This window comes from Burkholderia sp. SIMBA_062, from assembly GCF_046534765.1.
GTDB classification, from domain to species: domain Bacteria; phylum Pseudomonadota; class Gammaproteobacteria; order Burkholderiales; family Burkholderiaceae; genus Burkholderia; species Burkholderia ambifaria.
Map to the genome: position 1 here is coordinate 1 of NZ_JAWRYD010000007.1, position 230,686 is coordinate 230,686.

At 66.2% G+C, this 230,686-nt stretch carries 193 protein-coding genes, 1 tRNA gene and 5 pseudogenes; 93 read left to right on the forward strand and 106 right to left on the reverse strand.

All coding sequences use genetic code 11. The features are described 5' to 3' along the window. Nucleotides 1–276: 276 nt before the first annotated feature. A pseudogene (locus SB786_RS09225) lies at nt 277–357 on the forward strand (antibiotic biosynthesis monooxygenase); the annotation flags it as partial. Between the two features lie 402 nt (nt 358–759). Here the strand turns inward: SB786_RS09225 and SB786_RS09230 are convergent. From SB786_RS09230 to SB786_RS09250, 5 genes are all read right to left on the reverse strand, one after another. Beyond that, the gene (locus SB786_RS09230) at nt 760–1,014 is read right to left on the reverse strand and encodes a PAAR domain-containing protein (RefSeq protein WP_080334425.1); all 255 of its coding nucleotides are present in this window, start codon (nt 1,012–1,014) and stop codon (nt 760–762) included. A gap of 31 nt (nt 1,015–1,045) precedes the next feature. After that, on the reverse strand, nt 1,046–2,014 hold the full coding sequence (locus SB786_RS09235) for a hypothetical protein (RefSeq protein ID WP_410727197.1): 969 nt from the start codon (nt 2,012–2,014) through the stop codon (nt 1,046–1,048). Beyond that, nucleotides 2,004–4,553: a hypothetical protein gene (locus SB786_RS09240; RefSeq protein ID WP_410727198.1), complete on the reverse strand. Its 2,550-nt coding sequence runs from the start codon at nt 4,551–4,553 to the stop codon at nt 2,004–2,006. Before SB786_RS09240 ends, SB786_RS09235 begins: the two co-directional genes overlap by 11 nt. A 35-nt stretch (nt 4,554–4,588) precedes the next feature. Beyond that, complete coding sequence (locus tag SB786_RS09245; protein ID WP_410727199.1) at nt 4,589–6,811, reverse strand: type VI secretion system Vgr family protein; 2,223 nt, start codon at nt 6,809–6,811, stop codon at nt 4,589–4,591. Nucleotides 6,812–6,874: 63 nt separating this feature from the next. Continuing rightward, the gene (locus tag SB786_RS09250) at nt 6,875–7,558 is read right to left on the reverse strand and encodes a TagK domain-containing protein (protein WP_410727200.1); all 684 of its coding nucleotides are present in this window, start codon (nt 7,556–7,558) and stop codon (nt 6,875–6,877) included. 539 nt (nt 7,559–8,097) lie between these two features. On the opposite strand from SB786_RS09250, the pseudogene SB786_RS09255 reads away from it, so the two are divergent. Beyond that, a pseudogene (locus tag SB786_RS09255) lies at nt 8,098–9,302 on the forward strand (IS3 family transposase); the annotation flags it as partial. A gap of 669 nt (nt 9,303–9,971) precedes the next feature. Then, the gene (locus SB786_RS09260; RefSeq protein WP_046548390.1) at nt 9,972–10,172 is read left to right on the forward strand and encodes a membrane protein; all 201 of its coding nucleotides are present in this window, start codon (nt 9,972–9,974) and stop codon (nt 10,170–10,172) included. 487 nt (nt 10,173–10,659) lie between these two features. Here the strand turns inward: SB786_RS09260 and blaPEN-bcc are convergent, their stop codons facing one another. Beyond that, nucleotides 10,660–11,553: a PEN family class A beta-lactamase, Bcc-type gene (gene blaPEN-bcc / locus SB786_RS09265; RefSeq protein ID WP_410727201.1), complete on the reverse strand. Its 894-nt coding sequence runs from the start codon at nt 11,551–11,553 to the stop codon at nt 10,660–10,662. A gap of 116 nt (nt 11,554–11,669) precedes the next feature. Here blaPEN-bcc and penR point away from each other — a divergent pair, with 116 nt between their 5' ends. Further along, nucleotides 11,670–12,560, forward strand: coding sequence for a beta-lactamase transcriptional regulator PenR (gene penR, locus SB786_RS09270; protein WP_410727202.1), 891 nt, complete (start codon nt 11,670–11,672; stop codon nt 12,558–12,560). A 495-nt stretch (nt 12,561–13,055) separates the two neighbouring features. Here penR and SB786_RS09275 read toward each other — a convergent pair whose 3' ends face one another. The 6 genes from SB786_RS09275 to SB786_RS09300 form a co-directional block, all read right to left on the reverse strand. Further along, a complete protein-coding gene (locus SB786_RS09275; protein ID WP_011659343.1) occupies nt 13,056–13,307 on the reverse strand; it encodes a hypothetical protein in 252 nt (83 codons plus the stop codon). A 98-nt stretch (nt 13,308–13,405) separates the two neighbouring features. Further along, on the reverse strand, nt 13,406–15,631 hold the full coding sequence (locus SB786_RS09280) for a glycogen debranching N-terminal domain-containing protein (RefSeq protein ID WP_410727203.1): 2,226 nt from the start codon (nt 15,629–15,631) through the stop codon (nt 13,406–13,408). A 156-nt stretch (nt 15,632–15,787) separates the two neighbouring features. Continuing rightward, entirely contained in the window at nt 15,788–22,888 is a 7,101-nt protein-coding gene (locus SB786_RS09285) for an autotransporter-associated beta strand repeat-containing protein (RefSeq protein ID WP_410727204.1), read from the reverse strand. A gap of 465 nt (nt 22,889–23,353) precedes the next feature. After that, nucleotides 23,354–23,524 carry a hypothetical protein gene (locus SB786_RS09290; RefSeq protein ID WP_410727205.1) on the reverse strand — a complete coding sequence of 57 codons (171 nt, stop codon included), beginning with the start codon at nt 23,522–23,524 and terminating at the stop codon, nt 23,354–23,356. Nucleotides 23,525–23,634: 110 nt separating this feature from the next. Next, nucleotides 23,635–24,294 carry a YdcF family protein gene (locus SB786_RS09295; RefSeq protein ID WP_410727206.1) on the reverse strand — a complete coding sequence of 220 codons (660 nt, stop codon included), beginning with the start codon at nt 24,292–24,294 and terminating at the stop codon, nt 23,635–23,637. 205 nt (nt 24,295–24,499) lie between these two features. Further along, nucleotides 24,500–25,534, reverse strand: a complete 1,035-nt coding sequence (locus tag SB786_RS09300; protein ID WP_410727207.1) for a rod shape-determining protein — start codon at nt 25,532–25,534, stop codon at nt 24,500–24,502. A gap of 256 nt (nt 25,535–25,790) precedes the next feature. On the opposite strand from SB786_RS09300, the gene SB786_RS09305 reads away from it, so the two are divergent. Then, nucleotides 25,791–28,181 (forward strand): patatin-like phospholipase family protein, encoded by a 2,391-nt coding sequence (locus SB786_RS09305; RefSeq protein ID WP_410727208.1) that lies wholly within the window; start codon nt 25,791–25,793, stop codon nt 28,179–28,181. 66 nt (nt 28,182–28,247) lie between these two features. Here SB786_RS09305 and SB786_RS09310 read toward each other — a convergent pair whose 3' ends face one another. Both SB786_RS09310 and SB786_RS09315 read right to left on the reverse strand, forming a co-directional pair. Next, the gene (locus SB786_RS09310; protein ID WP_410727209.1) at nt 28,248–29,378 is read right to left on the reverse strand and encodes an ATP-binding protein; all 1,131 of its coding nucleotides are present in this window, start codon (nt 29,376–29,378) and stop codon (nt 28,248–28,250) included. 64 nt (nt 29,379–29,442) lie between these two features. Then, entirely contained in the window at nt 29,443–30,153 is a 711-nt protein-coding gene (locus SB786_RS09315; RefSeq protein WP_410727210.1) for a response regulator, read from the reverse strand. Between the two features lie 222 nt (nt 30,154–30,375). Between SB786_RS09315 and SB786_RS09320 the strand changes: the two genes are divergently transcribed. The 3 genes from SB786_RS09320 to SB786_RS09330 all read left to right on the forward strand — a co-directional run bounded on the left by SB786_RS09320 (nt 30,376) and on the right by SB786_RS09330 (nt 33,132). Beyond that, nucleotides 30,376–31,290 (forward strand): glutaminase, encoded by a 915-nt coding sequence (locus SB786_RS09320; protein ID WP_006761699.1) that lies wholly within the window; start codon nt 30,376–30,378, stop codon nt 31,288–31,290. A gap of 168 nt (nt 31,291–31,458) precedes the next feature. Then, on the forward strand, nt 31,459–32,379 hold the full coding sequence (locus tag SB786_RS09325) for a LysR family transcriptional regulator (protein WP_410727211.1): 921 nt from the start codon (nt 31,459–31,461) through the stop codon (nt 32,377–32,379). A 117-nt stretch (nt 32,380–32,496) separates the two neighbouring features. Further along, entirely contained in the window at nt 32,497–33,132 is a 636-nt protein-coding gene (locus SB786_RS09330; protein ID WP_410727212.1) for an isochorismatase family cysteine hydrolase, read from the forward strand. Between the two features lie 79 nt (nt 33,133–33,211). Here SB786_RS09330 and SB786_RS09335 read toward each other — a convergent pair whose 3' ends face one another. Both SB786_RS09335 and SB786_RS09340 read right to left on the reverse strand, forming a co-directional pair. Beyond that, the gene (locus SB786_RS09335) at nt 33,212–33,943 is read right to left on the reverse strand and encodes a ribonuclease T2 (protein ID WP_410727213.1); all 732 of its coding nucleotides are present in this window, start codon (nt 33,941–33,943) and stop codon (nt 33,212–33,214) included. Between the two features lie 181 nt (nt 33,944–34,124). Further along, nucleotides 34,125–35,528, reverse strand: coding sequence for an HdeD family acid-resistance protein (locus SB786_RS09340; protein ID WP_410727214.1), 1,404 nt, complete (start codon nt 35,526–35,528; stop codon nt 34,125–34,127). A gap of 663 nt (nt 35,529–36,191) precedes the next feature. Here SB786_RS09340 and SB786_RS09345 point away from each other — a divergent pair. The 3 genes from SB786_RS09345 (at nt 36,192) to SB786_RS09355 (ending at nt 37,853) form a co-directional block, all read left to right on the forward strand. Beyond that, nucleotides 36,192–36,533 carry a hypothetical protein gene (locus SB786_RS09345; protein ID WP_410727215.1) on the forward strand — a complete coding sequence of 114 codons (342 nt, stop codon included), beginning with the start codon at nt 36,192–36,194 and terminating at the stop codon, nt 36,531–36,533. Between the two features lie 71 nt (nt 36,534–36,604). After that, nucleotides 36,605–37,162 carry a helix-turn-helix domain-containing protein gene (locus SB786_RS09350; protein WP_006761407.1) on the forward strand — a complete coding sequence of 186 codons (558 nt, stop codon included), beginning with the start codon at nt 36,605–36,607 and terminating at the stop codon, nt 37,160–37,162. Nucleotides 37,163–37,271: 109 nt separating this feature from the next. Beyond that, entirely contained in the window at nt 37,272–37,853 is a 582-nt protein-coding gene (locus SB786_RS09355; protein ID WP_138849378.1) for an HD domain-containing protein, read from the forward strand. A gap of 78 nt (nt 37,854–37,931) precedes the next feature. Here the strand turns inward: SB786_RS09355 and SB786_RS09360 are convergent, their stop codons facing one another. After that, nucleotides 37,932–39,470, reverse strand: a complete 1,539-nt coding sequence (locus SB786_RS09360) for an MFS transporter (protein WP_410727216.1) — start codon at nt 39,468–39,470, stop codon at nt 37,932–37,934. A 177-nt stretch (nt 39,471–39,647) separates the two neighbouring features. On the opposite strand from SB786_RS09360, the gene SB786_RS09365 reads away from it, so the two are divergent. Next, nucleotides 39,648–40,553: a LysR family transcriptional regulator gene (locus SB786_RS09365; RefSeq protein ID WP_175671174.1), complete on the forward strand. Its 906-nt coding sequence runs from the start codon at nt 39,648–39,650 to the stop codon at nt 40,551–40,553. Nucleotides 40,554–40,614: 61 nt separating this feature from the next. Here SB786_RS09365 and SB786_RS09370 read toward each other — a convergent pair whose 3' ends face one another. The 6 genes from SB786_RS09370 to SB786_RS09395 all read right to left on the reverse strand — a co-directional run bounded on the left by SB786_RS09370 (nt 40,615) and on the right by SB786_RS09395 (nt 48,183). Then, nucleotides 40,615–41,754 (reverse strand): enoyl-CoA hydratase/isomerase family protein, encoded by a 1,140-nt coding sequence (locus SB786_RS09370; protein WP_410727217.1) that lies wholly within the window; start codon nt 41,752–41,754, stop codon nt 40,615–40,617. Continuing rightward, nucleotides 41,751–42,542, reverse strand: a complete 792-nt coding sequence (locus SB786_RS09375) for an enoyl-CoA hydratase (protein ID WP_410727218.1) — start codon at nt 42,540–42,542, stop codon at nt 41,751–41,753. The genes SB786_RS09370 and SB786_RS09375 overlap by 4 nt, the downstream gene beginning before the upstream one ends. Then, nucleotides 42,539–43,441 carry a 3-hydroxyisobutyrate dehydrogenase gene (gene mmsB, locus SB786_RS09380; protein WP_410727219.1) on the reverse strand — a complete coding sequence of 301 codons (903 nt, stop codon included), beginning with the start codon at nt 43,439–43,441 and terminating at the stop codon, nt 42,539–42,541. Before mmsB ends, SB786_RS09375 begins: the two co-directional genes overlap by 4 nt. Before the next feature lie 18 nt (nt 43,442–43,459). After that, nucleotides 43,460–44,989: a CoA-acylating methylmalonate-semialdehyde dehydrogenase gene (locus SB786_RS09385; protein WP_410727220.1), complete on the reverse strand. Its 1,530-nt coding sequence runs from the start codon at nt 44,987–44,989 to the stop codon at nt 43,460–43,462. 112 nt (nt 44,990–45,101) lie between these two features. After that, the gene (locus tag SB786_RS09390) at nt 45,102–46,808 is read right to left on the reverse strand and encodes an AMP-binding protein (protein ID WP_410727221.1); all 1,707 of its coding nucleotides are present in this window, start codon (nt 46,806–46,808) and stop codon (nt 45,102–45,104) included. A 241-nt stretch (nt 46,809–47,049) separates the two neighbouring features. Beyond that, the gene (locus SB786_RS09395; RefSeq protein ID WP_410727222.1) at nt 47,050–48,183 is read right to left on the reverse strand and encodes an acyl-CoA dehydrogenase family protein; all 1,134 of its coding nucleotides are present in this window, start codon (nt 48,181–48,183) and stop codon (nt 47,050–47,052) included. Between the two features lie 137 nt (nt 48,184–48,320). On the opposite strand from SB786_RS09395, the gene SB786_RS09400 reads away from it, so the two are divergent. The 3 genes from SB786_RS09400 to SB786_RS09410 all read left to right on the forward strand — a co-directional run bounded on the left by SB786_RS09400 (nt 48,321) and on the right by SB786_RS09410 (nt 51,834). Continuing rightward, nucleotides 48,321–49,355 carry an AraC family transcriptional regulator gene (locus SB786_RS09400; protein WP_012366634.1) on the forward strand — a complete coding sequence of 345 codons (1,035 nt, stop codon included), beginning with the start codon at nt 48,321–48,323 and terminating at the stop codon, nt 49,353–49,355. Between the two features lie 122 nt (nt 49,356–49,477). After that, nucleotides 49,478–51,064, forward strand: a complete 1,587-nt coding sequence (locus SB786_RS09405) for an NfeD family protein (RefSeq protein WP_410727223.1) — start codon at nt 49,478–49,480, stop codon at nt 51,062–51,064. Beyond that, nucleotides 51,061–51,834, forward strand: coding sequence for a slipin family protein (locus SB786_RS09410; RefSeq protein ID WP_006757691.1), 774 nt, complete (start codon nt 51,061–51,063; stop codon nt 51,832–51,834). The genes SB786_RS09405 and SB786_RS09410 overlap by 4 nt, the downstream gene beginning before the upstream one ends. A gap of 101 nt (nt 51,835–51,935) precedes the next feature. On the opposite strand, the gene SB786_RS09415 is transcribed toward SB786_RS09410, so the two are convergent. Further along, nucleotides 51,936–53,213 (reverse strand): haloacid dehalogenase-like hydrolase, encoded by a 1,278-nt coding sequence (locus tag SB786_RS09415; protein WP_410727224.1) that lies wholly within the window; start codon nt 53,211–53,213, stop codon nt 51,936–51,938. 506 nt (nt 53,214–53,719) lie between these two features. Between SB786_RS09415 and SB786_RS09420 the strand changes: the two genes are divergently transcribed. The 5 genes from SB786_RS09420 (at nt 53,720) to SB786_RS09440 (ending at nt 58,426) form a co-directional block, all read left to right on the forward strand. Further along, on the forward strand, nt 53,720–54,658 hold the full coding sequence (locus SB786_RS09420) for a M24 family metallopeptidase (RefSeq protein WP_410727225.1): 939 nt from the start codon (nt 53,720–53,722) through the stop codon (nt 54,656–54,658). 14 nt (nt 54,659–54,672) lie between these two features. Next, nucleotides 54,673–56,460: an SDR family oxidoreductase gene (locus SB786_RS09425; RefSeq protein WP_410727226.1), complete on the forward strand. Its 1,788-nt coding sequence runs from the start codon at nt 54,673–54,675 to the stop codon at nt 56,458–56,460. Between the two features lie 34 nt (nt 56,461–56,494). Then, complete coding sequence (locus SB786_RS09430; protein ID WP_410727227.1) at nt 56,495–57,400, forward strand: metal-dependent hydrolase; 906 nt, start codon at nt 56,495–56,497, stop codon at nt 57,398–57,400. Nucleotides 57,401–57,502: 102 nt separating this feature from the next. Continuing rightward, nucleotides 57,503–57,790, forward strand: a complete 288-nt coding sequence (locus SB786_RS09435; RefSeq protein WP_006757696.1) for a hypothetical protein — start codon at nt 57,503–57,505, stop codon at nt 57,788–57,790. 252 nt (nt 57,791–58,042) lie between these two features. After that, the gene (locus tag SB786_RS09440) at nt 58,043–58,426 is read left to right on the forward strand and encodes a DUF2917 domain-containing protein (RefSeq protein ID WP_410727228.1); all 384 of its coding nucleotides are present in this window, start codon (nt 58,043–58,045) and stop codon (nt 58,424–58,426) included. A gap of 180 nt (nt 58,427–58,606) precedes the next feature. On the opposite strand, the gene SB786_RS09445 is transcribed toward SB786_RS09440, so the two are convergent. Both SB786_RS09445 and SB786_RS09450 read right to left on the reverse strand, forming a co-directional pair. Continuing rightward, nucleotides 58,607–58,885, reverse strand: a complete 279-nt coding sequence (locus SB786_RS09445; protein WP_006757698.1) for a hypothetical protein — start codon at nt 58,883–58,885, stop codon at nt 58,607–58,609. A 208-nt stretch (nt 58,886–59,093) separates the two neighbouring features. Next, a complete protein-coding gene (locus tag SB786_RS09450) occupies nt 59,094–59,282 on the reverse strand; it encodes a hypothetical protein (RefSeq protein ID WP_410727229.1) in 189 nt (62 codons plus the stop codon). Between the two features lie 360 nt (nt 59,283–59,642). Here SB786_RS09450 and SB786_RS09455 point away from each other — a divergent pair, with 360 nt between their 5' ends. Further along, nucleotides 59,643–60,944, forward strand: a complete 1,302-nt coding sequence (locus SB786_RS09455; protein WP_410727230.1) for an NCS2 family permease — start codon at nt 59,643–59,645, stop codon at nt 60,942–60,944. Nucleotides 60,945–61,016: 72 nt separating this feature from the next. Here the strand turns inward: SB786_RS09455 and SB786_RS09460 are convergent, their stop codons facing one another. After that, entirely contained in the window at nt 61,017–61,868 is an 852-nt protein-coding gene (locus tag SB786_RS09460) for a LysR substrate-binding domain-containing protein (RefSeq protein WP_410727378.1), read from the reverse strand. 199 nt (nt 61,869–62,067) lie between these two features. On the opposite strand from SB786_RS09460, the gene SB786_RS09465 reads away from it, so the two are divergent. The 3 genes from SB786_RS09465 to SB786_RS09475 are packed head-to-tail and all read left to right on the forward strand — an operon-like array spanning nt 62,068 to nt 63,805. Beyond that, nucleotides 62,068–62,598 carry a sugar ABC transporter gene (locus SB786_RS09465; protein ID WP_410727231.1) on the forward strand — a complete coding sequence of 177 codons (531 nt, stop codon included), beginning with the start codon at nt 62,068–62,070 and terminating at the stop codon, nt 62,596–62,598. Between the two features lie 13 nt (nt 62,599–62,611). Further along, on the forward strand, nt 62,612–62,938 hold the full coding sequence (locus SB786_RS09470) for a hypothetical protein (protein ID WP_410727233.1): 327 nt from the start codon (nt 62,612–62,614) through the stop codon (nt 62,936–62,938). Nucleotides 62,939–62,941: 3 nt separating this feature from the next. Further along, nucleotides 62,942–63,805 carry an MBL fold metallo-hydrolase gene (locus SB786_RS09475; protein ID WP_410727234.1) on the forward strand — a complete coding sequence of 288 codons (864 nt, stop codon included), beginning with the start codon at nt 62,942–62,944 and terminating at the stop codon, nt 63,803–63,805. A 153-nt stretch (nt 63,806–63,958) separates the two neighbouring features. On the opposite strand, the gene SB786_RS09480 is transcribed toward SB786_RS09475, so the two are convergent. Beyond that, the gene (locus tag SB786_RS09480; protein ID WP_006749463.1) at nt 63,959–64,246 is read right to left on the reverse strand and encodes a DUF1488 domain-containing protein; all 288 of its coding nucleotides are present in this window, start codon (nt 64,244–64,246) and stop codon (nt 63,959–63,961) included. Between the two features lie 244 nt (nt 64,247–64,490). After that, entirely contained in the window at nt 64,491–64,682 is a 192-nt protein-coding gene (locus SB786_RS09485) for a DUF2964 family protein (RefSeq protein ID WP_006757700.1), read from the reverse strand. Between the two features lie 329 nt (nt 64,683–65,011). On the opposite strand from SB786_RS09485, the gene SB786_RS09490 reads away from it, so the two are divergent. The 7 genes from SB786_RS09490 to SB786_RS09520 all read left to right on the forward strand — a co-directional run bounded on the left by SB786_RS09490 (nt 65,012) and on the right by SB786_RS09520 (nt 69,618). After that, entirely contained in the window at nt 65,012–66,901 is a 1,890-nt protein-coding gene (locus tag SB786_RS09490; protein ID WP_410727235.1) for a sigma-54-dependent Fis family transcriptional regulator, read from the forward strand. A 94-nt stretch (nt 66,902–66,995) separates the two neighbouring features. Continuing rightward, on the forward strand, nt 66,996–67,298 hold the full coding sequence (locus SB786_RS09495) for a 2Fe-2S iron-sulfur cluster-binding protein (protein ID WP_006757702.1): 303 nt from the start codon (nt 66,996–66,998) through the stop codon (nt 67,296–67,298). A 56-nt stretch (nt 67,299–67,354) separates the two neighbouring features. Beyond that, entirely contained in the window at nt 67,355–67,849 is a 495-nt protein-coding gene (locus SB786_RS09500; protein WP_410727236.1) for an SRPBCC family protein, read from the forward strand. Between the two features lie 93 nt (nt 67,850–67,942). Beyond that, entirely contained in the window at nt 67,943–68,320 is a 378-nt protein-coding gene (locus tag SB786_RS09505; protein ID WP_410727237.1) for a DUF2946 domain-containing protein, read from the forward strand. 224 nt (nt 68,321–68,544) lie between these two features. Next, entirely contained in the window at nt 68,545–68,910 is a 366-nt protein-coding gene (gene copC / locus SB786_RS09510) for a copper homeostasis periplasmic binding protein CopC (protein WP_410727238.1), read from the forward strand. 52 nt (nt 68,911–68,962) lie between these two features. Then, nucleotides 68,963–69,409, forward strand: a complete 447-nt coding sequence (locus tag SB786_RS09515) for a copper chaperone PCu(A)C (protein WP_410727239.1) — start codon at nt 68,963–68,965, stop codon at nt 69,407–69,409. Between the two features lie 32 nt (nt 69,410–69,441). Continuing rightward, the gene (locus tag SB786_RS09520; protein WP_410727240.1) at nt 69,442–69,618 is read left to right on the forward strand and encodes a hypothetical protein; all 177 of its coding nucleotides are present in this window, start codon (nt 69,442–69,444) and stop codon (nt 69,616–69,618) included. Nucleotides 69,619–69,824: 206 nt separating this feature from the next. Here the strand turns inward: SB786_RS09520 and SB786_RS09525 are convergent, their stop codons facing one another. Further along, nucleotides 69,825–71,150, reverse strand: coding sequence for a leucine-rich repeat-containing protein kinase family protein (locus tag SB786_RS09525; protein ID WP_410727241.1), 1,326 nt, complete (start codon nt 71,148–71,150; stop codon nt 69,825–69,827). A gap of 138 nt (nt 71,151–71,288) precedes the next feature. Between SB786_RS09525 and SB786_RS09530 the strand changes: the two genes are divergently transcribed. Further along, nucleotides 71,289–71,373 (forward strand) — tRNA-Leu (locus SB786_RS09530). A gap of 92 nt (nt 71,374–71,465) precedes the next feature. Here the strand turns inward: SB786_RS09530 and SB786_RS09535 are convergent. The 5 genes from SB786_RS09535 to SB786_RS09555 form a co-directional block, all read right to left on the reverse strand. Further along, entirely contained in the window at nt 71,466–72,464 is a 999-nt protein-coding gene (locus tag SB786_RS09535) for a transketolase family protein (RefSeq protein WP_410727242.1), read from the reverse strand. Continuing rightward, the gene (locus tag SB786_RS09540) at nt 72,461–73,306 is read right to left on the reverse strand and encodes a transketolase (protein WP_410727243.1); all 846 of its coding nucleotides are present in this window, start codon (nt 73,304–73,306) and stop codon (nt 72,461–72,463) included. The genes SB786_RS09535 and SB786_RS09540 overlap by 4 nt, the downstream gene beginning before the upstream one ends. A 40-nt stretch (nt 73,307–73,346) precedes the next feature. Further along, entirely contained in the window at nt 73,347–74,672 is a 1,326-nt protein-coding gene (locus tag SB786_RS09545; RefSeq protein ID WP_410727244.1) for an MFS transporter, read from the reverse strand. A 74-nt stretch (nt 74,673–74,746) separates the two neighbouring features. Beyond that, complete coding sequence (locus tag SB786_RS09550; protein WP_410727245.1) at nt 74,747–75,496, reverse strand: SDR family NAD(P)-dependent oxidoreductase; 750 nt, start codon at nt 75,494–75,496, stop codon at nt 74,747–74,749. A 163-nt stretch (nt 75,497–75,659) separates the two neighbouring features. Continuing rightward, complete coding sequence (locus SB786_RS09555) at nt 75,660–76,559, reverse strand: LysR substrate-binding domain-containing protein (protein WP_410727379.1); 900 nt, start codon at nt 76,557–76,559, stop codon at nt 75,660–75,662. Nucleotides 76,560–76,790: 231 nt separating this feature from the next. On the opposite strand from SB786_RS09555, the gene SB786_RS09560 reads away from it, so the two are divergent. Further along, nucleotides 76,791–78,092 carry an aspartate aminotransferase family protein gene (locus tag SB786_RS09560; protein ID WP_410727246.1) on the forward strand — a complete coding sequence of 434 codons (1,302 nt, stop codon included), beginning with the start codon at nt 76,791–76,793 and terminating at the stop codon, nt 78,090–78,092. Nucleotides 78,093–78,167: 75 nt separating this feature from the next. Here SB786_RS09560 and SB786_RS09565 read toward each other — a convergent pair whose 3' ends face one another. Next, nucleotides 78,168–78,917, reverse strand: coding sequence for an SDR family oxidoreductase (locus SB786_RS09565; protein WP_410727247.1), 750 nt, complete (start codon nt 78,915–78,917; stop codon nt 78,168–78,170). A gap of 45 nt (nt 78,918–78,962) precedes the next feature. Between SB786_RS09565 and SB786_RS09570 the strand changes: the two genes are divergently transcribed. The 3 genes from SB786_RS09570 (at nt 78,963) to SB786_RS09580 (ending at nt 81,326) form a co-directional block, all read left to right on the forward strand. After that, the gene (locus SB786_RS09570) at nt 78,963–79,940 is read left to right on the forward strand and encodes a cupin domain-containing protein (RefSeq protein WP_410727248.1); all 978 of its coding nucleotides are present in this window, start codon (nt 78,963–78,965) and stop codon (nt 79,938–79,940) included. A 73-nt stretch (nt 79,941–80,013) separates the two neighbouring features. Then, nucleotides 80,014–80,874 carry a helix-turn-helix domain-containing protein gene (locus SB786_RS09575; RefSeq protein ID WP_410727249.1) on the forward strand — a complete coding sequence of 287 codons (861 nt, stop codon included), beginning with the start codon at nt 80,014–80,016 and terminating at the stop codon, nt 80,872–80,874. A gap of 44 nt (nt 80,875–80,918) precedes the next feature. Next, a complete protein-coding gene (locus SB786_RS09580) occupies nt 80,919–81,326 on the forward strand; it encodes a DUF2000 domain-containing protein (RefSeq protein WP_012366665.1) in 408 nt (135 codons plus the stop codon). A gap of 158 nt (nt 81,327–81,484) precedes the next feature. Here the strand turns inward: SB786_RS09580 and SB786_RS09585 are convergent, their stop codons facing one another. The 9 genes from SB786_RS09585 to SB786_RS09625 form a co-directional block, all read right to left on the reverse strand. Further along, complete coding sequence (locus tag SB786_RS09585) at nt 81,485–81,628, reverse strand: hypothetical protein (RefSeq protein ID WP_410727250.1); 144 nt, start codon at nt 81,626–81,628, stop codon at nt 81,485–81,487. A gap of 129 nt (nt 81,629–81,757) precedes the next feature. After that, nucleotides 81,758–82,459 (reverse strand): ABC transporter ATP-binding protein, encoded by a 702-nt coding sequence (locus SB786_RS09590; protein ID WP_011659407.1) that lies wholly within the window; start codon nt 82,457–82,459, stop codon nt 81,758–81,760. Further along, nucleotides 82,459–83,232, reverse strand: coding sequence for a high-affinity branched-chain amino acid ABC transporter ATP-binding protein LivG (livG, locus tag SB786_RS09595; protein ID WP_410727251.1), 774 nt, complete (start codon nt 83,230–83,232; stop codon nt 82,459–82,461). The genes SB786_RS09590 and livG overlap by 1 nt, the downstream gene beginning before the upstream one ends. Then, nucleotides 83,229–84,500, reverse strand: a complete 1,272-nt coding sequence (locus tag SB786_RS09600) for a high-affinity branched-chain amino acid ABC transporter permease LivM (protein ID WP_410727252.1) — start codon at nt 84,498–84,500, stop codon at nt 83,229–83,231. Before SB786_RS09600 ends, livG begins: the two co-directional genes overlap by 4 nt. 11 nt (nt 84,501–84,511) lie before the next feature. After that, nucleotides 84,512–85,438 (reverse strand): high-affinity branched-chain amino acid ABC transporter permease LivH, encoded by a 927-nt coding sequence (gene livH, locus SB786_RS09605; protein ID WP_410727253.1) that lies wholly within the window; start codon nt 85,436–85,438, stop codon nt 84,512–84,514. Between the two features lie 171 nt (nt 85,439–85,609). Further along, on the reverse strand, nt 85,610–86,728 hold the full coding sequence (locus SB786_RS09610) for a branched-chain amino acid ABC transporter substrate-binding protein (RefSeq protein ID WP_175738944.1): 1,119 nt from the start codon (nt 86,726–86,728) through the stop codon (nt 85,610–85,612). Nucleotides 86,729–88,689: 1,961 nt separating this feature from the next. Beyond that, nucleotides 88,690–90,375 (reverse strand): ATP-binding protein, encoded by a 1,686-nt coding sequence (locus SB786_RS09615; RefSeq protein ID WP_410727254.1) that lies wholly within the window; start codon nt 90,373–90,375, stop codon nt 88,690–88,692. Between the two features lie 16 nt (nt 90,376–90,391). After that, a complete protein-coding gene (locus tag SB786_RS09620) occupies nt 90,392–91,615 on the reverse strand; it encodes a DUF4297 family anti-phage-associated protein (protein ID WP_410727255.1) in 1,224 nt (407 codons plus the stop codon). Between the two features lie 350 nt (nt 91,616–91,965). Next, nucleotides 91,966–92,307 (reverse strand): hypothetical protein, encoded by a 342-nt coding sequence (locus tag SB786_RS09625; RefSeq protein ID WP_124615767.1) that lies wholly within the window; start codon nt 92,305–92,307, stop codon nt 91,966–91,968. Nucleotides 92,308–92,635: 328 nt separating this feature from the next. Between SB786_RS09625 and SB786_RS09630 the strand changes: the two genes are divergently transcribed. From SB786_RS09630 to SB786_RS09645, 4 genes are read left to right on the forward strand one after another with little or no spacing between them, the layout of a single operon-like run. After that, a complete protein-coding gene (locus tag SB786_RS09630) occupies nt 92,636–95,308 on the forward strand; it encodes a type VI secretion system Vgr family protein (RefSeq protein ID WP_410727256.1) in 2,673 nt (890 codons plus the stop codon). A gap of 9 nt (nt 95,309–95,317) precedes the next feature. Next, nucleotides 95,318–96,472, forward strand: coding sequence for a DUF2515 family protein (locus SB786_RS09635; RefSeq protein WP_410727257.1), 1,155 nt, complete (start codon nt 95,318–95,320; stop codon nt 96,470–96,472). A 51-nt stretch (nt 96,473–96,523) separates the two neighbouring features. Then, complete coding sequence (locus tag SB786_RS09640) at nt 96,524–97,423, forward strand: hypothetical protein (RefSeq protein WP_410727258.1); 900 nt, start codon at nt 96,524–96,526, stop codon at nt 97,421–97,423. Nucleotides 97,424–97,440: 17 nt separating this feature from the next. After that, entirely contained in the window at nt 97,441–97,725 is a 285-nt protein-coding gene (locus SB786_RS09645; protein WP_410727259.1) for a PAAR domain-containing protein, read from the forward strand. A gap of 83 nt (nt 97,726–97,808) precedes the next feature. Here the strand turns inward: SB786_RS09645 and SB786_RS09650 are convergent, their stop codons facing one another. From SB786_RS09650 to SB786_RS09665, 4 genes are all read right to left on the reverse strand, one after another. Next, nucleotides 97,809–98,318, reverse strand: coding sequence for an OmpA family protein (locus SB786_RS09650; RefSeq protein ID WP_410727380.1), 510 nt, complete (start codon nt 98,316–98,318; stop codon nt 97,809–97,811). Between the two features lie 84 nt (nt 98,319–98,402). Beyond that, on the reverse strand, nt 98,403–99,671 hold the full coding sequence (locus SB786_RS09655; protein WP_410727260.1) for a diguanylate cyclase domain-containing protein: 1,269 nt from the start codon (nt 99,669–99,671) through the stop codon (nt 98,403–98,405). After that, entirely contained in the window at nt 99,668–100,375 is a 708-nt protein-coding gene (locus SB786_RS09660; protein ID WP_410727261.1) for a YfiR family protein, read from the reverse strand. The genes SB786_RS09655 and SB786_RS09660 overlap by 4 nt, the downstream gene beginning before the upstream one ends. Nucleotides 100,376–100,836: 461 nt before the next feature. Then, nucleotides 100,837–101,889 carry an RNA-guided endonuclease InsQ/TnpB family protein gene (locus SB786_RS09665; RefSeq protein WP_410727262.1) on the reverse strand — a complete coding sequence of 351 codons (1,053 nt, stop codon included), beginning with the start codon at nt 101,887–101,889 and terminating at the stop codon, nt 100,837–100,839. Nucleotides 101,890–101,981: 92 nt separating this feature from the next. Here SB786_RS09665 and SB786_RS09670 point away from each other — a divergent pair, with 92 nt between their 5' ends. From SB786_RS09670 to SB786_RS09685, 4 genes are all read left to right on the forward strand, one after another. Further along, the gene (locus tag SB786_RS09670; RefSeq protein WP_410727263.1) at nt 101,982–102,869 is read left to right on the forward strand and encodes a LysR family transcriptional regulator; all 888 of its coding nucleotides are present in this window, start codon (nt 101,982–101,984) and stop codon (nt 102,867–102,869) included. Between the two features lie 161 nt (nt 102,870–103,030). Then, nucleotides 103,031–104,467: an N-acyl-D-amino-acid deacylase family protein gene (locus SB786_RS09675; RefSeq protein WP_410727264.1), complete on the forward strand. Its 1,437-nt coding sequence runs from the start codon at nt 103,031–103,033 to the stop codon at nt 104,465–104,467. A gap of 90 nt (nt 104,468–104,557) precedes the next feature. Then, nucleotides 104,558–105,898 carry an MFS transporter gene (locus SB786_RS09680; RefSeq protein ID WP_410727265.1) on the forward strand — a complete coding sequence of 447 codons (1,341 nt, stop codon included), beginning with the start codon at nt 104,558–104,560 and terminating at the stop codon, nt 105,896–105,898. A gap of 14 nt (nt 105,899–105,912) precedes the next feature. After that, nucleotides 105,913–107,253: an amidase family protein gene (locus SB786_RS09685; protein WP_410727381.1), complete on the forward strand. Its 1,341-nt coding sequence runs from the start codon at nt 105,913–105,915 to the stop codon at nt 107,251–107,253. A gap of 137 nt (nt 107,254–107,390) precedes the next feature. Here SB786_RS09685 and SB786_RS09690 read toward each other — a convergent pair whose 3' ends face one another. From SB786_RS09690 to SB786_RS09710, 5 genes are all read right to left on the reverse strand, one after another. Beyond that, a complete protein-coding gene (locus SB786_RS09690; RefSeq protein ID WP_410727266.1) occupies nt 107,391–108,116 on the reverse strand; it encodes an SMI1/KNR4 family protein in 726 nt (241 codons plus the stop codon). A gap of 34 nt (nt 108,117–108,150) precedes the next feature. Further along, complete coding sequence (locus SB786_RS09695; RefSeq protein ID WP_410727267.1) at nt 108,151–109,362, reverse strand: PAAR domain-containing protein; 1,212 nt, start codon at nt 109,360–109,362, stop codon at nt 108,151–108,153. A gap of 86 nt (nt 109,363–109,448) precedes the next feature. Further along, nucleotides 109,449–110,393: a DcrB-related protein gene (locus SB786_RS09700; protein ID WP_410727382.1), complete on the reverse strand. Its 945-nt coding sequence runs from the start codon at nt 110,391–110,393 to the stop codon at nt 109,449–109,451. Continuing rightward, a complete protein-coding gene (locus SB786_RS09705) occupies nt 110,312–110,875 on the reverse strand; it encodes a hypothetical protein (protein WP_410727268.1) in 564 nt (187 codons plus the stop codon). Before SB786_RS09705 ends, SB786_RS09700 begins: the two co-directional genes overlap by 82 nt. Then, nucleotides 110,850–113,909, reverse strand: a complete 3,060-nt coding sequence (locus SB786_RS09710) for a type VI secretion system Vgr family protein (protein WP_410727269.1) — start codon at nt 113,907–113,909, stop codon at nt 110,850–110,852. The genes SB786_RS09705 and SB786_RS09710 overlap by 26 nt, the downstream gene beginning before the upstream one ends. Nucleotides 113,910–114,648: 739 nt before the next feature. Here SB786_RS09710 and SB786_RS09715 point away from each other — a divergent pair. After that, on the forward strand, nt 114,649–115,890 hold the full coding sequence (locus tag SB786_RS09715; protein ID WP_410727270.1) for an NAD(P)/FAD-dependent oxidoreductase: 1,242 nt from the start codon (nt 114,649–114,651) through the stop codon (nt 115,888–115,890). Nucleotides 115,891–115,899: 9 nt separating this feature from the next. Here SB786_RS09715 and SB786_RS09720 read toward each other — a convergent pair whose 3' ends face one another. From SB786_RS09720 to SB786_RS09760, 9 genes are all read right to left on the reverse strand, one after another. Continuing rightward, nucleotides 115,900–116,661 (reverse strand): FadR/GntR family transcriptional regulator, encoded by a 762-nt coding sequence (locus SB786_RS09720; RefSeq protein ID WP_410727271.1) that lies wholly within the window; start codon nt 116,659–116,661, stop codon nt 115,900–115,902. Nucleotides 116,662–116,732: 71 nt separating this feature from the next. After that, complete coding sequence (locus tag SB786_RS09725) at nt 116,733–117,623, reverse strand: amidohydrolase family protein (protein ID WP_410727272.1); 891 nt, start codon at nt 117,621–117,623, stop codon at nt 116,733–116,735. A 43-nt stretch (nt 117,624–117,666) separates the two neighbouring features. After that, nucleotides 117,667–118,608 (reverse strand): ABC transporter substrate-binding protein, encoded by a 942-nt coding sequence (locus tag SB786_RS09730; protein ID WP_006749499.1) that lies wholly within the window; start codon nt 118,606–118,608, stop codon nt 117,667–117,669. A gap of 78 nt (nt 118,609–118,686) precedes the next feature. Further along, entirely contained in the window at nt 118,687–119,724 is a 1,038-nt protein-coding gene (locus tag SB786_RS09735; RefSeq protein WP_011659424.1) for an ABC transporter permease, read from the reverse strand. 302 nt (nt 119,725–120,026) lie between these two features. Continuing rightward, nucleotides 120,027–121,568, reverse strand: coding sequence for a sugar ABC transporter ATP-binding protein (locus tag SB786_RS09740; RefSeq protein WP_410727273.1), 1,542 nt, complete (start codon nt 121,566–121,568; stop codon nt 120,027–120,029). Nucleotides 121,569–121,580: 12 nt separating this feature from the next. Next, nucleotides 121,581–122,357, reverse strand: a complete 777-nt coding sequence (locus tag SB786_RS09745) for an SDR family oxidoreductase (protein WP_410727274.1) — start codon at nt 122,355–122,357, stop codon at nt 121,581–121,583. A gap of 53 nt (nt 122,358–122,410) precedes the next feature. Continuing rightward, a complete protein-coding gene (locus SB786_RS09750; protein ID WP_410727275.1) occupies nt 122,411–123,688 on the reverse strand; it encodes an L-fuconate dehydratase in 1,278 nt (425 codons plus the stop codon). Nucleotides 123,689–123,711: 23 nt separating this feature from the next. After that, a complete protein-coding gene (locus SB786_RS09755) occupies nt 123,712–124,554 on the reverse strand; it encodes an ureidoglycolate lyase (protein WP_006749504.1) in 843 nt (280 codons plus the stop codon). Between the two features lie 39 nt (nt 124,555–124,593). Then, a complete protein-coding gene (locus SB786_RS09760; protein WP_410727276.1) occupies nt 124,594–125,358 on the reverse strand; it encodes an SDR family oxidoreductase in 765 nt (254 codons plus the stop codon). 675 nt (nt 125,359–126,033) lie between these two features. Here SB786_RS09760 and SB786_RS09765 point away from each other — a divergent pair. From SB786_RS09765 to SB786_RS09775, 3 genes are all read left to right on the forward strand, one after another. Further along, nucleotides 126,034–126,324 (forward strand): DUF3331 domain-containing protein, encoded by a 291-nt coding sequence (locus SB786_RS09765; protein ID WP_410727277.1) that lies wholly within the window; start codon nt 126,034–126,036, stop codon nt 126,322–126,324. Between the two features lie 167 nt (nt 126,325–126,491). Further along, nucleotides 126,492–127,457, forward strand: coding sequence for an oxidoreductase (locus SB786_RS09770; RefSeq protein ID WP_410727278.1), 966 nt, complete (start codon nt 126,492–126,494; stop codon nt 127,455–127,457). Between the two features lie 212 nt (nt 127,458–127,669). Then, on the forward strand, nt 127,670–127,969 hold the full coding sequence (locus SB786_RS09775) for a DUF4148 domain-containing protein (RefSeq protein ID WP_410727279.1): 300 nt from the start codon (nt 127,670–127,672) through the stop codon (nt 127,967–127,969). A 200-nt stretch (nt 127,970–128,169) separates the two neighbouring features. On the opposite strand, the gene SB786_RS09780 is transcribed toward SB786_RS09775, so the two are convergent. From SB786_RS09780 to SB786_RS09810, 7 genes are all read right to left on the reverse strand, one after another. Then, the gene (locus SB786_RS09780; RefSeq protein ID WP_410727280.1) at nt 128,170–129,366 is read right to left on the reverse strand and encodes a TauD/TfdA family dioxygenase; all 1,197 of its coding nucleotides are present in this window, start codon (nt 129,364–129,366) and stop codon (nt 128,170–128,172) included. 22 nt (nt 129,367–129,388) lie between these two features. Next, the gene (locus SB786_RS09785) at nt 129,389–130,345 is read right to left on the reverse strand and encodes an alpha/beta hydrolase (RefSeq protein WP_410727281.1); all 957 of its coding nucleotides are present in this window, start codon (nt 130,343–130,345) and stop codon (nt 129,389–129,391) included. A 25-nt stretch (nt 130,346–130,370) separates the two neighbouring features. Further along, the gene (locus SB786_RS09790; RefSeq protein WP_126225925.1) at nt 130,371–130,859 is read right to left on the reverse strand and encodes a thioesterase family protein; all 489 of its coding nucleotides are present in this window, start codon (nt 130,857–130,859) and stop codon (nt 130,371–130,373) included. A 6-nt stretch (nt 130,860–130,865) separates the two neighbouring features. Continuing rightward, nucleotides 130,866–131,831 (reverse strand): L-carnitine dehydrogenase, encoded by a 966-nt coding sequence (locus SB786_RS09795; protein ID WP_410727282.1) that lies wholly within the window; start codon nt 131,829–131,831, stop codon nt 130,866–130,868. 89 nt (nt 131,832–131,920) lie between these two features. Then, nucleotides 131,921–132,850 (reverse strand): 3-keto-5-aminohexanoate cleavage protein, encoded by a 930-nt coding sequence (locus tag SB786_RS09800; protein ID WP_410727283.1) that lies wholly within the window; start codon nt 132,848–132,850, stop codon nt 131,921–131,923. A gap of 83 nt (nt 132,851–132,933) precedes the next feature. Beyond that, nucleotides 132,934–133,887, reverse strand: coding sequence for a choline ABC transporter substrate-binding protein (locus SB786_RS09805; protein ID WP_410727284.1), 954 nt, complete (start codon nt 133,885–133,887; stop codon nt 132,934–132,936). 307 nt (nt 133,888–134,194) lie between these two features. After that, entirely contained in the window at nt 134,195–135,166 is a 972-nt protein-coding gene (locus SB786_RS09810; protein ID WP_410727286.1) for a LysR substrate-binding domain-containing protein, read from the reverse strand. 133 nt (nt 135,167–135,299) lie between these two features. Between SB786_RS09810 and SB786_RS09815 the strand changes: the two genes are divergently transcribed. The 3 genes and pseudogenes from SB786_RS09815 to SB786_RS09825 form a co-directional block, all read left to right on the forward strand. Continuing rightward, nucleotides 135,300–137,600, forward strand: a complete 2,301-nt coding sequence (locus tag SB786_RS09815; RefSeq protein WP_410727287.1) for an NADP-dependent malic enzyme — start codon at nt 135,300–135,302, stop codon at nt 137,598–137,600. Between the two features lie 547 nt (nt 137,601–138,147). Next, entirely contained in the window at nt 138,148–139,347 is a 1,200-nt protein-coding gene (locus SB786_RS09820) for an MFS transporter (RefSeq protein ID WP_410727288.1), read from the forward strand. Between the two features lie 2 nt (nt 139,348–139,349). After that, a pseudogene (locus SB786_RS09825) lies at nt 139,350–139,562 on the forward strand (methionine biosynthesis protein MetW); the annotation flags it as partial. A 114-nt stretch (nt 139,563–139,676) separates the two neighbouring features. Here SB786_RS09825 and SB786_RS09830 read toward each other — a convergent pair. Continuing rightward, nucleotides 139,677–140,804 (reverse strand): aminotransferase class V-fold PLP-dependent enzyme, encoded by a 1,128-nt coding sequence (locus SB786_RS09830; RefSeq protein ID WP_410727289.1) that lies wholly within the window; start codon nt 140,802–140,804, stop codon nt 139,677–139,679. A 242-nt stretch (nt 140,805–141,046) separates the two neighbouring features. Between SB786_RS09830 and SB786_RS09835 the strand changes: the two genes are divergently transcribed. Continuing rightward, nucleotides 141,047–142,825: a SulP family inorganic anion transporter gene (locus tag SB786_RS09835; RefSeq protein ID WP_410727290.1), complete on the forward strand. Its 1,779-nt coding sequence runs from the start codon at nt 141,047–141,049 to the stop codon at nt 142,823–142,825. Between the two features lie 219 nt (nt 142,826–143,044). Next, nucleotides 143,045–144,571, forward strand: coding sequence for a CHAD domain-containing protein (locus SB786_RS09840; protein WP_410727291.1), 1,527 nt, complete (start codon nt 143,045–143,047; stop codon nt 144,569–144,571). A 28-nt stretch (nt 144,572–144,599) separates the two neighbouring features. Here SB786_RS09840 and SB786_RS09845 read toward each other — a convergent pair whose 3' ends face one another. The 6 genes from SB786_RS09845 to SB786_RS09870 form a co-directional block, all read right to left on the reverse strand. Beyond that, a complete protein-coding gene (locus tag SB786_RS09845) occupies nt 144,600–145,052 on the reverse strand; it encodes a c-type cytochrome (protein ID WP_410727292.1) in 453 nt (150 codons plus the stop codon). Between the two features lie 89 nt (nt 145,053–145,141). Beyond that, a complete protein-coding gene (locus SB786_RS09850; protein ID WP_410727293.1) occupies nt 145,142–145,642 on the reverse strand; it encodes a c-type cytochrome in 501 nt (166 codons plus the stop codon). Continuing rightward, nucleotides 145,639–146,184 carry a methylamine dehydrogenase light chain gene (locus SB786_RS09855; RefSeq protein ID WP_410727294.1) on the reverse strand — a complete coding sequence of 182 codons (546 nt, stop codon included), beginning with the start codon at nt 146,182–146,184 and terminating at the stop codon, nt 145,639–145,641. The genes SB786_RS09850 and SB786_RS09855 overlap by 4 nt, the downstream gene beginning before the upstream one ends. A 38-nt stretch (nt 146,185–146,222) precedes the next feature. Then, nucleotides 146,223–146,858, reverse strand: a complete 636-nt coding sequence (gene mauD / locus SB786_RS09860; RefSeq protein ID WP_410727295.1) for a methylamine dehydrogenase accessory protein MauD — start codon at nt 146,856–146,858, stop codon at nt 146,223–146,225. Beyond that, nucleotides 146,855–147,409, reverse strand: coding sequence for a MauE/DoxX family redox-associated membrane protein (locus SB786_RS09865; protein ID WP_410727296.1), 555 nt, complete (start codon nt 147,407–147,409; stop codon nt 146,855–146,857). Before SB786_RS09865 ends, mauD begins: the two co-directional genes overlap by 4 nt. A 7-nt stretch (nt 147,410–147,416) precedes the next feature. Beyond that, complete coding sequence (locus SB786_RS09870) at nt 147,417–148,574, reverse strand: amine dehydrogenase large subunit (protein WP_410727297.1); 1,158 nt, start codon at nt 148,572–148,574, stop codon at nt 147,417–147,419. A 241-nt stretch (nt 148,575–148,815) separates the two neighbouring features. On the opposite strand from SB786_RS09870, the gene SB786_RS09875 reads away from it, so the two are divergent. The 5 genes from SB786_RS09875 (at nt 148,816) to SB786_RS09895 (ending at nt 154,873) form a co-directional block, all read left to right on the forward strand. Then, nucleotides 148,816–149,778, forward strand: a complete 963-nt coding sequence (locus tag SB786_RS09875) for a helix-turn-helix domain-containing protein (RefSeq protein WP_410727298.1) — start codon at nt 148,816–148,818, stop codon at nt 149,776–149,778. A 136-nt stretch (nt 149,779–149,914) separates the two neighbouring features. Continuing rightward, nucleotides 149,915–150,859 carry a GlxA family transcriptional regulator gene (locus tag SB786_RS09880; protein WP_410727299.1) on the forward strand — a complete coding sequence of 315 codons (945 nt, stop codon included), beginning with the start codon at nt 149,915–149,917 and terminating at the stop codon, nt 150,857–150,859. A 478-nt stretch (nt 150,860–151,337) separates the two neighbouring features. Then, nucleotides 151,338–153,056 (forward strand): peptidase, encoded by a 1,719-nt coding sequence (locus SB786_RS09885; protein WP_410727300.1) that lies wholly within the window; start codon nt 151,338–151,340, stop codon nt 153,054–153,056. Between the two features lie 76 nt (nt 153,057–153,132). Beyond that, nucleotides 153,133–154,386 (forward strand): M20/M25/M40 family metallo-hydrolase, encoded by a 1,254-nt coding sequence (locus SB786_RS09890; protein WP_410727301.1) that lies wholly within the window; start codon nt 153,133–153,135, stop codon nt 154,384–154,386. 118 nt (nt 154,387–154,504) lie between these two features. Beyond that, on the forward strand, nt 154,505–154,873 hold the full coding sequence (locus SB786_RS09895; protein ID WP_166721835.1) for a YbjQ family protein: 369 nt from the start codon (nt 154,505–154,507) through the stop codon (nt 154,871–154,873). A gap of 32 nt (nt 154,874–154,905) precedes the next feature. On the opposite strand, the pseudogene SB786_RS09900 reads toward SB786_RS09895, so the two are convergent. From SB786_RS09900 to betC, 5 genes and pseudogenes are all read right to left on the reverse strand, one after another. Continuing rightward, nucleotides 154,906–155,019, reverse strand: a pseudogene (locus SB786_RS09900) (peptidase); the annotation flags it as partial. A gap of 30 nt (nt 155,020–155,049) precedes the next feature. Further along, entirely contained in the window at nt 155,050–156,300 is a 1,251-nt protein-coding gene (locus tag SB786_RS09905; protein ID WP_410727302.1) for an MFS transporter, read from the reverse strand. Nucleotides 156,301–156,525: 225 nt separating this feature from the next. Next, nucleotides 156,526–157,665 (reverse strand): porin, encoded by a 1,140-nt coding sequence (locus SB786_RS09910; protein ID WP_410727303.1) that lies wholly within the window; start codon nt 157,663–157,665, stop codon nt 156,526–156,528. Nucleotides 157,666–157,921: 256 nt separating this feature from the next. Next, a complete protein-coding gene (choX, locus tag SB786_RS09915; protein WP_410727305.1) occupies nt 157,922–158,890 on the reverse strand; it encodes a choline ABC transporter substrate-binding protein in 969 nt (322 codons plus the stop codon). A gap of 44 nt (nt 158,891–158,934) precedes the next feature. After that, nucleotides 158,935–160,470, reverse strand: a complete 1,536-nt coding sequence (gene betC / locus SB786_RS09920; protein WP_410727306.1) for a choline-sulfatase — start codon at nt 160,468–160,470, stop codon at nt 158,935–158,937. Nucleotides 160,471–160,670: 200 nt separating this feature from the next. On the opposite strand from betC, the gene SB786_RS09925 reads away from it, so the two are divergent. Beyond that, nucleotides 160,671–161,597, forward strand: coding sequence for a choline sulfate utilization transcriptional regulator (locus SB786_RS09925; protein WP_410727307.1), 927 nt, complete (start codon nt 160,671–160,673; stop codon nt 161,595–161,597). Between the two features lie 225 nt (nt 161,598–161,822). Continuing rightward, nucleotides 161,823–162,707: a formyltetrahydrofolate deformylase gene (gene purU / locus SB786_RS09930; protein WP_410727308.1), complete on the forward strand. Its 885-nt coding sequence runs from the start codon at nt 161,823–161,825 to the stop codon at nt 162,705–162,707. A 161-nt stretch (nt 162,708–162,868) separates the two neighbouring features. On the opposite strand, the gene SB786_RS09935 is transcribed toward purU, so the two are convergent. The 11 genes from SB786_RS09935 to SB786_RS09985 form a co-directional block, all read right to left on the reverse strand. After that, entirely contained in the window at nt 162,869–164,524 is a 1,656-nt protein-coding gene (locus tag SB786_RS09935; RefSeq protein ID WP_410727309.1) for an APC family permease, read from the reverse strand. A gap of 225 nt (nt 164,525–164,749) precedes the next feature. Then, entirely contained in the window at nt 164,750–165,613 is an 864-nt protein-coding gene (locus tag SB786_RS09940) for a glycine betaine ABC transporter substrate-binding protein (RefSeq protein ID WP_410727310.1), read from the reverse strand. 133 nt (nt 165,614–165,746) lie between these two features. After that, nucleotides 165,747–166,895 (reverse strand): FAD-binding oxidoreductase, encoded by a 1,149-nt coding sequence (locus SB786_RS09945; protein ID WP_410727311.1) that lies wholly within the window; start codon nt 166,893–166,895, stop codon nt 165,747–165,749. A gap of 113 nt (nt 166,896–167,008) precedes the next feature. Then, nucleotides 167,009–168,250 carry an aromatic ring-hydroxylating oxygenase subunit alpha gene (locus SB786_RS09950; RefSeq protein WP_410727312.1) on the reverse strand — a complete coding sequence of 414 codons (1,242 nt, stop codon included), beginning with the start codon at nt 168,248–168,250 and terminating at the stop codon, nt 167,009–167,011. Between the two features lie 53 nt (nt 168,251–168,303). Beyond that, complete coding sequence (locus SB786_RS09955; protein ID WP_410727313.1) at nt 168,304–169,089, reverse strand: electron transfer flavoprotein subunit beta/FixA family protein; 786 nt, start codon at nt 169,087–169,089, stop codon at nt 168,304–168,306. Continuing rightward, entirely contained in the window at nt 169,086–170,255 is a 1,170-nt protein-coding gene (locus SB786_RS09960) for an FAD-binding protein (RefSeq protein ID WP_410727314.1), read from the reverse strand. Before SB786_RS09960 ends, SB786_RS09955 begins: the two co-directional genes overlap by 4 nt. Before the next feature lie 4 nt (nt 170,256–170,259). Beyond that, complete coding sequence (locus SB786_RS09965; RefSeq protein ID WP_011659466.1) at nt 170,260–172,185, reverse strand: (Fe-S)-binding protein; 1,926 nt, start codon at nt 172,183–172,185, stop codon at nt 170,260–170,262. Nucleotides 172,186–172,187: 2 nt separating this feature from the next. Beyond that, the gene (locus SB786_RS09970; protein WP_006756081.1) at nt 172,188–174,251 is read right to left on the reverse strand and encodes an NADH:flavin oxidoreductase; all 2,064 of its coding nucleotides are present in this window, start codon (nt 174,249–174,251) and stop codon (nt 172,188–172,190) included. Nucleotides 174,252–174,325: 74 nt separating this feature from the next. Beyond that, nucleotides 174,326–174,859, reverse strand: a complete 534-nt coding sequence (locus SB786_RS09975) for a DUF5943 domain-containing protein (protein WP_011659468.1) — start codon at nt 174,857–174,859, stop codon at nt 174,326–174,328. A gap of 133 nt (nt 174,860–174,992) precedes the next feature. Next, nucleotides 174,993–175,964, reverse strand: a complete 972-nt coding sequence (locus SB786_RS09980) for a dipeptidase (RefSeq protein WP_006749549.1) — start codon at nt 175,962–175,964, stop codon at nt 174,993–174,995. Nucleotides 175,965–176,006: 42 nt separating this feature from the next. After that, a complete protein-coding gene (locus SB786_RS09985; protein WP_175663336.1) occupies nt 176,007–177,281 on the reverse strand; it encodes a serine hydroxymethyltransferase in 1,275 nt (424 codons plus the stop codon). Nucleotides 177,282–177,729: 448 nt separating this feature from the next. Between SB786_RS09985 and SB786_RS09990 the strand changes: the two genes are divergently transcribed. Next, nucleotides 177,730–178,773 carry a GlxA family transcriptional regulator gene (locus tag SB786_RS09990; RefSeq protein WP_228891427.1) on the forward strand — a complete coding sequence of 348 codons (1,044 nt, stop codon included), beginning with the start codon at nt 177,730–177,732 and terminating at the stop codon, nt 178,771–178,773. 39 nt (nt 178,774–178,812) lie between these two features. On the opposite strand, the gene SB786_RS09995 is transcribed toward SB786_RS09990, so the two are convergent. Further along, nucleotides 178,813–180,918, reverse strand: a complete 2,106-nt coding sequence (locus SB786_RS09995) for a M60 family metallopeptidase (protein WP_410727315.1) — start codon at nt 180,916–180,918, stop codon at nt 178,813–178,815. 733 nt (nt 180,919–181,651) lie between these two features. Between SB786_RS09995 and SB786_RS10000 the strand changes: the two genes are divergently transcribed. From SB786_RS10000 to SB786_RS10045, 10 genes are all read left to right on the forward strand, one after another. Beyond that, on the forward strand, nt 181,652–182,497 hold the full coding sequence (locus SB786_RS10000) for a helix-turn-helix domain-containing protein (RefSeq protein ID WP_410727316.1): 846 nt from the start codon (nt 181,652–181,654) through the stop codon (nt 182,495–182,497). 209 nt (nt 182,498–182,706) lie between these two features. Continuing rightward, nucleotides 182,707–183,792 (forward strand): sugar transferase, encoded by a 1,086-nt coding sequence (locus SB786_RS10005; protein ID WP_410727317.1) that lies wholly within the window; start codon nt 182,707–182,709, stop codon nt 183,790–183,792. Beyond that, a complete protein-coding gene (locus SB786_RS10010; RefSeq protein ID WP_410727318.1) occupies nt 183,792–184,952 on the forward strand; it encodes a polysaccharide biosynthesis/export family protein in 1,161 nt (386 codons plus the stop codon). The genes SB786_RS10005 and SB786_RS10010 overlap by 1 nt, the downstream gene beginning before the upstream one ends. Nucleotides 184,953–185,013: 61 nt before the next feature. Beyond that, the gene (locus tag SB786_RS10015; RefSeq protein ID WP_410727319.1) at nt 185,014–187,209 is read left to right on the forward strand and encodes a GNVR domain-containing protein; all 2,196 of its coding nucleotides are present in this window, start codon (nt 185,014–185,016) and stop codon (nt 187,207–187,209) included. Beyond that, the gene (locus tag SB786_RS10020; protein WP_410727320.1) at nt 187,206–188,489 is read left to right on the forward strand and encodes a lipopolysaccharide biosynthesis protein; all 1,284 of its coding nucleotides are present in this window, start codon (nt 187,206–187,208) and stop codon (nt 188,487–188,489) included. Before SB786_RS10015 ends, SB786_RS10020 begins: the two co-directional genes overlap by 4 nt. Continuing rightward, on the forward strand, nt 188,486–189,676 hold the full coding sequence (locus SB786_RS10025) for a capsular biosynthesis protein (RefSeq protein ID WP_410727321.1): 1,191 nt from the start codon (nt 188,486–188,488) through the stop codon (nt 189,674–189,676). Before SB786_RS10020 ends, SB786_RS10025 begins: the two co-directional genes overlap by 4 nt. A gap of 4 nt (nt 189,677–189,680) precedes the next feature. Then, the gene (locus tag SB786_RS10030; protein ID WP_410727322.1) at nt 189,681–190,211 is read left to right on the forward strand and encodes a serine O-acetyltransferase; all 531 of its coding nucleotides are present in this window, start codon (nt 189,681–189,683) and stop codon (nt 190,209–190,211) included. Continuing rightward, a complete protein-coding gene (locus SB786_RS10035) occupies nt 190,208–191,173 on the forward strand; it encodes a glycosyltransferase family 1 protein (RefSeq protein ID WP_410727323.1) in 966 nt (321 codons plus the stop codon). The genes SB786_RS10030 and SB786_RS10035 overlap by 4 nt, the downstream gene beginning before the upstream one ends. Further along, entirely contained in the window at nt 191,170–192,402 is a 1,233-nt protein-coding gene (locus tag SB786_RS10040) for an EpsG family protein (RefSeq protein ID WP_410727324.1), read from the forward strand. Before SB786_RS10035 ends, SB786_RS10040 begins: the two co-directional genes overlap by 4 nt. After that, nucleotides 192,399–193,496 (forward strand): glycosyltransferase, encoded by a 1,098-nt coding sequence (locus SB786_RS10045; RefSeq protein ID WP_410727325.1) that lies wholly within the window; start codon nt 192,399–192,401, stop codon nt 193,494–193,496. Before SB786_RS10040 ends, SB786_RS10045 begins: the two co-directional genes overlap by 4 nt. 31 nt (nt 193,497–193,527) lie before the next feature. Here the strand turns inward: SB786_RS10045 and SB786_RS10050 are convergent, their stop codons facing one another. Then, on the reverse strand, nt 193,528–194,940 hold the full coding sequence (locus SB786_RS10050) for a discoidin domain-containing protein (RefSeq protein WP_410727326.1): 1,413 nt from the start codon (nt 194,938–194,940) through the stop codon (nt 193,528–193,530). A 286-nt stretch (nt 194,941–195,226) separates the two neighbouring features. Here SB786_RS10050 and SB786_RS10055 point away from each other — a divergent pair, with 286 nt between their 5' ends. Then, entirely contained in the window at nt 195,227–196,645 is a 1,419-nt protein-coding gene (locus tag SB786_RS10055) for a PLP-dependent aminotransferase family protein (protein ID WP_410727327.1), read from the forward strand. 7 nt (nt 196,646–196,652) lie between these two features. Continuing rightward, nucleotides 196,653–197,474, forward strand: a complete 822-nt coding sequence (locus SB786_RS10060) for an ATP-dependent serine protease (protein WP_410727328.1) — start codon at nt 196,653–196,655, stop codon at nt 197,472–197,474. Between the two features lie 75 nt (nt 197,475–197,549). On the opposite strand, the gene fdhA is transcribed toward SB786_RS10060, so the two are convergent. Then, nucleotides 197,550–198,746: a formaldehyde dehydrogenase, glutathione-independent gene (gene fdhA / locus SB786_RS10065; RefSeq protein ID WP_006755768.1), complete on the reverse strand. Its 1,197-nt coding sequence runs from the start codon at nt 198,744–198,746 to the stop codon at nt 197,550–197,552. Between the two features lie 318 nt (nt 198,747–199,064). Here fdhA and betI point away from each other — a divergent pair, with 318 nt between their 5' ends. Genes betI through betA form a run of 3 tightly spaced genes read left to right on the forward strand, consistent with a single transcriptional unit; the run spans nt 199,065 to nt 202,874 of the window. Beyond that, entirely contained in the window at nt 199,065–199,649 is a 585-nt protein-coding gene (gene betI, locus SB786_RS10070) for a transcriptional regulator BetI (protein WP_410727329.1), read from the forward strand. Between the two features lie 32 nt (nt 199,650–199,681). Continuing rightward, the gene (gene betB, locus SB786_RS10075) at nt 199,682–201,151 is read left to right on the forward strand and encodes a betaine-aldehyde dehydrogenase (RefSeq protein WP_410727330.1); all 1,470 of its coding nucleotides are present in this window, start codon (nt 199,682–199,684) and stop codon (nt 201,149–201,151) included. A 22-nt stretch (nt 201,152–201,173) separates the two neighbouring features. Next, the gene (gene betA / locus SB786_RS10080; RefSeq protein WP_410727331.1) at nt 201,174–202,874 is read left to right on the forward strand and encodes a choline dehydrogenase; all 1,701 of its coding nucleotides are present in this window, start codon (nt 201,174–201,176) and stop codon (nt 202,872–202,874) included. A gap of 81 nt (nt 202,875–202,955) precedes the next feature. Here betA and SB786_RS10085 read toward each other — a convergent pair whose 3' ends face one another. The 5 genes from SB786_RS10085 to SB786_RS10105 form a co-directional block, all read right to left on the reverse strand. Continuing rightward, nucleotides 202,956–204,074 (reverse strand): hypothetical protein, encoded by a 1,119-nt coding sequence (locus SB786_RS10085; protein ID WP_410727332.1) that lies wholly within the window; start codon nt 204,072–204,074, stop codon nt 202,956–202,958. Nucleotides 204,075–204,322: 248 nt separating this feature from the next. After that, nucleotides 204,323–204,826, reverse strand: a complete 504-nt coding sequence (locus tag SB786_RS10090) for a hypothetical protein (protein ID WP_006758872.1) — start codon at nt 204,824–204,826, stop codon at nt 204,323–204,325. Nucleotides 204,827–204,949: 123 nt separating this feature from the next. Further along, complete coding sequence (locus SB786_RS10095; protein WP_410727333.1) at nt 204,950–205,774, reverse strand: OmpW/AlkL family protein; 825 nt, start codon at nt 205,772–205,774, stop codon at nt 204,950–204,952. A 74-nt stretch (nt 205,775–205,848) separates the two neighbouring features. Further along, complete coding sequence (locus tag SB786_RS10100) at nt 205,849–207,102, reverse strand: DUF2957 domain-containing protein (protein WP_410727334.1); 1,254 nt, start codon at nt 207,100–207,102, stop codon at nt 205,849–205,851. 71 nt (nt 207,103–207,173) lie between these two features. After that, a complete protein-coding gene (locus SB786_RS10105) occupies nt 207,174–208,772 on the reverse strand; it encodes a DUF2957 domain-containing protein (RefSeq protein WP_410727335.1) in 1,599 nt (532 codons plus the stop codon). Nucleotides 208,773–209,635: 863 nt separating this feature from the next. Between SB786_RS10105 and SB786_RS10110 the strand changes: the two genes are divergently transcribed. The 3 genes from SB786_RS10110 (at nt 209,636) to SB786_RS10120 (ending at nt 212,226) form a co-directional block, all read left to right on the forward strand. Then, entirely contained in the window at nt 209,636–210,580 is a 945-nt protein-coding gene (locus SB786_RS10110) for an ABC transporter ATP-binding protein (protein WP_410727383.1), read from the forward strand. Between the two features lie 5 nt (nt 210,581–210,585). Then, nucleotides 210,586–211,356 (forward strand): ABC transporter permease, encoded by a 771-nt coding sequence (locus SB786_RS10115; protein ID WP_410727336.1) that lies wholly within the window; start codon nt 210,586–210,588, stop codon nt 211,354–211,356. A gap of 165 nt (nt 211,357–211,521) precedes the next feature. Next, complete coding sequence (locus SB786_RS10120; RefSeq protein WP_410727337.1) at nt 211,522–212,226, forward strand: MBL fold metallo-hydrolase; 705 nt, start codon at nt 211,522–211,524, stop codon at nt 212,224–212,226. 37 nt (nt 212,227–212,263) lie between these two features. Here SB786_RS10120 and SB786_RS10125 read toward each other — a convergent pair whose 3' ends face one another. After that, nucleotides 212,264–212,494 (reverse strand): hypothetical protein, encoded by a 231-nt coding sequence (locus tag SB786_RS10125; RefSeq protein ID WP_006758879.1) that lies wholly within the window; start codon nt 212,492–212,494, stop codon nt 212,264–212,266. A gap of 154 nt (nt 212,495–212,648) precedes the next feature. On the opposite strand from SB786_RS10125, the gene SB786_RS10130 reads away from it, so the two are divergent. From SB786_RS10130 to SB786_RS10145, 4 genes are all read left to right on the forward strand, one after another. Beyond that, entirely contained in the window at nt 212,649–214,418 is a 1,770-nt protein-coding gene (locus SB786_RS10130) for an ATP-binding protein (protein ID WP_410727339.1), read from the forward strand. A 313-nt stretch (nt 214,419–214,731) separates the two neighbouring features. After that, nucleotides 214,732–215,163 carry a YciI family protein gene (locus tag SB786_RS10135; RefSeq protein ID WP_410727340.1) on the forward strand — a complete coding sequence of 144 codons (432 nt, stop codon included), beginning with the start codon at nt 214,732–214,734 and terminating at the stop codon, nt 215,161–215,163. Between the two features lie 135 nt (nt 215,164–215,298). Continuing rightward, nucleotides 215,299–216,105, forward strand: a complete 807-nt coding sequence (locus SB786_RS10140; RefSeq protein ID WP_410727341.1) for a DinB family protein — start codon at nt 215,299–215,301, stop codon at nt 216,103–216,105. After that, the gene (locus SB786_RS10145) at nt 216,102–216,833 is read left to right on the forward strand and encodes an alpha/beta fold hydrolase (RefSeq protein WP_410727342.1); all 732 of its coding nucleotides are present in this window, start codon (nt 216,102–216,104) and stop codon (nt 216,831–216,833) included. The genes SB786_RS10140 and SB786_RS10145 overlap by 4 nt, the downstream gene beginning before the upstream one ends. Nucleotides 216,834–216,974: 141 nt before the next feature. Here the strand turns inward: SB786_RS10145 and SB786_RS10150 are convergent, their stop codons facing one another. After that, nucleotides 216,975–218,027, reverse strand: a complete 1,053-nt coding sequence (locus SB786_RS10150; protein WP_410727343.1) for an RNA-guided endonuclease InsQ/TnpB family protein — start codon at nt 218,025–218,027, stop codon at nt 216,975–216,977. Nucleotides 218,028–218,119: 92 nt separating this feature from the next. Here SB786_RS10150 and SB786_RS10155 point away from each other — a divergent pair, with 92 nt between their 5' ends. Together SB786_RS10155 and SB786_RS10160 are read left to right on the forward strand one after the other, a co-directional pair. Next, entirely contained in the window at nt 218,120–219,022 is a 903-nt protein-coding gene (locus SB786_RS10155) for an alpha/beta hydrolase (RefSeq protein WP_410727344.1), read from the forward strand. Nucleotides 219,023–219,123: 101 nt separating this feature from the next. Further along, nucleotides 219,124–219,728: pseudogene (locus SB786_RS10160) on the forward strand (LysR family transcriptional regulator). A gap of 117 nt (nt 219,729–219,845) precedes the next feature. Here SB786_RS10160 and SB786_RS10165 read toward each other — a convergent pair. Further along, the gene (locus SB786_RS10165) at nt 219,846–220,076 is read right to left on the reverse strand and encodes a hypothetical protein (protein WP_006757372.1); all 231 of its coding nucleotides are present in this window, start codon (nt 220,074–220,076) and stop codon (nt 219,846–219,848) included. 276 nt (nt 220,077–220,352) lie between these two features. Next, nucleotides 220,353–221,255 (reverse strand): hypothetical protein, encoded by a 903-nt coding sequence (locus SB786_RS10170; RefSeq protein WP_410727345.1) that lies wholly within the window; start codon nt 221,253–221,255, stop codon nt 220,353–220,355. Between the two features lie 78 nt (nt 221,256–221,333). Between SB786_RS10170 and SB786_RS10175 the strand changes: the two genes are divergently transcribed. Together SB786_RS10175 and SB786_RS10180 are read left to right on the forward strand one after the other, a co-directional pair. Then, nucleotides 221,334–221,672 (forward strand): helix-turn-helix domain-containing protein, encoded by a 339-nt coding sequence (locus tag SB786_RS10175; RefSeq protein WP_034176340.1) that lies wholly within the window; start codon nt 221,334–221,336, stop codon nt 221,670–221,672. A 585-nt stretch (nt 221,673–222,257) separates the two neighbouring features. Beyond that, complete coding sequence (locus tag SB786_RS10180; RefSeq protein WP_410727346.1) at nt 222,258–224,213, forward strand: Xaa-Pro dipeptidyl-peptidase; 1,956 nt, start codon at nt 222,258–222,260, stop codon at nt 224,211–224,213. Between the two features lie 151 nt (nt 224,214–224,364). Here SB786_RS10180 and SB786_RS10185 read toward each other — a convergent pair whose 3' ends face one another. Continuing rightward, nucleotides 224,365–225,297 carry a 2-hydroxyacid dehydrogenase gene (locus SB786_RS10185; protein WP_410727347.1) on the reverse strand — a complete coding sequence of 311 codons (933 nt, stop codon included), beginning with the start codon at nt 225,295–225,297 and terminating at the stop codon, nt 224,365–224,367. A gap of 170 nt (nt 225,298–225,467) precedes the next feature. On the opposite strand from SB786_RS10185, the gene SB786_RS10190 reads away from it, so the two are divergent. The 6 genes from SB786_RS10190 (at nt 225,468) to SB786_RS10215 (ending at nt 230,604) form a co-directional block, all read left to right on the forward strand. Further along, nucleotides 225,468–226,391: an ABC transporter substrate-binding protein gene (locus SB786_RS10190; protein WP_006757377.1), complete on the forward strand. Its 924-nt coding sequence runs from the start codon at nt 225,468–225,470 to the stop codon at nt 226,389–226,391. Next, a complete protein-coding gene (locus SB786_RS10195; RefSeq protein ID WP_410727348.1) occupies nt 226,388–227,566 on the forward strand; it encodes an ABC transporter permease in 1,179 nt (392 codons plus the stop codon). Before SB786_RS10190 ends, SB786_RS10195 begins: the two co-directional genes overlap by 4 nt. Next, entirely contained in the window at nt 227,563–228,501 is a 939-nt protein-coding gene (locus SB786_RS10200; RefSeq protein ID WP_175707463.1) for an ABC transporter ATP-binding protein, read from the forward strand. The genes SB786_RS10195 and SB786_RS10200 overlap by 4 nt, the downstream gene beginning before the upstream one ends. Beyond that, complete coding sequence (locus tag SB786_RS10205) at nt 228,498–229,265, forward strand: ABC transporter permease (RefSeq protein ID WP_410727349.1); 768 nt, start codon at nt 228,498–228,500, stop codon at nt 229,263–229,265. The genes SB786_RS10200 and SB786_RS10205 overlap by 4 nt, the downstream gene beginning before the upstream one ends. A gap of 220 nt (nt 229,266–229,485) precedes the next feature. After that, a complete protein-coding gene (locus tag SB786_RS10210) occupies nt 229,486–230,172 on the forward strand; it encodes a lytic transglycosylase domain-containing protein (RefSeq protein ID WP_410727350.1) in 687 nt (228 codons plus the stop codon). Nucleotides 230,173–230,301: 129 nt separating this feature from the next. Further along, complete coding sequence (locus SB786_RS10215) at nt 230,302–230,604, forward strand: lysozyme inhibitor LprI family protein (protein ID WP_410727351.1); 303 nt, start codon at nt 230,302–230,304, stop codon at nt 230,602–230,604. Nucleotides 230,605–230,686: the final 82 nt, after the last annotated feature.

A 230,686-nucleotide genomic window follows, 5' to 3' on the forward strand; every position in this document is an offset into this window, starting at 1 on the left:
GGCAGCGGCCCGCGGGCCGCTGCCTGACGCGCTACGGTTTGTCTTTTCTTCTTCATCGGCATATCCATGACGTTTACTCCGCATGATATGCCCCGCCCACGAAATCACGGATAGGTCCGGTCGCTACCCGATCCGGCACACAAGCGTTCCCCTTTGCACGCGCCGACGCCTCGCGGCGAGGCGGCCTATCAGGCCGTGGTCGGGCGGTGGCAACAGCATGTCCGCGACATCGCCGGCGACTTCAGTTCGGCTGACCTGGATGCAGCGATCCGCGTGCTGCCGGCCTATCCGTCGTCCGCCGTCGCGAGCCCGCACCTGTTCCAGAAAGTCGGCGTGGCCGGTATCTGCACGGCGTGAGGGCATGATCTGCCCGGCGAAGTTTAAGAAAACATCCTGGCGGCTGGTTGTCCAGTCCAGTAATCAATCGTCCCTGGCGGGCGGCCCAACCCGTTTGCAGAAGCACGTTGTACCCATCCCGGTTGGGTGGCTGGATCGTCCCCGGCGGCAAATGCCCTACCCCCAAACACCGATGCGGCCGTTCGGCGTAGCCAAGTGCGTTGCTCTGATCATCGCGTCAAAGTAAGACGCGAAAGCGTGAAGAACTTTGCCTGCCGCCACACAAACGGTAGCCATCCCGTCCGGTCTACTATTGAGATTCATGCGAACAGCGACAAGCTGCGGTGACTCGGCGAACGCCGATGCGTCGCCCGGTGCATGTCTGCCTGGAAGATGAATCATGGCGTGCTTTCCCTGTTCCGCTCAATCAAGCAACCAACCGTTATCGCCCTCGACCAGCGTGCCGCCGTGGCTGGTGGTGTCACCCTCGCGGGCGACCGCCCGGCCGCCAAACGTGGTTACGCCCCCGGTGACGATGACAGCACCGCAACTCGTAGAGTCACCGACACAGGCCGCTTTTCTCCCCCCGACTGTCACGCCGTCCGTGCCGCTGATAACAGTTCCAGGTCCGTGCAATGGACAGACATGGCGATGGCCGACAAGCACAACGGGTCGCATGAAAATCTCCGATGGTGATATTGATCAGCCGTTACTTTCCAGCGGCGGCACTCTGTTCGCCCACGTACTTCCACTGGAAGCTGAAGGGGTCCACACCCCGGTCCCCCGGCAGGTTCGGCAGTGAATCCCCTTCCTTGACGAACACTTCGTGATAGCCGCCGAGCCGTTCGATGCTCTTGCCCGTCGCGGCCCAATAGCCGGTCTTTGGCGCGTAGTCACCCGGACGGGCGTACGGCAACGCGGGGACCTGCGTACTGGCATCCACTTCGCCAAGGAATTCAATGTGCCTTCCCTCACGCGCCTCTTCATTGGTCGGCTTGTAGACCCTGAAATAGAGGCGGTTCGACGGCGCGTTATCCGTGATCGGGTACATCATCCTGCCCTTGCCCGTATCGGTACGGTCCAGAACCTCGCGCACGTCAATCCAGTCGAGTTGCGTTTGCCAGTAGACAATTTCATAAACGTGCGTACCGGGAAGGAACTGCGTATTCATGATTACAAATTCGTCTGCAACCTCGCCCACCCATTTTTCCTTTGCCTTCATCACATAGGTAGATCGCTTTATATCTTCGTCCCGCGGAGCAGCGACATAAGGCTCGATGTCACGGTGTTTGGGCGGGGCAGGCAGAACCTCCTTACCCTCGGAATATAGCCGCATCAACGGACCATCCGGCGTGGGCTTGCCTGTTGTCTTAACGTCCCCATTGCTCGGATTTATGTATGTGGTGTAGTACCGTATTTTGACGCTGTCATTGCGCACAATTGCGTCATGAAACCTGATCTGTGTGATCAGCGGGTTCTTGACCCAGGTTACCCGCTCATTCGGCACGACACCCGTCTGGTTTCCACTTTGCTTGTCGGTCATAGAACTTTTCGTAGTTTGGTTCGAAGACGGCACCGCGCGCTGTTCCGTATGGGATGAACAGGCGATCAGCACCGCCATCCCCCAGATCGAAACAACGAGACGGGCACCGTTCATTGTCAGACGGTCAGGCTTCATCCTTCGCGCTCTCGATAAAAAATGCAATACTTTCGGCATTAGCTAACGCCCTGTTGGGCGCGAACTCGGCGAGTACCCTTGCCCGGCGCGCCCCATAGGCAGTCTGTCCGTTGTATCTGTCAGGGTCATGTGCCCCGTTAACATCGACCTTCTGGTCCTTGGCATGAGCGGTATTCTGCAAATGCGCCACCTCGTGCAACTGGATTTCCATACGGTTCTGATCGACCGGATCCCTGTTATTAAAGCTTCGGAAGAATGGACCATACTGGCAAGCAATATTGACGTATTCCATCCGGAAGCCTGATTGGGCAGGCTTGAGCGCCTTGGCCGGATACACCCCCGGCTGCACATAGGCACCTGCCTCAAAACCCAGTGCGCCCTTGACCACCCGTTGCATGGATATATGGCGGAAGAACTCCCGCATGCCTTTCAGGTAGTTGTGGACGTGATGCCCGGCAGGCTTCGCTGCAAGCTGTCCGTGCAACGTTTCCGGAGCAGCGATGTCATTGGGCGTTACGCCAAACCAGTATTCGAAGTTTGACCAGAGATCGTGATGAGCAACATTGTGAATCGTTTGCAGGGTCGCATACTCCCTGACGACTGGCGCCCGCGCCGAGGGCGCATCAGGCATGGCGGCGTTGGCGTCCGCCCAGGGTTCGAGTTGTTTGAGGCGCTTCTCGATCAGCTTCAGGCAGGTTATCCAGCTCTGCCGGATTTCCAGTTCGAACGCCTCCTCGGACAGCGTTGCGTCCGTTGCGAGACACTCCCGCATCTGGGCCAGAAAGCCCACTGGGTGGAAATGCCAGTTCTTCGCATCCATCGGCGTGGATAGCGGCCTCATGGCATTGTCCACACCGTCCTGCTGTACCTTCGCGTCGCTCCAGAACTGCTGACGCTGAATATCCTGCAAGAACGCCTTGAACTGGCTGTCGGATAATTGCGGAAGCGGCGGATGGCCGCCTTGCTGAAGTTTGCCATATCGCTTGCTGTTGTTACTGTTGTCCCATTCAGTGTGGAACCGGACAGCGGCGGTGCGCAAGATCGCGTCAACGCCATCAGCATGAAGATCATCGAGACTCAGGCTCGCAGAAGACTTGTGTGCGGCAGACAGGATTTTCTGCATGACCGCATCGTCGTCCTCAACGAAGCCGTCGTCTGTCGTATTCAGTTCGCTATCCTCATAGGTCTGCCACCCCCGCGCTACCCAGTCGCTATCGGTAGTCAGCGTCACCCATGCGTCACGAACAAATTCCCGCCCGTCGGCTGTGGCCCTTGCTTGTTCGGTGTACGCGTAGTAGGTACTTCCATTCATGCCAAATAGCTTGAAACATATCAGGTCACTAACTGAATTAGGCTCCGACCCATCGGCTGTGCAAGGGATCGCGCCAAAAAAGCAGGAGCCAGCTGGAAACAACGTCATGCTTGATGCTGATAATCTACCTCCCCTTGAAAAAACATCTGTGGCAAGCGTCGCATTCCGCGTCAACCACACCTTCCCCATACCATCGCTTTTCTGTCCATCCGCATATTCCTGGTACGACGAACTTGGGTTGATAATGTTCAGCGGAACAAGCGGCTTCATCTGCTTCACCAACTTATTCTCGCCCGTAAAAATCTCGAAGTGGAAGCTGTCCGCCACCGGGCCAAGATCGCCGTCCGTTATCCCTGCGTAACCAATCACCTGTCCGGCCCTGACCGGATACTCCATTGAGAAGGTGCAATCCAACGGCATCCACCGCTTTTCCGTAGGATGGCAGCAATACATGAACGATATGGGATAGCCCAGCCGGATTTTCTGATCGGGCCTCAGTGGAGCGCCAGGCTCCACGTCCAGATACATGCGCTCTATCCATCCCTCGCCACTGTTGCGGGTATTGATGTCAGTAATCCTGATCTTGACCATGTGGTGCCCGTCATCGATCACCGCGCTTACCGTTACTTCGGCCCCGCGCAACGCGGCAACCGGAACAATTGTATTGGTGGTCGTGAGAAACGGCGGCAGGACTGCCTTGTTCTGCAACTGCTTCTGCGGCATCAGATTCGCGTAGAGCGAGTAGAAGTGCGCCCCGATGTATCTAGGGATGCTCGCGCTGACACCCTGCGAAACGCCCTCCACGGGCTGCATTTCACCGCCTCCTCTATTGGCCTCGCACTCGTGCCGAATCAGTACAAAGCTACTGCTGAACTGCCGGGGCGGTGACGGCTGCGACTTGGCTTTCGACGCTGACGCCTTCACGGGTACTGCCGCCTTGATCTGCCGGTCGAGTTCGCTGTCGATATAGTCCCGATCCAGTCGGAACGCGACGATGGTACCGTCCGCGACCGCGCGCACCGGCTTTTTTCCGCTCAGGTGTACGCCGCCGTGCCAGAAGCGGTTGCGCCCTACCGGGAATACACCTCCCCCGACGTGCTTCGCGAGATCAATATATTTGCGGACAAGTGCTGGCGTACTCAGCGCGGCACTGGCTGACTGCGGGTAAGACGCTGGCTGCGGGGCGCTGTAATAAGGATCGTCTTCAAATGGGAAAGTCACAATCATGAGGCACGGTTCCTTGATGGAATAAACGGCAGGCGTCAGCCTGAAAACGGGAAGTAGTCCGGTGTGAACGGGTCGCCCTTGTTCACGTCTGAGCGCACGTCCAGGGCGTTCTTGACCCAGCCGGTCTCGGTCTGGACCGGCCCCTTCAGCTTGATCCGGACTCCTTCAATCGTGACGCCCTCACCGTCGAGCGTGATCTTTCCGGCCGGGCCGATGATTTCGGCCTTGTCGCCCGCCTGTAGCTGGTAGATACGGGTCTTGCGCTCAATAGCCTGCCCCGCCTCGACCTGGTGGCACCCATGCACCTTGTGTTCGGCGTTGCCGCCAGTCGTGACCAGGAAGTTGGCCGCAATGGTGTCCTTGCGATTGTTGCCCGTTTCCTCGATTCGATCCTTGCCGATCTGGATGCGGTGATCGCGCCCAACCGAAAGAAACGCATCCTGACCAATGGTGTGACGACGATCTACACCAATATCGACCTGTTCGCCTCGGCCGACTTTTTCCGTACGATCGTTGTCAATCGTCACCGATTCATCATGTCCGACTGTCTTCGCGCGATCATGCCCAACCGTATGCGATTCATCGTTTTCAACTTCGGTTCGCATATCCCTTTCGGCATGGAACCATATTTCCTCCCTGCCTTTCCTGTCCTCGAACCGCAGCGCGTTGGCGGTTTCGTAGCCGCCCTGATCGGTGGAGCGCGTCAGCGTGCCGCTCTGGGTCGCATTGGCGGGCAACTCCCACGGCGGCATGTTGTGCGCGTTGTAGTGCCGCCCCGTTACAAATGGCCGGTCAGGGTCGCCGTTCTCGAAGTCCACTATCACTTCCGAGCCGACCCGCGGAACGCTGATGGTCCCGTAGTTGTTGCCTGCCCACGGATAGGAGACCCGCAGCCAGCAGGATGATGTCTGATCATGTACTGGCGAGCGGTCCCAGTGGAACTTCACCTTCACCCGGCCGTACTGGTCCGTGTAGATTTCGCTCCCGTCGCCCCCCGTGACAATGGCCGTCTGCGGGCCGGTTGTGCGTGGCTTGCTGACCGTGCGCGGTGGACGGAAAACGGTCGTGGCCGGCTGCACTTCAAACCGTGTCCGAATCCGGTATTCGCCGGTATCGGTTGCCCCGTCGAGTTCAGCCGCATCCAGCCGAGCCCGGATAACAAGGTATTCGCGGTTTGCACCAGTTTGCGGAAAGCCCGCCAACGTAAAAGTCGTCCCGCACACAACGTTCCGCACATTCCCACCGCCAGTGCCCCGCTCACCCAGGGCACGCATTTCCTGCATGCGTATCCGTGCAAACTGCTCACCGACCTCCCGCTCGGTGTAGTCGCCTGGCCACTCGTAGCGTTCAAGCGTATTGTGCGAGGTGTCCTGCGGCAACTGAATCTGCGCCTCCAGATTTGCCCTTGGCCGGCTGAAGTCGAAATCGTTCGTGGTCCACTGACCTGACTGGATACGCGCAGTCGTATCAAAGTTGTCGATGTGCTCCATGTCAACCCTGCGGCCTGGCGGATAGTACGACAACGTCTGATAGGCTTCACTGTCAACCGGCTTGTGTACCCCCAACTGGTCCACCAGGATCATGCGATGCACGGTATCTGAATGCTCGAAGAACCAGTAAATCCCGTTCTCTTCCATTAGACGCTGGATAAAATGAAAGTCGGATTCGCCATACTGAACCTGATAGACCAGCTCGGGATAAGACGCGCTTAGCCGCATGTCCCATGAGTAGAGGTAGCGGCCGCCCAGCACCTCGTGAATGATTTCAATAACAGACTTATTCTGAAAAATCCTGTAATCCGAGCGCTTCTCAGCCAGCGCGATCCACGGTTGCAATTTGAGTCGATACCTACTCTGGCGGTTTGACTGCCCGGCAAAACTCACTGCCGTGACAATCCCGCTGATTTCGCGTAACCCGCGTCCGATGTTTGCTGCACCGGTCGCCCCCGACATTCCAGGGACAAAAGTGCCCATCCCGTCAAGCTGGATGGTGACGGTCAGTTCCTTCCCAATCATGTCGAGTGTATTGAGATTCGCCGCCTCTTCGTCACTCAATCCCGCGTCGAGCGAGGTTTTAACCTCCAAATCGTAGGTGTAGATTTTGGAAAGTTCTTCCTCGCCTTCGATCGCAACCAGTTGCAATACAGGTTCGCCATTGGGCGATAACGGAACGGCAGCCCCACTGATAGAGAGCGTTCGGGGCCGGCTGAATTTCTGCATGACCGGATATAGCTTCTGAACATCAAACGCGTTGGACATGGTGATTCCGACAATAAGATGGATCGTATTGGGCTACTCGGCGAGCGCATGCAGACTGACTCGTCAGGACGTTTCGCTATCGGGCAACAACCCGACCGGCAGGGACACGGGGCTATCCATTGCGACCAAATGATGTTCACGTCGCGTCAGTTCGGGTGGCCGCTGGGCAGCACGGCGTGATGCGGCAGCGAGGAATTCGGCAGGCGCGAACAGACCCAGCACGTCGTTCCATTGCTCCGGTTCACAGAGGTCCGGTGCCCCACTGAGGTCGCCGAACAGCTGTTCAAGTTTGACCGGAGGCCTGAGTAGCTCCATGGTCCCCTGGGGCTTGGCAACCGGCTTAACCGGTTGCGGTGGCAACTCCACCATAGTGAGCAAACCCAATCCCGGTTCAGCCTGCACGGGCAACACAGATGGAGTGGCTTCCTGTGTATAAGAGATTGCCCACTCGGCCAATGAAAGCGGATCATCGAGAAATCTGAGGTATTGACTGTACAGTGACGCAATAATATTTGCGTCCTCCACAGCAACGTTATTGTCATCGAGCTCGCGAAGGGCCTCGCTGCCACGAAGGGACGCTGATGATCCGAGCAGGCCAAATACCGCCCCACCGCCGCATTCGTAACCAATGGACAGCGCCCGAAATCCCCCGCGCATAACGTTGTCTGCGACGTGAACAACCGTGCCGCCGTGATCCGTTGCATCGCCAAAGCGAGCGACATCCTTGCCTGAGGTATTGTCCTGCACGTTTCATCTCCATCGAACGGAATTTCTCCTGCGTCGAATTTACCGAGCACACGGGGAAAATCACATAAGACGCGTCCGAAATTGACAAAACCTAGCAAAAATCACAGGGTGTGATTTTTTGTCGCGACAATGGACATGCCCCGCGTATAAGTTGCACACACAACGTCTGCACAACCGGGGCTGGCTCAAGCGGACAACGGCAAGTGACTTGCTGCCTCACGCGAACCCAATCGGGCGGCTCGGACATATTGCAGCCTTCTGGACGCTCCTCCATCATGGCTTGCGCCGTCCGCCGAAGCAAATTTACACCAGCAGAACAACAACCAGCAGACCGCATCAACCACACGACAAGTCGAGATAAATCCCAATCTCGTCAATAGGCATCCTAACTTCTTGAGATAACAAGACACACTGCCAGCACATCGGACTCAGTGCTGGACGCCTGGAGCAGCCCCCGCTGAAACGCCGGACACAGTCACCCACTTACAATAACTGGCAGGCATAAGACTGTGTCTTTGACTAACACCTGGCAGGAAGTGATGGAAGTGTTGACGGGCCCGGAGCGCCGGCGGCGCCGGACGGCGGAGCAGAAGCTGGCGATGGTTCGCGAGAGTTTCGAGCCGGGGAAATCGGTTTCGATGGTCGCGCGCCAGCACGGCGTGAATCCGAACCAGCTGTTCCACTGGCGCAAGCTGTATCAGGATGGGAGCCTGTCAGCGGTCAAGGCTGGCGAGGAAGTGGTTCCGGCCTCGGAGCTGGCCGACGCGCTCAAGCAGATTCGTGAGCTGCAACGGATGCTCGGCAAGAAAACCATGGAGAACGAGATTCTCCGCGAAGCAGTCGAGTACGGCCGGGCAACAAAATGGATAGCGCACTCGCCCTCGCTGCCGGAGGACGACCAGTGAAACTGGTTTGTGACGTTCTCGGCGTGTCGCGCTCGAACGTATCGGCACGGCTGTCGCGTCCGGCGACTTGGCGCGATGGCCGTCAATCGAGGCAGACTGACGACGCGGTCGCTGCCGAGGAAATCCGCCGGGTCGTCGGCGATTTGCCCAGCTATGGCTATCGCCGGGTTTGGGGCATATTGCGCAACGAGCGCGTCGCGGTTGGGCTAGTGCCGTTCAACGCCAAGCGCATCTATCGTGTCATGCGCACGCATGGGTTGCTGATGCAGCGCCGACCGATTCCGCCTCGCCCCCAACGTCGACACGACGGCAAGGTGGCCGTCGCGCGCAGCAATCAGCGGTGGTGCTCGGACGGCTTTGAGTTCCGCTGCGACAATGGCGAGCTACTGCGCGTAACGTTCGCGCTGGATTGCTGTGGTCGTGAGGCGATGAGCTGGGCGGCCACGACGGCAGGCCACAGCGGTGACATTGTGCGCGACGTGATGCTGGCTGCTGTGGAAAATCGGTTTGGCAACGACTTGCATACCCCGTCCGAAATCGAGTGGCTGAGCGACAACGGTTCGGGCTACACGGCTGACGACACGCGCCGGTTCGCAGTGGCCATCGGTCTGAAGCCACTGACCACGCCGGTGTGCAACCCGCAAAGTGACGGGATGGCCGAGAGCTTCGTGAAGACGATGAAACGCGACTACGTCGCCTTCATGCCGACGCCGGACACAGCGACTGCTGCACGCAATTTGGCCATCGCGTTCGAGCATTACAACGAGGAGCATCCCCATAGCGCGCTGAAACCTCGCTCGCCTCGCGAGCTCCGGCGTTCGATGGATTCAGCAATCCTTAGTGTAATGCCGCGTCCGGTATTACAGGGGCAACTCCAGCGGGGTATCATGTCAATTCGTCATGCGGGATGGTGGATCGTGGGGGAATGGCCTGAAGCAGCCACACCCCGTTTCGCCACATCGTCTATCTTGCCCCCCTGACAAGCGTTCGCTGCCACCGCCAAAGTTGTCCACAGAAAATGTTTGCAAGCTTGTGGATATCCTGCGCACCGCAACGCTAAGCCCTTGATCCGATGGACTTTGGCACGCGTGATGCAGACGAGGCCCTGGCGATGGCCATCGCATACACCGCTTCGCCGCACTTCGCGTCACGACGCCACGACGATGCACGCCGCAGTCGGTTCACACGCGCCCGCCATGCGCGGCGCCACTTACCCACAGATTTTGTTGGCAAGCTTGTGGATATCCTGCGCAAGCCTGCGCTAACCCGTTGATCCGGCTACGGTTCATGCACGGCATCACGGTTGCGGCAACGTGCGGCCCGGGCATGCGCACATGCGGACGATCCCGCGCAACGGCAGTGCACCGCCGTCGCCTTGACGCTCGCGCCCGCCACGCGTCAAGATGACGCGAGCCGCACGCGGCCGCGCATACCGGCTTCGCGCAGCGGCTCAACGGGCCGGCCGTTCCGCCGGCGCCGCACCACGACACCTCACTCCGAGGAAGATCATGGAACACTTCACCGCGTGGCAGCTGGTCGTCTCACTCGTGCTCGTCGCCGTCGTCATCTATCCGTACGTCCGCATCGTCCGGCGCACCGGACATTCGGGCTGGTGGATCCTGACGATGTTCGTCCCGGTGCTGAACTTCATCATGTTGTGGGTGTTCGCGTTCGCGCGCTGGCCCACTGTCGACGATCGGCAGCCCTGACCGTCGCTACGCGGCCACCGAGCTTGTCCACAGATTGTGTTGGCAAGCATGTGGATAGCCTGCGCATACCGCAACCAAGCGCTTGATCCGAAAGACTTTGTCCGCGCCGCTTCAAATGCGGCACGCGGCCGGCAAAGTGCCGCTCGCACGTCGCCTCGCCACGTGACGGGCCGCCTTCCGCGCATGCGAACCGGCTTGTCCACAGATTGTGTTGGCAAGCGTGTGGATAGCCTGCGCATACCGCGGCCAAGCGCTTGATCCGAAAGACTTTGTCCGCGCTGCTTCAAACGCGGCACGACGGCACGACGGCACGCGTCGCGCCGGGGCGCCGCTGCACGCGGGCTTGTCCACAATTTTTGTTGGCAAGCATGTGGATATCCTGAGCATGCGCGACCTAAGTCGTTGATCGCACAACGTTTGATCGCGCGGGTCACGACTGCGGCACGGCGCGCCCGCGGCGCTCGCCACGCACGCCGTGCCGCCCTGCTCAACCGAACGTCTGCGCAACGATGCGCGCGACCGACGCGATCACGTCGTCCTTCGCCCGCGCATCGGCTCGCGTCTGCGTGTAGTAGACGGCCAGCACGATCGGCGCGCGCGACGCCGGCCAGATGACGCCCGCGTCGTTCGTCGTCCCATAGTCGCCCGTACCGGTCTTGTCGCCGACCGTCCACCCGGCCGGCACGCCCGCACGAATCCGCTTGTCGCCGACCTTGTTGCCGCGCAGCCACGCGATGAGCTGCGTGCGCTGCGCGGCCGGCAATGCGTCGCCGAGCGTCAGCACGTGCAAGCTGGCGGCCATCGCGGCGGGCGTCGTCGTGTCGCGCGGGTCGCCCGGCAGCGCTGTGTTCAGTTCGGTCTCCCATCGATCGAGCCGGAACGTGTCGTCGCCGATCGAACGCGCGTAGGCCGTTACCGCCGACGGTCCGCCGATCAGCTTCATCAGCAGGTTCGCGGCCGAGTTGTCGCTGTACTGGATCGTGGCCTCGCACAGCGCGGCGACCGTCATGCCCGCGCTGACATGCTTCTCCGACACCGGCGAATAGTTGACGAGGTCGGCCTTCGTATACGTCACGCGCTGTTGCAGCAAGCCGGGCCGCTCGACGCTCTGCGCGAGCACCGCCGCGCTCAGCATCGCCTTGAACGTGCTGCAGAACGGGAAGCGCTCGTCCGCGCGATGCTGCGCGCGCCGGCCGCTCGCAGTGTCGATCGCGCACACGCCGAGACGGCCGCCCGCCGCGTGCTCGAGCGCGGCAAACGACGTCGCGGACGAAACGTCCTGCGTCGCCGCCGGCGACGACGCGCATGCGGTGACGGTCAGGACGAGCGGCGCCGCCGCGGCGGCCAGCAACAGGGTTCGACGTTGCGATGAGTAGGTCATGTCAGGTTTCTCGTGGTGGAATGGATGCGAAACGGCCGGCCGGCGAGACAGCACTATCGTGACTTTACGGTTGCCTGACAAGCAACGATAATTGAGCGCTGCCACAAGAAATTCTTATGACGAAGCTCCGCCCCCACCTTCCACTGAATGCATTGCGCGCGTTCGAATCGTCGGCGCGCCACCTGAATTTCACGCGCGCCGGCCTCGAGCTGAGCGTGACGCAGGCGGCCGTGAGCCAGCAGGTGCGCGCGCTGGAGGAACGGCTCGGCTGCGCGCTGTTCACCCGTTTGCCGCGCGGCCTCGGGCTCACCGACGAAGGACGCGCGCTGCTGCCGGTGCTCAGTGACGCATTCAGCCGGATCGAAACCGTGCTCAAGCAGTTCGACGGCGGGCGCTTCCACGAGGTGCTGACGCTCGGCGCGGTCGGCACCTTTGCCATAGGTTGGCTAATGCCACGGCTGAAGCGCTTCGGCGACACGCACCCGTTCGTCGAGCTGCGGCTGCGGACCAACAACAACGTCGTCGACCTCGCGGCCGAGGGCCTCGATTTCGCGATCCGCTTCGGTGAAGGCAACTGGCCGGCGACGCGCAACGAGCGGCTGCTCGACGCGCCGCTCACCGCGTTGTGCACGCCGGAGATCGCACGCCGCCTCGCGGCGCCGGCCGATCTCGCGAACGAAACGCTGCTGCGCTCGTATCGCACCGACGAATGGCTCGGCTGGTTCGACGCCGCGCGGCTCGAACCGTGGTCGGTCAACGGGCCCGTGTTCGATTCGTCGCGGCTGATGGTCGAGGCGGCGATGCAAGGCGCGGGCATCGCGCTCGCGCCGGCCTGCATGTTCGCGCGCGAACTGCAGCTGGGCCTGCTCGCGCGGCCGCTCGACATCGACGTGCGCGCGGGCGGCTACTGGCTCACGTCGCTGAAGTCGAAGCCGCTCACGCCGGCGATGACGCTGTTTCGCGACTGGATCGTCGCGGAAGCGGCCGGCGCGGCACCGGTCGAATGACGCGCCCGTGTTGTCCACAGATTTTGTTGGCAAGGATGTGGATATCCTGGGTACCCGGGGCCTAACTCGTTGATCGCGCACGATTTACGGGGACGATGCACACATCGGGCAGCCCGTGCGCACGGGGCTCGACGCACCGGCCGCCGCACGCGGGATCGTCAACCATCAGGAAGCAATCCGGTGAGACTTATCCACAGATTTTGTTGGCAAGCCTGTGGATATTCCCCCGATGTGACACGTAACATGCTGATACGAAAGGGGATTCAGTAGATCGTGCGCGGCAGGTCAACGACGCGGCATCGTTTGCGACTCGCAGCGTGCGCTGCGCGCCGAATCGGGGCAGGCCGGGTTCTCCACAGATTGTGTTGGCAAGCTTGTGGATATCCTGCGCACCGGACGGCTAACTCATTGAGCGCACGGGGTTTTGTGCGGGCCGCGCAGGATTGGGCAGCACCGGCGCGGGCCGTGCGGCCAGGCGCTGGCGCTGCCGGTTCGTCAATGCCGGTCGAGCCCGCTGCGCAATTCGCTCGCCTTGTCGCGCAGCGCCTCATAGCCCGAGCGCGCATGTTCGGGCAGGTCGGGATCGCCGATCAGCGCGCCGAGCGTTTCGATCAGGCTGAACAGGATGCCCTTCGCCGCCCCAGCCGCGATGCTCTGCGACTCGATCGACTTGTGCAGGTGGTCGACCGCCGCTTCCAGATTCTCGAGCTTCTGCTCGCCGTCGTCGGGCCGATTGTCGGTCGTCATCGTCATTGCCTCCACCATCGTTCAAGGGTCATGTCACGATTCTATGCCGCTGCGCGCGAACGTGGCGCGACATCGCGCAATGTCCGCGCGCGGCTGCGCTACAGCAGCGCGACCACCTTCACCCGCCCCGGCTGCGCCGCCGCCGCAACCACCTGGCCGTCGACGCGACGGAACGTGAGCGAAACGGTTTCGTCGCCCACACGCAGGTCGTCGATGCGCAGCCAGTCGACGCCTTCGGGCAGCGTCGGGCGCTCGACCCGTACCTCGTGGCGCGCCGCGTCGACGCCCACGCCAAGGCACGCCTGCAGCATCATGAACGGCGCACCGGCCGCCCACGCCTGCGGCAGGCACGCGACCGGATAGGCCGTCGGCGGTTCGCCGCGCCGGCGCGGGAATCCGCAGAACAGCTCCGGCAGCCGCATCTCGAAGCTGACGGCCGCCTCGAACAACGCGCGCAGCAGGTTCACCGCGGCCGTCTTGTCGCCGTAGCGCGCGAGCCCGCGCGCGATCAGCGCATTGTCGTGCGGCCACACCGAACCGTTGTGATAGGCCATCGGATTGAAGCGCGGCTGGCCGGCCGCGAGCGTGCGAATGCCCCAGCCCGTCTGGAACAGCGCCGAGCCGAGCACGCTCGCGACCGCCGCGCCCCGCTGCGCGTCGGGCAGCCCGAACGCGAGCAGATGGCCCGCGTTCGACGCGAGCACGCGGCACAGATCGCCGTGACCGTCGAGCGCGATCCCGTAGAACTGGCCGTCCGGCATCCAGAACAGCGCGTCGACCTGGTCGCGCAGCGCCCTCGCGCGCAGTGCATAGCGCGTCGCATCGGCCGCGTGGCCGCGCCGGTGCGAGCACATCGACATCGCCTCCAGCGCCGCGCACGCATACGCCTGCACTTCGACGAGCGCGATCGGGCCGTCCGGGAAACGGCCGTCCGCGTGGAACACCGAATCGTGACTGTCCTTCCAGCCCTGGTTCGCGAGGCCGCGCTCCGACGTGCGCTGGTAGTCGAGCAACCCGTACGGATTGCGGTCGCACTTGTCGATCACCCATTGCGCGGCACGCTCGAGCGCGGGCCACAGCTCGTCGATCAGCGCATCGTCGCCGGTGTGTTCGACGTACGCGCCGGCGAGCACGATGAACAGCGGGGTCGTGTCGACGCCGCCGTAATACAGCGCGAACGGCACCTCGCCCGTCGCGGCCATCTCGCTGCGGCGGAACTCGTGCATGATCTTGCCGGGCTCGGCGTCGCGGAACGCGGAGGTCTCGCGCGCCTGATGCGCCGCGAGAAAGCGCAGCACGCCGCGGGCGAGCGATGGTTGCAGCCACAGCATCTGCAGCGACGTGATCACCGCGTCGCGGCCGAACGGGGTCGAGAACCACGGAATGCCCGCATACGGATACGGCCCGGTGTCGAGCTGCGTCGTGAGCAGCCCGAGATCCGCGAGCGAGCGGTCGAGCCACGCGTCGAACAGCGGATTGCCGGTGTGCACGCGCGCCATCGACTCGCGTCGCGAACGCATTTCGCGATGCACGCCGACGAGCGCGGTGCGCAGCGCGACACGGCCGCATCCCGGGTCTCCGCCGTGGTGCGCCGAATCGAGCGTCGCGTCGACGGTCAGGTAGATCGACACGCATGCCTGCGCGGCGATCGTCAGCGTGTAATCGGCACGATCGACCGACAGCGCGTCGGGCGCCGGCGAGAAATGCACGGTCACGTTGCGCTCGACTTTGTCGAGGCCGTCGTAGCGCAGCCGCACCGCCCCTGCGTCGACGCGCGGCGCGACCACCGTGCCGCGCTTCGGGCGCTGCGTGCCGCGCACTTCGAACATGTCCTTGAAATCCGCGGCGAACGACAGCGACAACGGCACTTCGGCCTCGCTCGCACCGTAGTTCGTCAGCGTCAGCGCTTCGTACAGCACGTCGCCCGCGAGCACCCGTGTGCGTTCGATGTGGATGACGCCCTCGGGCGTCTCCTTGCCGCCGAGCGGCGGCAGCGGGCGGTTCGTCAGGTGCGCGGTAAACGACGCGTTGTCCGCGCTCGTCGCGCCCGACAGCAGCGACGGCGCGCGCCCGCCGAAGGTCAGGCGCCATGTCGACAGCACGCGCATGTCGTCGACGTACAGGCCGTCGTCGCGCCCGCTGATGTCGCCGAGCGCGTCGCCGACCACGAACGCGTCGCCGGATTTGAGCACGTACTGGTTGTTGCGCGCGAGCGCCTGCGGATCGGCTTCGGGCGCGATGAATGCGGGGCCGGACGCTTGAGACGGAGGAAGCGGCGCGACTTGCGGCGCCTGCGTCGTGGTGGCTTCGGCGTGATTCGGCATCGATGCTCCTGTGTCGAGGCGCAACGCGCGGCGCGCGTCGCGTGTTTCGCACAGGATAGGCCAGAACGGGGGATGCGCGCAGCGACGAAAAAGACGCGGCGCCATGCGACGTTACCGTCGCCGCATGGCGTCGCGCACAGGCATGTCACGCGCCGGTCAGAACTTCCACAGGATGTTGCCGAGCACCGCGTTGTCGCGCACGCCGCTGCCGTACTGGCCGCTGAACGTCAGGCCGAGCGTCAGGCGCTTCGTGATGTTCGCGTCGATGCCGGCCTCGAGTACCGCGCTATCGCGAGCAATCGGCACGCCCGATACCTGGAACGACGTGCCGCCGTTCGCGAACGTGAACGCCGACGACGGCCGCACATTGCCGAACGCATGTCGCCAGCCGACGGTTCCGCGCGCGGTGAACGTGCCGCTCGCGATCGTGCCGAGCTGCGACGCGGCGCGCAGGCCGAGCGTCGAGAACCCGATGTGGGTCGTCTGGCCGCCGGCCCGCAGCGCGGCCGCACCGCCGCTTTCGGTATAGCCGTCGGTATGCAGGTTCACGTAGGCCAGACCCGCGAACGGTTCGAGCGCGACCGGCCCGAGCGGCAGTGCGTAGCCGACTTCGCCGAACACTTGCGCCGAATGGGCGTTGTAGCCGGCCGAATCGTGATCGGAGAAGCCCGCGAAGCCCGGATAGCGGTCGGTGTTGATCCGGTACCACGTGTACGACGCGCCGCCGCGCACGCCGAGCGCACCGTACTGCGCACCGCCGTACAGCGACAGGTAGTAGCTGTTGACCGACGCCGACGAACTGCGGTCGTTGTCGAGCGAGCTGTGCGTGACGCCCGCGGCCAGACCGGCACGCCACTTGTCGTTGAGCGCCATGTCGGCACCGGCGATGAAGCCGGTCATGCTGCGGTTGACCGTCGACGCGTTGCCGTCGCCCCCGAGCCGGCTGCGGCCGCCGAACGCCTGCCCCCACACCACCGGCTGGTAAGGTGTGCCGCCATAGCAGCCCTCGCGCGAGCCGATTCGGCGCTCCGGCGGCAGCGTGGGGTCGGTCACGCCGGCCGTGTTGTCGCCGCACAGCGCGGCCCCGCCCGACGACAGCGCCGCGAGCGGCCCCGATCCCGGCGCGAGACCCTGGCGCACGCGATCGGTCACGGCATCGCGTACGTAACGGCTGTCGAGCAGCAGCGTGCTCTTCAGGCTCGCCTGCAACTCTCCGTCGAGCATCGAGTAGGCCTGGCGCGCGGTGGCCGCATCGGTCGTCAGCACCTTGTCGTACAGCGCGTTGCCCGCGCCGAGCGCACCGATCGCGGTCGCGACCGCGCGCTGGTTCGGCGTCGTCGCGACGTCGGGCAGTGCCGTGCCGTTCGTGACGAGCCGCAGGTACACGTGGTTCGGATCGTAGCTCAGCGTCGGCATCAGGAACGCGTAGTTCGAATTCACCTGGCTGAATGCGCCCTGCACGCCCGACGATGCGCTGACGATCGTGTACGTCGTGCTCGGCTGGTAGCTGGCCTGGTTCGCGAGCACCTGCACGGTGCCGCCGTTCAGCGTCGCCGTGCCGCCCGCGGCAATGCTGCCGCCTTGCTGCGGCGTGACCGCGACCTGCAGCGTCGAGCCCGGCTGGAACGTCACGTTGCCGGCGACGTTCAGCGCCGCGCCCGGTTGCGACGCGGCCGCGATCCCGCCGCTCTGGACCACGACGCCGCCGACCGTGCCGGTGCCCGTCAGCGTCGCGCCGTTCTGCACGGTCACGGCCGACTGGCCGAGCGAACCGGCGACGGCGAGCGTGCCCGCGGCGACGGTCGTCGGGCCGCTCAGCGTATTGGTGCCCGTCAGCGTCAGTTGTCCGCTGCCGGCCTGGGTCAGCGAACCGGTGCCGGACAGCACGTTCGCGAGCGTCACGCTGCCGGACTGGTTGACGATCAGTGCGCCGTTGTCGACGACATTGCCGACCACGCTGCCCGACGTGCCGCCGTTGCCGAGCTGCAGCGTGCCGCCCGACGCAATCGTCGTGCCGCCCGTGTACGTGTTGCTGCCGGTCAGCGTCTGAACGCCGGTGCCTGCGACCGTCACGCCGCCGGTGCCGCCGATGACGCCGCCGAACGTGCCGTTGGCGCTGCCATTCAACGACAGCGCGTTCGCGCCGAGGTTCACGGTGCTGCCGGCCGCCCCCGACAGCGTGCCGATCGTCTGCGTGCCCGCTGCGCCGCTCACGTCGAACGTCGCGCCGGTGCCGGCGAGGTTCACCGCGCCCGTCGATGCGAGGCTGCCGCCCGAACCGAGCGCGAGCGTGCTGCCGCCGTTGATCGTCGTGCCACCCGTGTAAGTGTTCGCGCCCGTCAGCGTCTGCGTGCCGGTGCCCGCGACCGTCACGGCGCCGGTGCCGCCGATGACCCCGCCGAACGTACTTGCGCCGCTGCCGTTCAGCGTCAGCGCATTCGCGCCGAGGTTCACTGTCGTGCCCGCCGCGCCCGACAGCGCGCCGATCGTCTCGGCGCCCGCTGCGCCGCTCACGTCGAACGTCGCGCCCGACCCGGCGAGATTCACCGTGCCGGTCGATGCGAGGCTGCCGCCCGAACCGAGCGCGAGCGTGCTGCCGCCGTTGATCGTCGTGCCGCCGGTGTACGTGTTCGCGCCGGTGAGCGTCTGCGTGCCGGTGCCGGCGAGCGTCAGGCCGCCGGTGCCGCCGATCGCGCCACCGAACGTGCCGTTGCCGCTGCCGTTCAGCGTCAGCGCATTCGCGCCGAGGTTCACGTTCGTGCCGGCCGTGCCGGTCAGCGTGCCGAGCGTCTGCGCGCCCGACGCGCCGCTCAGGTCGAACGTCGCCCCCGTGCCCGCGAGGTTCACCGTGCTGCCCGATGCGAGGCTGCCGCCCGACCCGAGCGCGAGCGTGCTGCCGCCGTTGATCGTCGTGCCGCCGGTGTACGTGTTCGCGCCCGTCAGCGTCTGCGTGCCGGTGCCCGCGACCGTCACGGCGCCGGTGCCGCCGATCGTCCCGCCGAACGTACCGGCGCCGCTGCCGTTCAGCGTCAGCGCATTCGCGCCGAGGTTCACGTTCGTGCCGGCCGCGCCCGACAGCGCGCCGATCGTCTGCGTGCCCGCTGCGCCGCTCACGTCGAACGTCGCGCCCGTGCCGGCCAGGTTCACCGAGCCGGTCGATGCGAGGCTGCCGCCCGCGCCGAGCGCGAGCGTGCTGCCGCCGTTGATCGTCGTGCCGCCGGTATAGGTGTTCGCACCCGTCAGCGTCTGCGTGCCGGCGCCGGCCAGCGTCAGACTGCCCGCGCCGCCGATCGCACCGCCGAACGTGTTGTTGCCGCCGCCGCTCAGCGTCAGCGCATTCGCGCCGAGGTTCACGCTCGTGCCGGCCGTGCCGGTCAGCGCGCCGATCGTCTGCGCGCCCGACGCACCGCCCAGGTCGAACGTCGCGCCCGCACCGGCGAGATTCACCGCGCCGCTCGCCGCGAGACTGCCGCCCGCGCCGAGCGCGAGCGTGCTGCCGCCGTTGATCGTCGTGCCGCCCGTGTACGTGTTCGCGCCGGACAGCGTTTGCGTGCCGGTGCCTGCGAGCGTCAGGCCGCCGGTGCCACCGATGACGCCGCGGAAGGTGCCGCTCGCGGTCCCGCCCAGCGTCAAAGCATTGGCGCCCAGGCTCACATTGCTGCCGGCCACACCCGACAGCGCACCGAGCGTCTGGCCGCCCGACGCGCCGCTCAGGTCCAGCGTCGCGCCTGCGCCCGCGAGATTCATCGCGCCCGTCGATGCGAGGCTGCCGCCCGCGCCGACCGCGAGCGTCCCGGCGTTGATCGTGGTGCCGCCGGTATAGGTATTCGCACCCGTCAGCGTGGTCGTCGCCGCGCCGTCCTTCACGAGCGCGCCCGCGCCTGTGATCGCACCGCTCAGCCCGAGTGCGTTGCTGCCGCCGAGCGTCAGCGTCGCGCCCGTGCCGAGATCGATCGCGTTGGCGACCGACAGGTTCGCGTTCGTATCGAGCGTCGCCGCGCCGCCGACATTCAATGCGCCGGTGCCGAGCGCCGCGTTGTTGCCGAGCACGAGGCCGCCGCTGTTCAGGTTCGTGCCGCCCGAATAGGTGCTCGCGCCGTTCAGCGTCTGCGTGCCGGTGCCCGCCAGCGTCAGGCTGCCGGTGCCGCCGATGGTGCCGCCGAAGGTGCCGCTTGCCGTCCCGCCCAGCGTCAGTGCATTCGCGCCCAGGCTCACATTGGTGCCGGCCACACCCGACAGCGCACCGAGCGTCTGGCCGCCCGACGCGCCGCTCAAATCAAGCGCCGCACCCGCGCCCGCGAGATTCATCGTGCCGGTCGATGCGAGGCTGCCGCCCGCGCCGATCGCCAGCGTGCCGGCGTTGATCGTCGTGCCGCCCGTGTAGGTGTTCGTCCCCGTCAACGTCGTGGTCGCCGCGCCGTCCTTCACGAGCGCGCCCGCGCCTGTGATCGCGCCGCCCAGCCCGAGCGCGTTGCTGCCGCCCAGCGTCAGCGTCGCGCCCGTGCCGAGATCGATCGCGTTGGCGATCGACAGGCTCGCGTTCGTATCGAGCGTCGCCGCGCCGCCGACATTCAATGCGCCGGAGCCCAGCGCCGCGTTGTTGCCGAGCACGAGGCTGCCGCTGGTCAGGTTCGTGCCGCCCGTATAGGTATTCGCGCCGTTCAGCGTCTGCGTGCCGGTGCCCGACAGCGTCAGGCTGCCGGTGCCGCCGATCGTGCCGCCGAACGTGCCGCTCGCGGTCCCGCCCAGCGTCAGCGCGTTTGCACCCAGGTTCACGCTCGTGCCGGCCGCGCCCGACAGCGCGCCGATCGACTGTGCGCCGCCCGCGCCGATGTCGAATGCGGCGCCCGCATTGGCCAGGTTCACCGTGCCCGTGGACGACAGGCTGCCGCCCGCGCCGATCGCCAGTGTGCCGGCGTTGATCGTCGTGCCACCCGTGTAGGTGTTCGTGCCCGTCAGCGTCGTGGTCGCCGCGCCGTCCTTCACGAGCGCACCCGCGCCGGAGATCGCGCCGCTCAGCCCGAGTGCGTTGCTGCCGCCGAGCGTCAGTGTCGCGCTGGTGCCGATATCGATCGCGTTGGCGACCGACAGGCTCGTGGTCGTATCGAGCGTCGCCGCGCCGCCGACGCTCAACGCCCCGGTGCCCAGCGCCGCACCGTTGCCGAGCACGAGGCCGCCGGCGTTCAGCGTCGTGCCGCCCGTGTAGGTGTTCGCGCCCGTCAGCGTCAGCGCCGCCGCACCGTTCTTCACGAGCCCGCCCGCGCCGGAGATCGTGCCGCCCAGCCCGAGATCGGTGCTGCCGCCGAGCGTGAGCGTCGTGCCGGTGGCGAGGTTGACGCCGTTCGCCAGCGACACGTTGGTGGTCGCATCGAGCGTCGACGAGCCGTTGACGTTGACCGCGCCGAAGCCCAGCGCCGTATTGCTGCCGACGACGACGTTGCCGCCGTTCAGGTTCGTGTCGCCCGTGTAGACGTTCGCGCCGGTCAGCGCCTGCGTGCCGGTGCCCGACAGCGTCAAGCCGCCCGTGCCGCCGATCGTGCCGGCGTAGGTCGTATTCGCGCTGCCGTCGAGCGTCAGCGAATTGCCGCCGAGGTTCACGTTCGTGCCGGCCGCGCCGGCGAGCGAGCCGATCGTCTGCGCGCCCGTCGCGCCGGCCAGGTCGAACGTCGCACCCGCGCCGGTGAGGTTGACCGTGCCCGTGGACGCGAGGCTGCCGCCCGCGCCGAGCGCCAGCGTGCCGCTGTTGATCGTCGTGTCGCCGGTATACGTGTTCGCACCGGTCAGCGTCGCCGTCGCCGCGCCGTTCTTCACGAGCCCGCCGGTGCCGCCGATCGTGCCGGCCAGGCCGAGATTGTTGCTGCCGCCCAGCGTCAACGTCGCGCCCGTCGCGAGATTGACCGCGTTGCCGAGCGTCACGTTCGTGCTCGTGTCGAGCGACGCCGACGCGTTGACGTTCAGCGCACCGGTGCCGAGCGCGCCGTTGTTGCCGACCACGAGGCCGCCAGCGTTCAGGTTCGTGCCGCCCGTGTAGCTGTTCGCGCCCGACAGCGTCAGCGTGCCGACGTCGTTCTTCGTCAGCGCACCCGCGCCCGACACCGCGCCCGACAGCGATAGCCCAGTCGCGCCCTGCACCGTCAGCCCGCCCGCGCCGAGATTCACGTTGTTGCTGACGTCGAGCCCGGCGGTGCCTGCTTGCAGCGCACCGCCGGTGGCCGTGATCGTGCCCGTGCCGAGCGACGCGTTGTCGCCGATGATCGCGACGCCGCCCGCCAGCGTCGCGTCCTGCGCGGTCGACGCGCCGTTGATCGTCCAGTTGCCGCTCGTGACGTCGAGATGATTGAAGTTGATGTAGTTGTTGACCGCGATGGTGCCGTTGGCCGACGCGCCTTGCTGCAGCACCAGCGTGTTGTTGCCGCCGGCGCCGCCGTCGACGGTGCCGGTCGCCGCGACGCCGAGCGTGACCGGCCCGACCGTGATGCTGAACGCGCCGCCCGTGCCGCCCGCCGTGTTGACCGACGAGCCCGTCACGGCATTGAACGTGTTGGTGCTGTTCGCGCCCATCGACACGCCGCCGTTGATCGTGCCCGAGTTGGTAAAGGTATTGCCCAGCCCAGGCGTGCCGTTCGATCCGAGCGACACGCGGCCGGTGATCGTCCCGCTGTTCGTCATGTTGACTGTGCCGCCGCCGTACGCGGCGACCACGGGCGCATCCGCGCCGATGAGCGTCGCACCGACCAGCGGGGTCGAGCCCATCGTGCCGGTGTTGGTGATCGTCGACGTGCCGCCCGTACCGTTCTGCACCGACAGCGCCATGCCCGTCACGCCGCTGATCGCGACACCGGTCGAGCCGTTCATCGTGCCGTTGTTGGTCACGGTCGTGGTGCTCGCCGCCGCATTGCCGACCACCGCGCCGCTCGACAGCACGCCCAGGCCCGTGCCAAGTACGGTCGGATCGATCGTGCCGTTGTTGGTCAGCGTGGTGTTGCTGCCCGTCAGCGACATCGCGGTGCCGCCCACGCCGAGCAGCACGCCGACGCTCGCGCCGGGGTTCACCGTGACGTTCAGGTTGTTCGCGCTGTTCGAGTAGCTTGGCGCCAGCGGATTCGCGACACCCGAACAGGTCACCGTCGTGCCCGCCGTCGAGCAGGTCGCATAGGCGGAAACGATGCCCGCGCCCGACAAGGCCAGGAAAACGCCGGTCGACAGCAGGAACCTCGGAAATGATTCGCCGCTCTTCTTCGAATGCGCAATATTCATGTTTCCCCTCGGCATCGGCTTGCCCGCTGAATCGGACCGGCGACGACGGAATATTCGGGACGAACGCGTCCCCTCCGGCGGTCGCGGAACGACGTCGGTTTATTCGTGGATGAACTGCTGGTTAATCGATTCTCGTTTGCGAGCGCAAAACTAGCCGAATGACATGGCCCGGGCCCCTTGTTTTTATGCAGCGACTTTCTGGTTGATTTGATTACCGCCCTGCTTTTGTCAGACAAGGCTATATCAAACAAACAGGGTTTTCCAGTCGATGTTTTACTATTTGACCAAGATCAATCAAATATGTATTTTTTACTGGAGTCGGCGCGCCCGACAATAGAACTACTGAAGCGTTTCCGTAATTTCGCGCGAGGCGCGGCAAGGATCTCCGGGCGTTGTAGTCAGTGGAAACACCGATTCCCGATCCGGAATTTGGAGCGGAATTTGCGCTGCGCGATATATCCGCGCTCACGCCGATAGGCCGCAAAAATCGCCGAGCGCCTTGATCCGCCGAACCAAAATTGAATTTTCAACATCCTGCCAATCGCTTTCGAATCCGGCGATGCTTGAAGTCGGCGATCCGGTCGCCATTAATCGTCCGGTGACGGCGGTACCGATTCCATCAATGGGATAGCGCACCGGATTCGGTGTGAATCGGTGTGACTGGGCGAGAAAATCAGAAACGAATTAGGCCGTCGTGCTGAAAATCGAAACGCGGCACGCGCGCGGCAGCATCACGCCGCGTCGCGTTACGAAAACAGGCTCATCAGATACAGCATCGGCCGGAACGACACGGGCCGTGCATCGGGATTGAGCCACAGACGCAGCACATAGATCGCGTACGCCGGCACTTCCCGCCAGCTCGAATAGATATCGCGCAACTGGAAGTGGTGCGGATACGCGGCGGAGATGTTCGCGCGGGCGATGCCGACCCGCTCGAACGCGAGGCGCGCCCGCGCGAGGTGGTAATACTGACTGATGATCAGCACGCGCGACATCCGGTGCGCCTGCAGGTACGCGCGCGTGTGCTGCGCGGTCGCGAGCGTGTTGTCGCCCTGGTCGTCGACGGCGATCCGGTCGGCCGGCACGCCATGCGCGACCAGATAGTCGCGCATCGCGGTCGCCTCGTTGAGCCCCGGGCCGTCGATCGCGCCGCTGACGAGGAACGCCGGACACTGCCCGTCGCGATAGCAGCGCACGCCGACGTCGAGCCGCGCGGCGAGCACGGGTTTCGGCGCGCCGTGGTCATCCAGCGCATTGCCGAAGATCACCGCGACATCGGCCGGCTCGCTCGGCATCCGCATCCCTGCGCCGACGAGCACGACGGCCGCGACGATCCACAGGCACGCGAACGCTGCCAGCACACGGCCGATCCGGGCGACGCTGCCCCGCTTGAATCGCTGCTTCAATGGTGTCGGACTCCTGGAGAAGCGCGCCGCCGGCTTGCGCGGCACGCGGCCCGGCATACTGCCACGCCGCGCTCGCGCATGTCCAGGCCTCGCGGCCGGCATGACGCGTCGAACGTATCCGGAGAAACCGGACGACGTTCGGCATGCTGGCGCTTCGGGGTTCGAAAGACTTTCAGGAAACGTCAACGAGCCTGCCCGGCCGGCGTCAATCCACCGGACACATCGCAAGCCGCCCCATCGCCTCGCCCGCGCCACGCACCGCGCAGGTGGCAGGGTCGTCGGCGATCCGGGCGACCAGGCCGGTCTCGTCGCGCAGCAGGCGCTCGAGATCCGCGAGCAGCGCGCCGCCGCCCGTCAGCACCACGCCGCGATGCGCGATGTCGGTCACGAGTTCGGCCGGCGCGTTTTCCAGCACCGACTTCACCGCGCCGATCACCTGCTTGAGCGGCGCGGCCAGCGCGTCCGCCACATCGTGGTTGGACAGCTCGATCGAGCGCGGCAGGCCGTCCTCGATGCCGCGCCCGATCGCGCGTGTCGACGTGCGCGGCACGGCGCTGGTGGCCGAGCCGATCGTGTTCTTCACGCGCTCGGCGGTCTGCTCGCCCAGCAGCACGCCGTACAGGTTGCGCACGTAGTTGATGATCGCCGCGTCGAACTGGTTGCCGCCGACGCGGATCGATTCGCGGTAGACGATGCCGCCGAGCGCGATCACCGCGACTTCGGTCGTCCCGGCGCCGATGTCGATCACCATCGAGCCGACCGGCTCGGTCACCGGCAGCCCCGCGCCGAGCCCGGCCGCGAGCGCTTCCTCGATCAGTTCGACCTCCGACACACCGGCCGCGAACGCGGCCTCGCGGATCGCGCGGCGCTCGACCGCCGTCGCATCCGACGGCACGCACAGCGTGACCTCGACACGGCGGCTGAAGCGCGAACGCGTGCGCGACATGTCGATGAAGCGGCGGATCATCTGCACGGCGGCGTGCGCATCGGCGATCACGCCGTGCCGCATCGGCCGCACGGCCTCCAGATGCGCTGGCTCGCGGCCGAGCAGCGCCTTCGCGAGCTCGCCGACCGCCTCGAGGGTCGGCCGCGCGTCGGACGCCCCGCCCTTGCGAAAGCAGACGACCGACGGCTGGTTCAGCACCACGCCGCGCTCGTGCGTATAAATCCGCGTACTCGCCGTTCCAGGGTCGATCGCAACGGGTTGCGCAAACAACTTTCCGAACAGCGGTGTCGACATATCGAGCCTTTATTGAACAAACAGCCGCATCCGCGCGGCGCGCGCCTTTACCGCCCCATCACGGACTTAGCGGCAAATCGTTCCGATACTTTAGACAATTCCGATGATTTTTTCGCGACGAATTGCCAAAAACGCGTTTCCGCAGGCCCGCGCCTACGCATCGGCGGCTCGCGTTGCGCTTGTGAAACACGGTAATCTCTCGGTCTTGCCTGCTCCCGGCAGGCGTCTCACGCCCGATCACGCCAGGTATTCCACCATGACAGCGTCCGCTACTCTCCGCTGGCTCGGGGTGCGCCAGATCGGCGCAACGCTCGTTGCGCTCTGGTGCTGCACCGTTGCCGCGCAGCCCTTGCCGGCCGCCGACCCCGCCCCCCGCACCGCGCCGGTGGCCGCTGCCGCCGCACCGAACGCCACGCCGGAGCCGACCTGCAACGCCGACGGCGGCCCGTCGGGCCGGCCGCCGGTCGGCCTCGTGCTGTCCGGCGGCGGCGCCCGCGGCTACGCGCACCTCGGCGTGCTGAAGGTGCTCGAGGAGAACCGCATCCCGATCGACTGCATCGCCGGCACCAGCATGGGCGCCGTGGTCGGCGGCCTGTATGCGAGCGGCATGGCCGCCGACGAGATGCAACAGCGGCTGTCCGAGGTGAACCTGGCCGACATCGCATTCGACGTGACCGACCGCGCGGACCTGCCGCAAACCAGCCGCGAGGACGAGCGCCTGTACATCAACAGCCTGACGCTCGGCTTCGGCAAGAAAGGCGTGAAGGCGCCGGTCGGCCTCGTACAGGGCAACCGGCTGCAGGCGCTGCTCGCGAACTGGACGGCCGCCGTGCCGACCAACCAGCCGTTCGACCAGTTGCCGATCCCGTATCGCGCGGTCGCGACCGACCTGCAGACGGGCCAGATGGTGGTGCTGGACCACGGCTCGCTGCCGCTCGCGATCCGCGCGAGCATGGCGATGCCCGGCCTGTTCGCGCCGGCCGAGATCAACGGCCGCGCGCTCGTCGACGGCGGGCTCGTCAGCAACCTGCCGGTCGACACCGCGCGGCGGATGGGTGCGAAGGTCGTGATCGCCGTCGACATCGGCTCGCCCCTGCGTCCGCTCGACGCGCTCGCGTCGCCGGCCGACGTGATGCAGCAGATGGTCGGCATCCTGATCCGCCAGAACGTGACGTCGCAGCGCCAGCAGCTCGCCGCGCAGGACGTGCTGCTCACGCCCGACCTCGGCGCGCTCGCGTTCACCGATTTCCAGAACGCGAAGCAGGCGATCGCCGCCGGCGCGGCCGCCGCGACCGCGGCGCTGCCGCGGCTCAAGCGCTTCGCGCTCACGCCGGAACAGTACGCGACCTACCGCTCCGCCCATGCGCAGCCGCTGCCGCCGCCGATCCGCATCACGCGCATCGAGATCAAGACGACCGGCGGCATCCCGAAGCGGGTCGTCAGCGACGCGCTGCACGTGAAACCGGGCGACACCTACGATCCGGCGACCGTCAGCCAGGACCTGCTCAGGCTAACGACCGGCGGCAATTTCGAGAGCGTGACGCAGCAGATCGTGAGCCACGGCGACGAGAACGTGCTCGAGATCGATGCGCGCGAGAAATACTGGGGTCCGAATTTCCTGCTGTTCGGCGTCGGGATGTCGAGCAGTTCGACCGACGAAGGCGGCTTCCGCCTGCACGTCGGCTACCGGCGGCCGTGGCTCACCGAATCGGGGCTCGAATTCCGCGCGGATACGACGATCGGCAGCGACCTGGTGTCGGCGCGCGTCGAATTGCGCCAGCCGTTGCCGGCCGCATACGGTTTCTACATTTCGCCCTATGCGGAATATCAGCGTCGCTACGTGAACCTGTACGACGACAGCGGCGAAGTGAAGCTGAACCAGTATCTGATGCAGACGGCACGCACCGGGATCGACTTCGGGCTGCCGATCGGCCGGCTCGGCGACCTCCGGATGGGCATCGGCTACGCGACCGGGCACGGCTCGCCGAACTACAACCTGCCGTTCTCGCTCGATGACGGCAGCTCGACGCTGATCTGGCCGAGCTTCACGTCGCAGGCGCTGACCGCGCGCGCGCGGCTCGTCATCGATCAGCTCGACGATCCGATGTTCCCCCGCCGGGGCTACTACAGCGAATTCCGTGTCGAACGCTCGCTGTGGTCGCACAACAGCCAGTCCGCGGCGAACCTCGCCGATACGTCGAACACGCCTTACACCGAGATCTACGGCAAGGCGATGATCGCGCAGCAGTTCGGCCGGCACAGTGTCAGCGCGACGATCGAGGGCGGCAAGAGCATCGGCGGGACCAACCTGATCAACGCGTTCAACTTCACGCTCGGCGGGTTCCAGCATCTGGCAGCGTACGCGGCCGACCAGTTGACCGGCAACGAACTCGCGTACGGGAACGTGACTTACATGAACCAGCTGGCGACGTTCAACGCATCGCCGATCAAGGCGCTGTCGGTGGGCGCCAGCGCGGAAGTCGGCAACGTGTGGTCGAGCGGCGTGCAGGTCGGCGGCGGCGCGCTCAAGCAGAGCTATACGTTCTTCACGAGCCTGTCGACCGCGTTCGGTCCGCTATACATGGGCGTCGCGCTCGCGCCGGGCGGGCGGCGCAACATCTACCTGCAGCTCGGCCGCACGTATTGACCGGGCTTGGGCGCTCGCCCCGGCGCGGCGCGGCGACCCCGTTGCCCGGCCGCGGCGGCCGGGCCGTCAGATCGGCCAGCTGATCTCGAAGCGCGCGCCGCCGAGCTCGACCGGGTCGACGACCGCGATCCGGCCGTTGTGCGCGTGCAGCACCTGCCGCGTGATCGCGAGGCCGAGCCCGTAGCCGCCGGTGCGGCGGTCGAGGCGGACGAACGCGTCGAAGATCCTTTCGCGGTCGTCTTCCGGCACGCCCGGGCCGTCGTCCTCGACGAAGATGGCGATGTTGCCGTGCTCGATCGAGATACCGACCACGATCTGCGCGTTCGCATACTTGCTCGCATTGCGCAGCAGGTTGCGCATCGCATACGACATTAGCCGCCGGTCCATCGTCACGCGCAGGTCCGACGCAATTGCGATACGCGACTCGATCGCGCGTTCCGGATACAGCAGCTGCGCATCGCTCACCTGGTGCTCGAACCACGCGACCGGCGCGGTCAGTTCGAGGTTCGACTGCAGCGAACTGTATTCGAGCCGCGCATACGTGAGGCTCATGTCGATCAGCTCCTCGAGCTCGGTCACGTCCTGCGCGATGCTCTCCAGCGCACCGTGATATTCGGCGGCGGAGCCCGGTTCGCGCAGCATCTCGAGCGCGAAGCGCACACGCGCGAGCGGCGTACGCAGTTCGTGCGAGATTCCGTTCGTCAGGTCGCGCTGCGCGGCGATCAGCCGTTCCATGCGCATCGCGAGCGCATTCAGCGTGCGCGCGAGCGGACCGATGATCACGCTGTGCGATTCCCGCGCGCGCGTGTTGAAACGCCCACCGGTGAAGTCGATCGCACGCTCGCGCACCATCACGAGATCCGACCAGACCGGCCGCATCCACCGATACGCGGCGAGCGCGGGCGCGGCGAATATGAACGCGAGCACGATCCAGATGTCGCCCGGCAGCGCATCGAACGCGTGCCACACGACTTCCGGCGACAACGCGACGCCCAGCGCGAGCGCCGGCACGAGCGCGGTCAGCAGCACGAGGCCGAGCAGATGCAGGTAGGTGCGCACGTACAGGCGCGACCAGCTCGGAATGCGGTCGGCGCGCGTGTCGGTCCACGCGCGGCGGAAATGCAGCCAGCGCCATTTGACATAGCGCAGCGTCGAGAGCGGCGGTGCATCGGGGTGCGAAGGCGTGCGTCGGATCATCGCGGCTTCCGGCTATCGTGCGACGCGGGGCTGCGGCGGCCGGCGCCAGCGCGCCGGCGCGGCATCATTCCCACGCATGCTTGCTGAACTGGTAACCCTTGCTGCGGATCGTCTTGATCCGCTGCGGGTTGCCCGCATCGTCGTGCAGCTTGCGGCGCAGCTTCGAGATGCGCCCGTCGATCGTGCGGTCGAGACCGTCGAACTCGACGCCGCGCAGCTGCAGCATCAGGTCGTCGCGGCTGACGACCTCTCCCGCATGGCACACCAGCACCCACAGCAGGTCGAACTCCGCCGACGTGAGGTCGGGCGAGCCGCCGCCGGGCAGCACAACCGAGCGGTCGGTGCGGTCGATCGAGAACTGGCCGAACGTGTAGCGCTCCGGCTGCGCGGCCGGGCTCTCGGCCGCGCGCGCGGGGGCGCGGCGCAACTGCGCCTTGATCCGTGCGAGCAGGATGCGCGGTTCGACCGGCTTGTGCACGTAGTCGTCGGCGCCGAATTCGAGGCCGAGCAGTTCGTCGAACGGCTCGTCGCGCGCCGTCACCATGATGATCACGCCGTCGTACTGCTTGCGCGCTTCGCGGCAGATCTCGAAGCCGTCCTTGCCCGGCAGGTTCACGTCGAGAATGACGAGATCCGGGCGCATGGACAGGATCGCCGGCACGGCGGCGTCACCATGCAGCACAGTGTCGACTTCGTAGTCGTTCTTGCGCAGGTAGCCGGCGATCAGCGTGGACAGGCGGGTGTCGTCTTCGACGAGCAGGATGCGAAAAGACATGGGCAACGGTCGGATCATACGGGGGGACCGCGGCGGCGACGGGCTTGCGCTCGCTGCCGGCCAGCGGCCGAAACGTACCGCATGATACTGCGCCCGCCGCTCGCCCGTTTGGAGATCTCAAAAATAAGGGTGCGATGGCCGCCGCGCTTGACGAACCGGCGCCGAAACGGTTCCATACGGGCTCCCTGGAAACCGGGCCACGCGCCCGCCCTGCCTCACGTGATGAACTACCAGCCGATCCTCCAACGCATCCATACCGAACTCGCCCCCTGGATCGGCCAGGGGCGCGTCGCCGACTACATCCCCGAGCTCGCGAAGGTGCCGGCCGACAAGTTCGGGATGGCCGTCGTGACGCTCGACGGAAACGTTTACACGATCGGCGACGCGCACGAGCGCTTCTCGATCCAGAGCATCTCGAAGCTGTTCGCGTGCACGCTCGCGTTCCAATTGCTGGGCGACGCGCTGTGGGAGCGGGTCGGCCGCGAGCCGTCCGGCACCGCGTTCAACTCGCTGGTCCAGCTCGAGAGCGAGCGCGGCAAGCCGCGCAACCCGTTCATCAATGCCGGCGCGCTGGTCGTCACCGACGTGCTGTGCCGCCGCTTCGTGCGCGCCGAGACGGCGCTCGTTGAATTCGTCCGACGGCTGATCGGCAACAACGATATCGACTACGATTCGCGCGTCGCGCTGTCGGAGTTGCAACACGCGGAACGCAACCGCGCGATGGCGCATTTCATCGCGAGCTTCGGGAATATGCAGATGCCGCCGGAAACGGTGGTCGACGCGTACTGCCGCCAGTGCGCGATCACGATGAACTGCGTCGAGCTCGCGCAAGCCGCGCTGTTTCTCGCGAACGGCGGCGTCGCGCCCGTCACCGGCGAGCGGATCCTCGACGCGAGTTCGGCGAAGCGGCTGTCGGCGCTGATGCTGACCTGCGGCACCTACGACGCGGCGGGCGACTTCGTCTATCGCGTCGGGTTGCCGGCGAAAAGCGGCGTCGGCGGCGGGATCGTCGCGGTGCTGCCGGGCGAAATGGCCGTGTGCGTGTGGGCGCCGGGGCTCGACGCGAACGGGAACTCGCTGGCGGGGACGTTGGCGCTCGAATGGTTGACGACGTATTCGGGGCGGTCGATTTTTTGAGGTTGCGAAGTTAGGCGCAATTCGGAACAGCGTCGTCGCGGCTGCATAATGGCGCCCCCTCGCGGTCACTGACCCACGCGCCCGGGCATCGTCGCGACGCTGACCTCTTCCACTTTGCGCCCCCGCCCCCGCGTCGAAAATCAGCGGCCCATCTAAAAGGTAATCGATTTGAAGTTGTCGTTTGAAGTTCTGGAGGCGCTCGTTGCCATAGACCGCGCGGGCACGTTCGCGGAAGCAGCCGTGCTGATTCATCGCGTACCGTCTGCACTGTCCTACCTGGTGCAAAAGGCAGAGAGCGATCTCGGCGTCATCCTGTTCGATCGCAGCGGGCGGCGTGCGCAGTTGACCGAGGCGGGACGGCTGCTCGTAGAGGATGGTCGTCGTCTGCTCCAGGCGGGCCGGGAGCTGGAAAACAAAGTCCGGGGTGTCCACGCGGGTTGGGAGGCCGAACTCAGACTGTGCCTCGACGAGATCCTTCCGCTCCCGTCGTTGTGGCCGCACGTGCGCGCCTTCTATGACATGAAGCTGACCACACGGCTGCGTCTGTCGACCGAAGTGCTCGGCGGCGTATGGGACGCGCTCGTGACGGGGCGCGCGGATATCGCGATCGGTGCCGCAGGGGAGCCGCCGCACGCGCCGAACATCGCGGCAAGGCCGATCGGCCTGTTGCGCCATGTCTTCGTCGTAGCGCCGCATCACCCGCTCGCCGCCGTCGAACAACCGCTCGACAGCGATACCATTTCAAGTCATCGCGGCGTCGTCATCAGCGACACGTCGCGCGCGCTCGAGCCGAGATCGGTGGCGATTCATGACGGACAACCGGTCATCATCGTGCCGACCCTGGCCGCCAAACTCGACCTCCTTTGCGAAGGCATGGCCGTCGGCATGCTGCCGGCGCCTGTCGTCGAGGAGGCGATCCGTCAGGGAAGGCTCGTCGAGCGGCGCGTAATCGGCGTGCGGGACCATACAACCTGCTACCTCGGCTGGCGCGAGGACAAGACCGGACGCGCATCGAAATGGTGGATCAACCGACTGGATCAGATCGATCTGATCTCCACGCTGTTCAGCGCGCGCGGCATCGCGACCTGAGGGAAATGTTCGTGCCGGGGCGCCCGGTTCTTGCCGGCCCACTAGAATGGTCGACGACATCCACGCAGCGGTCGTTTTTCCGAATCCACCGAAGTGACTTTTGGGAGAGCATCAGTCATGCAACCGGAACACGCTTCAGGTCGCGCAGCCACTCACCACGCAGGCACGGACACCCGCGCGCACGCGCCGATTCCTCGAATCGTGCCGGCGCAAACCGCGTTGGTCGTCATGCATTACCAGACCGACATCCTCGGGCTCTTTCCGTCGGTCGCGCCCACCCTGCTCGCCAACACGCGCAAGCTGTGCGATGCGGCGCGGGCCGGCGGCGTCCATGTCTGTTTCGCCAATCTCCGCTTCAGCCCCGGCTATCCGGAAGTCAGTCCGCGCAACAAGAACGGCCAAGGGATCAAGCAGCTCGGCCTGTTCGTCGACGACGGCCCGTGCCCGGAGCTCGGCCGGCTGGACAGCGAGCCGCTGATCGCCGCGCATCGCGCAAGCGTGTTCTTCGGCACCGACCTGCAGGTGCGGCTCGTCGCGCTGGGTATCGATACGCTGATCCTGGTCGGGATTGCGTCGACCGGCGTCGTGCTGTCGTCGGTTGCGCACGCAAGCGATGCGGATTTCCGGCTGTATACGGTGAAGGACTGCTGCTACGACCCGGATCAGGTCGTGCACGAGCATCTGTTCGCGACAGCGTTCGAGACACGCACCACGGTGCTGTCGCTCGACGATGCGTTGCACTTGCTCGCATAGACGCGCAACGCCCACGCCGCGCCAGCCGGAACGCTTCCGGCCGGCGCATCCTGCGTGACTTCGCGCGTGACTTCGTTCGTTACTTCGCGATATACACGCCCGACGTCGGGCACGTGCCCTGTGTATTGCCGTCCGTCACGAGCGACGCCGCACTCGGAAACTGCGAGGTCGCGGTGGTCTTCACCGCGATCCACGCTTCCGTGAAATAGCTGACGCCGTTGGTCTTCGTGCACTTCAGCGACACCGCGCTGCGCGTATTGCTGCCGAACGCGCCCTCGAACGCGGACAGCAACTGGTTGCGCGTCACCACCTTGCCCGCGTTCGCCTGCAGGAACGTGTTGAACGAGGTGTTGCCGAGCCGGCTGACCATGCCGGTCGCCTCGTTCCAGTAAGTGTCCGGCGTGGCCGAATTCGAGCAGGTGCCGTGCTTGAACCATTCGTGCTTGTCGAGGCACGACGCCACGCCTGGCATGTAGGTCGACAGCGTATTGCGGGTCGCGGTGCTCACCGGATACGCATCCATGCTGCACCACTGGTGCGCGTTGTCGAGATCGATGTCGCTCTGCGGCACGCCACAGTAGAACGGCTGGTTGCCGTCATGCCGGTTCGGCCACAAGCCATGCAGCGACAGGCTCGTCGCCGCATACGTGCCGGCGAGGTTCGTACACTCCGGCGTATCGTGCGACGCGCAGAAGCCGGGCTCCCACGAAGCCGCGAGCAACAGGTAGTCGTAGCTGGTCTGCGCGGTGGCGTGCAGCGAGGCGGATGCGACGGCGAGTGCGGCCGCGGCGCGGGCGAGCGTCTTGAGCATGGCGTTTCCTCGGAAAAGGCTTGCGGTCGCGGGATGCGCCGCAAGATTGTCGAATGTCTGCCCGCGATTGTTGCCGACGCAACATGGCATCAGTATGAAGGTCGACGAAGGAATTCGTGACGTGGCGCAACGCCGATGTGTGCCGACTCGCCGATCGAAGCCTCTGCGCGGCGCCACGCGGTTATTTCGCCGACGCAGCCTCCGATCCACCCGGCGACAGCGCCGCGCTGTCCTGCTCGCGCCACGCGCGGCGCGACGCGATGATCGCCGTCACGGCCGAGCGCGCGACCTTCCACCACGCGAACGGCCGCGGATCGGCGAGCATGCTGAGCGCCCGTGCATAGTCGAGCGTGAGCCCGGGCGTCCAGGCCATCGTCACCGCGCGCTTGCGGATCTGCGCGGCGACCCACAGCTCGGGCGTGAGCAACAGCCGGACGAACGCGCCCCACCCTGCCCGCTCGCCCTTGAGCCGCCACACCGCGCCGTCGAGCGCCGCTTCGAGCGCGTTCGACACGGTGCTCGAGCAGTTGCGGTGCGTGAGGTTGTACGTCACGGTCTGCCGATACGACGACCAGAAGGCGTCCAGCTTCGCCGGATCGTAGTTGCGGATCCGCACGCGCACGGTCGACGGACACCATGCCTTCGATTCCGTCGCATAGTCGGGCTGGAACAATCCGGGCACGTCGTTCTCGCGCGTCGCGCGCAGCAGCCGCGTGAATTCGTCCGGAGAACGATCGATCTCGACGGCCGGATACAGGCTGATGTAGATACCCTCGGGCGACTCCAGCGCCGCATGGCCGGTCGAGATCACGCCGTTGACGTCCACTGCCGCGATGTAGCGGTCGATCACCGGGTAGCGCTGCGCTTCGGCCTTCGACGTGCCGGTGGGCGTCCACACGTGCACGGTGAGCGCGCGCTCGTGATCGGCCGGCGGGCCGTCCCATTCGGATTGCGTGAAGCGCGGAGCGTCGGGCGCCGTGTCGATGTCGGGCACGATCGCCGGCGCCGGCGACGTCACGAACGCGGGGTTGCGCGTGAGCCGCCGCACGCGCGCGGCGAGGCTCAGCATGTGCATCCCGCCGAACATCAGCAGCAGGCCGAGGCAGTACGGCACGGTGCCCGCATAGTGGGTCGGGTACGGCTGGTAGAAGAAGATCGCGAGCAGGATCTCGACGACGCCCCATGCGAACGCAACGTTCCAGCGCCGGTAACGCACCATCCATGCGGACGTGCATTGCAGCAGCCCATCGACGAGGAACAGCGTGCCGAAGATCATCGACAGCAGGAAGTGGCCATGATGATGGCCCGCGAACACGAGCCCGGCGGCCACCACGACCGCGATGCCCTTCACGTAGCGCAGAATGCGCTGCCCGCCGACGCCGCTGCCGGCCACCGCGAGCGTCGCGAGCCCCTCGATCAGGAACAGCCACGCGAACAGTTCGATCGGAAAATGCAGCGCGCCGTCGAGCGCGTCGACGAAGATGCCGACGCCCGCGACGACCCACAGCCAGCCCAGCACGGTCAGCCCGCGCCAGCGCGTTCGCAGATATTCGATGCCCAGCAGCAGCAAGACCAGTCGTACCATTGCGCCCTCGTATCATTTTTTCGGGATACGCGCTGGCCACGCGTCTCCGGTCGTCCCGACCGCGTGTCGTGCGATGCGCAAGCCGGAAGGCGGGGAATGCTGGCCGGCGCGTCATGCGTCGGCATGACCGATGGCGGCCGGCGCGCGCCGCTCTGGCCGAATAATAAGATATGGCGGAGCCGGTTGAAAGCCTGCCCAAAACGTTTCCGGCTGCTTCGGACGCCACGGCATGCTGCAAGCGGCACGATCGGCGGCGTTGCCGCGCAGATTTCCCGTTCGACAACGCGCGCCGGATACGCGAGAATCGCCGCTCCGAGGGCGAAAGCCACCTTAAACCGCAAAGACGGAACAACAAGAAATGCGCATTTCGATCACGCGCCGGCGCCTGCTGGCCGCCGGCATGGCTGCGGCCAGCCTCCCGCTGTCCGGCTGCTTCACGCCGAAGCTGTACAAGGAGAGCGCGTACCACGAACAAGTGTCCGCGTTCATGATCACCGAAGACGGCAAGAAACTCGTCGTCCTCGGCCAGGATTACCATTACATCTTCGATCTGCCAGCCTCGCTGCGGCCCGTGCTGCAGTCCGGCTACCGGAAGTCGCTGCACACCCAGTTCACCGACTTTCGTGGGAACGGCAGCGGCGTGACCGCCACTACCGGATTGTGTTGCCGAAGGACGCATCGGCGGACGATCGACAGGCCGCGACCGCCGACGGCTTCACCGCTGCGCAGGCCGGGCTCGTGCTCGAAGGCGACATCGGCGGCAAGCGCTACTCGACCGAAGGTTTCGCCGACAAGGCCAAGGACAAGGACAACGCCGCACAAGCGTTCAACCGGCCGTACAACGTGTACGTCAGGGAATCGCCGTCCGTGGTCGGCATGGGCTTGCGGATCCTCGCGACGCCGGTCACGGTCGCCGCCGACGGCGTGCTCGTGCTGGGCGGCATCGTGCTCTTGCCGATCGCGGTCATCGCGATCGAGGCGAACGGCGGCCTGCGGATCATGTAACGGCCACGGCTACGGTGACGCTCGCCTGCCATGCACGCGCTCGCACCCCGAACGCAAACCGGAGCATCGACATGACGACCTCGCCGCTTCACACCCCGCCGCTCGGCCCGCAACTCAAACGCTGGCGCACGCTGCGCCGCGTGAAGCAGAGCCATGCGGCCGAGCTGTTCGGCGTCGCGCAATCGACGATCTCGCGCTGGGAAGCCGGTATCCAGCAGATGTCGCCCGACGAGCGCGCGACGGCCGAGCGGCTGCTTGCCGCGCGTCTCGATTCGGCCGGCGACCACGCGCTCGCGCGGCTGATCGCGAGCAGCACGGCCCGCATGCATCTCGTGTGCGACCTCACGCACCGTCTGCTCGCCTGCTCGCCGTCGCGCGCCGCCGAGTTCTCGCGGCCGCTGCCGATGTTGCTCGGTACCTCGCTGTGGCGCTATGCGTCGCCGGAAATCGTGCGCATGGAAGCCGCGCTCGACCCGCTCGGCTGGCACGATCGCGCGGGGCCGCCGAGCGTCGAATTCGCGACCGGCACCAATGCGTCGCGCGTCGTGCCGATCCGCGGCAGCACCTGCCGGTGGACGCGCATGACGCTGTCTGACGGCTCCGCCGCGCGGCTCGTCGAAACGCTGTAGCACGCGTACCAGTCGCCGGGGGCTCGACGCGCCACGCATATTTCATGCGTGGACGCGACGCGTGCGCTCGGCGTACGCTTGACGGCTCCATTCACGCATTGCGCTGACGATGAACCTCGACACGATCCACGCGCGGCTCGATTTCCTGCGCGAAGCCGAACGCCTGAAAGACGTGCTGCGCAGCGGCCACACGTCGACGGGCCGCCGCGAAAGCACCGCGGAGCACAGCTGGCGACTGTGCCTGATGGCGCTCGTGTTCGCCGATGCGCTCCCCGACGTCGACACGACAAAGCTGCTGAAATTGTGCGTCGTCCACGATCTCGGCGAAGCGCTGCACGGCGACATCCCCGCGATCGAGCAGGCCGCGCATCCGGACAAGAGCACGCACGAACGCGACGACCTGCTGACGCTGACGGCCGGGCTCGATCGCGCGCTGCGCGACGAGATCGTCGCGCTGTGGGATGAATACGAGGCGGCCGAATCACGGGAAGCGCGCGCCGCGAAGGCGCTCGACAAGCTGGAGACGATCCTGCAGCACAACCAGGGCAGCAATCCGCCCGACTTCGACTACGCGTTCAATCTCGGCTACGGGCGGCGCTACACGGACGCGACGCCGCTGTTCGGCGCGATCCGCGCGATCGTCGACGCGGACACGCAACGCCGGATCGACGCGCGCGGCGACGGCGCGTAAGCGCGCGGAACCGGCGGCGCGGGCGGCTCGTGTTCTCGATCGAGCTTCCGATCTACACGGCGCATCGCGCAGCGCGCGTCATTCACACACCGCCCCCCTGCGCCCCACCGGCGCGAACGCCACCGCGCTCGCGGTCGCGAGCACGGCCACGCCGGCCGCGCCATACACCATCACGCAGCCGAACCCGTGCACGAGCGCCGCGTGCAGCGCCGTGCCGGTCGGGTCGGCCTGCGCGAGCGCCGGCGCGATCGCCTGCAACCCGTCGGTGCGGCCGGACGCGATCTGCTGCGCCAGCGTGCGCAACGCCTCCGCATCAACCGCCCACGCCACCCCCGCCTTCAGGCTCGAGACGATCCCCGCGACCAGCACGAAGCCCATCGCCGCGATATTCAGCGCGAGCGAGATCATCCGCGCGCTCATGTCGATGCCCGACGCCATCCCGGCCCGCGAACCCGGCACCGCGCCCGTCGTCGTGTTCGTGACCGGCGTGTTGGTCAGCCCGAGCCCGATGCCGGCGATCACGCAGCCCGGCAGCATCGTGAGCCAGCTCGCATCGTCGACGCCGCTGCCGATCCGCATCAGCGCGAAACCAGCCGAGATCGTGAACAGGCCGCCCGGAATGACGACGCCAGGCCCGTAGCGCAGCGCGAGCCGCTCGCCGAACGGCGGCGCGACCAGCGTCGGCAGCGTGTAGGCGAGCAGCGCGAGGCCGGCCGTCACGCTGTCGTACCCAAGCGCGACCTGGAACCAGATCGGCAGGTAGATCATGAACGGCCAGAAACTGAAGTTCATCCCCATCGAACCGAAGATCGCGCCGGTGAACGCCCGAATCCGGAACACGGAGAAGTCGAACATCGGCCGCGCGCTCACGCGCTCCGCGACGACGAAGCCCGCCAGCGCAAGCACGGTCGCGCCTAGGACGCCGAGGCCGGCCGCGCTCGTGAGCCCAAGCTCCGCGCTTTGGGTGATATAGAACGCGAGGCCGAGCACGGCGAGCGACAGCGTGACGATGCCCGCGACGTCGAGCGTGCCCGCATGGGGATCGCGCGACTCCCGCACCGCGCCGCCGATCAGCACGAGCGCGACGGCCGCGAGCGGTGCGTGGACGAGAAACACCCAAGGCCAGCTCGCCAGTGCGACGATCGCGCCGCCAACGATCGGCCCGAAGCCGAGGCCGATCCCGAACACGATTCCCCAGATCCCGAACGCGCGGCCGCGCTCGCGCCCTTCGCGGAACTGATGCGACAGCACCGCGATCTGGCAGATCAGCATCGCGCCGCCGCTCGCGCCCTGCAGCAGCCGGCCGGCGACGAGCACCGGCACGTTCGGCGCGAGCCCGCACAGCAACGACGTCGCGCCGAACAGCACGGTGCCGATCACGTACACGCGCTTGCGGCCGAAGCGGTCGGCGAGCGTGCCGGCCGCCATCAGCACCGTGGTGCACGCGATCGTGTACGCGTTCATGATCCACTGCATGCCGTTGAAGTCGCCGTGCAGCACGTGTTCGAGCGTCGGCAGGATCACCGGCACGCTCGAGATCTCGAGGCCGAACATCAACGACGTGAGACAGACGGCCGCGAGCGCGACCGCATTCCTGCGGGAGTCGGATAGCGTCATACGTATTGCGCGACGACCCGCAACAGGCCGCGCGCCTCCAGGTGAGAAGGATTCGCCGCGTGCGGCCGGCAACGCACGCTGGACGGGATTCGGTACTATAGTGAGAATCCTCCTCCCCATTGACGCGTCCTTTTCTCCAGACTGGGGAACTACAGGACGCAATCAGCGCAACCCGCCATGACCGACAGACTCGACGGCGTCACGACCTTCGTCCAGGTAGTGGAATCCGGCAGCTTCGCGCTTGCCGCGGAACGGCTCGACATGACGCGCTCGGCGGTCGGCAAGGCGATCGCGCGGCTCGAGAAACGGCTCGGCGCGCGACTGCTGCAGCGCACGACGCGCAGCCAGAGCCTGACCGACGACGGTCAGGCGTACTACGACCGCTGCGTGCGTGCGCTGTCGGAACTCGAAGCGGCGGAAGCCGATCTCGATTGCGGCCGCAACGAAGCGCGCGGCAAGCTGCGGCTGAGCGTGCCGCTCGCGTTCGGGCATCACTGCGTGACGCCGATCGTGCTCGATCTCGCACGCACCTATCCGCACCTGCGGATCGACGTGTCGATCACCGACCGTTTCGTCGATCTGGTCGAGGAAGGAATCGATCTCGCGGTGCGGATCGGCACGCTGGCGGACAGCACGAGCCTCGCGGTGCGGCGGCTGGGCACGCAGTACGGCAGCCTCGGCGCAGCGCCGTCGTATCTCGCGCGCTACGGGATGCCGCAATCGCTCGACGACCTGCGGAATCACCGGACGATCGCGTATTCGCGCTCGGGCGTCGCGCAGCCGTGGGATCTGCGCGCGCCGGACGGCTCGACCGTGCGCGTCGACATGCAGCACCAGCTCAGCTTCGACGACGTGCAGGCGATCGCGGCGGCCGGTGCGGCGGGGTTCGGGATCGCGTGGCTACCGAGCTGGCTGCTCGATCATTACGTGAAGCGCGGCGAGATGGTTGTCGTACTCGACCGCTGCTTCGTGTGCGAAGGCGACATCCACGCGATCTGGCCGAAAACGCGCTACCTGCCGCGCAAGACGCGCTGCGTGATCGACGCGCTCGTGCAGGCGGTGCCGCCGATGATCGAGCGCTGAGCGCAGAAGAAAAGAACGGAAATGCGCTGAAACCGACGCGCCGCACGGGCGCGTCGGATCGTCACGCCGCGCCGAGATCGGCGAGCGGATGCGCGAACAGCTTCCACGGCGAGGTCAGGAAATGCCGCACGCGCTCGGCGCGCAGCTCGACGAGCGACGCCGGCGCCCAGCGCGGCTTGCGATCCTTGTCGACGAGATGCGCGCGCACGCCTTCGCAGAAGTCGCCTTCCTCGATCGCGCGCGCCACGATGCCGAGCTCCATCCGGAACGACTCGGCCAGCGTCATCTGGCGCCCGCGCAGTAGCGCTTCGCGTGTCACGCACAGCATCGTCGGCGAATGGCCGGCGAGCGCATCGAGCGTCGCCTGCAGCCATTGACGATGCTCGCGCGACAGCTCGTCGCGCGCGAGATCCTGCTTCAGCGTCGCGACGATCCGCTCGACGGTCGAGCGCTTGTCGAAGTGCCGGACGATCCATGCCATCTGCGTGTCAAGCACGGCATGCGGCACGACATTGCACGGCGGCTCGAACACCTTGCGCAGCGCCGGCAGCACGTCGCCGTCCCACTTGATGCTCTCGATGCGCGTCTCGAACGTATCGAGCCACGACGACGGCACGCACAGGTCCGCGAGCTTCGCGCTCAGCGCGTCGGCGCCCGACAGCATCGCGCCCGTCAGCCCCACGTACAGTTCGAGCTCGACCGGCATGCGCGCCAGGAAATGCGTCGCGCCGACGTCGGGCACCAGGCCGATGCGCGTCTCCGGCATCGCGATCTTGCTGCGCTCGGTCGCGACACGCAGCGCCGCGCCTTGCGCGAGCCCCATCCCGCCACCCATCGTCACGCCGTCCATCAGCGCGACCACCGGCTTCGGAAACGTGTGAATCGCATGGTCGAGCCGGTATTCGTCAACGAAGAACGGCAGCCAGGTCTCGCGCTGCGCGACCATCCTGTACAGCGCACGCACGTCGCCACCCGCGCAGAAGCCCTTCTCGCCCGCGCCGCGCAGCACGACCGCGACGATCTGGTCGTCGGTGCGGCAACGCTCGAGCAGCGCGGCCAGCTCGCCGATCATCGGATAGGACAACGCATTGAGCGCGGCCGGCCGGTTCAGCGTGATGAGCGCCACGCGGTTCACCACGCGGAACAGCACCTCCGGCGCGGGTTGCGCGACGCCCTCGTGAGTCATGACCGGCGTGCTCATCGTTGCGCCTCCCCATCGGTGTGCCATTGCGGCGCGCGCTTGCCGAGAAACGCGGCCACGCCTTCGCGCGGATCGTTCGTGTCGAACAGGTCGACGAAGCGCTCGCGCTCGACCGCGAGCGCCGCGCTACGCGGCACGCCGCGGCGTGCGAGGCCGATCAGCTCCTTGCTGTATGCCACCGCATGCGGGCTCTGCCGCGCGACGTTGCGCGCGAGCGCCAGCGCCGCATCGCGTGCCGTGCCGCGCTCCACCACGTCCTCGACGAGGCCGATCCTGAGCGCCGTCGCCGCGTCGACGCGCGTGCCGGCCAGGATGATCTTCTTCGCCCAGCCTTCGCCGACGAGCCAGGGCAGCGTCTGCGTGCCGAGCCCGCACGGCAGCAGGCCGACCGACGGTTCGGGCAGCGCCATCTGCGCATGCGTCTCGGCGATCCGCAAATCGCACGCGAGCGCGCATTCGAGGCCGCCGCCCATCGCATAGCCGTTGATCGCGGCGATCGTCACGACGCGCGCGTCGTGCAGCGCCTCGAACGCCGCCCCGAAGCGCGCGGCCATCGCGCGTGCGACCGCGCGATCGCCGTCGGCGAACGTGTTCAGGTCGGCGCCCGCGCTGAAGAATTTCGGGCCGTCGCCGGTGATCACCAGCGCGCGCACGCGCGGGTTCGCGTTCAGCTCGGCGACGGTGTCCTGCAGCTGCCGCAGCCCGTCGGCGGTAAAGGCGTTCGCGGGCGGACGCTTGAGCGTGGCGCACGCGATCGCGCCGTCGTCGACGTAGTCCAGTTCGATCATGAGGCGTCCTTCTTGGTGGCCGGTTGGTACAGGCGGATCACCGCCGAGAAATCGAGTTGCCCGTCGCCGCGGCTGCTCATCGCCTGGTACAGCTGCTGCGCGAGCGCGCCGAGATAGACGGGCTGGCGCGCCTGCTTCGCGGCGTCGTTCGCGAGGCCGAGATCCTTCAGCATCAGGTCGGTGCCGAAGCCGCCGCTGTAGCCGCGCGATGACGGCGCGGTGGCGATCACGCCCGGATACGGGTTGTAGGTGTCCGAGCTCCAGCAGCGGCCCGTCGACGTGTTGACGATGCCGGCCAGCACCTTCGGGTCGATGCCGAGCGCGACGCCGAGCGACATCGCCTCCGACACGGCCGCCATCGAGATGCCGAGCACGAGGTTGTTGCAGACCTTTGCGACCTGCCCCATTCCCGTCGCGCCGCAATGGACGATGTTCTTGCCCATGCCGGCGAGCACGGGCTTCACGCGCTCGAAATCGGCGTCGCTGCCGCCGACCATGAAAGTCAGCGTGCCGGCCGCCGCGCCGCCGGTGCCGCCCGACACCGGCGCATCGACGAACGCGCCGCCGTGCTCGCGCACGAGCGCGCCGAACGCCTGCGCGCTCGCCGGGTCGATCGTGCTCGAGTCGATCACGGTCGCACCGGCGTCGAGGCCGGCCAGCACGCCGTTTTCACCGGCGAGCACCGAGCGCACGTGCGGCGCGGCCGGCAGCATCGTGATCACGAACGTCGCGCCCGACGCCGCGTCGCGCGGCGAGGCGGCCACCTGCGCGCCGGCGTCCTGCAGCGCGCGCAATGCATCGGCGCTCAGGTCGAACGCATGCACTTCATGGCCAGCCTTCAGCAGGTTCAGCGCCATCGGCGCGCCCATGTGGCCGAGTCCGATAAAACCGATCTTCATGTTCGTCTCCTCCGCCGCTCAGTGCAGCCGGATCGTCGTGTTCACCGGGCCGGCCGTCGTGTCGTCGTCGAACCAGCGCGCGGTGACCGTCTTCGTCTGCGTGTAGAACTGCACGACCTGCTTGCCGTACGGGCCGAGATCGCCAAGCTTCGAGCCGCGCGAACCGGTGAAGCTGAAGAACGGCACCGGCACCGGAATCGGGATGTTGATGCCGACCTGGCCGACGTCGATCTCACTCTGGAACTTGCGCGCGGCCGCGCCGCTCTGCGTGAAAATGCCCACGCCGTTGCCCATCGGGTTCGCGTTGACGAGCGCGATCGCTTCGTCGAGCGTGTCGACTTCCATCACGACCAGCACCGGCCCGAAGATTTCATGGGTGTAGACCGTCATCTCGGGCTTCACGCCCGAAAAGATCGTCGGCCCGATGAAGTTGCCTTCCTCGAAGCCGGCGACCTTCACGTCGCGGCCGTCGAGCTCGAGCTTCGCGCCTTCCTTGATGCCGGCGTCGATCAACGACAGGATGCGCGCCTTCGCGCCGCGCGACACGACCGGGCCGACGTCCGTGCCCGCTTGCGAGCCCGCGTTGACCTTCAGCATCTGCGCCTTCGCGACGATGTCCGGCAGCCAGTCGCGCGCACGGCCGACCAGCACCGCGACGGAGGTCGCCATGCAGCGCTGGCCGGCCGCGCCGAAGCCCGCGCCGACCAGCGCGTTGATCGCCTGCTCGCGGTTCGCGTCGGGCAGCAGGATCGCGTGGTTCTTCGCGCCCATCATCGCCTGCACGCGCTTGCCATGCTGGCTGCCGAGGTTGTACACGTGCGTGCCGACGGCGGTCGAGCCGACGAACGAGATCGCCTTCACGAGCGGATGCGTGCAGATCGCATCAACCACTTCCTTGCCGCCGTGCACGACATTCAGCACGCCCTTCGGCACGCCGGCCTCGATCGCGAGCTCGACGAGCTCCATCGTCGACATCGGATCCTGCTCGGACGGCTTCAGCACGAACGTGTTGCCGCACACGATCGCCATCGGGAACATCCACAGCGGGATCATCGCGGGGAAGTTGAACGGCGTGATGCCCGCGCATACGCCGAGCGGCTGGCGCAGCGTGTAGGTATCGACGCCGCCCGCGACGTTTTCGGCGAACTCGCCGAGCTGCAGCGTGCCGATCGAGCATGCGTGCTCGACCACCTCGAGGCCGCGGAAGATGTCGCCTTCGGCGTCGGGCAGCGTCTTGCCCTGCTCGGCCGTCAGCGTCTTCGCGACGCGCTGCAGGTTCGCGCGCACGAGATCCTGGAACTTCAGCATGATCCGCATGCGCGCGGCGAGCGGCGTGTTCTTCCACGTCGCGTACGCCTCGTGCGCGGCCTGCACGGCCGCGTCGACTTCCGCGACGGTCGCGAACGGCACGCGCGCGAGCACCTGCTGGGTCGCCGGGTTGACGATGTCGCGCCACTCGCTCGTGGTGGACTCGACGAAAGCGCCGTCGATCAGCAGCTTGACCGTCGGCACGTCTTGCCCCGTGTGGGGCGTCGGATTCGCGTTCATCGATGCAATCTCCTTGCTGTGGACCACGCAGCGCTGATGCCGCGCGGCCGGTTCAATCGGGCTGCGGGCGGCCGCCGCGGGATGCGGCGCGCGCGGCCCGCGGCCGGTCATTTCACTTCAGTTCGGCGGCGAAATCTTCTTCCCAGTATTCGCCGGGCATGCGCGTCGTCGCGTCGTCGCCGCGCTCGATCTCGCGGCGGCGCAGCTCGACGCGGCGGATCTTCCCCGAGATGGTCTTCGGCAACTCGGCGAATTGCAGGCGGCGGATGCGCTTGTAAGGTGCGAGTTTCTCGCGCGAGAAGCGGAAGATCTCCAGCGCGAGCGCCGGGCTTTCCTCGTAGCCCTGGCGCAGCGTGATGAAAGTCTTCGGCACCGACAGCCGCACCGGGTCCGGGCTCGGCACGACGGCCGCCTCAGCGATCGCCGGATGCTCGATCAGCACGCTTTCCAGCTCGAACGGGCTCAGCCGGTAGTCGGACGACTTGAACACGTCGTCCGCGCGGCCGATGTACACGTAGTAGCCGTCGTCACCGCGCATCGCGATGTCCGACGTGCGGTAATGGCCGTCGCGCATCGCGTGGGCCGTCGCGTCGGGATTGTTCGCATAGCCGTTCATCAGCCCGACCGGGCGCGACGCGCCGGCGCCAATCGGCAGCGCGACCTCGCCTTCGCTGACGGGTGCGCCGTCCGGGTCGAGCAGCGCGATCCGGTAGCCCGGCAGCGGCCGCCCCATCGAGCCGGCGACGACCGGCTGGCCCGGCGTGTTGCCGATCAGGCAGGTCGTCTCGGTCTGGCCATAGCCGTCGCGAACCGTGATGCCCCACGCCTTCTTCACGCGCTCGATGATCTCGGGATTGAGCGGCTCGCCCGCGCCGACGATCTCGCGCAGCTTCACGTCGAACGACGCGAGCGGCTGCTGCACGAGCATGCGCCACACGGTCGGCGGCGCGCACAGCGTCGTCACCCGGTATTTGACGAGCGCGTCGAGCACGACCTTCGGCTCGAAGCGCGCGTAGTTGAACGCGAACACGCACGCCTGCGCGTTCCACGGCGCGAAGAAGCAGCTCCACGCGTGCTTCGCCCAGCCCGGCGAGCTGATGTTCCAGTGGATGTCGCCCGGCTGCAGGCCGACCCAGTACATCGTCGACAGGTGCCCGACCGGATAGGTGCGGTGCGTATGCTCGACGAGCTTCGGCTTCGACGTCGTGCCCGACGTGAAGTACAGCAGCATCGTTTCGTTCGACTGCGTGACGGCGTCGGGGGTGAATACGTCGCTAGCCGCGTAGCCGTCGTTCATCGCAAGCCAGCCGTCGCGCGGCGCGCCGGCGACGATCTTGCGCCTGAGGCCGAGCTCGCCCTGTTCGAACTTCGCGGTCTCGTTCTCGTCGACGATCGCGTAGGTCGCGCCGCCGATCTGCACGCGCTCGCGCACGTCGTCGGCCGATAGCTGCGTGGTCGCGGGCAGCACGATCGCGCCGAGCTTCATCGCGGCGAGCATCGCGTCCCACAGCTCGACACGGTTCGGCAGCATCAGCAGGATCCGGTCGCCGCGCACGACGCCGATGCCGCGCAGCCAGTTCGCGATCCGCGACGAGCGCTCGGACATCTGCGCGAACGAATACGGGTCGCCCGTACCGGTTGCCGCATCGACGATCCACAGCGCGGGCTGGTCGTTGCCGCGCGCCATCGGGTCGAAGTAGTCGAGCGCCCAGTTGAACGCATCGAGCACCGGCCATTCGAAGTCGCGGTACGCGGTGTCGTAGTCGGTGCGATGGCGCAGCAGAAAGTCGCGTGCGTCCAGGAATGCCTGTACTGTCATCGTGTCGTCTCCTGTCGACCCACGTTAGCGCTTTAGCGCTTACGTGGGTCCCATGCCCTGGTGAGTCTCCAGTCTCCATGCCCAGCGGTCGACCGGCGCACGCGCTGCCACGCCGCCCGGTTCCCTGTTGCGCCGCGCACGGTCACGTCGTTGCGTGCCGCGTTCGCCGCGCTGCCCTCGTGCCCTGCGTGTTTGCCTGCTTGTCGGTTCGCGTGATGTTCGATGGCGCGCGCGCCGCGACTCAAAGCTGTCGCGCGATCACCATCCGCTGCACTTCGCTGGTGCCTTCGTAGATCTGCGTGATGCGCGCGTCGCGATAATGACGCTCGACTTCGTAATCGGCGAGGTAGCCGTAGCCGCCGTGGATCTGGATCGCGTCGGAACACACGCGCTCGGCCATCTCGGATGCGAACAGCTTCGCCTGCGACGCCTCCGACAAGCACGGCAGCCCGGCCGTACGCAGCTTCGCCGCGTGATGCACGAGCAGGCGCGCCGCGTTGATCTGGGTGGCCATGTCGGCGAGCTTCTGCTGGATCGCCTGGTGCTCGGCGATCGGCTTGCCGAACTGCACGCGCTCGCCCGCATAGCGGCGCGCCTTGTCGAACGCGGCCCGCGCGATGCCAAGCGCCTGCGCGGCGATGCCGATCCGACCGCCTTCGAGGTTCGACAGGGCGATCTTCAGCCCTTCGCCGCGATTGCCGAGCAGGTTTTCTTCCGGAATCGCGCAGTTCTCGAACGTGATCGCGCACGTGTCGGACGCGCGGATGCCCATCTTCTTCTCGGGTTTGCCGACGATGAAGCCCGGCGTGTCGGTCGGCACGAGAAACGCGGAAATGCCGCGCTTGCCGGCTTCCGGGTCGGTCATGGCAAAAACGATCGCGACGCCGGCGCGCTGGCCGTTGGTCACGAACTGCTTCGCGCCGTTCAGCACCCACTTGCCGTCGCGCAGTTCCGCCCGCGTGCGCAGGTTGTGCGCCTCGGAGCCGGCCTGCGGCTCGGTCAGGCAGAACGCGCCGATGATGCGGCCCGCCGCCATCTCGGCCAGCCAGCGATCCTTCTGCGCGGGCGTGCCGAAGCCGAGGATCGGCCCGCAGCCGACCGAGTTGTGCACGCTCATCATCGTCGCGCATGCGGCGTCGCCGGCGGCGATTTCCTCCATCGCCAGCGCGTAGGCGACGTAATCCGTATACGCGCCGCCCAGTTCCTGCGGCACGATCATCCCGAGCAGGCCGAGTTCGCCGAGCTGCGCGACGACGGCGTCGGGCAGGTGCGCGTCGTGGTCCCACTGCGCGGCGTTCGGGGCCAGCACCTCGGTGGCAAAAACGCGCGCGGCGTCGCGGATCATCCGCTGGTCTTCGGTGTAAAGCTCGTCCATGGCGCTGCTGTCTCCCCCGGCCGCGTGTGGCGACCGACCTTCCGTTTCGATGCAACAAGTGTAGGCAAGCACGCGCGACTGTTCGATGCTCGCGCCGCTCATTTACACTGAGCGTTTTTGCCATAGCGGCGGCTTCGATGAAGCAGGAAGACAAGGGCACCGTCGCGATCAGCCTCGTCGCTTACAGCGTCGCGCTCGCCACCCGGCGCGGCGTCGCGGCCGAGCCGCTGCTCGCGCAGGCCGGCATCGCGCCCGCGCTGCTCGACCAGCCGCGCGCGCGGGTGTCCGCGCAGCAATACGGCGCGTTGTGGAACGCGATCGCGCGCGCGCTCGACGACGAGTTTTTCGGGCAGGACCGCCACCCGATGCGCAGCGGCAGCTTCATCGCGATGAGCCAGGCCGCGCTGTCCGCGCAAGACGGACTGCACGCGATGGCGCGCGCGGTGAATTTCCTGCACTGCGTGCTCGACGATCTGCACGCGGAGCTCGACGCCAATCCGCAGCGCGTGCGGCTGCGCTTCGTGCACCGCAACAGCGCGGCGGCGCCCGCGATGTTCACGTACGCGACCTATTTCATCATCGTGTACGGGCTCACCTGCTGGCTGATCGGGCGGCGCATCCCGGTGCTGCACGCGAGCTTCCGCTGCGACACGCCGCCGGCCGACCACGAATACCCGTCGATGCTGTGCGACGACATGCGCTTCAACCAGCCCGATTCGTATGTCGATTTCGATCCCGAATTCGCGACGCTGCCGGTCGTGCAGAACGCGAAGACGCTGAAGACGTTCCTGCGCAACGCGCCGGCCAGCTTCATCGTCAAGTACCGCAACCCGAACGCGCTCGCGCAGCGCGTGCGTACGGTACTGCGCGGGATGCCGCCTGCCGCGTGGCCGGGCGCGGGCGGGATGGCCGCGCGGCTGCACGTGGCCGAGGCGACGCTGCGTCGCAAGCTGCACCAGGAAGGCCACGCGTACCAGTCGATCAAGGACACGCTGCGGCGCGATCTCGCGTTCGAGGCGCTGGCCGATCCGTCGCGGACCATCGCCGACGTCGCGGCCGCCACCGGTTTCGCGGAACCGAGCGCGTTCTACCGCGCGTTTCGCAAATGGAGCGGCCGCAGCCCGGCCGAATACCGGGAAGAAGCGCTCGCGCGCGGCAACGGAGCCGGCTGAAGGCGCGGCCGGCGGCCCCGCCTTCGCGCTTTGCCCCGAAACCGCCTAATCTTCAAACATCGGGCCAACGCCCTTTTCCGCGAGCCGGACGGCGTGCGGCCGCGCGCCGCCCGGACGCCCCGATGCCCATTCATCGTCATGGGCCGCCGTCATCGGCATCGCCCGACGGCCGCCCCCGTCACCCGCTGGTCGCGCGGGTCGCGCGCGCCGCGCTGTTCGCGGCGCTGCTCGTCGTATGCGCGGCGGTTGCCGCTCCGCCTCCCGCCAGCTCGCCCGCCGCACCCGCCGCCGCGCCGCCGGTCATCGTTATTCCGGTCAACGGCGCGATCGGGCCGGCCAGCGCCGACTTCATCGTCCGCTCGATCGAGCGCGCGGCGCACGACCACGCGCCGCTCGCGATCCTGCAGCTCGACACGCCCGGCGGGCTCGACACGTCGATGCGGCAGATCATCAAGGCGATCCTCGGCTCGCCGGTGCCAGTGGCCGCGTTCGTCGCGCCCGGCGGCGCACGGGCCGCGAGCGCGGGCACCTATATCGTGTACGCGAGCCACATCGCCGCGATGGCGCCCGGCACCAATCTCGGCGCGGCCTCGCCGGTGCAGTTCGGCATCGGCGGCGGCGCGCCGGGTACGCCCGGTACGCCGGGAACACCGGGCACGCCCCGGCCGTCGCCGGCCGGGACATCGGGTGCGGGCGGAGCCTCCGGCGCCTCGTCCACACCCGCCGAGCTGCCGAACGACACGCAGTCGACCGAGATCCGCAAGGCGACCCAGGACGCCGCCGCCTATATCCGCGGCCTCGCGCAGCTGCGCGGACGCAATGCCGCCTGGGCCGAGCGCGCGGTGCGCGAGGCCGTGAGCCTGTCGGCGAACGAGGCGCGCGCGCAGCATGTGGTCGACCTGATCGCGCAGGATCCGGCCGACCTCGCGCGCCAGCTCGACGGCCGCACCGTGACGACCAGCGCCGGCACGCTCCACCTCGCGACCGCGCATGCGCCGCTCGTCGTGCTCGCGCCCGACTGGCGCAGCCGCTTCCTGTCGATCATCGCCGATCCGAACGTCGCGCTGATCCTGCTCACGATCGGCATCTACGGGCTGTTCTTCGAATTCGCGAACCCCGGCTTCGTGCTGCCCGGCGTCGCCGGCACCATCTGCCTGCTGGTCGGGCTGTTCGCGATGCAATTGCTGCCGATCAGCTATGCGGGCCTGGGGCTCGTGCTGCTCGGTCTCGGCTGCCTCGTCGCCGAGGCGTTCCTGCCGACTTTCGGCGTGCTCGGTTTCGGCGGGATCGTGGCGTTTACGATCGGCGCGCTGATGCTGATCGACACCGACGTGCCCGGCTACGGGATTCCGTGGCCCGTGATCGCGAGCCTGGCGCTGGGCGGCGGGCTGTTCGTCGCCGGCGTGTCGAGCGTCGCGCTGCGCGCGCGGCGGCGCCCGGTCGTGACGGGCGCCGAGGCGATGCTCGGCAGCATCGGCGAAGTGCTCGACGACGGCCTGCACCCGGATCAACCGCTTGGCGCCAGCGGCGTCGCGCCGTCGGCCGCCGGCTGGGCGCGCGTGCACGGCGAGCGCTGGCGCGTGGCGAGCAACGTGCCGCTCGCCGCCGGCTGCCGCGTGCGCGTCACCGGCCGCCAGGGGCTGACGCTGACCGTCACGCCGCTCTACGACGTGCCCGGACAGGCACAACCCCAAGGAGAACCTTCATGATCGGTTACACGTTCGGCTTCAGCAGCGTCCTGATCGTCTTCGTCGTGGTGCTCGTCGCGTCGTCGATCCGCATCTTCCGCGAGTACGAGCGTGGCGTCGTGTTCATGCTCGGCCGGTTCTGGAAAGTGAAGGGGCCGGGGCTCGTGCTGATCATCCCGATCGTCCAGCAGGTCGTGCGGATCGACCTGCGCACCGTCGTGTTCGACGTGCCGCCGCAGGACGTGATCACGCGCGACAACGTGTCGGTGAAGGTCAATGCGGTCGTGTATTTTCGCGTCGTCGATCCGGAGAAGGCCGTGATCCAGGTCGCGCGCTTCTTCGACGCGACCAGCCAGCTCTCGCAGACGACGCTGCGCTCGGTGCTCGGCAAGCACGAGCTCGACGCACTGCTGGCCGAGCGCGAGCAACTGAACGCCGACATCCAGAAGACGCTCGACGCGCAGACCGATGCGTGGGGGATCAAGGTATCGACGGTCGAGATCAAGCACGTCGACCTGAACGAGACGATGGTGCGCGCGATCGCGCGGCAGGCCGAGGCCGAGCGCGAGCGGCGCGCGAAGGTCATTCATGCGGAAGGCGAACTGCAGGCGTCGGAGAAGCTGCTGCAGGCCGCGCAGCGGCTCGCGCTGCAGCCGCAGGCGATGCAGCTGCGCTACCTGCAGACGCTGACGACGATCGCGGCCGACAAGAATTCGACAATCGTGTTTCCGCTGCCGATCGATCTGCTGGCGTCGTTGCTGGAGCGGTTGGGCCCCGCGCGCGAGCGTTGAGACGCGCGCGTGCCGGCCCGCACGACGCCGTGGCGGATACCGATACCGATGGGCGCGGGGCCGCGGCGGCCGGGTGCGCGTAGCCCGGCGCCCGGCCCGCGTCAAGCCAGCAGCTTGCGCTCGGTCTTGCCGTACTTGATCGACTTCTCGTCCGGGATCATCAGGCCCGTGTGCTCGTCGCGGCCCTGCAGCAGGAAGCGCGCGTCCGGGTTGCCGATCTGTTCGGACGCGAGCTTGCTGTCCGCGCCGATCTCGCCCTTCTTCATCCGGTTGACGATCACGCCGGCCGCGGTGTCCTTGAAATCGCGCAGCATCCACGCGTCGCCGTCGCTGTCGCCGAACACCAGCAGCGGGCCGTAGCCCTTCTTCGACACGAGGACGTTGCGGATGCCCACCGTCTTGCCGGGCCCCCAGTTGAAATGCCAGCCGGCCGGATAGGTGCTCGTGTACTTGCCGTCCTGCATGTCGAGACGCAAGCCGATCACGTTCCCGGGCGGCACGCCATAGCCATAGTTCGGATTGCCGGCGAACACGCGCACGACGTCGTCGAGCGACGCGGTGCTCACGTACACGTCGATGCCGTTCGCACGCAGCGTATGCATCACCGCGCGGATTTCCTCGTGAATGCGGATGCCGTGGAAATGCGTGTCGGCCACCACGCCGGCCTTGCCCGGCAGCGTCTTCGGGCTTTCGTAGCGGACCTTGCGCAGCGCGTCGCCGATACCGTAGTTGTTCGACGCTTCCGCCATCGCCTGCAGCTCGGCGGTCGTCATGTTCTTGTAGAAGTAGATGATCCACTTGTAGCCGACTTCGAGCGGATGCGTGTCGCAGATCGCGTCGTACATGAAGTACAGCTTCGCGCGAAAATCCTTGAACTGGTCGGTCTCGCGAATCTCGTCGAGGCTCTTGTCGCCGCCGAAGCCCTTGTAGTTCGCATGGAGCCAGCGGTAGTCGGACTCGACGTCGGCGGCGAGGTCCTCCATCGTCACCGGCTTGCCGTCGACGGTCGTGTAGTCCTTCATGAACGCGCCTTTCGGCACGTCCTTCCACATCACGGCGACGAACTCGTCCGGCGTCAGCTTGTACTGCAGATGGTTGATCTGGTACATCAGCAACGCCTCTTCGCAGTCGTTCATGATGCACGTGTTGTCCCAGTCGAACACCGCATACGGGCGCCGCTTCCCGTCATAGCGCGCGCTCGCGACGCCATGCTGGTCGAGCACCGCCTGCAGGCGCGCGGCGTTGAACGGCGACCAGCGGCCCGGGTCCAGCGCGTCCGGCGCGGTTGCGCTCTTCGCGCCGGCCATGCCGGCCTTGAGCATCAGCGGCGTCGCAGCGGTCGCCGCGGCAAGGGTGTTCATGAACTGGCGGCGTTGCATGGTCTCTCTCCGTTGAATTGCCGAATCGGCTTCGGCCGCTGCCCGCGCGACGCGCGGCACACCGGCCCCGCGAAGCCGCAAAGGCTTCGAATCGGGGCGGATGATGTGACGAAATTATTTCGGCAATTTGACAGCGTCTCGTCGCGACACGACGGCGAGTTGATCCGGCGCGACATTCCACGCCCGCGCCGGAACCTCGTGGGGCACTCCCCGGCCGGCTCCGCCGCGCGAGACCCCGCACAGCAACGGCCATCCGGCCCCGACCGCCGGAAACCTAGAGCTTTCCCTCCATTTCGGCCCCTCATTAGGAGAAGTCCTCACCTCCGGGGGCTGGCGCACGACGCCGAACCGGCTATGATCGTTACATCGATCAATGGGACATTAAATGCTGACTGAATAATTCGCGTCCGGCTCGCCGGCGGATGCGTTCGGATCAGCGCCCCAGCCTTGCACCGGACCCGCGCCGCGCCGAGACGCAAACGCGGGCCGACACATGGAGACGCATCATGACCGCCCACCACCCGCTGCCGGAAGTCCACCTCGACGAGCTGCCGCAATTCCGCGCGGTCCAGCAGCTTGCCTACCGCTGCGTCGAGACCGTCGGCGCGATGCTGTATCCCGGCATCACCGAGAAGGAAGCCGCACGCCTGCTGACCGAATGGCTGCAGGACCACGGCGTGCACGACTGGCTGCACAAGCCGTTCGCGTGGTTCGGCGAGCGCACCGCGTTCGAGGGCTTCTCCGGCCTCAAGCACATGGGCGGCTTCAACCTCGCGTTCTTCCCGAGCCACCGGCAGCTCGAGACCGACATGCCCGTGATCCTCGACGTCGCGCCGGTGCTCGACGGGGTCGTCGCGGACGTCGGCTACGCGCACTGCCTCGGCCGCAACCCGATCCTGGAACAACTGCAGGACGACCTGATGGACCATCGCGACATGATCGTGCGGCTCGTGAAGGCGCGCCGCCCGATGGCCGAGGTCGCGCAGGCGGTCGACGCGCTGTGCCGCCGTCAGGGCGTCGAGCCGCGCCACAAGGCCTATCCGTTCAAGGTGCTCGCGCATCGCGTCGCGAAGATCCACAAGCCGTCGAAACCGCGTTTCGTCGCGCGCTTCGGGCTGAACGCGACGCGCAACCTGCTGCTCGACCAGGGCCGCGCGGCGAAGCAGCAGGGCTGGTCGCCGCTGTGGTCGATCGACCGCCGCTCCGAACATGTGCCCGTGCCGGGCCTGTGGGCCGTCGAGCCGCATCTCGGCTTCGCCGGCGTCGGCGCGAAATTCGAGGAACTGCTGGTGATCACCGACGACGACGCGTACTGGCTCGACGATGACCTGCCGCACGTGCGCCGCTGGCAGCGCCGCCAGGCCGAACGCGCGCAGGCCGTCGCGGCCGTGCCGACCGCTGTGACGCGCCTTCCTCCCGAAGCCCCCGCAGCCCTGAATCCCTGAACGACGGACTCACGATGCAGCCTCTTTCCGACGAAGCGCCGCTGGCCCTGTTCGAACTGCTTCACAGCGAGACGGCCGTCGCGTCCGGCGACCTGACGCTTGCGGTCCGGACCTGGGGCGACCCCGCACGCTCACCGGTCGTGCTCGTGCACGGCTACCCTGACGACAGCAGCGTCTGGCAGCACGTCGCGCCGCTGCTCGCGCGCAAGCACTACGTGATCGCCTACGACGTGCGCGGCGCGGGCCTATCCGGCGTGCCGAAGCGCACGGCCGACTATCACCTCGCGAAGCTGACCGACGACTTCATCGCGGTGATCGACACGCTCTGCCCCGGCCGCGCGGTGCACCTGATCGCGCACGACTGGGGCTCGATCCAGGGCTGGGAATTCGTCACGGATCCGCGGCTCGCCGGCCGCATTGCGTCATACACGTCGTGCTCGGGGCCGTGCCTCGACCACGTCGGCTTCTGGCTGCGCGAACGCGTGCTGCGGCCGACGCCCGCGTCGTTGGCCAAGCTCGGCAGCCAGCTCGTGCGCTCGTGGTACGTCTACCTGTTCCACCTGCCGTTCATCCCCGAGCTGAGCTGGCGGCTGTGGCTCGGCCGCGCATGGCCGCGCCTGTTGCGCCGGCTCGAGAAGACGCCGGCCGCCCCGCGCGCGACGCAGGCCGACGACGGCGCGCGCGGCGTGCGCCTCTATCGCGCGAACTTCATCCGCTGCCTGTTCGCCCCGCGCGAGCGCTACGCGCACGCTCCCGTGCAGACGATCGTGCCGCTCGGCGACAAGTACGTCAGCCCGGCGCTGTCGGAGAACCTGTCGCGCTGGGTGCCGCAGTACTACCGGCGCGAAGTCGCGGCCGGCCACTGGCTGCCGCTCGCCGATCCCGCGCGCTTCGCGGCCCTCGCCGAGCAACTGATCGACGCGGTCGAATCGGGCGACGAGCCGCCCGCGCTCGCGAACGCACGCCGGCACGCCACCAGCGGCCGCTTCAGCGGCAAGGTCGCGGTCGTCACCGGCGCGGGCAGCGGCATCGGCCGCTGCGCGGCGCTCGCGTTCGCCCGCGAAGGCGCGACCGTCGTCGCGTGCGATATCGAGCTGGCGAGCGCCGAGCGCACCGCGCTGCTGCTCGGGCTGACCGGCGCGCACGCATACGCGAAATGCGTGGACGTCGGGTCCGCCGACGAGATGGAAGCGCTCGCGACGTGGGTCGGCAGCGAACTCGGCGGCGCGGACGTCGTGATCAACAACGCGGGCATCGGCATGGCCGGCGGCATTCTGGACACGACCGCCCACCACTGGGAGCACATCCTGCACGTGAACCTGTGGGGCGTGATCCACGGCTCGCGGCTGTTCGCCCGGCAGATGGCCGCGCGCGGCACCGGCGGCCACATCGTCAACACCGCGTCGGCCGCCGCGTTCGGGCCGTCGCGCGACCTGCCCGCATACGCGACGACGAAAGCCGCCGTGCTGATGCTCAGCGAATGCATGCGCGCGGAACTCGCGGAGAAAGGCATCGGCGTGACGGCCGTGTGCCCGGGCTTCGCGGAAACCGGAATCATGGCGTCGACGCAATACGCGGGCGCCAATGCTCGGGACGAGGCACGGCTGCGCAAACGCGCGACGAAGCTGTACCAGATGCGCGGCCTGAAGCCCGAGACCGTCGCGCAGGCAATGGTCGACGGCGTGCTGCGCAACCGGCCGGTCGTGGCGGTGGGCGCCGAGGCGCATGCGCTGCGCGTCGTGGGCCGCTTCATGCCGTGGCTCGGCCGGATGCTCGCTCGCATCGGCATGGCATCGCATTGACGGCGCAGGCCACCGCACCGAAACGGAGACACAGATGACCGCTACCGCCGACCATCACAAGATCAAGGCCCGGCACGTGAAGTTCGACTTCAGCGACACGCCGATCACGTGGGTGCCGAACGACCCGTGCAGCACGCACATCATCAACACGCTGAACCTGCTGTTCCCGGAAGGCGAGCTGTGGTTCTGCCGCGTGTACAACAAGGCGCTGCCGCACATCACCGATGCACGCCTGCGCGACGAAGCCGAAGGCTTCCTGCGCCAGGAAGCCGTGCATTCGCGCTCGCATGGCGGCGTGCTCAGGCATTACTACGACCGGCACGGGATCGACACGAAGCCGTTCACGCAGAAGCTGAACTGGCTGTTCACGCGCGTGATGGGCGAAGCGCCGTTCGGACTGAAGATCGGCCACACGCGCTTCTGGCTGCGGCAACAACTCGCGGTGATCGCGTCGCTCGAACATTTCTTCGGCTATCTCGGCAACTGGGTGCTCAATGCGCACGGGCTCGACGAAGGCCACGCCGACCCGACGATGGTCGACCTGCTGCGCTGGCACGGCGCGGAGGAAGTCGAGCACCGCACCGTCGCGTTCGACATCTACAACCACGTGGGCGGCAACTACCCGGAGCGCTGCCTGCACATGGCGTTCGTGATCGTGCTGCTGCTCTACTTCATCACGAGCGGCGCAAGGTTCATGTACCGGCGCGATCCGGCCGCGGGCCGCTATCCGGGTTTCGTGCTGTCGTGGTGGAAGGGTTCGCGGCGCAGCCACCTGCCGTCGTTCTGGAAAGTGATCGGCGCGGCGCTGCGCTATTTCAAGCCGCGCTATACGCCGCACCATGAAGGCTCGACCGAGCAGGCGCTCGCCTATCTGGCCCACTCGCCCGCCGCGCAGGCGGCCGCGCACGGCGGCAACTGGGGCACGACGAAGGGCGCGTGAACGGATGTCCGAGCGAGGTCGGCTGCCGGTTTGTAACGCCCTAGGCGGGCGGCGCCCGCCGAAGTGCGTACAATCGCGGCTTCATTTCCCGGAGGTGCCGCGATGGCCATGAAGAAAACCGATCTAGAAAAGAACAAGGCGCTCAAGCTGACGCAAGCGATGAAGCAGTCGAACGCCGCGCGCTTCGGCAAGGGCGCCGAGGAAGCGCCGAAGCTCGATCGCCGCGCGCAGCGCAAGCTCGACCAGGAACAGGGCCTCGTGCCGTTCGCGTGCAAGCTCAACGCCGATCTCGTCGAGCAGCTGAAGGCGCGCGCCGCCACGCATCCGGACGGGATGACGGGCCTGCTGTCCGAACTGCTCGTGAACGGCCTCGCCCAGCGCGACGCGTGACTCGCCCCGCATCTCGAAAATAGTCGTTGACAACGCCGTACGACATCGACAAACTCGTTCGCATGCCTACGTTCAAGCTCATCGCCATCGCGAATCATTGCCCGGTGAACATTCGAAAGAATGGATCACGGGAGGCGCTTGTGCGTTAGCATCCGAGCAGTACCGCATGTCACACAAGGCCTCACCGGAAACGGATGAGGCCTTTTTGTTCTGGTGCGCGTCATCCGTCCGGCTCAACGAATGGAGCAGACGATGGACCAGGCAAGCCCGTTGTTCGACCGTCCCGACCGTCCCGATACGCGCCGCGCCGGCGCGATCACGTTACCGACCGTCGTGATCCGTTTCGCGGTTGCGCCGCGCACGACCCTGACCTGGCGCGCGCCGAGCGATGCGGAAATTCGTGCGCACGGCGCGCCGCTGTGGATCACGCGGCCGCCGAGCATCGACGATTACTGGGTGCAACCCGGCGACGTGCTGCGCATCGCGCGCGGCGATCGCATCTGGCTCGGCACCGATGACGACCGGGCGGCCGAAGCGTCGATCACAACGGCGTACGTGCGGCGCGGCGAACGGTTGAGACGCACGCTCGCGCAAGTGCAACGTTTGCTCGTCGGACGATGGCGAAGAAGGGAGTGACGATGCGAGCTCACGCGCGCAACGAGGCACCGGAGCGCGCGGAATCACCGCATCCGGAAACAGACGCACCGGCGCCGCAATGCGTCGCCGGTGCGCATCGAATACGCGGCACGCCCATGCGTGCCGCGCGCGATCGCGCGCCGTGCGCAACCAACCCTCACATGCATTGCATGCATCGGTTCAGGTGCTGGCGGCGAGACGCGGGCCCGTGCCACGGGGAGCGGAATCAAGATCGGGGCGTTGCGCGGCATGCGAGGTCACCCACGGGTCGATGCCTTGTTTTTGCACTTCCTCGAGAAATGACACGCGTGTACGCCAGTAATCCGCTTGTAATTTCGCATCGATGACGCGCTGTTCGGCTGCGAACAGTTCCATGCGCGCCGTCACGAGCATCGACGCAGCGGTTTTTTCCGGCGTGGGGGCGTGCCGCATCGCCCAACGGCTGATCCAGTTCAACATGCTGACCTCCGTGATTACGGACGAATCCGCATCGGGCAATCGCAATCGGTCGCCCCTGCCCGAATGCGCAGCGACCGTCACCACACTTCACCGCCTGGCCTGCACGGACTGCGACTCCCCCGCGTCGGCAATAACCGGCCGGCGTGTGTGCGCGGTGTATCTATCCTAGAAAGACTTGCCGGTTTACGCGATGACCTCTTGCAATCTTTTACACAGAAACCACAGTCGCGCCCGCATCGAGAAATGACAGTTGCGGACGGGACGGCTTCGGAGCAGGATAGCCCGATATCTGCAACTGCCCGGACCGACCAACGGTCGCCGCACGCCGCTGCGCACCCGCGCCGGCCATGCGCGCGCGTTCGCGCATCCTTCTCGCCGCCCCGCGTTCGTCCAGCATGCGGGTGCTCCATTGCAGTCGCATGTCATCGTGCGGCGTCCGCGCGTCCTTCATGCCGTTGTGCCCGCATCGGCCGACACGGCCCGCCCCGCCATCGAATCGTTTCCATCGTTTCCGCCTGCCCGCTTCGTCCAAACCGGTAAAATGCGCGCCGTCCTCGCGCGGCCGGCCTGTCCGACCGTTCGCGCGAACGCAGCCGATCGTGCCCCGCAACTATATCGTCCGAGCTATCCGCGCTATTACAATCCGCCGATAGCGCGGCAATAGTGGCTGGTTACAGTACGCCGGCCGCGCGCTGCCGTTACAACAATTCGGCACCAACAACAAGCAACACGACAACCCGACCGGAGAAACGCCTACATGGAATCCATCAAGCGGTATTTCGGCTTCGCTGAAGCCGGCACCGATTTCCGCACCGAAATACTCGCGGGCGTCACCACATTCCTGACGATGGCCTACATCATCTTCGTCAACCCGGCGATCCTCGGCGACGCCGGCATGCCGAAGGAATCCGTGTTCGTCGCGACCTGCCTCGTCGCGGCGCTGGCGTCGCTCATCATGGGGCTGTATGCGAACTACCCGATCGCCTGCGCGCCGGGCATGGGCCTGAACGCGTATTTCGCGTACACGGTCGTCAAGGGGATGGGTTTCACGTGGCAGGCCGCGCTCGGCGCGGTGTTCATCTCCGGCTGCCTGTTCCTGCTCGTCACGCTGTTCCGCGTGCGCGAGGCGATCGTCAACGGCATTCCGAAATCGCTGCGCATCTCGATCACCGCCGGCATCGGCCTGTTCCTCGGCATCATCTCGCTGAAGACCTCCGGCGTGATCGTCGGCAACCCGGCCACGCTCGTCACGCTCGGCGATTTGCACAAGCACGACACGATCCTCGCGATCATCGGCTTCTTCACGATCGTCACGCTCGACCATCTGCGCGTGCGCGGCGCGATCCTGATCGGCATCATCGGCGTGACGATCCTGTCGTTCTTCTTCGGCGACAACCAGTTCCACGGCGTGTTCTCCGCACCGCCGTCGATCGACGCGACGCTGTTCAAGCTCGACATCGGCGCCGCATTGTCGACCGGCATCATCAACGTGATCCTCGTGTTCTTCCTCGTCGAGCTGTTCGACGCGACCGGCACGCTGATGGGCGTCGCGAACCGCGCGGGGCTGCTCGTCGAAGGCAAGATGAACCGCCTGAACAAGGCGCTGCTCGCCGACAGCACCGCGATCGTCGCGGGCTCGGTGCTCGGCACGTCGTCGACCACCGCGTATATCGAAAGCGCGTCGGGCGTGCAGGCCGGCGGCCGCACGGGCGTGACGGCGATCACCGTCGCGGTGCTGTTCCTCGCGTGCCTGTTCATCGCGCCGCTCGCCGGCGTCGTGCCGGCCTACGCGACCGCGCCCGCGCTGCTGTACGTGTCGTGCCTGATGCTGCGCGAGATGGTCGACGTGCCGTGGGACGATGCGACCGAAGCCGTGCCGGCCGCGCTGACCGCGCTGCTGATGCCGTTCACGTACTCGATCGCGAACGGCGTCGCGTTCGGCTTCATTTCGTATGGCGGCCTGAAGCTGCTGACGGGCCAGGCCCGCACGGTCAAGCCAGTCGTGTGGATCATCGCGGCCGTGTTCCTGTTCCGCTTCTTCTATCTCGGCAGCGAGTGACGCACGCGCACCGGTGCGATGCGCGATGAAACTACGCCACCTTCGGGTGGCGTTTTTGTTGGGGTATGGGCATCACGTGTCCGCCTGCCGCAGTACCCAGTGCGCGAAGGTCTGCAGCGGACCGTCGCCCATCTCCAGCGCGTCGGGCAACACGAGACAGAAGCGCTTGACCACGCCTCGACCATCGGGCCAGGGCGCCGCGAGCGATCCTTGCGCGATCTCTGCGTCGACATAGAGCCGCGGCACCAGCGCGACGCCGAGCCCGGCCAGCGCCGCCGCGATCAGCATCGAGTACAGATCGTAGCGCGCGCCGGCGGCCGGATTGCTCACCGGCAACCCCGTCTCCTGCACGTACGCCGACCACGCATCCGGCGTCTGGCGCTTGTGCAGGCGCGGCAGCGTGCCCAGCAACGCGTCCGGATCCCCACCCGCGAGCAGCGACGGATGGCAGACCGGCACCAGCACCTCCTCGCACAACCGGTACGTATGCATGCCGGCCCATGCCGGATGCTCGAAATGAATCGCCGCATCGAATCCGCTGCCGGCCAGCACGAACGGCTCGGCGCGATCGGCGAAGTGCACGGTGATGTTCGGATGCTGCGTCTGGAAACCCTTGAGCCGTGGAATCAGCCAGCGCGTCGCAAACGTCGGCGTCACGGCGATATCAACGCTGCCGCCGTCGCCGGGCTGCCCCATCATGTACTGGCTGTCGCGCTCGAGCCGATCCAGCACTTCGCGAACCTGCGCCGCGTAGCGCGCGCCGTTGGGCGCCACCCGAACGCGGTTGCCGACCCGCTCGAACAGCGACACGCCCAGGAACATCTCCAGCCGGCCAATCTGCCGGCTGATCGCGCCTTCGGTCAGCGCCAACTCGTCGGCGGCACGCGCGAAGCTCCCATGCCGCGCCGCGGCCTCGAATGCCATCAATGCCGAATTGCTCGGAATCCTGCGTCGCGTCACGATTGCTCCCGGTGCGACCCGTGCGGGTCATAGTTGATCAAATGTCATTGAGCGGTGACGAATCATCGTTTTTCACCCATCCATCGGCTAATTATCATGACAAAAACTCAACCAGTCGAGCGGCTATCCATCCCGAAGGCCGCTTGCTACCCGTGGAGGTGTGATGATCTATGCCGTTGAATGCAGCATCGCCGAGCCGGCTGTCGAAGCCGAGTGGAACGACTTCTACAGCCGCGTCAAACTGCCGGCGCTGATTTCCGTGCCCGGCTTTCGCACGTCGCAACGCTTTCGTGCCGTCGATGGCGACGGCCCCGTCTACCTTGCGCTGCACACGATCGACAGCGCCGACGTGCTGACGTCGGCCGATTACCGCGACAAGGGCGGCGGCAATTTCGCGCGCTGGCAGCCGCACATCGTCGAGTGGCGCCGCAACGTGTACGACAGCTCCGCACCGGCGCCGGCCGTCTCCGGCAATCAATGGCTGGCCGTTTGCGACAACGCTGCCCCGTTCGCGCAAGCGGGAATCGCCGCCACGGCCCTGCATGCGATCGCGCTGGACCATCTGCCGGCCGCTCGCTGGCTGGCCGTGCTGGATCAGGATCAGGCGCGGCTCGCGTCCCGCGCCGGGATCCGGCTTTATGCACCGATGGGCGACCGGCTCGTCAGCGCGCCGGCATCGGCAACTGCACACTGACGGGAGTCCGGCCATGCCCAGCATCACGATTCTCATTCCCGACGCGAACATGCCGGCGAACGCGGCGCTCGACGGACTGTCGTCGGCCTGCGAGACGCTCTGCACGGACGTGCTGAGAGCCGCGCCCGGCGCGATTCACGTCGCTTATGTGCCGATCCGGCACGGCTGCGGACATCCAGTCAGCGCGGAGATTCGCTTTCGCATCACATCGTTTCGCACCACTGAATTGATGGATCGGTTCATGGCCGAACTGGATCGCGAGATTCTCCGCCACACCGGATGCGTCGCACGCATTCGCTGCTTCGGCTACGACACCACCCACCTTCACGCGCGACATTGACCCATGAGCACATCCATTCCCCGCCTGTCGTTTTCGCGTCGTCAGGTCGGCGATTTCTCGGTGACCGCGATCAGCGACGGCACGCTGACGGCCGGCCTCGAGCTGCTGTCGAACATCGACGTGGACGATGCGGCCGGCATCATGCATCGCGCCGGCATACACGCGCCGTCGCGCGTCAACATCAACTGCTACGTGATACGGGGGAAAGGCCGCACCGCGCTCGTCGACACCGGTGCCGGCGGCATCCGGAACTGGGGCGGCCTGCTGCGTCCGTCGCTGGCGCACGCCGGTATTGATGAACGCGACATCGACACGATCCTGCTCACGCACGCGCATCCCGACCACATCGGCGGTCTGCTCGACTCAGACGGACAGCCGGCCTTTTCGCAAGCGGCGGTGCTCATTCATGAACGGGAACGCGCGTTCTGGCTGGACGACGACGCGTACGAGCGGGCAAGTGAACGCGCACGCGTGAATTTCCAGATCGCACGACGGACCTTCGACGCTTACCACGCGCAACTTCGGACGATCGAGGCAGGCGACGTACTGCCGGGCATCGTCGCGGTGCCGCTACCGGGGCACACGCCGGGCCACACCGGCTACCGCATTGAATCGCACGGCGAGCGCCTGCTGATCTGGGGCGATCTCGTGCATTTCGCGCCGATCCAGGTCGCCCGGCCCGACGTGTCGATCGCGTTCGACCAGGATCCGTCGCAGGCATCCGCGACGCGCGCGGCCACGCTCGCCGAAGTCGCTTCGGACAACGTGTTGATTGCGGGCATGCACCTCGCCGATACGGGCTTCGCACGCATCGCGCGCACGAATGGTGCAACCGACGGCGCGTATGCGCTCATCGGGGCGGATTGACGGAAACGGAACGCAGGCACGCCATCGCGCCGCACGATATTCGAATCGTGCCGCGCATCATCCCGCGCCAAGCGGGGCATCGGACCAGCATGCGCCGATACGACACGGGCGCCGGTATGCGGCGCCCGCTCCGTCGCTGCCCGGTCGTCCGGTTCAGCGCCCGTTCGCCTCGTAGAAGCGCACGTAGCCGCTGCGCAGCGTCAGGCATTGCGCGCGCGTTTCCGACAGCAGCCGCCGCGCGGCCGCCTCGATCCGCTCGCGGTGCTGATCGTACGCACCGACCATGTCCTCGAAGCGCGGCGATGCCGCACCGAAATGATCCTCCAGCGCCTCGGCGGTGATCTGACATTGGACGCGCTCGCCATTGACCAGCGCCGTGAATCCAAGCATCAGGTCGCGCCCCGAATATTCGGGCTTTTCATTCGTGAAATGAATTTGCATGGGAGCCGCCTATCGGCCGGTAGAAAGCAAATCACCGCGTCCGACGTCCGCTACCGGCCGGACGAAAATGTACGCGGGCTCGCCGGCGGAGGCACGGATCCACGGAGCGTATGGCGCGGACAATGCATGCCGGTTGCATTCCACTTTAGACGGTTTCGCGCAGGAGGCAAATTTACGACGTGCGTCGTTCCGACGCGCATTTCCTCTGACCAGCGCAACATCCGACACCGTTTTCCGAACGGCGTCAGTGAGGGTCCGTGGGCCAGATGTTCAGCGAAATCGCGGCGGTCGTGGCCCCCACCGCAATGGCGGCGGCCCCGTATTGCACCGCGTCGCTCAAGTCGAACAGCAAACCGTGGATCGCCACGGCGATGCCGCCCAACATGATGAAGGTGGCGATGGCCGCCAGCACGACTCTCAGTTCCGTCCGAACCATGATGCGTCTCCCGAACGGATGCATGTCACGTCGCATGCATGTTGCGATGCGGAACACGGCGCGTGCGTGCTCCGCTTTCATCATTGCAGGCGGGCGCTTAAAAGCAAGGGGTTTTTATACCCGGTCGCACAACGCGCGCCGCGCTTGTATGATGAGGCGATATCGATGGCGGCGGCCCCCGTGACGGATGGTGCGGTGCAAGGCATCCACATGGGTCGCTTGCGATGCAGGGGCCCAAACAAGCGCCGAAGTGCCAAGCTGGGACGACCGCGAAGCATGGGACCAGAGCAAGCGCTGAAGCGCTAACTCTGATCGACAGGAGACAAGACATGCCTCAACCTTTCGTGCTGCCCGCCACCGCGGGCCGCAACGACCTGCTCGCGCAGGCGCATGCCCGTTCGACCTCGGTCGGCCTGCGCGCCAACGAGCGCCCCGATTTCTCGCCGCTGTCGCGCGTCGCGCTGCGCGAACTGCTCGACACGAACCACGCACTGTTCGCGCACGCTCGCCCGGTGATGGAGAACCTCCACGCGCAGATCGCCGACACGCAAAGCCTCGTGCTGCTCACCGATGCCGACGGCGTGATCCTGCACAGCATCGGCGACGCGGACTTCATCGAGAAAGCCAACCGCGTCGCGTTGTGCACCGGCGTGTCGTGGGCCGAAGGCGCACGCGGCACCAACGCGATCGGCACCGCGCTCGCGTCGGGCCAGGCGCTCGCCGTGCATGGGTCCGAACACTTCCTGCGCGCGAACCATATCCTCACCTGCTCGTGCGCGCCGATCATCGACCCGTTCGGCCGCACGCTCGGCACGCTCGACGTAAGCGGCGACCCGCGCGGCTTCAGCCCCCATACGCTCGCGCTCGTGCGAATGTCCGCGCAACTGATCGAGAACCACCTGTTCGCGAACCAGTGCGCGGAAGCGCTGCGGCTGCGCTTCCACGCACACGAGGATTGCGTCGACTCGCTGTTCGCCGGGCTCGTCGCGTTCGGCCCCGACGGCGGGCTGATCGCCGCGAATCGCAGCGCGCAATTCCAGCTCGGCGCAACGTTCGATGCTTTGCAGCATCGCGGTTGCGACGCACTGTTCGGCATGCACTTCGGCCAGCTCGCACAGCAGGCCGCCGGCGCCGCCGGCGCACCGTTTCGCCTCACACTGTCGACCGGCGTGCGCGTGCTCGCGCGCTGCGAATTCGCGGAGGCGCACAAGACGACCATCGCCGTCTCGCCGCCCGCCCTCGCCGTGCGCTTGCGCGCGCCGGACCCGGACGCAATCACGTTCGCGACGCTCGACACCGGCGACGCGCGGATGGCCGCCGTGCTCGAACGCGTCGCGAAGATTCGCGGACGCGACCTGCCGCTGCTGATCCTCGGCCAGACCGGCACCGGCAAGGAATGGCTCGCACGTGCGCTGCACCAGGCGTCGCCGCGCGCGGACGGCCCGTTCGTCGCGGTCAACTGCGCGGCGCTGCCTGATTCGCTGATCGAGGCCGAACTGTTCGGCTATGAGGACGGCGCATTCACCGGCGCGCGCAAGCGCGGCAGCCCCGGCAAGATCGCGCAGGCCGACGGCGGCACGCTGTTTCTCGACGAAATCGGCGACATGCCGCTCGCGCAGCAGGTCAGGCTGATGCGCGTGCTGCAGGAGCGCGCGGTGATGCCGCTCGGCGGCGCACGCGCGGTGCCGGTCGACGTGCGCGTGGTCTGCGCGACCCACCGCGACCTGCGCGCGATGATCGCGGAAGGCACCTTCCGCGAAGACCTGTTCTACCGGATCAACGGACTCGCGGTCACGCTGCCGGCGCTCGCCGCGCGCACCGACCTGCCCGCGCTGGTCGAGCGGATCCTCGCGCGGCTCGCGCGCAGCGAACCGATGCCAAGCAGCGTCGCGGCCGACGTGCTCGATGCGTTCATGCGGCACCGCTGGCCCGGCAACCTGCGGCAAATGACCAACGTGCTGCGTACGGCCGGCATGCTCGCCGAAGACGAACCCGAAATTACGCTCGCGCATCTGCCCGACGATTTCTGGCTCGACTGCGACGACTCGCCCGCCGCGGAAGCCGCACCGGCCGACACGCGCGAAGCGACGACGCTGCAGAGCCACCAGGCCGCTGTGATCGACGCGGTGCTCGCGCGGCATGGCGGCAACGTATCGGCCGCCGCGCGTGAGCTCGGACTCGCGCGCAATACCGTGTACCGCTACCTGCGGCGACACTGACGTCGGGGTCGGCCGCCCCGTGGGCGCCGGCCACAGACGGCTTCGGGTATGCTTGGCGCTTGCCTTGCTGCCGCCGCGCCGCCCGCTTCGACCCATGACCGATCCCGACCACCCGCCCCTCGTGCGCATCGAGCCGCTCGGCGCGACGTTCGACGCCCCCGATTCGCTGACGCTGCTCGAGGCGGCCGCGTTCGCGCACGTCCGGCTGCCGCGCTCGTGCCGCAACGGCACGTGTCGAAGCTGCCTGTGCAGGATCGTCAGCGGAAGCGTACGCTACACGATCGAATGGCCGGGCCTCACCCGCGAGGAAAAGGCCGACGGCTATACGCTGCCGTGCGTGGCCGTCGCGACCTCCGATGTCGTGCTCGACGTGCCCGATGCGGAAATGATCGACTGAATGCGGCGCGCGGCCGCGCGCCATCCTGCAACGATGATGCCTGCCTGGAGAACGTGATGACCCCGCCAACCGATCGCATCGAGAAACAAGCGTTGCTCGCCGCGCCGCCGGCGCGCGTCTGGGAAGCCGTCAGCAATGCCGGGGAATTCGGCACCTGGTTCGGCGTGACGTTCGACGCGCCGTTCGTGGCCGGCCAGTCGATGTTCGGCCGCATCACGCCGACGCTCGTCGACGACGACGTCGCCAAGGCACAGGAGCCGTACGCGGGCACTGTATTCGAAATCGTCGTCGATCGCATCGAACCGAAGCAACTGTTCTCCTTTCGCTGGCATCCGTTCGCGATCGATCCGAACTTCGACTACGCGTCCGAGCCGATGACGCTCGTCACCTTCACGCTCGCGGAAACCAACGACGGCACGCTGCTGACGGTCACCGAAACGGGTTTCGATCAACTGATCGAAGCGCGCCGTGCGAAGGCGCGCGAGATGAACGACCAGGGCTGGGCCGCACAAATGACGCTGATCATGAAATATCTGGCGAAGCACGCATAGCGCGCCACAACGCCGCATGCCCCATGCCGACATGCGCATCGACGTGCGTGGCATAATCCGCTCCATCGTCGCCCCTACGCCGCCGCACATCGCATGTTGAGTCGTCGACTCCGGAAGATCGTCAGTCTGATCGGGATGCTCGCCATCCTGATGACCGCGCTCGCGCCGACGATCTCGCAGGCGCTGACCACACACGACCGCGTCGACGCGCTGCTTGCCGGTTACTGCACGGCCGGGCCGGCTGGCGGCGACCACGCCGGCGATGCGCCGTCGAAGCGCCTGCAGGCCCATCTGCAGGCTTGCGGCTACTGCAACCTGCTTGCCCATACGCCTGCCCTGCCCGCGCCCGAACTCACGTTCGCGGCCCACGTTCACCTCCTCCAGCATCGCGCAGCCACCCGCTTCGAAAGCCTGCGCCGCGCGCTGCCGCTCACGGCCGCGCAACCGCGCGCCCCGCCGTTCACGTCCTGATTCGTCGTCACCGCGCGTGATGCCATAGCGCATCGCGCCGTCCGCACGCGCGCTGCGCGTGCATGCCGTGTCACGTTTCGAAGGACGCTCATGTTCGACCCTATTGCTCGCGGCGACGTGCCGTGCATGCGCTCGCCCGCTTCCGGCGATCCCGCATGCGCGAACGCGCGGCCGCACGTCGAATGCATCGTTCTCCTTGTCATTTCCAACCGGACCATCCCGTCATGAAAACCACTGCATTCCTGCGCGGCGCACTCGTCGCACTCGGCTTCGTCATCGCACAGGCCGCTCATGCGCACGCGCACCCGAAAACCATGGAACCGGCGGCCGACGCCACGTTGTCGAGCGCGCCGCACGCGGTCACGATCGACTTCAGCGAAACGCTCGAGCCCGCATTCAGTTCGATCGCGGTCACCGACAGCCACGGCCAGTCGGTCGCCGACGGGAAATCCGCGGTCGATTCCGGCAACCGGAAGCGAATGCATGTAGCGCTGACAACCCTCGCGGCCGGCACGTATACGGTCGCGTGGATCGCGGTGGCGAGCGACGGCCATCGCACGCAGGGCCGCTATACGTTCACGCTGAAGTAACGCCTCCGCGACCCGCGCGGCACGCTTCCCTACCCGATCAGGAACACACTCGATGAAACGCTCGATTCCGACCAGCCTGCTGTTTGCACTGCTCGCACTCCAGGCGCCCACCACGTTCGCCGCGCCGACCATACAGGCCGATGCGTGCTGGATCCGCACGATGCCGGCAGCAGTGCCGTCGTCCGGCTACTTCACGCTGAAGAACGACGGCGACAAAGCCGCCACCCTCACGAGCATCGATACGCCCGCGTTCGGGATGGCGATGATCCACGAAACGCAGACGGCCGGCAGTACCGCGAAGATGGTTCACGTCGACGCGGTCGACGTGCCCGCCCACGGTACGGTGACGTTCAAGCCGAAGCGCTATCACGTGATGCTGGAGGAACCGCGCCAGCCGGTCGCGCCCGGCGCGAAGGTGCCGTTCCGGCTGCATTTCGCCGACGGCTCGACCGTGTCCGTGACCTGCGACGCGAAGGCGCCGTCCTACGCCGGCCAGTAACCCCGCATACGCAACGACCGAGGGAGACGCACATGAGCAACGAACGCCTGCGGCTGGCTGACCTGATCGTCCGCTACCGGACGCCGCTGAATATCGCCGTATTGATCGTCTGCGGGTTATGGGCGGCGTGGATCGCATGGATCACGCGGCCGGCCGCGATCGATACGCCGTCGTCGATCGCCGCCTACTGCGTGCGTGACGCGAACTGATCGCCAGCACCGGCGGCGTCGTTCACGCCGTCTGTTCGTCCGGCGTGCGCCGGCTTCATCGCGGCTTCGGCGTCAGCCCGTCGCCGCGTGCGGCCGAGCGCGCCAGCGGATTGCCGTTCGTCGGGCTCGGGATCAGGCTGCTGACCGCGCGGCACGCCTGACGATCCGCACGGCGGCCGCCTGCGCCGAAACACAACGCAACGCCGTCAGGCCTTCGACGCAGCCAATACGGCCGACACCTCGCCGAACGAAGGCCGCGCGTCGATATCCTCGTTCAGGCAGGCGGCCGCCAGCGCGTCGAGTGCGTGCGAACCTTCCCATGCACGCGGCTCGCAGCGCGCCAGCAACTCGCCGAGCAGATAACCGAACGCCCTGACTTCCAGCCGTTCGAGCCGCGCTGCGCGCACGCGGTCGTTCACATCGTAGACCGACGCCGCGCCGAAATCGCCGAGCAGCGCGCCGCCGCCGCCATCGTGCAGGATGTTGTGCGCGTACAGGTCGCCGTGCATGATGCCGCGCGCGTGCAAATGCGCGGCGACCGACGCGATGCCGAGCGCGATCCGCGCTGCCGCGGCCGGCTCGAATCGCGCGTCGGCCGCATACACGTCGCGCGTACAGGACGCGAAGCTCGGCGGCCCGGCGAGGTTCGTCAGCGCCGGATCGACCAGTTCCATCACGAGCCCGTGCGTGCCGTCCGGATGACCGCGCACCTTGCCGATCACCGGAATCATGTTCGGGTGCCGGCCAGCATGCAGGCAGGCCGCCATTTCGCAGTCGGGCAGGCCGTCGCTCGTCACCGCCCCCTTGAACAGCTTGACCGCGACCGCACGCGGCGCGTGGCCGTCCGGGCGCCACTGCGCGCGGTAGATGACGCCCGATGCGCCTTCGCCGAGCTTCTGGTCGCAGGCGAGCGACGTCCAGTCGATGTCCGCGACACCCGGCTCCGCCGACGCGGCGGCCTCCGGCGCGGCGCCGAACGGGTTGCCCGCGGACGCGAGCCATGCGAGGCGCGGCAGACGCAGCAACCACTCCGGCAGCGCGTCGAGCCGGTTCGCCGACAACCGGACCAGTTCGAGCGAACGGCAGGCGGCCATTTCGGCGGGCAACGCACGCAGCCGGTTGCCCGCGAGCATCAGCTTCTGCAAGCGCGAACAATCGCCGATATCGGCCGGCAGTTCGTCGATTGCGTTGTCGGTCAGGATCAGCCAGCGCAGCGCGCGCGGCAGCGAACCGCGCGGCACCGTGCGGATCCGGTTCGCCTTGAAGCCGACCATGTCGAGCTGCGCACACGTGCCGAGGACTTCAGGGAATTCGGTGAAGCCGTTGCCGGAGGCGAACAGGATGCGCAGGCGATGCAGCCGCGACAGGTCGTCCGGCAGCGTGGAAAGCGCATTGCCGGACAGGTCGAGCACTTCGAGCGTGTCGGCCAACTCGAAGATCTCGCGCGGAAATTCGGTCAGCCCGCATGCGAGCTTGAGTTGCCGGGCGCCCGACAGCTGGCCGGTCTGCAGTTGTTCGAGGGTCGTCGTCACGGGGAGAAAAGGGTTGCGGTTGCGATGGTCGTCGGATCGATCCGACGAATTTTACCGGGATCGCTTGCGCCTCCTCGCGATCGTGTCACCCCCCCTTCACAAATGCGCAATGTGACGCTAGAATTGCGCCCCTGCAGTGCCGACGTGGTGAAATTGGTAGACACGCTATCTTGAGGGGGTAGTGGCGAAAGCTGTGCGAGTTCGAGTCTCGCCGTCGGCACCAAACATGGTTTCTCCGTGTTTCGGGCATGTGCAAAAAACCGCGACAGCGCAACGCTTCGCGGTTTTTTTGTTTCCAGCACGTTGCACAGGCCGTTATCCGACCCACGACCTGATATTCGCGCGCATCGCGCCGACCGAGATCCCGTAGCGCTCGTGCAGCGTCGGCAACGCGCCCGCGGCGAGATACGCATCGGGCAGCGCGATCTGGCGGAACGGTACGGCAACGCCGGCTCCAAGCAATGCAGTCGCCACCGCTTCGCCGAGTCCGCCGATCACCGTATGGTTCTCCGCGACGATCACCATGCGTCCGTTGCGCGATGCCTCGCGAACGATGGTCGCCGTATCGAGCGGCTTGATCGTCGGCACGTGCAGCACGGCCACATCGATGCGATCTGCTTCAAGCGCCTTCGCAACCTCGAGCGCGCGCATCGTCATGATCCCGGACGAGATCAGTAGCACGTCGTTGCCGTCGCGCAGCACCTTGGCCTTGCCGAGTTCGAAACGGTAATCGTATTCGTCGAGCACGACCGGCACGTTTCCACGCAGCAGGCGCGCATATACCGGCCCCTTGTGCGCGGCAATCGCCGGCACCATTTGCTCGATGTCCAGCGCGTCGCACGGATCGATCACCGTCATGTTCGGCATCGCACGCATCAGCGCAAGGTCCTCCGCCGCCTGATGGCTTGGCCCGTAGCCGGTCGTGAGCCCCGGCAACGCACACACCAGCTTCACGTCGAGATTGTCCTCGGCGATCGCCTGGTGAATGAAGTCGTATGCCCGGCGTGTCGCGAACACCGCATAGGTCGTGACGAACGGCTGCGCACCTTCGTGCGCGAACCCGGCGGCGGCGCCCATCAGCAATTGCTCCGCCATGCCCATCTGGTAGTAACGCTCCGGAAATTCCTTCGCGAAAACGTGCAGGTCGGTGTACTTGCCAAGATCGGCCGTCATGCCGATCACGTTGCCGTTCGCGCGTGCAAGACTCGCCAGCGCGTGGCCGAACGGGGCGGAGCGCGTCGCCTGGCCCTCGGCCGCGATCGACGCGATCATTGCGGAAGTCTTCAGGCGTGGCTTGTTGTCGACGGTACTCATGCGTGTCTCCCTGCTTCGAGTGCGTCGAGCGCGAGCTTCCACTCGTGTGCGTCGACGCGAATGAAATGGCTCTTCTCGCGTGCTTCGAGGAACGGCACGCCGCACCCCATCTTCGTGTCGCAGACGATGATGCGCGGCTGCGGCTCGGCATGCCGGCGCGCATTGTCGAACGCGCGCTTCACGGCATCGATGTCGTTGCCGTCCACGCGTTGCGTGTACCAGCCGAACGCTTCGAGCTTGTCGACCAGCGGCTCGAACGCCATCACTTGCGTCGAAGGGCCATCGGCCTGCTGGTTGTTCACGTCGACGATCGCGATCAAGTTGTCGAGCTTCCAGTGCGCGGCCGACATGAGCCCCTCCCAGATCGCGCCTTCGTCGAGTTCGCCGTCCGAAAACAGCGTATAGACGAACGCATCCGAGCCGTTGCGCTTGAGACCGAGACAACGGCCGACCGCAATCGTCAGGCCCTGCCCGAGCGAGCCGCCGGACATCTCCATCCCCGGCGTGTAGCTCGCCATTCCCGACATCGGCAAGCGACTGTCGTCGCTGCCATAGGTTTCGAGTTCGTCGGCCGGCAGGATGCCGGCTTCGAACAGCGCCGCATACAGCGCGATCGCATAGTGGCCGTTCGACAGCAGGAAGCGGTCGCGCCCTTCCCACTCGGGATCGTCGGGGCGATAACGCATCGCGCCGAAATACGCGACGGCCAGCACGTCGGCGATGTCGAGCGCCTGGCCGACATAGCCCTGGCCCTGGACTTCGCCCATCAGCACGGCGTTTCTGCGGATGCGGTACGCGCGCTCGGCGAGCGTGACCGTTTCATGGATCGTTTCGGTATCCATCGATAACTCCAGTATTGGATCGGAAGGCATGCAGGTCGAATCAGCGGTTCACGGATCGGGGCACGAGGAACACCAGCAGCGCGCCGAACGTGATCGCAACGGAGATGAACACGAGGCCGGCGGTGGACTTGCCGGTCAGGTCGTTCAGCCAGCCGACGATCGCCGGCGAGAAGAAGCCCGCGAGGTTCGCGAAGCAGTTGACCGCGGCGATGCCCGCCGCCGCCGACATCCCGCCCAGCAACGCGGTCGGCAGCGACCAGAACTGCGACGACGACGCGAGGATGCCGGCGGACGCAATGCTCAGGCACACGATCGACGCGCCGACGCTGCCGAGCATCGGCAACGTCGCGAAGCCCGCCGCCGCGACCAGCATCGGCACCGCGAGATGGAGGCGGCGCTCGCGGCGACGATCCGCGCTGATGCCGATCAGCGGCAGCGCGACGATCGCACAGGCATACGGAATCGCGGTGAACAGGCCGACCCACAGCGGATCGGCCACGCCGGCCTTGCGAATGATCGTCGGCAGCCAGAACGTGAGCCCGTACTGCCCGAGCACGACGCAGAAATAGATCGCGGCCATCAGCCACAGGCGGCGGTCGGCGACGAATGCACGAATCGACAGGTGAGCGGTCGTGTGTTCGGCATCCGCCGAGACGTTGCGCGTCAGCAAGGCCTTTTCGGCGTCGGTCAGCCATTTCGCGCCGGCGATGCCGTCGTCGAGATACAGCAGGATCGCGAAGCCGAGCACGAGCGAAGGCAGCGCCTCGAGCAGGAACAGCCACTTCCAGCCCGCCATCGACATCGCGCCGTGCAGCGAGTGCATGATCGCGCCCGACAGCGGGCCGCCGATGATCCCGGCGAGCGGAATCGCCATGAAGAACATCGACAGCGCCTTCGCGCGACGCGCCGACGGAAACCAGTACGTGAGGTACAGGATCACACCCGGCGCAAAACCCGCCTCGGCGACGCCGAGCAAAAACCGCAGCGCATAGAATGCGCCGGGCGACTTGACGAACACGAAGCTGGCCGAAATCACGGCCCACGTCAGCATGATGCGCGCGAGCCAGCGGCGCGCGCCGACGCGATGCAGGATCAGGTTGCTCGGGACTTCGAACAGAAAGTAGCCGAGAAAGAAGATGCCTGCGCCCATCCCGTATACCGTCTCGCTGAAGCGCAGGTCGTTCAACATCTGCAGTTTCGCGAATCCGACGTTGACGCGGTCGAGATACGCGCCCAGATAGCACAACATCAGGAACGGGATCAGCCGGCGTGCGACCTTCGCATACGTGGCCGCCTCGAACGTCCGTGCATCGTCCCGTTGCAGCAGCTCGCCCTGAACCGGCGATGCGGGGTACTTTGCTCTCATCTTTGTCTCCTGCCATGGCCCCGGGTTGTCCCGGGTGCATGATGGTCGGCGCCGCGCGCTTCGCGGCGCCGTTCTCAGTGAATCAGCATCCCGCCATTGACGTCGAGCGTGATGCCCGTCAGATAGCTCGACAGGTCGCTCAGCAGGAACAGGCACGCATTGGCGACATCGGCGGCATCGCCGAGGCGGCCGAGCGGAATGCCCCTGATGATCTCCTCGCGCATTTCCGGCGTCAGCTTGTCCCCGGTGATGTCGGTCTGGATCAGGCCCGGCGTGATCGAATTGATGCGGATATGGTCGGCGCCGAATTCACGTGCCATCGCCTTCGCGAGGCCGAGCACGCCGGCCTTGGCGGCGCTGTAGTGCGGCCCGCCGAAGATGCCGCCGCCGCGCTGCGCGGACACCGACGACATGCACACGATGCTGCCGCCGCGCTGCTCCTTCATCGCGGGCAGCACCGCTTGCGACATGTACAGCGTGCCGCGCAGGTTCACGTCGACGATCGCGTCGAAGTCGCGCCCGGAGATGTCCATCGTGCGCACCGGCTGCGTGATGCCGGCGTTGTTCACGAGGCCGTCGATACGCCCATGGCGCTCCAGCGTCGCGCGGGCCGCGGCCACGCACGCATCGCGATCGGTCACGTCGCAAGCCAGCCCGAGATGGTCCGTCCCGAGTTCGGCGGCGGCCGCCTCGGCGTCTTCGCGACGAAGGTCGAGAATCGCAATGCGCGCGCCTTGGGCGGCGAGCGCGCGGGCGGTGGCCCTGCCGATGCCGCGCGGCGACGCCGCGCCGGTCACGATGATGGTCTTGTTGGCGAGCAACATCGTTTGTCTCCTGTGTTGATGTGTGTCCAGAGTGTCGGCTCACCCGACACCTGCATCAACGCGGAAACGCTCAGCCATGGTTGAGAAAATTTCAGGTGAAGCCGCACAGCCCGTCGCAAGCGTGCTGCAACGCAATATTGCGCGCAGACCGGAGGCGCTTCGCTCAGTTCGCTCGCCCGTGACCCGCGACTTCCCGCTCGATCCAGGCGAGGAAGCGCTTCACGCGCGGCAGTTCCGCGTTCTGCCGCGGGTAAACGAGATGATGCGCGCCGACTTCGACCGCGTGCGTTGCGTCGAACACCGGCACCAGCCGCCCTTCGCGAATCTTGACCGACGCAAGCATCAGGCTTTCGAGCGCGATGCCGAGGCCCAGCGCCGCGGTTTCGAGCGACATGTACGAGCGGTCGAATGAAAAATCGAAGGTCTTCTGGGCGGCGAGCGATACGCCGGCCCGGCCGAACCACTGCTTCCACTGCACCAGCGGCGTTTCGGAATAGATCAGCCGATGCGCGAGCAGGTCTTCCGGCGCCTTCACCGGATACCGCTCGAGGTATTGCGGCGAGGCGAGCGGCGCAATGAACTCGCCGCGCACCGTCCGGACCTCGAGGTTGTCCCAGTTGCCGTAGCCGTGCCGGACGTCGATATCGTAAAAGCCGTTGGAGAACGATACGTTTTCGTAGGAGCACGCCAGGTTCAGCTGGATATCGCCGTTCGCCTCCTGAAACGACGACAGCCGCGGCAGCAGCCACATCAACCCGAAGCTCGGGCTCGAATGCACGCGCAGGATGTCCACTTCCGTGCGGCTGGACGCACGCTCGGTTGCGCGGCTCAAATCGGCGAGCGACCCGGTGACGTCCGTCAGGTAGCGTTCGCCGGTCGGCGTGAGGACAAGGCCGCGCCCCGAGCGCTGGAACAATGGCTGACCGATCTGCGATTCGAGGTTGCTGAGCTGATGGCTCACGGCGGACGCGGTGAGGCCGAGTTCTTCCGCCGCGCGATTGACGCTTTTGGTCCGGGCGACACTTTCGAACGCGATGATGGCCTTGAGCGGCGGGATGCGCATGTTGGAATCCGTTGAAGAGAGCAGTTCGCCCGACGGGCCGGTGTCGGCGTCGCAGCATCGGGCGGGTAAGGGCGATTCGGTCGTTCGCGCGTCAATTCTAGAACGCCGGTCGCGAAGTGGTTGTGCCTCGCCTGCGTCCCTTTCCACCTTGCATAAGAACTATTCGTTTCCATAAAACCAGACCGGCGCCTAGACTGCAAGCGATCCTTGGCCCCAGTCCGGAGAAGCCCGATGTCCCTGAACGACGACGCAACCTTCTGGCACAACGCCAGGCAGCACCTGATCCGCTACGGCGGCACGTTCGAGCCGATGATCATCGAGCGCGCGCAAGGCAGCTTCGTCTACGACGCCGACGGCCGCGCGATCCTCGATTTCACGTCCGGCCAGATGAGCGCGGTGCTCGGCCACGGCCATCCGGAGATCGTCTCCGTCATCGGCGAATACGCGAGCAAGCTCGATCACCTGTTCAGCGGGATGCTGTCGCGCCCGGTCGTCGACCTCGCGACGCGCCTCGCCGACATCACGCCGCCCGGGCTCGATCGCGCGCTGCTGCTGAGCACCGGCGCGGAATCGAACGAAGCGGCGATCCGGATGGCGAAGCTCGTCACCGGCAAATACGAAATCGTCGGCTTCGCGCAGTCGTGGCACGGGATGACGGGCGCGGCGGCGTCCGCCACGTACAGCGCCGGCCGCAAGGGCGTCGGCCCGGCCGCCGTCGGCTCGTTCGCGATTCCGGCGCCGTTCACGTACCGGCCGCGCTTCGAGCGCGGCGGCACGTACGACCCGCTCGCCGAACTCGACTACGCATTCGACCTGATCGATCGCCAGTCGAGCGGCAACCTCGCCGCGTTCATCGCGGAGCCGATCCTCAGCTCCGGCGGCATCATCGAATTGCCGGAAGGCTACATGGCGGCGCTCAAGCGCAAGTGCGAGGCGCGCGGGATGCTGCTGATCCTCGACGAAGCGCAAACCGGCGTGGGACGCACCGGCACGATGTTCGCGTGCCAGCGCGACGGCGTGACGCCCGACATCCTCACGCTGTCGAAGACGCTCGGCGCGGGGTTGCCGCTCGCGGCCGTCGTCACGTCCGCGCGGATCGAGGAGCGCGCGCATGAACTGGGCTACCTGTTCTATACGACGCACGTGTCGGATCCGCTGCCGGCCGCGGTCGGCCTGCGCGTGCTCGACGTGGTGCAGCGCGACGGCCTCGTCCAGCGGGCGAACGTGATGGGCGACCGGCTGCGGCGCGGGTTGCTCGACCTGATGGAGCGCTTCGACTGCATCGGCGACGTGCGTGGACGCGGACTGCTGCTCGGCGTCGAGATCGTCAAGGATCGCCGGACGAAGGAGCCGGCGGACGGGCTCGGCGCGAAGATCACGCGCGAGTGCATGAACCTCGGGCTCAGCATGAACATCGTGCAGTTGCCCGGCATGGGCGGCGTGTTCCGGATCGCGCCGCCGCTGACCGTCAGCGACGAAGAGATCGATCTGGGCCTGTCGCTGCTGGAGCAGGCGATCGCACGCGCGCTGTAACGCCCTGCGCTACCTCGCACGCGCCGCCGCGCCGGTTCGAACGGCCGGCGCGACGGGCGCGTGGTGTCTCTTCGATCAACGCGCTTCGGCCGCCCAGGCTTCGGCGTCGGCGCCGGCCGGGATGCGCATCGGGCACGACGGATCGGTCGCCGCGCGCCATACGGCTTCGGCGACGTCCCGCGCATGCGTAATCGGCGCGGATGCGTCGACCATGCGCGTAAAGGCCGCCGCCGCAAACTCCGCATAAGCTTCGTGCTCGAAGCCGTGCATGTGCACGCGCGCGTTGTCGGCGAAGCGCGTGTCCGGTGCACGGCCCGGCAGCACGAGACGCGCGCGCACGCCGAACGGTTCGAGTTCGAGCGCCATCGATTCGGTGTACGCATTGACCGCCGCCTTGCTGGCGCGATAGGCGGCGACCAGCGGCAGCACCTTCAACGTGACGCTCGACGTGACGTTCACGACGACGCCGGCCCCGCGCCGGCGCAACTGCGGCAGCACGGCTTCCGTCACCGCGATCGTGCCGAGCGTGTTGGTCTCGAACAGCGCGCGCACGGTGTCGAGCGGCATCAGTTCGGCCGGCGCGGCCGCGCCGAAACCCGCATTGTTGACGAGTACGTCGATCGGGCCGGCGGCGTCGATCGCCGCGCGGATGCTGTCGGGGTTCGTGACGTCGAGCGCCAGCACGCGCAGATGCTCCGACGGCGGCAGGACGTCCTCGCGCGGCGTGCGCATCGTCGCGACGACCTGCCAGTCGCGGGCCAGGAAATAACGGGCGATCTCGAGGCCGAAGCCGGAGGAACAGCCGGTGATCAATACGGTCTTCATGCGAACTCACTCCTGTGACGTGTTGGGCATGTGTTCGTACGATAGATGGCTGCATCCGTATTCGCTACAATCGAAAATCCGATTTTCTTTTGCGAGAGTCCGGCGATGATCGATCCGCTAGCCGAGGTCGTGACGCTGCTGCAGCCAAGCACGCGGTATTCCAAACTCGTTCACGGCGCGAGCCCCTGGCGCATCAGCCGGACGGTCGCCGGCGAGCCGTTCTATTGCGTGGTGCTGGAAGGCGGGTGCCGGGTCGCGATCGACGGGCATCCGCCGATCGAGCTGCTGCCCGGCGATTTCGTGCTGATTCCGGCGGCCTACGGCGTCGCGATATCCAGTCTCGAACTGCCGCCGCCGGGCGTCGAAACGGCCGCGCCGGTCGTGCTCGACAACGGCGAATACCGGATCGGCGATGCGCGCCGTCCGGTCGACGCGCGCCTGATGGCCGGCCACTGCAGCTTCAGTTCGCCCGACGCGGCGCTGCTGGTGTCGCTGCTGCCGCAATACGTGCACGTGCGCGGCGAACCGCGCCTGACCACGCTCGTGCAACTGGTGCGGGACGAATCGCGTGCGCAGCGGCCGGCGCGCGAGCTCGTGCTGTCGCGCCTCGTGGAAGTGCTGCTGATCGAGGCATTGCGGTTTTCGGCGGACACGGGCACATCGCCCGGCCTCGTGCGCGGTCTCGCCGACAGTCGTCTCGCCGCCGCGATCCGCGGGATGCACGAACGCCCCGCGCACCCGTGGACGGTCATCGAGCTCGCGAAGGAAGCGGCACTGTCGCGTTCGACCTTCTTCGAACGCTTCAGCCGCGCGGTCGGCGTCGCGCCGATGGAATACCTGCTCACATGGCGCATGGCGCTCGCGAAAAACCTGCTGCGCCGCGACGACGGGCGCATCGCGGAGATCGCCGGGCGCGTCGGCTACAGTTCCGCGAGCACCTTCAGCGTCGCGTTCACGCGGCACGTAGGCCGGCCGCCCGCGCAATATGCGCGCGACGAACGCGCGGCGGCGAGCGACGCATGACCCGCACCCGCCACCGCCATCCCGCGACCTGCGTACACTACCGGTCACGCAACGACGATGCGCGAGGAAGGCGATGACGACAGCGGCAAAGAATCCCGACACGCGCGACCACTGGCTCGTCGCGCGGCGCGATGCGGAAACCGGCATCGAAAGCCTGCACGCGCATTTCAACGGCCATGCGTACGATGCGCACGACCACGACGACATGCTGGTCGGCTTCACCGAACAGGGCGTGCAGCGTTTCCAGTGCCACCGTTCGCTGCATACGAGCGTGCCGGGCCGGGCGATCCTGATCGAGCCCGGCGCGATGCACGACGGCCATGCGCCCGAAGCGGGCGGCTTCACCTACGGGATGCTGTACCTGCCGCAGGCATGGGTAGAACGCGCGGCGCGCCGGCTGGACCTGCCGGGCCTCGGCAGCGTCGAAGCCGCGTTCGGCCATACGCTCGTCGACGATCGCGGCCTCGTCGATGCGATCCGGCATGCGTTTGTCGCGATCCACGGCAATGAAGGCCGGCTCGCGCGCGACCAGACGCTCGACCGCCTGCTGACGCGGCTCGGCGGCGAACTGCGTGGCGTCCCGCTCGCGCCGGAAAGCAGCGTCGTGCCGCCGGCGATCGCACGCGTGCGCGATCTACTGCATACGCAGATGGATGGCAACCTCGGCCTGGACGAGCTGGCCGGCGCCGCCGGGATCGACCGCTTCCGCTTGACGCGGCTGTTCCAGCGCGCGTACGGCACCTCGCCGCACGCGTACCTGGTGCGCTTGCGGCTGCGCGCCGCGCGCCGGCTGCTGGCGGCCGGCCGCACCCCCGCCCAGGCGGCCGCGGACGTCGGCTTCGCCGACCAGAGCCACCTGGGCCGCTGGTTCCGCCGCGCGTACCGGATCACGCCGGCCGCGTACCGGCAACTCTGCACAAACGTTCCAGACTGAGCGCGCATGACATCCGATCATGCGTGCTTCAACGAGGAGCAATCATGATCGATACCAAGGTAGCGCTGATCGTGCGCGACGATCTCGCGGCATGGCAGAAACTCAATGTCGTCGCGTTTCTCGCGACGGGCGTCGCGGCCGAGGCACCCGACGCGCTCGGCGAGCCTTACGAGGATGCGGCGGGCCGCCGCTATGGACGCATGCTGGGCCAGCCGATGCTGGTGTTCGCGTCCGACTTGAACGGGCTGCAGGCCGCGCACCGGCAGGCGCTCTCGCGCGAGCTGACGATCGTGCCGTACGTGCATGCGATGTTTTCGACCGGGCACGACGCGGCCAACCGCGAAGTGTTTCGCGCCGGGGATGCGGACAATCTGGATCTGGTCGGGCTGGCGCTGCACGGGCCGAAGAAGGCCGTGGACAAGGCCGTGAAGGGGCTGGCGTTGCACGCGTGACGCACCATCGTTTCGAGCCGGCGATTCGACACGGAAACGGCTACTGCGCGCCCGGCAACTCCGGCTTGTTCCCGTCCAACCACGCCTTTACATCAATCAGGAGAGCTTGGGGCAGATGTAGCCTATTTGACTACGATCAGAGCTGATTTAACTACACATCAACTGCGATCGGCATGGGTCTCGTCGAGCGCGATCGCGTGTGCGGCAACCTGACGAGCCACGTCGCCCGGCTCGTGCTGCCCGATCTGCCACCGGACCTGATCACCATCCTGACGGACGGCAGCAATCGCGCCGCGCTGCATTTGCGCGACGTACCGAAAGCACGTTCAGGATCGGATAAGGAAGACAAGGCCGAGAACCGGCCTTGCATGGGGCAACGAACGAGAATGCAAAAGCGCCGCCGGCCCGTTGCAGGCCGGCGGCTTTTCTCGTCAACCGCCGAGATACGCCTGCTTGATCCGGTCGTTCGCGAGCAGGTTTGCGCCCGTGTCGGCCAGCACCACGCGCCCCGTTTCGAGCACGTAGCCGCGATCGGCCACACCGAGCGCCTTGTTCGCGTTCTGCTCGACCAGGAACACCGTGACACCTTCGTCACGGATCGTCCGGATGATGTCGAAGATCTGCGCGATCACGAGCGGCGCGAGGCCGAGCGTCGGCTCGTCGAGCAACAGCAGACGCGGCTTGCTCATCAGCGCGCGGCCGATCGCCAGCATCTGCTGCTCGCCGCCCGACATCGTGCCGGCCCGCTGCGTCGCGCGCTCCTTCAGGCGCGGAAACAGCTTGAACACGTGCTCGATGCCGTCGTCGATTTCGTGACGGCTCGCGAAGAAGCCGCCCATCTTCAGGTTCTCGAGCACCGTCAGGCTCGGGAATACGCGCCGCCCTTCCGGCGAGATCGCCATCCCCTGCCGCATGATCTGGTGCGTCGACATCGCGGTGATGTCGTTGCCCTCGAACAGCACGCGGCCCGACGATGCGCGCGGCGTGCCGCACACGGTCATCATCAGCGTCGTCTTGCCGGCGCCGTTGCTGCCGATCAGCGTGACGATCTCGCCCTTCTTCACCTCGATCGACACGCCCGCGAGCGCCTCGACCGCGCCGTAGTGCGTATGGACCTGTTCCAGCTTCAGCATCACTCTTCCCCCAGATACGCCTTGATCACGCGCGGGTCGTTGCGGACCGCTTCCGGCGTGCCGATCACGATCGGCCGGCCGTGCTCCATCACGAGGATGCGGTCCGACACGCCCATCACGAGGCTCATGTCGTGTTCGATCAGCAGCACCGACACGCCGAACTCATGGCGCAGCTTGTCGATCAGGTGCTGCAGCTCGATCTTTTCCTGCGGGTTGAGACCGGCCGCCGGCTCGTCGAGCATCAGCAGACGCGGCTCGGTGATCATGCAGCGCGCGATCTCCAGACGCCGCTGGTGCCCGTACGACAGCGTGCCGGCCGGCCGGTTGGCGACCGACCTCAACCCCATCCGGTCGAGCCATACGGCCGCGCGTTCGAGCGCTTCCTTCTCGGCGTGACGATACGCGGGCGTCGCGAACAGGCCGTGCAGCAGCCCGGCCTTCACCTTGCGATGCTGCGCGACGAGCAGGTTCTCGACGACCGTCAGCGACTTGAACAGGCGGATGTTCTGGAACGTGCGCACCAGGCCCTTCAACGCGATCTGGTGGCTCGGCAGCCCGCCGATCGCGTGGCCGTCGAGCACGACGTCGCCGCCGGTCGGCTTGTAGAAGCCGCCGACGCAGTTGAACACGGTGGTCTTGCCTGCACCGTTCGGCCCGATGATTGCGAACACCTCGTTGCGGCGCACGTCGAAATCGATGCCGTCCACCGCGAGCAACCCGCCGAAGCGCATCTGCAGCCCGGCGACCTTCAACAGTTCTGCATTCGCGCTCATTGCGGCAGCTCCACGTGGGGACGGCTCGCGGGCAGCAGGCCCTGCGGACGCCACATCATCATCAACACCATCACCAGACCGAAGATCAGCATCCGGTACTCGGCGAAGCCGCGCGCGACTTCCGGCAGCACGGTCAGCAGGATCGCCGCGAGAATCACGCCGAGCTGCGAGCCCATCCCGCCGAGCACGACGATCGCGAGGATCAGCGCCGATTCGATGAAGGTGAACGATTCAGGATTCACGAGCCCCTGGCGCGCCGCGAAGAACGCGCCGCCGATGCCCGCGAACGCCGCGCCGAGCGTGAACGCCGACAGCTTGATGCGCGTCGGATTCAGGCCCAGCGAACGGCACGCGATCTCGTCGTCGCGCAGCGCTTCCCACGCGCGGCCCATCGGCATGCGGATCAGGCGGCTGGTCACGAACAGCGTGAAGCCGACCAGCACCAGCGCGATCAGGTACAGGAAGATCACCATGTGCTCGCCGCTGTATTCCAGCCCGATCAGCTCATGGAAGGTCTTCGCGCCTTCGACGCTCGCCGAGCGCGCCATCTCGAAGCCGAACACCGTCGGCTTCGGAATGCTCGAGATGCCGTCCGGGCCGCCGGTGAGGCTCGTCAGGTTGTTCGCGAGCAAGCGGATGATTTCGCCGAAGCCGAGCGTGACGATCGCGAGATAGTCGCCGCGCAGCCGCAGCACCGGGAAGCCGAGCAGGAAGCCGAACGTCGCCGCCGCGATCGCCGCGATCGGCAAGCACTCCCAGAACGACAGCCCGAAATACTGGTTCAGCATCGCGTACGTATAGCCGCCGACCGCGTAGAACCCGACATAGCCGAGATCCAGCAGACCCGCGAAACCGACCACGATGTTCAGCCCGAGACCGAGGATCACGTAGATCAGCGCGAGCGTCGCGACGTCCACCGCGCCGCGCGAGCCGAAGAACGGCCACACGAGCCCGACCGCGAGCAGCACCCAGATGACCACGCGCTGCTGCTGCGCGCCCATCGCGGGCAGCGCCGGCAGCTTCACCGCCGATTTCGCACGCACGAGCCACGGCTTGAACAACTGGAACAGGAACACGGCCGCGACCGCGATCCACACCGGGCGCCAGTGCGGCGTCAGCACCACCTGATAGCCGTCGAGCTTCAGTTGCAGCCCGAGCACCGGAATCGTGAGGATCGCCGTCAGGAGCGCGGCGGCCGCGGCATTCTTCAGCGCCTGGCCGACCGATGCGTCGGCGGCCGGGCGGCGAACGGAAATGACTTGACTCATCTGCGTCTCCCTCAAACCTTTTCGATGTCCGACTTGCCGAGCAGGCCGGTCGGGCGGAAGAGCAGGATCAGCACGAGCAGGCCGAACGCGACCACGTCCTTGTACTCGGCCGGCATGTAGCCTGCGGCGAAGGTTTCGGCGAGGCCCAGCAGCACGCCGCCGAGCATCGCGCCCGGGATGCTGCCGATCCCGCCCAGCACCGCGGCGGTGAACGCCTTGATGCCCGCGACGAAGCCGATATACGGATTCAGCTTGCCGATCGTCAGCCCGATCAGCACGCCGCCGACGGCCGCCAGCATCGCGCCGAGCACGAACGTGAACGAGATCACGCGGTTCGTGTCGATGCCGAGCAGGTTCGCCATCTTCATGTCTTCGGCGCACGCACGGCACGCACGACCCATCCGCGAATGCGAGATGAACAGCGTGAGCGCGATCATCAGCACCAGCGTCACGCAGACGATCAAGAGACGCGCATACGGAATCGTCACGTCGAAGTCGCCGCCGAGGTGGATCTCGAACGCGCCGGAGATCAGCACCGGCACGGACACGTCGCGCGCCCCCTGGCCGATCTGCACGTAGTTCTGCAGGAAGATCGACATGCCGATCGCGGAGATCAGCGGCACGAGGCGCGGGCCGCCGCGCAGCGGGCGATACGCGACGCGCTCGGCCGCGAAGCCGTACAGGCCGGTGACGATCACCGACACGATCAGTGCGGCGCCGAGCACGAGCGGCAGCGGATAGCCGGCGGAGATGCCGATGGCGGTGAGGGTAACGAGGCCCACGTACGCGCCGATCATGTAGATCTCGCCGTGGGCGAAGTTGATCATGCCGATGATGCCGTAGACCATCGAATAGCCGATGGCGATCAGCGCATAGATCGCACCCAGCGTCAGGCCGTTGACCAGTTGCTGGGCGAATTGAGGAAAGAAGTCAGTCATGTGCGGGAAGCTCCCGTTGGCGCTGGGCGCATGCCGTCGCCGGATCACGGCGTTCGGCCGCGCGCAACGCACGGTGTCGTCTCGGGCCGCCCCTTGGCCGCGCAACGGCCAAAAGCGCACGCGCCCTGCCCGGGTGACGGGCGGAGCGGTGCGCGGGGCGGGTACTCCGTATTACCGGGCGGCGGTCTTCGTCGCGTCCTTGTGCCACGTGTAGACGACGAACTTGAACGACTTCAGGTCGCCCTGTGCGTCATACGCGACCTTGCCGATCGGCGTGTCGAACGTCGTCTTGTGCATGTACGCGGCGACCTTCGTCGGGTCCGTCGTCTTCGCTCCCGCGATCGAGTCGGCGATGATCTTCACCGCTGCGTACGACGGCATCTGGAACGGGCCGTTCGCGTCGCGCTTCTTGTCCGCGAACGCCTTCACGAGGCCTGCGTTGGCCGGGTCGGCCGAGAAGTCGGCCGGCAGCGTGACCAGCATGCCTTCCGAGGCCGGACCGGCGATCGCCGTCACGTCCTTGTTGCCCACGCCTTCAGGCCCCATGAACGTTGCCTTCACGCCCTGCTCGCGCGCCTGGCGCATCAGCAGGCCCATTTCCGGGTGGTAGCCGCCGAAGTAGACGAAGTCGACGCCTTGCGACTTCAGCTTCGTGATGATCGCCGAGTAGTCCGAATCGCCGGCGTTGACGCCTTCGAACAGGACGACCGGGATCTTCGCGCCTTCGAGATCCTTCTTCACCGACGATGCGATGCCCTGGCCGTACGACTGCTTGTCGTGCAGGATCGCGACCTTCTTCGGCTTCACGTTGTTGATGATGTAGTGCGCGGCGGCCGGGCCTTGCTGGTCGTCGCGGCCGATCGTGCGGAAGATGAAGTGGCGCTTCTTGCCTTCCGTCAGCTGCGGCGCGGTGGCCGACGGCGTGACCATCACGATGCCTTCGTTTTCGTAGATGTCGGATGCCGGGATCGTCGAACCCGAGCACACGTGGCCGATCACGTACTTGATCTTCTGGCTGACGATCTTGTTGGCGACGGCGACGGCCTGCTTCGGTTCGCAAGCGTCGTCCATCATCACGACTTCAAACTTGTTGCCGCCCGCACCGCCTGCCGCGTTGATCTGTTCGATCGCGGTCAGCGCGCCGGCCTTCACCATGTCGCCGTATTGGGCGACCGAACCGCTCATCGGACCAGCGATGGCGATCTTCACGGTTTCCGCGTGCGCGGCGGCGGCGCCGGCGGCGAACAGCACGGCGGCGGCGGAAATGGACGTAAGACGGGACAGCGTCATCAGGAGCTCCTCGATGTTGTTAGTCATACGGGCAAAGGCGGCATGACTTGCGCAATCGAACAGCACCCGGGGCGAGGACATGGGACACGCCCGAGACACATGAAGACGGACCTGCGGATGGATGATGCGTAGCGGGGCCCGGCTCTTGCAGTCCCCGAAGGGGACGTCTGGTTCGGAAAGACATCGTGATGCGTCTTGCATTGCGCAAGCGTTTCGCCTGCCCCGCTTGCCAAATTGCTCGTTCGGAGGGATGGTCCGACAGCCATTGGCAAGGCAGCCGAAATTATATGGGCGTTTTTAAATCGTCTGTCAAAAATGCCGGTGTTATGAGGGAAAACACGGAGAAACTTGCCGAGGGGGCGGGTGGCGATGGGGGCGCAACTTGGTGGGGGCGGTAACGTTTGCGGTGGGTGCAATTGGGTTGCGATTTTGGGTGGTTTGGTGCAGCGAAGGATTGCTGGGTGGGGCATCTGATGAGTTTCAGGTGGGGCAGCGTGCGATCGTTTGGTTTTATAGGGCCTCAACCGGTGAGATCAATCGACTGATGATTGGGTCGAGGTGCACCGATATGGGGCGTTCGATGGGGACGGTCAATCCTTCTGTTTGCCGACGAATCTGGCTCTATCGAAAGCTTGCTGTTATTTTTGTGAAATAATGTGAACTCACCTCTGCAATCCAGCCAGCCTTCTGCGTGTCGCGTCCACCGCGCCTCGCAGTCGCTTCAGGGTCGCTTCGACGCCCTTCCGTCGCCCAGCCGCCAGCCAGTGATCTGCCGTTGTTCTCTCATTGCATATCATTTGGTTCGGATCTCGATGAATCATCCTCTCCGCTTTTCTTCCGCTGCCGCGCTTGCCTGTGCGCTTTCGGTTGCCACTGTTGATGCTTCCGGGCGCGATTCGCTGGTCGATCGGGCCGGCGGCGCCAATGTGTTCCGTTCGGAACGTCGGGTTGTGGCTCGGGACGATGCGCGTGCGGCGCGGACGACGCGGCGCGTGAAGTACGCTGCGCCAGTCGAACGTAGTCCTTTCGATACGCCCGATACGCGGCCGTTGCGGGTTTCGGGCGATACGCTTGCACCGCAACCTTCGGGTGAACACGAGGCCGGCAATTCCGTATGGCCTTCGAATCGCGTCGCGCTTGGTGCGGGTGGGAGCGATAGCTTCGGGCGCGCGTTACCTAGGCACGAACAGCGTGCACTGAACTGGAATGAATATCTGCGGGCCAGTGGGTCACACGCTCCTGGCGGCGGGAATTCGTATGCGCCGACGCGACGTTTCGATGCCGCTCGCGGTCCGCACGGTGCGCCGAATCCGTACGATCCGTCTGTACCGCAACCGGAGACGCGAACGTTCTATGACAACGGCGCGGGTTCGCATTGCACGGCTACGGGTGGTGTGGGGACGGCGCGGTCGTCTTGCAATATCGCTTGGTGAGGATTGGTGGTGGCCGGTGGCGGCTGCCTGCTAGGCTAGATGTGCAGCTATGCGCGGTACGGTCGCACGCTGCGCCGGGATTCGCATTTGCGGGGATTGAAATTCGACTAGGCCGCGCGTTGCTGTCTGCGCGGCCTTTTCTGCAACCGGTTCAACGGCGGTCACGGGCTGGATGTAGTTGTTCGCACCACACTAGCCGATGGGCCGATTCGCCTCCTGACAAATCGCGCCGATATGCGGCGCGCCGCTGCCGCATCTCACATCACCGTAATGGCCCAGCCTTCCCGGCTCGACCGCTATCCGTACCTTTTTGCCCGGCTCGAAACCCACGTCATTGATGAGCCACAAGGCCCGAACGCGGCGGGCTGCCGCCCTGCACCGTGCGACCGTCTCGGATCGACCCAATAGAGACATACACGTACGCCGAAAGCAGCCGCTCGAAACACCGAAACCGGTGCTTTGTCGAAGAAATAGCTGCCGGCCCCGAAGTCCGACATCCATACCTAAGGGTAGGCCGGGGCGCGGAAGTTACTTGTACCACTCCGCCTTGATCGCCGCGAAGTTCATGTCCTTCCATTCCTCCTTCCAGAGCTGCCAGTACGGGATGTCATTGGAAGATGGCGCGTAAGCGCACGAGTCGATCTGGACGATTGACGGAAGGATGATGGATTCACCTACCAGCAGCGCTTCACCTTGCCGGAATGACGTCATCTTGTCGATCAATGAGCCGAGCGAGTCCGGAAGCAGCTTCTTCACGTACCCTTGGTCTGTTGGATTTGTAAGGCGCATAGCGATGAAGTTGCTGCATTGGGAGAAAATCGTTTCGGATATCTCGGATGGGCGCTGGCTCGCGAGCAACAAGGTGACGCCGTACTTCCGACCTTCCTTTGCGATTCGCTCGATGGAGACCTTAGACGAGCGGTACTTGGAGAGGTCGCTATTCGGCACGTACTTGTGCGCTTCTTCGTAGACCAGCAGGATAGGCACATCATTATTGATCTTTTCGCCGGGGTTGTTGGCACAGCGAAGACGTTTGTAGATGTACCCATACTCGAATATAAGGCGCGATATGAGCGAGACCGTGATGCTCAGTACCTCGAATGGGACACCGCTGAGATCGATGACGGTAACGTTCGACTTATTTTGCGACGGATAACCGAGAAGTGTCTGGAGCGTTTCCTCGAACGTAACACTCTTCGACTTCTCGCCCAAGAAAAAGCCGAGTCTGCTGTCATTAACCTTATTCTCAAGCCGGTTAACGAAGTTAGTCAGCCTTCCGAAAAGACTGCCTTGTGTATACTTTGGCTGTCCGGCCTTTTCCTTATTGCTGGTCGCATAGACTTCTCCGGTATCGACCATCTCCTCGTTCTTTGCGATTGCATACGCAAGCACCTCTTTGATGTCGAACAGGATAGGCGTGTCCAGGTGAATTTTTTGCTTTTCGGCTTCCGAGCCGCTGAACTTTGCACGGCGGTCTCGAATGATCGCTTCCTTGAAGATGTTCCTCTGATTGTGGTCGTTGGCTTCGGTGTCGAGGAAGAACTCCTCCAGTTCTTCGCTGTTCAGCATCCAATATGGTAAGACCAGATTCGAGATGTCGATATGGTTTGCGGAAGGGAACGCCGACTTGTACTCCGAGTGAATGTCGAAAACAATCACGTGCGAGTTGTTGAGTGAGAAGTTCCCGTCCTTTTCTGCTACTGCTTGCTGGATGATGGTAGCCAGGGTGTGCGACTTGCCGGAGCCGGTGGAACCGACCACGGCGATGTGCTTGTTGAAGAACTTGTTTCCGTTGACGGGAACGGGAACGTTCTTGTTCGACGCCAACGTTGCAAAGCGGAACCTCTCCACTTCAGGGACTGAGTCGTCGTAAATCTTCTTGATGTCGGCGATGGTCGCGGGTTGGACTTCCTTCGGCGGGATTGCGAGCGAATCGCCGCCGCGTTCGAATTTGCCACCCCTCAAGATGCCAAGCGGAAAGGCTTCGATGATGTGATCTCGCTTCCCGTCCGCGCTGACGACGATCTGGAAGTTCTCGATAATGGCTATGAGGACCGCATTCTCGTTGTCTGCAATCTTTACGTAAGAGCCAACCTTCAGCGATTCTTCCGCCACCTTAAAGTCTTCGAGGTCGTCCACGACAATGCGCACCTTGTCGGGGAAGACTGCGATTACCTGGGCGTTGATTTGCTCTTCTTCCTGTGCATTTTTCATACTCATGCGCCTACGGTTAGATGATGGATTTGACGTCCGACAGCCTTTCTACCTGGATCTTAACGTGCCGAACTGCAGGCCGGTCATAGTCGAAGTAGCTGCTGCCCAGGTGGAACTGGTAGATGCGTCGGGTCTTGGTAACGGCATCCACGGTTTGCTCGACGTTGGCCAGAGTGTTCAGGACCTTCATCTTTATCCCATTGCCATGCGTGGCATTCTGCATGATTGAGTGATAGCTGAAGTCCGCTCCTAGGAAGTCGTGGCCGTCAATGAGCTTGAATCCTTCCGTACTGAGCTCTCTTTTCAGCACGAGCAACTCGTCAGCTGGTATGCCGTGGACGTAGATGTACGGGCAGAAGGGTGAGGGCTCTCGTGCGGACAGTTTGGCCCACTTCCTGGAAAGCTCGAAGAAGAGGTCTTTGAGATCGCTCCGAACGTACCCGCCTGCGCCCGCCTCGACTAGGAAGAATCGCTCATATGGGGATACGTTGAGCTCCGTAAAGTATTCCTTCCGGAGCGCGGAAAGATGTGCTTTCTTGCCCTTCTTCTCGACAAACCACTCGTTGAACAGGATCGTGGCGGTGTCGATTCTTGCCAAGAACTCCTTCTTCGTGATTCTGCGCTCCTCCGGCGCCGCCTTGATCGAGAGTTCGCGGATAACGGCCAGCGCGTTGTTGTAGTAAAAGTATTCGGCTGAAAACGGCGTGCCTCCGAAGATAGCTTGGACGGCTCCGAGTACCTCGCGATATTGTTCGTCAAACGCCTTTGCCCTAACGTCGATGGTGAGACATTTCAGGAATTCCCCGAGGTCGGCATCAGAAAGGCCAAGCTCGGAATGGTGGTAGCGCGTGACCTTGGCGGTGCCTTTTCCCTCTGAGTACGTCAGAAAATGTTCTTTTAGAAAATCGACGTTGATGCCGCCATCCAGCTTTTCCTGACCCGAGGCGTAGTGGCCCTTAATGGAGTAAGAGATCTTTGGTTTTATTCCCGTCAAGCTTTCCTTGAAATGGGACACCATGTGCTTTACTGCATCTTTGATTACAGAGTGGTTGTATTCCGTCTTCGCGTAATACTTACATTGCGTGGCCGTAACCTCGGTTGCGGTCCGAATGTCGATGTCTTCGGTGCATTCGATCTCTACAGAATCGTCCGGCGACGTCAGTTGCAAGACACTGAGGATTGACAGATCGAACTGGTAAAAATACCCCCGAATAGTGTCAACGGCGCTTCTGTCAGTCATGGCATATCCAGTGAATATTTGTTTCCATTCCCACAGTGAGGACAGGTGATTTCGTACATACCCACGTTCCTCACGCTTTCGTCAGAATTCGCTTATGTATTCCAAGACCGGCTCCTTCGCCACAAGCGTTGCCGTCCGCTATTACACGGCCTGGAATCAATATATCGCAAGCGGCCGCGATTGCGGCTTCAAGATGAGCGATTGTCAACGATTACGGCCGTGAAGTCGAACGGCCGCTCATGGCCGAACTCGGCCGGCCGCCGCCCAGCGCACGCGACCGGCACAGCTCGACCCCGAACGGCCCTTCACCCTTCTCCAATCCGGTCGTTCATTTTGCAATTTCGGCGGATTCAAGGAGCCAGCCGAGAATTATCTGACACGGCGAAAGCCACACACTGGAGGTGACGACAAAGTTCACCGAGACGCTCAATAAACTGGTCGCGAGATGATGTTGACCATGCCTGACCAGAGCGCAGAGCGAGATGCGCGGAACCCACCGGGTCATTAGCCAGGGTGACTTCCAGACTATATTCCTCGCGATTCACGAACAGGCCGGTTGTAGCTCCCGGGAACTTGGCTTCAAAGATTCTCCGGACGGACTCGGCATCGCCCAAAGGGCTTACTTCGCGAACGGCGTTCAGACTTTCCGCATCGAGATTCGTTGGTTTAATGGCGATGATGTCAAAACTCATTACCGGTCCTTGTACGAGTTAGATTATGCAGGCGAGTTCCGAGGTTCTCCGGCGAATTGTCGGCGATCTATGCGCCGATGTCGAACGTCCCTTCTTGGCCGGTTGCCGACGTATCCCGCGGATAGCTGCCGACATCCCCGTGCTGTTACCGCCCGCCGAGAGTGGAATGGCCTCGGCTCCAATTCTGCAAGTGCACCGGCTATTGAGCATCTCGGGCCGCGGACGCTCCTACTCGGGCTAACCCCTAGCCATTAACCTGTAGAATCGCTGCTGAGAGAGCCTGTGCCGTTTCGGCAACAGGCACACAAAAAGTAAAAAAGGGATCGGGATGAGTGTGCAAGATATCGTGACGGCGATTCAAGGCGGGCTGATCCAGCAGGACCGCCTACTGAAACTCGACACCCCGCTCGGCGACAACGCATTGCTGCCGCAGCGCGCCGTGGGCCATTCCAAGATTGGTCGGCATTTCGATTTCACGCTTGATGTCGTGTCGACACGCAGCGACCTCAAGCTGAAAGAGCTGATCGGCAAACCCGTGACCCTCTGGATCCAGCAAATCCACCACTCCTACGTTCCCCGGCACGGCTACGTCTACGCAGTGCGACGACTGGGATCGGAAGGCGGCCTGACCAGCTACCAGATCAGCTTCGCCTCATGGATGCATTTCCTGAAATTTCGCCGCGATCAGCGTATCTGGCAGGACAAACCTGTCGATGAAATTCTCCGGGATGTCTTCAACGCCCATTCGCAAGCCAGAGGCCGGTTCGACTTTGCGCTATCGAAGCCGCTGCCGGCTCGGTCGTATTGCACCCAGTACGAAAACGACTGGAACTTCGCCCATCGCTTGATGGAGGAGGAAGGCCTGTTCACAATCTGGAAGCAGGCCGAGGACGGGAAATCCCATACCCTGACTATTACCGACCGGCTCGATACGTGCGAGCCGCTCGCAGCACAATCAGTGCAGTTTTCCCGCGACGGAACGAACAGCGAGGTCGACGCGCTGATTCACTGGTCCAGCGAGCGAACCCTCCATAGTGCCGCGCTGGCCACGCGCACCTACGACTACAAAAATCCATCGCCGCTTGCCAATCCGAAAGGCACTCACATCCCGACGGTATCGCACGAATTGCCAGCACAGCTGGAGATGTATGAGTACACCGGCTCGTACACCTATCTGGAGCAGGAGCGCGGCGATCACCTATCCAAAGTCCATATGGAAGAGTGGGAGTCCCGCGCCAAGCGATTCTATGGAACGGGCGGCCTCCGCGAAGCCGATGCAGGACGGTCGTTTTCGCTCGTCGGTCATCCGGAGCACGATCGCGACGTCGCCGACCGCAACGTGTTCGCCATTGTCGAAGTGGTTTGGCTGATCGAGAACAATTTCCCGGCATCAGACCATCACGCAAACCTTCCGGGAAGTTTGCAAAGCCAGCTGGTCGAAGCGTCTGCAAATCAGGACGGAGGACGCCATTCGCGCGTAGCGCATCACGATGGCTCCGAAGGCTTCTTTTTGATTGAGCTAGAGGCGCAACGCAAATCCGTCCCCTACCGCAGTCCGTTCGAACACCACAAGCCGGTCATGCAAATGCAAACGGCCACGGTGGTCGGCCCGAAAGAGCAAAGCATTTATACCGACGAGTTGGGTCGGATCAAGGTTCAATTCCACTGGGATCGTATCGGGCAACGCGACACGCGCAGCTCGTGCTGGGTACGTGTGAGCCAGCCGTGGGCGAGTCAGGGGTTCGGCATGATTCACCTGCCGCGGATTGGTGACGAAGTGATTGTGTCGTTTCTGGACGGATGTCCGGATCGCCCTCTCGTCACTGGCCGGGTACCGAACGGTGTCAACTTTGTGCAGTGGAAACTGCCGGAGAATCATGCTCTTTCGGGGCTGCGTTCGCGCGATCTGGCCAGCACCATGGCGAACCAGATCGTGGCCGACGACACGCCGGGCAAGCTTCAGGTACAGATCGCTAGCGACCATCAGCAGTCCCGGCTTGTCGTCGGCTACAACACTCGAATTGATGGCCATGCCGGACGTGCGGAGCCGCGCGGAATCGGCTGGGAGCTTGCAACCGATTCGTGGGGTGTGCTGCGGGCGAACCAAGGAATGTTGGTCACGACCGAGACACGCTCGGGCGCGACGGCTACAGTCAAAGACATGGGCGAAACCGTGCAGCGCTTGGTGCAGGCACGGGATCTACATGACACACTTGCCAACGCTGCAATTCAGGCACAGGCACAAGACGGACAGGACCAGCCCGAGGTCGTCAAGGCGCTTCAGCAGCAGAGTGATGAAATCAGGGGTTCAGGTGGGACACAAGGAGCAGGGGCGTTTCCCGAACTGGCGAAACCCCATCTGGTTTTCGCCTCTCCAGTCGGGATCGAAGCGACGACGGCAGGCACTATCCATCTCGCGAGCGGAGAACATACGGCGCTCACGAGTGGCGCACACCTCAGCATGAGTAGTGGCAGCAGCCTGTTGGCTACTGCACGAAACGCAATCCGCCTGTTTGCATACAAGCTCGGCATCCGAATGGTGTCCTACGCGGGAGACATTGACATCAAGGCTCTTCAGAAAAACCTCAATCTGCTTGCCAAACTCGAGATCACCCAGACGGCAAACCGCATTACGATCAAGGCAACCGAAGAAGTGATGCTGCACGGCGGAGACAGTTATATCAGCCTGAAGACTGGAAAAATCACGGTGGGCGGCGGTATGTACGAGGTCAACGCGCAGGTAAGCAACATGCCACCCAAGCCGATGGGTGTGGCGCCGAACGGCACACCTGCCGTCGAGGCAAACGACCAGACGTTCAGGATGCTGACGCCGTCAGGGCGATCGCTGCCAGGCGTCGCCTACCGAATGACGACCGACTCTGGAGAGCACGTCTTCCAGACCAACCATCTGGGCCGTTCAGCGACCCTGAATACCAAACAGGAAGAGAATGTGAAGTTTGGCATTCACTGGGACGAACTCTTCACGGACGCAGAAAAATAAGGCTCGGCAATGGCTAATCTTGCAGAAAACACTACCAACCCGCAAAGCAACACGTGTATCGATGCGAATTGCGATTGCAAAATTATCTGGTCGCTCGCCCATCAATATGCGATGGCCCAGTTGGACACCCGTACGCCTATCCTGAAAGACGGAACGCCCGACTACCGATTCAGCTCGCACACTATTTCCGAAACGAAGATCGAGCCCGGCGATGCGTCGTTTGTCGGGAAGAATTATGGAGCGCGAGCCCGCCGGGTAGCTTCGAGCTACGCGCGCATGTTCCTCGAAGATTTTCACCTGGGAGAAAAGGACAAGATTGGGCGGTTCTATTGGACCGGCCTGGGGGCGTTCGCTGCCAAACAGGTTTCGGCTAATCTGGAAAGCTGGCAGGTGGACAAGGTGCCCGGCATGGGTATCGTCCACGAGGGACTCGGCAAAGGCAATCTGTGGATTTACAACGACCTGCTGACCTGGTGCTACGGATATGCGGCGGATCCGGCTGCGTTCCAGGCGTGTGCCAAGCAGCGTGATAGCCGGCAATACCATCCCACCGTGCAGAAGAACTTGATGCGCCAGCAGTGGGCAAGCGACGTCGTTCCCAAGTGCCCGGTGACCAATGAAGCCAGCGTGTCAATGGACGATGCAGGATCCGGAAAATTCCTTGGTCCCGACGCCGAGAATCCGGGCTACTTCAAATGGACTCCGCGCGTGTCCATGGGATTCGATCTTGTCAAGCAATGGGAAGAGACCGCGAATGAAAAGAAGAAAGCTGCCTTTGCGTTCAACCATCTGTGGGTCATGGCACAGCATGAACAGGGCGAAGTGTTGCAAGGGTTGATCTATAACGATAAGGCCTTTATCAGCAAGCTCAAATTCCAAAGAACCATGGACGAGGCGACCAGTTCGGATAAGTGGTGGGCCGCCCCAGCACGTGCATTTCACGCTCTGATTCCACCTCTGCAGCTAAGCTTCACGGCACAGGATGAAACGTCCGACATGCAATATCGCTCGAACGCGCCGAAGGAGCTGATTCTCGAGGATTATTCTCAAAGAATGGCATGGATCAAAGATACCGGAAAGTTATTCCACTTTCTAATGCAGAAGCAGCGTGCCTACATGCAGAGTGAACTGAAGGCCATTGCCGCCATGGGTGGTCTGACATGATTGATTTTTCATATAAAGGCGATTATGCCGATTTTTGTTAAACAAAAATCAATGCGAATCTGGTGGTGGGCTTTGGCAGCAATAGCTTTATGTGCTGCAATTTACGCATCAACAACCACCCAAGACAAAAAGGACAAAGCAATGTCGTCTCAAGTTGTCACCATTAAATTTGGAGCAGACGGAAAATCGGATGCCGTGGCACAAGGATTTTCCACAATGAATCACCCATCCGGCGTGTATGCGTATCAGATGCACTGGGACGACCCAAAGAAGCTGGGAGTGGTGAAATATAGCCAAGGACAACACTCGTTCGACCTCGACAATGTCACAATCGCGACAGGGTTGGGGGACAAAGACAGCCCAGAAAGTGGAGTGGATAATTGGGATGTCAATTTCAACATCTCGCCTTCGGGCACAAGCTCGTACGAAGAGGCTCGCGACAAGATCGCAGCCCTGCTAGCAAAATTGAGAGCCGCGGGATGGAAGAGGTATATTGAAACCTCTGATCCGCGGCTCGTCGGCAAAGAGGCAACGGCTTATGCCTTGTCAAAACCAGGCGCTCTTTATTCGATCGACTCGACCTACACGCCGACCGTAGAGGAATGGAAAAACTTGATTGTGTCCGAGCCAAGATGGCTTTTTTATACTGACGGCGTATTTTTGACACTATCTCTGTCGTATCAATCCTCGTCGACTCCCGACATGGGGTATTACTTAACCGACATTCAGGTGAGCACAGCATCTGACAATTACACACCGTATTTTGCTGATAGTGTCGAACGCCGGAGGGAGTGGAAGAAATACCTGTCTGACGAATTGACGCCGGCAAGGGCAGAACGAGCCAAACATGAAACGGAATTGAAGGCTCAGGGCTACACAATCGATACGACATATCTGCCGCCGCCCTTTGAAGCCCCCGACTTTTCGGCCAAAGCTGGCAACACTCATTGATCTGGAGAGCCTAGGCGATGCAACGCGCGAACTTGCACGGAAGAGCGCAAATCGTGGTCGGCGATACGACAAGCCACGGCGGCAAGGTGATTTCGGGCAGTCCATCCTCCACTTGGAGCCAGGCCAAGGTTCCCATTGCACGCAAAGGGGATCAGGTGACGTGCCCGCTTTGCGCGCCACATCTCTTTGAAATCTCCGAGGGGCTCGAGGGATACGAAGATTTCGGGCAGCCGATGGCTTTGGAGGGACATAAAACGACGTGCGGCGCTATTCTCATTGCGCAGCCTGCTCCAGGCGATTGATCGACCCATGTTCGTTTTTCGGACTGTTCTCTGCGGAGGCGGTCCGAGTATCGAGCGCCATCATCGCGCCCTGACCGCCCCCCTCACCGCGGCGAAACCACAATCGCCGCCCGCCGATTCTGCGCCCGCCCGGTCGGCGTCCGGTTATCGCCCACCGGATCGCTCTTCCCCTTCCCTGCAACCGCAATCCGCTTCCCGTCCAGCCCCGCATCGACCAGTTCGATCGCCACAACCTCCGCCCGCCGGCGCGACAATTCCAGGTCGTAAGCCGCCTCCCCCTCGTCATCGGAGTACCCATAAACCCGCACCCCATTGATTCCCGCTGACTTCAACGTCCTCCCGATCCGCTCAACGATCCGCCTCACATCCGGCTTCAGGTTATACCGATCGAAATCGAACAAAATCGGCCCGCTCGCCCCGAACTCGAACCCTTGCCCCGTCTCCTGAAACCCGGCCGACTTCAGCGCCGTGACCTGCGTCTGCGTGAGCCCCCGATGCAGCGGCGGCGTATTGCACCCGCCAAGCAACAGACACAGCAGCACCGCGCTTCCGACGCACAGCCTCCCAATGCTCACCGGCAACGAGCTTTTCATCATGGTCCCCTTCGTATGCGCCCGCGCCGCGTGCGCTTCTTATCCCGCCGCTGCGGCCTCGCCCGCAGCGCGAAACGATAGACATCAAACCCGCCCGGCAACGCCTTCCGCCAACTGCCACGTCCCCGGCCGCGTGCGCTTGGCGCGGTACATCGCGGCATCCGCCGCCCGCAGCAAGCCGTTCGCATCCGACGCGTGATCGGGATACAGCGCCACACCGGCACTCATCATGGTGGCCACCATGCGTCCGTCGGGCAACTCGATCGACGGCACCATGCCGGACAAAATCTCGTCGGCGATCCGGCACACGCTTTCCACGTCGCGCACAGTGCCCAGCATCACCGCAAATTCGTCGCCGCCCAGGCGCGCGACCAGATCGGTCTCGCGCACCTGCGTGCGCAGCCGCGCCGCGACACCGACCAGCACCGCGTCGCCGGCATCGTGGCCCAGACCGTCGTTGATCTCCTTGAAGCGGTCGCAGTCGAGATACAGGATGGCGACCCGCTGCCGCGTCACCACGGCATCGCACAGCGCCACCGACAGACGCGACTCGAACTGCGCGCGGTTGGGCAGCCCGGTGAGCGCATCGTGCGTCGCCTTGTGTTCGAGCGATGCGTTTTCGTCGCGCAGCGTGTTCTGCCAGTCTTCGAATTCGTCGAGCAGCGCGTTGAAGTCGTCGCCGAGCTGGTTGAGTTCGGCGATCACCGCGGGCTCGACGCGCCGCCCGAACGCACGCTCGCGCCGCACGGCATGCGCGACGCCGGCGAGCGCGCGCAGCGGCGCAACGATGTTGCGCAGCAGACGCTTCGAGCTGACATACGCGCCGAGCACGCTGACGGCCAGGCAGCCGAGAATGCCGCCGATGCCACCGAGCAGGAATCCGAAGAACTGATGCCCGCGGCCACGCACGATCACCTGACCGACGACGATGCCGTCGTGCATCACCGGAATGGTCACGGGCCCGGGCAGCGCGAGATCGGCGACAGTGCGCTCGAGGCGGGCGATCCGGCCTTCGGCGGGCAGCTTCCAGGTCGCGAACAACTGTCCTTTGGCATCGGTGATCACCACCCGCGCGACATCCTCGTCGTTGGCGATGGTGGCGATCGCCTCGTTTGCCGCGACGCGGTCGCCGAACACGAGCGCCGCCTCGACCGTATAGCCGAGCGAGCGGGCCAGCAGGTTCAGGTTGTTGCCGGCATACGCGCGCAACGCGATCACGGCGACGACGATCAGCGACACGGCGGCCATCGCGACCGCGACGAACGCGAGGCGCAAATGCGCGCGACGCAGCACGCTTTGCAGCGTCGGGCGCGGCACGCGTGAAGACGAAATGGGGGGCGCGGAGCGTGTCATGGCGTCAGCGGCCGTCGCGCGAGATTGAGCACGTTCGGATGCACGCGCACGCCACTGCGCGCGACGGCATCGAGATTGATGTCGAACGTCACGCGTTCTCCATCGACGGTGAGGCAGAACATGGCACCGGCGGTGCAGGACTCGTCGTGTTCGGCGATCGTCAGCACCGGGCGGCCCGCCAGCGCGGCTCGCACCCGCGCTCGCTCATCGTCGCCCAGGGAGCCGAGATACACGACGTCGCATGCGAGGCCGAGCGCGGGATCGTCGAAGCGCACGCGCTGCACGTCGAGCACGGTCGAGCCGGCCTGCAACGTGTCGGTGAGGCCGGCCGCGTAGTCGGGGCGACCGGTCACGCACAAATGCAGACGAACGGGCGTCGACGGCCAGCGCGTGAAACTGACGATGCCGAGCACGACCTGGCGCACGGTGGAGTCGTGTGAGGAAATCGCGGGACTGGCAGGACTGGCGGCCGGCGCGGGGGCGGCGATGCGCACGGTTTCGCCCGGCTCTTCCGTATCGGCAGACGCCCCGGCGAGGACGGCCGGCGCCCCGCTCAGAACGCAAACGATTGCGACGAACGCGCGGCGTAGCGTGGCGACTCGGCCCGGTCGGCCGGACGCCGTATGCGCAGCGATTGCCGCCGCGCGCACTGGCGTCGATACGGCTGCATGACTCGCAGCCGCCGCGCACACACTCGCATCCATGATGGAAACATCTGCTGCAGTCGTTCCCGGCGCTACCGCTTACCTGCATGCGCATGCAAGCACCGTCTCACGCGCACGAATGCTTCCATCTTAGGTAGAAATTCGGATCCCAAACCAGTGGGATACACCCGCGAATAACATCGGAAAGTATGTTGAATGGATGCTGTACGCATCGATGCGAGCGAACGCGTTGATCGACGTCGATCCAGTCGCGACGCCAACAGATTGATCAGTGGATTAGACCCCCGGTCGCGTCAGGTGATCGAGCGCGGCAAGCTGTTGAGACCTCGTCTGCAGCGGCTGTCGTGATCGGCAATGCGTGTACGCTCAACGGCCATACGGGGCAATATGGCAGGCCACGAATCGATGTCGCCGAAAATAACCACGCGCGAGTCCCGCCGCCATCCGCCGGAATGCCGGAGCCGACCCGAACATTGGAGCGTCTTGACGTCCTCACCCGCCTAAAGGCAGGTGATTCCCACACCTGGCGATGCACGTCCGCATCGGAGAATGTTCAGCGCAGCGTTGGTATCTCGATCATGCTCGACACCACAGCCATCGCAGGCCCACTCTCTCATTCGCAGTCCCGCGATACCTTTCGGCCGCGTCGTGCTGTCTTTCGATCCGCACGACGAACAGGACTGGGTAGAACCGCTTTCGTCGACTTCCTCGAACGTGGCCCCGTGCGCCATCGCCTTGTAACGGAGCTTGTTTCGGAAGGACGACCAGGATGCGTCGTAGACGCTTTTCGCCATCCTGGTTCTGGCGAGCTTCGCGGCCGACACGTTCCCGACCGCGATGTAATCGAAACGCCGCACCAGATCGAGCGCGAGCTTGTGCTGGAAATCGGCGCGGGCGTTCGCCACCTTGGCGTGCAGCTTCGCGATATGCCGCTTGTGCTTTCGCGCCCGTTGCGCTTTCGCCAGTTTCTCCGCCGCGCGTCGACCGAGCCGATCGTTAGGCAGCTTCTCGCCCGTCGAAAGTGTGGCGAAGTCTTTCAGGCCGAGATCGATGCCGACACCGGAACGGATCGGGCGGGCCTGCACATCGGGCATCTCGATCACGATGTTGAGAAACCAGTTGCCGCGTGCATCCTGCGCGAAGTTGGTTCCGTCCTTGATCTTGCCTTCAGGAAGTGGGCGGCTGTTGAACACGCGAAAGGTGTTGCCTCCAAAGCGGAACGCGTCACCCTCGCGCTTCAGGTCACGGCCCTTCAGCGGCACCCAGCCCAGCGATTTCCTGCCGCGATAGCGCAGGTAGGGCCGACGGTGCTGACTGCGCGACTTCGCATATTGCTCGCACGTTGCATTGACAGTGCCGGAGTGGATGCCGAGTTCCTTGCTACTGCCGGTGGTCAACACGTTCAGTTCAAAACCCGTCGGCCATTTCTTGCTCCACTTGAGCGCGTGCTTCTGCGTGTCATTGCAGAAGTTCCAGACGTAGTTCACCGCACGGCTCTGCTTGTTGAGCAGTCCGTTGAGCGACTTCACCCGGTAGCGGTAGACAAGAATCATGCAGGTGATCCTAACCCGTGGAAGAAGCTCCCTGTCAACAGCACGCCTTTCCTTCCCGCCATCAATGGCGGGGTTTCTCGGAGCAAATTCTGATGAAAATCGAAAACTCGGAACTCGAAGCGTTCGTCGCCGTCGCGGAACTCGGCACGTTTCATCGCGCGGCGGAAAAATTGCACCTGACGCAGCCGGGGCTGTCGCGCCGGATCCAGAAGCTCGAACAAACGCTTGGCGTCGAGTTGTTCCAGCGCACCACCCGCAGCGTGACGCTAACGGGCGTCGGCCGTCAGTTCCTGCCGATGGCGCGCGAGCAGATCGCCCAGCTCGGGATGATGCTGTCGTCGATCCAGGAAATCGCGCAAAAGCGCTACGGCAAGGTGCGGCTTTCGTCGATCCCGACCGTCGTCGCGCAAACACTGCCCGACGTCCTGCGTCGCTACTCGGACAAGTATCCGCAGGTCGCCGTGCAGATCCTCGACGGCAATCACGACTTCGTACTGTCGCAGGTGCGCGCGGGCATCGCCGAGTTCGGCGTGAGCCTGCACCCCGGCGACGACGACGATCTGGTGTTCGAACCGCTGTTCACGGACCGCTACGTGCTCGCAGTCCACGAGGACAATCCGCTGGCACGCGCGGACGCCGTCACGCTCGGCGAATTGCGGCACGCGAAGCTGATCATCGGCGGCCGCGACAGCGGCAACCGTCTGCTGCTCGAAATGCTGATGGGCCAGGAGGCGGTGCGAACCCGGTGGTTCTATGAGGTCGAGCACATCTCGTGCGTCGCCGCGCTCGTGGCAGCCGGCGTCGGATGCGCGATCCTGCCCGAGAGCGCATTGCGTGCGTACGGCTCGCCCGCGGTACGCACAGTGCCGATCGCGAGCCCGACGATCGACCGCACGGTCGGCATCGTGCGGCATCGCACCATCTCGATGTCCAGCTTCGCGAGCGACCTCCATGCGCTGGTGAAGGCGGCGTTCGCGTAACGCCGCGGCGCGCGTGGCGTCGCGGCATTGATGCCGGTTTCGCATGAATCGCGAGCCGAACGGCATTGGACGCCCGAGAAATGGCTGGTGACGATGGTGGCGAACTTGAACGACGGAAGCGCGCCGCGCCCCGATTCCGCGCTGATTCTGGAGGAGCCACCATGCATTTCGACGTGATCCTGCGCCGCGGCGAACTGATCGACGGCACGGGAGCCGCGCGCTTCGAGGCCGATCTCGGCGTGACAGGCGAGCGCATCGCCGCAATCGGCGACCTGAGCAGCGCCACTGCCGTGCACACGCTCGATGCGAACGGCCTGGTCGTCGCGCCGGGCTTCATCGACAGCCACACGCACGACGATGCGTTCGTGCTGACCGATCCCGACGTCGAGCCGAAAGTTGCGCAAGGCGTGACCACGGTGATCGCCGGCAATTGCGGGATCAGTCTCGCGCCGCTGCTCGCGGAACGCGACGTGCCGCAACCGCTCGACCTGCTGGGGGCGTGGCAGTCGTTTCGCTTTCCGTCCTTTCGCGCCTATCTCGACGCGCTCGACGCAACGCCCGCCGCCGTCAACACGGCGGCCCTGATCGGTCACTCGACGCTGCGCGTGCGGCACGTGGCCGATCTCGGACGCGCAGCCGACGCGGCGGAGATCGCGGCGATGGCGGCCGACGTGCGCGAGGCGATGACGGCCGGCGCATTCGGCGTCTCGACGGGCACCTTTTACCCGCCCGCGGCGGCCGCGACGACCGACGAGCTGATCGACGTGTGCGCGCCGCTGCGCGAGACGGGCGGCGTGTTCGCGACGCACCTGCGCGACGAAACCGATGCGATCATTGCGTCGCTCGACGAAGCATTCACGATCGGTCGCGCGCTCGACGTGCGCGTCGTGCTGTCGCATCACAAGGTGGCCGGCAACGCGAACCACGGCCGCTCGGTCGAAACACTCGCGCATATCGATGCGCAGCGCACACGGCAACCGCTATGCATCGACTGCCATCCGTATCCCGCGACGTCGACGATGCTGCGCGCGGATCGCATCCGCCAGTCGTCCCGCGTGCTCCTCGCATGGTCGAAGCCGCATCCCGAACTCGCGGGCCGTGAATTCGCCGAACTGCTGCCGCTGTTCGGCGATTCCATCGACGCCGCGATCGATGCGCTGCGCCCCGCCGGCGCGATCTACTTCGTGATGGACGAAGCGGACGTCGAGCGCATCATGCGCCACGAACTGACGATGGTCGGCTCCGACGGCCTGCCCAACGACCTGCGCCCGCACCCGCGGCTGTGGGGTACGTTCCCGCGCGTGCTCGGCGAATTCTCCCGCGAGCGCGGCCTGTTCCCGCTCGAAACCGCCGTGCGCAAGATGACGGGCCTCACTGCCGAACAATTCGGAATCGCGGAGCGCGGGCGCCTCTCGGTCGGTCATTACGCCGATCTGGTCGTGTTCGATCCGGCGCGCGTGATCGACCGCGCGACATTCGCGAACCCGACGCTACGCCCTGACGGCATCGAGCACGTGTTCGTCAACGGCCGTGCCGTGCTCGCACACGGCCGACACACCGGCACACGCCCCGGCCGGGCGCTGCGCCGCGCAAGCTAGGATCGGCCGGCCCATGGCGCGCCCTTGCGCCGTCGCGGAAGCCGCCGCTCGCGCGGCCGCCGCCCTGGAGTCAACCTGCACGGAGTCACCATGACGAATTCCAACGGCATCCCCACGCCGCGCGGCATGCAAACCGGTTCGGACCCGCATGCGGATGCCGCCGCGCCCGGCATCGACGCGCTGTATGCGCGCGTGAGCCGACGCATCATTCCGCTGATCCTCGTGTGCTACTTCTTCGGCTATCTCGACCGCGTCAACGTCGGCTTCGCGAAGCTGCAGATGGTGACGGACCTGCACCTCACGGACGCCGCCTACGGCGTCGGCGCCGGGCTGTTCTTCGTCGGCTACCTGCTGCTGCAGGTGCCGGCCGGCTGGCTCGTGCGACGGATCGGCGTGAAGCGTTGTCTTGCCGGCTCGATGCTGACGTGGGGCATCGTGTCGGTCGCCACGCTCGCAACCCGGGACACGGCGAGCTTCCATGCACTGCGCTTCCTGCTCGGCGTAACGGAAGCGAGCTTCTTTCCGGCCGTGATCGCCTACTTCAGCGTGTGGTTTCCGTCGCACCGGCTCGCCAAGGTGATGGCCTTCCTGTTTCTCGCCATGCCGCTGGGCGTGATCGTCGGCGGCCCGCTGTCGGGCTGGATCATGGACGCGACGCACGGCGCCTTCGGGCTGCGCGGCTGGCAGTGGATGTTCCTGATCGAAGGCCTGCCGGCCATCGTGCTCGGCATGGTCCTGCTCGTGCGTATAACGGAGCGGATCGACGATGCAGCGTGGCTGACCGACGCGGAAAAACGGATGATTCGTGCGGAGATGGCCCAGGAAGCGACAGGCAAGCGCACCCGCCTCGGCGCGGCGCTGCGCGAACCGACGCTATGGCTGCTGTTCGCAACATCGTTCCTCTACAACGTCGGCAACTATGGGCTCGTGTTCTGGATGCCGACGATGATCAAGGCACTCGGGTCGCTGAGCAACCTCGGAATCGGCCTCGTCAGCGCCATCCCGTATCTGGTCGCGTCGGTCGCGATGGTCGCGAACGCGCAGCATTCGGTACGAACCGGCGAGCGCCGCTGGCATACGGCGCTGCCCGTCGCGATCGGCGGCGTCGCGCTGCTCGCGAGCCTCGGCGTGCGCACGCATCCGGTGCTCGCCGTCATGTGCCTGACCGCAGGCGTGGCAGGCATCATGAGCACGCTCGCGATGTTCTGGAGCTTGCCGTCGCGGATTCTCGCCGGCGAGGCCGCCGCGGGCGGGGCCGGGCTCGTCAACATCGGCGCGGCCGTCGCCGGGTTCGTCGGACCGACGCTGATGGGCTACGCGACGGGATTGACCGGCAGCACTGAACTCGGCGTCGCGCTGCTCGCCTTCACGCTGTTCGCCGCCGCCGCGCTGATCCTGTCGATTCCGCGCCGGCTCATGGTGCGCGCGTGAGGGCGGTGCCTTCGATGCGCGGCGCGCTCGCGCTGGCGGCCGAGGTTCGCGCGGGACGCGTGAGTGCAGTATCGCTCGTGCAAACCGTGCTCGCCGATATCGCCGCGCGCGACGGCACGATCCATGCCTGCGCACAAACCTTCGACGCGCGGGCCCTGCGCAACGCGCTGCGGATCGACGGCCTCGTGCGCAACGGGCGTGACCCCGGCCCGTTGGCGGGCGTGCCGTTTCTCGTGAAGTGGAATTTCGACGTGACGGGCTACACGGCGGTCGCGGGATCGCCCGCGCGCGCCGCATTGCCGGCCGCCGCCACCGACGCATCGGCGGTCGCGCGACTGTGCTCGGCCGGCGCGGTGCCGGTCGGCGCAACGCAGATGGACGAACTCGCGTGCGGCGCCACCGGCGTGAATCCGCACTATGGCGCGGTGCGCCTGCCGGCTGACCCGGCACACATGACGGGCGGTTCGTCGAGCGGCTCGGCCGCCGCCGTCGCCGCGGGATACGTGCCGCTCGCGCTCGGCAGCGACACGAACGGCTCGATTCGCGCGCCGGCGGCGCTGTGCGGCGTGTGGGGATTTCGCCCAAGCGAGGGGCGGCTGTCGCGGGCCGGTTGCCTGCCCTATGCCGAATCGCTCGACACGGTGGGCGGATTCGCGAACGATATCGACGATCTGGCGGCGTTGTATGACACGCTATGCGACGCGAATTCATTGCGCGCACAACCGATTCTCGATCCAGCCGCCCCGCTTCGCGTCACCGTGCTGACGGGCGATTTCGACAGACTGGCCGATGCGGATGCGCAACGCGCCGTCCGGCGCGCGGCGCGCTGTCTGCATGCGGGGGAATCCGTGCCGGTCGGTAGCGGCGAAGTCGCACGCGCGCGTGACGCGGCGACCGCGATCTCGAATGTGGAGCTGGCCCGCACCCATCGCGGGCTGCTCGACGCGCCGGTGGCGCTCGTCTCCGAACGCCTGCGCTCACGCATCGCAACCGGCCTCGCAACACCCGACGCCGCCTATCGCGACGCGCTTGCCTGCCGTGACGCCTGGCGCGCGCGCATCGAAGCGCTGTTCGCGCGCTACGACGTGCTGCTCGCGGCCGCGACGCCCTGTGCCGCACCGCGCGTCACCGACGCGACCGTCGATGTCGACGGCGTCGCGCTCGAACCCGCGAAGACGCTCGGCCTGCTCACACAGCCGATTTCGTTCGCGGGGCTGCCGGTCGTCAGCGCGCCGTGCTTCGTGTCGGGTGAATTGCCGGTGGGGGTGCAGTTGATCGGTGCACCGCAAGCCGACGCGGTCTGCTTCGCCGCCGCGCGGCAATTCGCTGCCGCCTGGAGCGACCTGGGCCGGTAGCAACATCACCGTCGAGCGCGGCGCGCCCGGCGAAGGCGCGACTTCGGCGACGCGGAGCGGATCAAGCGCTTGCCGATCGAATCGCATCCGTTCCCGCGCAGCCAGTTCACGCGGATGCGCTACGCCCGCGAATCAGATCACCGCTTGTCGGCTTCCTCGACGAAGATCTCGAACCACGCGTTCATGACGGCCCAGAAATCGACCGGCTCGAGTTCGGTCGGATTCTCGTGCCACCAGAGTCGTCCAGCCGCGCTGCCGTCGCCGGCACTGTCGCGAAGATCCAGGCACAAATAGTCGCCGCTGCCGTTCTGAAATACCGTCCACACGAGATCCGGGTTCACGCCGAGCTTGCGCGTCTCGTCGGTCGTCAGGTCGAGCTTGTCGGTCAGCGCCGTCTGGTCGCCGATCGGCATCGGTCCCATCGAGTTGGCGGGAAAGAAAGTCCAGCCGTTATGTGTGAATTGATAGAAGCTGCGCAAATCGTCAGGCAACGCACGCCACAGCGACATGTCGTCCGACACGAGATCGCCGAGCGGCGGATGGCCGATGAAGAAGTTCAGATCGTCGCCTTCGACCGTGTACGGATAGAGCAGGCACAGATCGCCGTTTTCCTTCTGGAGCACGGCGGGACGTCGCAGCTTCTCCGCGAAGAACGTCTCGACCGCGGGCAAGCGACCGACGACACCTGCCCACATCTTCGCGAGCCAGTTGCCCAGCGCGGCGTCGGGTGTATCCAGTAGCGCAACCCATGCGGTCGGCACCTGGACGTCGGCGGGAATTTCGCTCGACGCGAGCCAGACGCGGCCTCGCAACCGGAAGCGTTGCAGTTCGGCGGTGTAAGTCTTCGCGGATAGCTCAATCATTGCCATTCACCATTGAATTCGTCATCGGGGCATTCTACTTCGGCTGTTCGCCAAGCAAATCGTTGATCTGCTGCTGCAGCATCGTCCGATTGTCGGCTTCGCGCTGCATCATCTGCTGTCTGAAATCTTCGTCGACCTTGATGCGGCCCTTCTTGTATTCGGTCCAGTCGGCATAGGACTTCGATCCCTTCGATGTATTCGCCGTCTCGCTCAGACCCGCGAAGTTGTCGGGATTGTTGAGGACCTTGACCTGGTTCTCGGCAGACAAATCCTTGAACCCTGGCATCTCCGTGACCTCCTTCATCGACACGATGTGGTCCGCATGCAGCGACTTGTCGATCGTCAGGCCCGGCAGCGCAGGATCGTCCATGCCCGGCTCGAAGTTCTCGTTGACCATCTTCTGGATCTTCGAACTCGGCGTCTTGGACCGAAGCTGATCGTATAGCGATCGCGGCACACCCTTGGTCGTGACCCGAACGTTGCCGCCATTGGAGCCGAGCGTGTTCGGCTCGATTTCCACCTTGGTCCGGTTCAACACGTCGACGGCGTTCTTCGCGGCTTCGGTGTCGGCGCCCTTCGCACCGAGCCCGAGCAACGCGAATCCCCCCACGCCGACCATGATGTCGCCGTAACCGGGCCCCAGCGATTCCCCCCATGAATGCAGCGCATTCAGGCCGACGTTGGCGCCGATCACAGTCCCCGCGAACAGCGCGGTAGCCGCCGCTCCGGCCGCGAGCGCGCCCAGCCCGGCCGCACCCAGCGCAACGAAGCCGAGTACCTCGAGGGCGGTCTCGAACATCGCCTCGGTATCGTGGATGGCCACGACGGTGACGGTCTCGCCACCGACCGTCACGTTGTCGCTCGCGGTCTTGATGACGGCGCCGCACTCCATCTTCATCGACAGCCGCGCCATCGGCTTGCCGTTGACGGTCACGGTGCGCGAGCCCTGCGCGACAAGCAGTTTCGACTGCGGGAAATGATTGAACGGAAGGCCGTTGCATTCGTCCGCAAAATCGACTCCGGCACGCAGCGCGGAACGGCTGTTGACCGTGACGTTCGACGATCCCGGATGAAGCATGCCGGTGGTTGGACCGGATAGGTTGGCCGCTTTCTGTATGCCGCGCACCAGCGCGCCGCCGGCAAGGCCGCCGCCCGCCACGCAGCCGCCGACGATCGCGACAAGCGCGAGACCGCCCGTGGCCGCGGTCGCCGTCACGATAGCCGCCGCAACGACCGCGCCGACCACGGCGCCCGCGATCATCCCGAGCAGGCCGAAGCCATGCGCAATCTCGTCGCCCATGCGGGCGGCGCGCAAGGCCGCCTCGGCACCGCTCATGACGTCGCGCCGTCCGCGCGCTGCCGCCGCAGATGCGCTTCGATGTCCTGCAGCGTCAGCAGGGGCGGCACGCCTTCCACGGCGGTGACCGCGTCGAGACGGCGCCGCAATTCGAGCCCGGAGTAGCCGGGATTGGGATGCAGCTCGTAGCGCCCGTCCATCTTGAACAGCCCGTGGCGACTGCGCTGGACGATGGTCGGCGCGAGCGGCGAACCGTCGCTCGCGAAAAACACCCAGTCGTGACTTTCGACTTCGCGCGCGCTGATCCGCTCGCACGCCGCGCGAAGGTCCGGATAGACGCGAAGCACGCGCGTCTTCGCCGACAGCGCGAACACGTGCGCCAGGACTTCGTGCGGTGCGGCCTGGGTAACGCCTTCATCCGGCGCGGGCGGCATCACGGCGAACGACGACAGGATCGCCGTCCATGCGGGGATGTGCCGCTCGAAATCCTCGACGCGCGCATTGAGCGTGAACACCAGCATCGCATCGTCTAGCCGGACCATCGCCTGCCGCTGCCGCAGCAATGTCTTGTCGCTGCGCCACTGATAATCGAGCATGAGGCCCGGAAGCCCGCCGATCGAGACGGTCTCGCGTGCGAGCGGCTTGTAGCCGGGAAACTGACGCTTGAATGCCGTCTGCTGGGCATCCGCGTAGGCGCCGACATCGTCGAGCGGTGTGTCGTAGTCGCGCGTGACCACGAACGCTACGTCCTTGCGACCGGACGCATCGGGCAAATGGAACACGTTCATGGTTTGGTCTCGCCAGCCGTCGGGCAAGACCATGCGCCCCTCGTGCAATCGGTAAACCGCCATTCCGTTCTTCCTTTCGTTGATTCGGACGTATGCGTCCGGGCGGCGCGTTACTTCGTCTTCTCGCCGAAGCCGACGCTCGACAGACAATCGGGGTTGCGCTCCGCGAACCCGAACACGAGCTCGCCCCATGCGGTCTCCGAGCGAAACGTGGTTTCCTCGTTCGGCGAGCGGCCCGACGGCGCACCAGCGATCCGCATCCCGGCAAAACGCATCTTCACGTCCTCCCGGCGGACGCAACGGCCTGACAGCGTCAACGTGAGCGCGCCGCGCGCGTCGCCTTCGTTGCTCGTACGCAGCACGATTCGCTCGATCTGCGTGCCGTCGTCAAGCGTGATGGTGGCGCCGTCACCGGTGCTCCAGAACGTGAAATATTCGTTGCTCGATTCGGTCCGGGCGAGCGTCGTATGAAGCAGGTGCTCGACGGGTTCACGCCGAATCGGCTGATGGGTACCGATCTGGTCGATCACCTGCCAGAGACTGAGTTGAACGGTTGTATGCATCTTCTTCGATCCTTCCGAACAAGCCGGCGTCACGCCCAGCGACAATGCGAGCAGCGACGCGACGATCGCCGCGCTGCGGCCCCGCTTAGTGGGACGGGTAGTTACGGTCATACCAGCTTCCGTAGTAGGTTTGATAATCGACATACTGGCCATTGACCGGCACCGACGCATGTTCTCCGGTGCCGTAGACATGGCCGATCGCAGCCCGCGCCGCGCTCACGTCGCCGTTTTGCAGGAACCGGTTGTACGCCGCGTTGTAGGCGGGCGCATTGTCCGGATTGCCGGCGATACTGATGTCCGAGCCGCCGTGCGAGAGGATTTCGCGCTGCACCTTGATGTTGTTCAGCGTTGCCGCGCCTTCGTCCGCCAGTTCGCTGTTGACGTAGTTGGTCTTGGTCGAATAATCCGGCGTGCCCTGATACAGCGCGTGCCCGGTTTCATGCGCAAGCCCCTGGACGACGGCCTCCGGATTCCCCCGGTCGTTGCCGTCGATCACGATCGTCGGCGGTTGGCCATGCTTGTTCGTGGAAGAACCCTGATTCGCGGGACCGTACTGGATATGCCAGCCGTCCTTCTGCAGTTTCGTGATGTCGCGTTCGAGCGTAGGTGATTTCGCGGCGAGCTGGTCGACGCGTGCGCCCAGCCCCGTCGTAACAGCCTTCTTCTGTGCGGCCTTTGCGGGCTTCTTGCCGTGACCGGGCGCAGCGGCCGCGGCGGCGCCACCACCGCCGCCCCCACCACCGCCGCCCGCCGGCGCCGCAAGATCGGGCTCGGGCGCGCTCGGGTCGGTCACGGGCACGAGCGGCGGCGATGCCGGTCCGGTCGCGCCGTCGGGATTCAGGTCGACGCTCTGCGAACCCAGCACGACGACGCGCGTGCCGTCGATCACGATCTGTCCATCGGCCGACAACGTGATCTTCGCCTTCCCGCATTCGAGAACGATCGATTGCGAGCCTTTCACATGGACGTGCTCGGTATCCGATTCAATCTGCACGGGGCCCTTTGCCTTGAGCGCCATGTGCTGTTCCTGCGCATGCAGGATCACGGCCGTCTTGGCCGTGTGCTGAATATGCGCGTCCTGCGACTGCACGGAAATCGCCTTGCGTACGATGTTCGCGTGCTGGCCCTGGGTGACGACGTTCGTCTGATTCGGGCCGTTCACGACCGTTACATGATTGTTCTGAACGGTCGTGGCCATATCCTTCTGACTATGGATATTGACCAGTTCGTCGCCCTTCTTGTCGTGGATCACGACCTCGCAGAACCCGCCGCCGCCTGGCGTGGAATTGCTGTGAAAACCCATCTGATGCGCGCCGTCGGGTAATGCATACGGCGGCGTCTGCTCGGCGTTGAACATCCGGCCAACGATGATCGGCCGATCGGGGTCGCCATTCAGGAAGTCGACGATGACCTCCTGATTCACGCGCGGAATCGCAACGGTTCCCCAACCTCGTCCCGCCCACGGCTGCGACACGCGTATCCAGCAGGAACTGTCCTGGTCGTTCTTGCCGTAGCGATCCCATGGAAACTGGACCTTGATCCGCCCCATCCCGTCGGTATGGATTTCCTGCCCCTTGGGGCCGACCACGATCGCGCTCTGCGGCCCGGGCATGACCGGCTTCTCATGCAGCCGCGCCGGACGATACGGAATCTTGCTGCGAATCAGCGTCAGCGCGCTCCGGAAACTGCCGGGCTGCGCCGACGCATCGTCGAAATTGTTCTTTGCGTCGATCTCGATACCGATGACGAGGAATTCGTTGTCGTCCTGCTTCGCAGGGTCGAACCAGAAGTGCCCGTCGATCTTGAACTTGCGGCCGACGGTAAGCCCGCGGCAACCGGATTCGCCACGGAACACCTTGGCCTGCCACTCGAACACCTCGAGCCGGCGCTTGGCTTCCGCCTCGCCGGCGCTGGCGTCCGTGTATGCGAATGCAGGGTTGCCGTCGTACACCTCGAGCTTCGGCGCGTTGCCCTGATCGGCCAGCGTCGGCAATTCGACGTACGGCCGGCTCTTCGGGTGCTTGTAGTCGAAGGTATGAAGCGCGACCACGCCGGGCTGGGTCTCCCGGCTTGCCGACAGCGCAGTCAGGCGGTCGGCCTGCTGCACGCCGCTCGCCGCGTTGTAGGTCACGATGGGATCGTGTGCCTGATCGGGACACGACGCCGAATCGTCGGCGATCACGAGCGTGTGACCATCCTGCCGATATTCGAAGTAGTAGAACAGTCCGTGCCGCTCGAGCTGCCGGCTGACGAAATTCAGGTCACTCTCCTGGAACTGGACGACGTAATCCTCAGGCTTCAGTTCCTGCTTGATATGTGTCTGGTAATCGACCAGCGCGCCATAGTCGGCGAAGACCTTGCGCAGCACGTCGAGCACCGTGACCTGCTGATAGATTCGGCTGTTCACCCGCTTGCCGAGATACCACAGCCACGGCACCAGGTCGCCGCGGTAATGCGCGATGCCGCCGTCGTTGCGCTCGAACCCGAACCGCACCAGATAGCCGTGAATCTGCCGCTCCGATCCGTCCTGGAGCGTGATGTTGACGGCTACCGCCTGGTTCAGCACGTCTTTGAGATCGATCGACGGATTCTGCGTGATCAGGTCCAGCGTGTAGCTGGGCATTTCCGACAGCGCTTCGCCGCCCTTGATTGCCGCAATCGACAGCGCCCGGTTGCCCGTCAGCGACGACTGGAATCGAAGCAGGCGGGTCGTCTCGCTGAACGGCAAGGCCGACGCCGCCGCGGCTGGTGCGCTCGGTGCCGGGCCAGGAACGAAGAATTGCGGTGCGGAGGCGAGGTCGGAAAGCGGCTGTCCGGAAAGCGGGTGATCGTCGGGCGGTGCGGCGGCCGCCATCGGCGACGGCGAGGCGAGCGCCGACCCCATGCCGGACATCGCCCCGGAAGCGAGTTGCCCGGCGAGCGGATTCAGCATACCCGCTGCCGGCGCGGCCATCGACGCCGCAATCTGAGCCGGGTTGCCGCCGGCGGCCAGGGCCTGCATGACGGCCGACGCGGTCGGCGCAATCTTGCCAACCACGGGGCTCGCCGCCTCGGCCATTTGCATCGCGCCGGATGTCAGCGCGCCCGCAAGCGGAGACGATCCCGCCGACTCGGCTATCCCGGCGATTCCTGCCATCTCTTTCATGGGCCCTCTCGCTTTCTATTTCTGGTTACCGCGACTCATGCGACGCGGCTTTACTGCATGTCGATGTCCGAAATATTAATTTCGAAACATAGGTTCGACGGGATACTCTTCTTCGATTCTTTCGCGATCGTCGAAATCGCATTCGCAAACGCACTGGCATCGGAGAAAACCGATATTCCCGCTCCGCCATGTGTTGTTTTTGTGGCAGGGATTATCGATCTCTCCCTGCAAGCGGCGCCATCATAACGGCCTGCTTCAAGCCCGTCCACACTTTAAACTAAGCTCGTTACTCGAATATTTCCGGCTTTGGCGCATCAATTAAAGCAATTTTTACATTGACGCGACGCAGAACGGCATTATTTTCCGAGTCAAAATAATAACCATATCTGATTCAAAACAAATGCACTGCTAATGAGCGTCGCCCCCGGCCCATTTCCGCTTTCCCGGAATGATGAAAATGCCGAAATTGCGAGTCCGCCGATCGCGCCGCATCCGGATGCGTCATCCGATTTTCGCTGGCGAATATGTCGCGTAATCGAACGACACTGATGAAATCCGATTCGCATGCACCCGACGCACATCGTGCCGCGCGGCAATGCAATCGGAAACCGCCGTTTCATGGGCGACCGACTATCATCCCCGCACCCGTGCCCACCGGAGGTATCCTTGGGCACTGACCCGCATTCGCGTCATCACGAAACGCGGCCCCTCCGCCCCACTCTCGCATCTGGCACCCTCCATGGACTTCGACGTAATCGTTCTGGGCGCAGGCATCGTCGGCGTCTCCGCCGCGCTGCACCTGCAGGATCGCGGCCGCAAGGTCGCCCTCGTCGATCGCGGCCCGCCCGGCGAAGGCACGAGCTTCGGCAACGCAGGGCTGATCGAGCGCTCGTCGATCGAACCGTATCCGTTTCCGCGCAGCCCGTTCACGCTGATGCGCTACGCGCTGAACCGCTCCACCGATCTGTACTGGCACAGCACGTCGCTGCCCGCGTTCGCGCCGTGGCTCGCGCGTTTCTGGTGGGAATCGGCGCCGATGCGTCACGCAGCCGCGTCGCGCGACATGCTGCCGCTGATCGAGCGCTGCATCGTCGAGCACGACGCGCTGATCGCGCGTGCCGGCGCAGGGGAACTGGTGCGTGCAAGCGGTTGGATGGAAGCGTTCCGCACGCCGGCCGCATTCGAACGCGCGGTCGCCGATGCGGGCCTCACCGCGCGCCGCCACGGGCTCGGCATCACGCCGCTCGATGCCGCGGCACTTCGTGCACAGGAACCGAGCCTCGCGCCCGGCTTCTGCGGTGCGCTCCACTGGCTCGATCCGAAAAGCGTGGTCGATCCGTCAGCGCTCGTCAAAACCTACGCGCAACTCTTCGTGCAAGGCGGCGGCACGCTGCTCACCGGCGATGCCGCGAGCCTCGACGCATTGTCGCCGGGCTGGCAGGTCACGACGGAACAAGGCAGGATCGCCGCGCCAGCCGTGGTCGTCGCGCTCGGCCCGTGGTCCGACACGGTGTTCGGCAAGTTCGGCTACAAGATTCCGCTGCGCGAGAAACGCGGCTATCACATGCACTACGCGCCTTCCGAACGCGGCGCGCCGTCGGCGCCGATCGTCGATCGCGAATACGGCTACGTGATCGCGCCGATGCGGCGCGGATTGCGGCTGACCACCGGCGTCGAGATCGCGCGGCGCGGCCTGCCGCCGACCGGCGTGCAGCTCGATCGCGCGGAACGCGTCGCGCGCCCGGTGTTCGGCTTCGGCGAACGGCTCGACCCGCAGCCGTGGCTCGGCTTCCGGCCGTGCACGCCGGACATGCGGCCGGTGATCGGCCCCGCGCCCGCGCATCGCGGGCTGTGGTTCTCGTTCGGGCACAACCATCACGGGCTCACGCTCGGCCCCGTCTCCGGCCGCCTGCTGGCCGAGATGATGACGGGCGAAGCGCCGTTCACCGATCCGACGCCCTACCGCGCCGACCGCTTCTGAGCCCCGCGCTCAGTCGAGCGCGCGGCCGAAGATCCGGATGACTTCGTCGAGATGCTCGGCCATCGCGCGGCGCGCGGCCTCGGGCTCGCGTGCGCGGATCGCGTCGAGGATCGCGCGGTGTTCCAGCTCCGACCGGTGCGGCATGTCGTTGGGCATGTACAGCGACTGCAGCCGCTGGAACATCAGGTCGTACTTGTGCGCGAGCAACTGCTTGATCATCAGCGCATAAGCCGGGTTGTCGCTCGCTTCCGCGATACGGATATGGAACAGCCGGTCGCCCGGATGCGTGAGCGAGCCGCTGCGGTTGTCTTCCTGGTTGCGCAGGAACGCGTCGTGAATCCCTTCGATTTGCGCGTCCGAGCCGTGTTTCGCCGCGAGCGCCGCGGCTTCCGGCTCGATCAGCCGGCGCGCCTGCAATAGCGCGAACGGCGGGATTTCGGTATCGAGGTCGAGCGCGATGCCGAGCTCGGGATCGATCTCGACGACGGAAAACGGCGCAACCTTCGTGTCGGGCCGCGGTTCCGGTGCGGCAGCCGCCTCGGGCTGGCGCACCTTCACACCGTCGCCGACACGCACGCTGACGAGCCCGCTCACTTCGAGCGCGATCAGCGCCTCGCGCACCGACGTGCGCGACACGCCGAACTGCTCGGCCAGTTCGCGCTCGGGCGGCAGATAGCTGCCCGGCGGAAAATCGCCGGACCCGATCATCGCGCTGAGCTTGTCGGCGATCTGCTGGTAGAGGCGGCGGTTCTGAATCGGCTGGATGGACATACGTTGATACAGGTAAGCGGTTGCGTTGCGGACGGCCCGACGAATGACGCAGCGGGCCGTTCGCGCCTATTTTATATGCCGGGCTTCGGGTCGCCCGGCACCGCATAGCAACGTGCGGCCGTGCCGCCCCACAACGCGTTGCGCTCGGCCGCCGACAACCGCGCGTCGGCCCAGCGCTCGACCAGCGACGCCACTTCGTCATACGACGCCGCGAGCAGGCACACGGGCCAGTCCGACCCGAACATCAGCCGCTGCGGGCCGAACGCGTCGAGCGCCGCATCGAGGCATTGCTCGATGTGCCGGATGTCCTGCCCGCGCAGGCCACGCCGCCAGTCCGTCTCGGTCACGAGCCCGGACAGCTTGCAGACGACATGCGGCAGCGCGCCGAGCTCGCGCAACGCGGCACGCCAGCGTGCGAGCGCGGTGTCGTCGCGGTCGAACTCGGCGAGCGCGGGCTTGCCCGCATGATCGAGCACGAGCCAGTGCGCATCGTGCCGTGCGCAGAACGCGCGCACGTCGGGCAACTGGCGTTCGTATACGAGCACGTCGTACACGTAATCGTTCGCCTGCAGCCATGCGACGCCGCGATTGAACGCGGGATCCGCGACGAACGCGTCGACGTCGGCTTCGTCCTGCACCTGGTGACGAAAGCCGCGCAGCTTCGGGCTGCGCCATTCGGCGATGCGCTCGGCGAGCGCCGGCGCACCGAGATCCTCCCAGCCGACCACCGCCGCGATGCGCGCGTCGTCGCGGGCGAGATCGAGCAGGAACGACGTCTCGTCGCGTCCGGCGCGCGCCTGCACCGCGATCGACGCGCCGAGCGCGTGCGCATGCATCTGCGGCCACAGCGCGTCGGGCAGGTAATCGCGGGCGAGCACGCCCATCCCGGGGCCGATCCACGGATAGTCGGCTGCGCGGTAACGCCAGAAGTGCTGATGGGAATCGATCCGCACTGCGCCCATGGTGTCCTCGTGGTTCGCGCTCGAACGCGGCATCACGTCACGCTCAGTCGTACAACACCGCCGAGATCTTCGGGTCGTCGATATTGGTCTTGTCATACCAGTAGAAACCGGTATCGATGACCTTCGGCAGCTTCTCGCCCTTGATCGCCTTCACGGCCGCCTCGACGGTCTTGTAGCCGATTCCGATCGGATTCTGCGTGATCGCGCCGGCCATCAGCCCGCTGCGGATCGCGTCCTTCTGCTGCTTTCCGGAATCGTAGCCGACGATCACGACCTTGCGCTTCATCTCGCGCACGCCATTCACCACGCCGATCGCCGAGCCTTCGTTGGTGCCGAACAGACCCTTGAGCTTCGGATACGCCTGCAGGATCGACTTCGTCACCTCGGTCGACTTCAGCTGGTCGCCTTCGCCGTACTGCACGGTCACGACCCGCACCTTCGGGTGCGCCGACTTCATCCGTTCGAGAAAGCCGTCGCGGCGATCGATGCCGGTGCGGCTCGTCTGGTCGTGCGCGACCACGGCGACCTCGCCTTCGTCGCCGATCAGTGCGGCGAGCTTGTCGGCGGCGAGCGATGCGGCGGCCTTGTTGTTGGTCGCGGCGGTCGTCACCGGGATGTCGCTGTCGACGCCCGAGTCGAACGCGATCACGGGGATCTTCTCGGCCTGCGCCTTCTTCAGGAGCGGCAGCGCGGCCTTGCTGTCGAGCGCGGCGAAGCCGAGCGCGGCCGGCTTCTTCGCGATCGCGGCGGACAGCATGTCGATCTGCTTGTCGACCATCGCCTCGGTTTCGGGGCCTTCGAACGTCACCTTCACCTTGTAGTCCTTCGCGGCCTGCATCGCGCCTGCTTTCACGGCCTGCCAGAACTGATGCTGGAAGCCCTTCGAGATCAGCGGGATGTAGGTTTCCTGCGCCTGCGCGCCGGCCGTCACGCCGACGGCGAACGTCAGCCCGACGATCGCGTTCAACACCTTGCTCCTGATCACTTCGCGTCTCCTTGGTTGGTATCGACTGAAATGCCGGCCCGGCCGGCGGTGAAGCAGATGCGCATGCACGTACGTGCGTCAGCGGCGGCGCCGGCGCAGGATGTCGACGTAGACGGCGAGGATGATGATCACGCCCGTCACGACCGTCTGCCATTCCTGCGCGACCGACATGATGCGCAGGCCGTTGGTCAGCACGCTCATGATGAACGCGCCGATGATGGTGCCCACGATGCTGCCCGCGCCGCCCGACAGCGACGTGCCGCCGATCACGACGGCCGCGATCGCATCGAGCTCGTAGCCCTGCCCGAGCGCCGGCTGCGCGGAATTCAGCCGCGACGCGATCAAGAGCCCGGCGATCCCGCACACCGCGCCGCTGAACGTGTAGACGGCGATCTTCCACGCATCGACGTTCACGCCGGACAGCCGCAGCGCTTCCTCGTTGCTGCCGAGCGCGAACGTGTAGCGGCCGAAGATCGTGCGGTTCAGCACGATCGATGCGCCGATCGCGACGAGGAACAGGATCAGCACCGCGTTCGGAATCGGCAGCGCGGGAATCAGGCTGCCGATCAGCGAATCCTGCGCGATCGACGTGAACCCCGGCGTGTCGTTGAAGTAGATCGGCCGCGTGCCCGAGATCACGAGCGACAGCCCCTTCAACAGCATCATCATGCCGAGCGTCGCGATGAATGGCGGCACCTTCATCTTCGCGATCACGAAGCCCGACACGCTGCCCGACAGCGCGCCAAAGCCCAGCGCGGCCAGGATCCCGAGCGGCAGCGGCATCCCCCACTTCGTCAGCACGACGCCGGCCATCACCGCGCAGAACGTCATCAGCGTGCCGACCGACAGGTCGATGCCCGACGTGATGATCACGTACGTGCATGCGACCGCCAGCACGCCGTTTACCGCGGTGGCCTGCAGGATCGACACGAGGTTGTCGACGTCGAGGAAGTTCGGCGACGCGAAGCTGAAGAATGCGATCAGCAGCACGAGGCTCGCGAACGCGAGCAGCTTCTGCCGCGCGGCCGGGTTGAAGAAGCGGGCTTTCAGGCCGGCTGCGCCGGCAGGCGTGTCACCGGTGGCCAGAGGCGGAACGGGATGCGTATCGTTGGGCATGATCGTAGGGTCTGTTTACATATGGAACGCGCATGCGTTGCCACGAGAACGGCCGCTCGCGAGGCGCGCGACGCCGCGAATACTGACGTATTCGCAAGGAGCGCAACGCGGCGAGCGGCCGTTCTCGTGGCAACCCCAAATTAAAAAATTCATGTCACGGGAATGCCCGAAATCGCCCGTATGGCGGCGTCGCTCGTCGCTTGTTTGGCTCGGCCAAACGGCGCTCCTCACTTCTTGCCCTCCGAGCGATTTCGGGCATTCGCATGTGCGTTCCATATGTAAACAGACCCTAGGCGTCTGATTCAGGACAGTACGGTCGACTCGCGCTGCGTCGCGAGCTGCATGATCTTTTCCTGCGTGGCGTCGGCCGCGCGCAATTCGCCGGTCACGCGCCCTTCGCACATCACGAGAATCCGGTGGCTCATGCGCAGCACCTCGGGCAACTCCGACGAGATCATCACGATCGCCTTGCCGTCGGCGGCGAGCGCGTCGAGCAACTTATAGATCTCGCTTTTCGCGCCGACGTCGATGCCGCGCGTCGGCTCGTCGAAGAACAGGATGTCGCAATCGCGCAGCAGCCACTTCGCGATCACGATCTTCTGCTGGTTGCCGCCCGACAGCAGGCGCGCGGGCTGCGCGACCGACGGCGTACGGATCGCGAGCTGCCGCACATACGACTGCGCGGTGTCGCGCATCTTGCGCGCATCGACGAACATGCCGCGCCGCACGAAGCGGCGCATGCTCGACAGCGCGATGTTGTTCTGCACGTCCATCCCGACCGCGAGCCCGAAGTGCTTGCGATCTTCCGACAGATAACCGATCCCGTGCGCGACCGCGTCGGCCGGCGTGCGGATCGTCACGGTCTTGCCGTGCACGCGGATCTCGCCGGCGTCGACCGGGTCCGCGCCGAACACCGCGCGCGCGACCTCGGTGCGGCCCGCGCCCATCAGCCCCGCGAAGCCGAGGATCTCGCCGCGCCGCAGCGTGAAGCCGACGTCGCGGATCGCGCGCCCGCGCGACAGCCCGCGCACTTCGAGCGCGACGTCGTTCGCGGATGTATCGGGCGGCGTGCGGAATTCGGTATCGAGCTGGCGGCCGACCATCATCGCGATGATCGCGTCCATCGACGTGCCCGCCATCGGCACGGTCGCGACATACTTGCCGTCGCGCATCACCGTCACGCGATCGGCGATCTGGCGCAGTTCGTCCATCTTGTGCGAGATATAGACGATGCCGACACCGTGCGCGCGCAGCTCGCCGATGATGCGAAACAGCTCGGCGATCTCCGCGTTGTTCAGCGCGGCGGTCGGCTCGTCCATGATGAGCACCCGCGAGTCGAACGACAGCGCCTTCGCGATCTCGACCATCTGCTGTTTCGCGACCGTCAGCCGGCCGACCGGCGTGCGCGGGTCGAGATCGAGCCGCATCCGCGCGAAGATCGCGGCCGCGTCGCGGTTCAGTTTGTCTTCGTCGACGAACACGCCGAAGCGGCCGCGCGGCTCGCGGCCGATGAAGATGTTCTGCGCGACGCTCAGGTGGTTCATCAGGTTCAGTTCCTGATGGATGATGCCGATCCCCAGCGCCTGCGCGGCGCGCGGATCGTCGATCTCCACCGCGTGGCCGTCCATCCGGATTTCACCGCCGTCCTTCTGATACACGCCGGCGAGGATCTTCATCAGTGTCGATTTTCCGGCGCCGTTCTCGCCCATCAGCGCATGCACTTCGCCGGCGCGCAGGTCGAAGCGGCAATCGTCAAGCGCCTGCACGCCCGGAAAGCGCTTGCTGACGCCGGTCAGCTCGATCAGCGCGGCGGGTGCGGCGGCCGGGTTCGGATCAGGTTGCATGGCTCGCCGTCCTCAGCCGATCGCGCGATCGAGATGCGTATAGCCGCCATCGACGAACAGCCACTGCCCCGTCGTGTGCGATGCGCGTTCCGACAGCAGGAACACGGCCGTGTCGGCAATCTCGTCGGCAGTCGTGAAGCGCTTGCCGAGCGGCACCTTGCCGGCGATCTCCGCAAGCTTCGCATCCGGGTCGTCGAAGCCGGCGATCCAGTTCTGGTAGAGCGGCGTCATCACCTCCGCCGGGATCACCGCGTTCACGCGCACGCCGTCGTCGCGCAATGCGACCGCCCATTCGCGCGTCAGCGCGAGCTGCGCGCCCTTCGATGCGCAATAGCCGCTCGTGTTGCCCTGGCCGGTGACGGCCGTCTTCGACGAAATATTGACGATCGCGCCGCGCGTGGCCTTCAGGTGCGGCACGCAGTGATGCGCCATCACGTAGTAGTGGATCAGGTTGCGCTCCAGCGATGCGACGAACGCGTCGCGCCCGGCATCGAGGCCGACGCTGTCGTTGATGCCCGCGTTGTTGACGAGGCCGTCGATACGGCCGAAACGTGCAACGGTCTGCGCGACGCCGTCGCGGCACTGCGCGTCGTCCTGCAGTTCAACCGACACGCGCGCGGCGCGCGGCTGCTTCTGCGTGAGTTCGCGCCAGAAGCCGTCGTCCGGCGCGTGGCGGGCGAACACGACCGGAATCGCGCCTTCGCCGGCGAGCCGCATCGAGATCGCGGCGCCGATGCCCGACGCGCCGCCGGTCACGATCACGACCTTGTCATGCAGATTCAAATCCACTTCGCGTCTCCGTCGTTCATGTTGTGGCCGCGCGCGACGCGCGGCGCCGTGCTTCAGCCGCGAAACCGATACTGCTCCAGCGATTCCGGCTTCATCTCGATCGAGAAGCCGGGCGCCGTCGGCGGCATGTACGCCGCGCCGCGCACGATGCACGGGTCGACGAAATGCTCGTGCAGGTGATCGACGTATTCGGTCACGCGCCCTTCTTTCGTGCCGGAAATGCACACGTAGTCGATCATCGACAAGTGCTGCACGTATTCGCACAGCCCGACGCCGCCCGCATGCGGACACACCGGCAGCCCGTACTTCGCGGCCAGCAGCATCACCGCGAGAATCTCGTTCACGCCGCCGAGCCGGCACGCGTCGATCTGCACGACGTCGATCGCGCCGCGCTCGATGAACTGCTTGAACAGCACGCGGTTCTGGCACATCTCGCCGGTCGCAACCTGCACGGGCGCGATCGCCTCGCGGATCTTGCGATGCCCTTCGACGTCGTCGGGGCTCGTCGGCTCCTCGATGAACCACGGTTTCGCGAACGCCAGCTCGCGCACCCAGTCGATCGCCTCGTCGACTTCCCACACCTGGTTCGCATCGATCATCAGCTTGCGCGCGGGGCCGATCACCTCGCGCGCGATCGTCACGCGGCGGATGTCGTCCTCCAGGTTCGCGCCGACCTTCAGCTTCACATGGTCGAACCCGGCGTCGACCGCCTCGCGGCACAGCCGGCGCAGCTTGTCGTCGCTGTAGCCGAGCCAGCCCGCCGACGTCGTGTAGCACGGGTAGCCGTCGCGCTCGAGCGCCGCGATCCGTGCGGCCTTGCCCGGCGCCTGGCGGTGCAGCAGCGCGAGCGCCTCGTCCTGCGTCAGGCAGTCGGTCAGGTAGCGGAAGTCGATCGCGCGCACGATTTCCTCGGGGCTCATGTCGGCGACGAGCCGCCACAGCGGCTTGCCCGCGGCCTTCGCCCACAGATCCCACACCGCGTTGACGACGGCGCCCGTCGCCAGATGGATCGCGCCCTTGTCGGGGCCGATCCAGCGCAACTGGCTGTCCGACGTCACGTGCCGCCAGAAGCGGCCCATGTCCTCGCGGATCCAGTCGAGGTCGAGGCCGACGACGAGGTGACGCATCGCGTCGATCGCCGCGCAGCAGATTTCGTTGCCGCGCCCGATGGTGAACGTGAGCCCGTGGCCTTCGAGCCCGTCGTGGTCGGTTTCGAGCACGACGTACGCAGCCGAATAATCGGGGTCCGGGTTCATCGCATCGGAGCCGTCGAGCTGGCGCGAGGTCGGGAAGCGCACGTCGAGGACGCGCATCGATCGAATGATAGGCATGGCGAACGATCCGTTAAAGGAAATCAGGCCTGCACGGTGCGCTGGCGCTGCTCGCCGAGCCCGTCGATGCCGAGCGTGATCACCTGCCCGGCGCGCAGATAGACGGGCGGCTTCTGGCCGAGCCCGACACCCGGCGGCGTGCCGGTCGAGATCACGTCGCCCGGCTGCAGGCTCATGAAGCGGCTCAGATAGCTGATCAGGTGCGGCACGCGGAACACCATCGTCGCGGTCGTGCCGTTCTGGTAGCGGTGGCCGTCCACCTCCAGCCACAACCGCAGCGCGTGCGGATCGGGCACTTCGTCGGCCGTCACGAGCCACGGGCCGAGCGGCCCGAACGTGTCGTTGCCCTTGCCCTTGTCCCACGTGCCGCCGCGCTCGAGCTGATATTCGCGCTCCGACACGTCGTTCACCACGCAGTAGCCGGCGACGTGCGACAGCGCGTCGGCTTCGTCGATATAGCGGCCGCCCTGGCCGATCACGACGCCGAGTTCGACTTCCCAGTCGGTCTTCTCCGAGCCGCGCGGAATCTCGACGTCGTCGTTCGGCCCCGAAATCGCGCTCGTCCATTTGCCGAACACGACCGGCTCCTTCGGGACGTCCATGCCCGATTCGGCCGCGTGGTCGGAATAATTCAGCCCAATGCAGATGAACTTGCCGACGCGGCCGACGCATGCGCCGAGCCGCGGCGTGCCTTCGACGCGCGGCAACGACGACGGGTCGATGTCGCGCAGCCGTGCGAGCGACGCGGGCGTCAGCGCGTCGCCGGCGATATCGTCGATCACGCCCGACAGGTCGCGGATCGTTCCCTGCGCGTCGAGCAGGCCCGGTTTCTCATGGTGTTTGTCGCCAAATCTCAGCAGTTTCATGTCGTCTGAACGGAATCGGAAAGTGAATGGGGAGCGCGGTCAGTTTGACCAGCCGCCATCGATCAGGTGAATCGCGCCGGTGGTGAACGACGCTTCGTCGGACGCCAGATACAGCGCGAGCGCGGCGACTTCATCCGCGGTGCCGATACGGCCCATCGGCTGCCGCGCGACGAACGCCTGGCGCACCGTGTCGGTCGACACCTGGCGCGTGCGCGCCTGTTCGGCGATCCGCTGCTCCAGCGACGGCGACTCGATCGTGCCCGGGCAGATCGCGTTGCAACGAATGCCCTGCTCGACGAAATCGGCGGCAACCGACTTGGTCAGGCCGATCACGGCCGCCTTGGTCGTGCCGTAGACGAAGCGGTTCGGCACGCCCTTCACGCTCGACGCGGCCGACGCCATGTTGATGATCGACGCGCCGCCCGCTTCCAGCATCGCCGGCAACAGCGCGCGGATCAGCCGGTACATCGACGTGACGTTCAGGTTCAGCGAGAACGCCCAGGCGGCGTCGTCGCAGTCGAGGATCGAGCCGTGGTGCACGTAGCCGGCGCAGTTGAACAGCACGTCGAACGCGCGCTCCTGCGCGGCGAGTGCCGCGACGTCGCCCGCGTCGGTCACGTCGAGCCGCCGCGTCGCCAGGCGGCCGCCCGCGCGTTCGGCGTCGGCCGCGAGTTGCGCGAGCGCGGCTTCGTTGATGTCGGTCGCCAGCACGTCGGCGCCCTCGCTTGCGAACCGCAGCGCGGTCGCGCGGCCGATACCCTGCCCGGCCGCCGTCACCAGCGCGCGCTTGCCCTGCAATCTCATGAGCACTTCTCCTGTGGAAGTCGGCCGAGCCGATCGATTGGCACAAAGGACTAAAGGTCCAACCAATCATAGGAACAGTTTCGGGGTTTGTCACGAACCCGCGATTCAGTATTTTCCCGAGAGGGAGAATTGGGGCCGAAGGAAGAAAGGCCGGCGGCGAGGCTGCTCTTTTGCGGAGGCCGGCGATCGGCCGCTCGTCGCGCGACGCCAATACCGGCGGGGGTTTGCGGCAATTGCCGAGGCCCGCACCACGCGACGGCGGGGCGAAACTGACAAGAAAGTCATGTTCGCGTCAGGGTTCTAACCGGGTGCGCGCGCGATCATGGTGTTGCCGGACCGCGCTTCCCGGTACACCGCACCCCGCCCGTCAACGATCCCTGACGGGCAGTTCCGTCCCCCGCGGTGTCCACGTGACTGAGCGAGCAGACACGGTGGCGCGGCCCGATGTTTCGCCCCGGACGTTCGCGTCCGGGGCGCTTTTGTCGATGCTTTTTCAAGAAAATGCGCGTCGATTGTTTCTGATTCGGCAAAAGGTAATTTGAGCCAGACAGGATGTTTTTTCCGGTCACAGACGCTTACATTTACCGCACCACTCATGGAAACCGCTACGGATGCGCCCGCGGGTAGTGACATCCACTGCCACGGCCGACCGCACGAGTTTTAGGAAACGGCAAAATGAAGGCCTCGAAATCCCTGCCTGCGCTCGATCCCGCCGACGTCTTCGTCGAAATTCTCGAACGTTCCGATACGCTGCTCGTCGTCCGCTGGGTCGAACCCGGCCGCTGTCATTACGGCGAACAGCGCTGGCGCCGCCGCTTCGCGCAGCGCACCGGCACCTGCGCACTGTCGCGCCAGGTCATCCAGCGCGGCGACGAAGTATTCCGCCCGGCCGAGCGCCCGGCCCCCGCGAACGCGGCCGCGATGATCTCCGCCGCGGAAGTACTGGCGCTGGCGGGCAGCCGCTAAGGTCCGCCCGCCGCGTGCGAGGGCTGGCTGCGTGATGCCAACGCCCGCCCCTGGAAGCGCGCGTCTAATTTCCCCGCTTGCCTACCCCGCTCGCGCGGACTATCGTTACATTATTCAATGTAACGATTACGCGTCGTGGCGCACCGGCCACGCCGATGGAGGCAGACATGCATGCATGGAGCGCGCGCCACGTCCCGGCGCAAGGCGGCAAGGTCGCGGTCGTGACCGGCGCCAACAGCGGCCTCGGCTGGCAGATCGCTGAAACGCTGGCCGCCAAGGGCGCGACCGTCGTGATGGGCTGCCGCGATGCCGCGCGCGCCGCACAAGCCGCGGATGCGATCCGGCGGCTTCATCCTGCCGCACGGGTCGAAGTCGATCCGCTCGACCTCGCCGATCTCGCGTCGATCCGGCGCTTCGCCGCCGACATCTCCGCGCGCCACGGCCGCGTCGACATCCTCTGCAACAACGCCGGCGTGATGTTCCTGCCGCTGCGGCACACGCACGACGGCTTCGAGATGCAGTTCGGCACCAACCACCTCGGCCATTTCGCGCTGACCGGCCATCTGCTGCCGGCGCTGTCCGCCGCACCGCGGGCGCGCGTCGTGACGATGTCGAGCGGCTTCAACCGCGGCGGCCGGATCCGCGTCGACGACCTGCGGGCCGAGCATCGCTACAACCGTTATCTCGCCTACTGCGACAGCAAGCTCGCGAACCTCGTGTTCGCGATCGAGCTGCAGCGCCGCTTCCAGCGCGCGGCGTTCGCGGGAATCAGCGTCGCCGCGCATCCCGGCTACGCGGCAACCAACCTGCAGTTCGCGGGCCCCGCGATGGACAGTTCGCCCACCCGCGCCGCGCTGATGCGCGCGGCGAACCGTTATCTCGCGCAACCGGCCGATCAGGGCGCGTTGCCCGCGATCCACGCGGCGACGTCGCCCGAGCTCGCCGGCGGCGCGTACATCGGACCGTCCGGCTGGTTCGAGTCGCGCGGCCTGCCGGCGCCCGCGAGCGTGCCGCGCGCGGCGCGCTTGTGGGAAGCGTCGGAGGCCGCGACGGGCGTGCGCTTCCTGAGCGCGGGCGCACCGGCTGGCCGGCCGCCGGGCAAGCCGTTCGATACGACGGCCGAGGTGCGCTGACACGCGCGTCGCTATCGGCTATTCTTCACACTTATTACACTTACGGAAATGAAAGGCCGATGAAAGCCTGATTCGACGCGCCACTGTTACCAACCAGGAAACAATTTATCGTCAAAATCAGCGTTTACCCTGAACCACCCGGTGACTAAGATTTAGTCAATCGCTGAAGACATGGTGTCGACGGCGAAGCCAATAAAACACCGGAGGTCATCATGAAGTCGCTCGTTTCCGCAGTCGTTGCCGCTGTCGCCCTGTCCGCTTCGTTCAGCGCTTTCGCACAAAGCACCGTGACGCGCGCACAAGTGCGCAACGAACTCGTCCAGCTCGAACAAGCCGGCTACAAGCCGGGCGTGTCGAGCCCGTACTACCCGAACGACATCCAGTCGGCGGAAGCGCGTGTTCATGGTGCCGATGCCAGCGGCTACGGCGCGCAACCGGCTCCGGTCGTCCACTCGGGCGCCCCTGCCGCAGCGTCGTCGAACGCTCGCGACTCGGTCTTCTTCGGCCAGTAAGCCGACGCGCCCCCGGCGGGCGCACCGCGCACCGCACATCGCGCGATGAAGCTGGATCCGGACGAGCCCGTCTTGCGGGCTCGTCTTTTTTTGTGAAACGCATACCTCCGCCGCCCGGCAGCGGGTGGCTTCGCCCGGGCGCGTGGCGTCCGGGCGCTTTTTCCACGGCGAGGTAGGCATCACGAAGCGGTATGCGCCGATCAGCGCGCCGCGGCTGCCGCAGGCACCGTCCGCGACAGCACGCGCCACCGCGACAGCAGTTCGTCGCGATCGACGTAACATCCCTGCAGATGCCGGCGGCCCGTCGACGGATCGAACTCGGTGCGCGCGTGCAGCACGCGCCGGTTGTCGAACGCCCACATGTCGCCGGCCCGCAGCCGACGCTGCACGCGAAAGCGCGGCTCGCGCGCGAGCGCGAGAAAGCGCCGGTAAGCACGATAGACAGCCGCCACCGCATCGGCCGGCGCATCGAGCGGCCCGCGCAGGAAATTCGCGACGCGCACCTCGGTCACGTTGCCGCGCGCATCGAGGCCGATCACCGGCGCCGAACAGCGGTAGTCACTGTCCGCACTCTTGTTCCAGAACTCGAACGGTGTCGACGCAAGGTGCCCGAAATCGGTCGGATATTCGCGCCGCAGCGCATCCGCGAGCGCGAAGCCGTCGAGGAAGACGCTGTCTCCGCCCGTCGCGTCGTTCGCGAGGCAATGCAGGAACTGCACGCCCGGCTGCAATTCGCGCGTCGGCAGGTCGGTGTGCGGCGGCAGGTTGAGCGACGTATAGGCGTTACTGTCCGGTCGCGGCTTCGATTCGACGTCGAACAGCACGCCGAAATTGCTTTCGCGAATCAGGCCGATTCGACGCGCGACCTGGTCGACCCGGCCGCGTTCGGCCGGCACACCCTCGACGAGCGTCAGCCCCGTGCGCTGCAACGCGGCGAGCCACGCGCGCAACGCGCCGTCGTCCTCCATCACGTCACGCCATGCGAACACGCCGATCGCCGTCGCGTCGTCGCCGGTCCACATGTGCCGCCCGTGCGCGGCCTGACGCTCCGCGCGCGACGCATCGTCGTACGCATGCGCGCGCAACCATCCCGGCGACCAGGTGCTGCGATGCCCGTCGTTCCACTCGACGTGCAGCGCGCCGTCGGTTTCGACCTGCACGACGCGCGCCGACAGATCCTCGCGCGCGTCGGCGATCTCGAACACCTGTTCGCGCGTGACCGCATGCACGCACGCGGAACACGCGCAGTTGTCGCGCAACCAGTCGAAGTGAAACGGCGATCGTCGCGTGTCGCTCCACTCGACGTCCACCGCGCCATCGCCGATCGTCGCCGCCGCGATGGCCGCGTCGACGGAAAAAGTCCGCCAGTCCTCGATACGGTGTTGCGCTGCCTGCATCGTTGCCTCCCGGAAACGCCCGCTACGCATGTGGTGCGAGCAGAAACTCGCCGACCATCCGGTGCATCCGCGCCGCCTGCGGGCTCGTTCCGAGCGCGCGCCAGCAGCCGTGCACCAGCCCCTTCCCCATCCAGTAACGCGCGGCGCCGCCGGCCGCGCGAATCCGTTCGACGTATACACGCGCATCGTCGCGCAGCGGATCGTGTTCCGCGCCGATCGCAAGCACCGGCGGCAGCCCGTCGAAACGCGACGCCGCGAGCGGCACCGACGCACGCAACAGCGGATCGTCATCGCCCGGCGCAACGTGTTGTTCCGCGCCCCAGTACATCGCGCGATAACGATGGACGTCGTCGAGCGTCAGCATCGGCGCGTGCGCTTGCGTTTCGCGTGCCGGCGATTGCGGTTCGATGCCGAGCATCGGATACACGAGTGCGATCCCGTCGACGCCGCCTTCGCCTGCATCGCGCAGCGCGGTGGCGACGGCGGCCGCGAGATTACCGCCCGCGCTGTCGCCCGCGAGCGTCAGCGGTCGCGCGCACGAGCCGAACGACCAGCACGCATCGCGCGCGGCGCGCGTGACGGCCAGGCAATCCTCGAGCGCGGCCGGCGCGCGATGCTCGGGCGCGAGCCGGTAATCGACCGCGATCACGGCCAGCCCCGTGTCGGCCGCCAGTTGCGCGGTGATCAGCGCGTGACTGTCGAGCGAGCCGACGACGAAGCCGCCGCCATGAAAAAACAGCACGGTGCCGCGCGGTTCGCCGTGTGCCCTCGCGTAGCGCCGCAGCGCGATCGCGTGTCCGTGCGGTGCGTGCCACACCGCATCGTGCTGCACGATGCCGGGCGGCAGTTCGGCCGGCGTCCATGCGGCCGCGAAACGATCGTAGAGGCGGCGTTGCTCGTCAGGCGAGCGCGCCGCCGCGCCGGCCGGATACGCCGCGTCGACAGCCGATACGAACGCCGCGATTTCCGGTTCGAGCATCGTGCGCGCCCCGTCGCCGCCGGCGCTAGCGGCGCGGCGGCAGGCCGATCACGCGGCCCGCATACGCGGGCGCCGCGCAATCGCGCTGCAACGCATGCAGTTCGGCCACGCGCGCGGCGACGTCGTCGTCGAACGGCGCCGATTTCGCGCCGCCGCGCGTGTCGACGTGCAGCAGCATCTGCTCGCTCGCCGACACCGCGCCGTCGTGCCCGTCCGCGAACAGTTCGAGATACAGGTGCAGCCGCTTCGCGTCGTGCGCGAACACCCGCGCATCGACACGCACGCGCGTGCCTTCCTTGATCTCCTGCAGATAGTTCACGTGCGCTTCGAGCGTATAGACCGAGCGGCCCCGCTCGCGACGCGCGGCGTCGTCGAGACCGATGCGCTCCAGCAGCGCATCGGTCGCGAAACTGAAGATCAGCAGATAGAACGCGTCGCGCAGATGGCCGTTGTAGTCGACCCACTCGGGCCGCACGACGTCGCGGTATATCGTCAGCGGGGTATCGCCGGTCATGTTCATTCAGTCCTCGAATCGCATTCCGTGCCGCGTCTTCACCGCGGCGATCGCCTTCAGCACCTCGGTAATGCACTCGTCGCGATAGCGTTCGAGCGCCTTGATGCTGCGCGTGCCCTGCTGTTCGCTCGTGCCTTCGACGACGCTGTCGATCAGTTCGTCGGTCAGCGTCGGCGCGACCAGCTTCGTCCATGGCAGTTCGAGCGCGGGGCCGAACTGCTGCATGAAGTGTCGCATGCCCGCGTCGCCGCCGGCCAGCGTATAGGTCAGGAACGTGCCCATGAACGACCAGCGGATGCCCGCGCCGAAGCGGATCGCATCGTCGATCTCGCCGGTCGTCGCGACGCCTTCGTTGACGAGATGCAGCGCCTCGCGCCACAACGCCTCGAGCAGCCGGTCCGCGATGAAGCCCGGCACTTCCTTGCGCACGTGCAGCGGCCGCATGCCGAGCTTGCGATAGATCGCCATCGCCGCTTCGACCGCTTCCGGCGACGTGCGCACGCCGCCGAGCACCTCGACGAGCGGCAGCAGGTAGACCGGATTGAACGGGTGGCCGACCACGCAGCGCTCAGGATGCGTCGCACGTGCGTAGAAGTCGGTCGGCAGCAGCCCCGACGTCGACGATGCGATGATCGCGTCGGGCTTCGCCGCGCGGCTGATCTGTTCGTGCAGTTCGAGTTTCAGCGCCTCGCGCTCGGGCGCGCTTTCCTGGATGAAGTCCGCGGCGGCGACGCAGGCCTCGATCGTCGCCGCAAAGCGCAGCCGCGCGGGATCCGCGCCCGGCGCGAGGCCGACGCGTTCGAGCGCGGGCCATGCATTCGCGACGCTCGCGTGCAGCCGCTCTTGCGCGCCCGGCGCCGGGTCCCACACGACCACGTCGAGACCGTGCGCGAGCGCACGGCAAATCCATCCGCCGCCGATCACGCCGGTGCCGATCGCGGCGAACGTCTTGATGTCGGTCTTCACAGCCATGTCCACGCATCCTTCAAATCGAGGGGAATCGGACGGCGGCCGCCCTCGTGCGTGCCGCCGCAATGCATCACTGAATCAGCCGTCGACGCTCACGCGAATTCGGTCGCCGCGCGGCGTTCGAGCGGACGCTCGCCGCGCGCCGGCAGGCCGAGCTTGCGACGTCCTTCGGCCGGCGTCAGCACGCGGCCGCCGAGCCGCTCGATGATTTCCCGCGCGCGCTCGACGAGCGTGCCGTTGGTCGCATGCACGCCGCGATCGAGCCAGATGTTGTCTTCGAGGCCGACGCGCACGTGACCGCCGAGCAGCATCGCCTGCGCGACCATCGGCATCTGCATGCGGCCGATCCCGAAGCCGGCCCAGTGCGCGCCCGGCGGCAGGTGGTCGACCATCGCCTTCATCGTGCCGGTGTCGGCCGGTGCGCCCCACGGAATGCCGAGGCACAGCTGGAACAGCGGCGGATCGTCGAGCAGCCCTTCCTTCAGCAATTGCTTCGCGAACCACAGATGGCCCGTATCGAAGATTTCCAGCTCCGGCTTCACGCCGAGTTCCTGGATGCGCTTGGCACCCGCGCGCAGCTGCGCGGGCGTCGACACGTAGATATAGTCGCCGTCGCCGAAATTCAGCGTGCCGCAATCCAGCGTGCAGATTTCCGGCAGCAGTTCCTCGACGTGCGCGAGGCGCGTGAGGCCGCCGACGAGGTCGGTCCCCTTGCCGAAGCGCATCGGATCCTCACCAGGCCCGATTTCCAGATCGCCGCCCATGCCGGCCGTCAGATTGATGATCACGTCGACGTCGGCCGAGCGGATCCGGTCGACCACTTCGCGGTACAGGTTCGGATCGCGGCTGCCGCGGCCCGTCTGCGGATCGCGGACATGGCAGTGCGCAACCGTCGCGCCGGCCTTCGCGGCTTCGATCGCGGCGGACGCGATTTCCTTCGGCGTGACCGGAATCGCCGGATGCTTGCCGACCGTATCGCCTGCGCCGGTGACCGCGCAGGTGATGATGACTTCGTGGTTCATGCTGACTACCCTCGCTTGATTCGGATTGTGTCGTACTGCAGATGATTCGTCGCTGCGCGCCGCACGCATCGGCGCGCGGGCCGTTACAGACCGAGATAGGCCTTCACGGCAGGCAGGCCGTCCTTGCCGTCGAACGTCTTGACGCCGGCGAGCCACGCATCGAGCACCTGCGGATTCTTCTTCAGATACGCCTTCGCGGCGTCGGCCGGCTTCGTCTTGTTCATCACCGACTGCATCAGCTGGTTCTCGAGCTGCGTCGAGAAGCGCAGGTTCTCGACGAGCTTGCCCGCGTTCGGGCAGCGCGAGATGAAGTCGGGCGCCGTCAGCGTGTACACGCGCGCTTCGCCATAGTTCGGGCCGAACGACGCATCGCCGCCGGACAGGTAGTTCATGCTGATCTGAATGTTCATCGGATGCGGCTCCCAGCCGAGGAAGACAACCCACTTCTTCTCGCGGATCGCGCGCTCGACCGTCACGAGCATCCCCGCCTCGCTAGATTCGACCAGCTTGAAGCCGCCGAGGCCGTACTGGTTCGTGTCGATCATCTTCTGGATCGTCGCGTTCGCGCTGCTGCCCGGCTCGATCCCGTAGATCTTGCCGTCGAGCTCGGCGCGGTGCTTCGCGATGTCCTCGAAGGTCTTCAGGCCGGCCTGGTATGCATAGCTCGGCACCGCGAGCGTCGCCTTCGCGCCCGACAGGTTCGGCGGCTCGACCACGTTGATCGACTTGCTGTCGAGGAACGGCTGAAGCTGCTTTTGCTGCACCGGCCACCAGTAGCCGAGCGACACGTCGAGCTGCTTGCTCTTCAGGCCGGCGAACGAGATCGGCACCGATGCAATCGTCGTCGTCGGCTTGTAGCCGAGCCCCTCGAACACCGTCGACGCGAGCGCCGTCGTGGACGTGATGTCGGTCCAGCCGATATCCGCGAAGCGTACGTTGCGGCAGGTCGCGGCATCCGTTTCTGCCTGCGCCGCGGTCGCGAACGCGCCGGTCGCCAGCATGGCCGCGACGAACGCGGCGATCTTTGTCGACTTCATGGTTTCTCCCTCCCGATTGGACCGATGTCCGACGGGTTCGCGGTGTGCGTCCCGGCCTGCATCGTGGGAGTAAAAGTAACGAGCCATATTGGTCGCGAAAAGACCGGCGGCGACCTGTTCTTGACCGTTTGCGACTATGAGTGGAAACCACTATGCGCGGGGCGTGGCTTGTGCCGCCGGGGTTTCGGGCGAATCACGGCGAACGGGGGTTTGTCCGGATGCGGCGTGGAGCCGGGCGTTGGCGGCGGCGCTCGGGCCGCGTAATGGGATTTCCGCCCGTGCGGGCAGGACCCGCCTCCGCCAAGCGTTATCGCGGCACTTCGACGTAGGTTTCCCGGCAGATCTCGCGCAATGCCTGAACCAGCAGATCCCGCGTCGGCGCATGCGATTCGCCGGCGCGGGTGAACAGCGCGATGGGCGGCAGCGTCCAGACCAGCGAGTAAGGCACGATCGCGACGCCGGCGATACGCACCATTTCTTCCGCGATATCGGCCGGCACGATCGACACCGCGTCGTCGCTCGACGCGATCATCTCGCCGATCAGCTTCGACGAGTAGCTTTCGACGATCGGCACGGGCGGCGCGATGCCCGCCGACAGGAACAGGTCGGTCACCTGCTCCCGCATCGGCGTATGCGGTGCGCCGAGAATCCAGTCCAGCGCGTGCAGCTTCTGCCAGTCGAGCCTCGTGCGGGCCAGTTTCGCGGCCAGGCGCCGGCTCGCGATCATCCGCGGCTGCTGCTGATACAGCACTTCAAAGGACACCTGCCCCAGATCGATCGCCGACGACGCCCGCCCGATCACGAGGTCGACGCTGTGGTCCTTGAGCTGCAGCAGCAACTGGTCGCTGGTGCCTTCGTGGATCGTCACGGTCAGGCGCCGTTCCATCCGGGATTGCAGACGCTTGAGCGCGGCCGACAGCATCTGTCCCGAAATAAACGGAATCACGCCGATATGCAGGTGCGCCGCATGGCCGGCCGCGACCGCCTCCATCTCGCGGGCGAGATGGTCGAGATCCTTCAGCATCGCGCGGGCCCGCTCGAGCACGACCGAACCGAGCGCGGTCGGGCGCATCCCGCGCGACGTGCGCTCGAACAGCGGCGTGCCGAACATGCTTTCCAGCTCGGACAGCGCGTTGGTCACGGCCGGCTGGCTGCTGGCCATGTGCTCGGCGACGCGCGTCAGCGACCCGTGCTGCTGGATCTGCAGCAACAGCATCAGGTGCCGCATCTTCAGGCGCGCGCCCAGCCGCCGGACCACGTCGTTTGCGTCGAATGTCATCGCCGGCCACGGACCCATCATGAAAAAGTGATGGACCGATATTAAAACAGAATCATCTCCTTATGGCCGGCCCCTAGAATCGTCCCTGGATCGCGTCGGGACTGGCCTGGCGCGCACGCCCGGACCAAAAAACATGAAACAGACAGAGACCCAGCAGCAGGCCGCGTACGACTATCACGAGTTTCCGACCCCGGGGAAGGTCTCGGTCGTCGCCAGCAAGCCGCTCGTGACGCAGCGCGATCTCGCGCTCGCCTACACGCCCGGCGTCGCCAGCGTGTGCGAGGCGATCGCCGCCGATCCGCTGCAGGCGCGCCGCTTCACGAGCCGCGGGAATCTGGTGGGCGTGATCACCAACGGCACCGCCGTGCTGGGTCTGGGCAACATCGGCGCGCTCGCTTCGAAGCCGGTCATGGAAGGCAAGGCCGTGCTGTTCAAGAAGTTCGCCGGCATCGACGTGTTCGACATCGAGATCAACGAGACCGACCCGGACAAGCTCGTCGACATCATCGCGGGCCTGGAGCCCACGTTCGGCGGGATCAACCTCGAGGACATCAAGGCGCCGGAGTGCTTCACGGTCGAGCGCAAGCTGCGCGAGCGCATGAAGATCCCCGTCTTCCACGACGACCAGCATGGCACCGCCATCACCGTCGCCGCCGCGTTCATCAACGGGCTGAAGGTGGTCGGGAAGTCGATCAAGGAAGTGAAGGTCGTCACGTCGGGCGCCGGCGCCGCCGCGCTCGCGTGCCTGGACCTGCTGGTCGATCTCGGGCTGCCGGTCGCGAACATCTGGGCGACCGATATCGAAGGCGTCGTCTATCGCGGCCGTACCACGCTGATGGATCCGGCCAAGGAACGCTTCGCGCAGGAAACCGACGCGCGCACGCTGGCCGACGTGATCGGCGGCGCCGACGTGTTCCTCGGGCTGTCGGTCGGCGGCATCCTGAGCGCGGACATGCTGAAGGCGATGGCCGCGCGTCCGCTGATTCTCGCGCTGGCCAATCCGACGCCGGAAATCTTCCCGGAACTGGCGCATGCCACGCGCGACGATGTCGTGATCGCCACCGGCCGCTCGGATTTCCCGAACCAGGTCAACAACGTGCTGTGCTTCCCGTACATTTTCCGCGGCGCACTGGATGTGGGCGCAACAACCATCACCCGTGAAATGGAAATTGCCGCGGTTCACGCGATCGCCGGCCTCGCGCAGGAAGAGCAGAACGACATCGTCGCGGCGGCCTACGGCGGCGACGAAGTGTCGTTCGGTCCGCAATACCTGATTCCGAAGCCGTTCGATCCGCGCCTGATCGTGCGTATCGCGCCGGCCGTCGCCAAGGCGGCGATCGAAGGCGGCGTGGCGACGCGCCCGCTCGAGGATCTCGACGCGTACGTCGAGCAGCTGCAGCAGTTCGTCTACCACTCGGGCGCGTTCATGAAGCCGCTGTTCGCGACCGCCCGCCAGTTCGTGCGTGACGGCGGCAAGGCACGCATCGTGTTCACCGAAGGCGAGGACGAGCGCGTGCTGCGCGCGGTGCAGGTCATCGTCGACGAGAAGCTCGCGCGGCCGATCCTCGTCGGCCGTCCGGAGGTGCTGCTCGCGCGTATCGAGCGGTTCGGCCTGCGCCTGCGGCTCGGTCAGGACGTCGAAGTGACCAATCCGGAATATGATGAGCGCTTCCCGCAATACTGGACGACGTACTGGGAACTGCGCTGCCGCGACGGCATTTCGAAGGAAATGGCGCGCGTCGAAATGCGGCGTCGCCTGACGCTGATCGGCGCGATGATGGTGCGGCTCGGCGATGCGGACGGGATGATCTGCGGGACGGTCGGTGAATATCACAATCACCTGCGGTTCGTGGACGAAGTGATCGGCAGGAAGCCCGATGCGTCGACCTACGCGGCGATGAATATCCTGCTGCTCAATCAGCGGACGGTCGCGCTGGTGGATACGCACGTCAACGACAACCCCGATGCGGAGCAGATCGCGGAATTCACGATCGCCGCGGCACGGCAGATGGAGTGGCTGAATCTGACGCCGAAGGCTGCGCTGCTGTCGCGGTCGAACTTCGGCTCGGGGAGCGCGGCTTCGGGCGTGAAGATGCGGCAGGCGCTGGAGATCATTCGCGCGCAGGCGCCGGATATCGAGGCCGATGGCGAGATGCATGGCGACTGCGCGCTCGATGAAGGGCTGCGGGCGCGGCTGCTGCCGATGTCGCCGCTGAAGGGCGCGGCGAACCTGCTCGTGTGTCCGAACGTCGATGCGGGGAATATTGCCTATAACCTGCTCAAGACCGAAGCCGGCAGCAACGTTGCCGTGGGACCGTTCCTGCTCGGGGTCAATGCACCGGTGAACATTCTCACTTCGAGTGCGACGGTGCGGCGGATCGTGAACATGACGGCGTTGACGGTGATCGAGGCGAATCGGAACGTGGCGGCGTGATTGCTGTTGATGCAATCGCTTGACGCGGGTCGGCTGCGGCCGACCCCGTTGAGCAGCGGGCGGGAAATCGTCGCCATTATCAAACCAATAGCGATAACCAAATAGATAAACCCCGCCTCTTTTATCAGGCAATCGGACAACAAAACACATCCCGAAATAGAAATTTCGTAAAAGTACGAAATTCATTTTTCCACCTCGACAAACTCAACCCATCCATATAGATTCATCCCGCATACCCGGCAGGCACCAGCAGCCGCCTGAATGTCGGCCGTCCGATCGTCGAAATAGATGAACTGGACGATGTCATTGCGCTCAACGCCGTAAGCACCCTGCAGTGGATGCCTGTATTACAAGACGGCGAGATCCTGGGCGCGGCCCACGGCCACTGCGGCAGCTTCAGATACAGTCGCACATTGCACGACTTTCTGACTCACCTGTCGGCCGGGCAGCAAGTGGACATAGCAGGTTTATCAAGTGGGAAAGACACGCTGCTTAACAATGATTTGCTGAGCGTAGCCGAATCGCTGGCACGTTAGGGGGCACTTTGATGTGCATCAGGGGTCGATGGGCGTTCGTCTTCATCTGCATCTCCCTGTCGTTTGGCAGCTTCGCGGATGAAGCAGCTCAAGTGAACTTTGCACTGAGGCTGGCTGACGATACTGCATCGGTATCGATATTGCTTGCCGCCGGTCTCATCGGCGGCATTCTATCCGGCCCGATCGCCCCCATGATCCTCCAGCGGATCGGGCCTCGTAAAACGATTCCCGCGGTATTTCTCCTTCAGGCGCTTCTGATCGCTGCGGCGTCCCTGGCCAATCAGTTCTGGAGCTACATCGTCGTGTCAATGGCGCTCGGATCCACGGGGTCTCTTCTGTGGGCAGCAATCATGGTGGCTATTCCGGGCTATACAAACGACGAGCGGTACATCGATCGCGTCAATCGGATTACGCAATCGGTGCGGAACATGGGTTATGTGGGCGGCCCCGCTCTCGGCGGCGTGCTGTATGGGATGGTCGAGCGCTCACGGGGGCTGTTGCTGCTGGCTTTGCTGGTGTTGGTCGCCGCTCCGGTCACTTCGTTATGTTTCAAGGCGCTGGATTCCGTCAGTCTGAAATCCGGTCAAGCCTCCCCGCAAGCCAAGCAGAAAGGAAGACTCGACCTGCTCGGTCTCTTTCGCACGGCCGGCGTGATCCGTGCGGTCGCTCCGCTGTTGATGACTGTCGTGCTCACATCGACGCTCAATGTGCTCCTGATATTTCGAGTGCGTACTGAGCTGCAATTCAGTGCAGAAATCTATGGATTCGTGATCAGCGCATTGAGTGTGGGCCTGATCGTCGGTCCCGTGCTATTTGCGGGCCTGTTTGCGAGACGCGGTGATGCCGCCGGTGCCTCCATCGCCGCCAGCATCATCGGCGCCGGCATTTTATGGCTCGCATTGAGTGACGCAGCGTGGACCATGATGTGCGCCACGTTTCTGATCGGGTCGGCAAACGGCATCCAGAATGCACTCACGGCGAGTTTCATGATGAAGACAATCGATCCGCAGCGGCGTGTCAACCTGATGCCGGCCTACATATTTTGCATCCAGACTTCGGTGTTTCTCGGCTTTCTGAGCGCCGGTATGATCAGTACGGCACACGTGAGCATGGCTCTCATGATTGTGGGAGTCGCAACGGCGATTATCGGCGCATGCGGCATCGCGTTGAATGTCAAGAACCGACCAAACATGGTTACAAAAAGAGCCTGACGATGGAAAACATTGGGCGCTTCGGATCGAAGCCAGACGATACGAAATCGATCACACTGCAAGCCCCTTTGGATCGCATCGTGACATCGGGTATCGCAGATCTCAGAATCAGTCACTACTACTTCGACGAGCCGCTATTCGACGAGTACGAATTGACGACCGTCCGTGCGACGTGGGATTTAGCCGCCGTGGAGTCCATTGTCCGCGATGGGCACTGTGGTTATCGAGCTCAAAGGCGTCGGCGGTACAGGCGGCGCATTTGATCGCGTCGAAGGCATCGACGTCTTCGCCACATGCGCCGCCATGTACGTTCACACCGAACCGATGCGCTACAGCACCCGCTCCAACGCACTCCCAAACCGCGCGACCGCGGCATCGACATCATGCAGTTTGTCGAGCCCGAACAAGCCGATACGGAAGGTCTTGAAATCCGCGGGCTCGTCGCATTGAAGCGGCACGCCGGCCGCGATCTGCACACCGACATCGGCGAATTTCTTGCCGGAGCGGATGTCGTCATCGTCCGTGTAGCTGACCACGACGCCCGGTGCCTCAAAGCCTTCGGCGGCAACGCTCCTGAACCCCTTTTCGGCCAGCAACGCACGAATCCGCGTGCCGAGTTCGAGCTGCTCCGCCCTCACCTTGTCGAAGCCGTACGCTTCGGTCTCCTTGATGACGTCGCGCAGCGTCGCGAGGCTGTCCGTAGGCATCGTCGCGTGATACGCAAACCCGCCGTTCTCGTAGGCTTCCAAGATCTGCAGCCACTTGCGCAGATCGCACGCAAAACTGGTGCTGGTCGTCGCATCGATGCGCTCGCGAGCGAGCGGGCCGAGCATGACCAGCGCGCAACCCGGCGACGCGCTCCAGCCCTTTTGCGGCGCGCTGATCAACACATCGACGCCGCTCTTCTCCATGTCGACCCAGATCGTGCCGGACGCGATGCAATCCAGTACGAACATGCCGCCGACCGCATGCACGGCGTCGGCCACGGCGCGCAGATACGCATCAGGCAACATCATCCCGGATGCGGTTTCGACGTGCGCGGCGAAGACCAGATCCGGTTTGTGCTCGCGAATCGTCGCGACGACTTCGTCGATCGGAGCCGGTGCAAACGCCGCTTGCCTGCCCGCTTCGACGGGGCGCGCTTTCAGCACGATCGACTCGGACGGAATGCCGCCCATGTCGAAAATCTGCGACCAGCGGTAACTGAACCAGCCGTTGCGGATGACCACACACTTCTTGTTCGTCGCGAACTGCCGGGCCACGGCCTCCATGCCGAACGTCCCGCTGCCGGGGACGATGACGGCCGCCTTCGCGTTGTAGACTTTCTTCAGCGCGGTGGAAATATCGCGCATCACGCCCTGGAAGCGCTGCGACATGTGATTGATCGACCGGTCGGTGTACACCACCGAATATTCGAGGAGCCCGTCGCGGTCGACATCGGGAAGTAATCCTGGCACGTTCGCCTCCGGTAAAGGATGAGCCATGGGGTGAGAGCGAGCGGTATTCGTGACGCGATGCCTCCACGCCTGTGCAAATCCGCGTTTTTGATTCGACGACGACCGATTCTAACGAAAGCCGTCGGATATCGAAACGCAACATCGTGAAACCGCGCTTGCTCTCCGATGACACGGGAACATAATCTTCAATGGCACAGGCGGAGATGGCGAACGATTCCGCCGGGGTTTCCTGACACGCCACGATGAACATGAAAAGCCGTGCCCGCCCACATACGGTCCAATCGACTCGCAAGCCCGCTGCCGGCCCACTCCGGTGGGTCACCGGCCTCGCCGCGGTGCGTGGCTATCAATTGCCGTGGCTGCCGCACGATCTGCTTGCCGGCATCACGCTCAGCGCCGTTCTCGTGCCTGCCGGCATGGCGTACGCGAACGCAGCCGGCCTGCCCACCGTCAGCGGCCTCTATGCATCGTTCGCCGCGATGCTGGCGTATGCGCTTTTCGGCCCGAGCCGCATCCTCGTTCTCGGCCCCGACTCCGCGCTGGTCGCATTGATCGCCGCAAGCATCGTGCCGCTTGCCCACGGCGATTCCACGCGCGCGCTGGCCCTTGCCGGGGCACTTGCGATATTCACGGGCGCGATCTGCGTCGCGGTCGGGGCGCTCAGGCTCGGCTTCGTCACCGAGCTTCTGTCGCTGCCCATCCGGCACGGTTTCCTGAACGGCATCATGCTGACGATCAGCATCGGACAGTTGCCGAAGCTGCTGGGATTCAAGGGCCATGGCGAATCGTTCGTCGAGCAGGTGCGCGACCTGGTCGAAGGCATCGCGGCATCGAGGGTCAACGCGACATCGTTCGCGCTTGGCGTCGCCGCGCTCGTCTTGATACTCGTCTTCAAACGGCTCTGGCCGAAAGCGCCGGGCGTGCTGCTCGCCGTGGCGGGCGCGACGGTGGTGGTGATGTGGTTCGATCTGTCCCGGCGCGCGGGCGTCGCGACCGTCGGCACAGTCCCGCCAGGCCTGCCGGTGCCGCGCATCCCGAACGTGACGCTCGACGACTGGCTGCATCTCGCGGGCAGCGCCGCGGCGATCGCGCTCGTTTCGTTCACGGATATCAGCGTGCTGTCACGTACCTATGAATTGCGCAACGACACCAGCGTGGACCGGAATCACGAATGCGTCGCGCTCGGGCTGTCGAACATCGCCGCCGGTCTGGTGCAAGGGTTCGCGGTGAGCGCGAGCGGCTCGCGCACCCCGGTCGCGGAAGCGGCGGGCGCAAAGACGCAGGCGACGGGCGTGGTGGCGGCCGCCGTCGTCGCCGCGCTGCTCCTGTTCGCGCCACGCGCGCTTTCGCACACGCCGCAATCCGCGCTGGCTGCCATCGTGATTGCCGCATGCGTGAACATGATCGAGGTGCGGGGCGTCGTGCGGCTTTATCGTCTGCGCAAGAGCGAGTTCGTGCTGGCGGTGGTGTGTTTCGTCGGCGTTGTAATCCTTGGTGTCGTGAACGGCATTGCAGTGGCGCTGCTGCTCACCGTGCTGTCGTTCCTATGGCGTGCGTGGCGGCCTTACGACGCCGTGCTCGGGCGGGTCGACGGCATGAAGGGCTATCACGACGTGTCGCGCCATCCGGAAGCGCGGCGCGTGCCCGGACTCGTGCTGCTGCGCTGGGATGCGCCGCTTTTTTTCGCGAACGGAGAGATCTTTCGTGAGCGCGTGCTGCGCGCCGTCGACGAGTCGCCCCAGCCGGCGCGCTGGATCGTCATCGCGGCGGAGCCCGTGACCGATATCGACCTGACCGCCGCCGATGTACTCGAACGGCTGCATGGCGAACTGGCGGCGCGGCAGGTCAAGCTGGTCTTCGCGGAGCTGAAAGGCCCAGTAAAAGACAGTCTCAAGCATTACGGGATGTTTGGCACGTTCGGCGAAAGCAACTTCTTTCCGACTGTTGGGGAGGCGGTAAGCGGCTATCTGAAGACGCATCGGGTCGAGTGGCACGATTGGGAAGACGAAGCATCGGGTTGAAAACGGATCGCTCGGATCAATGCATGCGTGATGGCCGGAGAGCCGTATCTCGGTCTCCGCCAGTGACAGCAAGCGCTTAAAACGCAAAAGGGACGGTTCAGTGTGGGAACTCGCGTGCGCTGCGCGCGATCGTCTCAACTGGAGTGCGCACGACGGGAAGCGTCGGCAGTCCCGCCGCTGCGGTGTAGTCTGATAGTCAGGTGCCACATCGGAGGCAGTATGGAACGGGAGTTGAAGCTACGAGTTTCGGTCAAGGATCTCGACAAGTTGCGCCGCGCGCCATTGCTCGCGCAATCCAGCGGCGCCCACGCGCCTCAACTGCTGAAGAGCACTTACTTCGATACATCCGCGCTGGCATTTCACGGATGCGGGGCTTCCCTGCGGGTACGCGCGGTCGGCAACGATCGAATCCAGACGTTGAAGCTGGAAGGATCAGTGCAGGCCGGCTTGTTCGACAGGGACGAGTTCGAGACGCCGGTCGACGGCGACCTCCCCGATCTGGCGCGACTGCGGGATCGACTGCCCGCCGACAGCGACTGCGGCAGGCTGGTTCGCGACGTGGCCACGGCGGCCCCGCTCCAGCCCGTATTCGTCACGCGCATCAAGCGTTCGGCTTTACCGCTGCGCTTGCCGTCCGGCGCTGAAGTCGAGGTTGCGCTCGACAAGGGGACCGTGGAGGCGGAGTCGAATTCGGTCCCGCTCGCCGCGGTCGAACTGGAGCTGAAACGGGGCCGGCCTGAAAGCCTGTACGGCATCGCACTGCAATTGCTGGAAATCGTGCCGTTGCGCATCGATCACGAGAGCAAGGCCGATCTCGGCTACGGGCTGCTGGTTGCCGAGCACCGCCCTCCTGTCAAGGCGCAACCATTACAACTGAAGAAACGCGATTCGATCGAAGACGCCTTCTGCCAAATCGCGCGCAACTGTCTGGATCAGGTCCACGCCAACGAGCGTGGCGTCGAGTCCGGCCACGATCCGTCGAGCGTCCATCAGATGCGTGTGGGGCTTCGTCGTTTGCGCTCCGCGCTCGACCTGTTCGCGAAAGTGATTCCCGCATATCCCGGCCTCGACGACGAGCTGCGCTGGATCGCCGCCGAGCTCGGCGCCGCGCGTGACTGGGAGGTGCTGGCGGGAACGACGCTCGCCCATGCCGGTACGAACGGCGTTCCTGATGAGATGCATGCGGTGCGCGAAGCGTGCGAGCACATCGCCGTCGAGAACCGGCAGCGCGCGGCCGCGGCAGTCGGGTCGGTTCGCTACACGCGGCTCGCGTTGCAGCTCGCGTCATGGTTGAGCCGAAAGGGCTGGCGAGAGGAGATGTCCGACGAACAGCGCGGTGCGATCATGCAGCCTGCACAGCCGTTCGCCGCCGATGTACTGCGTCGTCGGCACAGGAAACTGACCAAGCGCGGCAAGCGGCTGGCCGATCTGGACGATCACCGCCGCCACCGTGCCCGCATCGCGGCGAAGAAGGTCCGATACGCGACCGAATTCTTCGCGTCGCTGTGCCGCAAGCGCGCCGTCCGCTCGTATGTCGATGCGCTGACCGCGCTTCAGGACGATCTGGGCTGGCGTAACGATGCCGTCGTCGCGGACAAGCTTCTGACGGCGCTGCCTGATACGTCGCCTGACGCCGCGCCGGGCGCGGGCTTCGCGCGAGGCTTTCTGGCCGCGCGCGCCGCGGCAGATCATCAGACCTTGAAGAAGCTGTGGAGCCGCTTCAAACGTCTGCCGCCACCGCACTGAATCGGCACGACGCCATCGCCACGCACAATCAGTACCGTTCGGACACCTCGTCGATCCCGCGCTCCCGCAGCGCGCGAACCAACCCGGCACGCACCGTCGCGACGTCGGAAAACGCCGGCCGTCGATGCGCGGCGACTTCGGCCGCCGTATAAGGCTTGAAATCGCGCGGCAGCGCGTCGCGGTTCATCGTCGTGAGCACCCAGTTGAGCACGTCGGCGAGATCCTGGTCCGATAGCGCCGAATTCGACGCACCCGGCACGCGCATCACGTACTCGCGCCCCGCCGGCAGATGCGTGAAATAACCGAGCGAGTTCGCAAGCGGCGGCACCTTGCCCGGAATGCCGCCGCCCGTGGCCGTGTGGCAGCCCATGCAATTGAGCACCCAGTGCTGTCGCGCGAGCGTCGCGTCGGCCGCGCCGTCGGCATGGGCGGGTATGGCAATCGCACACGCGGTGGCAGCCACCGCCAGCAACGAAAACAAACGGCGTGCGATAAACGCCCCGGTCCGCCACGCCGCCGCACGCTGGCCGCCGCGCACCAACCCGCCACGCCGCCGAATGCACTGGGCATTCACAGCCCCAGCCCCTTCGTCACGACCGCACGTTGCGCGTGAACGGCCGTGCCGTCCATCTCCTTCGCGCGCGCCGCGCGAATGTCGGCCGCGGTGAACGGCTTCGCGTCGCCGTGCTGGTCGTTGAGATCGAACACGACGTAGTTGAGCACGTTCGCGATGTCGTCATCGCTCGCGCTCGCGAACGACGGCATCTTGAAGTTGTAGCGCTTGTCGTGCACCTTGATCTCGCCGAACATCCCGTGCAACAGCGTCGCGACGAGTTGCGCGCGGCCCGCGTCGGCCGTCGCGTACTTGCCCGGATACTCGGTCAGCGGCGGCGCGAGGCCGTCCTGTCCCTTGCCGCCGGCCTGGTGGCACACCGCACACTGCGCGTCGAACAGGCTCTTGCCCGCCGGGTAATGGACGGTCTGCTGCGCACCGGAAAAACCGGGCAACGCAACACCCGCGACAGCCGCCGCGCACGCAACAACGATCTTTCCAGCTTGCATCACTTTCATTGTTTTGCTGCCCCCAGCAGGACCGAAACCGAACAGTGGTAATTCGAATTGCCGTTCGCCATGCACCAGTTGATGTCGTTGTTCAGCGACAGCTTGTACAACGGCTTCTCGCGCTCGTTGCGGTTGCAGAAGCACTTGCCGCACGACGTCTTGCCGCAGCAGTCGTTGTACGACACGATGTAGTCCGAACCATCGTGCGGATTGCGGCACGTGCCGATCCACGTGATCGGCGACGGCGTCGTGCCCGGCGGGCAGCTGCTCGACGTGCCGCCGCAGCAGCTGCACAGCCAGCCGTCGATCGCGCAGTACTTCCAGTAATCGCAGCTCGTCGGATCGTCGCTCGCACCCGACGCAGCGGCACCGGAAGCCGCCGACGCGCCCGACGCCGCGTCGGCCGCATACGCGGTGCGATCGACCGGCAGCAGCGGCAGCATCGCCGAGCCCACCAGCACCTTGCCGAGCCTCGCCATCGCGCTGCGCCGCGAACTATGCTGCGCGACGCCGCGCGCCGACCGTTCGAACCATGAATCAAACAGGCGCATGGGTTGTTCTCCGTTGACGTTGAAAGAGGGTCGGCCGATCACGCGTGTTGCGCGTGCTCTTCGTGACCGCCGTGATCGTGATCGCCATGGACGAACTGCTGCAGCGATGCGACGCCCCGCTCCTTCGCTTCGAACAGGCTCTCGAGATGCTCGCGCGTGTTGACGAGCCCCTTCGCACGCACGGTGCCGGTGTCGTCGAGCAGCACCGCGTACGGCAGCTTGCCGATCTGATACGCGAGGCCCAGCTCCTGCGACAGCACGTAAGGGAAGCGCGCGAGGTCGTGCTTCCGCGCGAAGCGCGTGTGTTCGGCGAGCTCGCCGTCGCTCGCGAGCACGATGTTCACCGGCGTCGATTCGCTCGCCTGCAGCGACGGCAACAGCGGCAGCAGCTTCTTGCAGACCGGGCACGTCGGCGACAGGAAGAACAGCAACGTCGCCTTGCCCGCCGCGTCGATGCCACCCACCTTGATCCGCGAACCGCGAATATCGGCCAGCTCGAACGTCGGCGCGATCGCGCCGACCGCCGGGCCCTTGTCGATCATCAATGCGCCGGCCGGCATGATGCGTTCGTACAGGATGCCGATCTGACGCACGAGCGCGAGGCAGATCGCGCCGAGCGCGAGGACGGCGATCCACAACAACGCGGTGGAAACGGTGAGAGCGGTTTGCATCATGAATTCCTCAGATGTGAAAGGCGCGGGAGGTTGGCGAGCAGCACGTCGATGGTGAGCAGCGCGCAGACGATCAGCAGCACGGAAGAGAACAGCGTCAGGTAGTCGAACCACACGACCGCGCGGCCGCCCGGCTCGACGAGCGCGGTCGCGGCCAGCGCGACGAGCAGCAGCACGCGCGCGACATGCAGCCAGCCGATGCCGCGTGGCGCATCCGCGCGCGCGGCGGCAAAGCCGGAACACCCGCAGTCGATGTCGGTGTGGCCGCGCACGATGTTGATCGTCATGCCGGCCGCGAACACGAGCAGCAACGCGATCAAGCCGAGCGCGCCGGCCATGCGCGTATCGGGAAACAGCAGCGCCGCGGCGCAGGCGGCTTCCGCGAGCGGAATCGCGAACGCGGCGGGCGCGGTGAGCGCATCGGGCAGCAGGCGATAGCCGGCGAGCGCTTGCCGGAACGCCGCGGGCCGGCGCATCTTCGCGAAGGCGCCGAGCAGCACGACGACGGCCGCGTCGGCTTGCGCGCTGGTGGCGATTACGGGATCGAGCGTCATCGCGGCCTCACGGGTTCACGAGCAGCGTCGGCGTACTGCCGATCTGCTTCTCGACGTGCTGCCGCTTGCCGGTGCGCGCGTCCATCACGACGAGGTCGGACGTGCCCGTCAGCCCGTAGAACAGCGGCTTGTCGTCCTCGCTGACCTGGATCGACGCGAGCGGATCGACCTTCTGCTGCGCGAGATCCCAGCGCGCGACGCGCTGTTTCGTCTTCAGGTCGTAGACCCATACCTGCGTGCCGGGATCCTTGTGCGTGCCGTCGCCTCCCTTGTGCATCAGCACGTAGTAGCGGTGCTGCTTCGCCTGCACGGCTGTCTGCTGCATGCCGCCCGGGCGCCAGCCTTCGGCGCGCTCGGCATCGGTCAGCAACGACCACGGCTTGCCGAACGCCGGCTTGTCGCCGCTGAAATCGGCGCTGCGCACGTTGCCGTGATACGTCGTGAACAGATAGCCGCCGTTGTAGCGCGACGCGTTGATGAAGGCCGGATCGTTGTCGACGTCGATGAACGCATCGGACATCGTGCGCTTCACCTCCTTGCCGTTCGCGTCGAGCGTGACGGTCAGCGCCTTGCCGCTTTCGCACAGCGCGGTGAAGCGGTCGTTCCGCGACGGATACGCGAGCACGCATGCCGCGGTGTCGATCTCCGACAGCACCTTCTTCGACACGGCGTCGATCACCGTCACCGACGCGGCCGGCGTGATGTTCGCGACGTACAGCCGCTTGCCGTCCGCGCTGAACGCGGTGTTGTACGGCGACGGCACATGCTGCCCGTGTTTCGCCGGAATCACGATCTCGCCGCTGTGATCGAGCGTCGTGTTGTCGGTCAGCTCGACGACGTCGGTGCGCGTGCCGTGCGAGCCGCGCGAGAAATAGGTCGTCGCGATGAAGCTCGTCTTGTGGTCGGGCGAGATCGCGAGGCCGGGTGCGAAACCGCCGTCGATCTGGCCGAGCAGCTTCTTCGCGTCGGCGTCGTACACATAGATGCGCCCGTCGGTCATCGTCGGCATCGCGATGTCGACGACGTACACCGCGTGCGGATGCCACGGCGGCATCTTCTGCACGACGAGTTCCTCGGGCTTTTCCGTCGCGTCTGCGCGGCCGGCCCACGCCGCCGCGAACGCCAGCGTCGCCGCGCAAACCGCGGTGCGTCGCCTTGCTCTCATGTCGCCTCCAGTTGGGATTCACGTTATGTGGGGCGACTGTAGTTCGACAATAAATCGGTTCAGCACCCGGACCGGCAACGCGTGCGTGCCGATTCGGGACATTGGAAAACGGCCTGAAAGGCACCGCGGATCGACACGTTCCGCCCCCTCAAAGACCCTCGCTCGAATAGCGCTCTTCCGTATTGCGCCGACCATTTGACCGGTTTAATCTTGCGCGGTCCGAACGACCACCGGAGGCGCCGTGCTCGTGTTTCATCAGAGGTTCGACGACGCAGATCGGCATGCCGAGGCGCTGCGCGGCTGGGATCAGCGTTACGACCAGATCGGCTCCGGCGCGTATCGCAGCGCGGTCAAGCACGCGGTGCTCGACGGCGTACAGCTATTCCAGGAAACGGCGAACGTGCGCATCATCCAGCGCGGGCGCCTGCCGCCCGGCCATACGGTGTTCGGGATGCCGCTCACCGGCGCGGGCACCTTCGCATTCGGCGATGCGCGCATGGAGCGCGGCACGATCGTGATGGCGCGCGGCGGCGCACCTTTCGAACTCCATTCACCGGACGACATGTCGCTGATCGGCGTGGTAGTCGATGCCACGCTGATGCAGCAGATCGAGGATGCCGCCGATGTGCGGCTCGACGAGCGCGCGCTGCGGCGCGGCGTCGTCGATGTGCCGGTCACCGCGCGCGAACGCGCGAGCGTCCAGCTCGCGACGCTGCTCGAGCGCGTGCTGTCGGCGCCCCATGCGTTCGACGCGGCGCGTGCGCAGTCCGAATTGCGCGGCGAAGTCGGCAACGTGCTCGTCGATCTCCTCACCTACCGGATGCCCGGGCCGCCGAACCGGCTCACGCATGCGTGCCACGCCGACATCGTGCGCCGCGTGCACGACTACGTGATCGAGCACCCGGAGGCGCCCGTCGACATCCTGAGCCTGTGCACGCAACTGCGCGTGAGCCGGCGCACGATGCAGAACAGCTTCCAGTCGGTGGTGCAAACCGGCCCGCTGAACTACACGCGCGCGCTGCGCCTCGCGCAGGTGCGGCGCCTGCTGCTCGACACGCGGCAGTCCGATCTGCCGATCAGCGAAGCGGCCGCGCGCTGGGGGTTCATCCACCTCGGGCATTTTGCGAACGCCTACAAGGCCCAGTTCGGCGAACTGCCTTCGACGACGGCGCGCCGGACGGTGAGCGGCGCAAAAACGCGCTGACGGGCCGTAAAACCCGCGATAATCCCGTGTTGAACGTTCGGCTCCCGCGAGCCGGGCGCGCTGTGCACCTGCCCGGCCGCTCGCCGCACCGTGCCGCGCGGTGCGCGACGCCCACCCGCTTCCACCCCACGCCCCGATGCCAGAGGATTTCCATTTCCTGTTGCTGCCCGGCTTCTCCGCGCTCGGCTTCATGTCCGCGGTCGAACCGTTGCGCGTCGCGAACCGGTTTCGCACCGAGCTGTACCGCTGGCACGTGATCAGCGCGGACGGCGCGCCCGTCGCCGCGAGCAACGGCATCCCGGTCGCGGCCGAAGCCGCGTGCGCGGACGTCGCGCAGGTCGACACGGTGTTCGTGGTCGCCGGCTTCGATCCGCTCGTATGCTACGACCGCGCGCTCGCCGACTGGCTGCGCCGCCAGAATCGCCATGGCGCGACGCTCGGCGGCATCGACACCGGCAGCTTCGTGCTCGCGGAAGCGGGGCTGTTCGACGCATCGCAAACGCTCACGCTGCACTGGGAAGCGCTTGCCGCGTTCCGCGAACGCTACCCGGGCCTGAACGTGACGCAGGAGCTGTTCGAGATCGGCGAGCGGCGCATCACCTGCGCGGGCGGCACCGCGTCGATCGACATGATGCTCGACCTGATCGGCCGACGGCATGGCGCGGAGCTCGCGGCGGCGATCTCCGAGCAGTTCGTCGTCAGCCGCATCCGGCAGCGTTCGGACAGCCAGCGGCTCGAGATCGCCGCGCGCTACGGCGTGCACAACCGCAAGCTGATCCAGGTGATCGGCACGATGCAGCGGCACATGGAGAACCCGCTCGGCTCCGACGAACTCGCGCAGGAGATATCGGTCACGCGGCGCCAGCTCGAACGGCTGTTCAGCGCGACGCTGAACGACACGCCGACGCACTTCTACCTGAACCTGCGCCTCGACCGCGCGCGCGAGCTGCTGCAGCAGACCGACATGAGCATCACGTCGGTATGCGTCGCGTGCGGCTTCGAATCGCCGTCGCATTTCTCGCGCACATACCGCTCGCGGTTCGGCGTGAGCCCGCGCAGCGACCGCCGCGCGACGCGCTGAACGGCGCCGCTTTTGCGTACAATCCGGCGCGCTATTGCGCGCGCCGGCTGCGTTTGCCGCCATTCGCTGAACAATGCCGGCGAATGATCGATGGACCGAAGCAGCCTTCGAAAATAATTTGCAATGTCGCCGAAAATGTTCTGTAACATACCTCGCAAATAGATAGGCAGCCCTAAAGAGATGAGAGCCCGGGGCCGCGCACGTCGCGCCACGCAGGCTGCCAAACCGATATCAATGCCGATCCGAGGGGTATGACATGACGATGCTCGCTTCGCTGTCGCCGCAACTCCCTGCCGTTCGCGTCCCCGCCGCCGCTCCTTCCCGATTCGTTTCGACCTGACGCTTAGTCGTCCTGAGTCAGTCGACGCTCCCAGCACCGCTTCGCCGCACCGGTTCCATCGAGCCGGCGCGCGGGCCGTGTCGTGCCTGCTCGCCACAAGCGCGCGGGCGTGTCCAACCGTTGAGATGAGGATCACGTATGCAGACATCACGCAAAGCATTGCCGATCGCCCTGGGTCTCGCGCTCGGTTTCGGCATCGTCGGCGGCAGCGCGGCCGATTCCAAGGTCGGGAACCCGCAGGCATCGAGCCTGCGCGAAAGCCTGACTCGCGGCGTCGCATCGGCGCCGGCCGCGGCCAGGACCGATACGGCCGCCGGGCAGTTCCGCGCCGACGGCGTCGCCGTCACGCTGTACAACCCCGCGTACCACGCGAAGAAAGCGGCCGCCACGCCCGCCGCCACCGCACGCGACTTCGTCGCGTCGCAGGCGACGCAGCTCGGGCTCGACGCGGCCGCGCTGGCGAGCCTCGCGGTGACGTCGGAGCGCAACGACGCCGACTTCACTGTCGTGCGCTTCCAGCAGCAGGCGGCCGGGCTGCCCGTGTACGGCAGCGAGATCGCGGTGACCGTCGCGAAGGACGGCCGCATCCTGTACGTCGCGAGCAACACGATCAGCGGCGTGATCGCCACCGCGCGCAAGACGCAGGCGGTCGACCAGCAGCAGGCGCTCGACCGTGCCCGCGCGTATCTCGGCGTAAGCGGCTTCACGAATCTCGACGCGCAACTCGTCGCGTTCGTCGACAAGGCCGGCACGCATACCGCGTGGAAGGTGCGCGGCCGCCCGCAGGACGGCCCGAAGGGCGACTGGGAACTGCTGATCGACGCGGGCAGCGGCGACGTGCTGCGCGCCGAGGACAAGGCGTTCTATGCGACCGACGGCACCGGTTTCGTGTTCCGGCCGGATCCGCTGTCTTCGACGAAAAGCAGCTACGGCAGCACGGGCTACAAGGACAACAACGACGTCGATTCCACTCAGCTCACGGCCGCGCGCGTGCGCGTGACGCTGAAGGATCTCGCGCTGTCGGGCTCGCGTTACACGCTGTCGGGACCGTATGCGTCGTGCGTCGATTTCGATGCGCCGCGCGACAACGCGTGCCCGGCGCAGGCAACGCCGGCGTTCGAATTCACGCGCGGCAACCTGTATTTCGAAGCGGTGAACGTGTACTACCACATCGACACGTTCCTGCGCTACGTGAACCAGACGCTCGGCATCAACGCGCTGCCGTACCAGTACGCGGGCGGCGTGCAGTACGACCCGCACGGCGAATCGGGCGACGACAACTCGTCGTACTCGTCGAGCAGCGGCCGGCTGACCTTCGGTCAGGGCGGCGTCGACGACGCGGAAGATGCGGACGTCGTGATCCACGAGCTCGGCCACGGCATCCACGACTGGGTGACCAACGGCGGCCTGTCGCAACAGGAAGGCCTGTCGGAAGGCACCGGCGATTATCTCGCCGCCGCGTACAGCCGCGACTTCAACCAGTGGAGCCCGTCGGACGCGCAGTATCACTGGGTCTACAACTGGGACGGCCACAACGAATACTGGGGCGGCCGCGTGACGAACTGGAACGTCGGGCGCACCTACGCGCAGGCGCGCGGCGCGGAGATCCACACGGCCGGCCAGTACTGGGCTTCGTGCAACCTCGTCGCGCGCGACGCGATCGGCGCGCAGGCGATGGACAAGGCGTTCCTGAAGGGGCTGTCGATGACCAACAGCTCGACGAACCAGAAGGCCGCCGCGCAGGCCGTGCTGACGGCCGCGGCCGCGCTCGGCTACAGCAGCGCGCAGCTCACGGCGATCGGCAACGCGTACAACAAGAGCTGCACGTACGGCGTGACCGTGCCGCAGAAGTCGTAATTTCGCAGCAGGCGGGGGCGCCGCACGACCTGCGGCGCGCCCTTTCCTCGACATCGCTACCCTCACGAGATCGAACATGCCTACTCTGACATTGACCCGCCTGAGCGCCGCGCTGGGCGGCATGCTGCTGACCGTCGCCGCACAGGCCGCGCCCGTATGGATCACGCTCGGCGACACCGCGTTCCGGCAGCTGCAACGCATCGATGCAAGCGCAACCGCCCAATACAGCACGGCGCTCGACGCCGGCCGTGCGGCCGACGGCGGCGTGCGCCGCGAAACCGTGCATATCGTCGAGATCGACGATGCCCGGCTCGGCGAGCTGGCCCACGCGGTACACCGTGCGCGCGGCCACGGGCCCGGCTACATCGTGCACGACTCGTTCGACGACGCGCGCCAGGCGTTGCAGCCGGTATCCGCGGCAGTCGCGAAGCAGGCCGCGCTGCCCGCCTACACGGTGTCGAACGCACCGCGGATCGGCACCTGGATCCAGCAACTGCAGGCCAGCAACATCGTCGGCACGATCACGTCGCTGTCCGGTTTCACGAACCGCTATTACACGACGTCGCATGGCGTCGCCGCGTCGGACTGGCTCGCCCTGCAGTGGAAGCAGCTCGCCGGCTCGCGCACCGACATCGCCGTCGAGCAGTTCGCGCATACCAGCTTCCCGCAAAAATCGGTGATCCTGACGATCCGCGGCAGCGATCCGGCCGCGGGCACGGTCGTGCTGGGCGGCCACCTCGATTCGACGGTCGGCCGCACGACGGAAAACACGCGCTCGCCCGGCGCGGACGACGATGCGTCCGGCATCGCAAGCCTGACCGAGGCGCTGCGCGTGCTGCTCGCGAACGACTATCGGCCGAAGCGGACGATCAAGTTCGTCGGATACGCGGCCGAGGAAGCCGGCCTGCTCGGCTCGAAGGCGATCGCGAAGCAGTTCCGCGCGCAGAATGCGAACGTGGTTGGCGTACTGCAGCTCGACATGACGAACTACAAGGGCGATCCGAAAGACATCTACCTGATCACCGACTACACGAACGCCGCGCAGAACACCTACCTGACGAACCTCGCGAAGACCTACCTGCCGGAACTCGCGATCGGTACGTCGCAGTGCGGGTATGCGTGCTCGGATCACGCGTCGTGGAATGCGCAGGGCTATCCGGCGTCGTTCCCGTTCGAGGCCGACCAGAACGACAGTCCATACATCCATACCGTGAACGACACGCTGGAGAATTCGGATCGGCAGGCGAACCACGCGCTGAAATTCGGCAAGCTGGCGCTCGCGTATGCGGTCGATCTCGGCGGCGACGGCAGCGCGACCGTCAAACCCTGACCACGGCTCGGCCGACTCGGGCCGCACCGGGCGCGCGTGGCATGCGCGCCCGTTCGAGCGCGTTTGCGGTTCCGGATAGAATCGTCGTTCGATCACTTCCGCACCACGGTGCCCCGCCATGACCGATTTCTCCCGCTCACTCGGCGATCTCACGCCCGAGCGCGTCACGACCGCGTTCGACCTGGCCGGCCATACGACGGCGCGCTCGCTCGGCGTCGCACAGGGCATCGTCGTGCGTTCGCGCTCGATCGTCGGCTCGTTCGGCGCGGCGCTGCAGACGATCTTCGGCGGCAACATCACGCTCTATACGTCGCTGTGCGAGAAGGCGCGCCAGCAGGCATTCGACAAGATGCTCGCCGATGCGCGCAAGCTCGGCGCGAATGCGATCGTCGCGATGCGCTACGATTCGACCGAGATCGGATCGGGCATCACGGAAGTCATCTGCTACGGCACGGCCGTGCAGGTCACGCGCGACGCCGGCGCCTGAGCGTCAACCGGGCGCGTCACCCGCGTCACCCGTCACGCGCCGGCCGCACACACGATCGCGCCGATGGAGCCGATCACGCGCACCGCGCCGATCGTCTTGCGCTTGTTCAGTTCGGTCCACAACAGCACGCCCGTCAGCGAAAGCATTTTGAAATAAATAGCAGTGAACGCGGCTGCTCAATGATCGCGTTCCAGCGACCTCATGTTCCGCAAGGTCGGAAACAGCCGCATCCACGTGAGCGCAACGGCGATCGTCGCCGCGCCGCCGACCACGATCGCCGCCGGCGCGCCCCACCATGCAGCCGTCACGCCCGATTCGAATTCGCCGAGCTGGTTCGACGTGCCGATGAACAACGAGTTGACCGCGCTCACACGCCCGAGCATGTCGTCGGGCGTACGCAGCTGCACGAGCGACAGGCGTACGACGACGCTCACCACGTCCGACGCGCCCAACGCCGCCAGCGCGATGAGCGACACCGCGAAATGCGTCGACAGCCCGAACACGATCGTCGCGATGCCGAACGCGATCACGCCGCCGAACATCGCGCGGCCCGGCCGCCCCTTCAACGGAAAACGCGTGAGCCACAGCGTACCCGCGAGCGCACCGACCGCCGGCGCCGCGCGCAACGCGCCGAGCCCCCACGGTCCGACCTGCAGGATGTCGCGTGCATAGATCGGCAGCAGCGCGGTGGCACCGCCGAACAGCACCGCGAACAGGTCGAGCGACAGCGCGCCGAGGATCGCCGGTTCGCGCCGGATGAACGCGATGCCCGAGAACACCGAACGCAGCGTGACCGGCTCGCGGGCCGGCGGCGCGCTGCGCAGCGGAATCGTGCCGCTCAGCACCGCCGCGATCGCGAACGCAACCACGCTCGTGCCGAACGCGGCGGGCGCACCGATGCCGTACAGCAGCCCGCCGAACGCGGGACCGAGAATCTGCGCCGCCTGGTTCGCGGACGTCGACAGCGCGGTCGCGCGCGGCAGGTCGCTACGCGGCACGACGGCCGGCAGCAATGACGACACCGACGGCGATTCGAACGCGCGCGCGGTGCCGACGACCGCCGCGAGCGCATACACGGCCGGTTCGGTGAGCCCGCCTTGCGCCGCGCCGAACAGGAACACGCCGGCGGCCAGCGCCTCGACGCTCTGGCAGATCGTCGCGATGCGCCGACGGTCGTAACGGTCGGCCACCTGCCCGACGACGAGCGTGAGCGCGAACATCGGCACGAACTGCGCGAGGCCGACGAGCCCGAGCGCGAACGCGCTGTGCGTGAGCGTATAGACATACCAGCCGATCGCGACGGACAGGATCTGGAACGCCAGCGACGACATCACGCGCGTGCCCCAGAAGCGCTGGAACGGTGCGTGGCGGAACAGGTTGGCGGGTAACGCGGATGCGGTGCTGGATTCGGGTAACGGGGTGGTCATCGAAGAGGCGTCATCGGAGGGAGCGGGCGATTGGCGATGCGCGATGCGCCCAAACCGCGATGATATCGCCAACCGTCCGCCCCTGCCGCACGCCCGCCCCGCGCTGCGCCGGCGACACCGGCGCACGCTGCACGGCGCCGCCGTCCCACAAAAAAAAAACGCGAACCGTGGTTCGCGCCAAAGAGAGACCTCGCTGAAGACGTCGAAAGATCTACCTCATCCCACTCAGAAAGAATGCCGCATCCCGATCCGCACGTCGGCCTGCGTCTGCGTGGTCGACGGCGTGAAGCTGTAGCCGATCACCGCATCGACACCCTGCGACGCGCGCAGGTAATCGCCGGAGATGTACACGTCGGTGCGCTTCGACAGCAGGTAGTGCAGGCCGGCGGTGCCCTGGTTCCAGTGGTGGCCTTCGAAGCGCGTGTGCTGGTAGCCCGCGATGAAGCTCAGCGCCGGTGTGAACTGATACAGGCCGCCACCTTCGTACACCTGCATGTGCGACGACTGGCCGAAGCCCTTGATCGTCGTGTACGAGTAGTTCGCGTCGAGCGTCAGCTTGCCGATCGTGTAGCTCGTGCCGACACCGAACGTGCCCTGGCTGTCGACGTCCATCGCGGTATTCCCGAACAGATCGGTGCGCGCGCCGGTCGCGGGATCGACGGTGACGGTCTGCTGGCCGAGGAACGTATGCGTGCCGATCATCGCGTACGGGTCGAACGCGTAGATGCCGTTCGGGTTGTTCAGTCGCGTGTATGCGGCGCCGATCGAGAAGTCGCCCTTCGTGTAGCTCGCGCCCGCGCTCCATGCGCTGTTGCGGTGGAAGTTGCCGGCGACGTTGCCGAACGAGTACATCGCGCCGAACTTGAAGCCGCTCAGGTCGTTCGACAGGAATTTGACCGAGTTCGGCAGGCGGTCGCCGTTGAAGCGGTCGAAGTCGCCCTGGTGGATCGCATAGCCGCTGCCCCACGCGGAGATGTTGTAGATCGACACGAGCTCGTTGGTGATGTCGAGCTGGTTGCCGAACGACAGCGTGCCCCAGTCGTTCTGCAGACCGACATAAGCCTGCCGACCGAACTCCGACCCGCCGAAGCCGAGCTGCCCGTTGCCGAGGTGGAAACCGCTCTCGAGGGCGAACACGGCCTTCAGGCCGCCGCCGAGATCTTCCGTGCCTTTCAGGCCGAAACGGTTCCCGTATGAGACGCCGTCGTCGAACTTGACCACGTGCGACCCGCCCGTGTTGTTCACGTAGGTGATGCCCGCGTCGAGAATCCCGTACAGCGTCACGCTGCTCTGCGCGTGGCCGATGGCCGGAATACAGGCCGCGCATGCAAGCGCAGCGGCTACGGCAACTTTCTTTTGCTTCATTGTCGACCACCCTCCCTGAACCGTTCGATGGAAAGAACCGTGGCCTGGCGCGCGCCGCAATACGCCGGCTGATTCGAATTCGGTACGTCTGCTAGCTTCGGTATTTCGTTTTCCGCAATAACGTAGCCATTGGCGAAAAATACAAACCCATATTTCGGGCCACCCGTCTGAAGGCGACACCAAATGGTCTCGATGCGACTGTTCGGGAAAACACGGAGACGGGCGGCGCGGCAAAAACCGGCCGCCCGGAGGCAGGTCAGCGGGCGTCGAGCGCCGCGCGCACGGCCGGCAGCGCCGGCGTGCCGGATGCGGTCGTCACGCCGTCCAGCCAGCCCTCGACGAGCGCCGGGTCGGCCTTCAGCAGGTGCTGCGCCGCGAGCGCGGGCGACGTCTTGTGGTCGAGCATGTCGGCGATGATCCGGTTCTCGACGTCGACGGAGAACGTCATCTGGCGGAACAGGCGCGCGAGATTTGCGCACTGGCCGGCAAAGCCCGGACGCGTTACCGTGTTGACCGTCGCGCCGCCGTAGTTCGGACCGAAATACGCGTCGCCGCCCGACAGGTAGGTCAGGTGGAACTTGGTGTTCATCAGGTGCGGCTCCCACGCCAGAAACACGATCCAGCGCTTGTCGCGCACCGCACGCTCGACCTGCGTGAGCATGCCCGTCTCGCTCGATTCGACGAGCGACCAGTTCGCCGGGCCGAGCGCATGGTCGGACAGCATCCGCTTGATGTTCTGGTTCGCGGGCGCGCCGGGCTCGATCCCGTAGATCTTGTCGCCGAAGCGATCGGCGTAGCGCGCGAGATCGGCGAACGTGTGCACGCCCGCGGCCGCGACGTAGTCGGGCACGGCCAGCGTGAACTTCGCGCCGCTCAGGTTCGCGTGCAGCACGTCGATCGACTTCTCGTCGACGAACGGCTTCACGAGCGGCGCCTGCGCGGGCATCCAGTTGCCGAGGAACACGTCGACCTGCCCTTTCTTCAAGCCCTGGTACGTGATCGGTACCGACAGGTTCGCGACGTCCTGCCGGTAGCCGAGCGCCTTCAGCACGACGCCGGCCATCGCGTTCGTCGCGTCGATGTCCGTCCAGCCGGGCGCCGCCATCTTCACGTCGCGACACGTCTGCGGATCGGCCGCGTGCGCGGGCTGCGTCGCCAGCACGCATGCGGCCGCGGCGAGTGCCGTGCCGAGCCTGCGGATTGCTGCATGGGATTGCCGTTTCATGGTGCGTCTCCTTCGTCGTTCGTCAATGACCGTGTGCGAATCGTTCAGCGCCCGACGCGCGGAAAGCGCGCCATCGCTTCGAGCGTATCGAGTTCGATGTGATTGCGCATGTAGCGCTGGCTCGCGTCGGTGAACGGCTGCCAGTCCCACGCGTGGATGCGGCCCTGCGTCGTCGCCGCGTAATGGAAGCGGCGCCGCCGCTGGCTCGCGCGCACCTGCGCGTCGAGTTCCGGCAGGTTCCAGCGCCGCGCGGCCTCCGCGCGGAACGCGGCGAGCACGTCGGCGGCTTCGGGCTGGCCGGCCAGGTTCGTGCGCTCGCGCGGATCGTCGGCGAGGTGGTAGAGCTGGTCGGGGTCCGCCGGGCAATGCACGTACTTCCAGTCGCCGCGGCGGATCATCACGACCGGCGCGACCGCCCCTTCCGCGAGGTATTCGCCCAGCGCGACGTCGTGCGCGGGCGCGCCTTGCAGATGCGGCACGAGGCTCGCGCCGTCGACCGGGTCCGGCCAGCCGCCGGCGGGCGCCGCGCCGGCCAGGTCGACGAGCGTCGGCAGCAGGTCGACGTGCGACACGGGCCCGCGCACGCGCGCGGCGTCGAAACGGCCCGGCGCGTGGACGATCAGCGGCACGCGGCAGCCGCCTTCGAAGAACGTCATCTTGTACCAGAGCCCGCGCTCGCCGAGCATGTCGCCGTGGTCGGACGTGACGATCACGATCGTGTCGTCGGCGAACCCGCATTGCTCGAGCGCGGCCAGCACGCTGCCGAACTGCGCGTCGACGTACGACGTCGCGCCGTAGTACGCGCGGCGCGCGGCGCGGATCTGCGCGTCGGTCGGCGGCGTGCGATCGTTTTCGCAGACGAAGCGCAGCCGCTGCGAATGCGGATCGCTCTGCTCCGCATCGAGCCGCACGGCCGGCATGTCGATCTCGTCGTCGTTATACAGATCCCAGTATTCGCGCGTGATCGCGTACGGATCGTGCGGATGGGTCAGCGACACGACCATGCAGAACGGCCGCGCGTCGTGCCCCGCCGCGCGCTCGCGCGCGACGTCGTACAGCTTCTGCCTCGCCGCGAACGTGACCTCGTCGTCGAAGTCGAGCTGGTTCGTGCGCACGCACGGGCCGGCCTCGAGCACCGAGCTCATGTTGTGATACCAGCTCGGCCGCTCGGTCGGATGGTCCCAGTCGGGCACCCAGCCGAAGTCGGCCGGATAGATATCGGTCGTGAGCCGCTCCTCGAAACCGTGCAACTGGTCGGGTCCGCAGAAGTGCATCTTGCCGGACAGCATCGTGCGGTAGCCGCCCGCGCGCAGGTAATGCGCGAACGTCAGCGTTTGCGCCGGCAATTCGGCGGCGTTATCGTAGGCGCCGATACCCGACGGCAGCTTGCCGGTCAGCAGTGAGAAGCGCGACGGCGCGCACAGCGGGCTCGCGCAATACGCGGCGTCGAACACCACGCCTTGCGCGGCGAGGCGGTCGAGCGTCGGCGTGCGCGCGACGCGGTTGCCGTAGGCCGGCAGCGCGAACGGCGTCAGCTGGTCGGCCATCAGGATCAGGATGTTGGGAGTCGGGTTCGTCATCGCGGTCGTGGGCAAATCGGTGTTCGAACGGAACGGCGCGACGCTCGTGCGGCGACGCAGCCGGCATGACGGACGCGGCCTGCAGAAAGTCCCGCGCGCACCGGCCGCGACTGGCTAGAATCGCGAGAGGCCGGTGCGGCGCCGTGCCGTCCGAAGCACTATCCCCCGCCCGAATTCGGGCGGGAAGGTGGCCGGCCCTTATGAGGCCATTAGAGAGACTTATGTCGAAATCCGAAGCGTTACCGTCGATGCAGGCGCTGCGCGCGTTCGAATCGGCCGCCCGTCTCCAGAGCTTCACGGCCGCCGCGCGCGAGCTCGGCTCGACGCAGCCGGCCGTGAGCCAGCAGGTGTTCCAGCTCGAGGCGGAGCTCGGCGTGCCGCTGTTCGAGCGCAGCCCGCGCGGCGTCACGCTGACGAGCGACGGCCAGTGCCTGTACGAAGCCGTGCGGGTGAGCCTCGATACGCTGCGCGGCGCCACCGCGACGCTGCGCGCGCGCCGCGAGCATGGCGCGCTCACGATCGTCACGGATTTCGGCTTCGCGACCTACTGGCTGATGCCGCGCCTCGCGGGGCTCAAGCGGGTGATGCCGGACGTCGACGTGCGGGTCGTCACGTCACAGGATTACGATGCGCAGCGCGACCACGCCGACATCGCGATCCTGTTCGGCGACGGCCACTGGCCGTCGTGCACGGCCGCACGGCTCTTTCCCGAATCCGTCACGCCCGTCTGCTCGCCCGCGTTCCGCGCCGCGCACCCGCACGTCGCGCGGCCCGACCACCTGCACGCGCTGCCGCTGCTGCACGTGCAGGCGACACGCCCCGAGCGCTGGCTGTCGTGGGCCGGCTGGTTCGATGCACACGGCCTCGACGCGCCGGCCGCCGCGCGCGGCGTGACCTTCAACAGCTACGCGCTGGTGATCCACGCGGCGCTCCTCGGCGAGGGCGTCGCGCTCGGCTGGTCGCCGCTCGTCGACGAGCTCGTCGCATCCGGGCAGCTCGTGAAGCTCGTCGACGCGCCCGTCGTGACGTCGCGCGGCTATTTCCTCGTGCGGCCGCCGCAGCGGCCCGAGCCGGACGCGACCCACGTGTTCCGGCGCTGGCTGCTCGACGCGTGCGCGTGCGCGTGACGGGCTGCCTGACGCCCGGCCACCGCCCGTCCGCCACCCGACAACCGGTCCGCCTGACCGCCCGTCACGCCCGGCCGCGCTGGCGTGCCGATACCAGCCACACGGCGGGTTGGTTCTATCCGCGCCCAAATCGTCCTGATTTACTTGAGTCTCCCGCTACCCGCGTAGCCTGGCGCCCGGTGCGCCGCCGCGCGGGTTCGCGCCCCAAGACATCCGAGGAACCTCATGACCGCCGACTCACGCCCCGATCAATTCGTCCTGACGCTGTCGTGCCCGAGTGCGGCCGGCCAGGTCGCCGCCGTCGTCGGCTTTCTCGAGCGCCATCGCTGCTATGTCGATGCGTTGAATGTGTTCGACGACGATCTCAGCAACCACTTCTTCGTGCGCTGCGTGTTTCATCCGACGGATGAGACGCTGCAGATCGATGCGCTGCGCCAGGAATTCGGGCCGATCGCGGCCGAGCTCGGCGGCCGCGACGGCGACACGCAGTGGGCGATCCACGATGTGAACGCTCGCCCGAAGGTGCTGATCATGGTGTCGAAGCTCGAGCACTGCCTCGCGGACTTGCTGTTCCGCTGGCGGATGGGCGAGCTGAAGATGGACATCGTCGGCATCGTGTCGAACCATCCCGACTTCGAGCCGCTCGCCGCGCAGCACGGCCTGCCGTTCCGTCATTTTCCGATCACGCCCGACACCAAGGCGCGGCAGGAAGCGCAGTGGCTCGACTTCCTCGAGTCGAGCGGCGCCGAACTCGTGATCCTCGCGCGCTACATGCAGGTGCTGTCGCAGGAAACGAGCGCGAAGCTCGCGAACCGCGCGATCAACATCCACCACTCGTTCCTGCCCGGCTTCAAGGGCGCGAAGCCGTATCACCAGGCGCATGCGCGCGGCGTGAAGCTGATCGGCGCGACCGCGCACTTCGTGACCGACGATCTCGACGAAGGCCCGATCATCGAACAGGTGGTCGAACGGGTCGACCATGCGCTGCGCCCCGAGCAACTGCTAGCGGTCGGTCGCGACGTCGAATCCATCACGCTCGCACGCGCAGTGAAGGCGTTCATCGAGCGCCGCGTGTTCCTGAACGGCGATCGGACGGTGGTGTTTCCGTAAGCGCGTCGCGCGCCTGGCGCCGCGCTCGTCGGGCGGCGAGCAAATAAAAAACCGACCGGCACCTGCCGGTCGGTTTTTTATCGCGTGGCGTTCGACGCGTCGCGCGACGGCCCCGGGTACGGCAGCCGGATTCGTCGCGCGGGCGCGTGCCCGTCACGCGCTTACTTCACCCACGCGAAGTAGTACGACAGCCAGATCGTGAGCCCCGCGCCGAGCAGCGCCGCATACGGCATCAGGTTCAGCCACAGCGCGCGCTTCGGCACTTCGAGTTCCATGTCGCGCTGCATCTGCTCGGGGAAGCGGCCGCGATCCTGCCAGTAGTGGCGGAACAGGAACACCGGCACGATCAGCAGCATCGCGATCAGCCCGTTGCGCAGCGTGCCGTCGCCCTGCAGGTTCGCGCCCGCGCCGACATAGACGAGGTTCGCGTAGCCGCAAATCGAACCGGCGACGAGCAGCCAGGTCGGGCAGCGGAACGGCCGATCCCAGTTGCCGCGATCCATCCGGTGGATCCAGCCCGACTGAAGGTTCAGGAATACGAACAGCATGTAGCAGACGTTCGAGATCGACAGCACCGTCATGTAATCCGACATCATCAGCAACACGAGGTTGAAGCCGAGATCGGTCCACATCGCGCGCGTGGGCGAGCCGTGCTCGTTCACGTGCGACAGGTACTTCGGCAGCCAGCCGTCGACCGATGCCTGGTACAGCGTGCGCGACGAGCCCATCATCGACGTCATCACGATCAGCAGGATCGACAGCATCAGCATCACGACGACCGCATTCGCGACCCATGCGCCGCCGCCGACGATCCTCGCCATCGCGGCCGCGACACCGGTGCCGTCGCCGATCGCCGGATCGAGCATCGCCTGCGTGCCGAGCGCGCCCTGGAACGCCATCGGTACGAGCGTCATCACGACGAGACACAACGCGCCCGACCAGAAGATCGCCTTCGCGGTGTCGCGACGCGGATCGCGGAATTCGCGCGTGTAGCAGACGGCCGTCTCGAAGCCGTACGACGCCCAGCCGGCCATGAACATCGCGCCGAGCGCCATCGTGACGCCCTGCCCGTTCCACGAGCCGAACGTCGCGGTCGTGAGGTTGCCGTTCGCGTCGTGACCGAGCGGCAGCAGCGGGAGCAGGTTCGACATCGGCACGTCGCCGGTGACGAACGGCACGATGCCGACGATCAGCAGCGGCGTGAGCGATGCAATGCCGAGAATGCGCTGCGTGCGCGCAGCCTTCGACGCGCCGCTGTGCTGAAGCTTGAACGTGATGAGAAGCAGAATCGTCGCGATGATGAACGTCGCGTTGATTCGCAGCGAAAGGCCCGGCTTGATGAAACCGAGATCCGCGATCTTGAGCTGCCAGTGCAGCACCGCCGCATCGGCGGGAAAGAGACTCGTGAGCGCATAGCTCGCCGCGAGGCCGCAGCCGAGCGCGAGCATCGGCGACCACGCGAGCCAGTTGCACCACACTGACACCGGGGCAATCAGCTTGCTGTAACGGACCCAGCCGATCGCGCCATACACCGACGCGCCGCCCGATTTATGGGGAAATAGCCCCGATATTTCCGCATAAGTCGCGCTCTGAATCAGCCCCATCGTGATCGCGGCGATCCAGATCGCCCACGCGGGCTGGCCGATCGTCGCGCATACGCCGCCGATCGTGAACAGCACGCCTGCCGGCACGCCGCTCGTTACCCAGAATGCGTCTTTCCAAGTCAGGCCACGATGCAGCGTGTGGCCCGTCGAATCATGTGAGATGGTTGCCTCAACATCACTGGTGCGATTCGCACGCAGTCCTGCCTGACTCATCCAATTCCTCCTCTCGATCAGTGTTAGCGCTTCAGCGCTTACTCTGGTCCGATGCAAAGCAGATGACTCCGCACAAGGGCCGTAGTGTAACAACTTACGCCTTTTCTTGCAGAATCAGAAAAAGAATTCCGGGATATGGCCGCAGGAAATCACGATTGTTTCGGATTCCTGCGTGCCATTCCCGGCGTATTTTTTATAGCGATGCGCGCGATGAAGCGTCGCGTGTTACTGGGCGCCTTCGGTCCACGAATTCACGCGGTCCGCATGGGCCGCGATCCACGCATCGGCGGCCGCTTCCGGCTTCGAGCCGTTCTGGATCGCGAGCATCACGCTGTCGATCTCGCCCGGTTTCCACTGGAATTTCTTCAGGAACGCGACGACCGGCTTGGCCTTCGTTTCGAGCTGCGGATTCACGACGCTGTCGACGTGCTCCGCGCCGCCGAACACCTTCTTCGGATCCTCGAGGAAGCGCAGCTTCCACTTCGCGAACATCCAGTGCGGCGCCCAGCCGGTCACGATCACCGGCTTGTTCGCACTGACGGAGCGCGACAGCTCGGCCGTCATCGCACTGCCCGAACTCGGCATCAGCGTGTAGCTGAGGCCATAGCTCTTGATCGCTTCGTCGGTCTTGCGCATCACGCCCGCACCTGCGTCGATGCCGACGATCCGGCCGCCGAAGCTGCTCTTCTCGGCGTTCAGATCGTCGATGCTCTTCGCCTTCACGTAGGCCGGCACGATCAGGCCGATCTTCGCATCGGGGAAATTCGCGCCGACGTCGACGACCTTGGCCTTGTACTCATCCCAGTACGAACCGTGCGTGACCGGCAGCCAGGCCGACAGCGTCGCGTCGAGATCGCCGCGCGCCACGCCCTGCCACATGATCCCGGCCGCGACCGGCACGAGCTTCACTTCGTAGCCGAGCTTCTTCTCGATGACGCGGGCCGCGACGTTCGACGTCGCGACGCTGTCGTCCCAGCCTTCGACGTAGCCGATTTTCAGCGTCGGCTTCGTATCCGCAAGTGCTGACGCGCTCAGCGCCACCATGGCCGACACCGCGCCCGTCCACAACAGTTTTCCGAACAGCTTCATGGTCGATCTCCTTGATATGCGCTCACCGCGCGTTGCCTCTCTAGGTTCTTCAACCACAAATCCGCGGTATCGTTCTTTTCCGACGGATGCTTGTCCGGACGCGACGCGCCCGGACAGCCGATGGCTTGTTTGCTTATTTGTCGATCACGAGATCCGACAGCGGCTTGCTGCAGCACAGCAGCACCATCCCCTGGTCGATCTCGCGCTGGCGGATGCCGCCGTTGTGCTTCATCTCCACCTGCCCCGACACGAGCTTCACCTTGCAGGTGCCGCACATGCCCTGCGTGCACGACGCCGGAAGCCGCACGCCCGACTGGCGTGCCGCGTCGAGCACGTGCTGCTCGGAGCCGCACGAGATTTCGCGGTTGCTCTTCGCGAAGCTGACCGTGTACTGCTTGGTCGCGACGTCGCCGCCGTCGGCGGCCGGCACGAGTTCGGCGAGCACCTCGTCGCTCGCGGTCTGCGCGAGCGTTTCGAACGAGAAGCTTTCCTCGTGATACTGCTTGCGGTCGAAGCCGGCTTCGTCGAGCAGGTCGCGCACGGCCTTCATGTACGGCGCGGGGCCGCACGTGAAGATCTCGCGCTCCATGAAGTCCGGTGCGATCAGCTTCAGCAGCGGCAACGTCAGGAAGCCCGTGACGCCCGGCCAGTTGGTGCGTGCGCCGACGCGCTCAACGACGAACGACGTGCGGAAGTTCGTATGGTTCGACGCGATCAGGTCGAGCTCGCGCGCGAAGATGATGTCGTCCGGCGTGCGTGCGCTGTGCACGAACAGGATGTCGCGATCCTCGGCGAGATCATGGTGCGCGCGGCTCATCGACATCAGCGGCGTGACGCCCGAGCCGGCCGACAGAAACAGATATTTGCGCGCCGGATGCCGTGCGCACGTGAATTCGCCGGCCGGGCCGAGCACGCGAACCGCCGCGCCCGGCCGCAGGTTGTCGTGCAGCCAGTTCGACACCTTGCCGCCCGGCACGCGCTTGACCGTGATCGAGATCGTGTGCGGGCGCGCCGGCGACGATGAAATCGTATAGCAGCGGTTGATCGTTTCGCCTTCGATGTCGAGCTCGAGCGTGATGAACTGGCCCGGCTCGAACGAAAACGCACGGCCTTGCGGCGAACGGAAGAAGAAGCTCTTCACGTCATGGGTTTCCTGCCGAACCTGGCAGCACACCAGCGTTTCCTCGACGTCGCTCGTCCAGCGCTCCGGAAGCGCGGTCCAGAACGCCGGGTGCGTCACGCGGCTTTCCGCCGGCTCGAAATTGGCCGCATCTCGCATCATGCCAACCTCCGCCGGGCCGCCCCAAGGAGGTTGACCGCCCCCTCGGGGGGCAGCGAGCAAAGTGAGCGTTGGGGTTGTTTCATCATTGACTCCGCTTGCTGTCCGCTTGACTACTACGCGCCGGTTTTTTCGGCGAGCCGGCCGATGTACCAGGCCGAGAATTTTTCGACGAGACCTTCCGTGAACGGCGAATACGGGCCCGGCTCGTACGCGCTGCTGGTCGCGCCACGCTGCGAGAATTCGACGAGCGCGCGATCCTGGTCGTTGGTCGCGTTCCACACGGCCGTCAGGTTCTTCACGTCGTAGTCGATGCCTTCCTTCGCGTCCTTGTGCACGAGCCACTTGGTGCGCACGAGCGTCTTGCCGGCCGACAGCGGAATCACCGAGAACGTCACGATGTGATCGCTCATGAAGTGGTGCCACGAGTTCGGCTGCGTCCAGAACGACAGGCCGCCGAGGTCGGCCTGCTCGAACTTGCCGAGCAGCTTCTTCGAGGCGATCTTCGCGTCGAGCGTCTGCGATTCGCCGTGGCGGTCGAGCGGCAGGCGCTGCGTGCGGAAGCCCGTCACGTCGAGCAGCTTTTCGATTTCGGCGGACGGCAGGCCCATCTCGGCCCACTCCTTGCCGCGGCGTACGCAGGTTTCCGCGAACGCGTCCATGCCTTCGGCGTTCGCGTCGGAGCGCTGGTAGCCGAAGCCGTATTCGTACAGCGAGATCGTCAGCTCCGGATGGTTCGCGACGCAGTGATAGCACTCGCGGTTGTTCTCCATCGTGAGCTTCCAGTTGCCTTCCTCGATGATGTCGACCTGGGCGGCGATCTTCGTGTTCGGCAGATCGTGCGGCAGCAGGTACGGCTCCATCTCGGCGCGCAGCTGCGCGAAATCGACCGGCGGCTCCTCGGCGAGGCAGACGAAGATCAGCCCCGCGAGGTTCTGCACGTGCACCGACTTCAGGCTGTGCTTGCAGCGGTCGAACTTCTCGCCCATGTGCTCGGCGAACATCAGCTGGCCGGTCAGGTTGTAGGTCCAGCTGTGGTACGGGCACACGATGTTGCCGACCGAGCCCTTGTCTTCGTTGCACAGACGCGCGCCGCGGTGACGGCACACGTTGTGGAACGCGCGAATTTCCATGTCGTCGTCGCGCACGATCAGGATCGAGTCGCTGCCCAGTTCCACGGTCACGTAGTCGCCCGGCTCGGGAATGTCCGGTTCGACCGCTACCTGGATCCAGTGCTGGCGGAAAATCGCCTCCATGTCGAGGGCGAAGATTTCCTCGCTCGTATAGAACGGCGCCTCGAGGCTGTGGCCTTCCTTGCGTCGCGCGATCAGTGCACGAATGTCTGCCGATACTTTCATCGTTTGCTCCGGATTCCTTGCATCCCTGGGGTTCTTGCCGACAGGCACCAAATTCAGTAGTCGATGAGTTGATGCTCGCGCAAATACGCGAGGATCACTTGTGCTTTTTCGACTGAACTCCCTTCATTTACGACGTTGCCGCCGCGGCTTTCGGTCGTCGTCGCGGACAGCATCCGCGCATGCCCGGAGCGCTTCTCGGCGGCGACCAGTTTTACGGGTTTACGCTCGATCGCGCCGACCTTCCACGGGGCCGCATCGGCGTCCGCGCCGGTCGCCGTGAGCAGCGGGCGGATCGCGCCGGCCCGCAGCCGCGCATACGCGTAGCGCGGCTCCACGTTGGCGAGCGGATGCACCGCGACGACGGCCGGCAGCGCCGCGTCGACGCGCCGCCGCAGCCCTTTCGGCAAGAATTGCCTGACCGCCGCGCGGCCGCCGTCGACCGTCACGTCGACGGCCGAGCCGACGAGCGGATAGCCGAGCGTCGCCGCGACGCGATACGGCAGCATGCCGGTGTCGTACGCACCCTCCGCACGGGTGCCGGTCAGCACGAGGTCGTACCCTTCGACGCGGGCGGCCAGCGCATGCGCGGCATCGTCGCCGTCGCGGCAGGCCAGCACCTCGACCTGCCTTGCGCCGAGCGCGAGGTATTCGGCAAGCGCTTCATTGGCGGGGTCTCCCGCATGGATCACGTCGAGCTGGGCCCGATGCTTCTCCGCGAGCTGGCGGCCGACCTCGAGCGCGGCCGCGTCGTTGCGGCTGTAGCGCGCGGTGCCGCTGACCGGGTGCCGGCCCACGGACACGAGCACCGCGATGCGTTGCAACTGGCGAGGGGCGTTCATGCTGCGACTCCTTCGGATTCACGGGCGCCGACCGCGGTCGACGATTGTCCGCGCGACGCACGCGCGGCCTGCACCTCTTCGATCAGCGCGGCGATCGTCGCCTGCGCATCGCCCACCACCGTCAGGTTCGCGCGCTTGGCGATCGGCGCACTGCCGTCGAGGTTGACCGCGATCACGTGACGGCAGTCCTTGATCCCCTGCAGATGCTGCACCGCGCCCGAGATGCCGAACGCGATGTACACGCTGGCCTCGACCGTCTTGCCGGTCGCGCCCACCTGCTTGTCGCGCGTGAAATGGCCGTTGTCGACCGCGACGCGGCTCGCGCCGATCGCCGCGCCGAATGCGCCGGCAAGCCGCTCGAACGCGCCGATGTCGGACACGCCGTTACCGGCCGACACAATGAAGTCGGCTTCCTCCAGCGCGACCTGCGCCGCGTCGATTTCCTCGAGGCCGAGATCGCGGTACGGCTGCGCCGTGTCGTCGGCCGGGCGGATGAAGTCGGCGGCCAGGCGTTCGCCCGCGCCGACGAACGGCAGCTTCGCCTCGACCGCGTTCTGCGCGAGCAGGATCACGTCGGGCAAGCCGCGCGTCGCGAACGCACGGCCGGCGTGCGCATACGCGCCCACATGCTTCGCGTCGATCTCGACCACGTGGGTCGCGACGCTCGCGCCGGCGGCCGCTGCGTAACGCCGGCCGAGATCGCCGTCGCCGGTGGCGTTGTCGGGCACGAACACGTGCTTCGGCGCGAGCGCCGCGGCACAGGCCTGCAATGCTTGCAATTCGCTTTCGGGCGCGAATGCGCGGCGGTCGAAGCCGGCCAGCTCGATCAGCTTGTCGACACCGAGTTCCGCGGCGTCATCCTTCAGTTCACCGAACGCCAGCAGCGCGACCTCCGTCTGGGCGTCGGCCAGCACCGCGGCGGCGGCAATCGCCTGGCGCGAATGGTCGTCGAGCGCGCCGCGCTCGGTGTGCGCCACCACCAGCATCACGTGCTTCGGGTCCTGCACCGCGCGGCGCGGCTTCGCGGCCGCGGCGCCATGACCGTGCGCGGACCACTGCGCGGCGCTCGCGTCGGCGCTGCCTTCCTGGCCGAGCGTGATGCGCTTCAGGCCCGCGGCCGTGATGATGAACGGCCGGCGCGGATCGATTCGTTTGATCGTGTTCATCGATTCACTCCAGCGAGGCGGCAACGAGTTCGGCCACGTCGAGCACGTCGGGGCGCGGGCCCACGACACCTTCGAGCATCGCCGTGCAGTTCGGGCAACCGACCGCGACCACGTCCGCGCCGATGGCGCGCGCGTCGGCGATGCGGATGTCGGGAATACGCTGCTTGCCGGGGATGTCGGTCAGCGGCGCACCGCCGCCACCGCCGCAGCAGCGCCCGCGCATGCCGTTGCGCTCCATTTCGACAACCTGGATGCCGATCGTCTTGAGCAGCTTGCGCGGCGATTCCGTCTCGCCGTTGTAGCGGCCGAGGTAGCACGGGTCGTGATACGTGGTGCGCTTCTCGCGCAGCGCCTCGACGGCCTTCGGCGCGATCTTGCCGCTCTCGGCCAGCTCTGCCAGGTAGGTCGTGTGATGCTTGACCGTCACGCGCAGCCCGAGCGCGCGGTATTCGTTGCGCAGGCTGTGCATCACGTGCGGGTCGGCCGTCACGATCTGCTTGTACGACAGCGTGCCGAGCGTACCGATCAGGCGCTTCGCCATCCGCTGGAACGTCGCTTCGTCGCCAAGGCGCCGCGCGACGTCGCCGGTATCGGTCTCGGTCCCGCCGAGCACCGCGTAGTCGACGCCGGCCTTGTTCAGCACCTTCACGAACGCGCGCAGCGTACGCTGGTAACGCATGTCGAACGCGCCTTCACCCGCGACGAACAGCACGTCGACCGGCTTGCCCGGCTGCGCGACGGGCGCGCTCAGGTCGACCGACCAGTCGTAGCGCGCGGCTGCGTCGTAACCGCCCATCGTGCCGGTCTCGCGCAGGTTCGCGAGCACTTCCTGGCCCTTGCCCGGCACCGTGCCGTGCACCAGCGTGCGGTTGCGGCGCATGTCGACGATCGCGTCGACGTGCTCGATCAGCATCGGGCATTCCTGCACGCATGCGCGGCAGGTCGTGCACGACCACAGCGTCTGTTCCTCGATCAGGCCGGACACGATCGGGCCGTTCGGCTCGCCGCGATGCTGGCCGACCGCGAGGCCCGGCGTCGGGCTGCCCGCGTAGGCCGCATCGGTGCCGCCCGCCATCCCGACGACGAGATCCTGGATCAGCTTCTTCGGGTTCAGCGGCTGGCCCGCGGCGAACGCGGGGCACGCGGCCTCGCACTTGCCGCACTGCACGCACGCGTCGAAGCTCAGCAGCTGGTTCCAGCGGAATTCGACCGGCTTCGCGACGCCGTATTCCTCGTGCTCGATATCCGGCAGCTTGAGCGCGGTCGGGGGCGTTGCCGTGCCGTTGCCCGTGAACGAATCGCGGGTAGCCGCGAAACGCTCCTGGCGCGGGTGGAACGCGAGGTGCAGCAGGCCGGCGATCGCATGCTTCATCGGGCCGCCCTTCGCGGCGCCGATGGTCATCGTGAATGCGCCGGCGCCGATCAGCAGCGCGCAGAGCACCGCGAACGCCCCCGACATCGCGCCGGTCGGCACGACCATGAACAGCACGAGGCCGAGCGCGAACGAGCCGAGCAGCCAGGGCAGCGCGTTCCACGGGCCGCGCGACAGGCGGGCCGGCACGTTCTTCGCCGCGCGGCGGCGCCAGACGAACACCACGCCGACGAGCATCGCGAGCGCCGCGAGAAAGATCAGCTTGTCGAGCCACGGCGAGTAGATCGCGAGGCCGTAGTTGACGAACACCAGCGCGAGCGCACCGATCGCGCCGCCGGCGGTCGCGACGTGGGTCTTCGCGATGTACGGGTCACGGGCGACCACATGGTGCAGGTCGACGAAGTAGCGCTTCGGGATCGCGAACAGGTTCGCGACGCCGAACGAGCCGGGCGCCGTGGCCCGGCCGAGACGCCAGTATGACGAGCGCTTCGCGACCGCGAACGCGAGCCCCGCCACCGACAGCCACAACAGTGCGGTAATGAGGAAGGACGGATTCATCTTCAGAAATCCTTCACGAGACGCAGCGAGTCATAGATCGCGCCGTGGACGTTGTGCATCGAGATGCAGTCGCCGACACGGAACAGCAGGAAGCGGCCGTTGCCGAGTTCTTCCGACAGGCACGGCTGCGGCTCGGCCGCGAACAGCGTGTGCGGATCGATCTGGCCGCGGTTCACCGACTCCGGCTTGAGCTTCCAGTACAGCTCGTCGTTCGGCGACGAACCGTTCTCGATCACCACCTGGTCGACCGCGCGCTCTTCCAGTTCTTCGGTGTACTCGTTGCGCAGCACGGCGATCGTCTTGCCGTCCTCCTCGTAGACGCGATCGAGCATGGTGTTGGGCGTCGGGATCACGCCGAGCGCATACAGGCGGCGATAGAAGATCGGGAACGTCGTGCCGCCGCAATCGTCGGCCACCTTCACGTCGGGCGTGACGACCTCGACCTTCGAGCCACGGCTCGCCATGAAATCGGCGACGCCCGCGCCCGCATGGGTGCTCACGCCGTCGAACAGCAGCACGTTCTGCTTCGGTTCGACCTTGCCGGTCAGGATGTCCCACGAGCTGACGGCCAGGCCCTCGGCCACGCCCCAGCCCGGCACCTGCCACGTGAAGCTCGAACCGCCCGTTGCGAGCACGACGATGTCCGGCTTCTCGGCCATGATCATCTTCTCGTCGGCGGCGACGCCGAGGCGGCGATCGACGCCCAGGCGCTTGGTTTCCATGTCGAACCAGCGGATGATCCCCGACATCTGTTCGCGCTGCGGCGCCTTCGCGGCGATCATCACCTGGCCGCCCACTTCGGCGTTCTTCTCGAACAGCACCACGTCGTGGCCGCGCAGCTTCGCGACCCGTGCGGCCTCGAGCCCCGCGGGGCCCGCGCCGACCACCACCACCTTGCGCTTCGGGCCGCGCGACTTCTCGATGATGTGCGGCATCGTCGCTTCGCGCGACGTCGCGGCGTTCTGGATGCAGAGCACGTCGAGGCCGTTGTACTGGCGGTCGATGCAGTAGTTCGCGCCGACACACTGCTTGATTTCGTCTTCGCGGCCATCGCGGATCTTGATCACCATGTGCGGATCCGCAATCTGCGCGCGCGTCATGCCGACCAGGTCGATCATGCCGTTCGCGAGCAGGCGTTCGGCCTGGCCCGCGTCGCGAATGCTCTGCGCGTGCATCACGGGAATCTTCACCACCGACTTGATGCCGGCGGCAAGGTGCACGAACGGCTCCGGCGGCAGCGCCATCGGCGGCATGCAGTTGGCGATCGTGTTGTGCGTATCGCCGCCCGAGCCGACCACGCTCAGGTAGTCGATCAGGCCCGTCTCCGACATCGCCTGCGCGATTTCCTTCAGCGCTTCGTGATCGAGGCCGTCCTCGTGGAATTCGTCGCCGCACATCCGCAGGCCGACGCAGAAGTCCTTGCCCACCGCCTCGCGCACGGCCGTCAGCACTTCGATGCCGAAGCGCAGGCGGTTCTCGAGGCTGCCGCCCCATTCATCGGTGCGGTGGTTCGAACGCTTGCTCCAGAACTGGTCGATCAGGTGCTGGTGCGCGGCGGAGATCTCGATGCCGTCCATGCCGGCCGCCTTCACGCGCTTTGCCGCCGCCGCGAAGTCGCCGATGATGCGGCGTATTTCCTCGATCTCGATGATCTTCGCGTTGCCGCGGTGCACCGGCTCGCGCACGCCCGACGGCGACATCAGGTGCGGCCAGTGCTCGCCGTGGAACGACGAGCGGCGGCCCATGTGGGTCGCCTGGATCATGATCTTCGCGCCATGCTTGTGCATGGTGTCGGCCAGGCGCGTGAGCGGGTCGATGATCTTGTCGTTCGACAGGTTCACCGACTTCCACCAGCCCTGCGGGCTGTCGATCGACACGGGGCTCGAGCCGCCGCAGATCGCGAGGCCGACGCCACCCTTCGCCTTCTCTTCGTAGTAGCGGATGTAGCGGTCGCCCGGCAGGCCGCCCGGCTCGGCATACACCTCTGCGTGGGCGGTGCTGACGATCCGGTTGCGCAGCGTCAACTGGTTCAGCTGCATGGGTTTGAACAGGTGGGGATAACGCATCGCAGGCGACCTCTGGCGTTCGAATGTCTCGTGTTGCGGGTGTTGTTGTGTTGCTGTGTCGGATCGTCAGCGCGTCAGTGCGCGAGCGGCGACACTTCGAAGACGCAGTGGTCGTGATGCTCGGCCGCACACTGCACTTCCTTCGACTGCGCACGCGGCGCGCCCTTGCCTTCCGGCGTCGTGTCGTTGACCCAGTCCATCGCGCCGGCGAACCAGCCCGCGAACATGTAGCAGAGCTTGCCTTCCTTGCCCGGCTGCTGGAGCACGAACGACGAGTGGCGCAGCTCGATCTTCGCGCGCGCGCTGGCCGGATCGGCCTCGATGATCGAGAACAGGCCCCAGCCGCGTTGCGACAGGCGCTTCAGGTAGTGCTCGAACACGGCCATGCCGGTCAGCCCGTGCAGCTTCGCTTCCTTGTCGCACCAGTGGTATGCGGACTTGTAGCCGGCCTTGTAGAGGATCTCGGCATACGCATCGACGCCGAGCGCTTCCTCGACCGCGACGTGATTGTTCGTGAAGAAGTGGCGCGGCACGTACAGCATCGGCAGCGCGTCGGTGGTCCAGACGCCGGTATCGGGATCGACGTTGATCGGCAGTTGCGGTTGCATCGTGGTGACTCCGTGAGGAAAATTGGCCGCGCGGCTCAGGCGCGACATCGTCCGCGTGCCCGCGCGGCTTGCACGGGCACGTCCCGATTTTTCTTGTGTTGAATCGCGGGTGGCGGTTCGGGTGGGCAGGCGCTTACGCGCCCCACACGTCCTTGAACACGCGCACCCAGTTCTCGCCCATGATCTTGCGGATGCGCGACTCCTTCCAGCCGTGGCGTTCCATCGCCGCGGTCAGGTTCGGGAATTCGCCGATCGTGCGGATGCCGTCCGGGTTGATCACCTTGCCGAAGTTCGTCAGCTGGCGATAGCGGCCCTTGTCATGCGTCAGCATGTCGAAGAATTCCTTCGCGAAATCCTGCGTGAAGTCCGTGCCGATGCCGACCGCGTCTTCGCCGATCAGGTTCACGACGTAGTCGATCGCCTCGATGTAGTCGTCGATGTTCGCCTCGATACCGCGCTTCAGGAACGGCGCGAACATCGTCACGCCGACGAAGCCGCCGGCGTCGGCGATTTCCTTCAGCTGCGCGTCGCTCTTGTTGCGCGGATGTTCCTTCAGGCCCGACGGCAGGCAGTGCGAGTAGCACACCGGCTTCTTCGAGAACGCGATCGCTTCCGACGACGTGTTGCCGCCCACATGCGACAGGTCGACCATGATGCCGACGCGGTTCATCTCGGTGATCACTTCGCGGCCGAAGTCCGACAGGCCGCCGTCACGCTCGTAGCAGCCGGTGCCGACCAGGTTCTGCGTGTTGTAGCAAAGCTGCACGACGCGCACGCCCATGTCGGCGAACGCCTCGATGTAGCCGAGGTTGTCCTCGAACGCGTGCGCATTCTGGAAGCCGAGAATGATCCCGGTCTTGCCTTCCTTCTTCGCGCGGAAGATGTCGTCCGTGGTACGCACGAGCGTCAGCAGCTCGCTGTTCTCGCGGATCTTCTGCTTCATCACGCCGATGTTGTCGACGGTCTTGGTGAAGTTCTCCCACACCGATACCGTGCAGTTCGCGGCCGTGATGCCGCCACGGCGCATGTCTTCGAACACCGGCTTCTCGAACTTCGAGATGTTCAGTCCGTCGATGATGATGCTGTCCTGATGCAGCGTGCTCATATCTGCCTCTCGCTCCAGTCTTGCTTTTGTGGGGGTCGTCGATCAGTAAATCGGGAAGCGCTCGCAAAGCGCGAAAATCTCGCGGCGCACACGCTGTTCGGTCGCGGCGTCGCCTTCCGGGTTCGCGCGCAGCGCGTCGAACACTTCGAGAATCAGGCGGCCGACCTCGCGGAACTCCGCGACGCCGAAGCCGCGCGTCGTGCCGGCCGGCGTGCCGAGGCGGATGCCCGACGTGACGGTCGGCTTCTCGGTGTCGAACGGAATGCCGTTCTTGTTGCAGGTGATGCCCGCGCGCTCCAGCGCCTGCTCGACCGGCGCACCCTTCAGGCCCTTCGGACGCAGGTCGACCAGCAGCAGGTGGTTGTCGGTGCCGCCGGTGACGAGATCCACGCCGCCCGCCTTCAGCACTTCGCCGAGCGCCTGCGCGTTCGCGAGCACGTTGTCGATGTAGGTCTTGAAGTCCGCGTGCAGCACTTCGCCGAACGCGACGGCCTTGCCGGCGATCACGTGCATCAGCGGGCCGCCCTGCAGGCCGGGGAACACGGCCGAGTTGATCTTCTTGGCGATCTCTTCGTCGTTGGTCAGCACGAAGCCGCCGCGCGGGCCGCGCAGCGTCTTGTGCGTGGTCGACGTGACGACGTGCGCGTGCTCGACCGGGTTCGCATGGCGGCCGGCGGCGATCACGCCCGCGATGTGCGCCATGTCGACCATCAGCTTCGCGCCGACGCTGTCGGCGATCGCGCGAAAGCGTGCGAAGTCCAGTGCGCGCGGATACGCCGAGAAGCCGGCGATAATCAGGTTCGGCTTGTGCTGGTGCGCGAGCTCTTCGACCTGGTCGTAGTCGATCCGCATCGTGTCGCGGTTCACGCCGTACTGCACCGCGTTGAACCACTTGCCCGACAGCGCCGGCTTCGCGCCATGCGTCAGGTGGCCGCCGGCGTCCAGCGACATGCCGAGCACCGTGTCGCCCGGCTTCGCCAGCGCGAGCATCACGGAGCCGTTCGCCTGCGCGCCGGAGTGCGGCTGCACGTTCGCGTAGCCGGCGTTGAAGATCTGCTTCACGCGCTCGATCGCCAGCGCCTCCACTTCGTCCGCGAATTCGCAGCCGCCGTAGTAACGCTTGCCCGGATAGCCTTCCGCATACTTGTTGGTCAGCACCGAACCCTGCGCCTCCAGCACCGCGCGCGACACGATGTTTTCCGACGCGATGAGCTCGACCTGCGACTGCTGGCGCTCGAGCTCCTTCAGGATGGCGCTGCGCACCGGCGCGTCGCGCTCGGCAAGGGGCTGCGAGAAGAAAGGCTGGGTGTTCGACATAGTGCGTCCGTGACGAAGAATAAAGGGCGTGAAACCGAAGCTCGAGGCCCGCCAAACCTGGGTTTCCAGCGCATCCAGTGCAAGGCTGCCGACGGCTCTATTCTTGTCGTTCGGATTTTCGGCGGATTGATGAATTTAGACGCGTTCTTGGCCTTTTCCGCCATGCGCGTCCGTTTTGTACAAGTGACCGGTCGTGCTTTTCCGCATGCGCGATCACGTCGCCGTTGGCCGTTCGCTTTGCACAAGCACTTCGGCGGTGCCTGCGCTGTGCATCCGGGGTGCAGCGCGGCCCGCTTACGGTGCAGTGCAGCATGGACGTCGAGCCCATACAACGTATGGAGCTAGGGTTTAGCCGTATGGCACGCTTGTTGCGCTCGCTCACACAATACGGCAGCCCGATCCGTGCCCTTCGGGCGAAAAGCTATTAGAGATTCAAGGAACGCCCCCCATGTCCCCCGACCGTACAGCGTCGCTGTCCCACTTCGCGTTCATGCCATTGCCGAATTTCACGATGATCGCGTTCACCAATGCGATCGAGGTGCTTCGGATGGCGAACTACCTGAGCGGACAACCGCTCTACCGCTGGTCGGTGATCAGCCCGGAAGGCGGACCGGTCACGGCGAGCAACGGACTCACGGTCGACACGGGGCCGGCCGAGTGCGTGGGGCAGCCGGACATCGTCTTCGTGTGCGGTGGCGTGGACGTGCAGCGCGCGACGACGCCCGCCCATCTGTCGACGCTGCGCCGCTTCGCGCGCATGGGGCTGCCGCTCGGCAGCCTGTGCACGGGCACGTATGCACTCGCGAAGTCGGGGCTGCTCGCGGGCTACGCGTGCGCGATCCATTGGGAGAACATGTCGGCGCTGAAGGAAGAGTTTCCGGACACGCGCTTCCTGAAGGAACTGTTCGTGGTCGACCGCGACCGCATCACGTGCACGGGCGGCGTCGCGCCGCTCGACATGATGCTGAACCTGATCGCCGCGCGTGTGGGCACCGCGCGCGTCACGCAGATCGCCGAACAGTTCATCGTCGAACACGTGCGCGACACGAGCGCGCAGCAGCGGATGCCGCTCGTCGCGCGGCTCGGCTCGGCGAACAAGTCGCTGTTCGAGGTGATCTCGCTGATGGAGAACAACATCGAGGAGCCGCTGTCGCGGGAGGAACTCGCGCGGCTTGCGAACATGTCGCAGCGTCAGCTGCAGCGCCTGTTCCGCGAGCACCTCGGGATGACGCCCACGCACTATTACCTGACGCTGCGGCTGCGCCGCGCGCGCGAGTTGCTGCTGCAGACCGACATGTCGATCATGCACATCACGATGGCGTGCGGCTTCCAGTCGGCATGCCACTTCAGCAAGAGCTATCGCGACGCGTTCGGCGTCGCGCCGACGCGCGAGCGCCGCAAGCAGGTCGCGCCGCTTTCGAAGGGGCAGTCGGCAGGCACGTCGCTCTCGCCGCTGGCGTTGCATGCAGGCCCGGTTCACGCCCCTGCGTGAACGCGCCCGCGCCACGCGCACGGCATTTTCCCGCCCGATCTAGCGGCGATACTGACTACCGTCGAAGCTGCCGAGATATTGCCAGTCCGCGTTGCTCGTCCAGTCGATCGGAAAGTACCCGAAACGGGAATTCAGGAGCCTGAAGTAATCGCGGGTACTGCGATACGGGTTGTCGTAGCCGTAGATGTCGCCAATCACGCCCACTCGCGAGTCGCTCCACGTGCGCATTGCCGCCTTGCGCTGCCTGGCGAGCACCGTCAGATCGAACGCACGCGACGGCGAATACGATTCGCCGTTGTAGCTGCCGAGATAGCGCCACGCTGCGTTGCTCGTCCCATCGATCGGGAAATAGCCGTATTCCGGAGCAATCAGCCGGAAGTAGTCGCGCGTGACGCGGTACGGATTCGAATACACGTACAGGTCGCCCGCCGTGCCGCGCCGGCTGCCGCCCCACTTCCGCAGCGCGCCGTTGCCGAATGCGCCGAGCATCATCGCGTCATATAGCGAACTGCCGTCCCCGACGATCTGGATGGAGCCGCCGAGCGTCGTTGCGACACGACCGTCGGTGACGCTCACGCGAATCGGCGCCAGCGCGCCGGGCAGCGCATCGACGGGCGCAGTCACCACCACGCGCGGCCCCGACGCCGCGGCTGCGCGGAAGCCGGGCGGGATATCCCACTTGTATTGAAGCGGACGGCCGTTCGCGTTGGAGACTTCCGCAGCGACGGTGAAATCGCGCCCACCGGTCACGGCCTGCGGCATCACGATGCGGCCCGCCGGCGCCTGCTGGTCGAGCACGTAGGTGTGCGACACGGCATCGTCCCGGTTGTCCCACACCGGCTTGTCGAGGCTGGCGAGCCGCAACGCGGCGACGTCCGCGCGCGTTTGCGCATCGACGCGCAAACGCCATTTATCGAAGAACGGCAACAGGTCGCGACCGACCACGCGACTCGCTTCGACGACGAACGTCCGACGCTTCTGCTGATCACTCACCGGCAACTCCGCCGCGGCGAACAACCGATAGCGCTGCGCCAGCCGCGCGTGAAAATCCCGCCCGAACGCGAGATCGAGCTGCCACAGCATCGCCACGCGCACGAGCGGATCGCGCAGCGCATCGTAATCGCCCTGCGAACCGTCGAGATGCGCGCGCACCCTGTCCCACACGCGTTCGCTCACGAGCTTCGACGGCTGGCCGAGCGCGCGCTGCACATAAAGCGGCGTCAGCAGGCCTGCCGCATCCTGCTGGCCGCTCCAGCACATTGCCGGTATCCGGTAATGGACGCCCAGTTGCGACCACGATGCCCAGCCGTCACGCGTCAGCGCGTCGACGTTCAGCGCGGCCCGCGCGTCGCTCGCGCGCACGCCGAGCCAGTAATCCATCGTCGAGGCATTGCCGGCCGCGGCATCGGGCAGCGTGACGAAGTGATGGCGAAACGGCGTCGCGATGCCCGGATAGACATTGCCGGGCGCCAGCCCGTATTGCTGTTCCGCGAGCGAAACGATCCGATCCCACAGGTTGAGCAAGGGCTCCGGATCGGCGACATGATCGCGTACCGGCGCGAGCGGCATCGTCAAGATCATTCGCTTGCCGACGAGTTCCGCATAGGGTTCGTTCGACGCACGGTTCAGTATCGCCGGCCAGTCGGTCGCGCGATCCTGCCGGAGCACGAATCGTGCGATCGGACGCCCGCCGCCCGCCAGCCGGACCGCGATGCGGCCCGCGCCGGGCCAGCTGCGCGCGACGAAGTAAACCACGCCGCCGTTCTTGACGGCAACGGTATTCACTCCGGTACGAAGCACGAACCGCTGCCTCGTGACGGCGGGATCCTCCGCGCTCGCGACCGACTCGATCCAGACTTCCGGCGCCCGTTCCGGCGGCGGCCCGCAGTACGTGACCTGGATCGTCAACGTGGCATCTCGCGGCGCCCAGAAACCCGTCGACTGCACCGGGCTCGTCAGGAACGCGCGCCGTTGTCCTCGCTGCAACTCGGCAGGATCGCCGTACTGGCGGAGGGCGGCATCGCATACGCCCGGGGCGAGCCAGCGCGGCGCGGCGGCCGCGACGGCCGGAACGAAAAGCGACGCTGCCGCGACGATGGTCGCGCATACGACGCGGTGGGCTCGATGACATGGATGCTGGTTCATGATCGTTCGACCATCTCCGTAGTGGCCTGAATCCGCGCCGCCAAACGGGCGACGCCCCGACGATATTCCACGACGCATGAAGATTACCGATTCGACCGATCGGATAATATGAGACAAGTTCTAAATCGATATTGGGTTTCCGCCAAAATTGAAACCGACGCTCATTAACCGCCATGCGACGGTGGCGCGACAAGGTCGAACGATCGGACGTCATTCAGGCTGAAATAAAAAACGATATTCGAGCGAATACGTATTGCTGCCGAATCGTTTGCCCGGCGCATCAACCTGCCGCATTATTGATAATAATGTGATCGAGATCATTGCCGGACGCCCGACCTTGGGTTAGATCACGCGCGGGACAACGGCAAGCAGCCGCATACAAGGGATGTTCCGCAATGCAACACATTCGCGTCACGATATATTTTATACAGTATCGAAACGAGATCGGCATCATCCAAATAAACCGGCCAGGCATCCGCATTTCGAGATACTTTACCTATTAATTATTTAGGCCAATTAATTTATTGAAAACCACAAACCGTGACCCCGCCGATCCGCCACAAAATCCGCCATCTTTGTACCCAAACCCGACAAAACGAGAAACATTCATTGCATTTCCATGCACTGCGAATATGATCGGCACGAATTCTCACTAGAGAGGGATGGCGACATGAGCAACGATGTCGTTGCCGATCAAAACTCCGTTCCGGACGGCAGTCGAAGCGGTCCGGACATGACCGGACCGCGCGCCAGGGTCGGCGCGTTTCTGCGAGATGGCTTTTCGCTGCCGCAGGTCGAGGGGTTCTGTTTCTGTCTGACGCAGTTGCGGCTCGACGCAGAAGACACTGCGTCGACCGGCCGACGGGCGGAATATGAATTCGTGATGCTGTCGACGACGGGCGGCCCGGTGCGCTCGTCGTCGGGCATACCGGTGTGGACGCAACGGCTGTCGACTCAGGCCAGTCACCTCGCCTGTATCGTCGCGTTCGAACCCGTGATCGACGCGGGCCAGCCGCGCCCGCCCGCCATCGTTCCTTGTGCGCACGACGCAGCCGCCGCGGCCGACGATACATGCAACGCCGCGCCCGCCAACGACCCCGAATTCCGTGCGGCGGACAATGCGCTGTCGGCCGCGCTGGCAGCGCTCGATGCGGACAGCGCAAAGCGCGACGCGTGCATCGGCCCGCGGCATGCGATCGCGGACCCCGGCAGCGCGCCGACGCTCGACGCGCACGTCAGCCACCGGATTTGCCTGTCCGCGAGTTGGCTGCGCAACAACCACATGAAGCGCATCTCGATCGCGGAAGCCGCGGCGGTCGCGCGAATGAGCGAGCGGAATTTCGTGCGGCGCTTCAAGCAGGAAATCGGCGTCTTGCCGTCGGAATTCATCCGACGCATCCGCCTCGACGAAGCCTGCCAGATGCTCGCGCACAGCGACCTTCCGGCCGACAAGATCGCACGGCGCACCGGCTTCAGCCGCGGCAACCAGATGGCAAGAATCTTTCGCCGGTACCTCGAAATGTCACCGACCGAATATCGGCACACGATGCGCACGCCCGTCGATTCCTCCGCCCGGTAAGCATCGCAACGCCGATCGCCCCTGGCCCCACGTCGATCGCGATCGATCGCAGTCCGGCCCCGTCGCGAACATCCTCGCCGGCCCCTGCCGCATCGATCTTCGACGCAATGGCCGCAACCCGCCGCGCTCGACAGCGCTTCACGCGACAGCGTCGTCGTTACCCGACGATCGCCGCGCGCTGCTGCGCGCTTTCTGCAGGAGCACAACCGATGGACCCGATCCGTTCCCGCTCTTCCGTCATGCCACGCATCGTCGATCTGTCGATGATCGTCTCGGGCGCCATCGTTCCCGTCGCCGTCGGCATCGACGCGGAAGCCAACGCGCAGGTCGACGGCATGCCGGTCGCGCTCGCGGCCGCATTCTCGCTGTCGGTGTTTCCCGCGTTTGGACTTTACGCGCACGATCGACGACGTTCGGCCACGCGGCTGCTGAGCAGCACCGTCGTCGCGTGGGGCGTCGTGCAAGGCTGCTGCGTCGCCCTCCTGCTCGCGCTGAATCCCGAACCGACGCTGCCGTCCGCGTGGTTCGCATGCTGGACGCTCGCCACCTGTATCGGCCTGCTTACCATCCGTGCGCTCGCGCTCGCCGGCTTCGACACCGATCGGTATTACGCGACGGCAACGTCATCGACGAATCGCGGCCGCGCGCTCGTGACCACGGCGGCGCATGCCAGCCGCGCATCGCATGTGGGCGGCATCGCGAAACGCGTGTTCGACCTGATCGTCGCAACCCTCCTAGTCGTGCTGCTGTCGCCGGTGCTTGCCGTCATTGCGCTTGCGGTCCGGCTCGACGGCGGCCCATGCCTGTACGCTCACGTGCGGATCGGGCATCGCGGGCGCGCCTTCCGCTGCCTGAAATTTCGCACGATGAGGCCGGATGCCGACCGCCACCTGAAACGGTTGCTGGCCACCGATCCGCAGGCCCGCGCGGAATGGGCGCGCGAGTTCAAGCTGAAGCACGACACGCGCATCACGGCGATCGGGCGCATCTTGCGGCGCACGAGTCTCGACGAGTTGCCGCAACTCGTCAACGTCATACGCGGCGACATGAGCCTCGTCGGCCCGCGCCCGGTCGTCAGCGCCGAGCTGCCGCGCTATGGTTCGGACATCGCGTACTACCTCGCGGTGCGGCCGGGCATGACGGGCCTGTGGCAGATCAGCGGCCGCAACGACATCGGCTACGCGTCGCGCGTCGCGCTCGACGTGCGCTACGTGTGCACGTGGTCGATGGGCGGCGATCTGCTGATCCTGGTCAAGACCATCGGCGCGGTTGCGCGCGGCACGGGAGCCTATTGATGGCGTCGCCCCCACGTACGAGCCGGCTGCCGTACCGGTCGATCGCGCTGCTGCTGGTGAGCGCCGTGCTGGCGGGATGCATCGCCGCGCCGGGCATGCACATGCAATTGCCGCCGACGCTCGCCGCGGGCGCGTCGGCCGCATCGCAGGATCACGCGCCGGCGAACGCGCCCGTCGCCCTTCCCGTTCACGACATCGGCGCCGAACTGATTCACGCGACGAAGCGCAACAGCCAGCGCGCGGCCTCCGACGCCGCGCATCTGCTGGCCGCCGCGGACGCCGGCTACCTAGTCGGCGACGGCGACGTGCTGCAAATCGTCGTATGGGATCATCCGGAACTCGCGCAGGCGTCCGGCCCGCATTCGTCGGCGCCGGCACGCCCCGCCGACGCTCCCGGCGGCTTCGTCGTCGATTCCGACGGCACGCTGCAGTTTCCGTACGCCGGCACGTTGCACGTGGCCGGACGCACGGTCGGCGACATTCGCGGACTGCTCGCCGCACGGCTCGCGCAATGGTTCCGCAATCCGCAAGTCACGGTGCGCGTCGCGTCATTCCGATCGAAGCGCATCTATGTCGAAGGCGAGGTTCGCGAGCCCGGTTCGTATGCGCTGAACGATACGCGCACGACCCTGCACGATGCGATCGGCCGCGCCGGCGGCTTCTCCGCACAGGCCGATCAGAGCCGTGTCTTCATCGCGCGCGACGGCAAAGAGGTGCGGCTCGACCTGTCCGGCGCGGCGCGCGCCGAACACGATCCGGCCCGCATCGCGATGCAGGACGGCGATCGGCTGCGCATCGCGTCGCGCGACGATGCCGCGGTGTTCGTATTGGGCGAGGTCAACAAGCCCGGGCGCGCCGTGCCGTCGCGCACCGGCCGCCTCACGCTCAACGATGCGCTCGCGCAGGCCGGCAGCATGAACCAGTCGACCGCCGATGCCGCGCAGTTGTATGTCATCCGCGGCTCGGCGCGCACGGCACCCGACATCTACCGGCTCGACGCAACGTCGCCTGTCGCGCTCGTGCTCGCGAATCAGTTCGAGCTCGAACCGCAAGACATCGTCTACGTCGACGGCGGCGGTCTCGTTCGGATCAATCGCGTGCTTTCCCTGTTGATGCCCGCGATCAACGCGGGCCTGACGGCGGCGATCGCAACCAAATGACCCGCTCACCCGATTCGTATCGCACGATGCGCCGGCCGGTCGAGCGCGATGGAGCGCGTCGATGAGCGACGCTCGCGACGGCCGCCGCGCACGCGAGCCGTTTTCCGACGGCACGCGATTCGTCGCGACTCTCGAAACGCTGTTCGACGGCAGACGGACAATTGCGGCCACGCTATGCGCGTCGCTATTGGCCGGTACGATATACATCGTCGCGACACCGTCCGTCTATCAGGCCGAAATTCTCGTCCAGATCGTCGACAGCAGCGAGGCGGGAACCGCACGCAGCCTGCTCGGCGAGGTCTACACGCTGTTCGACGTCAAATCGACCGCGGCGGCAGAGACGCAGATTCTGGCCTCCCGTCTCGTGCTGTCCCGTACGGTAGATGCGCTGAACCTGTTCATCGACGCGCGGCCGCAACGCTTCCCGCTCGTCGGCGGCTGGATCGCGCGGCAAACGGCCGGCCTGTCCGAACCGGGCATCTTCGGCTACGGCGGCTACACGTGGGGGCAGGAACGCATCGACGTCGCCGGTTTCGACGTGCCGCGTGCGTATCTCGATCAGCGCTTCACCGTGACGCGGATGGGCGCCGATCGCTATCGCGTCGCCGGCCCCGCGCTGCCCGCACCCGTCGACGGGCGCATCGGGCGTCCCGAACGATTTCCGGTTCCGGGCGGCGACATCATCTTGCATATCGCATCCCTCGACGCGCGCGCCGGCGCGCGCTTCGCACTGGCGCGCCATTCGCGCACGCGCACCATCGAGCGGCTGCGCGCCGACGTGAACGCATGGGAAAAGGTCAAGCAATCGGACGTCATCGTCGCGACGCTGCGCGGCAACGATCCGGTGCTCGCCGCGCGTATATTGAACGAGATCGGTAGCCAGTACGTCGCGCTGAACACCGAACAGCGATCGCTCGAGGCCGCCCGCTCGCTGTCGTTTCTCGAGCGGCAGGAGCCGTTCCTGAAGGCGCAACTGACCGAATCCGAAGCGCGGCTTACCGCGCTGCGCAACCAGCAGGGAAGCATCGATCTCGCCGAGGAGGCACGGATCGCGCTGCTCAGGACGGCCGATGACGCATCGCGCCTGATCGAACTGCGGCAACGTCGCGAAACGCTGCTGTCGCGCTACGCGCCCGGTCATTCGGACGTGCTGGCGATCGATCGGCAGATCGCCGATCTCGATCGCGACCGAATGCGGGCGGAGGAAAAAATCCGCCGCCTGCCCGATCTGCAGCAGCAGGTGTTGCGCCGCATGCTCGACGTGAAGGTCAATACCGACCTTTACACCGCACTGCTGAACAACATTCAGCAACTCCAGCTCGTGCGTGCGGGCAAGATCGGCAACGTACGGCTCGTCGATGTCGCGGACGTCCCCGAGGAGCCGATCGGTCCGAGAAATAAACTGATCGTCATCGCGTCGGCGCTGTTCGGCGTCGTCGCCGGATGCGCGTGCACGATCGCACGCACGATGCTGCGCCGCGGCGTCACCGACGCGCGCGCGATCGAGCATCACGTCGGTGTTCGCGTGCTGGTCAGCGTGCCGTTCAGTACGGCCGCGCACGCGGCCGCACACACACCGGCCAACAATGCGACCGAGTGCGCCGACGATCCCGCGATCGACAGTCTGCGTGCGTTGCGCGTGATGCTCGAACATCTGCGCCCGGGGCCGGAGCGCCGCATCGTCGCCGTGACCGACGCCGCCGAACATGCCGGCGCACGCTTCGTCGCGACGCGCCTCGCCCGGATCTACGCGGCAGCGGCCGCCCGCGTGCTGGTGCTCGACGGCGACATGCGCACCGGCCGCGTGAGTCACGCATGCGGTCATGGCCGCGCGGCCGGATTGTCGGAGATCGCCAACGATGGCCGCATGCCGGCGGAACTCGTGATCCGCGACGCCGCCAACGGCATCGATCTGCTGACGGCAGGCGCGATCGGCGGCCATGCGGCGGATCGGTTGACGACCGGGCCGGTCTGGCAGCGCATCGCGGCGTTCGCACGCGACTACGATGCGGTACTGATCGCGTGCGGGCCGACGCTGACCGCTCCGGAGGCCGCGGCGCTCGCCGGCGTCGCGGACACGACGTTGCTCGTCGCGCGCGCCGCGCATACGACGCTGAACCAGTTGGAAGACGCTGTCGATCGATTGACGTCGAGCGGCGCGAACGTCGGCGGCATCGTCTTGAACGGCGTCCATCCGCGCAAGCGGGCGGACGTCGCATCGGACCGACGCGATCGATACCGGAACCCGCAGTCATGACCTATCGCTCCCCTTCCGGCATCGGTGCGGTGCGATCGGCGAGCGCCGCCGCAACCAGGTCGAGACTCCGGGAATCGGCGATCTCGCTCGCGGGCACCGTCGTCGCACAGGCGGCGTTTTTCGCGTACATCGTGCATGTCGCGCGCGATTACGGGCCCGACGTGCTCGGCGCATTCAACTTCCAGCTCGCGACCGGCACGCTCGCCGGTACGTTGCTGGCACTCCGCTACGATCTCGCGTGCCTGAGCCATGAGCCGCGGCGCGCGTTCGGAGCGCTCGTGAACGTCGCCGCATTCGCCGCCTGCATCGCCGGCTGCTGGCTCGCGACGTCGTACGTTGCCGGGCATCCCGCATCCGCGCTGCTGATCGCGTTCGCGCTTGCCATCAACGTGCAGCTCGCGGCGAACGGTTATCTCGGCAGCTTGCGCCGCTATGCGTGGATAGCCGCCGCGAAGATCGCCGTCAATGCGCTGGCCGTGGTCGCGTTGCTCGCGCCGCCGAGCGTCGGCTTCGATGCGCGGCCCGATCCGTTTCACGTCTACGCGCTGACGGGCGCGCTGGTCGCGTTCGCGACGCTCGTCGCGATTTTCCGGCATGGCCGGCGGTGCGGGTATTCGTTTCGCATCGACATGGCGTTCTTCCGCGAGCATCGCCGCTATCCCGTCTATATCCTGCCCGCGACGCTGTGCGCGGCCGTGCTGACCTATGCGCTGTCGATCGCGGTTCCGCTGTGGTTTTCGGCGGAGGAAGCCGGCCAATTCGCCGCGGCCTGGCGGCTCGGCTTCTTCCCCGTTTCGCTGATCGGCGCCGCGCTCGGCCAGGTGTTTCGCCGCGACGCGCTTGCCGCGATCGCGCACGCCGATGCCGGTCGCGCATTGCGCGCCGCGTACACGAGCCACGCGCGCGTGCTGTTCGCGATCGCGCTGCTCTATGCGGTTGGCTCGGCCACGCTGTTCCGCCCGCTCGTCGTGCTGTGCATCGGAGCATCATGGTTGCCCGCGACGGATCTTCAGTTGCGCCTCATTCCGCTATTCGCGCTGCAGATGATCTACGTGCCGCTATCGCAGATATTTCTCGCCGTTCGCGCACAGCGCGCCGACTTCCTGTTTCAGCTTTCGTGCGGCACGGTGTCGATCTGCACGCTGCTCGTCGCCCACCGGCATGCGTTGTCGCTCGAGTCGAGCGTGAGCCTGTTCGCACTGTCCGGCACCGCGATGATGGCGCTCGGCATCGCACTGACGCATCGATACGCAACGCTTACCGACGGAGGACGAACATGAGACTGCTCGTGGTGGACTCGATGCAGCGCTATCGCTTCATGATCCGGCTTGCCACTGCGGCACGCGGCGAATTTCCGATCGTGTTCGCCACGAGCGAACCGCTCGCGCAAGTGCTGATTCGACGGGCGGGCTTCCGTTCCGTTTACCTGCGCTCGAACCGCAAGGTCGTCGCACCGGCCGGCGACGCCGGCCATTACAGCGACAATGCGATCGAAGTGCTCAACGGGAGGGTGTCGCGCGAACAGGCGCGGCGCGAATCGGCCGGCATCGCCCGGACCCTCTCCGCGCTGCTCGCGACCGAACGTATCGCGCAATGCGTGATGTGGAACGGGCAGCAGCTCGTGTGCCTGGCGATCGCCCACGTCTGCGCGGAACGCCGCGTGCCGATGAAATTCCTGGAGATCTCGAACCTGCCCGACAAGTTGTTCGCCGACACGCTCGGCGTCAACGCCCATTCGTCGATTGCACACTGCCCGTCAGCGCTCGACCACCTGCCGCTTCCCGACGAAAGCCTGCATCGCGACTGGCTCGCGCGCTACGAGCGCGACAAGGCGCGCCCGCTGCCGCAAGCGCGCACGTCCTGGCGCGCCACGCTGCAGTCCACGTTGAACTACGGCATGAAACTGGCCACGCGCGGCGTCGCGCGCAACGCCCCGGACGCGATCGTCACGCGGCCGGCAACGGTCGATGCACGACACACCGTTGCGCCGGACGCCGGCGAGCTCGCCGCGCGGCGCTACGTGTTCCTCCCGCTGCAGGTGTCGGACGATACGCAGCTGAAACTGCATTCGACAGTCGACAATCTGGGGGCAATCGACATTGCGCTGCGTTACGCCGCGCGCATCAATGCCGCGCTGATCGTCAAGGTGCATCCGGCCGAACGCAACGCGGCCCTGGTCGACGCCGTGCTCGACATGAAACGGCGCCACCGCTTCGACATCGCGACGTCGAGAACCGTCGATCTCGTGAAGCACGCGCGCGTCGTCGTCACGATCAATTCGACCGTCGGCCTTGAAGCGATGCTGTACGGCAAACAGATCGTCCCGCTCGGGCGCTGCTTCTACGGATCGTTCGACCGCGATCGGCTGCTGCGCTACATCCACGCGTTCCTGATCGACGGCGTCGATTATTTCGGCGCCGGCACCATTCCGGAACATGCCGCACGCCGCATTCTTTCGCTGGATTGATGCCATGTCGACCACGCTTCGCACCACCTTCGACACCATGATCGACGAGTACCGGCGGAATCGCTTCGTCAAGACGCGCTGCATCGTCCTGTTCTTCCGGGTCGCGCATTATCTCGCGTGTCGCAGCCTCGCGACGCGCATCGCGGGCGCGCCGCTCATCGTGCTTTACATCGTGCTGTGCGACTGGCTGATGGGCGTCGAGATCCCGGTCAAGACCCGTATCGGGCGCGGGCTCACGCTCTTTCACGGCACGGGGCTCGTCGTCAATGGATTCTGCGTGATCGGCGAACGCTGTGTGCTCAGGCACGGCGTCACGATCGGCAACACGCTGCGCGCGGACGGATCGGCGAGCGGCGTGCCGACCGTGGGCGACGACGTCGAGTTCGGCGCGAACAGCATTGCGCTCGGCAATATCCGGATTGGGAGCCGAGCGAGAATCGGCGCCGGCGCCGTGGTCGTTCGCGACGTTCCGGACGGCAGTATCGCGATCGGCGTGCCCGCCCGCGTGATCGTGCGCCGGGAGCCGGCACGATGAAAATCTACATCCTGCATCCGGGCCGCGCGCATTACCCGGAAATCGATGCGTACACAACCTACTTCACCGCGCGCGGCGTCGAGGTCGCCGCCGGATGCCTCGACGATTACACGCGGCTTGCCGCGCCGGGCGACTGGATCCTCTGGTGCATCATGGGCTTCTACCCCCGCGCGCTGCGCGCACGCGTCGTGATTCACGATTACCGATCGTTGTCGATCGGCCGGGCGGCGCCGATGAAGGACTGGATCAAGCGCCATCTTCAGCCCGCGCCCGATCTGCGCATCTTCCAAAACGAGCGGCTCCGCGACGCGCTCGCGTTTCGCGACGGCGTACCCGCCTGTCTGTTGCCGATGGGCGTCCCGGACTGGATCTTCGCGCTCGCGCACGAGCCGGTTCCCGCCGGGCCTGCCGGCCGCTTCTGCTATATCGGCGAGATGAGCGTCGAGCGCCGGTTCGACGACGTACTGCATGCGTATCAGGATTACCGCCGCTCGCCCGACGACACGCTCGTGCTCGTCGGCGAACCGGATCCGCGCATTCGCGCGCGGTTCGAGAACGTTCCGGGCATTGCGTTCACCGGCCGCCTGTCGCAGCGCGACGCGCTGCGCGTGGTCGCGCGATCGGACTACGCGGTGTGCTACTTCCCGACGCATCGCCCGCACTGCTACCAGACGCCGACCAAACTGCTCGAGTATGCGGCGCTCGGCAAACGCATACTCTGCAACGGTTCGGCGACGCACGCCGCGCTGTCGCAGTTGCTCGGCATCCGGTGTCATATGGCAGGCCGCGCGATATTCGACGATCTGCCCGCCCCGCTCCCGTCGATTCCTTCAAACGACCCTGTACGGCTTCGGCATGTAGCCTGGCGCACGGTCATCGACGAGTCCCGCGTCGCCGAATGGTTGCGAGCCTCCGCCGCATGCCGGAGCCGGAGCCGGAGCCGGAGCCGGAGCCGGCGATGAGGCACGGCGCGGCGTCGACCGTTCCGGCATCCGACGCCGTCGCGCTCGCGTGGACGGCCGCCGCGTGCATCGCGATGCTGTGGCTGCCGTTCTGGGCGTTCGCCGGCTACCTGCTGATCCTGACGCTCGTCGGCTGCGATCGGCATCCGGCCGCGCCGGCGGTCGCCATCCTGTGCGTGGCAGCGCTCGTCGTGCTCGGCCCGCTCGTGGCGCTGAAGCTGCCCGTACCGGCGCTCGGCAACGACAAGCCGCAATATCTTGGCTTCATGACCGACATGCGTGCATTCGGCGTCGACGTGTTCCTCGCCAAACAGCCCGAGCTGCTGTCGTTCGCGTCGCTGCATGCCGCGGCGGCGCTGTTCGGCATCAACGATCTCGCGTTTCTCGTTCTGTTCGACGTTTATTTCGGGATGCTTCTTGTTTCAGTGTGGCGCACCGACTATCGCGCGCTGCCGCTCTTCCTGCTGCTGTTTCTTTCGGCATCGTCGTTTTTCGGCACGTACGCGAACCTGATACGCCAGGCGATGGCGCTTCCGTTCATCTTTCTGACGATATCGGCGCGCGGCCGAATCGAAGCCGCGTGCCACGCGGCGTTGGCCGGCCTCGCGCATCTGCCCGCGCTCGCGGTCGCCGCGCCGTACGTGCTGCTGCGCTGTGCCGGACGCCGAACCGCACCCGTCGGGATGGCGGCAGGCGTGCTTGCGATGGTCGGGTCGAGCCGCGACTGGAGCGCGCTCGTGTCATCCGGCCAGGCCGATTCGTATCTGTCGGGCAAGGTCGGCCTGTACACGTCGTGGGAAAACGGCAGCACGTTCAACGTGACGCTCTTCGCATGCATGCTCTATGCGCTGTGCCGGGCGCTGTGGCAATGCAACCGCCCCCGACATGCGACGGCGGATCGCCGCGCGATCGACGTCACGCAGCGCTATCTGCTCGCGCTGACGGTTGCAGCGGTCGCGCTCGTCGTCACCCGGCACATGACGAAGGTCTACGAGCGCGTCTATATCTATTTCTTCGTGATCGCGCTGATGACGCTGTCGCTGATCGTGTCGCAGATCCGCCGCGGCCCGTTCAAGGCGTTCGTGCTGTGCGGCGCACTAGGCTATGGCGCGTACGGCTTCGCGAAGAATCTCGACAACCAGCCGTTTCTGTTTCGCGGAGACGTCTACGCATACCTCACGTCGAGCCTGTTCGATCTGTATCACGATTACCTGATGGAGTTCGAATGAAAATCGTCCAGATCGTCGAGTCGAGTGCAACCGGCACGCTGTCGATGGTCCGGCTGATCGCAAACGGCTTCGCATCGCGCGGGCACGAAGTTCATGTCATCTACTCGCGCCGTTCCGATACGCCCGCGGCACTGCATGCGCTGTTCGACCGGCGCGTGGCGCTGCACCGTGTGCAAATGGCGAGCGTGCGTGGCCTCGCGTCGATCGTGACGTTGCGCCGCATGCTCGTCCGACTGCAACCGGATGTCGTCCACCTTCACTCGTCCCGCGCGGGATTTCTCGGCCGTATCGCCGCGCTCGGCACGCTCGGCGCGACGCGGTTTCTTTACAGTCCGCATTGCATCTCGTCCATGCGCCGCGACCTGTCGGCCGCGGCACGACGCTTGTTCGTGGCGCTCGAGCGTATCGCGTGCGTCAGGCGCTGTCTGTACGTCGCGTGCTCGGCCAGCGAGCAACGCGCGATCCGGTCGTGTCTCACGCAGCCGGTCGAAGTCGTCGAGAATGCGATCGCGCATCCGGCGACGCCGTTACGCCGCCGCGAAGCTGCCGGCGCGTGCGAGATCGTGACGGTCGGCGGCATTCGCCCGCAAAAGAATCCGCGCCTGTTCGCCGACATCGCGACGAGAATGCACGGATCGCGCGTCCATTTCACGTGGATCGGCGACGGCGATCACGCGCTCAGGCTCGAGCTTGCAACGGCCGGCGTGCGCGTCACCGGCTGGCTCGCGCACGACGCCGTTGCGACGCAACTTGCAAGCGCCGACATCTATCTGTCGACGTCGTCGTGGGAAGGCATGCCGATCGCGGTCATGGAAGCGATGGCATGCGGCCTTCCCGTCGTCGCGACGCGCTGTGCCGGCAATGTCGACGTCGTCGATCCACCCGGCACGGGTGAGTTGTTCGATACGGCCGACGAAGCCGTCGCGATGCTCGCACGGCTTGCGGACGATCCGCACGCTCGTGAAACGATCGGCGCGGCGGCTCGCAGCGCGGCCCGCCAGCGTTTCGACAATGTGCGCTTTTTCCGGCAGCTCGACGCGCTTTACAACGGGCGGGCCTCGTCGGACGTCGCAGGCGATTCATCGCCTGCCTGACGCGTTCGATGCCGTAACGCCCTGCTTCCGCCTACGATCCCCAAACCTGCATTTCGTCGAGCGAATAACCCCACTGCGTCGCACGCTTCGTACCGATCATCCGCACGTAGCGCCCCTGCGCATTGAGGTTCGGCAGCGTGACGTGACCGTACGACACACCGTTGTTCGTCGAGTAGACCGTCGTCCAGTTCGCGTTGTCGTTCGACGTCTGGATCTGGTAGACGAGCGCACCCGCGTCCCAGTAGAGATCGACGCTGCTGACCTTCTTCACCGCGCCGAGATCGACGGAGATCCATTCCGTCCCGACGCCTGCGCCTTCCGGCGAATCCCAGCGCGTGCTCGTCGTGCTGCCGTCGAATGCCTTGTCCGGCGTCAGCGATGCGTTGTAGCTCGCCGATGCGGCGGCCGGACGCCCTTGCGACAGCAGCGTCGGCTGCGCGGCCGCCGGGCCGCCGTAGTAGCTCGCGCCGAGCTTCGCCTTGGTCGTATCCGCGTTCACGCCGAATTGCGACAGGCTCCAGCGCTGGCCGGTCGTCACGTCACCCACGTAGAGCTGATAGCCGCCCGCCGTCGTCGACGAGAAGAACACGTAGTTCGTGCCGCTCACCGGTGCCGGGTCCGAGTTGTTGCTCATGCAGTCGTTGATCGGCAGCGCGCTCGGCGTCGACGCCGGGTCCGCGGTCTTCGTGTAGATCTGGTCAGCGCCGCCGCTGTCCTTCCAGCGTGCATAGAACACCATGCCGTCGCCGCGCACGACCGGGTAGTAGGTCTGCAGCCCGGCCGGATGATCGAATACCGCCGTGGCGCCGGTCGCGATCGTGCGTTTCATCAGCCCCATGTTCGAGCCGGTGCCCGTCGCGTAGTACACGGCGCTCGCGTCCGGCGCGAGGAACGGCATCGAATATTCGCTGCCGGCCGGCGCGTTCGTCAGGCTCACGACCGACGTGAACACCGGGCCCGCGCTCGTGTACGACAGCGTGCCCTGCTTCACGTCGCCGTTCTGCTTGAACACGAGCGTCTTGCCGTCCGTGGCGAACTTCGGATCCTCGTTGCGCGTCGCGCCGGTGCTGTTCGTCAGGTTGACGGGCGGCGTGCCGGCGCCGAGCTGCAGCATGAACACATTCCACGCGCCGTTGCTGATCGCCATGAACGCGAGCCACTTGCCGTCGGGGCTGAACACGCCGTTCATCGGATCGGTGATGCCCCAGTTGCTCTTGCTCAGTTGCGTGAGCGTGCGGGCGGAAAAGTCATACAGAAACAGTTGGCTCGTGCCGTCGCCGTACTTGACGTAGCTGTGATAGACGAGCTTGCCGGTCAGTGCGCCGGGAAACGACGCGTTGGACTGCGCCGGCGGATTGTTGACGCAGGCGGCCACCGCGGCGCCGCTGAACAGGTCGAGGGCGATGCCGGCCACGAGGCCCGCGACGAGGAACTTGGATTTCACGCTGAATGCTTCCGGATAAGGGTGAGGACGCCGTAGACAAGGTCCCGCTCGCAGTGCGCGGGGGTCACGGATCCGCCCTTCGGGCAGCTTGAACTCCGTATCGACCAGGCTTCGGGAACAAAGATTGCGCAGAATGCCTGTCCGCTGGTCTGAAGAAAAGGATCAGAGTCGATCGAAAACATGCGGATCAGCAATATGCGGATCAGCGATTGGGGGCGGGATTGAACGCGACGGATGGCGTGCTACTCTTTTTTCATCGACGGCCGCGGTCGGCCGGAGGGCGGGCATGAAGCGATATGCGGCGCTCGCGCAGACGATTGCGGACTCGATCAGGCGTGGCGACCTCGCGGCCGGCGCCCGCATCCCGACCGTGCGCTCGGCGTGCCGCGCCTATCGTGTAAGTCCTTCCACCGTGTTTCGCGCGTACTACACGCTCGAAAGCGAGGGCCTGATCGTCGCGCGCGCGCGTTCCGGCTATTTCGTTGCGAATCTCGACGACAAGCGTCTGCGTACCAGCCAGGACACGCCACGCAAGCCGGGCACGTCGCCGACCGGCGGCGACACGCTGTTCCGGTTGATCGACTCGCTCAAGCGCGACGACATCGTGCCGCTCGGTTCGACATTCGCGAGCTATTCGCTGTTTCCGATGAGCAGCCTGTGGCGCTACGCGGCGACGGCGGCCCGCAACATGGACCGCGCGAAACTGCTGGCGGGACTGCCGCCCGGCCACGAAGCGCTGCGTCGCCAGATCGCGATGCGCTATCTGAACGCGGGCGCCTCATTGCCGATGGACGAGATCGTCATCACGACCGGCGCGGCCGAAGCGCTGACGCTGAGCCTGCAGGCGCTCACGCGCCCCGGCGACATCGTCGCGATCGAACGCCCGGCCTTCCCCGCCGTGTTGCAGGCCGTGCAGCGGCTGCATCTGAAGACGGTCGAAATCCCGGTCGACCCGCGCACCGGCCTCGATCTCGACGCACTCGCCGATGCGCTGGACACGCATCCGGTGCGCGCATGCTGGTTCATGACCTCGTTCCACAACCCGACCGGCGCGACGCTGTCCGACGAGCGCAAGCACGCACTGATCGACCTGCTCGCGTCGCATGGGGTGCCGCTGATCGAGGACGACGTGTTCGGCGAACTGCATTTCGGGCCGGTGCCCACGCGCCCCGCAAAACTGTACGACGACAGCGGGCTGGTGCTGCATTGCGGATCGTTCTCGAAGTGCCTCGCTCCCGGGTTCCGGGTCGGCTGGGTCGCGGCCGGACGCTACGTGGAACAGATCAGGCACGTGAAGAACGCGAGCGCGCCGGCCGCCGACGTACCGGCGCAGATGGCCGTATCGAGCTACCTGCGCAACGGCGCGTACGACCGCTTCCTGCGCCGGCTCAGGCGCAACCTGGCCGCGCACCAGGCGCAGATGCTGGCCGCCGTTCGCGCGTACTTTCCGCCCGACACGGAGGTGTACGCACCGCGCGGCGGCTATTTCCTGTGGATCGAATTGCCGCCGCACGTGGACGCGATGCAGTTGTTCGACGACGCGATGGACAACGGCGTCAGCCTCGCGCCCGGGCCGATCTTTTCCGTGACGGGCGCATTTCACCGTTATGTCCGGCTGAACTATGGCCGACCCTGGACCCCTGCCGTCGAAGACGCGATGCGGACCATCGGGACGCTCGCCGGGCGGCAACGACAGACGAGGTAGCAACACCATGCAAGTCCTGCTCAACCGGAAAGTGCGTACCCGCGACACGCTGCGCGGCGCACTGAACCTGCGTGCCGAGCCGCACGGTGCCGTCAGCCAACGCTGCCGTCAATGCGGCTTCCTGGCGTTTCGCGCCAGCGAGCAGTGCCCCGTCTGCGGCGTGGGGGACTGGCCGTTCACGCCGCTGCGCGACCGGCGCGGCGATGCGCATGCCGCGCCCCCGCACGACACGCGGCAGCCTGTGCCGGCATGGTCGTCGCGCGTCGCGGCCGCGGTGCGCAGCGCCGCGATCCGGCGGCCGCGCGCGTCCAGCGCGCCGCTGCTGAGCATCCTGACCGTCGTGCTGATGGTCGGCGGCTATGTGACGTTCGACCGGACGTGCCGAGCGGATCCCGTCTGTCGCGGCCCGGCTGCGCCGGGTGCGGCGACGATCGACGCCGGCGTGCACGGCGCCGATGCGCCGACGTTGCCGGTCGTGCCCGTGCCCGTCTATGCGTTTCATCGGGCAGACGATAAGCCGGTCGCCGTACACGAGACGCCGGTCACGGCCGACGACACGCAGATCGCGGCCGACCCGCCGCGCGTCGCCGATACGAGCCGGCGCGCAAACGCGCGCTCCACCGCACGCGCGACCACGACGCTCGCGCGGCACGCGCCACCGGTTCGCGAGCCGCAGCACGCGCGCAACGGCATCCGCGTCGCCGACTGGAAAGGCGGCGTCCCGGCCCGGCGCACGCATGGGGTCCGTCGCGTGAGTGTGCATACACGCCACGGGCACCGCGCCGCGGCGACCGAGGCCGAAATGGCCGGGGTCTATCGCGGACACTGAGCGCATCGCGCGCCCACAGCGACAACGGGCGGCACCGTCTCCGGTGCCGCCCGCTTCATGCCGTTGGTTCGTGCGTCAGGCCGCCAGCAAGCCGTGCGGATCGATCACGAATTTGCGCGGCGCGCCGCCGTCGAATTTCTTGTAGCCTTCCGGCGCCTGGTCGAGCGAGATCACCTCGACGTTGACGATCTTCGCGATCGGCAGACGGTCGAACAGGATCGCCTGCATCAGGTTGCGGTTGTACTTCAGCACCGGCGTCTGGCCCGTGAAGAACGAGTGCGACTTCGCCCAGCCGAGGCCGAAGCGGATGCTCAGGCTGCCGTGCTGCGCGGCCTTGTCCTTCGCACCCGGATCGTCCGTCACGTACAGGCCGGGGATACCGATCGCGCCGGCCGGACGCGTGATTTCCATCAGCGAGTTCAGCACCGTCGCGGGCGCTTCCTCGGAATGGCCCGACGAACCGTGGCCGTGCGCCTCGAAGCCGACGCAGTCGACCGCGCAGTCGATTTCCGGCACGCCGAGGATCTGCTCGATCTGCTCGCCGAGCGACGCGTCTTTCGACAGGTCGACCGTCTCGAAGCCCATCGCCCGCGCGTGCGCGAGGCGTTCCTCGTTCATGTCGCCGACGATGGTCACCGCCGCGCCCAGCAGCCGCGCCGACGCGGCCGCCGCCATCCCGACCGGGCCCGCGCCCGCGATATAGACCGTCGAGCCCGGCTTCACGCCCGCGCTCACCGCGCCGTGATAACCGGTCGGCAGAATGTCGGACAGGCAGGTCAGGTCGCGAATCTTCGCCATCGCCTGATCGCGGTCCGGGAATTTCAGCAGGTTGAAGTCCGCGTACGGCACGAGCACGTACTCGGCCTGGCCGCCGATCCAGCCGCCCATGTCGACGTAGCCGTATGCGCCGCCGGCACGCGACGGGTTCACGTTCAGGCACACGCCCGTATGCGTGTCCTTGCACATCGCGCAGCGGCCGCAGGCGACGTTGAACGGCACCGACACGAGATCGCCGAGCTTCAGCGTCTCGACGTCGCGGCCCACCTCGACCACTTCGCCCGTGATCTCGTGACCGAGCACGAGGCCGACCGGCGCGGTCGTGCGGCCGCGCACCATGTGCTGGTCGGAACCGCAGATGTTCGTGCTCACCACTTTCAGGATGACCCCGTGGCCGATCGCGCGGCCGGTCGGATCGACCATTTTCGGATAATCGATCTTCTGTACTTCGACCTTGCCCGGGCCAAGATAGACGACACCTCGATTGCTGCTCATCGTATTGTCTCCATGTCTCGTTGGATGACGCGGCGGCGCGCCGGCCTGTGCGGCGCACGCGCAACGTGCTGTTCGAGAGTAGTCCCGGAGGCGGGGGCGCCGATGTCTCAAACCCGACATGCGTTTGATCGGTGCCGACATCGATGGCGCAAACGCGAAAGTCGGGTCGGAAACCGGCCGCAAGGCAGTACCGTGGACGACGCGGAACGCGGGGGCGCGGTCGTCGGCCCCTACTTTTTTATTGATTGAACGATCAATAAAAAACAGCTAAGCTTTCGACTTCCACGAACGGGCCCGTGCGGGCGAAAGGAGTGCGCGATGCCGAAAGTCGGAATGCGGGAGATTCGCCGCGCACAGTTGATCGACGCCACGCTGCGCTCGATCGACGAAGCCGGCCTGCCCGGCACGACGCTCGCATCGGTCGCGCAGCGCGCGAACATCTCGACGGGCATCGTCAGCCACTACTTCGGCGACAAGGACGGCCTGCTCGAAGCCACGATGCGGCACGTACTGCGCGATCTGTGGGCGGCCACCACGCAACGTCGCGTCGCCGCGCGCAAGGACCCGCGTTCGCGGCTGCGCGCGATCGTCGCCGCGAACTTCGACGACACGCAGGTCAGCGCGCCCGTGATGAAGACCTGGCTCGCGTTCTGGTCGCAGAGCATGCACGACGCGATGCTCAAGCGCCTGCAGCACGTCAACACGCGGCGCCTCCATTCGAACCTGTGCGCGGAATTCGCGAAGGCGCTGCCGCGCGCGAAAGCACGGCAAGCCGCCAGCGGCCTCGCCGCGCTGATCGACGGCCTGTGGCTGCGCGGCGCCCTCGCCGGCGGCCCGATCGACACCCGGGCTGCATCGAAGCTCGCCCACGATTACATCGACCTGCTGCTCGCGTCCGACTGACGCGTCACGCAGTCGCCCTCAAGGAGATCCTCATGTCCGTATACGGTTTGCAGCGCCTCTACATCGGCGGCGGTTACGTCGACGCCACCAGCGGCAAGACTTTCGACACCTTCGATCCCGCCACCGGCGAACTGCTCGCGCAGGTTCAGCAGGCGAGCGCGGCCGACGTCGACCGTGCGGTCGCCTCGGCCCGGGAAGGCCAGCGCGAATGGGCCGCGATGACCGCGATGCAGCGCTCGCGAATCCTGCGCCGCGCGGTCGACCTGCTGCGCGAACGCAACGACGAACTCGCGGCCATCGAGACGCGCGACACCGGCAAGCCGATCGGCGAGACGCTCGCGGTCGACATCGTCACCGGCGCGGACGTGATCGAGTACTACGCGGGCCTCGCGACCGCGATCGAAGGGCTGCAGGTGCCGCTGCGCGCCGAGTCGTTCGTCTATACGCGCCGCGAGCCGCTCGGCGTGTGCGCGGGCATCGGCGCATGGAACTATCCGATCCAGATCGCATGCTGGAAGACGGCGCCCGCGCTCGCGGCCGGCAACGCGATGGTGTTCAAGCCGAGCGAGGTCACGCCGCTCACCGCGCTGAAGCTCGCCGAAATCTATACCGAAGCCGGCGTGCCGGCCGGCGTGTTCAACGTCGTGCAGGGCGACGGCTCGGTCGGCGCGCTGCTCACCGGTCATCCGGACATCGCGAAGGTGTCGTTCACCGGCGGCGTCGAGACCGGCAAGAAGGTGATGTCGCTGGCCGGCGCGTCGTCGCTGAAGGAAGTGACGATGGAGCTCGGCGGCAAGTCGCCGCTGATCGTGTTCGAGGATGCCGATCTCGACCGCGCGGCCGACATCGCGGTGACCGCCAACTTCTTCAGCTCGGGCCAGGTCTGCACCAACGGCACGCGCGTGTTCGTGCACCGCTCGGTCAAGGACGCGTTCACGCAGCGCGTGCTCGAACGCGTGAAGCGCATCCGCGTCGGCAAGCCGACCGATGCCGACACCAACTTCGGCCCGCTCGTGTCGGCCGCGCAGCTCGACAAGGTGCTCGGCTTCATCGACAGCGGCAAGGCCGAGGGCGCGAAGCTGCTCGCGGGCGGCACGCGTCTGACCGACGGCCACTTCGGCAGCGGCCAGTACGTCGCGCCGACCGTGTTCGGCGACTGCCGCGACGACATGAAGATCGTGCGCGAGGAAATTTTCGGGCCGGTGATGAGCATCCTCGATTTCGCATCGGAGGACGAAGTGATCGCCCGCGCGAACGACACGCACTACGGCCTCGCGGCCGGCGTCGTGACCGAGAACCTGTCGCGCGCGCACCGCACGATCCATCGCCTCGAAGCCGGCATCTGCTGGATCAACACGTGGGGCGAATCGCCGGCCGAGATGCCGGTTGGCGGATACAAGCAATCCGGTGTCGGACGCGAGAACGGCATCACGACGCTCGAACACTACACTCGAATCAAGTCGGTACAGGTCGAGCTCGGTCGCTACAACCCGGTGTTTTGAGAACGATAGGAGATACCCCGTCATGACGACACGCGAATACGACTACATCATCTGCGGCGCCGGTTCCGCGGGCAACGTGCTCGCGACGCGCCTGACGGAAGATCCGAACGTCACGGTGCTCCTGCTCGAAGCAGGCGGCCCCGACTACCGCTTCGACTTCCGCACGCAGATGCCGGCGGCGCTCGCCTATCCGCTGCAGGGCCGTCGCTACAACTGGGCCTACGAGACCGATCCCGAGCCGCACATGGACAACCGCCGGATGGAATGCGGCCGCGGCAAGGGGCTCGGCGGCTCGTCGCTGATCAACGGGATGTGCTACATCCGCGGCAACGCGCTCGACTACGACAACTGGTCGACGCACAAGGGGCTCGAGAACTGGACATATCTCGACTGCCTGCCGTACTTCAAGAAAGCCGAGACGCGCGACGTCGGCCCGAACGACTATCACGGCGGCAGCGGCCCCGTGTCGGTCACGACCAGCAAGCCGGGCGTGAACCCGCTGTTCGAGGCGATGATCGATGCGGGCGTGCAGGCCGGCTATCCGCGCACCGATGACCTGAACGGCTATCAGCAGGAAGGCTTCGGTCCGATGGACCGCACCGTCACGCCGAAGGGCCGCCGCGCGAGCACCGCGCGCGGCTACCTCGACCAGGCGAAGGCGCGGCCGAACCTCGAGATCGTCACGCACGCGCTCGCCGACCGCATCCTGTTCGACGGCAAACGCGCGTCGGGCGTCACGTACCTGCGCGGCAGCGAACGCGCGAGCGCGCATGCGCGCCGCGAGGTACTCGTGTGCAGCGGCGCGATCGCATCGCCGCAGCTGCTGCAGCGCTCGGGCGTCGGCCCCGGCGCGTGGCTGAAGGAACTCGACATCCCGATCGTGCTCGACCTGCCCGGCGTCGGCCAGAACCTGCAGGATCACCTGGAGATGTACATCCAGTACGAGTGCAAGGAGCCGGTGTCGCTGTATCCGGCGCTCAAGTGGTGGAACCAGCCGAAGATCGGCCTCGAATGGATGCTGAACGGCACGGGCCTCGGCGCGACCAACCACTTCGAGGCGGGCGGCTTCATTCGCACGCGCGACGACGATCCGTGGCCGAACATCCAGTATCACTTCCTGCCCGTTGCGATCAACTACAACGGCTCGAACGCAATCGAGATGCACGGCTTCCAGGCGCACGTCGGGTCGATGCGTTCGCCGAGCCGCGGCCGCGTGAAGCTGCGCTCGCGCGATCCGAACGCGCACCCGAGCATCCTGTTCAACTACATGGCCGAAGCGCTCGACTGGCGCGAGTTCCGCGATGCGATCCGCGCGACGCGCGAGATCATGCGGCAGCCCGCGCTCGACCGTTATCGCGGCCGCGAGCTGAACCCTGGCGCCGACTGCAAGACCGACAAGGAGCTCGACACGTTCGTGCGGGCCCGTGCGGAAACCGCGTTCCATCCGTCGTGCTCGTGCAAGATGGGCTACGACGACATGGCCGTGGTCGACGAAGAAGGTCGCGTGCACGGGCTGGAAGGGCTGCGCGTCGTCGATGCGTCGATCATGCCGATCATCACGACCGGCAACCTGAACGCGCCGACGATCATGATCGCGGAGAAGATCGCGGACAAGATCCGTGGCCGCCAGCCGCTTGCGCGTGTCGACGTCCCTTACTTCGTCGCGAACGGGGCGATGGCGCGCAATGTCGCGAAGGCGGTGCGGCAGCCGGACACTGTGTAATCGCACCAGCGCCCCGCCCCGCGCACGGCGGTGGCGGCAGCAACATGCACGGCTCGCGGCGTTCTCGCCGCGAGCCGTTTTTCATTGGGCGCGCCCGGCGCCCGTCCTGAACCGCGTGATGGCCGCCCTCCTCGGCCGCACGCGTTTCGCGCGCACGATCGGATTCGCTCGCGACGTCAGGCTCATCGCGCCGCGCAAATGCTCGAACGCGACCTCCTCCTTCCGCCCGAAGCGGCCGACCGCCGGCCACGCCAGCGTTTCGTCGAGCCACGCCTGCCACGCGTCGCCGTGGAAGCGGCGCGCGAATTCGCGCACCGTGTCCGGCGCCGCGATCACGATGCCCGCCAGCAGGTAATACGCCCAGAAGCTGCCCGCGCCGACGAGCCGGTCGAGCCGGCACGCGGACACCGCCGCGAGCAGACCGTCCACCGACGCAAGATCGGTGCGGCGTTCGCGAATCGCGCGCGCGACGAGATTGTGCTGACCGCCGTATGCGGCAAAGGAAATCCCTTTGCCGGCGGCCAGCTCCGCGCAGAACATCGCGAGCGCGGCCATCTCGTCGATGCGCGCGGCATCGTCGCGCGGCCCGCACACGCGCAGCACGATCGCATCGATGACGTCCCCCGGCCGGGCCGACGCCTCCACGCATGCCGCCGCGACGGCCGCGTGCCGTTCTCTCAGGTTCTTCGTGCGCGGCGCTTCGCCGTTCGCGGGTCGGGCTCGTGCGTCATGCTCGTCGGCATCGTCGCTGCGTCGCTCGACACCGCGGGCAATCCGCTCGAGCGCGGCCCAGCCGTCGTCGGGATCGTCGAAGGTCCACGCATCGACGAAGCCATGCGCGGCTTCGAATACCGCGCGCGATCCCGGGCAGCATCGCTCCGCGTGCGCAAGCTGCCGCGCGTCGGGCACGTGCGTGCATGCGTCGGGCGGATCGCTCGCATCGCATGCGCAACCGCCGCCGTCCGTTGCAATCCACGGCGCGAGCGCATGCAGGGCGGCGATCGCTTCGTGCGACAGGTTCAAGCCCGCTCGCGCGCGTGCCGCGCGCGACGATGACGGCACGTCCGTTGCGCCGTCGGCCGCTGCCACGCAAGCCGCTTCGGACAGATGTTCGATCAGGTACTGCAGCCACGCGGCCGTGCGCAGCCGGTCAGGCGTCGCACCGCGGGCATCGCCATACTTCGCTGGGTCGGTGAGCATGGGGAGTCCGGAATGGTTCTGGCGAATCGGAATGGTTGTGTTGTTTCGGGTTCGGTCGAAGCAGGCGGCACGGTGCGCCGCACCGGCCCCTGATATGGCCGCCCACGTCGGATCGCGACGCAGGCGGCCAGCCGGTCGCCGCGCCGATACGCACGACGACACGAACGCAGCTCGAAACCGGAACGCCCGCCGCGCATCCTTGCACGGCCCTCGTCGATGGCGGGCGCCCGGCCTCGATCACGCGACGCTTACTGCACGTGGAACTTCGGCGACGTGACGACCGTGCCGCCGACCGTACAGTTCGGTGTCAGCACGGCATTGTTGAACGTCAGCGACGAGTTCGGATCGCTCCACGTCGTCACGACCTTGCTCGGCCCGCACGTGCCGAGCAGCGTGACGTTCACCTTCACGTTGTTGATCGACAGCTGCGTCGTACTGTCGGCCTGCCCGGTCCACGGCGATGCGCTGGTCGCGCTGCCGCTGATCAGGCCGCACGTCGCGCCGCCCGTGAACGTCGTCGACGTGATGTTGACGATGCCCGTCGACGAGATCGTGCCGTTGAACGTCGCGTTGCAAGTCGCGTTGATCGACCCCTTGGCCAGGGCCGTGAGGCCCGTCGCGGAGAATGGCTCTCCGTTGGGGTTCATTGCCTGACCGTCGGCGCGCGAAACGGTGACGGCGAAAGCAGGCGCGGCCGAAACCGCGGTGAATGCCACTGCAGCAACAAGCGATACGATTTTGCGAATGCTCATTTGAACTGCCCCCTCTCTCTTCACAAATGGCGGCATGCCGCCAGGAACGCGACGTCCCGGCCGGATCGCTCCGGCCGCTCGGCCGCAGGAAGCCGCCGGCACGCGTGCCGCGTGCCGCACGGCTCAGAACTTGTAGGAAATGCCGACGAAGGTGATCAGCGGATCGGCCTTCAGCCGCGTGCGCGTGGTCGCGAGCGTCGATCCGTCGGCCGCCTTGATCACGAGCGACGAGTAGGTCTTCAGCGGCATGTAGGTCAGCGTCGCCGTGAGCCCCCAGTGCTTGTCGATCGCATAGCTCGCGCCGACGTTGTAGACCGGCGTGAACGACGACGACGCCTTGCCCTCCACCGACGTCGGCCCCGGCTTGCCGGCGCCGGCCGCGAGCACGCTGCCGAGGTTCTCGTTGATGTCCTTCGCGAAGTTGCCGTTCAGTTCGATGTTGCTGAACCAGCTGTAGGCCACGCCGATCCCGACGAACGGACGGAACTTCGCGGTCGGTGCATTGAAGTAGTACTGCAGAATGATCGTCGGGCTCCACTGCCGCGCATTCTTCACGGCCGGCTGGTTCGACGTCTTGTCCATGTCGACGGAGCCGAGCGCGCCGGCCGGCCCCGGCGGCCGGATCACGCCGTGCCCGGTCAGCGTGAACTCGGGCGGCACGCCCAGCACCGACGTCACCGCGATGTGGTCGGTGAAGAAGTGCGTGAGCGTGAGGCCGACCGTATCGGCGTTGTTGACCGTCAGGCTCGTGCCCGGCGACGTGAACGAACCGGGCAGCCGCAGCGGCCCGTTGATCGGCATGGTCGCGAGATTCGTCGTCAGCCCGTTGGTCGAATCCTGCGGCATGATGTGCAGCCAGCCCAGCGTCGCGACGTTGTCGCCCGCCTGCTGGGCCGATGCGAGCGTCGACACGCCTGCGACGACACCCGCGACAATCAGCTTCTTCATGAAACCTCTCCCCTCATTCTGTGCGGGCGCCGCGCATCCGCGCGCGGCGCCGCCGTGTCTGCCTCCGCGCATGGTCACTGCACGAACGCGCCGACCGTGAAGTACGGATTGCTCGTATCGGCCATGTCGAGGAACCCGAACACGCCGCCGGTGAACACGAACTTGCCGGTCGCCGGCCCCGACGCCGCGTCCGCATGCACGGTCGTCACGACGCCCGGCACCTTCTGCGTGTAGTCGAGGTTCAGCGCGCGTGTGAGCGCCGCCTGCGACGCGTTGAACGGATCGAGCAGCGTCGCCTGCGCGCCGACGAGCGCGGTCGCGCGGTAGTTGAACGCGCTGTCGACGCCCGTGTACTCGCCGTTCTGCGAGCCCTGCGCGACTGCCGCCTGCGGGCCCAGGAACGAGATGCCCGATTCGTCGTCCGCGCTCGGCGGGCCCTGCGTGAGGTCCGCGTTGGCGGCGCCGGTGCGGATGAAGACCGGCACGAGCTGGTTGCGCAGCTTGCCGACGATCAGGATCCCCTTGCCGGCCTTCGCCGGATCGAGCGCGGCGAGCGTCGGCGGCACCTGCGGCTGGTAGTTCAGCGACTGGAATGCCGGCGCATCGGGGCGCAGCGTGAACGGCTGGTTCACGGTCGCGCTCGACGCGAGCGGCTGCCCGCCGTTCTTCTTGCCGAAGTTGTCCGTTTCGACGTAGCTGCCGTCCGCGTTGATCGTCACGTGCTGGTCGAGCGCCACCGGCTGGAAGTTCTGCGACGGCACCTGGTGATAGCCGAGCTGGTTGTACGTGCCGGCGATCTTCGACAGATCGGTCTCGAGCGACGAGAAGCTGATGAACGGGTAGTACGGAAAGGTTGTTTTCGGAATCCTGCCGACGCCGATCACGCCGTCGAACTGGATCGTCGCGCCGGGAATCGCGCCGCCCAGCACGCCTTCGCCGAGGAACAGGCGTGCCGGCCGGCTCGGGTCGAGGCTCGCGTTCTGCATCCGGAACGTGCACTGGTTCAGCTTCACGGTCGGCAGGCCGGTCTCGTCGGCCAGCGTGCCGTCGACGACGTTGGCCGGCGCCGTGTCGCGCGTCGGCTGCACGGTGCCGGTGGTGGTCGGCACGGGCGACGCGAGGTAAGTCAACCGGTACGTCATCTTCGTGGTATCGAGCTGCACCTTCACGAGTTCGCCCGAACCGGACCCGCCGATGAACACCGTGTTGTAGTCGATGGACTGCGGGCACAGCCTGACCGCCGGCGCGGGCGGCGGGTCGCCGTCGCCGCCGCAGGCGGCCAGCACGGGCGCGAGCGACGCCGCGGCCATCCAATGCTTCACATTCATAGGAATCCTCTCGAATTTCGATTCGCCGGCGGCGACGCTTGCGCCGCCGGTGTTTCATGTTCGGTACGCCGTTACTGGACGAACGCGCCGACCGTGAAGAACGGGTTGATCCTGTTGTTGTTGACGACCATCGCGTAGACGTTCCCGGCCGTCACCAGCCAGCCCGTGTCGCCCTTGCTGAAGATTGCCACGTTGCCGTTCGCACCCTTCGCGTTGAAGTCCTGCGAGGCCGTGACCTTGATCTTGCCGGGCGTGGCCTGCGTGTAGTCGAGCGCGAACTGCGAACTCACGGCCGACGTCTGCGGGTCGATGAATGCCGCGGTATTGCCCTGAAACAGCGTGGACGTGTAGTTGGCGGCGAGCGTCGACACGGCCGTGCCGTCCGTGCAGTTGCCGGCCTCGGGCATGAAGAACGTGCCGTTGAACGTGCCGGGCAGGTCCGGATGCGGCATGAGGCTGTCGAAGCTCGGCCCCGACGTTCCCGGTGCGCCATACACGCCGTTGGACGTCACGACCCCGCACGCGGACGCGCTCGTCGCCCCGATGAACCCGCCCTTCAGCACATTCGTCGCGACGGACTGCGCGGGCGACAGCATCGAGATGCCGACTTCCGCGTCGGCGACCGACGCCAGCAGGTTGGTCGAATCGGCGTGCGAGTAGCCGACGCGAATCACGATCGGGATCAGCGCGCCGTTCAGCTTGCCGACGATCATCACGCCATGCGCCTCGGTCGGCGACAGCAGCACGAGCGGCTGCTCCTGGCCGGCCGACGGATACGGCATGCCCGGTTGCGCGCTGCTGACGAACACGTTGTCGGCACTGCCGTCCGCGTTCTTGCGCAGCGTCCACGGCGTACCGGTCGTCTGGCACGAGTAGTCGCTGCCCGGCGTGATCGTGCACGTGCCGTCCGCGCCGAGCGTCTGGTTCCAGTTCACGACATCCGGCTGCCAGCCCTGCGGGGTGGCGGTCTGATAGCTGCTGCCGGTCGGCGACAGATGAACGCCGACCTCGTTGTACACGCCGGCCACCTTGGTGAAATCCGTCTCGGTGTCGGTAAAGCCGATGAACGGATAGAAATCGAACGTGCGCGACGGCACGGTGCCGATATAGAGACCCGGCGCGAGCGGAATGCCGTCGAATTGAATCGTCGCGCCCGGAATCCCGCCGCCGACCACCCCGTTCCCGACGAACAGCATCGGCGGATCGGTGCGCTTGATCGTCACCGAATACGCGCCGTCGCTCGTCGCGCCGCTGTCGAGCACGAACGCGCAGCGGTTCTGCTCGGCCGTCGGCAGGTTGGTCGGATGATGGAAGGCGCCGTTGATCGTCAGGCCCGCGCGCGTGTCGTTGACCTGCCCCGCCGACGTCGGCACCGACGATTCGATGAACTGCATCTGATAGGTGAGCCTCGCCGTGTCGAACTTCACCTTCACGTATTCGCCGCTGCCGGCGCCGCCGGTGTAGGTCGTCGTGTAGTCGAGCGAATCCGGACACAGTTTCGTCACGACGGGCGGCGTCGTTTCGGCGCCGCTCGGCCCGCATGCGCTGCCCGAGCACTGCGGCACGTTGATCGGGCCCGGATCGTCGCCGCCGCCGCAACCCGCGACGAACGGCAGCGCCAGCACGGCGCACGACAGGATCGCCTTCCGCCATTCAGGAATACAAAACATCAACCCCTCCTTTTCAGATACGACAGGTCTCGTGCGGACGGACTGCGTGGCCCGCCGGTTGGTATTGCGCCGCGAGCGTGCGCGGCGCATGACGATGCGCGCGATGCGCGCCGCGCGGCCGGATCGGCAGATGCGATCGGGACCGCCGCGGCAGGCAAGCGCTGTCCGGCGGCGCCGTCATGCGGCACGGCGCCAGCGGGACAATCGAAACGGAATGTGGTGCGTCGCTACAGCGGCAACGCGATGCGATGACGCGGGCACGCGACTCGCGTCGTGCCCGCATCCAGCGAAAAGCGCGGACATGGCAGTCCGGCCGGGCCCTCGGATAGGCGTCTCATGTATTGGTCTCCATACGTACGCTTGATTCGTTATCGTGATGCGTCGTTGGTCGAGACTATGAGCGGACGATCCGCTCAAGTAAATGGATGCAGAGTTCCAAACGTGCCCGAACCGCCCGATCCTAGTCGGTTCAAGGTGCTTGACAGTTTTTCAAACAACCTTCAATTTATTTGCTCAGACAAATATCCGCCCGGTATAACGCGCACGGGAACGACGGGGGCGGCTCGCGCACCGGTCAAGCGAAAACGACGCGCATTGTTCGCCTGATTCAAATAAATCATCGTTTTATTGAGTGGGGTACGTGTAATCCCCGCAAATCCCGCACCGGCATCGCACGTCGTTTCCGTCGAAATGCATTTCCATCTTCCGATTGCTAATATGGCGGTCCTGCGATCCCGCACCACAACGCCGTTCGACATGACGCCCGTTCGCCATGCCGCCCCCGCCACCGGCCGCTTCGCAGCGGCGGCGCCGGGCACGCGCGGCGCGCGGCGTCGGACCGACCGGCCGTGCCATCCGTGAGCATGCAACCGATCCTTTCCGTCTCCGACCTTTCCAAGACCTACGCGTCCGGCTTCCAGGCGCTGAAGCACGTGACCCTCGACATCCGCCCGGGCGAGATCTTCGCGCTGCTCGGCCCGAACGGCGCGGGCAAGACCACGCTGATCGGCTCGATCTGCGGCATCGTCACGCCCACCCAGGGCCGCGTGACGGTCGGCGGCCACGACATCCGCGACGCGTATCGCGCGGCGCGCGAAATGATCGGCCTCGTGCCGCAGGAGCTGACGACCGACGCGTTCGAAACCGTGTCGGCGACCGTGTCGTTCAGCCGCGGCCTGTTCGGCAAGGCGCCCGATCCCGCGCACATCGAGAAGACGCTGAAGGCGTTGTCGCTGTGGGACAAGCGCGACAACAAGCTGATGACGCTGTCGGGCGGCATGAAGCGCCGCGTGATGATCGCGAAGGCGCTCGCGCACGAGCCGCGCATCCTGTTCCTCGACGAGCCGACGGCCGGCGTCGACGTCGAGCTGCGCCGCGACATGTGGAAGCTCGTCGATTCGCTGCGCGACAGCGGCGTGACGATCCTGCTGACCACGCACTACATCGAGGAAGCCGAGGAAATGGCCGACCGGATCGGCATCATCCTCGGCGGCGAGCTCGTGCTCGTCGAAGAGAAGCGCGAGCTGATGCGCAAGCTCGGGAAGAAGCAGCTGACCGTGCAGCTCGAACACCCGCTCGCGGCCGTGCCGGCCGAACTCGCCACGTTCGGACTCGAACGCGCGGACGACGGCGCCGCGCTCGTCTATACGTACGACTCGCACCGCGACGACGCGAGCATCGCGAAGCTGATCAACGCGCTCGGCTCGGCCGGCATCGGCTTTCGCGACCTGCATACGACGCAGAGCTCGCTCGAGGATATTTTCGTCAGCCTGATCGACAACCGCCGCAACGGCGCACAAGGGGCGTAACGCACATGGCGAACTGGAATTTCCACGGCATCCGCGCGATCTATCGCGCCGAAATGGCCCGCACGCGCCGCACGCTGATGCAGAGCATCATCGCGCCGGTGATCTCGACGTCGCTGTACTTCGTCGTGTTCGGTTCGGCGATCGGCTCGCGCATCAGCGACGTGAACGGGATCGGCTACGGGTCGTTCATCGTGCCGGGCCTCGTGATGCTGTCGCTGCTGTCGCAGAGCATCTCGAACGCGTCGTTCGGCATCTACTTCCCGCGCTTCACCGGCACGATCTACGAGATATTGTCCGCGCCCGTGTCGTACTGGGAGATCGTGATCGCGTATGTGGGCGCGGCCGCGTCGAAGTCGCTGCTGCTCGGGGTGATCATCCTCGCGACGGCCGGCCTGTTCGTGCCGCTGCACATCCTGCATCCATTCTGGATGGTGCTGTTCCTCGTGCTGACGTCGATCACCTTCAGCCTGTTCGGCTTCGTGATCGGCATCTGGGCCGACAGCTTCGAGAAGCTGCAACTCGTGCCGCTCCTGATCATCACGCCGCTCACGTTCCTCGGCGGCAGCTTCTATTCGGTCGACATGCTGCCGCCCGCGTGGCGCATCGTCACGCTGTTCAACCCGATCGTCTACCTGATCAGCGGCTTCCGCTGGTCGTTCTACGGGCTGGCCGACGTGCACGTGTGGATCAGCCTCGCGGCGACCACGCTGTTCCTCGCGATCCTGCTCGCGATCGTCGCGTGGATGTTCCGCACCGGCTACAAGCTGAAGAACTGACGCAGCGCGCCGTGCACCCGGCACGGCCGCTGCGATCGCCCGGTTCGCGCATCCGGAGCGACGCTGCTAGACTGGATCGGAAGATCGACTGCTGCCGCCTGCCGCACCGCAACCCGCGGGGCACGGGCGGCGCGGCTCCCGCCCCATTCCCTGCGCGAGGACCCGATGAGCGCCTCCCGAATCGACGCCGTCCGCGACGGCCTGTTTCGCGCCACGACCTACGTCGACACGCTGAACCTGTGCTTCAGCCAGTTCTTCGTACGATCGCCGCACGGCGACGTGCTGTGCGTCGAAACGGGCACCCGGTCCAATTTCACGCAGCTGAGCGCGGCGCTCGACGGCGTCGGCATCGCGCCGTCGATGGTCAGCAGCGTGATCGTCCCGCACTTCGAGGCCGACGAAATGGGCGCGCTGCCCGATTTTCTCGCGGCCAATCCGGCGCTCGTCGCGTACGGACATCCGATGTGTACATGGGGGCTCGCCGACGTGTTCGGCGTGCGCGCGATTCCGCTGAAGGATGGGGAGCCGACGACGCTGTCGGGCACCGGCGTCGTGCCGGTCTTCACGACACATGTGCATCAGTGGGATGCGCTCGTCGTGTATCTGCCGGCGTACAAGGCGCTGCTGTCGTCGGACATCCTGATGCGCTTCGGCCGGGAGGACGCCGACGATCCTTTGCCCGCGATCCTCGATGCGATCACGCGCTCCGACTACCTGCCGTCGCTCGCGCACCTGGCGAGCGCACTGCGCCGCATCCAGGCGCTCGATCTCGACATCATCCTGCCGATGCACGGCCCGGCGATCACGCATGACATTCCGCGCGTGATCGCCGGTGTCATCGCCCACTGCGAGGCGGCCACGGCGGCGTAGCGCGCACGCGCTGCGGCGCGAGGCCGGCCGTGGCCGGTCAGGCGCCGGTCACGACGAATTCGGCGGCCGCCTTGCTCTGGATCGCGGCCATCACCGCGAGTTCACGTTTGCTGTGCGGCTCGCCGGACACGACGCCCGTCGCATGCCTGGCTTTCGCGCCGAGCGGAAAGAACACGAACGACGCGCCGGCCGGCGCATCGGGCTCGGCCCGCAGGCGTTTGTTCAGGATCTTGAGGTATTTTTTCTTCGAGACTTCCTTCGTTGCCATGGCGCCCTCCACATGAACGTGATGCTGGTCAGCATACCAGTTTTGACAGGCGATTCCGGGGCCCCGCCGCGCGATCGATCTGCACTAGAATGAATCGGCTCACGTGACTCGCCGCGCCAGGCCGCGGCCGCCGTGTCATTAACGGAGCGCTTCCATGCATGTCGAATTGTTCGCGCAGCATCATGATTGCCCGGGCTGGGAAGGCGAAATGGCGCGGCGCGTCGTCGCCTTCGACTGGTCGTCGACGGGCCTCGGCCCGCTCGACGGCTGGTCGGCGAGCCTCGTCGCGGCCGTGCGCACCGTGCTCGCGTCGCCGCTGCCGCTGGTGATGCTGTGGGGCCGGCCCGGCTACATGATCTACAACGACGCGTATGCCGGGTTCGCCGGCGGACGCCACCCCTATCTGCTCGGCCAGCCGGTCGAGCTCGGCTGGCCCGAGGTCGCCGAGTTCAACCGCAACGTGATGAACACCTGCCTCGCGGGCGGCACGCTGTCGTATCGCGACAAGGCGCTCGTGCTGCTGCGCAGCGGGTGCCCCGAAGACGTGTGGATGGATCTGCATTACAGCCCGCTGCCCGACGACGATGGCGCACCGGGCGGCGTGCTCGCGGTCGTGATCGAGACGACCGAACGCATGCTCGCCACGCGTCATCGCGAACAGGCGGAAGCGGCGCTGCAGGCCTCCAACGATGCGCTGCGCCGCCTGACCGAAACGCTCGAGCAACGCGTGGCCGATGCGATCGCCGAGCGCGCGGCGATCGAGGAACAGTTGCGCCACTCGCAGAAGATGGAAGCGATCGGCAGCCTGACCGGCGGCATCGCGCACGACTTCAACAACGTGCTGCAGGTGATCAGCGGCAACCTGCAGATTCTGGCCGTCGAACTCGGCGAGCGCGCAAGCGCGCAGCCGCGAATCGAAAGCGCGAACAACGCGGTGCGGCGCGGCGCGCAACTGGCGTCGCACCTGCTGGCCTTCGCGCGCCGCCAGCCGTTGTCGGCGACGGTGCTCAATCCTCACCAGCTGATCGACGGGATGAGCGAGATGCTGCGCCGCGCGCTCGGCGAAACCGTGCGGATCGTCCCCGCGCTGGCGCCCGACGTCGGCAACGTGCTCGCCGACCGGCACCAGCTCGAGAACGCGCTGCTCAATCTTGCGATCAATGCGCGCGATGCGATGGGCGGCGACGGCACGCTGACGATCGCCGCGTACAACGACGCGCATCCCGCGCCGTTCGGCGGCGCACGGCGCTCGCCATTGCCGGCCGGCGAATACGTGACGTTCGAGATCAGCGATACGGGGGCCGGCATGACGGCGGACGTGCTCGAGCGCGTGTTCGAACCGTTCTTCACGACCAAGCCGGACGGTGAAGGCACCGGGCTCGGGCTGAGCATGGTGTTCGGTTTCGTCAAGCAAAGCGGCGGCCATACGTCGATCGAAAGCACGCCGGGCCAGGGCACCACCCTGCGGCTCACGTTTCCGCGCTGTCACGATGACTGCACCGAAGCGCCTGCCCGCGCGCCGCAGCACGACGCCGCGCGCGGCCGCGAAACCATCCTGGTCGTCGAGGACGACGCGGAGGTCCGGCTGACCGTGGTCGACATGCTCGCGCAGCTCGGCTACAAGGTGCTCACCGCGTCCGACGGCGAAGCCGCGCTGCAGATACTCGACTGCGACACGCAGATCGACCTGCTGTTTACCGACGTGATCATGCCGGGCCGCATCAAGGGCGGCGAACTCGCGCGCCGCGCCACGCAGCGCACGCCGCCGTTGCCGGTGCTGTTCACGTCCGGCTATACGCGCGACGAGATCTTCCATTCCGGGCGGCTCGACCCCGGCGTCATGCTGCTCGGCAAGCCGTACCGCCGCGACGAACTCGCGACCCGGATCCGCGACATGCTCGACGCGCACGCAAAGGCGGCGTGAACGGCTGACGTGCCGGCATGCGCGCGCCGGTGCCGGCCATGAACCCGCCATGAAGCCGGCCACGGAGCCGGTCATCCAGCCGGGAGCTTTCCGGCACCCCTGCCGCACGGACGACGTCGGATATGCGGCGGCGCATCAGCGCTCACCGGTCACCGGTCACCGGTCACCGGTCACCGGTCACCGGAATTTTTTGTCCGCGATGTCGATTCGAGCGAGCGTCGCGCGTCGTAGTGTCGTAACCGATCGATTTGCCGGCCCCCACGGCCGGCCGATAGCGGATTTCCCCCCTTTTTCCGTTCAAGGAGCAGCGACAATGCGCGTCATGGTGATCGTCAAGGCAACGGCCTCTTCCGAAGCGGGCGCGATGCCCGATACCGAACTGCTGGCCGCGATGGGCCGGTACAACGAGGAACTCGTGAAAGCCGGCGTGATGCTCGCCGGCGAAGGGCTCCATCCGAGTTCGCGCGGCAAGCGCGTGCACTTCTCCGGCAAGGACCGGACCGTCATCGACGGCCCGTTCGCCGAGACCAAGGAACTGATCGCCGGCTACTGGCTGTGGCAGGTGAATTCGATGGAAGAAGCCGTCGAATGGGTCAAGCGCTGCCCGAATCCGATGCCAATCGAGTCGGACATCGAGATCCGCCCGATCTTCTCGCCCGAGGACTTCGGCGAAGCATTCACGCCGGAGCTTCAGGAACAGGAAGCGCGGCTGCGCGCAGAGATGGGCGGCAAGCACGACGCGTGAGCCGGGCCGGGTGCCGATGCGGTAGGGTTGCGGGTGCGCCGGCTGGATCCTCTGAACAAACGGTCGACGGAGATTGACGGCACCTCGCCGAGTAACGTATCGTTTTGACACGTTACTCGGCGAGGCCCTGTCGTCATGCATTCCCGTTTCGACCGTTTTCGCGCGACGCCGCTCGGCGCACAGCTCGAAGCGCTGATCGCGCAGCCCGAGCGCTATGTCGAATTCGCGGCGCTGTCGCGTGTCGGCGTCGCCGCGATCGGCGCGATTCAGCATGAGATCGCGCGCAAATTCCCCGAAATCGAAGCCGACACGACGGCCCGGCAGTTTTGCGGCGCGATGGTCGCCGACGTGATGCGCCGTCACGGGCACGACGTCGTACAGCCGCGCGGCCGGCTCGGCGGCGCGCTGTTCAGCTACGGCGCGGTATTCAGCGCGGATCCGCAGGTGCGCCCGTTCGCCGACGTCATCGCCGCGCTGGCCGCGATGCCTGCCCGGATCGCCGCGTATGCCGCGCACGTTCCCGCCGCGCTCGTCGCGCGCCGCCCGGCCGGCACGGGCTTCTCGCTCGTCGAACATGCGTGCCACCTGCGCGACCTCGATGGGGTGTTCGCCGAACGCATCGACGCCGTGCGCACGCACGAGCTGCCGGTGATCGCGTCCGTCGACGGCACCGCTCTCGCCGCGCAGCGCGACTACCTCGCCCAGCCGCTCGACGACGCGCTCGCCGCATTCCGCACCGGACGCGCCGCGCTGTGCGCGACCGCGGCCGCATTGCAACCGTCTGAACTCGCACGCTGCGGGCTGCGCGACGGCATGCGCCGGATGTCACTCGACGAACTCGTGCGCGAACTGCTCGACCACGATCTCACGCACGTGCTCGAACTCGACGAACTGCTCGCCGAACTCGAATTGCCACCCCTCGCTTCTCCGGCCGCGGAATGAGCGCCCCAACCCCGCCCGTCGTCTTCGTCCACGGTTTCATCGGTACCTTCGACGTACCCGAATGGCCCGGCCCGCATCTCGCCCCCGACCTGCTCGGCTACGGTATCCACCGCGCCGCGCCGTTCGACGCGATCACGCTCGCTGCGCAGGTCGAGCACGTGCGGCAGGCCATCGACTCGCACTACGGCACGCAGCCGGTCGACCTCGTCGGTCACTCGGTGGGCGGCGCGATCGCGATGCTGTTCGCGCATGCGCATCCGGCACGCGTGCGCCGGATCGCCAACGTCGAAGGCAACTTCACGCTCGACGATGCGTTCTGGTCGGCGTCGGTCGGCCGCATGTCGCCCGCGCAAGCCGACGCAATGCTCGACGACCTGCGCGGCGATCCGCTCGGCTGGCTGCGCGGCGCGATCGACGAGCCGTCGCCGCGCCAGCTCGACGACGCGCGCCGCTGGCTTGCGCATCAGCCGGCATCGACACTGCGCGCGATGGGCCGCTCGGTCGTCGCGACGACCGGCGAATCAGGTTATCTACAGGCGCTCGCTGAAGTATTCGAGCGCCATCCGGTGTGGCTCGTCGCCGGCGAACGCTCGCGTGCGGGCTGGCATGTGCCGGACTGGGCGCTCGCACGCTGTGCCGGCTTCGAAACGATCGACGGATGCGGGCACCTGATACCGGCCGAGCGGCCCGCCGCGTTGCGGGAGACGCTCGCGCGCTGTCTCGGCTGACGCGCACGGCCGTCCCGCCGCCCGGCCCCGCCCGCCACCTGACAACCCGTAGGTTTCGCCGAAATTTGGTTGAAAGGCGCGGTTGCTAGAGTCGCCGGACAGGGTTTTCCCGATGCGAGGCTCATTGACGTCCTCACCCGCCTAAAGGCAGGTGATTCCCACACCTGGCGATGCACGTCCGCATCGGAGAATGTTCAGCGCAGCGTTGGTATCTCGATCATGCACGACACCACAGCCATCGCAGGCCCACTCTCTCATTCGCAGTCCCGCGATACCTTTCGGCCGCGTCGTGCTGTCTTTCGATCCGCACGACGAACAGGACTGGGTAGAACCGCTTTCGTCGACTTCCTCGAACGTGGCCCCGTGCGCCATCGCCTTGTAACGGAGCTTGTTTCGGAAGGACGACCAGGATGCGTCGTAGACGCTTTTCGCCATCCTGGTCCTGGCGAGTTTGGCGGCCGACACGTTGCCGACCGCGAGGTAATCGAAACGCCGCACCAGATCGAGCGTGAGCTTATGCTGGAAATCGGCACGGGCATTCGCGACCTTGGCGTGCAACTTCGCGATATGCCGCTTGTGCTTGCGTGCTCGCTGGGCCTTCGCAAGCTTGTCCGCCGCACGGCGGCCGAATTGGTCGTTGGGCAGTTTCTCGCCGGTCGAAAGTGTGGCGAAGTCTTTCAGGCCGAGATCGATGCCGACACCGGAACGGATCGGGCGGGCCTGAACATCGGGCATCTCGATCACGATGTTGAGAAACCAGTTGCCACGTGCATCCTGCGCAAAGTTGGTCCCATCCTTGATCTTGCCTTCGGGAAGCGCCCGGCTGTGGAATACCCGAAACGTGTTACCGGCAAAACGAAACGCATCGCCCTCGCGCTTCAGGTCACGCCCCTTCAGCGGCACCCAGCCCAGCGATTTCCTGCCGCGATAGCCCAGGTAGGGCCGACGGTGCTGACTGCGCGACTTCGCATATTGCTCGCACGTCGCGTTGATCGTGCCGGAGTGGATGCCGAGCGCCTTGCTGCTCCCCGTCGTCAGCACGTTCAGATCGAATCCCGTCGGCCACTTCTTGCTCCACTTGAGCGCGTGCTTCTGCGTGTCGTTGCAGAAGTTCCAGACGTAGTTCACCGCACGGCTCTGCTTGTTAAGCAGTCCGTTGAGCGACTTCACGCGGTAGCGGTAGACAAGGATCATGCCGGTGATCCTAACCCGTGCAAGAAGCTGCCTGTCAACAGCACTCCTTTCCTTCCCACCATCAATGGCGGGGTTTCTCGGAGCAAATTCTGATGAACCTGATACGCGCGTTGTGGCTAGTGCTGCTGCTCGCCGTCGCGGGCCCGGCCATCGCCTTTCAGGCGCGGGTCATCGCGATTCCGAGTGCCGCGATGAACCAGACGCTCAAGGCGACGGTCGTGCTGCCCGACGACTACGCACGCCTGCGCCACGGCCCGGAACGCGGCGTCGAACGATTTCCGGTCGTCTACCTGCTGCACGGGTCCGGCGGCGACCACACCGACTGGACCGCGAACACCCGCATCGCCGCGCTGGCCGATCGCTACCGCGTGATCCTCGTGATGCCCGACGGCGGCCACGAAAGCTGGTACATCGACAGCCCGTTTGACTCGGGCAGCCGCTACGAAACCTTTGTCGGCGACGAAGTCGTGTCCTATGTCGACATGCACTTCCGGACGATCGCGACCAAGGGCGCGCGCGCGATCACGGGGCTCAGCATGGGCGGCTTCGGCGCGCTGCGCATCGCGCTCGACCGGCCCGACACGTTCGGTGCGGTCGGCAGCATCAGCGGCGCGGTCGATCCGCGCTGCTGCGAGGACGAACCCGGCATCGACCACGTGTTCGGCGACCCCGGCCGCCATGCGTCGTTCTGGAACCGCAACGCGATCGTCGAAAGCGCGCGCGCGTTCGTCCGCGCGCATCTGGACCTGACGATCGACTGCGGCCGCGACGACGCGTTCGTCAGCTCGAACCGCACGCTGCACGAACGGCTCGTCGCGCTCGGCGTGCCGCACGACTATGCGGAGCGTCCGGGCGGCCATACGTGGGACTACTGGGCGCATGCGATCGGCTACCAGATGCGGTTCTTCGCGACGTCGTTCCAGCACGGCGGCTATGCGTACGATCCGCACACCCGCCTCGCGAGCCATCCGGCGCGCATGACGCAGGCCGGCTGACGCGCGCGGCCGCGCCGCCGCGTTGCCGAGTCCTCGCGCCGGCGCATCGCGCGGCAGGCCCGATGGTCGGATGCGCAGGCATCGACCACCCGACTTCCTCCATGCCGCGCGACAACTTTGCGGACCTGCTCGCCTTCATCGCCGTCGCGCGCGAGCGCAGCTTCACGCGTGCGGCCGCCCGGCTCGGCGTGTCGCAATCCGCACTCAGCCATACGTTCCGCTCGCTCGAGACGCGTCTCGGCGTGCGGCTGCTCACGCGCACGACACGCAGCGTGGCGCCGACCGAAGCCGGCGAGCGCCTGCTGCAGAATCTCGCGCCGCGCTTCGACGAAATCGAGGACGAACTGTCGGCGCTCGCCGAGCTGCGCGACAAGCCGGCCGGCACCGTGCGCATCAACGCAACCGACTACGTGATCCGCACGCTGCTGTGGCCGAGGCTGTCGCCGATCCTGCGCGACTACCGCGAGCTGAAGGTCGAGTTCGTGACCGACTACGGGCTGTCCGACATCGTCGCGCAACGCTTCGACATCGGCGCGCGGCTCGGCGCCAGGTTGCAAAGGACATGATCGCGGTCCGCATCTCGCCGGACCTCAAAATGGCGATCGTCGGCGCGCCCGCGTATTTCGCGGAACGCGAGCCGCCGGGACATGCGTCGACGCACGGGTATACGGATCCCGGTTATCCGGTCGAAGGGCGAAAGGTGTGAGGTTCGTCTGCTGACGCGGTGGCGCATCGGCACGCCGGGCGTGGCGCGACGCGGCAAACAAACGAACACGAAAAACGGAAAGCGACGGCGGCAAAAACAAAAGCGGAAACCGCGAATTCAGTTTCCTTGCGCCGCGTCGGCGTTCACCACGCGATCGAAGAATTCCTGCGCACGCGCCAGTTCGTCCAGCGCGCGATCGAGACGCGACATCGCGCGTGCATATTCGCCGGACGAGATGTCGTCGTCGCTTTCGCCGCGCACGGCGCGAAACGCCTGGTCGACGTTGCGCGTCGCTTCGACGAAGCGTTGCGCGGCCCGTGCTTCCCGCGAACAGATGTGGGTCGACATCGACACTTCTCCCTCAGGGTTGCTGTGTGAAGCAAGCCGACGCTCAGTGTGCGTGTCGCGCATGTCGGCGGCGTGAACGACGGCAGGCAGCCTGTCGACGCACACCCGCCGTGCGGCGTGCTTCCGTGGCGATTGTCGCGCGACGCTCGCCGATCCGCTACGGCGAGATTGCAACAAATTCTTGCGCGCACCGAGATGGCGCAACACCGGCGCGTGTCGTTGCACGTGCATCAGTTGGCAGCCCGCATCACGCGCCGCGCATGAGCGGCGCGAACGTCACGCGCGCCCGATGCGCGGATGCGCGAGACCGCCGAACGCGGCCGCTTCAGACGACAGATCGAACAGATCGCCGGTGAGCTCGCGCGGATGCTCGACCGCCGGCCGGCTGCGCAGTCGGCCGGCATGCGTGGGCGCGACGTAGGCGGCCGCCGTTTCGATCGGCGGCACGTCGAACAGATCGCGCGTGACGCCGCGCACGGCATCCGTCGGCGATCGGCTGCGCAAGCGCGCGACCAGTTCGACGAAGCGATCGAAATCGCCGGCCCGCGTCGCCTTGTTCACGTCGGCAAGATCACGCGCCTTCAGCATGCACGGCTGCGCGAGCCGCACGAAATACGGTGCTTCGAGTTCGACCGACAGCGCGAGCGGATAGCTCTTGCCGGTTTGCTCCTTCGCACGCCCGATGCAGTCGACCACGGCCGCGCCCTGCGCGACGCCGAGCGGCTTGCCGGTGCTCACGCTGCGCAGGTGATCGGGGAACACGCGCAATTGCGTGCCGACCGTCAGCGCGGTGGACGATACGCAGACGAGCGCGTAGTGCTGTTCGCGGCGCCGGCCCGACGGCAGCGTCGAGCGGCTCGCGATGAACGTGTGCGGCGGCAGCGGCCGCACCTGGCCGCTCGCGTCGACCCATGCATTCCACAGCAGCGCGTCCTCGCGCCGGCGCTCGCCCGAACGCGTGCGCGCCGCGACCGGCGAAAACAGCGCGAGCAGCGAGCCCGTGCGATGCGCGGCGACTTGCGCGCTGCTGCCGAGCGGCTGGTTGATGCCCCACAGAAAACGCCCGCCCCCGAGCCGGCGCTCCCATTCCTTGCGGAGCACGACGGTCGGCAGTTCCTCGCCGGACTCGGTACCGATCTTCGTCCAGCAGAACGTGGGAGGGAGATGTTTCAGTGTCATCGACTTTCTCGGGATACAGCCTCGCTGGCGACAGCAAGCCCATTCAACAACCGTAACTGTATAGGTATAATGCATCGCATGGAAGCCCCGGATCACGATTTTCCTGTACAAGACCTGTTACGCCGTCTGATGGCGGACACGCGCTCGTCGAGCGAAATCGCGCGGCTTTCCGGGGTCAGCCAGCCGACCGTCTCGCGCCTGCGGCTGTCGAACGGGCATCGGCTGCGGCGCAGCGCGCCATTCAACAAGCTATGCAGTTTCTACGGCGTCGATACCGGCCCGGCGCGCCGCCGTTACAACGACCTGCTGCGCGACGCGATCGTCGACGCGTGGGACGGCTCCGACGAGCACGGGCGCGCGCTGCTGGTCGTGATTCAGGGATTGAAGGATCTGCAGGCGAAAGCCGACGACAGGTGACGGCGCGCATGCGTTCATGACTGCGTGATTGGATGGAAGGCTGACAGCACGTAACGGGCGGGCGATGGCGAATACGATTCGTCATCGCCCGTTTTGCATCGGACGATGCGACACGGAGCAAGCGCAAGCACGTCGATCGCGCCACACGCCGTGCACCGGCAACGCGCCGAAACTTTATTTACCCACGGTTAAAAAAGTTTGACACGGCGATTTCACTGAGATAAGTTTTGCGCAAGCTTCCGGAAAGCAAACGCGAACCGGCAAGCCATCACGATGCGCGGCGCGGCCGAAACCGCCGATCCGTTTCATTCCGTCGCCGCACGCGCGTCGCGTCGTGTTACCGCAGCGCAGCACCGCAGCTCGCAACATCCCCGTTTCATCGAATGATGTCGTTCCGTTTCATCTGGAAGGACGTACGGCATGCACCGTGCATTTGATTCGCAGTCCTGCGTGACGCACATGCGTGGCGCCGCCGCTTTCCCGATGGTGCAGTTTCCTCTTCGTTGCAGGCAGTAATCGGCCCGGCCCGCAGGGGGTGTATCGCGAGCCGGTCGTCCACACACAATCACAAGAACGAGGTCGACAATGCAATTTCATGTCAGAGGATCGCGTCGCGCATGGCTCCCCGCGCTGGTCGCAGCGGCGACGCTCGCCGCGTGCGGCGGTGACGACGGCGGCAGCGTGGCCGGCGTGTCCGCACTCGCGCAAGGCCAAGGTCAGAATCAACAGGGCGACGGCGCCGCATCGGCGGACGACGCATCGGGGCGCGTGTCGCCATCCGGCGTTCCGTATGCGAATCCGGCCAGCGGCGGACGCTACCGGCCGGTGATCAGCAACGGCCAGGTACAGCCGTCCCTTTCCGGCGGCACGATCGAGGAGAACGCGTGGGTCGACACGCCGGTCGATTCCGACGGCGACGGTACGCGCGACCGCATTCACGTGCGCATCGTGCGTCCGTCCGAAACCGCCAACGGCGCGCGCACGCCGGTCATCGTGCTCGCAAGCCCGTACTACGCCGGGCTCGCCGACAGCCCGAACCACGACGTCGACGTCGAACTCGACGGCACGCCGCATCCTGTCGCGGCGGCAGCCGCCCCCGGCGGCGCGTCCGCGCGGGTCATGGCCGCCGCGCCGCAAGTACGGATGCTGCAGCAACTCGAAGCGGCCGCGGCCGGCCGTTCATGGATCGAAGGCTATTTCGTGCAGCGCGGCTTCACGATCGTCTATGCGGATTCGCTCGGCACCGCCGGTTCCGACGGCTGCCCGACGATCCTCACGCGCGACGAATCCGTCGCGATGGCGTCGGTGATCCGCTGGCTCGGCCGCGATGCGACCGCGAAGGATGCGAACGGCAAGCCGGTCGTCGCGAACTGGTCGACAGGCCACGTCGGCATGTATGGCGTGTCGTACGACGGCACGCTGCCGAAGATGGTCGCGAGCCTGCGCACGCGCGGGCTCGACGCGATCGTGCCGGTCGCCGGGCTGTCGAACATGTACGGCTACTACCGCTCGGGCGGGCTCGTGCGCGCGCCGGAGGGCTATCAGGGCGAGGACGTCGACGTCTATATCAAGGCGCTGCTGACGAATGCGCATCCGGAGCGCTGCACGCACCTGATCGACGAGGCGCTGCAGCAGGAAGACCGTAAGACCGGCAACGATTCGCCGTTCTGGGCCGCCCGCGACATCCCGACCGCGCACGCGGTCGCGCCGGCACTCGTCGCGCAAGGGCTGACCGACGACAACGTGCGTACCGACCAGTCGACGTCGTGGTATCTCGCGATGCGGCGTCAGGGCGTGCCGACGCAGCTATGGCTGCATCGGCTGAAGCATACCGACCCGACCCGCGTGCCGGCGATGGCCGAGGCGTGGACCGCGGAGGTGAACCGCTGGTTCACGCGCTACCTGATCGGCGTCGACAACGGCGTCGACCACGATCCGCGCGCGGTGGTCGAGCAGGCCGACGGCACGCTGCTGAAAGAAGCGGACTGGGCCGCGCGGCACGCCACGCCGGTCGCGTATTTCGCGGGCGGCGACGGCGCCGGCACCGGCACGCTGCTGCGGATGCCGAGCGGCGGCCCGCTCGCGCGCTTCACCGACGATGCGTCGATCCCCGCGCTCACGCTGGCGAACGCCACGACCGGCGAGCATCGCGGCCGCTTCGAGACGGCCCCGTTCACGGCCGCGACGCGCGTGTCCGGCACCGCGACCGCACGCGTGCGGCTGACCTTCACCGGCGTCGCGAACGTGACGGCGCTGCTGGTCGACCGCGCGCCGGACGGCACGGCGACGATCGTGACGCGGGCATGGACCGATCCGCGCAATCGCTTGTCGGACTGGTTCTCGGCGCCCGTGCTGCCGGGGATGCCGTATGACCTGAAGCTGACGTTCATGCCGCGCGACTACAAGCTCGAAGCGGGTCACAAGCTCGGCCTCGTCGTGCTGTCGAGCGACAACGAGGCGACGCTGCGGCCGACACCGGGCACGGGTCTCGCGCTCGATCCGGCAGGCACGTCGGTCACGGTGCCGCTGGTGTCGTCCTGACGCTGGAATGTGGCCGCGCACCCCGTGCTTCGCTTGCGCGTTGCCCGGCGGTGCGCGGTTCATCGGTTCAGCCGAGCAACGCGTTTTTGCTCTGCCACCGCGGCGGCCTGCCGTTCCAGACCGGCCGCCTCCTCACCGGAGAACCGCACGCTCACAACGGTGTCAGCACCGCCTGCCCGGCAAAATGCCGGGCGGCGTTGTCGAGAAACTGCCGGACCGACCGGTCGAGCGCCTCCGGCGACCAGCCGCCCAGATGCGGCGTCAGTACGATGTTGTCGAGACCGGTCAGCGCGCGCGGCGGCTCCGGTTCGCCTTCGTACACATCGAGCCCCGCGCCCGCGATGCGTTTTTCGCGCAGCGCGTCCGCCAGAGCAGCGGTATCGACAACGCTGCCACGCGACACGTTGACGAGAAAGCCACCCGGGCCGAGCGCGTCGAGCACCGCGCGATCGACCAGATGCCGGGTGCCCGCGCCGCCCGGCGTCGCGACGATCAGGAAATCGGCCCACTGCGCGAGTGCGTCGAGCCGGTCGAAATAGCGGTATGGCGCAGCGTCCTTCGGCGAACGGCTGTGATAGCCGACCTCGATGTCGAAGCCGGCCGCACGGCGCGCGCACTTCTCGCCGATCTTGCCGAGCCCGACGATGCCAAGCTTCTTGCCCGAAACGTTCGGCGGCATCGGCAGCGCGTCACGCCATACGCCCGCGCGCGTTTTCGCATCGAGCCTCACGACATCGCGCACCGCCGCGAGCAACAGCGCGAACGCGTGGTCGGCGACGCAATCGTCGTTGGTGCCGGCGCCCGTGACGACCGTGATGCCGCGCGCCTTCGCATGCGCGACGTCGATATGCTCGTAACCCGCGCCGAGCGCGCTCACGAACGTGAGCTGCGCAAGCCGGTCGATCTCGGCAGCGGCGAGGCCCGTGCTGCCGTTGGTCAGCACCGCGCGAATCGTGCCGCCGTATTCGGCGATCGCGCGTTCGCGTTCTTCGGCGGTCGGGGCATAGCGCACGTCGAACGACGCGGCGATCTCGCGATGCGCATCGCCGCGCAATGCGATGAGGACCAGCAGTTCTGGCTTCATGTCAGCAAATGTCTGTCCGCAGGCGGAAACGGATTTCAGTGTAACAAGCCAGCATGACGGATGCGGGTAATCCCCACACGGGCTGTGGGCACGCCGTCGCACGCGGTTTGCCAAAGCCGGCTCAGTCAAGTAACTTTCGGCGTACGCCCCCGTCCTGGAGATTGGCCTCGATGAAACTCGCCCTGCCCGCCCGGATCCTGGGCCTCGCGCTCGCCGCCGCCGTCGTCGCGCCCGGTGCGCATGCCGACACGCCTGTCGTGGTGTCGTCGAAGATCGATACCGAAGGCAACCTGCTCGGCAACGTCATCGCGCAGGTGCTGAAGGCCCACGGCATCCCCGTCACCGAAAAGATCGCCCTCGGCACGACGCCGATCGTGCGCAAGGCGCTGACGAGCGGCGAGATCGACATCTACCCCGAATACACGGGCAACGCCGCGTTCTTCTTCAACAAGGCCGACGATCCCGCGTGGAAGAACGCAAGCCAGGGTTACGACGCCGCGAAGAAGCTCGACTACGCGGCGAACCATCTCGTGTGGCTCACACCGGCGCCCGCGAACAATACGTGGGGCGTCGCCGTGCTCGCGCCCGTCGCGCAATCGCAGCACCTGAAGACCTTCTCCGATTTCGGCAAATGGATCGCGGGCGGCGGCAAGGTGAAGCTCGCCGCGTCGGCCGAATTCGTGAACAGCGCATCCGCGCTGCCGTCGTTCGAGAAGGCGTACGGCTTCAAGCTGAAACCCGACCAGCTCGTCGTGCTGTCCGGCGGCGATACCGCCGCGACGATCAAGGCCGCCGCGAACCAGACCGACGGCGTGAGCGCCGCGATGGTATACGGCACCGACGGCGGCATCGCATCGAGCGGCCTCGTCGTGCTCGACGACGACAAGCACGTGCAGCCCGTCTATGCGCCGACGCCGGTGATTCGCGAAGCCGTACTGAAGGCGCATCCGCAGATCGCCGACTACCTGAAGCCCGTGTTCGCGAGCCTCGACCTGAAGACGCTGCAGACGCTGAACGCGCGCATCCAGATCAATGGCGAACCGGCGGCCGGCGTGGCCAAGAGCTATCTGAAGTCGAAAGGCTTCGTCAAGTGACGGATCGCGCCGTGGCGTCCGCGCGGCGCATCCCGCTCGACAAGGTCGGCATCCTGATCGGAATCCTGACGATCGTCGCGGTGGTCGGCATGCCGTTCATGGTGCTGCGGCCGAACCGCATCGCGGCCGGCACGGGGCTGTCGGTGTTCGCCGCCCTGCCGGCGGCGCAGGGCGCCGCGCTCGCCGCGCTGTGGATCGTCGGCGCGCTGTGGGCGATGACGGCGAGCCGTCCCGCATGGCGCCTCGCGGCCGGCTGCACGTGGCTCGGGACGCTCGCCTATGCGGTCGGCGCGGCCGCGGCGCACGTCGTCGCGCCCGACGACATGCTCGCGCGCGTGTCGCCCGCGGCAGGCGTCTGGCTGCTGCTGTTCGCGTGGGCCGTGCTCGTCGCGGACGCGCTCGCGCGGCTCGCATTCGGCCCGTGGCGGCGCCTCGCCGCGCTCGCCGTCGCGATCGCGGCGATCTCGGTGCCGCTCGCGAGCGGCTGGTGGGACGGCCTTTCCGTGATGCGCGAATACGCGGTGCGCAACGACGACTTCTGGCGCGAGGCCATCCGGCACGTGTCGCTCGCGGGCGGCTCGGTCGCGGCCGCGCTCGTCGCGGGCCTGCCGCTCGGCATCGCGTGCGCGCGGATCGCACCGGTACGCACCGTCGTGATGCCGGTGCTCAATATCGTGCAGACGATCCCGAGCATCGCGATGTACGGGCTGATGATGGCGCCGCTCGGCCTGCTCGCCGCGCACGTGCCGCTCGCGGCCGCGCTCGGCATCCGCGGGATCGGCGTCGCGCCGGCCGTGCTCGCGCTGTTTCTCTACTCGCTGCTGCCGATCGCGTCGAGCGTCGTGGTCGGACTCGAGCAGGTGCCGCCGCATGTGACCGAAGCGGCACGCGCGATGGGCATGACGCGCGCGCAGCGGCTGCTGGGTGTCGACCTCGTGCTCGCGCTGCCGGTGATCCTGAGCGGCGTGCGCATCGTGCTCGTGCAGAACATCGGCCTGACCGCGGTCGCCGCGCTGATCGGCGGCGGCGGGTTCGGCACCTTCATCTTCCAGGGGATCGGGCAATCGGCCGCCGATCTCGTGCTGCTCGGCGCGATCCCGACGATCGCACTCGCGCTGGCAGCCGCCGTCGTGTTCGAAGCCGCGACCACGCTCGCGAAGGGACGTACCGCATGATCGAGATCGAACGCCTCGGCAAACGCTTCGGCGACATCACTGCCGTCGACGACGTGTCGCTGACGATGAAGCAAGGCACGATCACCGCGCTCGTCGGCGCATCGGGCAGCGGCAAGTCGACGCTGCTGCGGATGATCAACCGGCTGATCGCGCCGACCAGCGGCACGATCCGCATCGACGGCGTCGACACCGCGGGCGTTCCGCCCGAGCAGCTGCGGCGGCGCATCGGCTACGTGATCCAGGGGCACGGCCTGTTCCCGCACTGGAGCGTCGCGCGCAATATCGCGACCGTGCCGCGCCTGCTCGGCTGGCCGGCCGCGCGCATCGACGCGCGCGTGCGCGAACTGCTCGAACTGTTTCACCTCGCGCCATCCGAATTCGCGGACAAACTGCCGCATGAGCTGTCGGGCGGCCAGCAGCAGCGTGTCGGCGTCGCGCGCGCGCTCGCGGCCGAGCCCGCGATGCTGCTGATGGACGAGCCGTTCGGCGCGCTCGATCCGATCATCCGCAACAAGGCGCAGGACGACCTGTACGCGCTGCAGCGCCGCCTCGGCATCACGGTCGTGATCGTCACGCACGATATCGAAGAAGCGCTGAAGCTCGGCGACACGATCGCGGTGATGGACGGCGGCCGGCTGCTGCAGGTCGCGTCGCCGGCCGAGATTCTCGGCAAGCCGGCGGCAGGCGTCGTCGAACAGCTCGTCGCGGGCGTCGACCGGCCGCTGCGCCTGCTCGCGTTGACGCCGATCGATGCGGTGGCCGAATCCGGTCACGCCGACGGCGAACCGATCGCCGCGACGCGCACGCTGCGCGATGCGGTATCCGAGCTGCTGTGGCGCGGCGTCGACGCGTTGCCGGTCGACGACGGCAACGGGCGCGATGCGCGCCGCATCACGCTCGGCGCGATCCGCGCGCACGCGAGGAAGCCCGCATGACGACGCGGCCCGCGCGTTCACCCGTGCCGCGGCGGCTGCCCGCGTACATCGCGCGCGCGGCCGCGCTGGCGCTGTTGCTCGTGCTGCTGTTGCGTCCCGCGTGGCTGCAGGGCGTGTTCGCGCCGTTCGCGGACAACGGCGCGCCGGTCATCTACGATCGCGCGAGCCTGCTCGACCTCACGCTCGCGCACCTCGGCACCGTCGCGCTGTCGAGCCTGATCGGCATGCTGGTCGCGATCGCGGCCGGCATCGCGGTCACGCGGCCTGCCGGCGCGGATTTCCTGCCGGTCGCGCGCAGCGTCGTCGACATCGGCCAGACCTTTCCGCCGGTCGCCGTGCTCGCGCTCGCGGTGCCGGCCGTCGGCTTCGGGTTGAAACCCGTGCTGATCGCGCTCGTGCTGTACGGGCTCCTGCCGATTTTCGAGAGCACGATCGCTGGGCTCGAGGACGTGCCGCGCGACGTCGTCGACGCCGCGCGCGGGATGGGGATGAGCGGCTGGCAGCAACTGGTGTCGGTCGAGCTGCCGCTCGCGTTTCCGGTGATCGTGAACGGCATCCGGCTCGCGGTCGTGATCAATCTCGGTACCGCGACGATCGGGTCGACGGTTGCCGCGCGCGGGCTCGGCGACGTCATCATTGCGGGCCTGCAGACCTCGAACACGGCGTTCGTGCTGCAGGGCGGCGTGATCGTCGGGCTGCTCGCCGTGCTGGTCAGCGATGCGATCGGCGCGCTGGCAAGGGTGGCGAGCGCGCGGCGGCCGTAGCAAGTGCCTGGCGTCGCGGGTCTGCCCGCGAAAAAGACGGCGCGACAAAAAAATCGGGCCGTGCTTGATCCGGACTCCGATGCGTGTTCGTGCAACGATCCCGTCTGCGCACGGCGCGCGTCGACACAAGCCTACATCGTGCTTTCATTCGAGCCCGTGCTCGAACGCGCCAGACGATTGGCCGATATACTATGCGCCTCCCAGTTCCCCGCACTCGACCATGCGACGACGGTTTTTCTGGCTGATCGTTCTTTCGCTCGGCATTGCGCAACAGGCTTCGGCGCAGCAGGCGCCCGCGCTGCCTGCGTCCGCGCCCGAAGTATCCGCATCCGCGCCGGCCGCGGCATCTACGCCGCTCGCCAACGCCAACGATCAGCCGAACGAAGCAAACCGCCGCATCACCTCGTATTTGACGAAGAAATTCGGTCTCGCGAAGGAGCGCGCCGCGCGGCTCGCCGATATCGTGAGCGTGACTGCGACGAAATATTCGCTGCCGCCCGCACTCGTTTACGCGATTATTTCGATCGAATCGCGCTTCCAGGAAAAGGCGCGCGGCCAGCATGGCGCGACCGGGCTGATGCAGGTCGTGCCGGCCGCCCACCGCGGCCTGCTGCGCAACGTGAAGGATCTGACCGAACCGAATGCGAACGTCGAGGCCGGCTCCAAGATCCTGTCGGGCTATGTGCGGGCGGCCGGCGGCAATGTGCAGGCCGGGCTCAAGAGCTACGGCGGATCGAATGCGTATGCGGCGAAGGTGATGCAGCGGGTCGACGCGTTCCGCTTCGTGCTCGAACCCGAAGACGGCGCGAGCGCCGACCAAATCCCGACAGCCCCGAACGATACGAAGGGCCGCATGGTACCGGTCAGCGAGACGTCGAAGCCGGCGTCGGCCCGCTACCGTCAGTAAGCGCGCAGCGCGCCTTCGCCCGACGGTCCTGCCATGCGCCAAGCCATCCGCTTCCTTGCCGTCGGCTCGTTGGCAATCGGTCCCGCCTGCGCCTTCGCCGCTGCCGATTGCGAGCATCAAGGCCCGACAATGGACAACGTGCGGGCCTGCGTGGTCGACCGAAACCAGCAGGAAGTCGACAGCGCGTACCGGTCGCTCGAGCGCACGCTCAAACGGCGCAACGCCGACGCCGCCGGCGAACTCGCGAAGTCGCAGGCCAGCTGGACCCGCTTCGCCGCCGACACCTGTAACTATGTGAAAGCCGCCAATCCGCAGCAGATGATCCCGAACGACGCGTGGATGAACTGCTGGGTCGACTTCAGCCAAGCACGCGTGCGCATCCTGAAGAAATGGGAAGCGCTAGAGAACGCGCCGCAACCGGCGCAGAAGTGATCGACGGTCGGACGCCCGTGCGTGCCGCCCGTCATGCCTGCGCGAAATGCGCGTGCAGAAACTCGATGAAGACCTGCGTCTT

Bases quoted from the DNA above. Each gene is read 5' to 3' on its own strand.
- SB786_RS09230 (WP_080334425.1), bottom strand. From the start codon at position 1,014: ATGCGACCCGTTGTGCTTGTCGGCCATCGCCATGTCTGTCCATTGCAC.
- SB786_RS09235 (WP_410727197.1), bottom strand. From the start codon at position 2,014: ATGAAGCCTGACCGTCTGACAATGAACGGTGCCCGTCTCGTTGTTTCG.
- SB786_RS09240 (WP_410727198.1), bottom strand. From the start codon at position 4,553: ATGATTGTGACTTTCCCATTTGAAGACGATCCTTATTACAGCGCCCCG.
- SB786_RS09245 (WP_410727199.1), bottom strand. From the start codon at position 6,811: ATGTCCAACGCGTTTGATGTTCAGAAGCTATATCCGGTCATGCAGAAA.
- SB786_RS09260 (WP_046548390.1), top strand. From the start codon at position 9,972: ATGGAACACTTCACCGCGTGGCAGCTGGTCGTCTCACTCGTGCTCGTC.
- blaPEN-bcc (WP_410727201.1), bottom strand. From the start codon at position 11,553: ATGACCTACTCATCGCAACGTCGAACCCTGTTGCTGGCCGCCGCGGCG.
- penR (WP_410727202.1), top strand. From the start codon at position 11,670: ATGACGAAGCTCCGCCCCCACCTTCCACTGAATGCATTGCGCGCGTTC.
- SB786_RS09275 (WP_011659343.1), bottom strand. From the start codon at position 13,307: ATGACGACCGACAATCGGCCCGACGACGGCGAGCAGAAGCTCGAGAAT.
- SB786_RS09280 (WP_410727203.1), bottom strand. From the start codon at position 15,631: ATGCCGAATCACGCCGAAGCCACCACGACGCAGGCGCCGCAAGTCGCG.
- SB786_RS09285 (WP_410727204.1), bottom strand. From the start codon at position 22,888: ATGAATATTGCGCATTCGAAGAAGAGCGGCGAATCATTTCCGAGGTTC.
- SB786_RS09300 (WP_410727207.1), bottom strand. From the start codon at position 25,534: ATGTCGACACCGCTGTTCGGAAAGTTGTTTGCGCAACCCGTTGCGATC.
- SB786_RS09305 (WP_410727208.1), top strand. From the start codon at position 25,791: ATGACAGCGTCCGCTACTCTCCGCTGGCTCGGGGTGCGCCAGATCGGC.
- SB786_RS09310 (WP_410727209.1), bottom strand. From the start codon at position 29,378: ATGATCCGACGCACGCCTTCGCACCCCGATGCACCGCCGCTCTCGACG.
- SB786_RS09315 (WP_410727210.1), bottom strand. From the start codon at position 30,153: ATGTCTTTTCGCATCCTGCTCGTCGAAGACGACACCCGCCTGTCCACG.
- SB786_RS09320 (WP_006761699.1), top strand. From the start codon at position 30,376: ATGAACTACCAGCCGATCCTCCAACGCATCCATACCGAACTCGCCCCC.
- SB786_RS09330 (WP_410727212.1), top strand. From the start codon at position 32,497: ATGCAACCGGAACACGCTTCAGGTCGCGCAGCCACTCACCACGCAGGC.
- SB786_RS09335 (WP_410727213.1), bottom strand. From the start codon at position 33,943: ATGCTCAAGACGCTCGCCCGCGCCGCGGCCGCACTCGCCGTCGCATCC.
- SB786_RS09340 (WP_410727214.1), bottom strand. From the start codon at position 35,528: ATGGTACGACTGGTCTTGCTGCTGCTGGGCATCGAATATCTGCGAACG.
- SB786_RS09350 (WP_006761407.1), top strand. From the start codon at position 36,605: ATGACGACCTCGCCGCTTCACACCCCGCCGCTCGGCCCGCAACTCAAA.
- SB786_RS09355 (WP_138849378.1), top strand. From the start codon at position 37,272: ATGAACCTCGACACGATCCACGCGCGGCTCGATTTCCTGCGCGAAGCC.
- SB786_RS09360 (WP_410727216.1), bottom strand. From the start codon at position 39,470: ATGACGCTATCCGACTCCCGCAGGAATGCGGTCGCGCTCGCGGCCGTC.
- SB786_RS09365 (WP_175671174.1), top strand. From the start codon at position 39,648: ATGACCGACAGACTCGACGGCGTCACGACCTTCGTCCAGGTAGTGGAA.
- SB786_RS09370 (WP_410727217.1), bottom strand. From the start codon at position 41,754: ATGAGCACGCCGGTCATGACTCACGAGGGCGTCGCGCAACCCGCGCCG.
- SB786_RS09375 (WP_410727218.1), bottom strand. From the start codon at position 42,542: ATGATCGAACTGGACTACGTCGACGACGGCGCGATCGCGTGCGCCACG.
- mmsB (WP_410727219.1), bottom strand. From the start codon at position 43,441: ATGAAGATCGGTTTTATCGGACTCGGCCACATGGGCGCGCCGATGGCG.
- SB786_RS09385 (WP_410727220.1), bottom strand. From the start codon at position 44,989: ATGAACGCGAATCCGACGCCCCACACGGGGCAAGACGTGCCGACGGTC.
- SB786_RS09390 (WP_410727221.1), bottom strand. From the start codon at position 46,808: ATGACAGTACAGGCATTCCTGGACGCACGCGACTTTCTGCTGCGCCAT.
- SB786_RS09395 (WP_410727222.1), bottom strand. From the start codon at position 48,183: ATGGACGAGCTTTACACCGAAGACCAGCGGATGATCCGCGACGCCGCG.
- SB786_RS09400 (WP_012366634.1), top strand. From the start codon at position 48,321: ATGAAGCAGGAAGACAAGGGCACCGTCGCGATCAGCCTCGTCGCTTAC.
- SB786_RS09405 (WP_410727223.1), top strand. From the start codon at position 49,478: ATGCCCATTCATCGTCATGGGCCGCCGTCATCGGCATCGCCCGACGGC.
- SB786_RS09410 (WP_006757691.1), top strand. From the start codon at position 51,061: ATGATCGGTTACACGTTCGGCTTCAGCAGCGTCCTGATCGTCTTCGTC.
- SB786_RS09415 (WP_410727224.1), bottom strand. From the start codon at position 53,213: ATGCAACGCCGCCAGTTCATGAACACCCTTGCCGCGGCGACCGCTGCG.
- SB786_RS09420 (WP_410727225.1), top strand. From the start codon at position 53,720: ATGACCGCCCACCACCCGCTGCCGGAAGTCCACCTCGACGAGCTGCCG.
- SB786_RS09425 (WP_410727226.1), top strand. From the start codon at position 54,673: ATGCAGCCTCTTTCCGACGAAGCGCCGCTGGCCCTGTTCGAACTGCTT.
- SB786_RS09430 (WP_410727227.1), top strand. From the start codon at position 56,495: ATGACCGCTACCGCCGACCATCACAAGATCAAGGCCCGGCACGTGAAG.
- SB786_RS09435 (WP_006757696.1), top strand. From the start codon at position 57,503: ATGGCCATGAAGAAAACCGATCTAGAAAAGAACAAGGCGCTCAAGCTG.
- SB786_RS09440 (WP_410727228.1), top strand. From the start codon at position 58,043: ATGGACCAGGCAAGCCCGTTGTTCGACCGTCCCGACCGTCCCGATACG.
- SB786_RS09445 (WP_006757698.1), bottom strand. From the start codon at position 58,885: ATGTTGAACTGGATCAGCCGTTGGGCGATGCGGCACGCCCCCACGCCG.
- SB786_RS09450 (WP_410727229.1), bottom strand. From the start codon at position 59,282: ATGCTGGACGAACGCGGGGCGGCGAGAAGGATGCGCGAACGCGCGCGC.
- SB786_RS09455 (WP_410727230.1), top strand. From the start codon at position 59,643: ATGGAATCCATCAAGCGGTATTTCGGCTTCGCTGAAGCCGGCACCGAT.
- SB786_RS09460 (WP_410727378.1), bottom strand. From the start codon at position 61,868: ATGGCATTCGAGGCCGCGGCGCGGCATGGGAGCTTCGCGCGTGCCGCC.
- SB786_RS09465 (WP_410727231.1), top strand. From the start codon at position 62,068: ATGATCTATGCCGTTGAATGCAGCATCGCCGAGCCGGCTGTCGAAGCC.
- SB786_RS09470 (WP_410727233.1), top strand. From the start codon at position 62,612: ATGCCCAGCATCACGATTCTCATTCCCGACGCGAACATGCCGGCGAAC.
- SB786_RS09475 (WP_410727234.1), top strand. From the start codon at position 62,942: ATGAGCACATCCATTCCCCGCCTGTCGTTTTCGCGTCGTCAGGTCGGC.
- SB786_RS09480 (WP_006749463.1), bottom strand. From the start codon at position 64,246: ATGCAAATTCATTTCACGAATGAAAAGCCCGAATATTCGGGGCGCGAC.
- SB786_RS09485 (WP_006757700.1), bottom strand. From the start codon at position 64,682: ATGGTTCGGACGGAACTGAGAGTCGTGCTGGCGGCCATCGCCACCTTC.
- SB786_RS09490 (WP_410727235.1), top strand. From the start codon at position 65,012: ATGCCTCAACCTTTCGTGCTGCCCGCCACCGCGGGCCGCAACGACCTG.
- SB786_RS09495 (WP_006757702.1), top strand. From the start codon at position 66,996: ATGACCGATCCCGACCACCCGCCCCTCGTGCGCATCGAGCCGCTCGGC.
- SB786_RS09500 (WP_410727236.1), top strand. From the start codon at position 67,355: ATGACCCCGCCAACCGATCGCATCGAGAAACAAGCGTTGCTCGCCGCG.
- SB786_RS09505 (WP_410727237.1), top strand. From the start codon at position 67,943: ATGTTGAGTCGTCGACTCCGGAAGATCGTCAGTCTGATCGGGATGCTC.
- copC (WP_410727238.1), top strand. From the start codon at position 68,545: ATGAAAACCACTGCATTCCTGCGCGGCGCACTCGTCGCACTCGGCTTC.
- SB786_RS09515 (WP_410727239.1), top strand. From the start codon at position 68,963: ATGAAACGCTCGATTCCGACCAGCCTGCTGTTTGCACTGCTCGCACTC.
- SB786_RS09520 (WP_410727240.1), top strand. From the start codon at position 69,442: ATGAGCAACGAACGCCTGCGGCTGGCTGACCTGATCGTCCGCTACCGG.
- SB786_RS09535 (WP_410727242.1), bottom strand. From the start codon at position 72,464: ATGAGTACCGTCGACAACAAGCCACGCCTGAAGACTTCCGCAATGATC.
- SB786_RS09540 (WP_410727243.1), bottom strand. From the start codon at position 73,306: ATGGATACCGAAACGATCCATGAAACGGTCACGCTCGCCGAGCGCGCG.
- SB786_RS09545 (WP_410727244.1), bottom strand. From the start codon at position 74,672: ATGAGAGCAAAGTACCCCGCATCGCCGGTTCAGGGCGAGCTGCTGCAA.
- SB786_RS09550 (WP_410727245.1), bottom strand. From the start codon at position 75,496: ATGTTGCTCGCCAACAAGACCATCATCGTGACCGGCGCGGCGTCGCCG.
- SB786_RS09555 (WP_410727379.1), bottom strand. From the start codon at position 76,559: ATGCGCATCCCGCCGCTCAAGGCCATCATCGCGTTCGAAAGTGTCGCC.
- SB786_RS09560 (WP_410727246.1), top strand. From the start codon at position 76,791: ATGTCCCTGAACGACGACGCAACCTTCTGGCACAACGCCAGGCAGCAC.
- SB786_RS09565 (WP_410727247.1), bottom strand. From the start codon at position 78,917: ATGAAGACCGTATTGATCACCGGCTGTTCCTCCGGCTTCGGCCTCGAG.
- SB786_RS09570 (WP_410727248.1), top strand. From the start codon at position 78,963: ATGGCTGCATCCGTATTCGCTACAATCGAAAATCCGATTTTCTTTTGC.
- SB786_RS09575 (WP_410727249.1), top strand. From the start codon at position 80,014: ATGACGACAGCGGCAAAGAATCCCGACACGCGCGACCACTGGCTCGTC.
- SB786_RS09580 (WP_012366665.1), top strand. From the start codon at position 80,919: ATGATCGATACCAAGGTAGCGCTGATCGTGCGCGACGATCTCGCGGCA.
- SB786_RS09585 (WP_410727250.1), bottom strand. From the start codon at position 81,628: ATGCAGCGCGGCGCGATTGCTGCCGTCCGTCAGGATGGTGATCAGGTC.
- SB786_RS09590 (WP_011659407.1), bottom strand. From the start codon at position 82,459: ATGCTGAAGCTGGAACAGGTCCATACGCACTACGGCGCGGTCGAGGCG.
- livG (WP_410727251.1), bottom strand. From the start codon at position 83,232: ATGAGCGCGAATGCAGAACTGTTGAAGGTCGCCGGGCTGCAGATGCGC.
- SB786_RS09600 (WP_410727252.1), bottom strand. From the start codon at position 84,500: ATGAGTCAAGTCATTTCCGTTCGCCGCCCGGCCGCCGACGCATCGGTC.
- livH (WP_410727253.1), bottom strand. From the start codon at position 85,438: ATGACTGACTTCTTTCCTCAATTCGCCCAGCAACTGGTCAACGGCCTG.
- SB786_RS09610 (WP_175738944.1), bottom strand. From the start codon at position 86,728: ATGACGCTGTCCCGTCTTACGTCCATTTCCGCCGCCGCCGTGCTGTTC.
- SB786_RS09615 (WP_410727254.1), bottom strand. From the start codon at position 90,375: ATGAAAAATGCACAGGAAGAAGAGCAAATCAACGCCCAGGTAATCGCA.
- SB786_RS09620 (WP_410727255.1), bottom strand. From the start codon at position 91,615: ATGACTGACAGAAGCGCCGTTGACACTATTCGGGGGTATTTTTACCAG.
- SB786_RS09625 (WP_124615767.1), bottom strand. From the start codon at position 92,307: ATGAGTTTTGACATCATCGCCATTAAACCAACGAATCTCGATGCGGAA.
- SB786_RS09630 (WP_410727256.1), top strand. From the start codon at position 92,636: ATGAGTGTGCAAGATATCGTGACGGCGATTCAAGGCGGGCTGATCCAG.
- SB786_RS09635 (WP_410727257.1), top strand. From the start codon at position 95,318: ATGGCTAATCTTGCAGAAAACACTACCAACCCGCAAAGCAACACGTGT.
- SB786_RS09640 (WP_410727258.1), top strand. From the start codon at position 96,524: ATGCGAATCTGGTGGTGGGCTTTGGCAGCAATAGCTTTATGTGCTGCA.
- SB786_RS09645 (WP_410727259.1), top strand. From the start codon at position 97,441: ATGCAACGCGCGAACTTGCACGGAAGAGCGCAAATCGTGGTCGGCGAT.
- SB786_RS09650 (WP_410727380.1), bottom strand. From the start codon at position 98,318: ATGAAAAGCTCGTTGCCGGTGAGCATTGGGAGGCTGTGCGTCGGAAGC.
- SB786_RS09655 (WP_410727260.1), bottom strand. From the start codon at position 99,671: ATGACACGCTCCGCGCCCCCCATTTCGTCTTCACGCGTGCCGCGCCCG.
- SB786_RS09660 (WP_410727261.1), bottom strand. From the start codon at position 100,375: ATGGATGCGAGTGTGTGCGCGGCGGCTGCGAGTCATGCAGCCGTATCG.
- SB786_RS09665 (WP_410727262.1), bottom strand. From the start codon at position 101,889: ATGATTCTTGTCTACCGCTACCGGGTGAAGTCGCTCAACGGACTGCTC.
- SB786_RS09670 (WP_410727263.1), top strand. From the start codon at position 101,982: ATGAAAATCGAAAACTCGGAACTCGAAGCGTTCGTCGCCGTCGCGGAA.
- SB786_RS09675 (WP_410727264.1), top strand. From the start codon at position 103,031: ATGCATTTCGACGTGATCCTGCGCCGCGGCGAACTGATCGACGGCACG.
- SB786_RS09680 (WP_410727265.1), top strand. From the start codon at position 104,558: ATGACGAATTCCAACGGCATCCCCACGCCGCGCGGCATGCAAACCGGT.
- SB786_RS09685 (WP_410727381.1), top strand. From the start codon at position 105,913: ATGCGCGGCGCGCTCGCGCTGGCGGCCGAGGTTCGCGCGGGACGCGTG.
- SB786_RS09690 (WP_410727266.1), bottom strand. From the start codon at position 108,116: ATGATTGAGCTATCCGCGAAGACTTACACCGCCGAACTGCAACGCTTC.
- SB786_RS09700 (WP_410727382.1), bottom strand. From the start codon at position 110,393: ATGGGGCGAGCTCGTGTTCGGGTTCGCGGAGCGCAACCCCGATTGTCT.
- SB786_RS09705 (WP_410727268.1), bottom strand. From the start codon at position 110,875: ATGACCGTAACTACCCGTCCCACTAAGCGGGGCCGCAGCGCGGCGATC.
- SB786_RS09710 (WP_410727269.1), bottom strand. From the start codon at position 113,909: ATGAAAGAGATGGCAGGAATCGCCGGGATAGCCGAGTCGGCGGGATCG.
- SB786_RS09715 (WP_410727270.1), top strand. From the start codon at position 114,649: ATGGACTTCGACGTAATCGTTCTGGGCGCAGGCATCGTCGGCGTCTCC.
- SB786_RS09720 (WP_410727271.1), bottom strand. From the start codon at position 116,661: ATGTCCATCCAGCCGATTCAGAACCGCCGCCTCTACCAGCAGATCGCC.
- SB786_RS09725 (WP_410727272.1), bottom strand. From the start codon at position 117,623: ATGGGCGCAGTGCGGATCGATTCCCATCAGCACTTCTGGCGTTACCGC.
- SB786_RS09735 (WP_011659424.1), bottom strand. From the start codon at position 119,724: ATGCCCAACGATACGCATCCCGTTCCGCCTCTGGCCACCGGTGACACG.
- SB786_RS09740 (WP_410727273.1), bottom strand. From the start codon at position 121,568: ATGCAACCTGATCCGAACCCGGCCGCCGCACCCGCCGCGCTGATCGAG.
- SB786_RS09750 (WP_410727275.1), bottom strand. From the start codon at position 123,688: ATGCCTATCATTCGATCGATGCGCGTCCTCGACGTGCGCTTCCCGACC.
- SB786_RS09755 (WP_006749504.1), bottom strand. From the start codon at position 124,554: ATGAAACTGCTGAGATTTGGCGACAAACACCATGAGAAACCGGGCCTG.
- SB786_RS09760 (WP_410727276.1), bottom strand. From the start codon at position 125,358: ATGAGATTGCAGGGCAAGCGCGCGCTGGTGACGGCGGCCGGGCAGGGT.
- SB786_RS09765 (WP_410727277.1), top strand. From the start codon at position 126,034: ATGAAGGCCTCGAAATCCCTGCCTGCGCTCGATCCCGCCGACGTCTTC.
- SB786_RS09770 (WP_410727278.1), top strand. From the start codon at position 126,492: ATGCATGCATGGAGCGCGCGCCACGTCCCGGCGCAAGGCGGCAAGGTC.
- SB786_RS09775 (WP_410727279.1), top strand. From the start codon at position 127,670: ATGAAGTCGCTCGTTTCCGCAGTCGTTGCCGCTGTCGCCCTGTCCGCT.
- SB786_RS09780 (WP_410727280.1), bottom strand. From the start codon at position 129,366: ATGCAGGCAGCGCAACACCGTATCGAGGACTGGCGGACTTTTTCCGTC.
- SB786_RS09785 (WP_410727281.1), bottom strand. From the start codon at position 130,345: ATGCTCGAACCGGAAATCGCGGCGTTCGTATCGGCTGTCGACGCGGCG.
- SB786_RS09790 (WP_126225925.1), bottom strand. From the start codon at position 130,859: ATGACCGGCGATACCCCGCTGACGATATACCGCGACGTCGTGCGGCCC.
- SB786_RS09795 (WP_410727282.1), bottom strand. From the start codon at position 131,831: ATGGCTGTGAAGACCGACATCAAGACGTTCGCCGCGATCGGCACCGGC.
- SB786_RS09800 (WP_410727283.1), bottom strand. From the start codon at position 132,850: ATGAACCACGAAGTCATCATCACCTGCGCGGTCACCGGCGCAGGCGAT.
- SB786_RS09805 (WP_410727284.1), bottom strand. From the start codon at position 133,887: ATGAAGTCGACAAAGATCGCCGCGTTCGTCGCGGCCATGCTGGCGACC.
- SB786_RS09810 (WP_410727286.1), bottom strand. From the start codon at position 135,166: ATGACATTCGACGCAAACGACGTGGTCCGGCGGCTGGGCGCGCGCCTG.
- SB786_RS09815 (WP_410727287.1), top strand. From the start codon at position 135,300: ATGAAACAGACAGAGACCCAGCAGCAGGCCGCGTACGACTATCACGAG.
- SB786_RS09820 (WP_410727288.1), top strand. From the start codon at position 138,148: ATGTGCATCAGGGGTCGATGGGCGTTCGTCTTCATCTGCATCTCCCTG.
- SB786_RS09835 (WP_410727290.1), top strand. From the start codon at position 141,047: ATGAACATGAAAAGCCGTGCCCGCCCACATACGGTCCAATCGACTCGC.
- SB786_RS09840 (WP_410727291.1), top strand. From the start codon at position 143,045: ATGGAACGGGAGTTGAAGCTACGAGTTTCGGTCAAGGATCTCGACAAG.
- SB786_RS09850 (WP_410727293.1), bottom strand. From the start codon at position 145,642: ATGAAAGTGATGCAAGCTGGAAAGATCGTTGTTGCGTGCGCGGCGGCT.
- SB786_RS09855 (WP_410727294.1), bottom strand. From the start codon at position 146,184: ATGCGCCTGTTTGATTCATGGTTCGAACGGTCGGCGCGCGGCGTCGCG.
- mauD (WP_410727295.1), bottom strand. From the start codon at position 146,858: ATGATGCAAACCGCTCTCACCGTTTCCACCGCGTTGTTGTGGATCGCC.
- SB786_RS09865 (WP_410727296.1), bottom strand. From the start codon at position 147,409: ATGACGCTCGATCCCGTAATCGCCACCAGCGCGCAAGCCGACGCGGCC.
- SB786_RS09870 (WP_410727297.1), bottom strand. From the start codon at position 148,574: ATGAGAGCAAGGCGACGCACCGCGGTTTGCGCGGCGACGCTGGCGTTC.
- SB786_RS09880 (WP_410727299.1), top strand. From the start codon at position 149,915: ATGCCAGAGGATTTCCATTTCCTGTTGCTGCCCGGCTTCTCCGCGCTC.
- SB786_RS09885 (WP_410727300.1), top strand. From the start codon at position 151,338: ATGCAGACATCACGCAAAGCATTGCCGATCGCCCTGGGTCTCGCGCTC.
- SB786_RS09890 (WP_410727301.1), top strand. From the start codon at position 153,133: ATGCCTACTCTGACATTGACCCGCCTGAGCGCCGCGCTGGGCGGCATG.
- SB786_RS09895 (WP_166721835.1), top strand. From the start codon at position 154,505: ATGACCGATTTCTCCCGCTCACTCGGCGATCTCACGCCCGAGCGCGTC.
- SB786_RS09905 (WP_410727302.1), bottom strand. From the start codon at position 156,300: ATGACCACCCCGTTACCCGAATCCAGCACCGCATCCGCGTTACCCGCC.
- SB786_RS09910 (WP_410727303.1), bottom strand. From the start codon at position 157,665: ATGAAGCAAAAGAAAGTTGCCGTAGCCGCTGCGCTTGCATGCGCGGCC.
- choX (WP_410727305.1), bottom strand. From the start codon at position 158,890: ATGAAACGGCAATCCCATGCAGCAATCCGCAGGCTCGGCACGGCACTC.
- betC (WP_410727306.1), bottom strand. From the start codon at position 160,470: ATGACGAACCCGACTCCCAACATCCTGATCCTGATGGCCGACCAGCTG.
- SB786_RS09925 (WP_410727307.1), top strand. From the start codon at position 160,671: ATGAGGCCATTAGAGAGACTTATGTCGAAATCCGAAGCGTTACCGTCG.
- purU (WP_410727308.1), top strand. From the start codon at position 161,823: ATGACCGCCGACTCACGCCCCGATCAATTCGTCCTGACGCTGTCGTGC.
- SB786_RS09935 (WP_410727309.1), bottom strand. From the start codon at position 164,524: ATGAGTCAGGCAGGACTGCGTGCGAATCGCACCAGTGATGTTGAGGCA.
- SB786_RS09940 (WP_410727310.1), bottom strand. From the start codon at position 165,613: ATGAAGCTGTTCGGAAAACTGTTGTGGACGGGCGCGGTGTCGGCCATG.
- SB786_RS09945 (WP_410727311.1), bottom strand. From the start codon at position 166,895: ATGATGCGAGATGCGGCCAATTTCGAGCCGGCGGAAAGCCGCGTGACG.
- SB786_RS09950 (WP_410727312.1), bottom strand. From the start codon at position 168,250: ATGAAAGTATCGGCAGACATTCGTGCACTGATCGCGCGACGCAAGGAA.
- SB786_RS09955 (WP_410727313.1), bottom strand. From the start codon at position 169,089: ATGAACGCCCCTCGCCAGTTGCAACGCATCGCGGTGCTCGTGTCCGTG.
- SB786_RS09960 (WP_410727314.1), bottom strand. From the start codon at position 170,255: ATGAACACGATCAAACGAATCGATCCGCGCCGGCCGTTCATCATCACG.
- SB786_RS09965 (WP_011659466.1), bottom strand. From the start codon at position 172,185: ATGAATCCGTCCTTCCTCATTACCGCACTGTTGTGGCTGTCGGTGGCG.
- SB786_RS09970 (WP_006756081.1), bottom strand. From the start codon at position 174,251: ATGCGTTATCCCCACCTGTTCAAACCCATGCAGCTGAACCAGTTGACG.
- SB786_RS09975 (WP_011659468.1), bottom strand. From the start codon at position 174,859: ATGCAACCGCAACTGCCGATCAACGTCGATCCCGATACCGGCGTCTGG.
- SB786_RS09980 (WP_006749549.1), bottom strand. From the start codon at position 175,964: ATGAGCACGCTGCATCAGGACAGCATCATCATCGACGGACTGAACATC.
- SB786_RS09985 (WP_175663336.1), bottom strand. From the start codon at position 177,281: ATGTCGAACACCCAGCCTTTCTTCTCGCAGCCCCTTGCCGAGCGCGAC.
- SB786_RS09990 (WP_228891427.1), top strand. From the start codon at position 177,730: ATGTCCCCCGACCGTACAGCGTCGCTGTCCCACTTCGCGTTCATGCCA.
- SB786_RS09995 (WP_410727315.1), bottom strand. From the start codon at position 180,918: ATGAACCAGCATCCATGTCATCGAGCCCACCGCGTCGTATGCGCGACC.
- SB786_RS10000 (WP_410727316.1), top strand. From the start codon at position 181,652: ATGACCGGACCGCGCGCCAGGGTCGGCGCGTTTCTGCGAGATGGCTTT.
- SB786_RS10005 (WP_410727317.1), top strand. From the start codon at position 182,707: ATGGACCCGATCCGTTCCCGCTCTTCCGTCATGCCACGCATCGTCGAT.
- SB786_RS10010 (WP_410727318.1), top strand. From the start codon at position 183,792: ATGGCGTCGCCCCCACGTACGAGCCGGCTGCCGTACCGGTCGATCGCG.
- SB786_RS10015 (WP_410727319.1), top strand. From the start codon at position 185,014: ATGAGCGACGCTCGCGACGGCCGCCGCGCACGCGAGCCGTTTTCCGAC.
- SB786_RS10020 (WP_410727320.1), top strand. From the start codon at position 187,206: ATGACCTATCGCTCCCCTTCCGGCATCGGTGCGGTGCGATCGGCGAGC.
- SB786_RS10025 (WP_410727321.1), top strand. From the start codon at position 188,486: ATGAGACTGCTCGTGGTGGACTCGATGCAGCGCTATCGCTTCATGATC.
- SB786_RS10030 (WP_410727322.1), top strand. From the start codon at position 189,681: ATGTCGACCACGCTTCGCACCACCTTCGACACCATGATCGACGAGTAC.
- SB786_RS10035 (WP_410727323.1), top strand. From the start codon at position 190,208: ATGAAAATCTACATCCTGCATCCGGGCCGCGCGCATTACCCGGAAATC.
- SB786_RS10040 (WP_410727324.1), top strand. From the start codon at position 191,170: ATGAGGCACGGCGCGGCGTCGACCGTTCCGGCATCCGACGCCGTCGCG.
- SB786_RS10045 (WP_410727325.1), top strand. From the start codon at position 192,399: ATGAAAATCGTCCAGATCGTCGAGTCGAGTGCAACCGGCACGCTGTCG.
- SB786_RS10055 (WP_410727327.1), top strand. From the start codon at position 195,227: ATGAAGCGATATGCGGCGCTCGCGCAGACGATTGCGGACTCGATCAGG.
- SB786_RS10060 (WP_410727328.1), top strand. From the start codon at position 196,653: ATGCAAGTCCTGCTCAACCGGAAAGTGCGTACCCGCGACACGCTGCGC.
- fdhA (WP_006755768.1), bottom strand. From the start codon at position 198,746: ATGAGCAGCAATCGAGGTGTCGTCTATCTTGGCCCGGGCAAGGTCGAA.
- betI (WP_410727329.1), top strand. From the start codon at position 199,065: ATGCCGAAAGTCGGAATGCGGGAGATTCGCCGCGCACAGTTGATCGAC.
- betB (WP_410727330.1), top strand. From the start codon at position 199,682: ATGTCCGTATACGGTTTGCAGCGCCTCTACATCGGCGGCGGTTACGTC.
- betA (WP_410727331.1), top strand. From the start codon at position 201,174: ATGACGACACGCGAATACGACTACATCATCTGCGGCGCCGGTTCCGCG.
- SB786_RS10085 (WP_410727332.1), bottom strand. From the start codon at position 204,074: ATGCTCACCGACCCAGCGAAGTATGGCGATGCCCGCGGTGCGACGCCT.
- SB786_RS10090 (WP_006758872.1), bottom strand. From the start codon at position 204,826: ATGAGCATTCGCAAAATCGTATCGCTTGTTGCTGCAGTGGCATTCACC.
- SB786_RS10095 (WP_410727333.1), bottom strand. From the start codon at position 205,774: ATGAAGAAGCTGATTGTCGCGGGTGTCGTCGCAGGCGTGTCGACGCTC.
- SB786_RS10100 (WP_410727334.1), bottom strand. From the start codon at position 207,102: ATGAATGTGAAGCATTGGATGGCCGCGGCGTCGCTCGCGCCCGTGCTG.
- SB786_RS10105 (WP_410727335.1), bottom strand. From the start codon at position 208,772: ATGTTTTGTATTCCTGAATGGCGGAAGGCGATCCTGTCGTGCGCCGTG.
- SB786_RS10110 (WP_410727383.1), top strand. From the start codon at position 209,636: ATGCAACCGATCCTTTCCGTCTCCGACCTTTCCAAGACCTACGCGTCC.
- SB786_RS10115 (WP_410727336.1), top strand. From the start codon at position 210,586: ATGGCGAACTGGAATTTCCACGGCATCCGCGCGATCTATCGCGCCGAA.
- SB786_RS10120 (WP_410727337.1), top strand. From the start codon at position 211,522: ATGAGCGCCTCCCGAATCGACGCCGTCCGCGACGGCCTGTTTCGCGCC.
- SB786_RS10125 (WP_006758879.1), bottom strand. From the start codon at position 212,494: ATGGCAACGAAGGAAGTCTCGAAGAAAAAATACCTCAAGATCCTGAAC.
- SB786_RS10130 (WP_410727339.1), top strand. From the start codon at position 212,649: ATGCATGTCGAATTGTTCGCGCAGCATCATGATTGCCCGGGCTGGGAA.
- SB786_RS10135 (WP_410727340.1), top strand. From the start codon at position 214,732: ATGCGCGTCATGGTGATCGTCAAGGCAACGGCCTCTTCCGAAGCGGGC.
- SB786_RS10140 (WP_410727341.1), top strand. From the start codon at position 215,299: ATGCATTCCCGTTTCGACCGTTTTCGCGCGACGCCGCTCGGCGCACAG.
- SB786_RS10145 (WP_410727342.1), top strand. From the start codon at position 216,102: ATGAGCGCCCCAACCCCGCCCGTCGTCTTCGTCCACGGTTTCATCGGT.
- SB786_RS10150 (WP_410727343.1), bottom strand. From the start codon at position 218,027: ATGATCCTTGTCTACCGCTACCGCGTGAAGTCGCTCAACGGACTGCTT.
- SB786_RS10155 (WP_410727344.1), top strand. From the start codon at position 218,120: ATGAACCTGATACGCGCGTTGTGGCTAGTGCTGCTGCTCGCCGTCGCG.
- SB786_RS10165 (WP_006757372.1), bottom strand. From the start codon at position 220,076: ATGTCGACCCACATCTGTTCGCGGGAAGCACGGGCCGCGCAACGCTTC.
- SB786_RS10170 (WP_410727345.1), bottom strand. From the start codon at position 221,255: ATGACACTGAAACATCTCCCTCCCACGTTCTGCTGGACGAAGATCGGT.
- SB786_RS10175 (WP_034176340.1), top strand. From the start codon at position 221,334: ATGGAAGCCCCGGATCACGATTTTCCTGTACAAGACCTGTTACGCCGT.
- SB786_RS10180 (WP_410727346.1), top strand. From the start codon at position 222,258: ATGCAATTTCATGTCAGAGGATCGCGTCGCGCATGGCTCCCCGCGCTG.
- SB786_RS10185 (WP_410727347.1), bottom strand. From the start codon at position 225,297: ATGAAGCCAGAACTGCTGGTCCTCATCGCATTGCGCGGCGATGCGCAT.
- SB786_RS10190 (WP_006757377.1), top strand. From the start codon at position 225,468: ATGAAACTCGCCCTGCCCGCCCGGATCCTGGGCCTCGCGCTCGCCGCC.
- SB786_RS10200 (WP_175707463.1), top strand. From the start codon at position 227,563: ATGATCGAGATCGAACGCCTCGGCAAACGCTTCGGCGACATCACTGCC.
- SB786_RS10205 (WP_410727349.1), top strand. From the start codon at position 228,498: ATGACGACGCGGCCCGCGCGTTCACCCGTGCCGCGGCGGCTGCCCGCG.
- SB786_RS10210 (WP_410727350.1), top strand. From the start codon at position 229,486: ATGCGACGACGGTTTTTCTGGCTGATCGTTCTTTCGCTCGGCATTGCG.
- SB786_RS10215 (WP_410727351.1), top strand. From the start codon at position 230,302: ATGGACAACGTGCGGGCCTGCGTGGTCGACCGAAACCAGCAGGAAGTC.